This window comes from Pseudoalteromonas ruthenica (genome assembly GCF_008808095.1).
Taxonomy (GTDB): Bacteria; Pseudomonadota; Gammaproteobacteria; order Enterobacterales; family Alteromonadaceae; genus Pseudoalteromonas; species Pseudoalteromonas ruthenica.
Map to the genome: position 1 here is coordinate 1,726,857 of NZ_CP023396.1, position 230,686 is coordinate 1,957,542.

Genomic DNA, 230,686 nt, shown 5'->3' on the forward strand with positions numbered 1-230,686 from the left:
ATGATTGTTTCTAAATAAAAAACACGGATTTTACAACAATGGAGCTACGTAAATTTCAGTCCGGTGTCACCTTGTTAGAATTACTGGTGACTTTAGGTATTGTTGGCATCGTTGCGACAATCACTCTCTCCGATTCAACAGATCTAATAGCAAGCGATAGGGCTGAAAATCAATTACACGAGCTGAAACGCCAGTTGATGTTCGCAAGAGCCAAGGCTACCTCAACAGACGCAACTATCGTGGTATGCCCCCTTAGTGGTGCCAGTTGTAGTAATGATTGGCAAAATAATGCTGTGGCGATATTTGTAGATGATGATGATAACGGCCAGTTTGGCGGTAATGACACTTTATTGAGGGAAATGAAAACCGTCCCGGCCAATGACACTCTTACATATTCTGGAAACAGCCCGATAAGGTTCGACGCTACCGGAAGAGTCGGTTTAAACCAAAATGGAGACTTTGCCTACTGCCCTAGCGCCGGCAATGATTCAGAGCGTACCTTAACTCTTACGCAGTCGGGAAGCACTTTGTATAGGGGGAGCACTAACTCGGGCTGTGTCTAGCACTGACAAACTTCCCTTTGTAATAGGCTAAAGAATAGGGTAAGTGGGTTTTTAACAGTAAGCATATCCCCATTACTCTCTTACCCTTTACTATTCAAACGTAGCCAAGTCTTTTGTGAGAAAAATATCTCTTACAATAACATAACCGCCCACCACACTCGCTCATAAGTATATGAGCCATCTCGAAGAAGCCATTAAAGTTAACTAACACTCCCTTAAACGCGATCATTGACCCAGATACTTCTAGACAATGGAGTTACCAATGGCTTGGTGAGTTTAACCGTGGAGCATTTGACTTATTTGTCGAGAGCGTTGCTTTTTTGTGGTGGGCTTATTGACTTAATCGCGTCAAGATCTGTGCAGTGTAAAGTTTAAAGCAAGCGAACCGCTTATACTTAATCGCGGTTCGCTTGAAACAGCTTAAAATGGTCAATTAAATATTAGTTACCCCAACATTCATCGATACGACTGGAAACCGAGGAAACTGTAACTCCTCTTCTTCCTGTGTCGGTAACGGTAAACCCGCCACAATCTGAATCTTTCAGAGCTGGGCCCGAGTAAGGTTCAGCAGTCACAATAAAAGCTTGTGCGCTATCTTGCAGCGCAATGGAGATTGAATAATAATCAGACTCGGTCAAGGTATTAACACCAACCCCTGTTAGATCGCTGGTATAAACACGGTTATCTACATAAAACTGCTCGAGCCTGTTAGCTGTTTCTAAAACTGCACTCATCGCTTCAGCTCTTGCGGCTTTACGCACATGCTCGGCATAGCTTGGATATGCAACAGCAACCAAAATTCCCACTATTGCTACCACAATCATGACTTCAATAAGAGTAAAGCCCTGTCCTGCGCTATGTTTTACTGATTTGGAGCGGATTTTCCAACTCGAAATACGTTCACTCATTAGTTGCCTCTATTCTCTTCAAGACGATAAATATAGGTTTGTTGGGTTTTCAAGCTAATGCCTGCTGGCGAAGTATAGAGCTCAATATCATCACCTTTAACGACCGGTGCTGGCCCTTGAACTTTTTTCGGCTCTATCACGTTGCTTTTAGTGACTATTCGCGCCTCAGAGCCTCCCTTGTCGTTTTCCATCCACACGACCGTTGGCGTATCTGGAATTGAATCCCCCGCAGGAATTTTCAAATTGTTATACACTTTCGTGCCATAGTGTAAATGGAATGCATAAATGCCACCTTCACCACCACCCAAAGAACATTGGTTTTTCGTACTATCCTCTGATCCTGGAATAAAACTACTAAAGTAAGCCACTCCACCAACAACCGTCGGTGCTGCTAACGATTTCTCTCCGACACCTAGGCTGTAATACCAACCATCAAAGTTGTTGCCAAGTTTGTATTCCAACTCCATAAAGCCCTCCACATCGTCAAGTTTAGCTGCGAACTTATCATCATTGACGTTCATTAAATCGCCAAACGTCACAGGAGCAGGAGTATTATCTTTAAATGACTGCGTAATCACGTTTTCATCACGGATCATAAACAGCATATCACTGACCGATGTTGCCAAAGGTTCTGGACGATTACCACTGCCTAGCAAGATCGCATCATAGGGCGTTGATTGTCTTGTATAGCTTGTAGTGGTTTTACCGTCCTCCTCTATTTCAGTAGAAACCACTTTACTGAAATAAGTTCTTGCCACCATGGGTTTATAGAAGAAACGACGGTCACTCCCCGCTGTTGCACCTCCTAGGGAAGCAAGTTTAAAGTGTGTCCAAGGTGTTTCACTACTTGAAGGATTGTCTCCAGGCAAATCAAATCGCCAAACGTCACCACCTGTATCAGACGCATAGAAGCGGTCAACATAACCATCATAATCGGAGTCTAAGTATGAGATATTTGATGCGATGCTGTGACTACCGGTGAAACCATTCTTTGAGGTTTTTTTCCACACTAGCTTTCCCGATTCAGCATCAACAAGGAAAATACCTACTCCTTTCGTATCTGAGGAGCGTGTTACATTGTCTTTGTTAGTATCGTAACCGGCGCCAAATGCTAGTAATGGTTTTCCCTTGTATTGATGATGATTTACGTAGACAACTTCCATTCGTGACCAAGATTGACCCATTTCGGCAAAGTCTCCATCACCTGATGAAATGGTCCAAAGCAACTCTGGTTTATCCTTGTTCGACAAATCCAAAGCGTAGTAACTACTGCCACCACGTCGCATGCCGAAAAATGCCCATACCTTATCACCATCTTCAACGACACCATTGCCGTTTTTATCATCAAAGTGAACAGATATTGGCCCATCCATTCCATACAGCTTGCCAGTATCATTATTTTTTAACGGCTTGATGATGTCGAATAGCTCCGAAGGAATAAATGCCCAGCTCTCGCTCACTGTATTGGCTTGCTCATCGTCTTTAAACATATGAACATAACCGGCATTAGTTCCCACTAAGATACGTACATCACCACCATAATCTATCGCTACAGGCTTGGAGTGCAGTGGGTCGCCCATTATAGCGTCGCGCTTTTCGGTCACATCACCGTCACTGTCATCGTCAAATGCATCCTCACCAAGAGACCACTTGATCAATTTTTTGACATCTTGATTGCTGGTAGAGCCAAAAAGACCTCTTAATGCTTTTTCAGCTTTTTGCGATCCCCCAAGCCCTTCATGCATTTTTTGAAAGTCAAAAGGGGTTAGCCCTCCACCTGTGTCGGTGTAAACTGTTCGACTACTTGCTCTGACGAGCGCCCCATTGACTCCACCGCGATGCACTACAGCTCCATCGTTATCTTCACCATCTGGTAACCAGTAAGTGCGGGCATTCTTTTTAAGAGTACCTGTTGTATCATCCAACGCACTCACTTGGTTAGAATCTAAGACATCATCACCACTTACTCTCAATTTTTTAAGGTTACCTGACCAACGCGTTCCTTCATCAGGATAAAACATTGCGTAATATAAAGAGTCGCGGCTACGTGTTCTGTCGAAGTTATTACTAGCGATAGCAGGGGAGGTAAACGTATCGTTAACCTCTCGGATTTTATTAATTGTATTTTCTAGCGCCTCGCTTAACTTGTCACCGGTTTCGGCATGTATATATTGTCCTCCACCTAATTTGGCTGTTTGCTCTAGTAACTCTTTACCGTCAGCGGACATACCATTACCAAAGCCTATAGTATAGGTACGGGCGAAATCTTTTACTTTGGAGGTAGTGCTATACAAATCGATATTGATATTTTCATCGGCATTATCTGAGCCAAGCCCGTACATCGACTTCGCGAGAATATGTAATGAGCTACCGTGCAACTCGTTAGCCTTGTACCCAAATATTTCCTTGTGCAGATCCTCAATAGTACCGTCTCTATCGTTATCACTGGTTGGGTCACCGTCGGTCATTAGAATCATGTTAATAGAGTTATCGCAACGGGCATCTGTATATTTAGAAAATGGCGATATATAGTTATCACCTAACTCAACACTGGTATCACGGTTGTCAGCCCATTTAGCTTGGTCAACTTCACCACCAGTTAAGTAGCGATAAGCTTCATATAAAGTCTCTTCAATAGGTGTATTGCCGCCATCTTCTAAATCGTCTATTTCATTCTTTATTTTAGATGCGCTTGAGCCTAAACCGGCAACTACATAACCACCGTAATTACTCCTTAAACGCATTAAGCCAAAATCGATGTCCGATTTATTCTTTTCCACCAAGTCTGAAATAGCCGTTTTGGCAACATCCATACGGGTCGTACAGTTACTGCAATTATTGCCCGTTTGCGCATCTCGCCCCATACTTCCAGAGGTATCGAAAACTACAATAACTCTCGGCTTTTCCTCGGTTTTAACATTACTATTCACATAGAGTTTAATATCTTCAGCCTGAGCACTATGACTTACTGCCATTAAAGCAGCTGCAATGCCACTGTATTTAAATGCCTTCACTATCCTTGCCCTTTCATTTATTGAGTCTTATTAATATCCAGTAGCTCTTGAGCTATACCGCTAGAAAGGGCTACATCATGAGAGCTTTTTCCACCGTAGTTTAACGTGGTATCTAATTGCATTATGTTACACACCACACCCTCGGTATAATCAAACCTTCTAGGGCAGTTAAGCGTCGCCGGCCCTGGGTTCATATTCGTTAGCGTTGACGTACTCGCGTTTCCTGTAACGTTCAACGATACAACATCATTGCTTTGCGCAAATTGAGCTAAAGTCCATAAAAAGCGACTATCAGTGCCTCTATTTACTTCGCTTGCAATCGCCGCCTCTACTTCACCCATCAACTGGTGGTCAGCACGTTCTCGTTCTTGAGCCGCATTAGTTGTCTTTATATCTATACTAGAGCTGCTCATAAGAGTGACGGCAATACCTGTTACTGCCAGCAACATGACTAGTGCTGCAACAAGCACAATCCCTCGCTGAGTCGCTATATTGACCATAAGTTTGCTCCTACATTTCTGAGCTGTATTGTTGATGTGAATACTGCGCGACGAAAATTGTCATTGAAATTCAAAGTGCGACCATTTACCCCACCCAGCTGATAGGTTTGGTTTACAATATTGGCGCTAGGGTCAGGCTGTAAAGCTCGTACCAGTACATTAAGTTGAATCGTCAAAACCTGAACTCCTTGTTGAGCCCAGTCCGCCAATTGCATCTGATTTGCACTCCTGTAGCTATCTACTCGATTATCACCGTTGGTGTCTAAGCCAAAGTTTAAGTAAATGTTCTCAACCCCTTCCATCACTGTCTCTGCACGCATACCTGCCGTAGTGAGACGCCTGCGCATGAGTACAGGTATTGTTAAGTTTTCTCCGTTTACAACGAAGGTCTGCTCGTCAACGTAGTAGACATTATGTGTGTATGGCCAAATTGTCGCATTAGGCTTGGGGAGAGCACCTAAGGCGCTGGTGGTAAACTGCGCTTCATTATGAGCCGCCACGAAATAATATCTATTTCCCTGCATCCCGCCGGGCAACGTGTTATTTCCTTCCAAGCGCTTAACCTGAATGATGTCTGAGTTATCATTCGGAGATGTTAGGCAACCAAAATGATCCGCTCCCGTTGACGTTAAAGCAAATACAAATAAGAAAGGTACATTAGAGCCATCGGGAAATGAGCCGTTGTTTGGACCACTAGCACACTCAGCTGCCGGAGGTGGCAATGTTTGCGTATTGCTGGGTGTCAGGCCTTTTTCATAAAAAGTTCCCCAAAAGCCGGCTTGCTGAATATCTGAAGAGATAATTTCGAGGGCCAGCCGTCCGGTTTCCTGCAATTCGCCAATCGACATAGTGTCATTCGTGGTTGCCTTCATTCCCACATAGGTAAACATGACGCCTGCTAAGATGACTGCTCCAACAAGCAAGGAAACCATCATTTCTACAAGAGTTAGGCCCAGTTGTTTAGTTCTTGATTCCATCAATAATACTCCCTAAGGCGCTCTTAAATGAACAGAGCTGTTTAACACTAGTGCACGTCGCTCTGAGTTATTATCGCCACAATTAACACCGCCGGTGAGCCCCCCATTTAGAGATTGGCGGCCTTCCCAAGTAACAACGACTGTAAGCTGAACTTCGCTGGTTACGGGGCCATTAGTTCTATTCGGGCTAATACAAACCACAGCATTATCCAGCGTACCGCTATTTTCTCGAGCTCGAATTGCTCTTTGCCACTGAGCACGATCGAAAGAAGCCAATTGCTCTGGTGAACAAATGTTATTCTGGCAATTTGCAGAGTCATCAATAGCCTCAGTGCTATTAAAGCTAAAGTTGTAGAGCGTATCGGCGTTATTTACATCATTCGCTCTTATGCGTTGGATGATGTCATTTCCTAGGGCTATAGCAGCGGCTCGCTGCATGGAATCAAAGCTGGCTTGTTTCGCTTTAGCTTGAAGCGCCACAGCGCCCAGCAAACCTACGCTAAGAATAATGAATGCAATCAATGCTTCGAGCAGGGTAAAGCCAGATTGATGCGCTTGTCGCGAGTGTCTTCCTGACATGAAATGTACCTGATGTTTTAATTTTTGTTAACGGCAGGATAATGATATTGAAATTAGGAACAAGCCAGGAAGGAATAAACGGTACTATATTAGGTATGAACGGTCATTTATTGGGAACTATCACCATAGAGTAAGTCTTTGACTTTGCTCACTTCACGACGGCTCACTGGCAGTGGTTGCTCACACCCTTGTAGAAAAATTTGGTATTGGCGCTGGCTTTGCGTGAGCGATGTGACTTTATTGCGGTTCACTAAGGTATTTCGGTGCACTCTGAGTAATGTAGTGGGAAATTGCTGCTCTAGCTCTTTTAAGCTTGTATCTAATAACACTTGTGCGCTTTCGCAGACTGCCTGAGTATATTTACCATCTCGAGCGACATAAAGCACCTCATCAAGGCTAAGTGTTTTTAGCTGGTTCCCCAGTTTGTAGCTCAATTGCTGACGCTGTTTATGGTTCACTTGCGCACGATTTTGCTGACCGAGCTTATTGATGACCTTATCCAGCTCTGCCGCTTCCAGTGGTTTGAGCAAATAAGCTGTAGGCATCACTTTAAAGGCATCCAGAGCATGGTTCGGGTGGGCAGTAATAAACACGATAGCCGGGGGTAATGACTGTTCGGAGAGTTGCTGCGCGGCCTCTAAACCGTTCATTTGCGGCATTTCAACATCAATAAAGACAACATCTGGCTGTGTTTTCGCAGCCAATTCAAGCGCCTCGGCGCCACTACTAGCATAGCCGGCAATATGAATGTGCCCGTAGGTACCTAGTAGGCGAGCGACGCGGGCTTGGGCGAGCGGTTCATCATCAACGATTAATACTTTCATTAAAAGACTCCATTCTTGGGATCACAAGCTTTACTCGGTAACGACTGTCAAAGCGATGCTGACTTAATCGTGCTCTACCATGATATAAAATCGCCAGCCGTTTGCGGATGTTGGCTAAGGCAATGCCGTTGTGACTGCGTTTTGACTCGCTGTTAGCTGACACACTATTGCTGACTATCACCGTTGCGCTTTGCTCACTGAGGTACACCTCGACTTCTATCAGCGAGCCGGTCGCGCTAGCCTCCACTCCGTGCAACACTGCGTTTTCTAGTAACGGCTGCAAGGTCAAGCACGGCATAGCAATGTTATGTACCATATCAGGAATCGACCACTGCACAGCTAGGCGTGTGCCAAAGCGCCATTGTTCAAGAGCGATATAGCGCTGAGCTAACTGGAGCTCGTCATTAAGGGTACTTTGCTTTCCTACGTTCATAGCAGCGCGAGATAACGATGCCAGTGCTAATGCCGAGTCCTCTGCAGCATGGGCATCTTGATGCGCTAATTCAGCGATGGTGTTCAAGGTATTGAATAAAAAATGTGGGCGGATACGCGCTTGTAACGCGTCCAATTGAGCACTGGCGTAGGCTGAGTGCGCCTTAGCATGTTCATTATAAATGGCCATAAACTGCACGAACAGCGCAGCGACTAACGCACTAATGGCGCAGCTTTTAATTACGAACCACACTGGCGCTTGTTCGGCAAACAGCGCCAAATAACTGATATATAAAGTGGTCATGAAAGTGACAAGCACCAAAGTGCCGATCACTGCACCAGCTTGGATATTGTCACTTAATTGCGCTCTAATGCCATTCAACGCATACAGCAGAGCAAAACTAAGAGAAACAATGAACTGCACCAGCAGGCTGACCTGACCTAACACGACCCAGAAGTTTTCCAACGCACTGACACTAAAGCTAATGATCAGCGCCAATGCCTCCCCTACGACCAAGACACTTAATACCCCTCGGGTCTGACAAAGCGTGGTCAGCAGGCTGTAGCGATTGCTGTGCGGTTGCGATGCTGGTTCCACGCTTACCTCGATACTAGCTATCGTAGCTCGGCCGGTACAGCAAACACGATGTCTTCTTCACGCCCGGGGTTTTCCGTGACTTGTTCACCACCTGCACACTGCAAGTGAGCAATCACTTCTTGTACTAACACCTCAGGTGCTGATGCGCCTGCTGTCACGCCCACAGAATCAATGCCCTCAAGCCAGCTGGAATCAATGCTGCTGGCATCATCGATAAGGTAGGCTTTAGTGCCCATCTTACTGGCAAGCTCTCGCAACCGATTAGAGTTTGAACTGTTTTTGGCACCGACAACTAATAAAACATCGACCTTATCAGCTAAGTCTCGCACTGCATCCTGACGGTTTTGCGTGGCATAACAAATATCGTCTTTTCGCGGGCCGTCTATATCTGGGAATTTAGCTCGCAGCGCATCAATCACATCTGCAGTATCGTCTACCGATAACGTGGTTTGACTACAATAGAACAAGTTGCTTGGGTTTTTCACCTCAAGCTCAGCGACGTCCTCTGGAGTTTCGACCAGATAAATCCCACCTTCGGGGTTATCGTATTGCCCCATGGTGCCCTCTACCTCAGGGTGGCCATGGTGACCAATGAGAATACACTCAATCGCTTTGCGTGATGCTCGCGTCACTTCCATATGCACTTTAGTGACTAACGGACAGGTGGCATCGAATACTTTTAACTCGCGACGCTTGGCCTCTTGACGCACGGCTTGGGAGACGCCGTGAGCACTAAAAATGACGATGCTGTCGTCGGGCACTTGATGCAGCTCTTCAACAAACACGGCACCTCGGTTTTTTAAACCATTAACCACATATTTGTTATGCACGACTTCATGACGCACATAAATTGGCGCCTCAAAAATATCCAAAGCCCGCTCAACAATACTGATAGCCCGGTCGACGCCAGCACAAAACCCACGCGGGTTAGCAAGTACTATTTTCATGGGTTTGTGACCTCCAAAATTTCCACTTCAAAGGTTAACTTTTGCCCGGCTAACGGGTGGTTAAAGTCAATAGTGACCGACTCGCCAACCACTTCGCGAACAACACCAGGAAGTTCAGTACCATCGGGCTGAGTAAACGCAATGATCGCGCCGACTTGAGCCGGTGCATCACTGCCGAATTTGCTTCTATCAACATGATAAATATTGTCAGGGTTAGGCTGACCAAAGGCATCCTCTGGCTCAAGCTCAAAGCTTTTCTCATCACCAGCCGACAGCCCTAGCAAACATTTTTCAAAGTTTTCCGTTAAGCTGCCATCGCCCATGGTCAGCTTAGCCGGCTTATCGTGCACTTTAGTAGAATCCGCTGCAGAGCCATCGCTGAGCTTGATAGAGAAATGAAAAACAACCTCGGAATTAGCACCGATCACCATGTTACTCATGGGCCTGCTCCTCTTTACTGCTGGATTTAAAGGCATCGAATAATAACAGCGCCGCACCAATACAAATGGCGCAATCGGCAATGTTAAACGCGGGATAATGCCAGTCCTGATAATAGACATGGATAAAGTCGATAACATACCCATAGTGTAGTCGGTCGTAAAGGTTACCGAGTGCTCCCGCGAGCACCAATGCATAAGCACTGCCGAGCAGCTTATTGGTCGCTGGCAAGCGTTTTAGCCACCATACCAGCAGCACCGAGATAGTCACGGCAATGGCACTTAAGAACCACCGTTGCCAGCCGCCGGCATCACTGAGAAAACTAAATGCGGCACCATAATTATGTACATAGGTAATATTAAAAAACGGCAAAACATCAATGCTTTCCCGTAACGACATAGCGCTGACAACCCAAGTTTTAGTGCCCCAATCGAGCACTAAAACCAGCGCTGAAAGCGTCAGCCATATAAGCCCACTTCGCTTTGCTAACACCTTCGCTCCTTACTTACTGCTTAGGCAAACTGGCGTGTTTCGCCATCGCCCTCAACGTTAGTTACGCAACGCCCACACAGATCGTCATACTTATCGTGGGTGCCTACATCATCGCAGTAATGCCAACAGCGCTCACATTTGCTCGCCGAGGTCGCCACCACTTGTACGCCAAGCCCTGACAGCTCTGAATCCGCAATCTCTGCCGGTTTAGTACTGAGCGCTTGCACCGTTACTTTTGATGTTAACAACACAAAGCGCAGCTCTTCACCCAGGGCATCCAGTGTTGCTTTTAACGTATCGTCGGCATAAAGCGTTACCTCGGCTTGCAAGGTGGCACCGATAATGTCTTCTTTACGAGCATTTTCCAGTACTCGGTTCACGGCATCACGCACTTCTAATACGTGTTGCCACTGCTCATCAGTGAACTTACCTGATACTGCCTGAAGGCCGTTATACCATTGTCCGGTAAAGACAAACTCTTCGCGCTCACCGGGCAGTGCCTGCCAAATTTCCTGCGCAGTAAAGCTCAGAATTGGCGCCATCCAGCGGGTCATAGCCTCGGCAATATGGTACAGCGCACTCTGACACGAACGACGCGCATGAGAATCAGCCTTTGCCGTGTACTGACGGTCTTTAATCACATCCAGGTAGAATGAGCCGAGCTCTCCGGTGCAGAAGTTCATCAGTTTTTGCGTTACCAATAGCAACTGATACTCGTCATAAGCCTTAATGAGCTCTTCTTGTAGACTGGCAGCGCGAGAGACAATCCAGCGGTCTAGCTCAACCATCTCTGCCACCTCAACAAGGTCAGTCTCAGGATTAAAACCATTGAGGTTGGCTAACAAGTAGCGGCTGGTATTTCGGATACGACGATAACGGTCCGCCGAGCGCTTAAAGATCTCATCAGACACGGTCATCTCTGCGGTGAAGTCACTCGAAGCCACCCATAGACGCAAAATATCCGCGCCCATTTTATTCATCACGTCTTGCGGTGAGATAACATTGCCCAAAGACTTTGACATCTTGCGGCCTTTTTCATCCACCGTGAAGCCGTGGGTCATTACTTGGCGATATGGCGCGTGACCATGAATTGCCACACTGGTCATCAGTGATGACATAAACCAACCACGGTGTTGATCTGAACCCTCAAGGTAAAGATCGGCAGGACGCGTCAATTCGTCACGTGCATCAATCACGCAGGCATGGGTTACGCCAGAATCAAACCACACATCTAAAGTATCTTGTACCTTCACGTACTGCTCAGCATCATCACCTAATAAGGTCTGTGGCTCTAAGTCGTACCACGCCTGGATACCGTCTTTTTCTACTAGCTGCGCAGCTTGTTCAATCAATTCTGCGCTGTTAGGGTGCAAATCACCGGTGTCTTTATCTACGAACAAGGCAATAGGTACACCCCAAGTACGCTGACGTGAAATACACCAATCCGGGCGCCCCTCAACCATATTTTCAATGCGGCTTTCACCCCATCCTGGTAACCATTGAGTCTTTTTAATTTCGGCAATAGAGTCTTTACGCAGGCCGGCTTTGTCCATTGAAATAAACCACTGCGGTGTGGCGCGGAAAATAATGGGGGTTTTGTGACGCCAGCAATGCGGGTAGCTATGCTCAAGCGCATGGTGATGCAACAACGCGCCTTTCTCTTGCAACAGCTCAATCACATTAGGGTTGGCTTTAAATACGTGCTGACCGGCAAAAATAGGGGTGTCTGGCAAATAAACGCCGTTTGCACCCACTGGGTTGGCTACTTCTAAGCCGTACGCTTGGCCTGCAACATAGTCTTCTTGACCATGGCCTGGTGCGGTATGAACAATGCCCGTACCTGAGTCGGTGGTTACGTGATCAGCCAAAATAACAGGTACATTGATATCAAGGAACGGATGCGCAACGCTCAGTTTATCAAGCACTTCACCTTTAACATAACCCAAAGTGTGATAGTGCTTAAAGCCGAAACGGTCCATGCAGTCTTTGACCAACTCTGAACCCAGCACAAAACGCTGCTGCTGACCTTCATCTTCGACCTGCACTAAGGCATATTCCAAATTCTCATGTACGGCAACGGCGCGGTTTGCCGGCAGAGTCCATGGCGTTGTCGTCCAAATCGCCGTGGCTACTGGACCATTTCCTTGATGGCCCTGTGCCAAATCAAAGGCGCTAACAATGGCCTGTTGATCGACGAAGGTGAATTTCACATCGATAGCCGGTGACTGTTTATCTTGGTACTCCACTTCGGCTTCCGCCAACGCTGAACCACAGTCGGTACACCAGTGCACCGGTTTAGCCCCTTTATGCAGGTGACCTTTATCGATAATGCGACCTAGGGTGCGAATAGCATTGGCTTCGAAATCATAGTTCATTGTTAGGTAAGGCTTATCCCAATCCCCTAACACACCTAAGCGTTTGAAGTCAGTTTTTTGGCCGTCTACCTGTTTCGCCGCATACTCACGACATTTTTGGCGAAATTCCGCCACCGACACTTTTTTGCCTGGCTTACCGACTTTCTTTTCTACCATCAGCTCGATCGGTAGCCCGTGACAATCCCAGCCGGGAATATAAGGCGCATCATAATCTGAAAGCGTCTTAGACTTGATAATAATGTCTTTAAGGATTTTATTAACAGAGTGGCCTAAGTGAATGTTACCGTTCGCATAAGGAGGGCCATCATGCAAAATGAAAGACGGCTTACCTTTTTTTGCTGCACGAATTTTGCCGTACAAGTCTTGCTCATACCATTGCTTAAGCATGGTTGGTTCGCGTTTGGCCAGGTTGCCGCGCATGGGAAACTCAGTTTCCGGTAAATTTAAGGTATGTTTATAGTCGCTCATTAATCCTACTTTCCGTTCCGGCTACAGACCGCCGCTGACATCTGCGGTAGTCGATAAAGTAAAAAACTGTTTGGCCTCGATAATATCTTGATTAATTTGCGCCACCAAGGCATCAAGACCATTGAATTTGTGTTCATCGCGCAGCTTCGCTTTAAGCTGCACTTCGATAAATTGCCCATAGATGCTTTGCTGGAAGTCAAACAAGTGTACTTCCAACAAGGCTCGGGTACCGTTAAAGGTGGGCTTATTGCCCACATTCGCGACGCCGTTATAAGTGTGCGTACCCACTTTTGCTTGCACCGCAAAGACACCGCTGAGCGGACAAACTTGCCGCTTCAGGGCCACATTGGCCGTTGGAAAGCCAAGCTCTCGGCCTTTTTTCCAACCGTGAATCACGCGTCCGCTAATGGCGTAATCGTGACCCAGCATCGCTTTAGCCAGCTCTAAGTCACCGGCTCTGAGCGCTTCACGAATAGCCGTACTGCTGACTCGCGCATTGGCCTTTTTGAAGCTCTCGGTGCTTTTCACCGCCATACCGGCTGTTTCACCCATGGCTTTGAGCAACGAGAAGTCTCCACTGCGGCCTTTGCCAAAGCGGAAGTCGTCGCCCACAGTGAGTGCTTTGACGCCAAGCTTTTTAAGCAATACTTCACTAACAAATTCAGCTGCACTTTGGCTGGCAAAGCGGCCATTAAAACTCACGCAGACCACCCGCTCCACGCCCAGTTTAGCGAGTAAAGCAAGCTTATCACGTAGTCGAGTCAAGCGTGCCGGAGCCCGTTCTTTTAAAAAGAACTCTTGCGGCTGCGGCTCAAATAACATCACGGTGCTGGGTAAGTTCAGCGCGCTAGCATCACGCAATAAACCTTTTATCACCTCTCGATGACCCAGGTGCACACCATCAAAATTGCCTATGGTGAGTACACAGCCATGATGTTGGCTTCGAATATTGTGGATCCCGCGTATCAGCTCCATTTCTAAAAGGCCTTGTTTTACGCACTACGACTGACGAAAGTGCTCGATTATAATCTTTTTTTTAATGTGATTCAGTAGTTGCCACGTTTTTTATCATACTTGGGCGCACACCCATAATGAATAGCACGCCAAAGTAACAACTCATCGCCACAAAAATCAGCCCTGCCAACAAAGCGATCTGCTCATAAAAAGGCCATTGCTGCCACATAAACTGGCTTTGTAAAGCATACACCGCCGCCCCCATACAGGCAGTAGCAAATAAGCATTTGCCAGTAAAAATGACACTGTTTTTTGAAAAATGATAAACCTGCTCTTTAGCCAGCTGTCGATATAGCAATAGGGCGTTACAAGTCGCAGAGAGTGCGGTGGCCAGCGCAAGGCCCAAATACCCAATAAACGGCGCTAGCAGTAAGTTAAATACCATATTCAAAACCATGGCGATAATGCCGATGCGCACCGGAGTGCGGGTATCCTGACGAGCATAAAAGCCTGGCGCTAATACCTTAATCAGCATAAAGCTGACCAAACCAACGGCGTAGGCGGCCACCCCCAAGGACACTGCGCGGACATGATCCACCTCAGCGCTTGCGAACGCACCGTGGTCAAATAACACGGTAATAATCAACGGGCTTATTACCATCAGTCCTAGCATGGCAGGCAACCCTAGAAAGATCACAAAACGCACTCCCCAATCTAAGGTGTGCTGAAAATCAGATCCTTTATCACCGGCGTGGAGTTTAGATAAGGTCGGTAAAATCACCGTGGCAATGCCAATGCCGAATAAACCTAAAGGAAATTCAATGAGCCTGTCCGCGTAGTACAACCAGGCGATGGAGCCAGTCACCAAAAAAGAGGCTATCACGGTATCGAGAAAGAGGTTGATTTGCGACACCGATACACCGAATAACGCTGGGATCATCAGTTTTCGCACTTTGACCACGCCAGAGTCTTGCCACCCCCATCGCGGTTTCACTAGCATTTTGGCGCGGTATAAAAACGGTAGCTGAAAGGCTAATTGCACCGCCCCACCAATGAACACACCGATAGCTAAAGCGTAAGCTCCAATGCTGACATACTGATGCAAGTATATAGCGCTGCTGATAATGGCAACGTTCAACAGCACCGGGGTGAAGGCCGCCACCGCGAAGCGGTTATACACATTCAATATGGCGCCACTGAGCGCGACCAGCGAAACAAAAAATAAATACGGGAAGGTCCACTTCAACAGCGCCGAAGCTAAAATAAATTTATCGCCCTCACCTGTGCCTTGGTACCAATCAACAAACCACCCAGCACCAAACAGTGCGGCGATTATGGGCGAACCTATCACGCCAACAATGGTCACCACCAACAAGATAGTGCCTAAGGTGCCTGCCGCCCGCGCCACAAATAAGCGCACGGCATCATCACCTCGCTGCTCCTTGATTTCACTGAGCACTGGCACAAAAGCTTGGGCAAAGGCCCCTTCTGCAAATAAACGGCGTAAAAAATTGGGAATGCGATTAGCAAATAAGAATACGTCGGCAGCCGCATTAGCTCCTAAAAGGTTTGCCACAACGGCGTCACGCACTAAGCCCAGTACGCGCGATATCATGGTCATGGCGCTGACTATCATGCCAGAACGAAATAAACTGTTAGCCACATATCCTCACTGAGGCAAACGATAATGGCGGCATTATGCCAACAAATAGGCAGCGAATACAGCGCTGGTGGTTGCCTAATAGCTTTGCTATAATCCGCCGAGGTCAGAGGCCTAAACTGCAATAACAGACCAATCATTTATTTGGGTATATAGTGCGTTAACCCAACTTTGCACTGTATATATGTGTCTCCCGGTAGCCATTGGCGATTCGTTACTCCCGCAGTTTGCTTTGTCTTTTGTTAATTTGATTGACAAATTGGAAAAAAGAGGGCATAGTCCACGGCCTTTAAATATAAGCTTTATTTAAGATTGTTAGGAGCAAACCTTGGCTAACATCAAGTCTGCAAAGAAACGCGCTGTAACGAGCGAAAAACGCCGTCAGCACAACGCAAGCCGTCGTTCAATGATGCGTACATACTTCAAAAAAGTATCTGCTGCTATTGAAGCTGGCGACAAAGAAGCGGCACAAGCTGCTTTCGCACAAGCAACACCTATCCTAGACCGTTACGCGACTAAGGGTCTAATCCATAAAAACAAGGCTGCTCGCCATAAGAGCCGTCTTGCAGCGAAAATCAAAGCACTATAATTTAGTTTTTTGATAACGCAAAAAACCGGCATTAGCCGGTTTTTTTATGCCTATAATTCAAGAAATCAGACAAATTCCATGTTGGGGTAAAACTTTTTCAGCATGGCTGCTATTTTCTTTGGCGAAAACGGCTTAACCACAAACCCCTTAGCGCCTTTATCAATTGCGTCCTTAACATTATCAATTGTTGAGTGAGCGCTGACCATAACCACATTAGCCTCGGGGAGCTGACTATTTATGTCTGCAATCATGTCTTTGCCATCGCCGTCAGGCAATTCGATGTCGAGAAAGATAATATCGTACTCTTTATTCGCGCACGCAGACATGCATTGCGCAGCGTTTGCCGCCTCATCTACATTTTCAATGCCTAAATGCATTAACGTTTGATGTAAAAAGCTACGCACCGTACCCACATCATCCACGATTAAAATCGCTATATCCTCATCCATTGGACCTTCCCTAATTTGCGCCTTAGCCACTGGGGTTTAAGTTAACTTCCAGCCCTAGCCACGCTATACTAAAAAAACGTTTATATTATAGAGTCCTATATAGTTTAGGCCAAGTAAACCTGTGTGTAGAGCGTTATGGTAAAAAAAACTAAAAAGCATTCACTCTTGAAGCAAGCAGCGACGCCAAAAAGAATTAAGCGGCCGCCCTCTTCGGCAGATAACGCCTCGCAGCGCCAATCACAGCAGGATGAGCCGTCGCGCCAAGGAGCTCCGCAGCGCACCAAACCAAAGGGTAAGTTAGGCCAAATTATTTTATTTACGTTATTAGCGCTGCTGGCAATATTTATGCTGATGCCAAAACCTCAGTTGATCACTTATCAAAAGCTGGGGTTAGTGGCCAGTAGCATTTATGTGCCCACCCTACTTGGTGGCCCAACACTCGTAGATTCAGAGCTTTACCTGCAATCCATAGACGCCAACAAGGCCATGTACTTATGCCGAGATCGCACGCAAGCAGATACTTGTCATCGCTATGAAATCATCAAACAAGAAGGTTTTTTTGCAGTCTTAGTGCATCTTTTTTCAAGTTAGAAAAACTTATCCGAAAAAGATATATTTTTTCGCTTGCTTAAGGGCCTTCACGTTCGCATAATAGCGCTCCTTTTTTAACCATCACGTTGTGGAGCGATACACCTTGGACGTCAACTTGGGAATTCAGATTTTGCTTGGAGCACTGGCTATTGGCGCATTTTTTATTAGTCATGGACGCTTACTGCGCATTGGCGCAAGTGTAGCGATTGGTCTGTTATTTTTTGTGCATGCGCAACAATTAGTAACCCCCAATGGACTGACTAACATCTCCCTGGTTTTAATTAATACGTTTTATTTATTTAAGGTGTACACACAGCGCATCAGTGGCCCATCGGTTTAGCTTGAATTGGTTTAAAAATACGCAGTCAGTACTATCGAGAGTGATCATCATAGTACTGACACCGTATATTGGGCTAGTATAAAGCTAGTAGTAACCATGTAAGCGAGGTCATCATGACAGCGTCTCATAAAAGCCCAGACTCGGATCTTTTCGCAGAGCTAATGGAGGATGTAACGCCGCTCAAGCAAAACGATAAGGTAAGCTACTTCGAACCGCACACCACACCCACCCTCGCGCAACAACACAAACGTTTGGCGGCGCAGTTAGATGCAGAGTTAGATGACAACATCCTCAGCACCGAATACATTGATTTGATTGATCCACTCGATTTTATCGCCTACAAAAAAGATGGTGTACAAGACGGCGTGTACAAAAACCTTCGCTTAGGAAAATATGGCGTTGACGCCACACTCGACTTGCACGGTCAATCACTGCTTCAGGCACGCCAGGCACTGTATGAAACGGTGAGCGACTGCCACCAGCGTGACATTCGCGTATTGTTAGTGCGTCACGGCACTGGGGAGCGTAATCAATCCCAAAAAGGGCTGCTCAAAAGCTACGTCAATCATTGGCTCAAACAATTGTCCTGCGTACTAGCCTGCCACAGTGCGTTGAAGCCCCATGGCGGCCTAGGCGCAACCTACGTGCTATTAAAGAAAAGTGCAGATAAGAAATTAGAAAACCGCGAACGCCACGCTAAACGCTGAAAATAAAAATGCCGAAACCCTAGGCTTCGGCATTTTGTCCGTCGAATGTCAGTTACAAATAGGAGCTTTACAGTGGCATGGCATTGGCTTGGTTGAACCAAGCTGCGAGTCCCAGCAAAGCAACCCAAAACAACACATAGCTGAGCTTAGCTCCGCCTTGATTATGTTTCATAGCGCTTCCTATAAAGGTTGCGGCTAATAAAATAGCCTAACTTGTTATTTTTTTTATACATCAAGCATGTAGCTTGTTTACTATAGCAACTGACTAAAACTTAACAAGCTGTTTACTTACACAGTGTTTAGTTCCTATTAAAACAACTTAATAAGCTCGTTCGCGGCTAATAAGGTGCTTTAATGTTTGCCCAGACTGCAAGCGTTGATAGTTGTCGACCACTTGCTCAACAACGGTTTCAATGCGGCTAAGCGCACTGCAATGCGGGGTCAAAATGAGGTTTTCTTGGTGCCATAAAGGGCTCTCCTCTGGCAAAGGTTCTTGGCGAAACACATCAAGGGTGGCACCGCCTAAAGTGTGTTTTGAGAGTGCGGTTTGTAATGCACTTTCACATACATGCTCTCCTCTGCCAACATTAATTAATACCGCATGCGCAGGCAGTTTTGCCAACAGCTCAGCATCAATTATATTGCGGGTCTTTACAGTCAAAGGCAGTACACAAACCAAATAATCGACATGCGCAAGCATCTCGTTTAGGCCGCTATCACCGCAAAAGTGTGTCACCGTCGCTGTGTCAGGTTTTTCTGAGTTCGACCACGCTTTGATAGTAAAGCCATTAGCCGCTAAACGCTGCGCAATAGCGCTACCAAGCTGACCACACCCGAGCAGGCCGACGCGATTGTGTGCGCGCACCCGCTTCGCTCGCCATTGTTTGTTACTTTGCTGACGCCAATAACGAGGCATATGAGATTTATGCAGCAGCACTTGCGTTAATACGTATTCAGCCATATCTGCTGCCAGCTCATTATCAACAATACGCGTGACCGACACATGATCTGCAATGGCATCCAGGTTAAGGCCGTCGACACCGGCACCAAAAGAAGACACCGCTTTTAGATTTGGCAAAGCACTAAACACCTCAGCCGGTACCTGCCAGCCAAGCACCATATCAATCGCTGCAGCATCCTCAATATCAGGCCACACTTGTACTTGCTGCTCACCCAGTTGCTGTTTAAGCATGCTCTGCAGCTTATCTGTATTTCTGTTCGCAATTGCCACTAATAAACTCATATTATCTCCATCACAGCGATAGTTTGCCTCAGTATCCCACAACCCGATGTCGTCTTGAAACTGTCATCTATTTTACACTTTGATGTCATGGTTAATTCTTACCCTGTGGCTAATCTCATTACCAAAGGGTGGTAATATGATCAGTATTGATAAAGTGGTTGAAGATAACTTACCGAGTCTTGCCAACTCACCAAAAGTAAAAGGCCTGGTAAAGAAAGGGCTGGGCTATTTATTACACGAACAAGAGTTTGTTGCTTTTGCCGATACCTATCCTCACCTACAAGAATTAGAGTTTATCGAGCAAGTGCTCGAAGAGCTGGACTTCAGTGCTCGCTTTAGCTCATCACAGTTGGATAATATCCCAAGCGAAGGCCGCCTCGTGATTATCGCGAATCACCCGATTGGCTCATTGGATGGCTTGGCACTGATAAGCGTGCTAGCTCGCGTACGCCCAGATATCCGTGTTGTTGCCAACCGTTTGTTGATGAGTGTAACGCCAATGCACTCATTACTACTGCCGGTTGATAACATGTCTGGCAACAGCCGCAAGCAAGAACTCAATGCCATTCATCAGCACCTTAAAGCTGAAGGAGCCTTGTTAATTTTCCCTGCTGGCGAAGTGTCGCGGCTACGCCCAACAGGCGTTAAAGACTGCAAGTGGAACAATGGCTACCTGCGTATAGCCAAAAAGGCCAATGCGGCTATCTTACCGATTTTAGTAAAAGCTAAGAATAGTCCGCTGTTTTACGGCACGTCGATGATTTACAAGCCGCTTGCCACCTTGTTATTGGTACAAGAAATGTTTAAGCAACGGCAAAAGTCGCTGGAGTTCGAAATAGGCACTGCCATTCCGCCGAAGTCTTACCTTATTGATAACCTTAATGACAAAGAGATCAGCCGGCTTATTCGTAAGCAGCTGTATAGATTGGGAACTAAAAAGCCTGAACTCTTAAAAACCCAAGCTCCCATTGCCCACGCCGAGTGCCGCCAAGCCTTAGTAGGGGCGCTCGGTGAATGCGAACGCCTGGGAGAAACCCAAGATGGCATGCAAATCTACTTATATAATTACCAAGGCAGTTCACCGCTATTTCGTGAGCTCGGACGCCTTCGCGAAATTGCCTTTCGCGCTGTCGGCGAAGGCAGTGGTCGCCGCCGTGATATCGATAAATATGACATGGACTACCACCACCTCATTCTATGGGATCCTAAACAGCTAGAGCTCGTGGGCGCTTACCGCCTTGCATGTGCCGATGATATTATTGCCAAACACGGACGCCAAGGGTTATACACGGACAGTTTGTTTAACTACCAAGACGATATGGCGCCTTACTTCGGTGCTGGCATCGAACTTGGCAGAAGCTTTGTGCAACCCAAGTACTGGGGCCGCAAAAGCCTCGATTACTTATGGTTTGGTATTGGTGCGTTTATTAGTCGCTACCCGCAATATCGCTATTTATTTGGGGCAGTCAGTTTATCCAATGCACTGCCTCAAAATGCCAAAGAGCTGTTAGTTTATTATTATCAGCATTACTACGCTCAGCAACAGCCGTTAGCAACGGCTAAACATGAGTTTAAATACAGCGAATGTGTAAAAGAGCAGTGCCAACGTTTGTTTAATGGCAGTGATGCAAAAGCTGACTTTGCAGAGTTAAAACACGTGCTTGCCAATATGGGGGCACAAGTTCCCACGCTCTTCAAACAATACACTGAACTCTGCCAGCCTCAGGGCGTCTCATTTTTAAGCTTCAGTGTGGACCCTGACTTCAACAACTGTATTGATGGCCTAGTGCTGGTAGATATGGCAAAGCTAAAAGAAAAAAAGGCGCGCCGTTACCTTAACAACGAAGCCCTCATTAAGCGCACCTGCAATATGAATTAACCAACTCCCAACCAAAAAAAGCCGGCGTATGCCGGCTTTTTCATGACTCACTTGAGTTATTTAGTGAAAAAATGCGCCAATGTGCGCTCGTAAATTTCGGTGATCTTAGCTAAATCACTCACAGCCACACGCTCATTGTCTTGATGTATGGTGTGGTTACGTACACCGCATTCGACCACTTGGGTGTCAGCACTGGCAAAAAAGCGCCCATCAGAGGTGCCGCCACTGGTACTCAGTTGCGGGTAACTCTGAGTGCTTTGGTAAATAGCTTCTTCCAACGCTGCGAGCAGGTCGTACGCTCCCCCACCCGCCGTGTAATAAGGCTCACAGGGACGCTGCCAACTAATTGTCGTATGTTGCTGCCAAGGCGCCAAGGCAGCGGTGATCAAGCGTTTAACGCTTTCACTACGATAACCATGACTATAACGCACATTAAACTCTATAAAGCAGCTGGCTGGCACCAAATTATCTAAACTGTTAGGGACTGTGAGGCCAGTTATTTGTAATGTTGTTTTCGACCCTTCAATATCTTTTTGCCAATCTATTTGTTGCAAAGCCATGCTCATCTGAGCGGCCAAATGTGCGGCATTCACACTGTGCTCGGGGTAAGCCACATGCCCGGCTTTACCAAGAACTTCAATACGTGCTGAAAGCGCACCACGGCGGCCATTTTTGATGGTATCGCCAACGCGCTTATCGGCTGTGGGCTCACCCACTAGGCAGACATCGAGTTGCTTACCTTGGGCGGCGAGGTAGTTAGCTATTTCCGCACTGCCATAAAGTGCCTCACCTTCCTCATCAGAGGTGATCAACCAATAAAAGTGCCCCTGTGTTGGGCTTTGCATGAGCACCCTATCGGTCGCTTCCAACATTGCTGCGACGCCGCCTTTCATATCAGCGGCTCCTCGGCCAATAATTTCACCATTGATTATCTCAGCAGCAAAGGGGTCAACATGCCACCGCGATGCATCAGCAGGTACAACATCGATATGGCCACAAAAGGCAAACTTGGCGCCTGGACCAAAGTAGCAATCGGCAACAAGGTTCGTGACACCATGACAGGTGAATACATGACAATTAAAGCCGCGCTGTTGCAGCTGTTGTTGTAACCAATTGATAGCCCCGCCTTGCTCAGGGGTAATGGAGCGAAACCGAATAAGCTGTTGTAAATATGAAACGACATTATCTTGATTAACGCGTTGTTGTTGCGATGTGTTCAATTGCATAACGCCTGCCCTGTTGCAGCTGTTGGTAAGGCTATTACAACCTGCTCATATGACATCTTAATGTCAGCTTATGAACTCTCCTTTGTGTGCATGAAATGGATAAAAGTTTAATCTAAATCAAGGTTTTTAATCGCTCTGTAGCGTACCTGAGGCAAAGCTTGATCTAGAACAGTTTTTATTTTTCTTAAGTAGTGATAATGGCGCCAACAGCAAAGCTTTTCCGATGTATCGAACAGGAATATGATGATGAAAAAAACACTCAGCGCAGCTCTAATTGGCCTTTTCCTTGGCACCTCTTCTTACGCTCACGCTAACCTAAGTGTTAACGTTGGCGCTATCAACGTAAACCCTGATAGTGAAGTGTCTAAAATTAACGAAGCCCCAACCTTAGGGCTTAACGCCGACGATGATACTCAGCTTGGTCTCACGTTCGATTATGCACTCAATGACAATTGGACCATTGAACTTATCGCCGCCACGCCATTTAGCCATGATGTTAATGGTCGCCTTGGCCTTGAAGGTGCGAAAATTGGTAACATTAAGCACCTTCCACCCACGCTATTAGGTCAATACCACTTTGGCCAAGCAGGTGATAAGTTCCGTGCCTTTGTGGGTGCCGGCGTAAACTACACGGTATTTTTTGATGAGCAAGCAAGCCAAGACTTAAAAACCACGTTAGGGACTGATGATGTTGAACTCAAGCTTGACGACTCAGTTGGTTTGGCCGCTCAAGTTGGCTTTAACTATGCATTCGACAAGCACTGGGGTTTACACGGTATGGTGAGCTACATGGACATTGATAGCGATGCCAGTGTATATGCAAACGGCCAGAAAGCGCTGACCGTTGATGTCAAAATTGACCCTGTTGTGGCGATGCTAGGTGTGCGTTACACCTTCTAATACCGATTCACGGTTACCACTTGCTAATGTAAGCAACTAAAGCGGCTAATTCTTGTTAGTCGCTTTTTTTTGCTCCAACATGGCTTTCCAGTGCATGATTTCCGGCGGCAAAATGGGTGCCTCGTCATTAAAATCAGCCAGCGCCAAAATCTCTTCGATATCGACGACCCCTTTTCGCGAGCGAAACACGCCCCGCACATAAGCAATGGCATGCAGGCCTCGGTGTGAGGTGAATTTTTGCTCGATATAAAAATACTTATGATCCCAGCCTACCAATCGGGTCGAAACCGTGAATTTTTGCCATGGTTTTACATCGCGAATATAGGTGATTGCTGTCGCATTAACCACAGGGAACCAACGGCGCTTCATCACCGCACGCAATAGTCCCAAACGCGCAGTCATCCATGTCCGAGCGATATCCATTAACGCCAAATAACGAGAATTCGTTAAATGTAAATTAATGTCGCAATCCAGCGGCCAGGCCCGAAAGTCAATATCGACCGTATCCAACAGCGGCTGTTGTGTTTTATTACCTTTGATTTTGAAAAACAGCCATAATAAACGGAAGTATAAGTTCACCGCGCTCTCCTTGTGGTAGCGTGTTAAGAAACAGGTAAGACCACCATCATAGCATTGCTTGAGTCGTCGAGCACCTTAGTGCGTTAGTTGCGCAGCGACGCTAGGTCATTTATGGTTAAAACTTCTCGCTCACAAAGGGGTTAATATGAAACCAACTTTATTTGCTCTGGCCACATTGGCAATGAGTATGCCTTGCTTTGCTGATTTTGATTACGTCGGCAAGGGCACAACTGCGAACAGCGCCGGGCAACAAACGCCTTTCACCTTCGGTTTCGCATGGGACAGTGAGCAAGGTACGTTGCGTATCGGCAACAAAAGTTATGATATGGACACCCTCCCCGAGTCATACTCTTTGGCCTTAGTGCTTAGTAAAGATGACAGCCAAGTATGGCTGCAAGAGTTCCACTCTGGCTGGTTTGACAGCTTTTACTGGCAACTCGGCGAACATGTAATTCGCCTAGAGAAAGGACAATTTGAGCAACAGGTTAAAGGCAATTACGAGTTACATATTGATGATCGCAGTTACTTTTTCACCAGCAATAATGCCGCTATAAAAGTAAACTTCGCAACTGAGGGCGTTGAGTCGATCACCGTCAGTGGGGTCACTAAGAACATGGGCACAAAAAAATAGCGCCTGACGGCGCCATTATTAAACTTTGACCGTTTTTCGGTTTATCCCGTATTCACGCAGCTTATTCGCTACAGCGGTGTGACTCAGGCCCAAACGCTTCGCAAGCTGTCTAGAGCTGGGGTATGCAGGGTAAAGTTTACGCAATAACGTAGCTTCAAAGCGTTTTACTGCCTGATCTAGGCTGCCTTCAAAATCAGACTCCAAGTAACCAAGATCATTAGTGAAGCTCGGAAGTTGCAAGTGCTCCACCGTCAATTCGCTATCATCGAGCAAAGATACCGCGCGGTAAATGGCATTTTCTAATTGCCGCACATTGCCCGGCCATGGATACTGCTCCAAATACTCAATACACTCTTTACTTAAGCTAGGTACCGTCGCGCCGTTTTGCTGCGCATACTTTTGCACAAAGTGCTCAGCCAGGGGCCCAATATCTGCTTTTCTGTCACGCAGTGGTGATATTTCCAACGTCAGTACATTGATACGATAATAGAGGTCCTCGCGAAAGCCCCCCTCTTGCACCATGGCTGGAAGATCTTTTTGCGTCGCCGCGATAATGCGCACATTGACCTTTACTTCGTTCTCATCGCCGACCTTGCGGAAAGTACCGTCCTGTAAGAAGCGCAGCAGTTTGGTCTGCAGCTGGGTCGACATCTCGCCAACCTCATCTAAAAATACCGTGCCGCCATCGGCTTGCTCTAATACCCCGCGTTTGGGGGCGGCGTTGTCTTCATACCCGGCATAACCAAATAACTCTGATTCAGCAACATCATCAGGCAGTGAGGCGCATGACAACGCAATAAAGGGTTTAACCGAACGATTAGAGGCATAGTGGCAGGCTCTGGCCATAAGCTCTTTACCTGTGCCCGTTTCACCGGTGATCAATATCGGCGCATCAAGCTGCGCCATTTTGCGCGCTTCGCGTACAGTGCGGCGCATCGCCGTTGAATAATTATGTATGGTGGCGAAACTTTCTTGGCCATAGCGGCGAAATGCACTGACTTGTTGACCTAGACGACTTTGTGATTTGATATTGATAACCGCCCCCGCCAAGGCGTCTTGCTCTTCACCTTGAGGCACAGAGATAGGCAGAATATCGGCAATGAAATCTTCTCCGGCCACTTCCACACGGGTGGTTTGTCCTAATACCTCAGACCCCTCTAACCAACGGGTAAAGTTAAAGCCTTTAAGGAGGTTATTGATATTGGCGCCAACCACGTCTTGCTCGCTCAATTGTAAGTCGCGACATGCCGCAGCATTACACAACCGCACCCAACCTTTGTTATCAATGGAAATAACGCCATCGGGGAGCGCACTGAGTAGGGTATTAAGCTCGTTATGCTCACGCTCGGAGGGCATAAACGCGGTTGTTCGAACGTCTTCAACACCGTCAATTAGGCGGATAGAAGGCATAATTTTTTGGAATTGCTCAAACTCGATGGGGGGGAAGCTGACATACATACGACAATGCTTAGCATCTACTTCGATGCCTTTTAGGTCAACTTGGTAGCTCACCAGGATATTCAGTATCTCTTGGGCGATACCGATTCGGTCTTGGCAATATATTTCAAGGCGCATGGATCCCTCAATCACGTGTTACCAATCAAATGCTGGGCGCAATCATACGCTATAAAAGGCTAAGATGGATAGCAAAACGTAAAGAAAATTGAACAAATAATCGATTCTATTTTATACCCCCACGCCAAGAAGTTATCGTCTGGATTGCACGATATAAGGCTAAAAAGCCAGCATGGTAGAGCTCTGGGTTCATTGGCGGTTAAGCGTCAGTACTTCCCCTGATGCATGGCTCTATGTATACTGTCGCGCGCTTGTCATCAGGATAAAGCAGCGCAGCGCGTGCAATTCTATGCATAACCTCGCTTTTTTACCATGGTGATAGCGGGCCACCCGTTCACATAAAATGTGCCCCCTCAGACTCCAGTTGAGGTTATGGCACACCATTACTTGGCGTCGCCGAAGTAATACTTGAACATCATAACAATAATAATAAGGCCTAAATAAGTGACAGTACGGCAGTACTGTAAATTGCAGTAATAGTATTCAAGGCTCACAGCCTTTGATACTGATTTATTTAGGAAGTAAATTTTCATGAGTTCAGCACCTAAAACAGGTGATCTTTTCGGTCACCCTAAAGGGCTCTTTTTGCTATTTTTCACAGAAATGTGGGAGCGCATGAGCTATTACGGTATGCGCGGTATCTTCGTGCTTTACCTTTCCACTATCGCCACCGCCGCAGCCATGGGTTGGGATATGGCTTACTTTGGCATTGACCCTTTAAGTGCCAACGCCCAAGACGAATATCACAAAGCGCTGCAATCAAATGCACTCAGCATTTTGGGTATCTATGCGCTGCTTGTTTATGTAACACCGGTACTCGGTGGCTGGTTTGCCGACAATGTATCTGGTCAGCGAAAAGCCATCATTTTCGGTGGCCTCACCATGGCCCTCGGCCAATTTGCTTTAGGCACGCCTCATGCCATGGTGTCAGGCTTTGAGAAAGAGATGATGTACCTGGGCTTAGCGCTACTAATTCTAGGTAATGGCTTCTTCAAACCTAATATCTCTACCATGGTGGGAGACCTATATAGCGAAGGTGATAAACGCCGCGATGGCGCCTTTACCATCTTCTATATGGGGATCAACTTAGGCTCTATTTTAGGTTACTTCGTCGTTGGTTCTATCGGTGAAAAGTTTGACTATCAATACGGCTTCCTCACTGCCGGCGTCGGTATGCTACTGGGTGTGGTGTTGCAGTTACTACTAGCCAAAAAATACTTAGGTAGTATTGGTACTGTGCCATCTGCTAAGCAGTCTGAGGACGACCAAGGCGCAAACAAAAAGCCGCTAACCAGTGAAGAGCGCGACCGCGTTAAAGTGATCCTCATTATGAGCTTTTTCACTATCATTTTCTGGGCTGGGTTTGAGCAAGCAGCGGGGTCAATGAACCTCTTTGCGAAATACAAAACCGACTTGGTGTTTTTTGGTTGGGAAATGCCGGCCAGTTGGTTGCAAGCAGTTAACCCTATTTTCATCATTATCTTAGCGCCTATTTTTGCCAGCTTATGGATTCGTATGGGTGATAAAGAACCAGATTCACCACGTAAGTTTGCCTTAGGCATGTTCTTCCTTGGCCTAGGGTTTATTTCTATGGTCGGAGCGGCTTTACAAATTGGCGATGATGCCAATATGAAAGCCCATGTAATTTGGTTAGTGATGGCGTATATCTTCCACACCATGGGTGAGCTGTGCTTATCGCCGATCGGTTTATCTATGGTCTCGAAGCTAGCACCACTTAAATTTACTTCGTTACTAATGGGTATGTGGTTCTTATTCTCGGGCTTGGGTAACTACGTAGCAGCCGAAATCGGTAAACTAGTTGGCGAAGGTGGACCACTTAGCACCTTTGGCGGCGTTGCCATTATGGCCTTTATCGCAGGTATTTGCTTGTGGCTAATGGCCGACAAGCTGGTTGACTGGATGCACGGTGCTGAGGGCCAGCATGATAAAAAGCAACTGTTAGAAGAAGAGTTGGAAATCACTGGTGAGAAGCAGTAACCGTTAATCCCCTCTTCACTAAGGCGCCTAATGGCGCCTTTTTTACGCAATTTTTTTGATGGCTGAATCTATTTAGAGAACAAATTTAACGAAAAGCTTACAGTTACCTAAAAACGTCCACTTATATTTACATTACCCCTCCTAGTTAATTCCCTGCCTAGGCTTTCTCTTTGGCACTTTTTCTCCGATGATGCCATCAAATGATCAGAGGTTGGCTGTTGCAATTTATAACCATTATTAGTGCGGACTCACCGCAATCACAGCCACCTATTACCTATGCAAGTGGAGTAACAACATGAGCGAAGTAAATAACCCTCTCGGCCTAATGGGCATCGAGTTTACTGAATACGCAACCCCAGATGCGGATTATATGGACACTATCTTTAGTGAGTTTGGCTTCTCAAAGTTGAAGAAGTTTAAAGGTAAAGACATTGTTTATTACAACCAAAACGACATTCACTTCCTTTTAAACAATGAGCGCGGTGGTTTTTCTGCTGAGTTTGCTAAAAGCCATGGCCCTGCCATTTGCTCTATGGGCTGGCGCGTAAAAGATGCGAATAAAGCCTTTGAAGTGGCGGTTGAGCGCGGTGCCAAACCGGCAACCGATGCGACTAATAAAGACATGCCTTACCCAGCCATTTTCGGCATCGGTGACAGCTTAATTTACTTTATCGACAAATTTGGCGACAACGGCTCAATTTATGACACCGATTTTGAAGATTTAGCGCAACCGAATGTGGTTGAAGGCAAAGGTTTCACACGTATCGACCACCTAACCAACAATGTTTACAAAGGCACCATGGAAACATGGGCTAACTTCTATAAAGATGTGTTTGGTTTTACCGAAGTACGTTATTTCGATATTAAAGGCCAAAAAACTGCACTGCTGTCATATGCATTGAAGTCACCTTGCGGCACCTTCTCTATTCCAATCAATGAAGGTAAAGATGACAACAACAACCAAATCGATGAGTACTTAGACGAGTACAATGGTCCGGGCGTGCAACACTTGGCTTTCTTAACTGATGACCTAGTCGGCTCTTTGGATAAGCTAGATAAGAGCAATATCGCCACCTTGGACATTGTCGAGCATTACTACGACACTATTTTTGACCGGGTGCCTTGGGTCAAAGAGGACCGCGAGAAAATCAAGCAGCATCAAATTTTGGTCGATAGCCAAAAAGAAAACTGCTACTTACTACAAATTTTCACCAAGAACTTATTTGGCCCTATCTTCATTGAAATGATCCAGCGTGTTGATGATGGTGGCTTTGGTGAAGGTAACTTCCAAGCGCTGTTCGAGTCTATCGAACGCGATCAAGAGCGCCGTGGCGTTCTATAATTCCCTTTTTATCTAGCGTTAAAAGCAGGCTCGCCATTTATGGCGGGTACTGCTTTTTCACGTTTCGAGCCCTTGTTTTTTGTGTGAACGGCTCAATAACCAATTTAGAATCAGCAAAAGGAATCTCTTATGCAACTCAATGAAACGCACGATAAGAATTTAACCAGTTGGGTCAGCTCAGCCAACGCCAATACCGATTTCCCTATCCAAAACTTGCCATTTGCCACCTTTCGTCGCAAAGGCAGCAACGAAGTCTTTCGCGGTGGTGTCGCCATTGGCGATCAAGTCCTTGACCTAGCCACAGTTGCACGCCTAGAGCTGTTTGATGAACAGGCACAGCAGGCTGTTGAAGCCGCAGCAGGAAAAAATCTAAACGCATTTATGGCTATGGGCCAAGCACATTGGTCAGCATTACGTCTGGCTTTATCGCGCGCCTTACGCACTGATAGCGAGTTACAAAACCAGCTGCAAGATGCGTTAATCGCACAGAGTGACGTCGAGTATGACCTGCCTTGTCACATTGGCGACTACACTGATTTTTATACCTCGATTTATCACGCTACAGCTGTAGGCAGTTTATTCCGTCCGGATAACCCTTTGCTACCAAACTATAAATGGGTGCCCATTGGCTATCATGGTCGCGCTTCTAGCATTGGCGTAAGTGGACAAAGCTTCCCGCGCCCTAAAGGTCAAACCAAGGCACCTGATGCCGATACGCCATCGTTTGGCCCCTGTAAGCGCTTGGACTATGAATTAGAGCTTGGCATTTATCTTGGTAAAGGCAATGAGCTAGGCGACACTATTGCCTTGGATGACGCTGATGACCATGTGTTTGGTTTTTGTCTTTTCAATGACTGGTCTGCACGTGATTTGCAAGCATGGGAATATCAGCCGCTTGGGCCATTCCTAGCGAAAAACTTTGCTTCTACCGTATCGCCGTGGATTGTTACCAACGAAGCGCTAGCACCTTACCGCCTCGCTTGGACACGTGACGAAAATGATCCTCAGCCGCTTGATTACCTTGAATCCAGTAAAAACCGCGAGCTCGGTGCGCTTGATATTCAAATGGATGTCGCTGTTGAAACCGAAAAAATGCGCAGCGAGGGCAAAGCGCCGTACCGCTTATCACAGTCAAGTTTTAAACACTCGTACTGGACCGTGGCACAAATGGTCGCCCACCACACCGTTAACGGCTGTAACTTCCAGCCAGGCGATATGCTAGGTTCAGGCACTCAGTCTGGTCCTGAGCACGAAGAGGCGGGCTCACTGTTAGAGCTATCACGCGGCGGCAAAGAGGCCATTGATTTAGGCAATGGCGAACAACGGAAATTCCTCGAAGATGGCGATACCGTGATCATGCGTGGCTGGTGCGAAAAAGAGGGCTATGCTCGTATCGGTTTTGGCGAATGCCGTGGCACCGTGCTCCCTGCTAAATAACATTCTTTCATATGGCAATACGCCATAAAAAAGTGCGATTTATACCCTGTTCAGGGTGCGATAAATCGCACTTTTTTTCCGTTCAGTTACAATTTTTTGCTGGCTTTTTAATCTCACCTTGATATCTTAGCTGCGTTTTTGTCAGTAATTTGTCGCTATGAAGTTAACACCATCATACTTAGTTACTAAGTTATTCCCAGCTAAGCAGCTCTTGATCCGTCAACACGGCGAAGTCAAAGTTGTTGAAATGAGCACGACCAAACAGTGCATGTTTGCCCTTGGGGTGTTGACATGCATTGGTGCCTTGGCGAGCTTTGGTGCCTATAACTTCTGGCAACAAACGCAATTACAACACACCAGCGGCGATGTACTGGCCGAGAATGAACAGCTAAAACACGAATTGCAACAAGCACGGTTGGCGCAAGATGAGTTAATCGTCAAGTTGGGGCATTTAGAGCAGCGCCAACAGCTAACACAAAGCGTGCTGGCAACCTTACCGGCTTCATTAATGCCAGAGCAAGGCTTACCCTTTGAGGCCATAGATGTCAGTGACAGCAATATAGATACTCGTGTGGCTCGCCTAACACAAGGCCACGACAACACCTTTACGCTGCTAGACCAAGTGATTGCCAAGCGCGAACAGGCACTGTCTGAAGCTATTGCTCGAGCCGGGTTACCACAAACGGTGATGGACGAGCTCCTCGAAAAGAGTGAACAAGCCATTGCTCAAGGTGGACCACTGGAGCTGATCCTTGATGATCAGCAAACCGACACGTCAATGGATGTAGTCGACCGCCTGCTCACACTTAACCAATTAGAAACCATGCTCGCGCAAGTTCCACATGTACTTCCCGCTGCCGACTATTATATCTCCAGCAGTTTTGGTTTGCGTAAAGATCCCATGAATGGCCGTCGTGCTATGCACAAAGGCGTGGATTTAGCAGCTTGGCGCAATACCGAGATTTTTGCACCTGCTGAAGGCACTGTCGTTCGTGCAGGGCGCAATGGCGGGTATGGTCGATTCATCGAAATAGAGCATGCAAATGGCTTTAGCACCCGCTTTGGCCACCTCAATGAAATTAAAGTAAAACGTGGTGACACCGTAACTAAAGGACAAGTCATCGCGCTTATGGGAAGTACCGGTCGTAGCACAGCGACTCACTTACATTATGAAGTGCTGCATAACAACAAACATATTAATCCGGTAAAAATCACCAAGGCATTAACCGATGTTTTCAAAGAACAAAGATACACAGAATAGTAGGCCCGCTTTGAGTAAAAATACAGCTACCCCATCATTGATAGCGGCAGATGTTCGCTTAACAGGCACCCTCTCCAGCCAAGGCGAAGTTCAGCTCGATGGCCGTATTGACGGCGACATTAAAGCTGATACCTTAATTATTGGCAGCCAAGGTCAAGTTGAAGGCAGTGTTGAAGCCACTGATGTGACTATAAAAGGTCGAGTAAGTGGTTCAATTAGTGCCAGTAAAGTGGCGATTGAAAGCTCCGCGCAAGTACAGGGCGATGTCTTTCACGACACCCTAAGCATTGCCGCCGGTGCGACCATGGAAGGACAAATAAAGCAGTTAAACAAAAAAGACAGCTTTAGCGTGGTCAGCAACAATGATGTTGCTGACAGCCAAGTCAACGAGTAGTTTTACCCTTTTCGCGCGGTGATATACATGTTTATCGTCGCGCGGAATACAATTTCCCCTCGCGTATTAGTCACCTCGACAGGAACCAGCAAGTCCTCCTTATCTTGCCATTGATGTGGCAGTGGGATGTGCGCCGTTGCTGTCATATCGGTGTCCACCTTGTTTAGATACTCCACCGTCATCCCTTTGGGGATCCAGCGGTGGGTTTTATGTGGCACCGTGGCATCGGTCATCACCCCCGCGACAAGCTCAGCAGCATTACATTGCGCAATCGCATGAATGGTGCCGATATGGTTATGCACAGCACGGCGGTTTTTTACTTGGGCGACACACTTACCTGGCTCTAACAGAGTGATAAAAGGCTTTATTGAGCCAAAGTAAGGCGCTTTAAAGCATACGGCTTTGGAGAATAACCAGTGCCCAAATGGCCAGTTGGTCAGTTTTTTATAGGTTTTAAGTAAAGGAGGCATGGACATGATAAGGTTCTCTATCTAACTCATCCTACCAGTAAACCTAGAATCGCCGCGAAAATCAATTCATAACAAACAAATAACACGAAAATGCTGGTATCTAATAGTGTTACTCTTACAATGTTGGCTTGTATTATTAGAGTATTACTGAGTCTGTGCGTCATTCATCTTCCAAGCAAAGTAAAACCCTGCTGCTCGTATTGATGCTGCTAGTGGTATTTTGTCCACTCGCTATTGATATTTATTTACCCGCTTTTGTGGTTATGGCCGAGCAAATGGCTGTGTCTCAAGCACAATTACAACAAAGCGTTGCCGTGTTTATGCTCACCGTTGGCTTAGGTCAGCTAGCTGCTGGCCCGCTTGCCGACAAGATAGGTCGACGCCCTGTCGCCATCGGAGGAGCCGTGTTATATGGGGTATCGGCACTGGCCGGGGCCTGGGCACCGAGCTTCGAATGGCTGCTAGTCGCAAGAGCATTTCAAGGCTTGGGGGCATGCGCGACGTTTGTGGCTGCCTTTGCCATTGTGCGCGATGTTTTTGGACCTGCCCGTAGTGGACAAATGCTGACCTATTTAAATGGTATTGTGTGTTTTATCCCAGCACTGGCCCCCATTTTAGGGGCCTGGCTCACCGTACAGTTTTCTTGGCAGAGCAATTTTGTATTTATGGCGCTATGGGCTGTGATTGGTATCACCGCCACCCTTGTACTGTATCGCGAGACACGCCCTGCGGACAGTCACTATCAAGGTCACCTCCTCGACTTACGACGCTTTATGCCCATTATCCGCTCGCCCATTTTTACTTTTAATGCGGCCATAGCGATGATCACTATGAGTTCCATCTTGATGTTCGTGACCGCAGCCCCAGGGTGGATCATGCAGCACCTAGGCCATGATATTGGCACCTTCACCTTTTGGTTCACCGTTAACGGTGCCTTGAGTGTCCTCGCCTGCTTTATCGCTCCTCAATTTATAAAGCGATCTAGCCGTAAAGCCTTACTGTGGGGACTATCTTTGCTATTAGTCAGTGCCGGAAGCTTAGTGTTATTGCGACACTCTAGCGCTATCGCTGCGTTAATGTTCCCCATGTTTGTATGTGCAATGGGGTATGCACTGATTTTGGGCAGTGCAGCTGGCGCAGCACTCGCGCCTTTTGCCAAACAAGCCGGTACTGCTTCGGCACTTGTTGGCGTTATGCAAATGAGTGGCGCTGGCGTACTCGTGCTTTTAAGTCAGCAATTACAACTAGCAGCCCCCGTTGCCATTGCATTGCACATCGCCGCGTTATTGCCATTTTGGTTAGTGCTATTAAGTAAGCGGGGACGTTTGTTGCACAAATAAGAACCAACCTTTATCAGGTACTCTAGTGAGAACAGTTACTGTTCTCACTAGATTTTTATATTTTTTAGACTCTTAGACTCCTATATATACACAAAGCTTCTGTTCTCCACCTTTTATTATTCCAAAAAAGTTATTAATAACGAGTCCAAAACCTTGCTGTTTTCCCTAAAGCGCGTACTATTGTTAAAGAATGTTAATCTATAGTTAACAACCTCCAACCGCTACATATAGAGGAAACTATGAAAAAAACAATGATTCGCAGCGCAATTGCGCTTGCTATTTTGGGCGGCGCCACGCAGGTATCTGCGGCTGACGACCGTTACATCATCCAAGTTGACAACGATAAAAAAGGCGTCGTTAAAGCGCTCGCTAAAAAGCTTGGTGGTGATGTTAAGGTTGATGGCAATGGCTTTTTTGCTGCTACCTTTACCGGAATGGACTTATCGACAGTTAAAGGTTTGTTGAACAATCCCCACATCAAGTTGATTGAGACTGATAGTCGCCGCTACCCCATGTCTGCTTACAGTGACGATATTGGCGATCCAATGACTCAGCAACTTACCCCGTATGCGGTGTATCAGTCGCAAGCGGATCAAGTCACTTTTAACGCTAACAGTGGCATGAAGGTCTGTGTTATCGATTCGGGTTTAGATAGCTCAAATACCGACTTCAACTGGGGCGCGATTACGGGCGACAATGACTCAGGCACAGGTAACTGGTTTGAGCATGGCGGCCCTCACGGTACGCATGTTGCTGGTACCATTGGTGCTGCTGATAATAACCAAGGTGTTGTAGGCATGGCACCGGGCGTGGATATGCACATCATTAAAGTATTTAATGAAAGCGGCTGGGGTTATTCTTCTGATCTGGCGCATGCTGCCAACTTATGCGCGCAAGCGGGTGCCAATATCATTAACATGAGTTTAGGCGGTGGTGGCAGCAATAGCACTGAAGAAAATGCCTTTGCTAATTTCGCTGCCAATGGTGGCTTATCCGTTGCGGCCGCAGGTAACGATGGTAATAACGTGCGCTCATACCCTGCAGGATATACCTCGGTCATGATGATTGGCGCCAATGATGCCGATAATAACATTGCCGATTTCTCCCAGTATCCGAGCTGTACCTCAGGACGTGGTAAGAAAGCCACTGACGACGAGCGTATCTGTGTTGAAGTTACCGCAGGCGGTGTTGATACGCTCTCAACTTACCCTGCAGGGATGGCTGCATTTGCTTCGGCGACCGCTGATGGCGCCGCGTTTGAAGTATCAGCAATGGAAAACACCGGTGCAACCAGTGGCGATTTATACTTCATGGGCACCGCTGAAGCAGTTGACAGCAACGCATCCGGTAAAGTGTGCTTAATCGATAGAGGCAATATCTCGTTCCACGATAAAGTCGCTAACTGTGAAAACTCCGGCGGCCTTGGCGCTATTATTGTCAATAATGAATCAGGCATGCTTTACGGCACGCTTGGGGATACTAACAGCACCACTATTCCAGCAGTAGGCGCAGCGTTAGAACAGCGCACCACGCTGATGGCAGCAACGAACGCAAGCATTAATATTAGCGCCAGTGACTACGGTTACATGAGCGGTACATCCATGGCCACACCTGCTGTGGCAGGCCTTGCGGCCTTAGTTTGGTCAAATCATGCCAGCTGTAGTGGTGAAGAAATTCGTAACGCCTTTAAAGCGACGGCACAAGACCAAGGCGCTGCCGGTAAAGATGTATACTTCGGTTACGGCATCGTCAAAGCGGCCGCCGCTGATCAGTACCTATTAGCGAATGGTTGTGGTGGCAGCGGCGGCGGAGATACCGGCGGTGAGCCTGAGGCCGACATTAGCCTTAGCGCCTCTGGTTATAAATCTCGCGGTGCAGCCTTTGTTGATTTGAGCTACAGCGGTGCGGCTACCTCAAATGTTGACATCTACCGTGATGGTAACTTGATCACGACCACCGCAAACACCAACAGCTACACCGATAGCCTAGGTAAAGTACGTGGTAGCTTCGGTTATCAAGTCTGTGAGCAAGGTTCAACAGTGTGCTCAGCAACCATCACTGTTAATTTCTAAATTACTGCCTTTGACAAACATTCAAAGCGGGCTTCATGCCCGCTTTATTCTTCATAGCTAAGCTGATAGATTTACCGCTTTAGCTTTAAGCACACCATCATGCTCAACCCTGAACTATTACTTTCATTTCTCGGTGCCAGTTTCCTTATTGCCGTGGGCCCCGGCCCCTCTAATGCATTTCTAATGGCGCAAACCTTTGCCAACGGTCGCCAGGCAGGGATTCAATGTGCTATTGGCTTCGCACTCGGTGGTGTTATTCATACCCTTTTTGCAGTTGTTGGCTTATCTGCATTACTGAAAGCATCAGCGACAGCCTATACAGCCGTGCAGTATTTAGGGGCATGTTATTTAGCCTATTTAGGGATCATGACGCTGTGGCAAAGCTGGCAAGCAACGGCTATAGAGCAAGAGGATAAACCGCATGTCAGTGTCAAAAAGCAAAGCCCACTTTTTCAAGCAATGATGACGGAAGTGCTAAACCCCAAAGTGGCTCTGTTTTTCATTGCCTTTATTCCGCAGTTTGTTGACCCTTCATTGGCCACTTCAACCACTGCTCAACTGGCTATCTTTGGACTACTTTATCCCGTACTGGCGCTGCCTATTGACTGCACCTATATTTATTTCGGCGATAAAATTGCCCAGTACTTTAAGACTCACCCGAGTGCACAGTGTTGGATAGACCGCCTGACAGGTTTGATTTTCATTGCATTGGCTATCAACCTGCTGTTATAAAATGATAAATACGATTTATCGAGGCCCAGCAGTGAAACAAAAACAACAACCCCTTCCGCCAATTAAAACCATTGCGTTAGTGGCTCACGATGGCAAAAAACAAGCATTGGTAGATTGGTGTCAGCGTCATAAAAGCGTACTCGAAGTGCATAATCTGTACGGCACAGGAACCACAGGGCTGCGCATAGAAAAAGAAACGGGGTTAGGTGTTACTAAATTGCTAAGTGGCCCTATGGGTGGCGATCAGCAGCTCGGAGCAAAAATCGCTGAGCATCACATCCATATGCTCATATTTTTTTGGGATCCGCTTTCATCTCAGCCCCATGATCCCGATGTTAAAGCGCTACTGCGCTTAGCTGCGGTCTGGAATATCCCCGTGGCTTGTAATGAAGCCACAGCCGATATGTTGCTAGCAAGCACTTACATGCAAAGCATTATGCCACGTAGCTTACCAGATTATGACAATTACCTCGCTGACAGAAGCCTCGACAACGAGTAAATCACTGCCCACGACGCTGATAGAGCGCGTTAATTAAGCGGTTTTCTTTGTCTCAAATAGCTGGCAAAACGTGGCACGCCATTTTTTGTATAGCCATGGTATTTAAACGTTATAGTACTGCCGATAGCGGGAGGATTTGCCCGCTCGGCGTCGCTAAACCCAGTGCCAATTTTGAACTGCTTACCGCGCTTATCAACGACTATCAGAGCACCAAGCATACCTTGATATTTACCCCGTCCCTGCTGATAACCAATGACTTTAGCTTCGCTATCCATGTAAGGTTTCAGTTTTAAAACATTATCACTGCGCCCGGGATTGAAACGCGCATCACGACGGTGCAATATCACCCCTTCCGCGCCTTGGCTAACTAACTCACTAAACCACTGCGATAATTGTGCACGGGTATTAAAGCGATGTTGTTTAATCGCCTCTAAGTTATTGCAGTCGCAGTGAGCTATCGCATGTGTGTAGTCACTGTAGCGCTTGAAAAAAGGTTTATCGCTCGGTGCATCAAACACCATAAAGCGAATATCCTGCCAATGCTGGGCATTGGGTTGATTGTCTAATACGGTGTTACTGACATGATTGAAGCGCCCTCGTCCCGCCCAGAGCTCACCATCAAGGCGCACCGGTGGCCAGTTTGCGGTAAAATTAGCGGGTGTATTGATAAGTAAACCACCACGACTGCGCAACTCGCCGTTAATCCAAGTCGCACGGATCCCGTCGTACTTTTCCGACGCAAGGTAGCGCTCTACTTGGTGTTTATCAGTGAGCTGTTTCGCCAACTCCACCGGCGGTGTCGTCGCCCACAATACGGGGCTGGCTAAAAGGATTAATGTGAAGAGTAAGCGCATGACCATATCCTTATGCTGTTCGCTTACTCTTTAGTGTAGTGGCTATTTACGGATTTGTAGCAACTGTTGATATAAATCCGCCAGGTTAGCAAAGCGCCCATCCGCGTGGCTAAAATCTTGGGTAAGAGTGTGTGTATTGGGCACCACAGCAACGCGCAGACCAGCACTTTTGGCCGACATAGAGCCGGCATGGGTGTCTTCAATGGCGAGGCTTTGCTGCGCATTCGCACCTAATAAGGACAGGCCTAAAAGGTAGGGCTGCGGCGCGGGTTTTGGCTCACTAACATCGTCCTTGGTGACCACACAGGCAAAGTACTCTGCCAATTCGTAACCGTGCAATATTGGCATCACCTCATCACGCGTACTGCCGGTCACAAGCCCTATCTTGAAGCCATCCTCACGACAATGTTGCAAGATTTCCAGCGCATAGGGCATTAGCCGTGGTAAAGAAGTGGCGGCCACTTTGGCAAACTGGTCATTTTTTTGCTGCGCCAATGTCTCTGCACTAATCGCCAAATTATGCTGTGTGACCACCTCTTTCGCGGATGCCAAGGTTGGACGACCGCTGTAACGCTGGCAGAACTCCACCTCATCATAGGCAATACCATAAGGTGCTAAGATGTTATTCCAACACTGAAAGTGCAGCGATTCGGAATCAACCAAAGTGCCGTCGAAATCAAATAATACGGTGGTGATCATGTGGGTACTCTCTCATGTTCATGTTACCGCCCCGACCGCTATGAAATGTATCAGCAAGGGCGAGTAAAATGGGCCGCTAGATGCTTATTGCTGTACTCCTGCAGGCGGCTCTGCTGAAGCCGGCTCGCCACTTTCTATTTCTACCAGTTCATAGCCTCTGGCTTGACGAACGACTTTCAAAGCCGGTTTCGCAAAGGCACTTTTTAAGCGCTCAGCATCCGCTTTTAGCTCTTCTATGTCGTGTCCGAAGGGCGCAGCGCCGGTCTCTGACCAATTGGTCACTTTACCATTGCTGGTATATTCCACTTCATGAATCTGATAAAGCGGCTCTTTTCCGGCTTCCTCAGCCAAAATAACGCGGTAGTTCCAAAATCCAGACATAGTTACTCTCTCTATAAACACTCCCCTTAGGGCTTAGCGCAAACTTTACCAGCTCAAGCTCCCAATATAAACGAAAAAACCCGCCAATTGGCGGGTTTCAATAAAGCTAAAAATGATTCTCGCTTAGAAGAAACTCACTTTAAATTCAGCACCGATGTAGCGCTCTTCATTCACCATTGCGGTGTTGTTGTTGAAGTCGATAGCACCGATAGCTTGCTGCTCATCAAACATGTTGCGTACGAAAGCTGATACTTCATACTCGTTATCACCCTGGTACCAAGTATAACCAGCACGTAGGCCTACTTCCGTTAGCGGTTTGCCTTCAAACTCAACAGACTCGTATAGGAAGTAGTTGATTTCACTACGGTAAGAAACATCGGCGTAAGTGAAGAAATCACCCTCGCCCATAGGTCTCATATAGCTAAGCGTTAGGTTTGAGATCCACTCAGGCGCATGCGGTAGGCTGTTACCGTCAAGAATTGCCTGGCCACTGTTGTTAACAGGGTTGGTAACGATACACTGTGCACAGACATCAACTGCTAGGGTGTCATCTTTCAGTTCAGTGTTGTTGTAACTGAGGTTAAAGGTCGCATTAAGGTTGTCGGTTAACACCCACTGGGTATCAACTTCGAAGCCATAACCGGTGGTTTCATCAGCATTCACTAAACGGTTAAAGTTAGCACCACCACCAACCGCAGTAAGCTGCTGGTCGTCCATGGTGTAATAGAATACCGCCGCATTGACGCGACCACGGCCATCAAGAATATCCGACTTAATACCGGTTTCGAAAGAGGTCACGGTTTCAGACTCTGCAATCGTCACTTCGTTACCAAATAAGATACGACCTTGGATACTTGGAGCGCGGAAGCTATTTGCTACCCGAGCGTACCAATTGATGTCATCGCTCACTTTGTAATTGGTTGAGATATCCCAGCTCACGTGGTCATCACTTGGGTTCTCAGTAAGGAGCAATGCACCGCCACCGACAGGGCTTTGGGTACGATTTGCTGAGAATTCTTTCTCATCGTCTGAGTAACGCAGACCCACAGTGACTTTCAAATCATCAGTCAAAGTGTAATCCGCTGAGCCGAATACCGCCCATGCTTTGGTATCCTGCTGTTGAATCACGTAGCCATTCAATATACCAGGCTGCGCACCATAGGTGTCATAGCTAAAGTTTTCAATGGTTAATGCTTCATCAAAGTAGAAAACACCCACTTGGTAATTGAAGTCACCGGCAAAGTTACTCGATAGACGAAGCTCTTGCGTGTATTGGTCTTGATCTGGGATGCCATCGGCACTTTCAGATGGGAATGGAATAACACCCGGGCCCATGTCCGGTAAGAACGCAGCACCGTAACCACCGTCAATGTCGGCGCGCGAATAAATTTCTGCGCTTTCCCATGCAGAAATAGAGGTCAGGGTGTAAAAATCATTAACGTCCCACTCAAGCTTAAGGCTTGCACCTTGCGACTCAACCTGTTGCGTCGCGCGCGATGCAGCATCGTGGTAAACCACGTCATGCTCAAAGTTGTCGACTAAATCGTTGCTACCGCGTTTAATAGCATTGGCGCGAAAGGCGATAGGCGTACCATCAAGGTCGCGTACGTGGTAGTTAAACAAGCCGGTGAAGTCGTCACCTTCGTACAAGAATTGTACACGCGCTGCTTTTTCACTGTAGCCGCCAAGCACATCTTCTTGTTCAAAACCTGGCGCGCGGTTATCAATGTAGTCGTCTTTTTCTTGCCATAGCAAAGAGACACGCGTTGAAAGGCGATCGGTTAACCCACCACCGACAGCGCCTTCAAAATCTACGGCACCACGGCTACCGTATGAGACTGAGCCATAGCCTTCAAATTCTTGACTCGGTTTAACCGTATCGAACTTCACCAAACCTGCTGGGGTGTTACGGCCAAACAATGTACCTTGTGGACCGCGAAGTACTTCAACGCGGGCAACGTCAAATACCGGGAAGCCTTTTAAAATGGCGTTTTCTTGAACAACTTCATCAACAACAAGCGAAACCGGTTGTGAGGCATTCAAATCGAAGTCTGTATTACCTAGACCACGAACATAAAAGCGTGGAAATGAACGACCAAACGAAGATTCAATAGATAGACTTGGGATTTTCGCATTCATAAAACGAATGTCCATGCCCGCAGAGCTATAGGCTTCTAAGCCATCACCTTGCAGTGCAGATACCGCAACAGGCACTTCCTGAGCGTTTTCTACACGCTTACGTGCGGTAATTTGAATAACTTCGAGAGAATTGTCTTTTGCTGCAGGACCTTGTTGTTCAGCAGCGATTGAAGAGAATGAAGAGCCGGCAGCGGCTGAGAACAACGCTGCGTTAATTAATGTTGCAAGCGTGGTACGTTTCATTGCTTTCATGTTGGTTTTAGCCTTTTGTACACTCTTTTGTTCAACGGTAGATATGTAGCGCCGTTTCACCTGGCACAATGTTCAATTTTGCGCGCATCCTCGAGCGCGGACCTTAAATTTGAGAGTGTAAGAGCAAAAATAAGGCTGAACATTACGGGCGAGAATTATAGCACTGAAATCTGAAATTAGTTCAGTAAAAATTCATTAATTTGCAACATTTATCTACTTTTAGATACAGGTTTGATTTTTTTAACCGATTTTAGATGCAAATAAGGACATTTGTCCTTTTAAGTGCAAATTCACCCTTGCGTACCTAGACACATTTGCTATATCTCGCTCTGCCTGCATTATAGTTTTGCAAAACTCAGTGGTTCAGGCGCAGCTAATGCGATCCCTAGTCGGTTCAAGCACTCGATAATTTGTAGGTTTAACGATTCAACTATGTGCAGATAATAGTCAAAGTCTGTGGTTTGTGCATAACTTAACACATCTATTTTTATGCCTCTGGACACAAACCCGCTGAGTCGTACTCGACACGGTTGGTCGGCAATATCTTGGTGCTGCTCAAGTATCTCGCGGATCTGCTCTAATAACTGCGCTAACACCTGGTGTTGAGTTGAGCGCTCAAGCACAATATCGGGTCTATAGGCTATGCGCTCACGCTCAGATATATTCTCAATTTCCATATCGACAAACTTGGCATTTGCTATGTGTATAACGCTGCGTTCCAAAGTGCGCATTCTCGTCGCACGCAGGCCTATCTCCTCAACAACACCAAAATAGCGACCAACACGACATATCTGACCAACTTTGACCGGCGCAGAAGCATACAAGGTAATCGCACCGATAATGTTTTCTACCGACTTTTGTGCTGCTAAGGCCAGCGCCAAGCCCCCAATTCCAAGCCCAGCAATCAGTGTTGTGGCACTAAAACCTAAATTCTCAAACCAGACTAATAAGGCAATAAGAGTCAGCAGAATCTTCACGACATTCCCTGCAGGGCGCAGTAAAAATTCGGCCTGAGTATTGTTGTTGCGTTGCAAGCGTAACGTTAGACGCAAACGAATAACATCAACGACTTTAAGCAAAAACCACGTCCACGCCAGAATTAACAAAGTTGCGCCTTCGAATATAGCTCGGGTGGCCAAGGTGGAATTAGCCTCAGAGGAGAAAGTGCGGGCCAACACAATCCCCAGTAAAAAACATAATGGCCCGGTTACTAACGCTTTTGCTGGCTGACTCACGTCGGCTTTAGCACGCAATAGCAAATACAGAAAAATGCGCGTACTTAGATAAGCAATCAGTAAAAATGCGAGCAGGTTCAGGCTGTAATAAACCCATTGCCACAACTCAACCCCTAAAAATACCCCATGAGGTAGGTGGCGGTACAGCCACTCACCCGCTTGAGAATAACCAAACTCTTGGCGTAAAAATGGCACTTGGTTTACGGTCGCATTGGACACTTTCCATATGTAGTTACCCGGGGTGTCACCGGGCACACGCTGCAATAAAATTTGCACCGCTCCTCGTGAGGTGTCTATCTCTCCCACTAGGTCGCGATAACTAGGCACAGGCTCACTACGACTGCCTGCGGGGTGATTACTCAGCGCCTGCGTATCTACCCATAAAGTGCGATTAAGCACCAAATAGAGGGTGTGCGCGAGCTCAGCATGATTCATCGCCTGAGCTCGCAGCGATAAATTGCGAAAGTCCAAGTAGTGCGCCGCACGCTCAAAGTCGCGTTGGTGGGCTGCATGCAAATATCCCTGCATAGCACTACGCGGCGTTTGTCGATTAAACTCATCGATTATTAGGCGCTCGTTAGTAGCAACCTCATCGTCTGGTAACGTAGACTGCTCGGCGTGCTCACTGTTATCCTTTGCCTGTTGTTGCTCATTGTTTAAAATTTCTTTCACCGTAACTTTGGCTTCAAGCGAGTAAGGTAAAACAAGGGCAAGGGCCAAAAGCCCACATTTGAAACTACGCCAAGGGTTCATCACATCATCCATCTGTTCTCGCACTCTATAAAGCATAGCCATAAGCGCCAAACTTGCGCACGTGGGTCGATATAAATTGCCTTCAAAGCAGGCACTTGCTAGATTGACTAAGCAATTGGCACTATCAATTTAACCACTTAGCCTGTTTGCAGGCTGCATCGATAAATAGCACGGGCACAACCTATTGGACTGTGTTGTTATCGCGAGGAGGGATGATGAGTATCGCAAAGTCACTACCCGGACAATGGCCCATTTTCATACTGCAAGGCTTAGTAGCAATCATATTTGCGACCATCGCTTGGTTATCACCGCAATTAACTATCAACGTGTTAATTTTTATTTTTGCGGCCTTCTTTTTACTTGATGGCGGCTCAAGAGTCTGGCTGGCGTTAAAACAAAAAGGCCAGAACGGCTATTGGTTTGTCACCTTAATAGCCGGCCTTTTGGGGATTGTTGCGGCCATTATCACCTTGATCATGCCCCAACTAACGGCCTACGTGATGCTCTACCTCATCGCCTTTTGGGCAGTCGCTATCGGTGTTACAGAAATCGTTGCGGCAGTGAAATTAGCTAAACATTTACAGGGCACCACGCTTATATTAATCAGTGGTGTATTGTCGGTGTTATTTGGTGGCTACCTTATTTTCAACCCCGGACAAGGTATTATTGCCATGCTTTGGCTAGTCGCTCTGTATGCCTTTGTGTTTGGCCTTATTTTATGTTGGCTAGGGGTTAAGTTACGCACCCTCGAGAAGCAATTCGACTAGCTCGCGCTAGTCGAATTTGAGTTATTAGTGCAAGGCTGCACGAAATGGTAAAGAAGCGCAAATTTGTGCCTCGCGCTCAATCACTTGGGCTAACCGCGCATCGACTTCAGCCTTGTCGAAATACTCATAAGCAAGCTCAACAAATAAGTTTTTATGTTTTTCTTCTGATTTTGCAATCGCGACATAAAATTCTTTGTCTTTACCAGGTGGCAACGCGTCAGCTATTAGCGCGAAGCGCTCATGGCCTCGAGCTTCAATCACAACCGCGACCAGCAGCCGGTCCATCATAAACACGTCTTTTCCATGGCGAAACATGCCTCGCAGCTGATTCACATAAGGGTCTTTTTTATCATCCCCTAGGTTCACATCGCGCTCGCTTAGCAACTTAACCACTTGTTTAAAATGAATCATCTCTTCGAGCGCTAAATCAGTCATCGCTTTAACGAGCTTGCGTTTATCTGGGTAGTGAGACAGCATTGACAACGCCATGCCCGAGGCTTTTTTCTCAGCGCCAGCATGGTCTTGTAAAAATGTGTCAAAATCGGCCAGTACAGCGTCAGTCCATTGTGCTGGCGTGTGGTATTTGAGTTCGAACATAGTCAATATGATGGGTATACAAACAATGGCCGGCATTCTATACCAAATTTGCACGCACTCATACCGCTTCCCCCCTAAGCCACGCCTCAAGGTTGTCGACCTTGCCGTTGCGCGTGGAGGGTACTTTCAGCGGGTGCTTTAAGTCGCGCCAAGCCATCACCTTATTATGCTGGTTAAGGTGCGCAAATTGCTTGCTCGTGCTATTGGCTCCAACAAACTGGCAAAATTGCTGAAAACTCTGCGGCTCACTGATATCAATTGTCAGTAAACGGTGCGCTTGCTGAGCAAAATACGTCGATACCTGTTGCTGATGCCGCTTATAGCAATATTCAAGGTGCTTACCATCAGTTAGGCTTTGTTCATTCAAAGGCGAAAATACTCGATGGTAACTTGCTTTAAGAAGCGGACTAAACCCCCCTGTATCGCTCAATAAATTGGTTTTCATTCGCGGCAATAAGCGTTGGACAGACTCCAGCCAACGCTCTGGTTGACGTTGCAAGAGCACAAATTTTGCTTCAGGGAAGCGCTCAGCCAGCTCCGGGTAGTGGCTAAAGCACGGTGTGTCGGCGACGAGCTCCGCGCGCTCAAAACACGCTTTAGTATATGCTGTGTGGGCGGTACGAAGACCTAAATCGAGCGCAGCAGCACACACGCTGGTGGTGCCGCTGCGCGGTAAACCTATCACAAATATTTTCGACATGGCCATAGTATGGGTTGTTAAACATTGCTATGGCCGTTATTGTACTCACTGCGTTGCGTGGCTGCGAGTATTCGCTGGTTTACATGCACTGAGTTGGTCGATACACATCTGGATATCGGCAGTAATACTCGCTAAAGCGCCTTTGAGTGCTGGGTCGCGAGCTTCACTGACTGCTTTTTTTATTTTCGCCAATAACTTCTTTTCGAACTCAATGAGATCGATTATCATTGACTGCTCAGGCCTGTTAGAAAAATGACTCTTAGCTTGCGCGTACCAAGCGATCGCTGTACCCAGCCAAGTATTTTCTATACTGCTGTGATCGGGATTTTCATCCACATCGTAGACAGATAACTGGGCTTGTTCCCGTATTTTTGCCATATTGATAAAGACATGCCTGACGTTGTAGTCACCGACCTGTTCGGCTGCCTGCTTATAAAACGTCGCCGCATCTCGGTTCAGCTTAAGAATATCTTTGGCAATTTTTTTATCACGTTTTGCTTGTGTTTGGTCAAGATGAACCATATCTAGACTCCTATGGTCGCTGATGTACCAAGTTCACCTGCAATTCATATACCATTATTTATTTTATTATAAATCAGAAGGTTAGAAGGACCTCCTCGCTGAACCCGAGTAACATCTACCCGCTGACTTGTTATTTTTACAACTCTTTCAAGGAGAGTGATGTATGCACCAGGTTAAAATGTTTGTACAACTCAGCGATCCCGAGCTGGTCTCGAAGCTGGCTAAATTAGAAGTATTAAAAAAGTTTCAGCTGGTCTACGCAAACGAGTTTGAGCCGTGGGAAGCGCAAGTTGCCCAGTCGGGGTGTGATATTGCATTGGTGGAACTCGAAGAATTCAATGAACAAGGATACAACACCCTAAATGACACCGACGCGTTATCGCACGTTGAGTTTCTATTTTTAAGTAAAGGTAAGCCAAATCCATATCTTGATAAGTTGATGCGCGATGGTGCCGGGTTCCACTGCCGTGCCCCGTATGATTTGGAACTGATTAGCGAAACTCTGCAAGACAGCTACGAACTGTTTGGTGAAGCCAGCCAATCAAGTAAAGCTGTTGAGTCCAGCGACCTTGACCAATTTGGTTTATTAGTTGGCTCTTCTAAGTCTATGCACAAGTTGTATCGTACTATTCGTAAGGTCGCACGCACTGATGCTAACGTGATGATTATTGGCGAAAGTGGTGTAGGTAAAGAGCTCGTTGCCAATACCGTTCATATTGCTGGCGATAAGCCACAAGCACCTTTTGTTGCGATAAACTGTGGTGCGCTTTCCCCAGAGCTCATTGATAGTGAGTTATTTGGTCATGTTAAAGGTGCATTTACAGGTGCTCACCGCGATCACCAAGGGGTCTTCGACCAAGCTAAAGGCGGTACGCTGTTTTTAGACGAAGTAACAGAGATGCCATTAGAGCAACAAGTTAAGTTACTGCGCGTGCTCGAAAGCGGAGAGTATCGCGCCGTAGGCAGTCAACAAGTGAAACATGCTGATGTGCGTATTGTTTGTGCAACCAACCGTAACCCGCAACAAGCCATTGATGATGGCATTTTCCGTGAGGATTTATACTTCCGCTTAGCGCACTTCCCTATCCGAGTGCCACCACTGCGCGATCGAGGCAATGACATCACCGGCCTCGCTGAGCATTTCCTGGCCTACCGTAATGCCCAAGAATTGAGCCACAAACGTATCGCTACCGATGCACTTAGCCGCATTGCTGCTTATAACTGGCCAGGCAACGTTCGGGAGCTAAAACACACCATTGAACGAGCGATGATCTTGGCCGATGACGTAATCAAAGCCGAGCATCTTTCATTGGGTGAATCAGTAAGCAAAAGCGCCAGCAACAGCGTCGATATTCCTACTGGCGTTTCCTTGGAAGAGTTGGAAAAAGCGGCAATTTTGAAAAACTTGGAAGAGAACGCCGGCAACAAAACGGATACCGCTGAACAATTAGGTGTTAGTGTGAAAACACTTTACAACAAACTAGAAAAGTACTCTCAGGACTAATCTGTTTACGGGGCTTGCTATGAACAAGCCCCGACATTTTAGCCATCATATCGGTTGCGGCTTTTACTCTGCTCCCGGCCATCAAATAAATCACGTAAATCAAAGGCAAAGGCCTTTAATTTCTCTTTCATCGTTCGCTTAATACTGACTTCCACACTCCCGAGAATAATACGCCCATGGATAATAATGCGCGGTCGCTGTTTATCTTCGTATCGCGGCCCAAGTGAGACCCGCTTATTAACCAGTGACCCCATGATATTGGTGGTCTGAGTTTGCACATCTACATTCTCTGGCACCACAATTTCATCACTGCCCAAAATACAATTAACGTAAATGTGTACTTCAGGGTGAGAAAAGATAGCGTTGGTAAAGTCTAATTCAATGCTTCCCAAATAGTTGTTTAGATGAATCTCTTTAGGGACAACCCATTCACCGCTGCGTTGGTCCGAGCTTAATATGGCGGTAATTTTCTCACCATTAACCTGCTCGCTACTTTGCGTGAAAGGAGTGCGCATACGTGCCGCCTTCTCGCTGTTGTAGCGTGGGTCGCTGTGCAGCGGCAGATCAGCAACCAATGTTGCTAGTTGCTCTTGGCAGCTGCAGTCATACGCTTGATCAAGGCGACGTTCAAACGCCTGCGCTGAAATTTCACCATGACTGTAATTTAAAATTAGCTGATCGATGATCTCTTCTTTTACTTGCGCTAACGGCCTGTCCTTTAAAGGAACACTCATGTTCACACTCCTGTTGTCGTTTTGCTTACCTAAGCAAAATCAGCGCCAAATATTAATTCCTTTAGTTTCAGTCAGATGGAGATTAAGCCAGTTCACCGCATTCGCCAAAACCACCATATTTACGCTTAATTAACGATATTTTAATTATCTTTACTGAGTAACTCCCCATGGCGCGGGTTGCGACGCCAAGTAGGTGAACTAAACTTCAAGTGTCACCCCAACATCCCGAGTGCCATGTTACATCTACCAACATTGATAGTGGTATCGACTTTACTCAACGCCTTTATTGGCGTCTTTTTGTTGTTGGTGTTTTACCAACGTGCGCAACGAAGCTTTTTGTATTGGGGATTATCTTGTCTGGTATTTAGTTTAGCTGAAATAAGCGCGACTCTGCGTGTGTTTATCGACTTGCCGGTACTGACCCATTACAGCGCCCAACTATTGATGATAACAGCGCCATTGCTGGTGCTAAGAGGCATACTCTGGTACAGCTCTTCAAAACACCATAACCCGTTGTTTATCTATTTTATTCTGGGTTTCAGTGCGTTGTTACTGGCGTTGTTGCACCACCAACCACTGTGGGGGCAGATTTACACCTCTATGGCTATTGCCACACTATTCTTTGCCGCTGCAGCGGCTATTAGAACAACAACCAAAGGCAATATATATGCCGCCACTTTGCTTGTTCTCGTCACCTTGCATGCGCTGGTAATGTTGGTTCAAACGGGCCTGTTGCTTACCAATTTGTTGCACTGGGAGCAATCATTACCACCTTGGACCAAACAGTTAGTTCTTGCTGTTCACTTACTACTGACCACGTGCACGGCACTAGTGTTTCCGATGCTTTTTTTCATACGCTCAGAAGCTAAACTCACTAACTTAGCTAATTTCGACCCACTCACAAACTTGTACAATCGTCGTGCGTTTTTCTATGAAGGCGAAAAACGACTCGCGCAGTGTATTGCTAAGCAGCAGCCACTTGCAGTCATGATGATAGATTTGGATTACTTTAAGAAGGTCAATGATCAGTTTGGTCACGATGGCGGAGACGCTGCGTTGCAATGGGTGAGTCAGCGCATTCGCGAGCAACTCAGAGAAGATGATTTAGCTGCGCGTATTGGCGGAGAGGAATTCGCAGTGATTTTAGCCAATACCGATCAACGCACGGCGCTCAAAGTGGGCGATCGCTTACGTAAGGCCATTGCCGAGGGCTCATTTTATTGGCACCATCAGCGCCTGCCGCTGAGCATTAGCATCGGCGTCACTTGCCGAGAAAGTGGCCATTTTGATATTAAAAAGATGCTGATTGAAGCGGATAAAGGCCTTTACGAGGCAAAAAGCCGTGGCCGTAACTGCTTGGTTGAAACCCATCATAGCGACACCACCACGGCTTCTACTGGCTAACACAAACCGACATACAAGGGTTTGAGTAATAATAACTTTTAAGAGACAATAACGCTTTTACACGGAGATCAGTAAATGCGTCACACCCTTGTCATTGCCTTGGTGGCCTTATTCACCCTGAGTGCCTGCAAAACCACAGTGCCAGTGCGAGACTTTCCTTATAATGCCATTCCTATGGCTCAGAGCCAAAACCACAGTGATAAGGATATTGAAAAAGCCATTATCAAAGCATGCCTGCAGCTCGGCTGGCAGTGTGCAGCTAAAAGCGAAGGGGTCGTTGCTGCGGTGCTCAATATTCGCACTCATCAGTTGACGGTTGATATTAATTATACCCCGAGCCAGTTTTCGGTAGAGTATGTTGACTCTGTCAATTTGAGATACGATGGCAAGAAAATCCATCGCCAGTATGTCAATTGGGTCAATAATTTAATACGCCATATTCAGGCTGAATTAGTAGTCTAACGCAACGGGGTATTGCCTCACTTTGAATGTGAGCGGTACTCCACCTTGCCGTCTTTATGTAAATTAAACAACCACACCTGTTCGCCATGATAATACACAAATTCGTAGCCTGGGTATGGGCTTTGCTGTAACCGACTGGCAAACGTATTGATATCCGCTGGCGCAATTTTAAAGCGTCCCGTCGCCCGTTTTCTATCGGCATGGGTGTTAACTTGAAATGCCTTGGCCGATAACGGCAATACCTCAGGTAGCTCCCCCTGCTCAAATAGTTGTGCTCTGTGTGCATCTGCATAACTTGCGTAATAGCGGGTTTGTGGTTCGCTACACGCCGCAAGTGATAACGTCAGTAACAACCCTGTTAGTAATCGCACTGTTTGCCCCTTTGCTCTATTCGAGCTTATAACCTAGCGACTGATCACTGACCCTAGGCTTAACTTTAGTGCAGCAACTAAGGAGGGAGCTAAAATTGCAGCTGAGCGATGTTAGCGCCGCAGTAAAAGCAATGACGGCGACGAGGGCTCACCTTGTGACCACAGTCTTTGCAGTGACTCGACGATGCGACTTTACCGTCGAGTTTGCCATCACGTAGGTCAATTTCCTCTATCTTTCGTAAAATGTCGCTACGGCTGACTCCCATATCTTGCAACAACTCCAACGCCGCTAAATTCATTAAATATAGGGAGTCGATTTTTTCTTCTAGTGCCTGCAAATGCGCACTATTACCTTGCGAACGGTGTTTGTTTTGGTCGTTCGTGACGTCATTTTTACGGATACGAAGGTCTTGAAAGGCTTGGTGTAAATATTGGCTCATAGCTATCGTCCATGGGTTATGAAAGAAGCCATAGTAACGCAAATGACACCGATGTTGGCAAGCACTTCACTCACCCTATTGCAGTTGACCGCAGACAACGAAGGCCGCTAATCTAAAGGCACATAATAACAATAAGGATACGCTCGTGAACCACACCCGGCTTACGATATCAACACTGCTCTTGTGTATGGCCTTCAGCGCCAATGCGCAAAAGACCGAAACAGTGTCGCACCTTCAGCAACAACTCCATAGTGAACAGAGCTCTGCCACTAAGCTTACCCAACACTATTTAACACGTATTGACGCGCTAAATGATAACTATCGTGCGGTGGTGGCCATTAACAATAACGCCCTACACGATGCGCAGCGCCTTGATAACTTGGCTCGTGAAGGTCAATGGCAAGGAGCACTTCATGGTATGGCGGTACTGGTGAAAGACAATATAGCCGTTGCTAACATGGCCACTACAGCTGGGGCCTTGGCCTTAGCGCAGAATGTCAGCAGCGCCGATGCCCAGGTCATTTCTCAGTTACGCAGCGCCGGAGCGATTATCCTCGGTAAAGCCAATCTTAGCGAGTGGGCGAACTTTCGCTCCAACAGCTCTTCATCTGGTTGGAGTACCCTAGGTGGACAAACGGCTAATGCCGTTGATGCAACCCGTAGCCCATGCGGCTCCAGTTCTGGCTCAGCCGTGGCGGTAAAACTGGGCTTCGCGCCCCTCGCGTTAGCCACTGAAACCGACGGCTCGATTGTCTGCCCTGCTGCGGCAAATGGTGTTTATGCGCTCAAACCTAGCTATGGTCAAGTCTCCCGCGTGGGTGTGGTGCCGTTAGCTGAAAGTCAGGATACCGTTGGAGTAATGGCTAATTCGCTAGCGGATGTGTTATTAGCGACTCAGGTCATCGCCGCACCTGACGCCCAAGATCCAAATCACCACGCCTTTCGCACCATCAATTACACAGAGGTAAAGCCCAGTAGGGCAAAGGAATTAACACTTGGCTATGTTGATTACAGCCACTTTACCGCCGAGACCCAGGCTGTGTTTAAAAAGCAGCTCAAGCAATTAGAGCGCCATGGCATTAAACTTATCGAACTGCCTCAAGCTGATCTGGGTAGTATGTACCGCCAAGAGTTCCAAGTGTTATTGTATGAATTCAAACGCGATGTGAACGCCTATCTGGCCGCCACGCCAGCGCAGGTAAAGGTGAAAACGCTAAGCCAGCTGATCGCCTTTAATGAACAGCACCAAGATCGCACCATGCCCTACTTCGGTCAAGAGCTGTTACATCAAGCAAATGCCATCGATTTACAAGCCCAACGCGAAGATTACTTGGAGGCATCACAGCAGTATCGCCTCACTGCGCGTAATGCACTACAACATTGGTTCACAGAAAATCAGCTCGATGCCATTATCAGCCCCACCAACTCTCCGGCATGGAAGATTGATAAAATTAATGGCGATCATTATCTCGGTGGCGCCAGCACGCTCGCTGCCGTGGCAGGTACGCTCCACATTACTCTGCCTTTAGCTGATGTTCAGGGTCTGCCTGTAGGGTTTTCTGTTATGGCGAATGTCGGCGGCGATGAACAAGCCATTGCAGCGGCCAAAACCATTGATTCACTGCTTGAGCACACTAGCCTTTAAGCGCGTTGGCTGCCCACCACAATAAAAGCACCGCAATAGAGAGGCCAGCAATGGCCTTTGTTTTGTGTTTTCTGATCACCCGCTCGGCATGATTACCAGCAAAATATACCACCGCCGCCAAGCCAAAATAGCGAATTGAGCGCGCTATTGCACTGGCTAAAACGAACATTAATAGGGAGTACTTGGTCGCTCCCGCAGCCAGCATCGCTATTTGAAAAGGAATAGGCGCAATACCTAACGTGAGCACAAACCAGAACCCTTGTGCTTGCATCTGTTGTTTGACTTGTTCAAATTGCTCAGGGCTAGAGAACGTATCAATAACCCACTGACCGACCAGGTCAAACAAAAAATAACCGATGGCATAACCAAACAAGGCACCGACTATACAGCCCAAAGTAGCCATAAGCGCGATTAACCATAGTTTATCTCGTCGAGCTTGCATCAATGGCACCATCACCGCTTCTAAAGGAATAGGCACAATGGTCGACTCTAAAAAAGAAGCGAAAGTGATGCCTTTAAGCATATGCTTCGAGTCTACGAGTTTTTGGGTCTTATGCTTTAACGTTTTTGAAATTGCCATCCGATGTGCCTTGTATAAAATTCAAAAGTTTAGTGAGTACTAATGACTCTGCTATTGTTCGCTCAGCAAAGAAGCTTTATAAGCTTATATTTACTACACTTAATGCAGTCTTATAGGCTTTTAGTCACGTATAAGACTGTTAAATGTCATAATAAAAACAGTGTATCAGCAGTCACTTTAACCGTTTCTGTATGGGAACCAGCGCCTATGAAGTTAAGTAACTTAATGAGCACGCCAGTGGTTACTTGTTCACCCGATGACACCCTGCGCGTTGTTAATGATATTTTCAAACGCACGCAATTTCACCATGTGCTGGTGGTAGAGCAATCGTTATTAGTTGGGGTCGTCTCTGATCGCGATATTTTTAAGGCATTAAGCCCGAATGTTGGTAAGGCCTCGGCATCTAAAGCCGACTTAGCCACTCTCAATAAACGCGTTAGCCAAATTATGACTCATTCCCCTGTTTGCTTACCAGTACATGCGCAACTTATTGATGTGGTGAAGTTATTTAACGAACATATTATTACCTGTGTGCCTATCGTTAATGAACAGCGCCAACCGGTGGGGATTGTGACTTGGCGCGACATTATGCGTCTGTTACTCGAGCGCTATCAAAGCAAGGCCGGTAAATAAGCAGGCACTAAAGTAACGACAAAATCTGTTCACGCTCTTTCTTGGGCATGTTACTCACCACCAAAGTGTAGGAATTATCTATCATTCTTTGGATTTCGCCCGCTGGAATGGAGCCATCCAGTATCACCGTATTCCATAGCTTTTTATTCATATGATAACCAGGGATGACCGCAGTGAAAATATCGCGCAGAGCCTGGGCTTCATCAGGGTCACACTTTAAATTTACGCGCCAGTGGCGATTGTCTTTATCCTCTTTCCCCATTTTTCCAAGCGCTAGGGTGGCAAACATTTTATCTTTTACCTTGTAGACGTCGACCCCAGGGCCAAAGGGCTGCCCCACTGAGCTCAATGGCTTAGTGAGCAAATAATCATGTACGCCTTGACTGTCCATATAAACTCCTTTTAAGGCTAAGCAAACTAGGGCGAGCACTCGCCCAAGTAGGGCCTAATCTAATCATTTAATCTAATACCCCACAAGTATATTGAAAAAGTACCTCAGATCCGCAACTTACTCATACTCGCCGTTAATCGCATTGCAGTTGCCAGCATTAACCCACCCACCTAGGATGATATTTTCTGGTTAAAAAAAGTACTTACTTATGAATGCGCTAACCCCTTTGATACTCACAGCTGCGCTGCTTGGCGGCGCATCGTTGCCCGCCCAGGCCGACTACAAGACCTTTAGCTCCGAGGATATTTTTGCCCTCGAGTATGCCAGCGACCCGCAAATTAGCCCCGATGGCAAGCACATTGTGTATGTCCGTCGTGGCTACGACATCATGAAGGATAACAATAAGCAAAGCCTGTGGCTCTATAGCCTAAGCACTGATGAGCATACTCCGCTGTTTGCAGATCAATATAGTTACGCTCAGCCACGCTGGTCTCCCGATGGCACACGCATCGCCTTTACCAGTAACCGCAGTGGCTCTTTGCAAGTGCATATGCACTGGCTGGCGCAAGATAAAACGGCGTTATTATCACAATTGCCAAAACCAGTGCGCGACCTCACCTGGTCTCCTGACGGCACACAGCTGGCCTTTACCATGACGGTGCCACAAGGCCCTTCCGATTTTGTAAAATCAGTGAAGTTACCGAAAAAACCCAAAGGCGCCGACTGGTCTGAACCGGTTACGGTTACTGACAAAGCGCGCTACCAAGCCGATGGCCAAGGCTTTTTAACGCCCAGCTTTCGTCATGTGTTTGTGCTTCCAGCCGAGGGCGGCGCACCACGGCAATTAACACAAGGCGATTATCAACATTATGGGCCATTGGCTTGGAGCCCAGATGCGACACAAGTTGTGTATGCATCAGATAAGCATCCTGATTGGGAGTATCGCACCACTGAGCTTGACCTGTATGGCGTGGATATTGGTACGTATAGTACGACACAGCTCACCGATTTACCCGGCCGTGAGACCCACCCCCAATTCAGTCATGATGCTCAGCAGCTAGCCTTTCTATCCCGAGGTAACGCCGCTGTTCCTTACGTTAATACCGAGCTGAACTTGTTAAACCTCAAGTCCGGGGCCGTCAAGTCACTGACATCAGCACTGGATCGCGCTGTCGGCCATTATCAGTGGGCGGGCAAAGGGGATTTTGTCATTCAGTACGACGATCGCGGCCAACGTAAGCTTGCCACCCTAACCCGCGCAGGAAACATCACTGAACGCGTCAGCTCAGTCGCAGGCACATCCATAGGTCGCCCTTATGTCAGTGGTGAATTTTCCATGGCGAACAATGGTGCCCTCGCTTTTACTCAGGGCAGTGCTGAGCGCCCCGCTGATTTAGGGTATTTTCACCGCAACAAGCAGCGCACACTAACAGCGCTCAATGAGGACCTGCTCGGCCATAAAGCCTTAGGGCAAGTGCATGAGTTAACGGTTGAATCGCAGTTTGATGGAGAACCTATTCATGGCTGGTATATCACCCCTCCTGATTTTGATGCGACCAAGCAATACCCACTGTTGGTGGAAATTCATGGCGGCCCACACCTAGCCTATGGCCCCAGCTTTAGCGCCGAATTACAGCGCTATGCGGCCGCTGGCTATGTGGTGGTCTATATGAATTATCGCGGCTCCACCAGCTACGGCAAAGACTTTGCCTTGTTACTTGATGGTAAGTATTCCTCAAAAGAAGATTTTGCCGATCATAATTCCGCCGTTGACGCATTAATCGCTAAAGGCTTTATTGATAAAAACAATCTCTTTATTGCTGGTGGCTCAGCTGGCGGCATTGCTGCTGCCTACGCCATTGGTTTAAGCGACCGTTTTAATGCTGCGGCAATCACCAAGCCGGTGATCAACTGGGTCAGTAAAGTGCTTACCGCCGACAGTTATTTAGGGCAAATTCGCAACCAATTTCCGGGCATGCCGTGGGACAACCTCAGCCACTACTGGCAACGTTCACCACTGTCGTTAGTCGGTAACGTCACCACGCCGGCGATGATCATGACAGGAGAGCAGGACCGCCGCACGCCTATATCGGAGTCCGAGCAGTTCTATCAAGCGTTAAAACTGCAAAAAGTAGATACCGTACTGATCCGTGTACCCGGCTCTGCCCACGGTATTGCTGGGCGCCCCTCGCGGATGATTGCCAAAATAGAGCATACATTAGCCTGGTTCGAGCGCTATAGGAAATAACCTCAACATCAGCGGGGCATTCACTGCCCCGCATAAGTTTTTGGTTGCTCTTTCGACGCTTTGGTGTGCGCCAAGACAAAGAGACTATCCCAGTATTGCTGCCACTGCGCTAACGCAATCCCGTAACGATATTGATGGCCAAACAATACGCTAGTAGACGGCGCATTTTGCACAAAGCGTTGCATTGCTGCGCGGTCAATAAAGAGTGCTTGATGTGTTTGCAGTTCATGCTGTTGCGCAACTAGACGTTCAAATTGCTGTGGCTGGGCCATAATCTTTTTACTTGCCATCGTCACATAGTCGCGATATTCGCCACTGGCGGCGCTAATATGCACTGAGTGCACACTATCGCCAAAGTGTTGCTTCAGCACAGTGCCTAAGTTTGCATAGTGATGCTCAATAAAACCGCCGTAGTTTAAGTGGATATAGTGACCCCAGATAATTACTTTTTTATCTGCCAATTCACTGCTCAGTAACCACTTCACGTTGTCGGCCATCGCCAAGTCGTGCTCGTCATGACGTCGCTGCCCTGCCATCGACTGCGCCACGAGCACTAACCCATGGAGTAACCGGGCGACATACTTTGGTCCTTGGTATCCTTGCTGGTCGCTGACAGCCGTCTTTAAAGCGTGCTGGAGGCGATAGGAGGTAGCAACATAGGCTTGTTGCTGCTTTGCATTAATTTGCTGTGGTTGGCGCTTCAGCACCGCTGCGTTGGTGCGTTTAAACGCAGCCCAGTCGACCTCTTTGGCAACACTTGGGATGAAACGCTGACTTTGCTGGATGATAAATTCGCTTACCTGCGCCTTAGAATATTCACCACTGAGACGACCATCAAAGCCAGCCAGCTGCAAAGGCCGCTCACTGTCTCGCTGTGCGTCAATGTACCGCATGAGCGCTTGCACTGGCGCACTTGCGGCGTACATATAAAAGATGTTACCCGGTGCTTGAGCAGTGATAGCTTGACCGGGCTGTTGCCAGATTTGCGCAACATCAAATAGACCGCTTTCCAGTATCAACGCATCAAAGCCTTGATGCTGGTGTAAATAACGCACCAAACAGGTCTTGAGTGCAAAATTCTGTTGCTCGCCATGGGTCAGTTCATCCAGCATAACGATACGTGCATCGCCAATCGCCTCGCCAAAGCGCGCAAAATTAGCCTGTTCACAGTGGTTATCGAGGTTTATTTTCTCTATTGTTGTGGCGCTTAACGCTGCTGCATACACGCTCAACAATAACGTTACTAGCCACTTCATAGACGCGCTCCTTTTTCGCCGACTAACATCCGAATTAATGTCCCATCTCGGTCAATAAAGTGGTGTTTTAATGCTGCCAATGCATGGATAGACAGTGTAAAGCACAGCGCCCAAGCACAGTATATGTGCACCGCTAACCCCCAGTCGCTAAGCGCTGCTGAGTGAGCAACGACTTGCTGCTGAGCATCTATGTTTTGCGCCAACAACGGCCAATCGAATAAAGCAATGCCATAGCCACCAAAGCCGCTGTAAGCAGCGCCCGACACCACCATTATTACCAGCAGCACCAACAACAACCAATGAAAGCCATGCACCGCTTTCGCGCCCTTACCTTTAGCCGTGCTCTGCCAGGGTTTGAACCAGCGCAGCACCAGTCGGGGTAGCAGCAATAATGCCACCACCACGGCAACGGATTTGTGTAAGTGATATAGGCCATAGTCGGCGACATAGGTCATGTAATATCCCAGGGTCAGCAACCCCAAAATAAGCGCCGCCATCAGCCAATGTAGTAGTCGGTTTACACCTGCATAAGTCATTAAGTACCTCCTCTTTTTTCTTCAAAGGTACTTATTAACGCATTGATTTAAATAACTTTGTGATGAAACAACTGAGTTTGTGACGAAATGCCTGGCTGTGTGCTTTGAGTTAATACTTGCTTCAGCGCTGGTTTAAAAGTTTTGCTCACTGGTACCCAATGATCCTCACCCACTAACACCTGCGCTTTGCCATTTTCCAATGGCTTAAGCTCACGTACATGGTGTAGGTTAATCAGGTAACTGCGATGGACGCGTATCATAGGCGCCGCGCCTAGCTGCTCACTCAGTTGTTTAATGGTGGTGCGCACCAAGTAACGGCTATCAGCATCGACAACCTCAACATAATTACCTGCAGCGCGCACATACTGAATATCACTGATAGCGAGCGTTTTTTCCATGCCCCGATGCTGCACTGTGAGACATGCAGGAGCGATATCGGCCCCGTTAACTGAGTCGCGTGCTTTCACCTTGGTTACCAAGCTCAGGTAAATGGCTCCCATCACCAAAAGCACTGCAAAGGTGTACTTAGGTAGTAAATTAATGACTGCGCCAGCCCAATTAGGACCATAAAAATCGAAATCGAGCGACACTCGGATATAACTTAGCAACAACACACTCACCACAGCACAGCTCAACAGCAGCGGTTTATACACTCGCTGAGAACGTGTTAGCGCATATATTGCTGCCATAGATAGCCCCCATAAAGCACCCCACTCTTTCACCCAAAATAACTGTGAGTCGATAAAGTCCCAGCGTGCACCACCCACGTAGTGGCGCCAAAACAAGCAATAGAGATTAAATATAAAAAGCAAGGCTACCCATAAGACGCCTAGTTTCAGCGTTGGGTGGCTAAGCTGTTGCCAGCGCTGCAGCCAAGTCATGGTGTCAATCCATTGTCCGAATAGATTGGCAAAAATAACAAATCTAACGCGATAAACAAAGCCATGCAGCACAGACCAAGGTCGCATACAGCTTGCTCGAAAAAGAGCCTACATTTTGTAGGGTCTCTCACATGTAATACGAGGAAAATATTTATGGCGGGCGAATATCAGCGCATTTACCAGCAGTTTCAAAGCGACCCAGTGAAATTTTGGATGCACCAGAGCCAGCGCATCGATTGGCATACGCCACCCACTGAGGCTTACCATCAAGACTCACAAGGGCTTTATCATTGGTTTGCCGACGCCAAACTCAATACCAGTTACTTGGCATTAGATAGTCACGTTAACCAAGGTTATGGTGAGCGCCCAGCGCTGATTTATGACTCACCCGTCACCGCCACGCAACAAACATACAGCTACCGCGAACTGCGCGATGAAGTGGCTCACTTTGCCGGAGTCATGCGTGAATTAGGCGTCGGCAAAGGTGACCGAGTGGTGATTTACATGCCGATGATCCCGCAAGCAGTGATAGCGATGCTCGCCTGTGCACGCTTGGGCGCCATTCACTCGGTGGTATTCGGTGGCTTTGCGGCGCATGAATTAGCGGTGCGTATTGATGATGCCACACCCAAGCTGGTGCTCGGCGCCTCTTGCGGCATTGAAGTAGAGCGTGTCATCGCTTACAAACCACTCATTGACGAAGCCCTAGCCAAGGCACATCATAAGGTGCAGCACTGTATTATTTACCAGCGCCCACAATGTCCTGCTGAATTGAGCCCCATGCGTGATGTTGACTGGCATCAAGCAATGCAAACAGCCACTGCCGTTGACGCTGTTCCCGTAGCCGGAGATCACCCCTTATATATTCTCTACACCTCGGGGACAACCGGCACTCCAAAAGGGGTCGTGCGCGAGCATGGCGGCCATGCCCTGGCAATGCATTACAGTATGGAAGTGGTTTACGCCATGAAACCGGCGGAGGTGTTTTGGGCTGCATCGGACATCGGCTGGGTGGTCGGCCATTCCTATATTGTATACGCGCCGTTGATCTACGGCTGTACAACGGTTTTGTACGAGGGCAAGCCAGTGCGAACCCCTGATGCCAGTGCCTTTTGGCGTGTGGTTGAAGAGCATCAAGTAAATGCGCTGTTTAGCGCGCCAACCGCTTTTCGCGCGATAAAAAAAGAAGACCCTAATGGCGCAGGGTTTAAGCGCCATAACACGCAAAGTTTACAGCGGCTCTTTTTAGCTGGAGAGCGCCTCGATCCGCCCACTTATGAGTGGCTAACCGAAACCACCCAGTTACCCGTATTAGATCACTGGTGGCAAACCGAAACCGGCTGGGCTATTGCCTGTAACCCTATAGGCATTGAACCTTTACCAATCAAAGCAGGCAGTGCCAGTGTGCCCACCCCCGGTTTCGATGTGCATATACTTGATGTTGATGGCACCCCCTGCGCTGCAGGTGAAAGTGGTGCGGTTGCCATTAAGTTACCACTGCCTCCGGGGTGTTTACCGACCATTTGGCAAAACAATGAGCGCTTCAAAGCCGGTTACTTAAGTACCTACCCTGGCTATTATCTCTGTGGTGATGGCGGCTACATCGATGAGCAAGGCTACGTGTTTATCATGGGCCGTATCGACGATGTGATTAATGTCGCCGGGCATCGATTATCCACCGGCGAAATGGAGGAAATCGTTGCTGCCCACCCCGCTGTTGCCGAATGTGCGGTGTTTGGTATAAGTGATACCTTGAAAGGCCAGTTGCCGATGGCAATGGTGGTGCTGAAAGATAGTTATTCCGGCACTTGGGCTGATATTCGCGCCGAGCTTATTAGCAGCGTGCGCACACAAATCGGCGCCATTGCCTGTTTAAAAGAAGTGCTGTGTGTTGAGCGTTTACCGAAAACTCGCTCGGGCAAGATACTGCGTAAAAACCTCCGCCAACTGGTTGATGGCGAAGCGCTGCAAATTCCCTCTACCATTGATGACGCCAGTATTTTCACCCAAATAGCACAACAATTACGCAGTGCCTAAAGACCCGGTGCCCACGGTAGTGGGCCCTCACTAAGCATCCTGTTGCTCGCTCATAAAGTCAGCCATACGCTGTTGCAGTTGCTCTGGGCTGAGGTCCTCTTGATGGGTAGCAATGGTCCAAATATGGCCAAAGGGATCTTCCAAGGTTCCTGCTCTGTCGCCATAAAATTGATCGTGCACAGGACGCAGCTCTTTTGCACCTGCGTCAATAGCACGGGCGAACGTGGTATCAACATCCTCCACATACAACATCATACTCACGGGAGTACCACCGAGTTGGTGAGGACTAACAAAATGTTCATCGGGGCAAGCATCGGCCACCATCAAGTATGAATCACCTATTTTAAGCTCACCGTGAGCAATGCCGCCATCAGGCAACGGCATTTGCATTACGATTTCTGCGGCAAATACGTGTTGATAAAACGCCATCGCTTTCGCTGCACCATCAATAATTAAATAGGCAGTAAGCGAGTGAAACCCTTTGGGCTTGGCAGACACACTCATATGACCTCCGGTTATTTTAATCGCTCAGCTTTAGCTTAGTTGATGAGCCTATACAAACACAGACTACAACCAAGTTAAAACAAATTAAGGTACAAATGTTATGTGCTGTAATTGTTATTTAAATGTTAACTAACTACATTAAATTTAGATGTTGAACCTATTATGGGGAGACCATCTATCGTGTTCTTTTACACCCACTGTTCTTTTATGGCCAACACCATTATTGGATGCCTAAGGTAAAACAGGCCTGCTTTAAAAGGATTCTTTGTAGCAAGGAGATTATTGATGAAAACACCTGCCGCACTTGCGCTGCTAAGTAGCTCGCTGCTGACATTTAGCAGTCCCAACTCTGTTGCCGCCAGTTCCGACGACTTTAATGACCAACACTGCCAAGCGCCGCAGAGTTGGCAAAGCTTTAAAAGTATCACTATGCCTGATGGCAATGACTTTAACTCGTCTTCAAACTGCGAGTTCCACGCCTGGTCATGGCAGATGTTTATGTGGCTAATGCAAGAAGATCCACATAATTCAGGACAACCACGCTTCCTAGGGTTTGAGACTCCTTATGATTTACTGGGTGTAGAAAACCGTGAAAGTTTACTGCCAAGAATGGCAAAGTCGAGCGATGCCAAAGCACTTGATGAGTATCTGCAAGCAGGCACTGAGGGATTACTCGTCGACAGACAAGGCAAACCTGTTTACTACTCTCAATACTTAAACCCTGAATTTGTCGATTTTGTCAGCGAGCATGATCTGACTAACTATAAAAGTGTACAGAAGATTGATCCATCTCTGAGCTTCGATATTAATGTTGCTGAGTTTAAAGCTTCTTGGAAAATCGTTGATGCGACCACCGCCAACAGTGGCCAGTATTTTGTTACCCGCCAACCGGTTTATAAGTTGGTAAATAAGGGTGGTCAAATAGTGGTGGATATAACGCAACAAAGCAACGAGTACTTGGCTCTGGTAGGGTTTCATATTGCAGGCGTGGTCAAAGGGCACCCGGAGATGATCTGGGCCACTTTCGAGCATAAAGACAACGCTCCCAATGTGTGCTCTAAGCCACAGAACAGTTATGACGATCCCTGCCCAGTAGTACAAAACATCGACCCCAATCAGATTGTCTCAGAGCGGGACTGGACGTTTTACAGTGCCAATACTAAGTACAAAGAGTGTAATTTAAACTACAGTGTTTCGGGCCGGCTCACACTTGACGAAAAAAGCCAAACACTTAGCCCTAGTACCCAAGTTTGTCGCCGTTATGCCTGGGGTAATGACGCCACCCAAGCCACCTTCAAAGCGCCAACTAATATTCGAGTAGTACAACAACTGAACCACAGTGTCGATGATTTACTGGCTTCCAAGGACTTTGCCCTGCCGCAAGATCGCCAATGGTTAAAAAATTATTTTGAGGTCTCGGCTATTTGGTTTGCCCAGGCAAATGCTCTTAAACCCGGACAAACACTGGCTACTAACGTCGATGACAAGGGACAGCAATTACTTATTGGCGGTTTACATTTATCAAACGCAACCATAGAGACCTTTACGCAAACACAAAGCACTATGGATAATTGCTTCCGCTGTCATAATAGTTCACAACGCTTTCCCCCGAATGGTTCACATAAACTGTCGCCATTAAAGCCCACCAACCTCAATATCAGCCATGCCTTTATGAATATGTATTTCTGGGATCAGGAAATGAAGCAGTACGTGAAGGAAAACCTAGCCAAAAAGGGAGAGAAATAACATGAGTACTAATACAATTTTTCGCGTTCACCCAACCATCAACTTTGCTCGCGTTGGCAACAGTGAAGAGTTTTATATCGCTCCGGAGACAGCCGCCGGTGAGCTATTGGACAAATCATCGGGACTATTTGGTGGTTTACCTATTAAATGGGGAAGCGAAGCGACCCCTATCACTGCCGATGACTTTCGCGACCAGCAACAACGGGTAAAACGTCAAGCCGCACGCTTTCGTATCTACGCGTACGATGAACCACAAAGTAGCTACCCAAGTAATGACAAAGGTCGGGAAATAACTCTTGGCGATACCATCAATGGCAAGACCGTCAGCGATATTATTTGGCAAGTGCATGTAGCCAATAAAAAGAACAATAACTTTACAATTGCCGATAGTGAAGGCAATGAAGAGGGCATAAATAGCTACACTCATGGACAAACTCCGCCGTTGCGTAACCCCACTTATGGTCTTGACCCAAACATGCCAGAGCGCCTATTACAATTAGTCATAGACCCTGGCCCTCGTTGCATTCGTGCCAGTGATAGCAATACGGTGGTGCATTTTGATGCTCACACTACTGCCTCTTATATTGATCAACAGGGGCAAATTCAGCAACAGCCAAACTACCCCACTAGTTTCCCAAGCGATCATTTTGACAATCTCAATCCCAGTTCCGGTGACATTACCACCCTAGGTGAGCTGCGAGTCGAGTCTAATACTGGGCGTTTAGTCGTTACTGGGGGGTACGGTAATGCTTTTGCTTTTAAAAAAGGTAACTATGGCGCAGGTACGCATATGAGTGAAGCGCAAAAGCGAAAGGTTGAGCTCAATGGCGCTATTGATAATGATGGGTGGTTCGATGACGTTGCCGATGGCCCAGTGCATGCAACGATTGTGTTCGATGATGGCTCAACAGCTCAAGTTGTCGCCGGTTGGTTTGTATCGACCGATCCCGCCTATGCTCCGCAAACGCGAAACATTGTCTCAACGTGGGATGATATTTTTAATACCTGGGTGGAGCATCTCAACCTTATTCCTGACCTCTATAGCGAAGGCCAGTATAACAGCAACTACAAAGCCTCGTTTAATGGCGATGTTTTACCTATATTGCATGGTGCGTATTTACAACGCTGGAATACCAATCTACCGAATAAGGGAATACAAGGGCACAACTTTATCGCTAAAATTAAACCTTCCGACAACCCTAAAGAGTTCATCAAAGACTTCGATGGCTTGATACGCAACCCTAACTTGCCTGCTGATGATAGCGAACGCACGAAAATGCCATTGTCGCTGGGCGATGCAACGAAGAGCTTTTTATCTTTATCTACCACCCAGTACTTCCTTATGAAACAGTGGTACGAAGGTCACAGTGAAGAACAAGCACCCAACCTAGGTGAGGGTGAAAAGCTTGATAAAGTAGTTCTAGAAAACTGCTTGGGAGGACGCTATTCGCCAGGCATTGAGCTGACCTTCATTGTGCGTGATACACACCTTTATAAAGTAGACAATAGCAATGGTGTAGCCACGATTCCCGCCACACAAGGACCATTTAGGATAAACGAGCAGCCATTGGATTATAGCCATGCGAGTAAAGCACAGCCGTTCCTAAGTTTTGGCTATATACCCAATAACAGTGCCAAAGTAACCCCCGGAGATTTAAGTAAGTTTATGGCACAACCTTGGCATACCGATTACAACAGTTGTGCCGTGCATGAACCTGATCCCGTGCCCCCTGCAAGTAACACCTTGTATTGGTCTTGGCCTGCCCAGCGTCCGGTTCAAGTGCACCCAGCCAATTTGTGTACATTTAACGAACAACAAGGCACTTGGAACCTTGGCGGACAACTCTTTAGTATTCGCGGTGATGCTGATGGTGAGGATAACTTAACCTACTCAGATTACCCGCAAAATGTAGGCCGGTACCGTCAGTACCTCGATTACTTGGCTAATTGGCATAAAACCGGATTTATTATTCAAGGTCACCAAGTAAGTGCTCCTAAAGGTGATAACTATGGTAGCGACAAGTTCGTTGAAGTAGAGAGCTTGTATCAGTCGAACGGGCAGTTGGTACAGCCTTGGCCAACTTCAGTGATCCCAGAGCCAACTGGTAAATAACGCTTGATAGCCGGTTCTTTTGGGACCGGCTAAGGATTAACTATGACTGACGATGTCTTGATCATTGGTGCTGGGCCTGCTGGGATTGCCACTGCAATCGCAATCAAAAAGCAGGCACCACATTTGACTGTTACACTCGTTGATGCCGCAACAAGTGCCAAAGCAAAGCTTGGTGAAACTATTCCACCAGCTGCTAACGAGGTGCTTAGGCGAATACTTGGCGAGCATTCAGAGGAGCTTTTATCTAAGCACCTCATTTGCCCAGGGTCGATTTCCCGATGGCATAATGAACAAGTTGGCTTTAATGACTTTTTCTTTGCCCTGACAGGCCAAGGATATCATTTAGATCGACAGCTTTTTGAACATGACCTAAGTACTTATGCCTGCCAACTGGGTGTGACATTATTACGTGGTGCAAAAGTTAACGCTGTCGCTGCAAGTACCACTGGCTTTCGCTTGTCTGTACACTTAGGGAGTGACAAGAAAGTATACCATGCCCGCTTTGTGGTGGATGCGAGCGCTCAGCAGCGCCGCCTGACCCGTACTTTAGAAGTTGCAGAAAACACCTTCGATGAAGTGCTCTATCTCAGTGCGCTTGTCTCAGTTGAGCAATCGCCTTCATGCAGTGAGCGTACTGTGGTTGAGGCACAGCCTTATGGATGGTGGTATGGCGCAGCCTTACCTGGTAAGCAATTGATGCTAATGTTATGTACCGACCGCGATAATGTTGCTCAATATGGTCTTGATAACAGTTACGAATTTTTATGTCGGGCCTGCGAAAACGGGTTATTTCAGTATGGGTTTAACCACTTACGTAATTACAGCGCTAATGAGATACATATAACAAAGCGGCGCGTAAGCTCAGGTATTCTTAGTAAGGTTATTGGTAACAACTGGCTGGCAGTAGGCGATAGCGCAAGTAACTACGATCCCATCTCCTCTGCCGGTATTACCAAAGCGCTCATACATGGTGAACTCGCAGGTAAAGCCATTGCTGAGTGTTTCCAATATGGCAGTGAAGAGGCTTTACTGGCTTATGAGCAGCGTGTTTTTGCCGATTTTAATCAATATATAGCGCTTCATGCACAGCATTACGGTTGCAATCAACGCTTTGCTGACGCCTCATTTTGGCAAGCACGACGGGCCGTAACACAGGCTTAGTAACGCTTAGGTTATATAAACTTACCCATTATTAAGTGGGTTTGCTGGGCTCTGCCCTGTTAGCGCTATGAAGAGTGCAGCTAAGTAGAGCGATGAGCGCGGTAATACCGGCAAGCACTGCGTACCCACAAAATAAAGTAAATACACCCACATAGTTAGCAGCGATACTCGCAACTAAAGCAGGCAACACCGCCCCCAAATACGAGACCATGTAAACACTTGCCAGCATCCCTGCGCGATGTTCTCGGCTAATATCTGCCATCAACACAGACATTGCCGCGCTACTGGCAACCCCTTGCGCAATCCCCACACTCAAGCTCGCAGCCAAAAAGACTTCGAGCCAACCGAAATAGAGCGCACAGGCAATAACCATAAGGGCCGTTACTAAAATCAACATCGCCACCCCAATCGCGCGCTGGGCAACGAACCTGTCCGCGAGCGCCCCACCCAAAGGGGTGAGCACCATCACTGAGGAAAAGGCCAACGCACTGATAAAGGCATTGTCACTACCCAGCGCAGTGGCGACAATTTCCGGCCCAAACGCTTGGTAGAACCCACCAATAGACCAAGTAGCCACCATCACAGCTGCCAAAGTGGCAAACGGCCTCAATGCTGCTTTTGGCATGTAGAAATCAGGCGTTAGTGCTGAGCACACATTGCCTTTACGCTGCACTGTTTCCTCGCATTGAAGCAGTAGTCCAAGTAGCATCACCGCCACAGTGGCTATCAAGGTGTAAATGAGTAATTTTGGCGCAGGAGCATAGCTCACGAGTAAGGCACTGCTCACAGCTCCCAAAGGGATACCGATCATGGGCGCACAACTGGTGATTAGTGCCACCCATGATTTACGTCTATAGCTTCCCAAATCGGTGACATAAGCGCCTACGGAACTTGCAGCCACACCGCACGCAAATCCCTGTAAGGCTCGTGCAATGAGCAGCGCAAGCGAGGTTTGCATGGCAATCATAGTGACACAAGAAAGTAAGACACACAGTAACGCTGCCACGGCCATAGGCTTGCGACCGAGATGGTTTGATAACCTTCCAAATACCAATAAAGCCAGTGCAGCGGCAATAAAGTAGGCTAGTGAAACCCAACCTAAGTCGCTGTGCGAAAGGCCATCTTGCGCACGATATACATTAAAGAGTGAAATTGGCGCGCCGGCGCAAGCAAACACCAAAATTTGTATACTCGCGGCGACAAAAAATGCCTGGTGCTTCGCTAGCATTGCTTATTGCGCTCGAATACACACAGTATCACCATCAGCTGCCAATAGTGCACTGAGATCCCCTGTTAACGCGCCTAGCTTCACCAACCCTATGGCGTAGGCGGTGTGGCGATAAAAAATCGCCAAGTTCCCCCAAGGAGCATAGTAAGCGATATCTCCAGGCTCACCTACACAGCCCGCTACGGCTTCGGATAAGCTCAACTCCTTCGGTAAATTGGCAATTTTCTCCGCTTGAGCAAAATCACTGAGCAACACCTGCAAAGGCAATAGAGCATAGAAATCTCGTGCCGCAGGGGTATCCAGCAGGGTGCCAGTCAATGCTGTCTCGCCTATAGTTAAACTAATATGCATAAGCCCCCGCACCTAAGGCTGATACTGCTTATCGGTCACGGCCTCCATCCAAGTCACGACACTGCCTTGGTGCGACTCTTGAATAGCCATATGTGTCATTGCCGTGCGCGCAGTCGCACCATGCCAATGTTTCACATTCGCAGGGATGTGGACGACATCACCAGGCTCAATCACTAAACGCCGACCCTGCCACTGCTGTACCCAACCCTGACCCGAGGTAACAATTAACGTTTGCCCTCGTGGATGACTATGCCAATGTGTGCGACTGCTGGGCTCGAACGTCACATTCGCACCGCCGGCACGGGTCTGTGGTTGCGGCTGAAATAGGGGTTCCACGCGCACCGCGCCGCTAAAGTATTGCTCAAGCCCCTGCAGAGGTAACTGGCTACCGTTAACTTGTACGCTGATTTGCGCCTCAGGAGCGCTTTGTGCCATGGCCTGAGTCGCCATTGTCAGGCCAATAATTAACATCAACGTCGGAATAATCGCTTTCATAGGTCATCTCCTCAGATTAAGTAGGTGTAATCAACAGCTGTGATTTGCGCTGTCGATTGCATCTATTTTTTCTGAGTTCAGCCTATCTCGGTAGTATATTATTCCGCTTTACTTGCCTATAACTCTGAGTGTACAGAACAATTTCTAGGCAAGCTTTATTCTGTGCATTACACTCACAGTTACCCACCCCATCGCCGTAGACAAGACTATGAACACAGAGCAAAACCGTATCAGTGCCATCAGCAATGAGTTGGCTGCAATGATCGAACGCCACAATCAAGGCCAAGCGATGCAAGAAACAGCGATTGAAGGGTTGGCATTTTATCGCCAAACAGAGCCCGCCGATTCGTGTTCATTGTGTGTGGTTGAACCAAGCATTGCTCTGGTGGTGCAAGGTGCGAAAAGCATGACCCTAGGGGACCAAGAGTTTCGTTACGACCCTTACCACTTTCTCATTACATCACTGGATTTACCGGCAAGAATGCAAGTGTTGGAGGCGAACGACCAAGCACCATATCTAGGCCTTGTTCTTAAGTTTGATTTGGCGGTGATGAGCGAGCTAATCGTTCAAGCGCCACTGCAAAAAGCCCCCCCCAGCGAGCATGACAAGGGCATGGTACTGGGGACTATGACCACGACCTTACTCGGTGCGTGCCAGCGCTTAGCTGCACTGCTCGATGAACCCGATTCACAGGCGGTATTGGCGCCGCTTATCAAGCGTGAGATTTTCTGGCGGGTGCTGATCAGTGAGCAAGGGGCACGGTTACGCCAAGTAGTCTCTGCTGGCAGCCAGGGGCTGCGAGTAGCACGTGCCATCGAGTGGCTGAAAACACACTACCAAGAACACCAAAGTGTTGATGAGCTGGCCGACATGGCGCAAATGAGCAAGTCCACCTTCCATCATCATTTTCGCCAACTCACCGCCATGAGCCCATTGCAATATCAAAAGCGCTTGCGCTTGCTTGAAGCCCGTCGGCTTATGCTCGGCGAGCAATTCGATGCTTCAAGTGCGGCTTACAAGGTGGGCTACGAAAGCCCATCGCAATTCTCTCGCGAATATTCGCGTTTGTTCGGCACTTCCCCCAAACGCGATATCGCTGCGCAGCGCCAGCAAATTAAAGGTTAACTAAGGTGCTTCACTGGCCTTAGCTACAGGCGCCAAATAATGCTCATCGCTCACTGCCTCAAACCATTGCACAGCCTCACCATTAAGCGCCTCTTGCACCGCGATGTGCTGCATCGGTTCACTACTGGTTGCACCATGCCAGTGACGACGACCACAGTTACACCAAATCAAATCACCCGGCCCGATCTGCGTTTTCTCACCCCCTTCACATTGGGTCCAACCGATGCCCTGAGTGACCACCAAAATTTGTCCCAATGGGTGTGAGTGCCAGTGTGTACGTGCGCCAGCAGCAAAATTAACAACCGCAGCACCTAATCGTGATGGTGCCGGGGCGTTAAATAAACTACTAATAGTTACCGAGCCGGTAAAACATTCCGCAGGGCCCGTTATGGGTTCACTCTGGTGCGCCCGGATAACGCTCATATCTTCACTTTTTGACATGGTTTTCTCCCGTTTCTCAAAACACCTAGTAGTGATTACAGTAGCGATGATTTGTGCCTAATAGAATGCCAAAAACAGCAGCATCATTGCCTGATTGTAGCTCGCGCTTGAAAACGAAGAAGAACGTCTACATTAGCTCTGCAAAATAACCCGATATTCGATAGTCAGCGGTAACCCTTTTCCTATCACTCATACTTTTAGGCAAGAACCGAACAGCTTTGTGTCTATTTAATAACCAGCCTTTACCTGATAATGAGCTCAGCAACGCAACACATTGTGTGCACTTGGTAACCCTAGTGATCACCAACACTGTGTTGCACAACCGGAGGTTCTGATGAAAGCCACATTTATAAATCCATTCACTAGCGTGCTTATCTGCTCGGCCCTATGGGCAAGTGCAACCCTAGCTGCAAATAATGCCCATACTGCACAGGTGAGTCACGGAGCCAATAACTTCTATCAAAGCGAGCGTATCTCTATGCAAAAAGTTACATTCAACAATCAATATCACATGCAGGTTACTGGTAATTTATACCTGCCCGAAAACATGCAGGCGGATGAGCGCAAACCAGCAATTATCGTGGGTCACCCAATGGGAGCGGTGAAAGAACAAAGTGCCGTACTCTATGCACAAAAGCTTGCGGAAATGGGTTTTGTCACACTGGCCATTGATCTGTCATTTTGGGGTGAAAGCGAAGGCAATCCGCGCAATGCCGTGCTACCAGACATGTATGCCGAAGATTTTAGTGCCGCAGTCGATTACTTAGGTGCCAACGAGCATGTCGATGCCAAACGTATCGGCGTACTGGGCATATGCGGCAGCGGTGGCTTCGCAATCAGTGCTGCGAAAATCGACCCGCGTATGAAAGCCATAGCCACGGTGAGTATGTATAACATGGGGGCATTCACTCGCAACCTGTATAACCAGTCGCAAACGCTGGCACAACGTAAACAAGTGATCGCTCAAGCTGCTGCGCAGCGCAATGTTGAGTTTGCAGGCGGGGAAACTCGATACACCGGCGGCACTCCTCATGAAATCAATGACGATTCACACCCCATAGCTAAAGAGTTTTACGATTTTTACCGCACACCACGTGGCCAATATACGCCTGCGGGCTCCTCACCTGAGCTGACCACGCACCCTACGCTTAGCAGCAATACTAAGTTTATGAATTTTTATCCGTTCAATGACATGGAACTGATCTCGCCGCGCCCGCTACTTTTTATTTCCGGCGACCAAGCGCATTCCATTGAATTTAGCCAAGATGCCTATGCCCGCGCAGCTGAGCCCAAAGAGCTCTACCTAGTTGAAGGCGCCGGCCATGTTGACTTATATGATCGTGTTGAGTTGATCCCATTTGCTAAGCTCGGCAACTTTTTCAACACCCACCTATAATTTGCTGACTCTAGGGCAGTCTATCACTGCCCTATCATTATTTTGGAGGCTTTATGAAAACCACAGGCTATGCTGCACATTCACATGACACACCATTGGTGCCTTATGAATATCATTGTCGGCAGTTACGAGAGGACGATGTGGCCATCGAGATCCTCTACAGTGGCGTTTGTCACAGTGATTTGCACACCGTAAAAAATGATTGGGGGTGGACGCTTTACCCTAGTGTGCCTGGCCATGAGATCGTCGGCCGAGTCATTGCGGTCGGTGCCAAAGTTACAGGTTACAACAAAGGTGATCATGTGGCGGTAGGCTGTATGGTCGATAGCTGCCAACATTGCAGCCAATGTCACGCAGGCGAGGAGCAGTTTTGTGAGCACGGTTTTACCCAAACCTATAATAGCCCAGATCCCCATACTAAAGAGATCACTAAAGGCGGTTATGCAAAGAACATCGTGGTGCGCGAGGAATTTGTACTCGCTGTGCCAGCGGCGCTCGATTTAGCAAAGACCGCACCTTTGCTCTGCGCGGGCATTACCACCTATTCGCCCCTGAGAACATGGAATGTTGCCCCAGGCAGTCATGTCGCTGTCATTGGCATGGGTGGACTCGGTCATATGGCTGTGAAGCTTGCTGTTGCTATGGGAGCACATGTAACAGTTGTCAGTCGCTCTGCACATAAAAAAGCGGATGCCGAAGCCTTGGGCGCCGACGCTTTTTTACTTTCCAATGATGAGCACAGCATGGAGCAGGCCGCCAGCACCTTTGATCTTATCGTTGATACGGTGCCAGTAAAACACGATGTTACGCCCTATGTGCCGCTACTAAAAATAGATGGCACCTTGACCTTAGTCGGGCAAGTAGGCCCGATGGCCGAAATGAACACGGTGCCTTTAGTCATGGGTCGTCGTCGTATTGCCGCATCGCTCATTGGGGGGATTGCTGAAACCCAAGAGATGCTCGATTTTTGCGCGCGAATGAACATTTTGCCGGAAGTGGAAATGATCACCATGGAGCAGATAAATGAGGCGTTTGAACGACTTGAGCGCGCCGATGTGCATTACCGCTTTGTCATTGATATGCAAAAATCCACTTTTTAAAGTTCAGTGGGTCAAGTGGCAGCACTTGACCCTCATTATTATCGTCACGAACGTGTTATAATGGCGTTTTGTACTCAATAAGATGAACCTTGCCGTGACTGCATTGCCCTTTTCCTCCACTCCACTGTCCCCTGCGTTGTTAGATAACCTCGCATCATTGGGGTATCACTCTATGACCGATATTCAAGCGCAAACCTTGCCGCTTATTTTGGCCGGCAAAGATGTCATTGGTCAGGGCAAAACCGGTTCAGGTAAAACCGCAGCATTCGCTTTGGGGTTACTGCATAACCTCAATGTACAACGCTTTCGAGTACAGTCTCTGGTTGTCTGCCCCACTCGTGAGCTGGCCGACCAAGTGGCGGTCGAAATCCGCAAGTTAGCACGCGCAATCCATAATATTAAGGTGTTAACCTTATGTGGTGGTGCACCGATGGGACCACAAATTGGGTCGCTGGAGCATGGTGCGCATATTGTTGTCGGTACCCCAGGGCGCATTGAAGAGCACTTGCGTAAGGGCCGCCTCAGTTTAGATGAGGTAAATACCTTTGTGCTTGATGAGGCCGATCGCATGCTGGAAATGGGCTTCGAACAGCCGCTGCAATACATTGTTGACCACTGCCCTGCGGTGCGACAGAACCTACTATTTAGCGCCACTTATCCGGCAAAAATAGAACAGCTCGCTCAACATGTTATGCACAATCCGGAAAAAATCACCGTTGAGTCCACCCATGATCATGCCACTATCGAGCAGTATTTCTACGAGGTGGACGACAATGCCATGCGTATGCAAGCAACGCAAAAGCTGTTATTGCACTTTGCTCCCAGTGCAGCGGTTATTTTCTGCAATACTAAGGCACAATGCCAAGAGCTCTGCGATAGCCTGCGCCAGTGTGGCTTTGATTGTGGTGCACTGCATGGCGATTTGGAACAAAAAGACCGTGACCGTACGTTAGTGCGCTTTGCTAACCAAAGCATGAGCGTGCTAGTTGCCACCGATGTCGCCGCTCGTGGCATTGATGTTGACCATGTTGATATGGTCATTAACTACCATATTGCGCACGACCCTGAGGTGCACGTGCATCGTATTGGCCGCACCGGTCGGGCTGGCAATAAAGGGGTTGCATGTTCATTGATGAGCTATAAAGAATCCCACAAGGTCAACGCTTTAGAAGATTATCTAAATACCACAGTGGAGCCAACAGACTTACCTAACGACAACGTGTTTGGTAATCCCTTTAAACGTGCGCCTATGGTCACAATTCAAATCGATGGTGGTAAAAAGTCTAAGCTGCGCCCCGGTGATATTCTTGGTGCCTTGACGGCAAAGGATGCGGTGAAAGGCGCACAAATAGGTAAAATCAAAATCACGGCGATCAGCGCTTATGTCGCAGTGGAACGAAAAGCAGCTAATACCGCCTTGAAGGTGATCAGCGAAGGCAAAATGAAAGGCCGACAATTTCGCGCTCGTAAACTCACTAAGTAACATTCCATTGGCCGCACATTGCTGCGGCCTGCTACCCACTTTGTCATTCAGTATCAATACACCTTGCTTTAGTTAGCGTTGCCTGTTCAGGAACTCTTTTTCACCTGCAATGGAGGCCTTCGGTGACATCTGACTACTTTGAGTTTTTAAGCATTATTGGCGTCGCATTTTTTGCCATTTCTGGTACTTTGCTAGGCCATGATAAAAACATCGGCGGTTTTGGTGTCGTCGTTGTTGCTTCAGTCACCGCGCTTGGCGGCGGCAGCCTGCGCGATGTGTTGCTAAATCAACCAGTATTCTGGATAGACAACCCCAACTACCTCTATGCCACCTACAGCGCTATTTTTATCACGGTGTTGTTTATCCGCCACCTTCCCAATGTATCGAGTTACTACATGCTGTTACTTGACGCCATTGGCATGGCTATTTTCAATATCGTCGGCATTGAGAAGTCGCTACTGCAAGGCACCGATATGATCGTGGCCATCACCATGGGGATGACCACAGGCATATTTGGCGGCTTACTGCGGGATGTGATTTGCGCCGAAGTCCCTCTCGTTATGCGCCAAGAGCTTTACTCTACAGCCTGTCTGTTGGGAGGGCTGACTTATGCCGTGCTATTTCATTTAGATATTGCTTACCTGTGGCGCATTATCGGGTCTGTGTTGGTCACTGTGCTGCTGCGCCTTGGCGCAATTCATTGGGGTTGGCAGCCGAGTATATTCAAGAAAGGCCGAATGCAGTGATGCCAACCATTTTATAATTTGGGGTTTAAATCATATGCTCCGCCCCAAGGTTTTAACTGTACACCTTTTTAAGCCGTGGGTGATGACCTCACCGGCACGGGAAAATAGCAGAACTTTAAGGAGCGCGATATGAAAACCCTGATCATCGGAGCCAGTGGTCAAATCGGCAAAATGACGACCGCGAAACTGTTAGCCCAAGGGCACGAAGTCGTGGCCTTAGTACGCGATAAAAGCAAGCTAAGCGACTTGCCCCAACAAGGGCTAACTATTATTGAGCAAGATTTGGAAAATGATTTTAGCGCTGCCTTTGATAATTGCACACAAGTGATCTTTGCTGCAGGCTCTGGGGCCAGCACCGGGGCTGATAAAACCTTACTCATTGATTTATGGGCTGCAAAGCGGGCCGTGGATTTTGCGAAAGATCATAAGCTTGCACACTTTATTATGGTGAGCTCAATTGGTGCCGACGCACCTGATAATATTGAAAGCAGCATAAAGCCCTATTTGGTAGCCAAACACATGGCCGATGAGCAACTGATAAACAGTGGCCTTGATTACACCATCGTGCGCCCGGGTACTTTGCTCAATGAACCAGCGACCAAAAAATACCGTATCAAGCGCCCAGAGTCGCGCCAAGACGCGGTGATCTCTCGCGAGAACGTGGCAGAGGCGCTGGTGTATATCGCTGGCAAAGACAGTAAAACGAGCCAAGTGTTTGAGCTGTTTGATGGTCCCGAACCAATCACTTCACTCATAGATTAAAGCCAATGCGCCTAGCCCCAAGCTGGGCGCTCATTTTTACGCCAATTAAAACAACCAGCTTACCGAGAGTCTCAACGTCCGTGGTTCAATGGGATGAAAGTGAATATCCGCAATACCCTCATCTGCCTCACCCGGCAAGCGAGAACTGTAGTAGTAGTCAATATCATGATCCTGACTGTTAAACATGTTGAGTAGCTCGACATCCACTTTCCAGTGGGTTTGACGATAACTGAGCAACCCATTGACCACACTCAGAGGCTGCGAACGTCGCTCGCCATCGGCACTGAGTATGCGCTTGCCAATATGACGAAAACGTAACGAGCTCAACCACAACTCATTGATATGCCAATTGACACCAGCACTTGCCACTACGGGTACTGCGCCCTCGACGCGATCATCCTTAGTGCCATTACGTAAGCGCGAACGCGTGAACGACGCTTCCATATCGACACTAAAGCGCTCATTGAGCCAATAATAAGCACTCAGCTCCAAACCATAGCGCCGCGAAGCATCACTGGCCTCAGTATTACCGGCATCGCCAACAAATAGTAGCTCCGAGTCTAACTCTAACCACCATAGAGCGGTTGAAAAATTAAACTGCTGCTCATCGAAATAGCGCACGCCTATTTCACCTCCTTCGCTGCGTACAAGTAGGTCAACCTGCTCTGTCGCCTCCAGGGTGATAGGGTCTAGATTTATCGTTGCTCCGCGAGCATCATTGGAATGAAACCCTTGAGCAAAATTAAAATAGCCGGCCCATTGCGGCGTAAAGAGGTAGTTTATGTTCGCCTTCACGCTGAATAAGTCATCGCTGGCATCGCCGGAGTTACTTGGGTTATCACTTTGCACATTGGCTTCTAGATAGTCATAACGCAGACCTAGATTAGCTTCGAGCTTTGAGCTAATGGTTATCTGCGAATGCCAATAAGCACTGTAACTACGCTCATCAATACTGTCTTCACGCACAGTACTTAAACGCTGACGCGCACGTGTATTATACAGCCCCACTTCACCGACATTATCATTACGCAGAGTGATCCCTACGCGGTGCTCGATGGGCCAGGACGTCTGTTGTGAAAAGGTATACCCTAGCGATGCACCGCTGATCACCCGCTCATCATATTGCTGAAATTGATCGCCATTGATGGGGTCGTTGAGAAAGTAAGTAAAATTCGAAAACAAATCCAATTTATAGTCAATAAGATAGGCACTCGCGCTAACGCGTTGCCCTTGCCAATTGGCCGATACACTGTAGCGACTGGAGTGTCCCCCTAAGGTTTTATCTAAAGAACCTAACTCTGTTATTATTCCTTGGCGTACCGCGCGACGTGGTATTTGGTCGGCGGCATTCCAGCGATTGTCGTAGGCCATTGCCGTTATAGACATATCGCCGTCCCAAGCGCGGCCTACATAACGTAGCAACGCATTTTTCTTGCTGATATCTTCATTGATATCTTGCCAAGGGCCGTCATAACCTTGCCATTGTGCAGCGCCAATAACCTTGCCTTGCCCCGCTGCAACACTCGCCATCGCAACCGCTCGAGTATAGTTATCCTCACCAATACTCAACGTTAACTGCTGATGTGTGGGGTTATCAGCAAGGTGAAAGTAGGCACTGCCGGCGCTGGAGAAATCTCCTTGCTCTGCGTGATAACTGCCCTTTTGATAGGTAATGGTGGCAATCGTTTCAGGAATAATAAAATTGAGATCGGTATAGCCTTGACCGTGCCCATGACTGCGCATATTAATGGGCATGCCATCGATATAGGTCGCAAAATCGGTGCCGTGATCTAAGTTAAAACCACGAATAAAATACTGATTCGCTTTACCCGAGCCGCTGTGTTGTGTCACGGCCATACCCGGTATAAGCTCTAGCATTTCTGCGCTACGCAACATGGCTCGGCTATCAATTTCACCCTGACCTATCACGCCACTTGATGCGCTAATCGACTCACCAATAAGGCCACTGCGGTGCCCATACACGGTGATCGTTTCTACATTAGCCGACAATGGATGAGCCGTAATCGCCCCGAGAGAAAGTAGTAATGTGTTAAACCTCATGGCTTGTTCCTTGTTACCAGTTAATATCAAAGGTGGTAACGGACAAGCACTGATTTTGGATGCAAAAAAGGAAAGTTAGTTAGAAACGATAGCCCACTGTCAGTGTCACTGATAATGCAGCGGTAAGCGAAAAGGGTAACTGCCAGGCGTGCGGCTAACAATAGCCGCCTGCAAACTGCGCGAGAGCAAGGGTGTGTGTAAAGTTCAGGCAAGCTCACAACGGCCTGCCCAACTGATTAACGGTAGAAGACCTCAACCGTTCCTTTGCTTTTAATCAATAGAGGCTGACCGCGACGGTCGCGGGCTTTCGGATGGGCTACTTTAATCCAGCCTTCATTAATGCAGTACTCTTCTACATCATTACGCTCTTTATCATTGAAACGCACGCCAATATCGTGTTTTAGCACTTCTTCATTGTAATGCGGGCTGCGCGGGTTAATCGAAAGCATATTGGGAATATCAGGTTTGCTGTTGTCGGTCATGATGACGTATCTCTACAAATAAACGTAGGCGCTATTGTAGGTAATCCCATCCTTAGGCTCAATTATTAAAGTTGCCGATAGGAAAATAATCTCGCCTATATTGCTTTCGTTGGCAATGTACTACAAACAAGTATGCTTAGCCTCATCGCCAATAGAGCTGAATTATTTGCGCTCAGCTCTCAGACGTAGGATAGTGATACGCGGTTTTAATGCTGTAACTACATAGGATAATCATGTTCAAACTATTGCTAGCTTCGAGTTTAGTCTTTTCTTGTGCCACCGCGTTGGCCGCCAACCTTACGGTAGAAGAGCAGCGTCTACCCGCAGCTGCTGAAGCAATGCCCAACGTAACCAGCGCCTTTGCCAGTGATGTAAGCGCGTTTGCACAACAGTGGCAAGAACTAAAGAGCTTCGAGCGTGCTCAGGATGTGGTTTATGATTACGCCAACCAGTTGTGGCGCAACGCCAAACAGCGTATCACTACGAAAAAAGATTACGATGACCGCGCATTGTATTGGGCACGGTTACAGTCGAGTAAGGTTATTCGTGCCACTAACCCACACTTTGCGCTCAGCGATGCGCAGCGTCAAAGCTTACTCAACACCCTAGAGCGAGGCAGTCGAGGGCAATACGACTTAGCGTACAGCCAGGGCACTGAGAAAAAGATTCTGATCACCGGCTTTGACCCTTTTTTGCTTGATGAACACATTGACCAAAGTAATCCTTCAGGGGTCGCTGCATTGTTATTAGATGGGCAGGTGCTCAGCCATCGAGGTATACGCGCAGAAATTAACACCGTGATGATCCCGGTGCGCTATAAAGACTTTGATGAAGGCCTGGTTGAAGCATTGCTAGCGCCCTACTACGCGCTCAACAACGTTGATATGGTCGTCACTATCAGTATGGGCCGAGAGCACTTTGATTTAGAGCGCTTTCCAGGTAAGCGCCGCAGCGTGACCGCTCCCGATAACGCCAATATAGTTTATGGTGGCACGCAAACCGCACCGAAAATATCCAGCCTTAATGGCCGCCCTCTTCCCGGTGCAGAGTTTGTTGAATTCAGTTTGCCAGTCGCGCACATGCAAAAAGCGCAAGGCCCCTATGAAATCAATGATAACCATGAAGTAACCACTCTAGAGAAGACATTTAAGCCTAGTTCGTTGGCCGAGCTGGAAGGTGCAATCGCGGTCAATGGCGGTGGTGGTGGCTACTTATCGAATGAAATCTCTTACCGCAGTATTCGCTTGCGCAACGAGCTTAATTCAGATGTACCTACAGGACATATTCACACCCCTCGCATTGCGCAGTTTGAGCCACAAACGGAAGCGAAAATCGTAGCGCAAATTAAAGCCATGCTAAAGCAAAGCTTAACAGCGCTATAACTGTGAAGAGAGGCTGCCTAGCTAAGCAGCCTCTGACCTCAGCGCGCCTTTAATGACGCTGCTGCGGTGCATTACGCACTAAATCTTTACCATTATCGTACACCTCTTGAGTCACCCAGCGCCCAAGTAGTAGCTGGTGATTGTCATCGAGTACCGCAATAAAAGGTCGGCCATCGGCATTGTTAGTCGCCAGGGCAATGCCAGCCGCATTGTCTAAGCCTAATTTGCCGCTTTCCACCGAGCGCAGAAACGCCTCTAATTTCTCTAGCGTATCAATAATGTCATTATCGTTTATCATTTTAGGTTCTCAATTACCGCTTAAAGCGCAAAGGGTAGCAACTCTTACCCGACAGATAAACATGGCTGTGCCATGTTGCATCTGAACTCAACAAGTTAAGTCTGTTGGTTTTATCAATCCGAATCTGGGCGATAATCACGAATGAAACGCAACTGGAATTCGGTGTTATCAAAGTCTGCGCACATGACATCGAACCCATAATGCAACACGGTATCAATATCAGCGCCAATAGCGCCTTCTTGCGTCAGCAAAGCCATCGCTGTGAGTAGCTCTTTGGCTCGAGTTTCATGACCCCCACACCCGTAGTCAACCACTGAGTAAAATTTTGCGTAGTTATCGCCCAAGCTTACAGCCTGTTGGAGATACTCACCTCGTTTGGCTCCCTCACTCGTGCGAGCCAAGATAAACGCAGCGCGAGGCTGCTGACGATAGCGGAGCAAATAACGCAGGATCGTTTGCGCTTTAAACGGTGAGTGGGGATAGGCGCCGCGCATTTGCCCTTGAGGGCGCATATCACGACCAGTGTAATAACTGTAAGCGTAATAAAAAGCCTGCTCGGTAGATAAGCCCTGCAATGCCTGTGGTGTCACATCTATGCTTTTTTCACGATGCTGCGTTAATTGTAGCTGATAGTCCTGCGCCCACTGCTGCTGAAGCCTCGCCCCATGAACAACATGAATCGCTAGCGCAGTTGCGGCACAACAAAAGGAAGCGCCAAGCAGTAGCACAGGAAACGCAACATAACTACGATTCTTTAGCTGTTGGCGACTAGCGTGTGGCTGCTGTTCACTAAGCAAGTAAAAAGCACGATTGTCTGTCAACGGCACACTTCTGCGAGCAAAAAAAGCGGCAGCCCACGCACCACTGACATACAATGCCAGCAATATAATTCCCCAAATTGTGCCTGAAAGGACAATGCCGATATTGATAGCAACGCCTACGACTATTATGTGCGCCAACAAAGCGAGCACGGCAAAACGCCGCATAAAGCCCTTGCCATGATAACGCACAGCAACGCCTAACAGAGCACCGCTGACAAATAACATCAAAGGAGATGCCTTAGGCAACACAGCAAACGTTCCATACCACAGCAGTAAAATAGGTATACACCACATGCTTGTGTACAAGGCGGCTTTTAGTGCATGTTGGTTATTGAGTTGCGTGTGCACTCGCTTTGCCATGCTCGGCTCTAGATTCATGATAATGTGCCCGGCTTGAGAATATAAATAATGGCTGACTGTACCAAAGAACTATACCCAGCGCCGTATCATTTTTATACCGTGTAAACTCTATGTTAATAATAGGTTTTATACTCATGAAACATATTTTTGTCGCTATCGCTTTATTGGTCGGTTTAAGTCCATTCGCTTGGGCACAGTGTCGTGATAATGTCGTCTTGGTCCATGGCAACACATCATCCCCCTCGAGTTGGAACAACACCCGTGAGCAACTATATGCTCAAGGTTATACCGATACACAAATCTTTGCCCCAAATTGGGGCTCTAAAACATGCGCCAGCTGCAACGATCACAACGGCAGTGAAGAGCTTCCCGTGCGCGAAGCAATTCTTGATGCCATCAACCAATCGTGCAGTGGAAAAATAGACATTATTGGCCATTCGATGGGTGTCACCCTAGCCGCGCAGCAAGTTTACAAACTGGGGTTAAGTGCTGATGTCGATGCATTTGTCGGTATTGCCGGGGCGTTGCGCGGTTTATTAAGTTGCGGTGTTTATCCTTACAATGTGTGGAACAGTACCTGTGGGTATCACGGCCTATCAGTGAGTAGCCCGTTTCTTGACGGTCTATATGGACAGCAATTCGCAAACCGAGTGTATTCCATTAAAAGCTATGCCGATCAGGTCGTCTGCGCAACGGGGAGTTGCTACGTGTACGGCATTCACAGCAGTCGAATTTGGCATGAAACCGCTACTTTTACTTACGCTCTTGGCCACTTTGGCCTACAAACCGATACCGCTGTTAAACAGGTTAGTCTAATTCAATAGCAACCTTGTCGTATATGGCACCCAATACTCACGCTTTATAACTAAATATACGCATTTATAGCCGGTAACATCATATCGGCTTGTGACTATTTCGTTGAACTTGTGGCTTCATTCGCTACTACCACGGCCTCAGCGGCGGTGTTAACCTGCGCACTGGTTTTTGCCAGACCGACCGCCTGAGCCCCTCCAATCAGCCAGGTTTGTGCGCCAACGGAAATCGCCCCTAAACCATGACGAGCCAAAGGCCACTGTCCTTGCACATGCCATTGCTGCGTACGAGTGTTGTAGCGCAGCACATCGGTATAGACTCCCTCGGCGTGTTCACCGCCAAAAACAGATACATAGTGATCATTGACTGTTGCAGCGTGCCCTGCCCTTGGCTGTGGCATAGAAGGCAAGTGTCGCCATGTATCTTGTTCGCTCTGATACTCCAACACATCCGTCATCGGCGGCATACCGACTTGGCGCCCGCCAAGGATGAGCCATCGTCCATCAATCTGCACGGTTGCGGCGCTGTTACGAGCACTGGGTAGCGGCGCTGCTTCAGTGACGCTAAATGTGTCAGGGTCGAACACAAAATGGCGTGCGGTATCATGGCTATGCTGCCACTGACCATTTTTATCGCTATGTGGTGTGCGCCCACCGGCGAGGTGTATCTTGCCATCGATAACCGCTGCAACCGTCTCACTTAATGGGATAGGTAAAGTGGCTACATGCTGCCACTGCGCCGCTGATTGAGACAACATTAAAATGTCACCAGTATTAAACCACTGGCCGCTTTCGGAGTTGATAAAGCCACCCAATGCAAACAGCTTATCGCCAACCGCTTGTAGATAGGTATGATGACGCCCTTGGGGTAAATCTGGTGCGCTCTGCCAGTGCGAATCTCCAGGAGACCAGTAATGCACTCTCGCTGTCATTTGCCCTTGAGACACTGGCAGCTGGCTAGAAATTCCACCTGCTACCCATATCTTATCGCCTATCAATGTGGGGTATATCTCCTGTATAGGCTCCACAAGAGATGCACCCGAATGTTGTGGCTCAGCGTGTAAACCAGAGGCCCATAAAGCACTCAACACCAATATCAGAGGGTATTTAAACTGTCGCATAATAATTATTGGATGACTCCGCAGGGTGAATAAACAACCGTTAGCATAGACAGAACTGTACTTTAAAAACAACTAACTAAAGGTCTTACAACCCCCTATCAACACCCATGAGTGACAAAAAAGCGCCCGAAGGCGCTTAGTTAGAACTGATAATGAACACTGAGTTCGAGGTTCCTTTCCTCTCCGGGCAAGCCGCCTAGGAAAAGTGCCTTTTCGTAGTAACGCTCATTAAATAGGTTATCTAGGTTTAATTGGACTTTGTAGTTATCCGCCTCGTAGGCAAAGGCGGCATCCCAACGCACGTAGCTCGGGACCACGGATTTAGGCAAGCCAAATGCGGTGGAATTAATGGTGCGCTCATCAACATAAGTCACTCCGAGATTCACTGCCACAGGATGTGCAAGCTCAAAGGCGCTCATATCATAGCGTAACCAAGCGCTGGCAAAGCGCCTTGGCACCCCTTTTATTTGTCCAGAGCGCTCGCCTGCACGCACGGTCACTGCGTCCTGGTAAGTACCATTAACATTGACGGACATTACCTCGCTGAGCGCCATATTCAGATCAAACTCCACCCCTTTAGTGGAGTCCTCATCGTCATAAAAATATTGTGGCACACTGATGTTGAACTCGGGGTCATTGGGATTGTCGTTAAACGCCTCATTGGCATAGCGTAAATTAGTGCGTCGGGTGTCAAATAGCACTAGTGAACCGAGTAAGTCTTCCTCTAAGGCAGTAAAGCGCACGCCAATATCCAATGACTCGGATTCCGAATCAGGGCGATTATCCGCTTGGTTTTCACTTACTGACCCTAAAATACTATAGGCCGTGCGCCCTTTCGACACATTCACAAAGGTCGAAAATTGCGATGACAGCTGATAGTTGAGGCCTAGGTTATAGGTCATACCGGCATCATCACTGTCGTTTTCTAGGCTGACTTCGGGTACTCGCGCAGTGCCTCGATGCTGATAACTTTGCTTAATGCGCGTATAGGCTACGCCCACACGCGCTGTAAGTGCATCACTTAAATAAAGAACTTCTTGGCCGCTTATCCCCACTGCTTCAACACTTTTATCATAGTGACTGCGCAGCACTGGGCTGTAGTCTTCAAAATGCCCTGTTGGCCAGTTGGGGTTACGGATATCAAGAATATAATCAACAGCGTTGGCATCCGCAGCGGCGCCATCAGCATCGTAAATTGACCAGCTTTTAAGGCTAATATCGCGTTTTTCTGCATTCACACTCAGTAAGTGCTCACCAACTACCGAGCCCCAATCCCACGTATGCTGCAGATCGGCAAAGTACTGAAACATTTGTTCTTGCGCATGCTGCTTGCGATATTCTTGGCGTCGCGCTGCATAGGGGTGGAGTTCACCATCGACCATTAGCGGTGCACGTGGCGCTAGATTAATGGTGCCTCGACGCTGCCAATACACATAGTTGTAAGCTCCGGTTTGGCGCACGAAATCAGACTCATAATCGCGAAATTGCAGTTGTTGCGTAAGCTCTGTATTGGCACCGAGATACCAATCCCACCGCAGCTTCACACGTTGCTCAGTACCAGCATTAGGGCGACTTAACGGCGAAATTACATTGCCATCACCGAGATCAAAGGGCTCAAGCCCATCGTTTTGGTTAATGCTCAGCGCCAGTTGTTGACGTTGCTCGGCACTTAGCTGGAGCGCTTCGCTTGCAGCATCATTGGGGAGATCAGCACCACTCAAAGGGTAGTCACCGTCAATGCTATCCCAGTTAACAATACGCACTGGAAAGCCTACGGAGTCTACCTGCACTTCATCGTCAATATAAGCCGTTGATAATAACAAACGATGGTTATCGCTTGCCTGATAGCGCAATGACCCATAAAACTCACTGCGCTCACTACCCAAATCGCGGTAACCATCACTCGATTGGTGATTGACGACTGCGCGGTAAGCCCAGTTCTCACTGAGTGCGCCAGTTGCATCAAACATCACCCCGTAGCTTTGCCATTGCCCAACATTAACCGCCACCTCATACTGGGCTTGGTCTTGTGGCTTCTTTTCAATTAGGTTAATAACGCCACCAGCGGCACCAATACCATATAACCCCGTAGCCGGGCCTTTAAGCACCTCAACACTGTCCACATTGGTCATCGACCGTGTTGGGTTAAAGGCGTTACCTAAATCAGCGCCACCATACATGCCATCATAGGTGTAGTTAACGCCTAGGCCACGAATAATAAGATTATCACCGACACCATAGTTATTGCCCGCTTGTGCTAATCCGGAGACATTACGCACCGCTTCTTGCAAAGTGTCAGCCGATTGCTGATCCAGCAAGGCTTTATCAACCACAACAATGGGTGCGGGGGTTTGCATCAAGGCCATATTCGACTTGGTTGCCGTGCCACTGTTGAGCACGAGTTCGTTATGGCGACCATAGACGCTAATGCGCTCAACCTTGTCTAGCTCTTGCGACGACGAGGTGTTGGCAGATGCATCAGACGACAGCAGCGCTGCGCCTACGGCAGCACCTACGAGTGAAAACTGAAATACGTTCATTATCTCTTCCCTATATGAGATACAGCAAAAAACGCGCGCATTCTAGCACCACACGCAAATGATAACAATTGTCATTTTTGTTTGTAAAATTTATGTAAGCACTGCCATAGCTGAATAGCAAAAGTTGAAATCAGCTAGCAGTTTTCCCTCGTTCTGTAGCAGCCCAAACGCGACCCTATATAAGCAACAAACTGATTTTAAATATAATAATTAACTGTTACCGAGTGTAATAGTTAATATTCACATAGCGACTAACTTTATAGCGTGGATATCAAAACCACAAAAAACAGTCGAATTTAAAGTCATTAAAAGGAGATTATTATGTCAACATTTAAAGTAAACATTCCCGCAGGTCCAATTTGGGACCAAAAAGATGCTGAGGATAAAGCGCCCCTAGTAGCGGCAGCACACCAGGGAAAATGGACGGGACAGTGGAACACTGTCGTCCAAGGAGAGATGAGTGTTGTGGAAGTTGAATTGCAAGTGAAAAACACTGGCTCAGACTGCTTCAAAACAAACGTTCTTGCGGGGCCGCTATGGAGCAACGATGAAGCGCAAAAAGTGGGGGAAACCTTAGCAGCCTCTTACGGCGGCACCTTTACCGGTGAGTGGCACACCATTGTTGAAGGCAAAATGAGTGTGATTGAAGTTGAGTTCAAGTTCTAAGTTATTCTACATTACCTTTATTTTTATAATAACGGCTAGCAACCCTAAAAAGCCAGCCGTTATTATATATAAAGCAACATTCGAATTTTATGGGCTTTAATTAAACGTAAAGCTTGTACCAAACCAAAATATAGAGTCGTAATCACTACACTGCATGCACTTGTACCACCTCACAGCCTCACCATCATAAAAAAGGCTGCTGTATCCAGCATCTCCTTGGTAAGTAAAGACTTTTACTACGCTAGAGTCACGTAAAATTGCCAGAAATCGTCCTTGCTGAGCGGATTTCGTTTTATAAACACCCACGATAACACGCTCTTCACTAGGCTCGTCATCTAAGTTCGCTCGAATGGAGAACTTTAATGAGGAGCTCTGAATATCCAGATATTGATACTCAGGCAACGTCTCTTCGAAATAGCTCTTATCGAAGACCGTAATATACTCCCAATCTGGATTTAGTTCCGATACCGGAACCTCCATGAAATTAGACGTTTCAGCACAAAAATTTTTCGCAGTCCACCATGCTTTATTAGGTTCTAGAGTTGAAGTTTCACCAGCTATTGAAGGGGAGTTAAAAAAAGCCCCCGCAACAAGGGAAAGAATCGATACCTTACCAATCAAAATGTCAATGCCTCCCACCTGCCATTCTAGGCTCTGCAATTAATGACGAGCCTTATGAACCTCTCTTGTATTAAATTTTGAAGGGCTCCTATTTGCCAGCTAATTGGAAGTAATAACTAGCGAAAAAAACCATTCAATTATAATAACATGATAACCTATAGCCGATTAGCTACTCAGTTATTTTTATATAATTCAAACCACGGATGTAAAACATTGGTTTTTAAGTAAAAAGTTTTGGCGATATGTATCCAACTCGAAGAAATAGTGAAGCTGATTTGCTGGAAAAAATAAAATGAAAAAGATAACACTTGTGTGTGCGTTTATCTCTTCATGCGCGAGTGCACAGTATAACTACCTAGATCAAAGCACTCTGGACAACCTCAATGACAGTGCATTTTTAGGCGCGCCTCGTCATCCTGTTTACTTCGATTCAGGCGACGTTGCTCGCAACTGTGAAGACTACTTATCACTTATAAAAGCACATCACTTAAAAGAAACCAGCGACAATTACCTTGCTAAAATTGAGTATTTATCTTGTGAAGTACATGGGTTAATCCAAAAAAGCAATAAACTGGTTAGTAATAAACTTGCCTTGCCAGATTTAACTCCCTTAGCAACTAAACTAGACTTACGCTCCATACCCTCCTCGTTTGGACCTCAGCTCAATGAGAGTAACTATACGCTATCAACTCTTGCTCAACAGGCAGTGCAATATAAAAACAATCAACTGTTCATAAATACACCACAGCAATACTTTGAACTTAGACTGAAAGCCGTTTTAGACTTAAACAGTAACACAATACCCGATTGGGTTATTTGGATGGTGGATGAGTCCAAGCAAGGCACCTACAAAGCTTATGCAACCCTTATCGTTATGGATGCACAGCCAGACGCACCAACGTGGCAAGCGCAAAAGTTTAGGCAAGTGTATCAAGGGCAAAGTTCTGATTAGTGAGCTTGTTTACTGATGAACCGTACAAGTCGGCAATGCCATACCTAGTTGTAAAAAAGTAGCCTCTGGCGAACGGACGCCATCAGCTACCTTATACTTTCAAGCTTAGTTTAAGCCCGTTACGAGGCACTTAACTCTTTACGTACAATCTCGGCTCCGGCACTGAGCGCACTGAGTTTGGCTCTCGCGACCGAGCGAGGCAACGGCGCCATGCCACAGTTAGTGCAAGGATAGAGCTTGTCAGCATCCACATATTTCAGTGCCGCGCGCAACGTGCTGGCCACCTCTTCGGGGGTTTCAATGCTTTGGGTGGCCACATCAATGGCCCCCACCATCACTTTTTTGCCTCGGATCAGCGCCAGTAGTTCGATAGGCACATGGGAGTTGTGGCATTCCAAGGAAATTATGTCGATATTTGATGTTTGTAACTTCGGGAACACCTCTTCATATTGCCGCCACTGCGTGCCCAGAGTCTTCTTCCAATCGGTATTAGCTTTAATGCCATAGCCATAGCAGATATGCACTGCGGTTTCGCATTTCAGCCCTTCAATCGCTTTTTCTAAGCATGCGATACCCCAGTCGTTAACCTCGTCAAAAAACACATTAAATGCCGGCTCATCAAACTGAATAATATCAACGCCAGCGGCCTCAAGCTCTTTAGCCTCTTGGTTAAGTATTTTGGCAAACTCCCAGGCTAGCTTTTCGCGGCTTTGATAATGCTCGTCATACAAGGTATCGACCATGGTCATCGGCCCCGGCAGCGCCCATTTAATCGGTTGTGTGGTTTGCTGGCGAAGAAACTCAGCATCAGCGACAAAAACCGACTTGCTGCGAGAGACGGGACCAACCACGCAAGGCACACTGGCATCGTAACGGTCGCGAATTTTCACAGTTTTGCGGTTATTGAAGTCAACACCATTAAGGTGCTCAATAAAGGTGGTCACAAAGTGTTGTCGTGTTTGCTCGCCATCGCTGACAATATCGGTACCAGCGACTTGCTGCTCATGCAGTGCTACCCGCAGGGCATCTTGCTTACCATCAATCAACGCGTCACCGTGCAATTTCCACGGTGACCACAGTGTTTCTGGCTCAGCCAACCATACCGGTTTAGGTAGGCTGCCAGCGCTTGAGGTGGGTAATAACTTGTTCATTATCAGCACTCTTCTAGATTGTTGTTATTTATAAAGCGGTGTTGGCAGACCACTGCTCAAGTACCGACTGATAGGGTTTAATAAAGTGCTGCTCGGCGAATTTACCTTGGGCAATCGCCAATCGGCTGCGCTCTTCGCGGTCATAAACAATTTGCGTGAGCGAGTGATCCGCATTTCTCAGGTTAGGCTGATAACAGCTGCCCGCTACTGCGTTGGCGTTGTAGATCTCTGGCCGATAAATTTTCTGAAAGGTTTCCATGGTGCTGATGGTGCTGATCAATTCCAAATTGGTGTAATCGTTTAACAAGTCACCAAAGAAGTAAAAGGCTAGCGGCGCTACACTGTTTGGCGGCATAAAGTAACGCACCTGAAGCCCCATCTTTTTAAAATACTGCTCGGTTAATGATGACTCGTTGGGGTGATACTCAACACCTAAGACTGGATGTTGATTCTCGCTGCGGCGATAAACTTTATTGTCTGACACGCTAAGGCATATAACAGGTGGCTTGGCAAAATGCTGTTTGTAAGTGTTGGACTCAACAAAATGCTTAAACAGCTTACCATGCAGTTCACCAAAATCACCGGGGACACTAAAGCCCTCTTTATCTTTGTTGTGCTCTAGCAGTAACACACTAAAGTCATAGTCGCGCACATATGAGGAGAAGTTATTGCCTACAATGCCCTCTATACGCTCATTGGTGCGATGATCGATAATGTTGGTTTTCAGCACTTCAATTGATGGAAAGGCTTGTTCATCGCCGTCGATGTGCATATCTACCGACACGATTTCTAGCTCTACGCCGTAACGGTCCCCTTCGGGGTTATCCCAATTGGCCAACGCATTAAAACGATTATCAATCATTCTTAAGGCGTTGCGTAAATTTTGTTGGCGGCTCTCGCCGCGAGCCAGGTTAGCAAAGTTGGTGGTAATACGCGTAGTGTCTGACGGCGTATAGTGCTCATCAAGACAAATGCTCTTAATGGTAAATGTGAAATCTTTTTTCATGACTCGTTGGTATCCAAATTCCTAAGGTGAAAGCAAACGTCTTCGTGCTGAGTATGCTGATGCAGCCAGAGTGATGACCGCTGTGGCTGTGTGAGCCAACTTACTTAGCAACATGGCTTAAGTTATACGTACATACTTGGATGAAGAAAAACGGTTTAATTTCAGGTAAAACATGAGCATGATTCATTTGCTGGCAAAGCCGTTGCTATTCCCTCAAAAAGTCCTGGCAAATCGTGAGCACACCGCCCCAAAAACACCCAGACTTCTAGCCATCTATATATAAAGATGTATTTTCCTCAAGTAAAAGCTGAGGAATATTCATGACTTAACAGCACTAATTGCCGCAATGATGTTGATATACTCACACCTCAGATGGCAATCAAGTGACACAATAGGTGGATTGCTAGATAACGCGATACACCCCCTTGCAGGGGTCATTAGCCGTTTCAAGCAAATAACAATGAGAATAATGAAATGAGTGAGTTAGTCGTACTGTTTGTTTTCTGCGCAATACTGGGCAGTGCTGTGGGCTTTTTAGCGGGTTTACTTGGCATTGGTGGCGGGCTCGTCATTGTGCCTATTCTGAGCATGATTTTGCTGCACTTTGACGTGTTGCCCCCTGAGCAGGTTGTAGTTACCGCCATTGCCACCTCATTGGCATCGATTTTGTTTACATCTACGTCGTCAGCCATCGCTCATCATAAACATGGCAACGTTCCCTGGCAGTTAGCGCCTTGGGTGATGCTAGGTGTTGGTTTAGGCGCCCTGATCAGCGGCTTTATGGCAGCACTATTACCTGAGCACGTGGTGCGCTGGGTATTTGCTGTTAGTGTGTTTGCCATCGCTATAAAAATGCTGATGGGCAATAAAAGTACCAGCACCAATGCACGCTCCTTGCCTAATAAAGCAGTACTAACAACGTTAACAACTCTTACTGGTGGCTTATCGGCCATGATCGGTATCGGCGGCGGCGCAGTTTTAGTGCCGCTGTTGAACTTTTTCTCTGTGGATATGAAAAAAGCCATTGGCTGTGCATCTGCATGCGGAATTGTTATTGCTTTATTCGGCTCAATTGGTTACATCAGTGCAGGGGCGCAACATCTCGCCCTTACAGATGGTTTTGCTGGCTTTGTTTACCTGCCAGCGTTAGCGGGAATAGTTTGTACTTCATGGTTTAGCGCGCCTCTAGGGGCCAAGGCCACGCAATCCCTACCTGTGGCCACCATTAAGAAAATATTTGCACTGTTGTTGGTTATTATGGCGGTTAATATGCTCTTAAAGTAGCGAGCAAATCGGCCATAAAGTCTGGGCTGAACACCTACCTTGCTCTTGGTTTCTGGGCGTTTTTATACCGGCGTTATTGTTCTTCGTCCGCGCTGGCGTCAAGGACCAGTTCCTGCATTTGTTGTGGCGTGAATACAAAGAAATAGAGATTTTCAATTGTCGCCACTGCTCTGCCCTGCAACATGGGGTAATCCGAGGCATCAGTATCGAGCCAGTAGCCAGCTAACACCCCTTCCTTTATGGGGAAATAAACACTTTCACTGGTGGTAATGGCATCGGGGGAATCAAATACATAATCGCCATAGTACTGGTGCACAATGTTAACCAGTTCGCTTTGCTGCTGCTTACGCTGGCCCACTTGTGACATTAATTCAGACTCTTGCATACAGCCTCTTCGTTATTTAATTGCAGATTATTTATAAGCTGGCTTAATCGCTCTTTTCGCACTTGAGTAAAGCAAAGCCAACACAGTAAGAATAAATATAACACGCCATATCTACAAGGCGACAACCTAGAGCAGAGCCCTTTAATTACGAACTTTATCCGCCCTGATAAAAATCCAAGCTCATATAGGTTGCCACGAAAGCGTGATAGCCATTCTCTATTCGCTATTTCATAAGACAAAATTACAGTTTATTATTAATCAGTTAAGGACTTTTATAGTGCCGCCAGCACTATCACTTCAATCATTTAGGGAAATGAAAAACGATGAACAAACTCCATTGGCTGATCGCCTGCTTTTTTCTTCTTTTGCAATCGCTACCCACCCGCGCCCAGTTAAGCTTCCAATTAGAAATGATACCTAACCCTTATCAAGCACCTAAAGGGACAAGAGCCATACTAGTCAATGGTGACGGCTCGCACGTGGTTGTGTACGGCAAAAAAGTGGATGAGCATGATGATAAAATCCCTATGGCATTTCATTGGGGTGAGCGCGACGGCCATACCCACCTTGGCCTGTTAAATAACCGCAACGTACTGCTCCCCATGGATATCTCTGATGATGGCAAGGTTATCGTCGGCCATAATGGAGGGGCCAGTTTTGTGTGGACCAAGCAGCAAAAAATGCGCACCGTACCCAAACTAAAAAGCCATTACATCAACACCGCGATATCCATTTCAGCGGACGGTAAAACCGTGGTCGGCTATACCGGCTGGCAATCGGATATACGAGCCTTCCGTTGGGAAATAGGTAAATCATTACACGAGATTGGTACAGGCAAAGACAAAGTAAAGTGGCGTAACGCAACATACAGCTCAGAAGACGCCAGCGTGATTGTTGGCAGCACACCTGGGCAAGTTTATGTGTGGAAAAGTGATAACACTATAACCCCTATCATCGCGCCAGAGGACTGCCACTTTATTGCCGAGGACGTCTCTCATGACGGACACACTATTGGTGGACGCTGTAGCATCGATACGCCCATGGTATGGAACGAGTTTAATGGTTTTAGCACCTTGCCAATACCAGCTGAGGCGGCCACAGCCATGATCACAGCTATGTCAGGGGATGGCACAAAATTCCTCGGCTCAGCAAAGTATAAAGGTGAAAATTACATTGATAATTATCGCCCTATCTTATGGCATCAAAAGCACATTTACTTTCTTGATGACATTGTAAAACAGCTCAACCCAAATAAAGCGATGAAAAGAGTCACTATCAGTAACATCTCATCCAACGGCAAGGTGATTGTTGGTGGCTATAAAGACAGCATCGACCGCTACTATCCGTTTAAACTGATAATTAAAGAGTGATAAAACCCAATGAGCGCTGAGGATGAGAACCGGACGAGCTTGTATTTTCAGCGCTTAACCATTTATAAAGCTATTTTTTGCATTAAAACTCACCTGGGCATGCCAAAACACTGGAAAAATGCGCATAACTGCGGCAAGCTAGCCTTTTAAGATGTAAATAAAGTGTAACTTATGCGCGCATGTATTGCTCTTTTGGCGTGGTTATTGATGCTGGCTTTGCCCACCTCAGCGTGGTCCTCAGCACCGCTAAGGTTTGTAGCGGAAGATTTATACCCGTTACACTTTGCAGACTCTGAAAAACAACCACAAGGCTTCTTAGTCGATGTGGTCAATATTGTTTTAGCACAGTGCCGTTGCCAAGGGCAGGTGGAAATTATGCCTCAAGCAAGAGCATTTAAAGAGCTGCGAACAACACCAAACACACTGATGATTTCGTTACTAAAAACTCCACAGCGAGAGACTGAATTCATCTTTTTAGGCTCTGTTTTTAATGCTCACGCCTATCTGGTTGGCCTTAAAGAGCGGCAATTTAAGTTAACTGACTTGCAAAGTGCTCGCGGGCTACGAGTAAGCACGGTGCGCGGTTATTATAGCCACCAATACTTACAAAAAGCTGGCTTTTCGTTGCAACATGACTTAGTGCTGGCCCCCGAGCCTGCCAGCTTAATGAAAATGCTCTACAGACAGCGTACCGACTTGGTACTTACCAACACCTTGTCGTTAGATAAAGAACTTCGCAGTACCGGCCTTGACCCCAACCGGCTTGAAAAGAAACTGCACCTCCCCGAGTTCCCCAGCGAGCTGCATATTACTGCCAACAAGAAGCTTCCAGCAGACATTGCCACCCGACTTCGCCAGTCACTTAAAGCCATCAAAGCATCAGGGCAATATCAAGCCTTGCTAAACAAGTGGCAATTGACACTCTCAGCTTATTAAGGTGCGTTACCGAGAAGATTCATGTGCCCTAGCTGAGCCCTCGCAGCTAACCTTGATGAGTGACACTCAACGCAATGCAGCTCTGGGCTAGGTAGTAGGTTGCAAGTAACATCGGCTGAGTCCATGGATAATTTTTAACAAAGCGACCGTAGGCTAGGATGGAATCCGACACCATAAACAGGAGTGCGCCAATAAAGGCGTAAACGCTGAGCGAATAACCTGAGTTCTGCCAAAAGATATAACTTGCCAAAACCATGAGACTAAGCACAGCAGCATAGGCATAAACAGGCCCACGCAACGCATCTAGGTGCTTATCTAGTAGCCGGATAAGAACACTCGCGTATATGACTAGTGCCGCCAGCAATAAGGGGCTCAGAACGAACTCGGTGTTGTAAATGAAAGCGATGATATAAGCTAAATGTGCGATAAAAAACGCGACCAACCCTTGTAAAAAGTAGTCTTTTTTCAACATTAGAAAGATGTCACCCAAAAGGGAGAAGACTAACCCTACAAATACCCAGTACTCTATCAGTGTAAGCGCACTTGTTTGGGTATATGCCAACACGGCAATTAGCACGGTCGTTAAGGGCTTAAACACATAGCACAGCGCGCTGCTATGGCGACTATCAGCAATAATATGAGTGCATGCAGAGACAAAAATTAACAGCAATAAAGTGGGAAATAACATAGTAATCGTTGTAGTTACCTTAGGCTCCAACGGCCGTGTGGGTAGATAAAGTACAATGACACTTAAGCCTTTTAGTGCCTCTTATCTCAGCGCTTCCCATAACCATGTATCCAAAATGCCTCTAGCTTAGCGTTATCACTTTGCTCTTGAATAGATTAGCAAGCTTATTAGCGTAGGCAGAGGCTGCACTTAAGCTGTTAGTTTCCAAAATATTGATGCGCTCGCCGCTGTGCGCTACAACGTTGAGCTGATAGTCAATGAGTAGTGGCTGGTTGCGCCTAGCATAGCGAATGATCTGCAAGCTATCGATGTCGCTGGTATCCATAATACAGGTGTCCTTTGACAAACACGCCACGTTCGACAAATATACTCCCTGCTCGTCAAAGTAGAACGTGTTTTTAGGGGAAAAGGTTTTATAGGCGGCAAAAAGTAACAGTAATAAAAAGATGCCTCCTTCCAAGGTAGGTGAGCGAGTCAGTTCATACCCTGGAATAACCCCCCTCCTCTGGCACGATAATAGCTGCGACGATTGCAACGAAAAACATAACCAAGCCAAGGATATTTAACGACACGACTTTATCTTTAAACGACAATGCTGACCTGTAGCCGTCCGCATAGGGCGCTAACGAGGTAAAAGAACTCACTGGCTCTACTTTGTGCCACTCGTAACCGCGTAGATGCTGGTTCTCTTTCTTAGCCACTTGCTCTTGTAGCGCATCGAGGCGTGTTGAATCAGTAAAAGCCCGTATTAGTTCTTGCCAGCTTTCCTTAAAGTTAGCCTTACTCAAAAAGTAAATATTAGACAGGCTTAAGAGCACACCGACAAGACATAAACCTGCGAATAGCTTGATATCGTCAACCAAACCAAAGGCAAAAATACAAAGAAAGAAATAAGCCGGTAACGACATGATCATAGGAAAGATAACACCCACGCTGACACCTCCATATACAGCAGACTGATGATACTCTCACTTTTTCAATCATTAGCAAAGCAAATCCCATAATAATATGGCACCCACTAAACCACTGGAGATCAGCCTTTCAGGCGTGTAGGTCAGGCTTTAGCCTGACAGGCATAATGAATCGTTGTTGGTTAGGCCCTAGCCTGACAAGCACAGTGCAGCCGTTGTAGGTCAGGCTAGTGAATCGTTGTAGGTTAGGCTTTAGCCTAACAATCATAGTGAAACCCTGTAGGTCAGGCTTCAGCCTGACAAACACAGTGAATCGTTGTAGGTCAAACCTTTTCCTAACGAAATAATGCTCGATAGGCCTCACGAAATCGAATCCTCGAGGCAGCTATCATAGAAAATTACGTGACTTGCATACCTTAGAGTATATGCGCCGCATCATTGAAACAGCGCACATAGCTTTTCTGACCCTATAACATTACTGTAGCGGTACTATTTGACCTTTAAGAAGTAGCTCACTATTAAGCGCATAGGTGCCCGATAATGTACCGTCTGATATCCATGGATTACCATTCGCTTCAAAAATCAGTTTTCCATCTAAAACAAATTCGTTTCCTGACTGTGATAATGAAAACTCGTTAATGTTTAGACTTGCCTTATCAGCGATAAGCGTAAGGCTACCACTTGTCAGTTGCCAAAGCCCTTTATAACTGATAACAAAAGCTTGCTCCGAACCTTGATGGACAAGGTTAGTAACTCTTATAGACTCAGAAATTCGACGAATAGAAGCATCCTCAGCTTCATACAGGTAGAGACCCGCTAAATTATTCGCACTAGAGATTGAAACATAGGTGCGGTTGCCAAGCTCGTAAATATTAATATCACTTGCCAATACACTGTTATCAATATTGAAGAATTTCTTAGCATCTCCTGACTCTTCTTCAATATACCAAACAGCACTTTCGTGATCTGAAGTATGCATAAAGAATATCCGGTCGCTACTGCTAGCTATAAATGATAGCTCTTCATAACTAGGAGCATTATAGACACTCTGGTACATACCTTCTTTATTAATGGAATATAGATATTGCAGAGAAGATGAGGGCTCTTCACTTTGATTCAGCACATAATAGTAAGAGCTAGATGTGCCGAAAACAGTAGCAGAGCTTTGAGCTAATTCAGTTTTATATATAGTGACAGCCTGCTTATCATCAAACAAGATCTTAAGTCGGTCGTAGTAAATATGCAGAGCGGTATTATCAAGAACAGAGAAATAATGCTCTTGATAATTAGGGCGCGCATCATCAATTCTCTGTCTTGAAACCCCATCTGTGCGGTATAGACTATACTCATTATCTTCCCAGCCTGTTCCCAAGTTAAAATAATCACAGTAGTACAGGTATTTATCACTCGAACCATAAATACCACAAGGTGAATCTCCAAGATTAACGACTTCAGGCTGATAATCACTTGAGTAACCTGCCAATGCATAGCTATACAGTTGGTCGAAATGTTCAAACAGCAATCGGCTATTACTCAGTAGGTAGATGTTTTCCGCTGTGACTCCCTCATTTGCAGGCGTTTCTGGGTTAGTGAAGCTGTCTAAAGTCAGCCTAGTAGGCTCTGTTGTTGCTGTGCCTCGCCACAACTCTACGTTGTCGGGTTCGTTGTAACCATTGTAGTAAAAAGAGCGGTTAATCACGCTTACATTGTCGTCAACACCTGAGCTAACATCAAACTGAGCATACTTTCCTTCGGCCAAAATATTAGCGTGAACTTGCTCCGTATTTTCTTTTAGTCCGTCGGTCCGCCATAGAGCGCTAAATTCCAAACCTAATTGGGAATCATCATTAAATGCAAAGTAGAACAGGTTATCTACTTGATAAGCCCCCCTAAAGTAATGCAGATTTTCTTTCAGTATTTGCGTAGTATTAGGTGTGCCGAATGAGCTTAATACAATCCCGTCGCCCTCATATGGCACGTTAATAAGTGCATAATCCTTATTGCAGAACAAAGCCGTGCTTCCATTCAAAGGTCGCAATTCACTCTCAAAAACAACAGATACTTGCTTCGAGGCTTTTTCATAAGCGTAAACATGGTCGTTACCACCTGATTGGTATTTCGCTACATAAAAAATATAATCATTGGTATCACAAGCCATACCATATGTAGAAGGGTAAGCTCCATTTTCGTTGGTGTTTCGAGGTAACTTTAAGACTTCCCGCCCATCAAAGCTGACCCTATCTACTCCTTGCCAATGGTATATAAAGCCCTCTTCTGAAATATGGGAAACCTCAAATCCACTATGCAATGCACTATAATCATGAGCTTTGTATACTTTTACTGTGTTTTCTTTTGTTCCATCAGTTCGCCATACCCCTGCTGCTCCACTGAAGTAGATGAAGCCATCTATAAACCCTATATACCGAGCCCTGCATTCGTCACTATTGCAATAATATTGCAAGTCCTCGTCAAATATAACTTCAAGATGGGCCTCCATATCATATAACGTAGTCCACTCATCGGACTCGGACAGCAAAGGCTGAATTCTTACATAACTATCACTAGTAATCGGGCCGCCGTGTCCCATATCAGAGTAATAGACTTCAACAAGCATATCGGCTGCAATATAACGTGATATATGAACACTATTAGATTCGTAGTAAGTATTCTCAGTTAACGGCGGAAAATTACGAACAAAATTAAAACCATATTCACTACCATTTTTCTTCAACTCCCATAGGTAATTCTCGTTATCTACTCCTACAGTCACTAAATATATAGTTTCATTAAGACTAAAAAACTTATGGCAACTGTGTTTTTCAACCAAAGATTGGTTGTCTAGAGTAAGTATATTACTCGGTTCAGCGGAACTTTCATCAAACTTAAATATAGCGTCAGAAAACTCTAAATTCGTTTCACCACGGCAAAAGTAGATACTTCCATCAATCTCAGTAATAGCTTTAGCACCTGTACCCACTACTGTATCTACAGGGGTAGTATTAAAATCAGCGACCAAAACTGTATTGCCTGCAGCTAGGTTAGTTGTGCGCAGCTCATTCCCTTTAAGACTATCTACGCCCAAAAAGAATAACCTGGCTTCTGTTTTAACTGTGAACTTAGCCTCAAGATCACCTATGCGAAGTATTGAGCTAGATTCAGTTAATCGAGTATTTGCAGATTTAGTTCTAACTACCACCTTCTGGCCATTCTTTATAAAGCCTTCGCCCGTTTTGAAATTACTACCATCAATACTATATTGCCCACTTTCTACTAAAATTGGCACTTCAACATTAATACCAGAAATAACAATTTCTTCTGATTCAATCCAAGTATTTATGGGGGTATTTTCTTTAGAGATAAAATTAAAATTGTCTGGAGTCGCGTCCTCTACGACTGCTGTTGGAGTATTATTTGATGAACCCGAAGATGAGCCACCACAGGCAGTTAAACCAAGAGCGACAGCTACAATGAGCAAAGTATTTTTAAACTGCATTTGACTTCCCTGTTAAATTTTCAAAGGTGTAGATCTCCAATACAAACTGTTTCCAAAAATACTACATAAAAATACATTAATCCACCCTAGCAGGTCGCTTCGTCACGCATTAAAACAACCTGGCTTTCAGCTTTTCGTAGTGAAAACAGCCCTGGCGAATTCACACACCTTTTATTGCATAGCAAAACTCTTGTAGGTCGGGTGTTAGCCTTACAAGAACACTAAAGCCGTTGTAGTCCAGCCTTCAGCCTGACAACCACAGTGCAACCCAGGTAGGCCGAACCTTAAACCCGACAAATACAACCAAACCGTTGTAGGTCAGGCTTCAGCATGACAAACACAGTGAATCGTCGTAGGTTAGGCTTTAGCCTATCAAGCATAATGCAACCGCTGTAGGTCGGGCTTTAACCCGACAAACACAGCAAAACCCTTGTAGGCGAGCTTCAACTCGAAAAACACAGAAAAGCCGTTGTAGGCCATGCTTCAGCCTGACGAGCATATTACAACCCTTGCAGGTCAGGTTTTATCGGTAATAAGGAATACAGGAGCAATTGACGATAGCACTAACAACACAAGTTTATTCAGTCAGATGTAGAGTTAGCTGATCCATCCGTGAAAGCATAGTATTCGGTGTAACTGAAATTACCTCGCAGGCCCCAACAATACCTAGAGGCAGGGGCGAAATCACAAGGTAACGCGTCACAACTGAGTAAAGCCGTTTATATAGCTCTAGGTACCCATACATTAATGTAAGCTTTGCATTGAGCAAAGCCCTACCCCATGCTGAACTTGCCTTAATTTAGCTGATAGAGCTAGTGCCAGCGAATGCTGCCAAAAAGAAGATTACCCCATGTAACTTCAGTGCCACAGTACGGCCCAATTAATATGGTACAGGTCGCCCCGTCTACTTTCGTTGTTACATACTCTGAATAAACTGTTTTTCCGTCAACAACCCATGACGTTGTGCCTGTTTGACCATAGGGAATGGTTAAAGGGATCGGAAGGGGAGCAACGGGGCCAACAACAATACCTGCCCATTTGTAGTTGCCGTCGTGATGAAACACTTGCTCTGCATCTTCGGTGATTTTTGATTTATCCCCTATGGCATGGGTTTCGGTGTATACAATATCTGCGGAGACACATGCTTGTAGAGCTAGCATGGTGAAAATGATTAACGATACGTCCTTGCATATTTTCATTGTTAGTTGAATTTCTTATTATAAACATTAGGGACGCATTTAATCGCCAGCGTTGAACTTTGTCAACAAATAGACAGAGAACACAATAATTTAGCCCCAAAGCTCCCCACCTCGCATTGTTGACAGGCTTTATAGTGAGCCGTTGTAGGTCGGGCTAGTGAATCGTTGTAGGTTAGGCTTTAGCCTAACAATCATAGTGAAACCCTTTTAGGCCGGGCTTTAGCTGCCCACTTCCCTAAAACCGAGTGAAAATATCTGCACTACACCTTATCTAACTAAAATAGTGCCTTGTTAATTAAAAGCCGCTGTGAGGTAAAAAAGCAAGACCTGCCCCAACACTCCTTCCCTAATACACTCCACATTCCATAGCGCCCTCTGCCCGGTTATAATCATGCTCTATTATCGTCAATTCTTATCTCGAACTTCCATGAAAAAACTCTCCAAAGTCCAGTTAAAACAACAGGCACTGGTGCTCAATGTGGCCGATGCACTTGAAGAACAAGCGCGCGCAGAAATACCCGACATGTTGCAATGCTGGTTTGATGTGGAGTACCACTTGTTCCCCGGCTCCCTGCTCCTGTGTTTTCAATTCGAAAATGACCAAGCACTGGAGGCCGCAAAACCCTACCTACTCAAATGGCAAAAACGCTTAAGCGCCGCCATGCTGAAAAAAGGCGTGATCCTAAAAGATATGCGTAAGCACTTAACCTTTACCCTTAAAGGGCCAGAGGATTGAGATAAAAGAGGTCGGGTGATTTTGATGGACTGCACTATGCAAAACTGGCCCCATTATTTCCTATTTGAGTGGATGTTTGTGTTATTTCTTTTGGACAAAAATGAATTAAAGTCCAAGGACGGTTTTGTGCCAATAGCGGACGGTGGCAACGCCTGGCACAGCGGCTGGCTAAACTAGCGCTTGTTTTGCGGCTTTTTGCAAAACAAGTGACAGTTTTGCCAGTCCGTTGCTGCCACTTGTTAACTTCTTGATGACCATTTTAAATACTCATTAGCTTTTTTATTGAACAAGCTTATATGCTTCTCAATTCTCTTTGCATCACATGTTGTACACATCCATGGCTTACCTTTGCCTGTGGGCAATACCATATTGTGCTCACCACATTTCTTGCAAGCAAAAAAGTCATAGACACCAGAAACTGGCTCAAATAAATCGCATTCTATATCAGGCCTTGCTCCAGCAAGAGCAGCTACATCTTCCATCTTATATTTATTGCTGATGGTTAAGTATTTTAATTTTCTTAGTTTAGCGAGAGGTAAAAGACCATCTTCTTCTACCATAAATGTACCAAGCGATAACCAATAAAGATCTTGCAAAGATGTTAGAGGCTCAAGCGTTTTTGCTTTCAGATACTTAATGCTGTTCCCATCTCCTGCAATCGAAAGCCCTTTTAGGCTTGTTAAGTTTTTAGAAAATGATAAGTCTGAACAAGCTCTAATGTTTTCAAGTTCCAACCATTCGAGATTTGGTAACTCTTTAAGAGGATCAAGAGGTGCTAGAGAGGGAGAACTGCCAATATGTAAGTATTTAAGGTTTTTAGCCTTAACAATATTATCTATTGATTTTATACCACTCCACTTAATATAAAGGCCTTTTAGGGACTTCATTTCACATACAGCATCAAACAATTCTTGAGTTGTCCGTGATGAAAACCAAATGTATTCGACATTATCCATATCTGGTAAGGCTTCACACCAAGACTTAACCAACTTCTTTTGCTCACTCGGTTTAAGCTCTGTCTGTGTACAAACAATGTTTATTCGATCACTGCCATCATAGTCTGAAGGATATCTGACCGATTTTGGCGGGAAATCTTTCGTCGGACGGTGATACCAAAAGCTATGTGATGGCTGGACATCTTCACTTCTTAAATGCATTTCTTGCAACATCAAATCTTTAAAGCCTTGAAGCGCTTCCTTTGATGACTTGGCTTTTTCTTTCTCTCTAAAGAGAGTGAACTCATCCTTGCTATCTGTCATAAATGCTCGATCTCTGATTTGAAGTTAACAATTTAATATCGAGCGATTGGGTCGTTTTTCTGCAGCAATCTGTCTCGTTTTTGTCCTTAGACCATTGATAGCAAATTTAAGAAATACTTACCAGCGTTGAAGTTTCAGTAAATCGCTCTAATTCTTGACACGACAAAAACGACCTATTGGGTCGTTTTCCTGACTATGGGAGAAACTCAAAGGTCATGGATGTACACACTGTGATTTAGGTGGAAAAATGAACGTTCCTTTATCGCGCAAAGCAGACCTTTAGAGCATGTTAACTCCCTTTGGGGCAAAAATGAGTTTGGTTGTCGTCGTCAACGCGACTAGACCTTACAATATGAACCTAAGTCAGGCTAAAGCCTGACCTACAGGCAGACACGTTTTACATTCTTAAAGCCGCATCAAAACTTTCCACCATGCAAGCAACTACCAGCACCCTACCCCCCGTTTAAATTCGCGCTGGAGAAATCAACTTTTGTTGCGAAGCGTGTTTCTGACAGCGAGGCACGACGCCGAGCTAGATTTACCAGCACAGGGAGGTGCTGTTAAATCGTGTCAGTAGCTAAGCGGAGCGTTTAACAAAAGATATGAGTTCGAAAGCATGAGCGAATTACGGGCGCCCTAGGAGTTGTTAGAGGAAATGGGCGTGCATTTCCTCTGACCCGAAGTCGGCGGTCCGACAAGATCTAACCACATTCATAAGGTTATCAGGCTGAAGCCTGACCCACAGGCAGACACGTTTTACATTCTTAAAGCCGCATCAAAACTTTCCGACATGCATCCAACTGACAGCACCTTATCCCCCGTTTTAATTCGCGCTGGAGAAATCAGCTTTTGTTGCTAAGCGTGTTGCTGACAGCGAGGCAAGACGCCGAGCTAGATTTACCAGCACACAGGGAAGTGCTGTTAAATCGTGTCAGCAGCTAAGCGCAGCGTTTAACAAAAGACCTGAGTTCGAAAGCATGAGCGAATTACGGGCGCCCTAGGAGTTGTTAGAGGAAGTGGGCGCACATTTCCTCTGACCCGAAGTCGGCGGCCCGACAAGGTAGTAATTTGAAAAGCCTGAGTTTAGATTTATCAGGAATATCAAGTTGTCAGGCTAAAGCCTGACCTACAAGGTTATCCTTGGCGTCAAATACCAAACTATATATCCTTCTTGTCAGGCTAAAGCCTGACCTACAAGGTTATCCTTGGCGGCAAATACCAAACTATATATCCTTCTTGTCAGGCTAAAGCCTGACCTACAAGAAAAGCAAAGCTGACCTACAGGGGTCATTCGCCATGTATCACCCATAAAAAAAGCGCCCCTTGTTAGGGGCGCTTTTCAAACTAGTTAATTAGCCCTCGCTGTACAGCGAGAATAACATCAATTACTCGTCGCGATAGGTCTCTACCGCTGGGCAAGAGCACAGTAGGTTACGGTCGCCGTATACGTCATCAATACGGGTCACCGTTGGCCAGAACTTGTCTTTTGCCACACTCGGTACTGGGAAGGCCGCTTCGAAGCGATCATATGCACGGTTCCAGTCACTGCTTAGTACATCGGCTTGGGTATGCGGTGCATTCACCAGTGGGTTATCTTCGATAGACCATTCACCCGAAGCGATCTTCTCGATTTCGCCTTTAATCGCCACCATCGCTTCAATAAAGCGATCAATCTCAACTTTTGATTCCGACTCTGTCGGCTCAACCATCAAGGTGCCGGCAACCGGGAACGACATAGTTGGTGAGTGGAAGCCATAGTCCTGTAGGCGTTTGGCTACGTCCATTTCACTGATGCCCGTGGCGTCTTTTAAAGGACGCAGGTCAATAATACACTCGTGCGCAACACGGTCATTACGGCCACGGTATAAAATTGGGAAGTGCTCGCTGAGTGTCTGTGCAAGGTAGTTAGCATTAACAATGGCGGTTTCGGTCGCTTGGCGCAAGCCTTCGCTGCCCATCATAGCAATGTATGCCCATGAGATAGGTAAAATCGCCGCTGAGCCATAAGGCGCCGCTGATACCGCGCCGTTATCAACACTCGTGCCTGGCACGTTGATCACGCTGTGATTCGGCATAAATGGCGCAAGGTGCGATTTAACACCGATTGGACCCACACCTGGGCCACCGCCACCGTGTGGAATACAGAAGGTTTTATGCAGGTTTAGGTGCGATACATCAGAGCCAATTGAACCCGGGCTTGTGACCCCCACCTGTGCATTCATGTTGGCGCCGTCCATATAGACTTGGCCGCCGTGCTGGTGCACGATATCACAAATATCACGAATGGTTTCTTCGTATACACCGTGCGTCGATGGGTATGTGATCATGATGCAAGATAGATTTTCCGATACCTCAGCCGCTTTGGCCTTCAGGTCGTCCATATCGACGTTACCTTGCTTATCGCAATCAACAACAACAATTTTCATGCTCGCCATTTGCGCTGAAGCAGGGTTAGTACCGTGTGCAGAGCTTGGGATCAAGCATACGTTACGGTGACCTTCGCCGCGTGACTCGTGGTATTTACGAATGGCGATAAGGCCTGCATACTCACCCTGAGCACCGGAATTCGGCTGCATTGATACGGCATCGTAGCCAGTAATATCAACCAACCAGTCGTGCAGCTCACCAATCATGATCTGATAGCCTTCGGCTTGATCCAGCGGGCAGAATGGGTGCAAGTTTGCAAACTCCGGCCACGTGATCGGGATCATCTCGGCGGTTGCGTTTAGCTTCATGGTGCATGAACCTAATGAGATCATTGAGTGGTTAAGCGCTAAGTCTTTATTCTCTAGGCGCTTAATGTAGCGCAGCATTTCTGTTTCGCTGTGGTACGAGTTGAAGTTCGGGTGCGTTAGCACTTCGTCATCACGTACTAGGCTAGCTGGGATAGACTGCGAACCATTGGCGCTGATTTGTGCGTCAAGGGCAGCCACATCAAGGCCATGGCCTTCACCCAGAATGATATCGAATAGTTCAACAATGTCTTCACGAGTGGTGGTCTCAGACACCGATACCGAGTACTCGCCCGCGTGGTTGGTGGCAAAGTTCACTTCAGCAGCCACTGCACGTGCAACCACCTCTTCTTTGTTCTGTGCCACAACCGTGATGGTGTCGAACCAAGTGTCATGCTTAAGCGTGACGCCTTTCTCGTTAAGGCCAGCAGCTAGAATGTCAGCAAAGCGGTGGATACGCTCGGCGATGGTTTTAAGGCCTTCTGGACCGTGGTAAACCGCGTAGAACGCTGCCATGTTCGCCAGTAACACCTGCGCAGTACAAATGTTTGAGTTGGCTTTTTCACGGCGGATATGCTGCTCACGAGTTTGCATCGCCATGCGCAGTGCATCATTACCAAGACGGTCTTTTGATACACCGATGATACGACCTGGCAATGAACGCTTGTACTTGTCACGCGTGGTGAAAAACGCGGCGTGAGGGCCACCATACCCCATTGGCACACCAAAGCGCTGCGCTGAACCAAGTACTACGTCGGCACCTAGTTTACCCGGCGCTTTAAGTAGCATCAGGGCCATGATGTCTGCTGCAACGCAGGCCAGTGCTTTTTTGTCTTGTACCGCCGCGATAAGATCAGTTAAGTCAACGACTTCACCACTGGTTGTTGGGTACTGGAATAAGGCACCAAAGATGTCATGGTTAGCCGCTTCCTGAGCAGGGCCAATGATAATGTCAAAACCAAATTGCTCGGCACGAGTTTTAACCACATCGATGGTTTGTACGTGCACATCGTCGGCGATAAAGAAGCTGTTCGCCTTTTTCGCTTTGGCAACACGCTTAGCAAGCGCCATGGCCTCAGCTGCCGCCGTTGCTTCATCGAGCAAAGAAGCGCTCGCTAAATCTAGGCCAGTCAAATCCATCGACATAGTTTGGAAGTTTAATAGTGACTCCAAACGCCCTTGCGCAATCTCTGGCTGATAAGGTGTATAGGCTGTGTACCATCCTGGGTTTTCCAGAACGTTACGCAGGATCACATGAGGTACATGGGTGGGGTGATAGCCCTGACCAATGTAAGATTTAAATACTTTGTTTTTGCTCGCTACTGACTTTAAGTAGCTCAGCGTTTCAACCTCAGTGCGGCTTTCACCAATTTGCAGGCCGTTCTCAAGACGAATGCTGGCAGGAACGGTTTGTTCCATCAGCTGTTCAACACTCGATACTCCAAGAGCGCTTAGCATGTCGCTTATTTGCGCCGGGCTTGGGCCAATATGACGACGAATAAAATCTTGCTTTTGCTCTAACTGCTCAAGAGATTTGGCATTTGACATGTGTCCAGATTCCTATGATCCAAGAAATTAACGCGGCCTAGTGAGGGGTTATGGCCTACATGCAGGCACGTCACTAAACCTATAAAGGTGCCGATATGGCGGCACAACTTAAAAAGCCCCGAAACGGGGCTTTTTGGGGCCGGGGCCCTACCGACGCTTATTCGTCGTCGATGCTATTTTGATACGCTTCGGCATCAAGCAGGTTGCTCAGCTCTGATTCGTCAGAGGCTTTAATGCGGAACAACCAGCCGTCACCGTAAGAGTCATTGTTGACCGTTTCTGGTGCGTCTTCTAACTCTTCGTTAATGGCAACAATTTCACCACCAATTGGCGCGTAAATGTCTGAAGCTGCTTTAACAGACTCTGCAACGGCACAGTCTTCGCCAGCGTCAACTTCATCGCCCACTTCAGGCAGCTCTACGAATACCATATCACCCAAAAGCTCTTGCGCGTGCTCGGTGATACCTACAGTGAAAGTGCCGTCGCCTTCAGGACGAACCCATTCGTGTGACGGGGCGTACTTTAACTCGCTTGGAATGTTGCTCATTATCTGTTCCTTTGGTGTTAAGTTTAAATTCTTATACTACGGCTTTACCTTGACGCACAAAGCAAGGTTTAACCACTTTAACATTGACTAATTTTTTACGCATTTCTACCTGCGCGGTCTCGCCGATGTCACGCGGTACGCGAGCAAGGGCAATACTGTGACCAAGCGTTGGTGAGAACGAACCCGAGGTGATCACCCCTTCGCCGGCATCGCTCACTACTTTTAAGCCACCACGTAACACGCCTTTTTCTTCCAGCACTAAGCCAACCAGCTTATGAGTGCTCTTTTCGGCGCGCTGCTGTTCAACGACCTCACGGCCTACGAATTGACGCTCAGCAGGTTCCCAAGCGATGGTCCAAGCCATGTTCGCAGCCAATGGCGAAACGCTCTCATCCATATCTTGACCGTATAGGTTCATACCGGCCTCTAGGCGCAAGGTATCACGAGCACCCAAGCCTGCTGGGGCAACACCGGCATCAAGCAGTTGCTGCCATAGCTCGGCTGCTTGCTCGTTAGGGACGACAATTTCGTAACCATCTTCGCCAGTATAGCCTGTTGTAGCGATAAATAAATCACCCGCTTGAACACCAAAAAACGGCTTCATATCAGCAACGGCTTGCTGCTGCTCGGCGCTTAAGATAGTGGCTGTTTTGGCTTTAGCATTCGGGCCCTGTACGGCAATCATGGCGTATTCTGGACGCTCGGTCACGGTCACACTGAAGCCGTCCGCTACTTTAGCCATGTGCGCCAAATCTTTATCGCGAGTCGCCGAATTAACAACAAGGCGATATTCATTCTCGCTGAAGTAGTAAATGATTAGGTCATCCACTACACCGCCCTGCTCGTTAAGCATTCCGGTGTACAAAGCTTTGCCAGCTACTGTCAGTTTAGCAACATCATTGGCAACCAGCTTTTGCAAAAATGCCTTGGCGTCATCGCCTTGCACGTCAACAATGGTCATATGTGATACGTCGAACATACCGGCATCAGTGCGCACCGCTTTGTGTTCTTCGATTTGCGAACCGTAGTTAATCGGCATATCCCAGCCGTGGAAATCGACCATTTTAGCACCGGCTTCAAGGTGCTTGGCGTGTAGAGGTGTTTTAGAAGACATAATATTCCTTCACGTTTTACAAACCCAGTATGGTGGGCGTGGCCTCGTTGTTCGAGGGGGAATAACATGGGCCGCGATTATACATAAGTTATGCGCCGCTGGCACCCAAATTAACATTTACTTTTCACACATTAAAACAGTAATGCGTACACTATGTTGTACTCACACTAGGCTGCATCAGCCTTGGGGTTAAAGTGTGCATCAACAAGTTGCTGCTTGAGTGTATCAAGCGCTGAACTGCGCGCAAATACGCGGTAAAACTGCTGCTCGGCGGCACTGGCAACAACAAAATAATCATCCCGTTGCACACCGTAATGTTGCTCAACACGGCCAAGGGCCATGCCACTAAACAAACTAAACTGGTGTTGCAGAAAGTCGCAGGCTGCCGGGCCCTGAAAATGGAGGCTTTGTAACTCTGGGCGCGGTAATACGTCAACATCAAAACGCTCGCTGGCGCTATTGAGTATGGGCATCAATTTATCTGCTTCTGTGGTCACTAGACGCAATGCGCTGTCGCTAAAGAAAAAGGCATCAAAGCTCACTGTATCAAGCTGGTAACGAACTGCCATGCCTGGCTGCTTGGCCCAGTTAAGGGTACAGTCACGTAAACTTTTTAAGAATAACAGCACTTCACTGCCGCCTAAATCGATGACTTGTTCGTGAGCACTGACAAAGGTATTGCTCGAGGCACTGTTAACGCCTTGATGGCGAGCAAAGAATACCGACTGAATAGCCATAGCTGTTTCTACTTTCTAGCACTAAACTGAGGGCAGTATAGAGCTGGGCTAAATTAACAACAAATTGTAATTTTTTATCGATTGATAAATAATTTCAATGTATAAAACCTTTTAAATTGGCTTTATTAATATGAAAAATATCCCTACCGACAGTTTGCGCACGCTAGTGACCGTAGTTGAAGTTGGCGGTTTCGCCAAGGCGGGTGAGCTGCTGGGGCTGTCGCAACCCGCCGTGAGTTTGCAAATAAAGCGCTTAGAGGAGCTGCTCGGGCGTAAGCTATTCAAAAAGCAAGGCCAACGGCAGATTCTTAACCATCAAGGCGAGCAACTGTTGCCGCTGGCAAAACAAGTGCTCAAAGATAATGACGCCATTTTACAGTTGTTTAGTAACGAAACCATCACCGGTAAGGTGCGTTTGGGGATCCCCAGTGAATTTGCCGCCAGTATTTTACCGGCCATCATCGGTGACTTTGTGTCGTTGTACCCCGATGTTTCACTGGAAGTAAAATCTGAGCTCAGCAAACAGTTGATGCATGTGAGTAATCGTGACGAATTTGATTTAGTGCTCACCCTAGTGGAACAACTGGACAACCCGCATTACCCGAGCTTTTTACAAGATGATTTAGTATGGGTCGGCAATACCCCCACCAAGCTCACCGAGCCGGTCACCTTGGTTGTGGCGCCACAGGGGTGTATTTATCGCCGCCGCGCGATTGAAGCGTTGGAGCAAGCCGGTGTGCCCTGGCGTATTGTTTACACCAATGCCGATTTAACCGGCCTTACAGCAGCCATAAAAGAGCAGCTTGGGGTTACCGTACTCGCTCGCAAAACCGTGCCCGAAGAGCTGCCCTACACCGCTAACTCCGATGTATTGCCGGCACTGGGCCAGGTTGGGATCAGCCTTATCAAACGCGGCCAGGAATCTTTGCAAGCCATTGATAAGCTCGCCGAGTTTATCACTTTACGATTGAGCTAACGGCGTTGCCCTAGGGCTTGCTCAGCAAAAGCTTGCTTTAATGGCGCTATCTCGTTAACCGCGCTTAAGCCCAGGCCGCGCACTATTTTTTTCACTGGATTATCACCTGCGAACAGCCCTTTGAGTGCGCCCATAGTGGCAATGTGCTTTTGCGCATCGAGCTTACGCTCACGCTCATAGGTACGCAATGCCCGCGCTGCGGCGGTCATTGAATCAGTCAGTGCGTCACCAATAAGCGCGCTCAGTCGCGCCGCATCTTGCAAGCCTAGGTTCATGCCGAGTCCTGCCAAAGGGTGAATGGTATGGGCCGCATCGCCAACCAGCACAATACGTTCTTTCACCCATTGTCGGGCATAGCGCATAGTCAGCGGGAACACCGCTCGCGCTGATTGCACGGTGCATAATCCGCATTGACCATCAAACGCAGCAAACAAGGCTTTATTGAACTCTTGCTCACTCATATTTTGGTAAGTGGCGGCCTGCTGTGGTGAGCAGGACCAAACAATAGAATGGTAATGGGGATCAGCCAGTGGTAAAAAGGCAAGCGGGCCGTCGCTTAAAAATACCTGTCGCGCACAGTTATCATGGGGCTGCGCCGTTTTTACTGTGGCTACCAGGGCATGGTGACCATAATCTTTAAAGGTAATAGGCAGATTGAAGCGCTGGCGCACTCCCGAATTGGCCCCGTCGGCGGCAATTAACAGCTCACTCATCACCGGCGTGCCATCGGTTAAGGTAATAAGCACATTATTATCACCTTGATGGATGTCTTTGTAGGCGGTGTTAAAAAGCAGGGTAACGTTATCTTGGCGCTCTAGCTTTTCCACCAATGCCCGGTGGATCACATCATTTTCGATGATATGACCCAGATGGCTTACATCGTACTCCTCGCTGGCAAAGTGAATATGTGCAAAGCTATCTTTATCGCGCACGTCCATTTGCGTGTAAGGGGTCATGCGTTGCGCGGCTATACCCTGCCACACACCCAGCTCTCGAAATAGCGCTTCACTGGCGTGGTTAATGGCACTCACTCGCAACCCAAACTCCTCACTCAGCGGCTCACTACTACCTTTGGCGTCGATAACGGCCACGGAGATGCCTTTTAAGCTGAGTGCCAGCGCCGTGCTTAAGCCTACACAACCACCGCCAACAATGGCTACTTTTGCCTGGTGCATATTAATTAAATCCCATCAATTGTTTTGCTAGAGGTTGGCGCAGCGAACTACATAATTGCATCGTACTGAGGCCAACACTACGCCCTAAAGCAAGGGTACGCGAGCCATTGGAAAACAGCCGCACTAACGAGTCGGTAAGCTGCATCACTCGGCGAACATCGTTTAGACGAGCACGGCTGTAACCTTGAGTAAAATGATAATCCCCCAAGCTATGTGCATCAGCATAGCGAATACGCTGCGCTAATTCTTTGATATCACGCAGGCCAAGGTTGAAACCCTGCCCAGCGATAGGGTGAATGGCGTGGGCAGCATTTCCTATTATCACGGTGCGATGACTGCTCAGGCTTTGTGCTTGGCCAAAGCTTAACGGGTACACGCTACGCTCTCCCACTTGGGTAAAGAGCCCAGCTCGGTAGCCAAACTCCTGTTGCAGGGCAGCGGTAAACTCCGCTGCACTTAGCTGTTGCATGGTGTGTAGTTTGTGTGGGTTATCGCACCATACCAATGAATAGCGGCTTTGCGATATAGGCAACAGCGCTATAGGGCCGTGCTCAGTAAAGCGTTCAAAAGCATGGTGGTGGTGCCCACCTTGGACTTGGACGTTAGCGATCAGCGCGTGCTGCTCATACTGTGTGGTAGGAAAATCTATATGCACTAATGAGCGCGCTGGCGACTGCGCACCGTCCGCTATCACCACTAATTTCGCCCCTAACTGCGTGCCACAATCAAGAGTAACGCAGTTGTAGTCAGCATGCAGTGTTATATCACTCACGCGCGACGGGCAATGCCAAGCTAACTGGCTGTGCTCTTTTGCGGCATGCGTAAGTCGCTGACCCCAAGGGCGAACCTCAACAACATAACCCAATGCATCGAGCTGATAGTCGTGATGATGCATTTGCGTTTTACCAAAGTGACCACGGTCTGAAACCTGCACTTGCTTGATAGCGCTGGCATAGTCCACAGCGGTGTCAAACAGCTGATGTTGCTGCAAATACGCCACGGAATCCGCTGCCAAAGCGATACAGCGATCATCAAAGCTGGGGTGGTAGCTTTGTAACTCGTGGGCTTCAATAACAGCAATACTCAGCTTGGGGCATTGCTGCATAAGAATATTAGCCAGTGTGCTTCCAACAAGCCCACCGCCAACAATAACAACATCAGTGTGCTGCACCCTTTAACTCTCCTGCATTAATGCTTCTATAGCGGCAATGTCTTTTGGTACGCTGGCACTGAGGTTTTCGTGCCCTTTTTCTGTCACCAGAACATCGTCTTCAATACGGATACCAATACCGCGATATTGCTCCGCTACCGGGGCATCCTCGGCAATGTAGAGACCTGGCTCTATGGTCAGCACCATGCCAGGGGCAAACTCACGATCTTGCTCATCTTTTTTATATTCACCCACATCGTGCACGTCGAGCCCTAACCAGTGGCCGAGACCATGCATGTAAAACGCGCGAAACGCTTGGCTTTCCACAAGCTCATCGACATTACCTTCAAGTAGACCTAATTTCACCAGCCCTTCGGTCAACATGCGGTTCACCACTTTAGCTGCTTGCGCGAGGGTGTTTCCAGGTTTCACGACCTCTAATGCGGCAAGCTGAGCATCCAGTACCACTTGATAGAGGGCTTTTTGCGCAGCATTAAAGCGACCATCAACCGGAAAGGTCCGGGTGATATCGGCTGCATAACCGTCGAGCTCGCATCCCGAGTCTATCAATATCAAGTCGCCATCTTTTAAGGTCGACTCATTTTCGGTGTAATGCAAAATAGTGGCATTGTCACCACTGCCGACAATAGTGCCGTAAGCGGGGTGACGAGCTCCATTCATAGCATAATGGTGATGTAACTCCGCCTCTAATTGGTACTCGGTGGCACCGGGTTTTGCAAAACGCATAGCGCGTTCATGAGCCTCGGCACTAATTTTTGCAGCGCGGCGCATAATGGCTATTTCCGCGTCTGATTTAAACAGACGCATTTCATGTACTAGAGTGCGAATATCACGGATCACTTCAGGGGCGCGATAGCCTTTTTTGGGGGCGCCACGTAAGGTGTTCAAAAGCGCGAGCACTTGGTTATCTACGTCACTGTAAACACCTTGGCCGTAGTACAAGGTACTTTTTTGATTAACGGCATCAAGCAGGCCCTGCTCCAGCTCCGCTAGGGTATAAGCCTCATCCACCGGCAGCTGCTGTTTGGCGGCATCAGCGCCTAAGCGTCGGCCATGCCAAATTTCAGCGCTTTTATCTTTGGCGCGACAATAAAGTATCGATTTCTGCTGCTCGCCATTGACCAGCACCAACATGGCATCTGGTTCGTTGAACCCTGTTAAATAGAAAAAGTCGCTATCTTGGCGAAACGGAAATTCGGTGTCGCGGCTGCGCGTGATTTCTTTAGCCGCCGGAATCAAGGCTACCGAATTAGTTTTCATTTGCGCCAATAACCGCTGCTGACGCATTAGGTATTCGTTTTTGCTAATAGTCATTAGTGTAAAGTCTTTGATGTTTGTGCAGTGTTTTCATGCTTGCCCAGTTCGGAGAAGCACAACATAGCCGATACGCGCACGTACTCAAGCACTTCGTGTAATGCTTGTTTATCTTCTTCTGTTTCATCAAAGTGGGTATCGAGGCGGCTGATTTCAGTGAAATCTTGGATCACTTCTTTGACATCGCCGGAGATCTTGCCGTAGTCCTGCTGTTTTAAGCCAAAACCAAGTAAAAAGCCATTGACCCAGGCAACCAAGGCATTCGCTTGGTCGATAAGGCTGTCTTCTTCATCGGGCAATAGCATCTCAAACTGTAACTGTTCATTTGTGAAACTCTCTACCACTTGGGTATAGAGTTCACTAAGCCAATGTTTAAGGTTTTTCTCAAAACTGATACCGTCGTTCAGCACATCACACAACAGCCCTTGGTAGTCTTTCTCTTCAATATCGACACCACAGGCTAACAACCCAGTGATAATGCCATGGACTTCAGCCGGCATTACAAAAATATCATTACTCTCGAGAAGTTGCTGTGCTTGTTGGTAGGTACGTTGGTCGCTCATGATAGGCTCGCGTATGACGAAATATTTTAAATTACAGTTATTAATGCTACCACTGCTGCGAGGCCGACTCCACAGTATTGTATGACAGCGATCAAATATCCAGCACTTGATGAGGCTCTCGCTTACTTTAACAGCAAATGACGTGATAATTTGTAACTGAGGCTGTATCCCTAGGCCTGTGTCTTATATACTGAAAGAGTTCCCTAGCTTGTTGGCCAGCGAATGATGTCCCTGAGCCGATAAACTTTGATTAGGAACACATCTTGTGGGCTACTGTGCAAGCTCGGCATGTACCGAGAAGCCTACGGTCTACAGGTGTCTTCCGCCTTGAACCTTAGGGTTCAAGGGCTGATATTCGCAGCCGCAACGCCGGGGAACACTCCTCCTTTATTACCTCCTTATATTTAGAATTCCTATTTTAAGCCTTAGAGAGGCTTTGTTGTAGATCAGGGTTTATCCTGATTAAGGTTTTGCAAGGCTGAAGCCTTGCCTACACGCATAAAAAAACCCGCTGCACTACTGCAACGGGTTTCTCTTAATAAGGCCCTGACGATGTTCTACTTTCACATGGGCGAACCCACACTATCATCGACGCTGTTTCGTTTCACTTCTGAGTTCGGCATGGAGTCAGGTGGTTCCAAAACGCTATGTTCGTCAGGAAAATCTTTAAAATTCTTTTTGCTCTAAAAAACCCGCTGCACTGGTGCAACGGGTTTCTCTAATTAGGAGCCTGGTGATGACCTACTTTCACATGGGCGAACCCACACTATCATCGGCGCAGTTCCGTTTCACTTCTGAGTTCGGCATGGGGTCAGGTGGGTCCAGAACGCTATTATCACCAAGCATAAACTTGGCCTAACACGGCGTGTTAGTCATTTGGAAAGCTATATAAGTAAATCTACTTTAGTCTCTTAACTTCTGTGCTTAAACAGTCACATACAAACCACTTTGGCGTTGTATGGTTAAGCCTCACGGGTAATTAGTACAGGTTAGCTTAACGCCTTGCAGCGCTTCCACATCCTGCCTATCAACGTTGTCGTCTTCAACGGCCCTTTAGTGGAGTCGAACTCCAAGTGAGAACTCATCTCGAGGCTCGCTTCCCGCTTAGATGCTTTCAGCGGTTATCGATTCCGAACGTAGCTACCGGGCAATGCCTTTGGCAAAACAACCCGAACACCAGCGGTTCGTCCACTCCGGTCCTCTCGTACTAGGAGCAGCCCCTCTCAATTCTCAAACGCCCACGGCAGATAGGGACCGAACTGTCTCACGACGTTCTAAACCCAGCTCGCGTACCACTTTAAATGGCGAACAGCCATACCCTTGGGACCGACTTCAGCCCCAGGATGTGATGAGCCGACATCGAGGTGCCAAACACCGCCGTCGATATGAACTCTTGGGCGGTATCAGCCTGTTATCCCCGGAGTACCTTTTATCCGTTGAGCGATGGCCCTTCCATTCAGAACCACCGGATCACTATGACCTACTTTCGTACCTGCTCGACGTGTCTGTCTCGCAGTTAAGCTGGCTTCTACCATTACACTAACCGTACGATGTCCGACCGTACTTAGCCAACCTTCGTGCTCCTCCGTTACTCTTTGGGAGGAGACCGCCCCAGTCAAACTACCCACCAGGCACTGTCCGCAACCCCGATTCAGGGGCCAACGTTAGAACATCAAACATACAAGGGTGGTATTTCAAGGATGGCTCCATGATTACTGGCGTAACCACTTCAAAGCCTCCCACCTATCCTACACATGTAGGCTCAATGTTCAGTGCCAAGCTGTAGTAAAGGTTCACGGGGTCTTTCCGTCTAGCCGCGGGTACACAGCATCTTCACTGCGATTTCAATTTCACTGAGTCTCGGGTGGAGACAGCGTGGCCATGGTTACACCATTCGTGCAGGTCGGAACTTACCCGACAAGGAATTTCGCTACCTTAGGACCGTTATAGTTACGGCCGCCGTTTACCGGGGCTTCGATCAAGAGCTTCGACAAAGTCTAACCCCATCAATTAACCTTCCGGCACCGGGCAGGTGTCACACCGTATACGTCATCTCACGATTTAGCACAGTGCTGTGTTTTTAATAAACAGTCCCAGCCACCTGGTCACTGCGACCCACTTCAGCTCCAGACGCAGGTCCTTCACCTAATGTGGGCGTACCTTCTCCCGAAGTTACGGTACTATTTTGCCTAGTTCCTTCACCCGAGTTCTCTCAAGCGCCTTAGTATTCTCTACCTGACCACCTGTGTCGGTTTAGGGTACGATTCGATATAGACTGAAGCTTAGAGGCTTTTCCTGGAAGTATGGCACCAACAGCTTCCACTCCGTAGAGTGTCGTCTCGACTCTCAGCCTTAAAGAATCCCGGATTTACCTAAGATTCAAGCCTACTGCCTTTCACACGGACAACCAACGCCGTGCCTGCCTAGCCTTCTCCGTCCCCCCATCGCATCTATACCAAGTACGGGAATATTAACCCGTTTCCCATCGACTACGCCTTTCGGCCTCGCCTTAGGGGTCGACTCACCCTACCCTGATTAACATGGGATAGGAACCCTTGGTCTTCCGGCGTGCGGGTTTTTCACCCGCATTATCGTTACTCATGTCAGCATTCGCACTTGTGATATGTCCAGCATGCCTCCCGGCACACCTTCAGCCACTTACACAACGCTCCCCTACCCCGCAACATAAAGTTGCAGCCGCAGCTTCGGTGGTATGTTTAGCCCCGTTACATCTTCCGCGCAGGCCGACTCGACTAGTGAGCTATTACGCTTTCTTTAAAGGGTGGCTGCTTCTAAGCCAACCTCCTAGCTGTTTTAGCCTTCCCACATCGTTTCCCACTTAACATACACTTTGGGACCTTAGCTGGCGGTCTGGGTTGTTTCCCTCTCCACGATGGACGTTAGCACCCACCGTGTGTCTCCCGGATAGTACTCATTGGTATTCGGAGTTTGCATGGGGTTGGTAAGTCGGGATGACCCCCTAGCCCAAACAGTGCTCTACCCCCAATGGTATTCGTCCGAGGCTCTACCTAAATAGATTTCGGGGAGAACCAGCTATCTCCCGGTTTGATTAGCCTTTCACTCCAAGCCACAGGTCATCCCCTAACTTTTCAACGTTAGTGGGTTCGGTCCTCCAATTGATGTTACTCAATCTTCAACCTGCCCATGGCTAGATCACCGGGTTTCGGGTCTATACCTTGCAACTCAACGCGCAGTTAACGCTCGCTTTCACTACGGCTACCCTATGCGGTTAACCTCGCTACAAAATATAAGTCGCTGACCCATTATACAAAAGGTACGCAGTCACCCTCGAAGGGCTCCTACTGCTTGTACGTACACGGTTTCAGGTTCTATTTCACTCCCCTCACAGGGGTTCTTTTCGCCTTTCCCTCACGGTACTGGTTCACTATCGGTCAGTTGGGAGTATTTAGCCTTGGAGGATGGTCCCCCCATATTCAGTCAAAGTTTCACGTGCTCCGACCTACTCGATTTCACTTATTAGACGTTGTCGTGTACGGGACTATCACCCTGTATCGTGGCACTTTCCAGAGCCTTCCACTAACATCAAATAAGCTTAAGGGCTGCTCCGATTTCGCTCGCCGCTACTTTCGGAATCTCGGTTGATTTCTTTTCCTACGGGTACTTAGATGTTTCAGTTCTCCGCGTTCGCCTCTTACACCTATGTATTCAGTGCAAGATACCTGCAAGCAGGTGGGTTTCCCCATTCGGAAATCCTGGCCTCAAGCGCTTTTTACTAGCTTGACCAGGCTTATCGCAAGTTAATACGTCCTTCATCGCCTCCAACTGCCAAGGCATCCACCGTGTACGCTTAGTCACTTAACCATACAACCCAAAGTAGTTTGAGTTGTTTGGTGCGACTGTTTAACTTCGCCAGAAGTTATAGAATACTAAAGTAGACGCACAATTAATCTGTCGATTAACTGGCATTTTCTTTACTTATTGAGAACTCTAAATCACTTAACGTGATTCAAAGTTTTTATCAGCTTTCCAAATTGTTAAAGAGCAAAATATTACCTACCCGCCTTAGCAAGTAAGTAACAATCATCTGTGTGGACACTGCGAACAAATTCGTTCTAAATCGTATAAGGAGGTGATCCAGCCCCAGGTTCCCCTAGGGCTACCTTGTTACGACTTCACCCCAGTCATGAATCACTCCGTGGTGATCGCCCTCCCGAAGGTTAGGCTAACCACTTCTGGAGCAACCCACTCCCATGGTGTGACGGGCGGTGTGTACAAGGCCCGGGAACGTATTCACCGCGACATTCTGATTCGCGATTACTAGCGATTCCGACTTCATGGAGTCGAGTTGCAGACTCCAATCCGGACTACGACGCACTTTAAGTGATTCGCTCACCCTCGCAGGCTCGCAGCACTCTGTATGCGCCATTGTAGCACGTGTGTAGCCCTACACGTAAGGGCCATGATGACTTGACGTCGTCCCCACCTTCCTCCGGTTTATCACCGGCAGTCTCCTTAGAGTTCCCGACCGAATCGCTGGCAACTAAGGATAGGGGTTGCGCTCGTTGCGGGACTTAACCCAACATCTCACAACACGAGCTGACGACAGCCATGCAGCACCTGTCTCAGAGCTCCCGAAGGCACCAATCTATCTCTAGAAAGTTCTCTGGATGTCAAGTGTAGGTAAGGTTCTTCGCGTTGCATCGAATTAAACCACATGCTCCACCGCTTGTGCGGGCCCCCGTCAATTCATTTGAGTTTTAACCTTGCGGCCGTACTCCCCAGGCGGTCTACTTAATGCGTTTGCTTTGGAAAACAGCTCCGAAAAGCCGAGCTCCTAGTAGACATCGTTTACGGCGTGGACTACCAGGGTATCTAATCCTGTTTGCTCCCCACGCTTTCGTACATGAGCGTCAGTGTTGACCCAGGTGGCTGCCTTCGCCATCGGTATTCCTTCAGATCTCTACGCATTTCACCGCTACACCTGAAATTCTACCACCCTCTATCACACTCTAGCCTGCCAGTTCGAAATGCAGTTCCCAGGTTAAGCCCGGGGCTTTCACATCTCGCTTAACAAACCGCCTGCGTACGCTTTACGCCCAGTAATTCCGATTAACGCTCGCACCCTCCGTATTACCGCGGCTGCTGGCACGGAGTTAGCCGGTGCTTCTTCTGCAAGTAACGTCACAGCTAGCAGGTATTAACTACTAACCTTTCCTCCTTGCTGAAAGTGCTTTACAACCCGAAGGCCTTCTTCACACACGCGGCATGGCTGCATCAGGCTTGCGCCCATTGTGCAATATTCCCCACTGCTGCCTCCCGTAGGAGTCTGGACCGTGTCTCAGTTCCAGTGTGGCTGATCATCCTCTCAAACCAGCTAGGGATCGTCGCCTTGGTGAGCCATTACCTCACCAACTAGCTAATCCCACTTGGGCCAATCTAAAGGCGAGAGCCGAAGCCCCCTTTGCTCCGTAGAGATTATGCGGTATTAGCCGTCGTTTCCAACGGTTGTCCCCCACCTCAAGGCATGTTCCCAAGCATTACTCACCCGTCCGCCGCTCGACGCCAGAGGTGCAAGCACCTCTTCGTTTCCGCTCGACTTGCATGTGTTAGGCCTGCCGCCAGCGTTCAATCTGAGCCATGATCAAACTCTTCAATTAAAAGTTTTTTTGAATCCGAAGATTCAGCTCAATGAATACTGATTTTGATATCTGTCGATATCGAATTGACTGTGCTGCAATAAATTAAATTTATTGCCGTTGGTCACTCAGCTCAATTGAGACTCTAAATTTGTTTGCGTCATCTAGCGAACTAGAATCGGCTGTTAGAACTCAATCTGTACGAGTGCCCACACAGATGATTGCTTCATATTTTTAAAGAACGTTTTAGGCTTTCGCCTCGGAAGCTTTGCTCCCGTTCAGGGCTGCGCATTCTACGCTTTCCTGATTTTGTGTCAATACTTAATTTTAAGTTTTTTAATTCGCTTTAAACCAAGTTTTATTTGACTCCCTAACACCGCGTTTAGCTCGTTATCCGTTACTGTCTGCCGTGTCAGTGGGAGCGCATTATAGGGAGAAACAAAATCAACGCAACCCCTTTTTTACTAAAAACCGCAAAAAAACGTTAACCCAAGCTCAAACGTTCAAAATACCAACAAAACAAAGGTAAACGAACATCGATTAGGCTGTTTTTTGTGCTCTTTCCTTAAGGCGGCCTATAAGTATTGAACAACTACACTAAAGATCAAGGTAAGGCTTATAAAAAAGTGCACTTAGCGTGCACTCCTTTATCTCGATTGCAACGTATGCATTTCTTAATACAAGATACTATATAGTTTACGGCGGTATTGAGCTGCTAGGGCGTCGCCCTCAGGTAGGCTAGCAATGATATCAAGGTAGGACTTCTTCGCATCGCCAAAATTAAGATCTTTGTTAAGCACTTTAAACAGTGTCGCTAACGCGTCTTCTTTTTTACCCGCTTCATTGAGTGCCACAGCCAAATTTACTTTTGCCTCAAGGTTTTCAGGTTCGTTATCAACGGTCTGTTGCAAAGCTTGGATCTCTGGTGAGTCTTGCGCTTGTTCAGCAAGCTCTAGCTTAGCTTTAATATTGTTATAATATGCATCCTGCTCGACTAGGCCTATGGTTTCCAATAACGCTTTGGCGTCATCAAGCTTATGTATTTGGATGCAAATATCAGCCAACACCAGTTTGATACGACTATTATTGCTGTCTATATCATACGCCTGTTTTGCCAGTTTAAAGGCCTCATTATGATTTTGGACCATCAATGCATCTTTGGCTTGTTGCAGCAACATATCTTGTGGTTGTGGTAAGTGCTTTTGCAGTGCTTCTTTAATTTGCGCCTCGCTTTGTGGCCCTGGGAGCATATCGACTGGTGCTCCCTCTTTTAATAACACCAAAGTAGGCAGCGCTTGTAAGCCAATTTGCTGCGCTAATTGACCCGCCAATGCTTGCTGTGTGTCACAATCTAAAGTTGCCACGACAAGATGCTGCTGATATTGCTGCGCTATGCCTTGTAAAATACTGGCCTGTTCCTGACATTCCGGGCTTTGGGCAGAGTAAAAGCTCAACGCCACCAACTTTTCTTGCGAAGTGTCGCCTAATACTTGCTGGATATTCTCTGCCGTCAATTGAATTTGATTCGTCATGCTTATGTTGCCATCTCACTATAATTACGCTTTGATATGGTGACTAACATAACAATTACAAGAGCAAGGATCACCCATGCAATTGCCTACTTCTTTCACCGCTCTCAGTGCTGCTTTACTACTTGCATGCACATCAACAGCAGCACACAGTATAGATGTTAAAGATAGACTCCCTGAGCTTGAAGCCTTCTATCTTGATTTACACCAATCACCAGAGCTGTCTTTACACGAACAGCAAACCGGTGAAAAGCTGGCCAGTAAACTGCAAACTTTAGGGTTTGATGTGATCAAAGAAGTGGGTGGCTACGGCGTCGTTGGCCTGTATAAAAATGGCTCTGGGCCGACCGTTATGATCCGCACCGACACCGACGGCTTGCCAATCGTCGAGCAAACCGATGTGAGCTACGCATCTAAAGTGACGGTGACAAAAGATGATGGCTCCAAAGTTGGGGTGATGCATGGCTGTGGTCACGATATTCATATGAGCAGTTTTATTGGCACTGCTGAACACCTCATGGCCCATAAAGATCAATGGCAAGGTACGCTGATGATGGTAGCTCAACCTGCTGAGGAAATAGGCGCGGGTGCCAAAGCAATGCTCAATGAGGGCTTGTTTAGTCGCTTCGCTAAACCAGATCATGTTTTAGCCTTGCATGTCAGTGCCAGTGTGCCTGCGGGCAAGGTTGCCTTAAAGCCGGAATATACCATGGCCAGTGTAGACTCGGTGGACATCATTGTGAAAGGTAAAGGTGGACATGGTGCCTACCCGCACACCACCATCGACCCTGTGGTCATTGCCTCACGTTTGGTGTTGGCGCTACAAACGATCACCAGCCGCGAGCTCTCACCTTTAGAACCTTCCGTTGTGACTGTCGGGTCTATTCATGGCGGCAGCAAACATAATGTCATCTCTAACGAAGTGACTCTGCAACTCACGCTACGCAGCTATAACCCGCAGGTACGTAATCAACAAATTGCCGCCATTAAACGCATAAGCGCAGGTATTGCTGCTAGTGCGGGCTTAGAGCAAGCCCTTTACCCTGAAGTCATTGTCCACGAACAAGAATCGATTCCTTCTACTTATAACGATCCCACGCAAACCACCTTAGTCACAGACGCCATTAAAAACGCTATCGGTGAGAATAATGTAGAATTAACCAAGCCAGTCATGGCCGGGGAAGATTTTGGCTTGTACGGACGCACCGACGACAACTTGCCTATTACCCTGTTTTGGCTCGGCGGAGTAAACCCAGAAACATATAACGCCGCTCAACAATCTGGGGCGCAACTGCCATCGCTGCACTCTAGTAAGTTTGCGCCTGATTATAAAAAGGCCATTCCAACGGGTGTCAAAGCGATGACTCATGCGGCGCTCAAGCTATTCAATACACCTTAAGCTTGCGCTTTAGACGCGCCCTTAGCTTTGTAACTGCGGGCGCGCTTTCGTTTACCACCTCTCAAGGCTCGCTTGGCGGGCCCTTTAATATTGCTAAATACACCAGCATCACAGTTCTTTGCTTGATTGACCAAGTCGCTCAACTGTGTGGTTAATGGCTGCATGAAGTCTTGATATTTGAGCTCTTGCTCGGCAATTTTTGCTAATGCCATTTCCCAGTGCGCCGTCATATCCGGCGTTGCTAATTGCTCGGGCAACGCACTGATCAGAGCGCTTCCCGCTTCGCTAGCACAAATGGATTTTCCTTTACGAGTAAGAAAACCACGTGAGAAAAGCAATTCGATGATGCTTGCTCTGGTTGCCTCAGTGCCTAAGCCATCGGTATCGCGCAGCACTTTACGTAGTTGTGTGTCCTTGACGTAACGGCCAATGGATGTCATTGCGCTTAATAGAGTGGCATCACTAAAGTGTGCCGGGGGTGTGGTCTGCTTATTGTCAATACGTGCATCATCACACTGTAGCAATTGCCCTAAGGTCAATGGTGGTAAACATTGCTCATCTTGCTTCGCCTTTTTGCCCATGAGCTCTTTAAAACCCAGATCAATGTCTTCTCGGGCTTTTGTTGTAAACTTGCCTCCGGCTATGGTCACCTCGACATCACTTTGGTAATAGCGATATGCAGGCATAAATTGAATGAGGTATTGGCGACAGATCAGTTCATACACTTTGCGCTCATTATCATTCAACTGCGCTGCGGTGTGCTTGGCTGTAGGTACGATGGCATGGTGCGCTGCCACTTTGCTATCGTTAAAGCAACGGCTCTTTTTATTGCTATCTACAGCTGTGAGCTGCTGGGCGGTGAAAACGCCATTATTAAGCACTGCGTTAATAATATTGCTGGCGTCAGCAAAATGCTCCTTAGGCAAATAGCGGTTATCTGAGCGCGGGTAAGTAATTAATTTATGCTTCTCATACAAGCTTTGACAACAATCTAATACCGCCTTCGCGGAGAGAGAAAAGCGCTTCGCTGCATCTATTTGCAGTGCCGATAGGTTATAAGGCAGAGGAGCTTGCTCTTGCTTTTGCTCTTTGCTTAAGTCGGTCACACTTGCCGGTTGGCCGATAATCCGGCCGACTACATTTTCTGCAAGCTTACGCAGCAATACTCGGCCCTGTTCATCTTGATAGGCCCGACACGCTTCGCTTGGTTGCCACTTCAGCCAAAATGATTCGCCTTGTGCTGTAGTCACTTGCGCGTGCACTTCATAAAACGGCTTACTAACGAACTCGGCTATTTCTTTATCTCTGGCGACCACCAGACCCAGCACCGGGGTTTGTACCCTTCCCACTGAGAGTACCCCTCGATAACCGCTTTTTTGTCCCGCCAAGGTATAAGCTCGTGTTAGGTTCATGCCAAACAACCAGTCGGCGCGCGAGCGGGCGAGTGCTGAAACACTCAAAGGCACAAACCGGGTATTGGGCTGCAGCTGGTTCAGGGCTTTTTTCACTGCAGGCAAGTTCAAATCACTGATCAGTAAACGCTCAACCGCTTGCTTTTTATGTTGCGACAAAGATACCTGATTAATCACTTCATCAACCAGCAACTGCCCTTCTCTATCGGGGTCGCCGGCATGCACTAAGGTGTGAGCTTGTTTTATCAGCTTCTTAACTAAAGTGAGTTGTTTACGAGTTTTGCTTTTCGCTTTTAGCTGCCACTGCTTCGGAACAATAGGCAAGTGCGCTAATTGCCACTTTTTAAAAGCGGGGTCGTAGTCATCGGGCTCAGCCTGCTCAAGCAAGTGACCGATACACCAGGTGACACAATCGCCATTGCCGACCTCTATATAGCCTTCTTTTTTTTGCTGAGGTTTGGGCAAGGCTGCGGCTATGGCACGGCCAAGAGAGGGTTTTTCGGCAATATAAAGCTTCATGACAACAACTGGCTATTTATACAGTTATTACAGTGTAGAGTATAATAACGAGCTAGGAAAGAGTGCGCGCGGCTGTTTTGTTTCTTCTTGCCTGCAACCAAAACAGTATCGGTAAATAGCACAATATTAAAGTGACGCTGTTTATGATTGGTATTAGGGTTTTGTAAAGGTACGAGCTATTAAATGTTAGATCCCATAAATGGCGATCAGCGACACGCCAAAGCTGTAAAAAAGGCGCGGCAACGACAATAAGCTGACCAGCAATGCTTTGCCACATATGCACTTTGCCACGAATGCCCCAGTAGGCAATAATCGCCATCCAGGTAATATCGTTGCTTGCCCATATGACATAACGCCAGATCATGTCTTTATCCCAATCGAGCAAAAAATCGTGTATCAGTGTTCCGTAGAGAAAGAAAGCGGCGGTTAGAAGGACAAACCGCAAGGCCTTGTACTCACGAGTAAGGACATAGAAAACAATAGCGGGCAGCAAAAATACTGCCCAACTATTGTTTAGAAAGATTAACGTTTCCTCTAGCCAACTAGGCATAAGTACTTAGCCTAACGACTGTTCGGTGTCTTTGTTATCGTCTCCGCTTTTATCATCAGTGCCGCTACCATTTCCGGGTATACTGGCAAACTTATGCAAATCCAACATCCTGTGCTCCCTGTCTATTCAGCTTTAATTCAGTTGCTAAATTACCGTATTTTTGGCACAAAGCCAATAGTTACTGCACAACTTCAATGGGGTCAGATTCTTTGGCTTTACCCTGCATGATTGAAATCTCGACGCGGCGATTACGCTTACGATCTTCATCAGTTTCATTGGGCACTAATGGCCGCGTGTCTGCGCGCCCCACCACGACCATTCTACTTTTATCAAAGTCATCAACCTTTTGCATTTCACTGGCAACCGCGACTGCTCGCATCGCGCTCAGGTCCCAGTTGTTGGTATAGAGCTCATTAGAGACTTGGAAGTCATCGGTGTGCCCCGAGACAGTGATTTCCCCGGGTACATCTTTTAGTAATTCAGCAATATCTTGAATAATAGGCTTAAATTTTGGCTGTAAGAAAGCACTGCCAGAGGGAAAAGAGCCGTTTTCACGGATGCGAATAATTATTTGCTGCCCTAAAGATTCCAGTTCTATGGCGCCGTCAATAATTTGCTGTTCTAGCTGTTGTGCAATTTTCTTCACCAGCTCATTGGTGCGCTCTTGGTCTGCTGCGGCGATGGCTTGCTGTTGCGACTGCTCATCGGCGGTACTGGCAGACTCCCCACCGCGTTGGTCGCCACGCTGCTCTTTACGACCGCCTGCGGAGTCTTCTTCCCCAGCTTGGAACTCCAGCATTTGCTGTGTCATTTCAACAGTTTGCTGTTGAATTGTCTCAATGGGCGTGGGGTCTGGGCGCCCCGGTTTAAATTCCATAGCGATGACACTGGTTCCTTTAGGTATGTCTTTTACTTCCAGTTTATTTTGCACACCAAAAGCAAACTTCATGGAACCAGCAATTTGCTTAAACTTGAGCACATCCATCTCGGAGAACGCCAACAGCAATACGAAGAAACACATCAGTAGCGACATCAAGTCTGCGAACGTGCCCATCCAAGCCGGTAATCCGGGAGGGGGGCATTTGCAGGGTTTTTCATCCGACATACTTACTCCTCGGTATCAACTTGGCGCTTGGACTCTGCCAGATAGTTTTTCAGAATGCCTTCGATAACTTTGGGGTTTTGTCCGTCTTGAATACCTAAGATAGCGTCTAAGATCAGCCGTTGATTGAGCTCTTCTTCGTCTTTGCGCAGTTCTAACTTGGATTGGATAGGAATAGCTATCACATTGGCGAGAAACGCACCGTACAATGTGGTTAGTAGCGCCACCGCCATCGCGGGGCCAATCGCTTTGGGGTCATCCATGTTAGAGAGCATCGCCACCAACCCAATCAAGGTCCCGATCATACCCATTGCCGGGGCTATATCACCCAAGGCCTTAAATAGGCCAGCGCCTTGCTCATGGCGAGCGGTGGTTAACAAAATATCTTTTTGCAAAGTAGCACGAACTACATCGGCGTCATGGCCATCAACCAACATATCAATGCCTTTGCGCATAAACTTGTTGTTAATCTCTGCCTCTTCTAGCGCTAAAAAGCCCCCTTTACGAGCAGAGTCTGCCAGCTCTACAGCCTTCTCAATAAGCTCATCAGGTGATTCAATCTTAAACATGAAGGCCTTGCCGGCTACTTTCCCTATGGTGAAAAATTGCCCCATGGTGTAGTTAGCAAGCACAATAAAAAGAGAACCACCAAATACAATTAGCACCGAAGGAGTGTTATAGAACATGCCCACATCACCACCAAGCACCATAGACATGACAACGAAACCAATCGCGCCGAGAATACCTATTATGGTTGCTAAATCCACATGTCCTCCACCCACTTTTCTATTCAGCGCCTTCCCACTAAAGCCCTATATATGGCCAGGGAATATCAGACGTTATTATAATTACTCTTGAGATATCGGCAACTTGCTGAATTACTTGAATCATTTTTTTAAAATCGCGAAGCGACAATATTAAAACTAGCATGCCTACACAGCTTTGCCGTGAAAATCGCATCCATCTTTGACCTAGTCCACGATCCCCCCTAAAATTGGCGCTCTTATTAGGTGTAGTGAGTGACAAGGCCATGGCCCAAAAAAAACCAGAAAACCTAAGCTTTGAAGAAGCCATTAATGAATTAGGGCAAATTGTAACTGATATGGAGCAAGGAGAATTGTCTTTAGAGCAATCTTTAAAGCAATTTGAACGCGGTATTGGTCTGGCAAATGCATCGGCTCAAAAGCTTGATAACGCCCAGCAAAAAGTAAGCATGTTAATGAGCAACGACCTAAACGCTGAGCTCACCCCAATGGATGATCAAGAGTAGTCGCCCCTGTGAATTTAAAACATGCCTTAGCACAGGCACAACAGGATGTGCTACACACCCTACAGCGTTATTTTCAAACACAGCAACAAACACAGCCTCAATTATTGGCGGCAACGCAGTACTGTATTGAAAATGGTGGCAAGCGCTTGCGACCATTTTTAGTCTATGCTGTAGGTAATATGCTTGCAGCACATCAAGACGATCTTCACAAAGCCGCTGCAGCCATTGAGTGTATTCATAGTTACTCTCTGGTGCATGATGATTTACCGGCCATGGACGATGATGAATTACGGCGCGGTCGACCCACCTGCCATATCGCATTTGACGAGGCCCACGCTATTTTAGCTGGCGACACCTTGCAAACCATTGCCTTTGAGCTGCTCAGTAGCACTGACTTTGATATCGGCGCTAGCCAACAGTTAGCACTGATACAAAGTTTAAGCCAAGCTTCAGGGCTATTGGGTATGGTAGGCGGCCAAGCGCTCGATATCGCGGCCACCGATAAAGCGATTTCCTTAAGTGAACTTGAGCATATTCATCGTCTAAAAACCGGGGCATTGCTAAGCTGCGCCATTAAGCTGGGCTATTTGTGCTCCCCGAACGTAGAAAACAGCACACGTGCTGCATTAGACGATTACGGCCGTGCCATCGGCCTGGCTTTTCAAGTGCAAGATGATATTTTGGATGTTGAAGGAGATACCGCCACACTAGGAAAGCCGCAGGGCTCTGATGTGGCTGCAAATAAATCTACTTATCCTGCGCTTATGGGCCTTGATGGTGCCAAAGATAAGATGCAGCATTTGTATCAACAAGCTATTGATGCGGTGTGCCCGCTCCCATATGACACCCGTGTTCTCGAGCAACTCGCAGGCTATATCATCGCCAGAGATCATTAAAAATGACTACTGATGCGAAGGGCTGGTTTGATATACTTCAGCCATCGCAGTAAAGGATAAAACGACGCATGAATTTGGATAGTAGCAAGTATCCCTTATTACAACAGGTCAGCAAGCCTGAACAACTTCGCGAGCTACCGCAAGAGCGGTTAGGCGCGTTTAGCCACGAACTGCGGGACTACTTACTAAACTCCGTATCGCAAAGTAGCGGTCACTTTGCCTCTGGGCTCGGCACGGTTGAACTGACTGTTGCGCTGCACTATGTGTATAACACCCCGTTTGATCGCCTGATTTGGGATGTAGGCCACCAAGCCTATCCGCACAAACTGATCACCGGCCGCCGTGAACAAATGCACACTATTCGCCAAAAAGATGGATTACATCCGTTCCCTTATCGCGGAGAGAGTGAGTACGACACCTTTAGTGTCGGTCATTCGAGTACCTCCATCTCCGCCGCCCTAGGTATGGCTATTGCTGCGCAAAAAGAAGGCCAAGGCCGTAAAACCGTTGCCGTCATCGGCGATGGTGCTATCACTGCGGGCATGGCCTTTGAGGCGATGAACCACGCTGGCGATATTAATTCCGACATGTTAGTCATTTTAAATGACAACGAGATGTCTATTTCAGAAAATGTCGGCGCGTTAAATAATCATTTTGCGCGTATTCTCTCCGGTAGCTTTTACGCCAATATTCGTGAGGGCAGCAAAAAGCTCTTATCAGGGTTACCGCCAGTGAAAGAACTGGCTAGCCGTATGGAAGAGCACCTTAAAGGCATGGTTATACCGGGCACCTTCTTCGAAGAGCTTGGCTTTAATTATATCGGCCCAATCGATGGCCATGATGTCAACATGCTGGTCGACACCCTGCGCAATATGCGCAACCTCAAGGGTCCTCAGCTACTGCATATAAAAACCCAAAAGGGCAAGGGGTACAAGCCTGCTGAAGCCGATCCTATTGGTTACCATGCGGTGCCCAAGTTTGACCCGACCGTGACTAAATTACCCAAATCTAAGCCAGGCGCACCGACCTTTTCAAAAGTGTTCGGCGATTGGTTGTGTGATATGGCCAGCGTTGATGACAAACTGATGGCCATCACTCCGGCAATGCGCGAAGGCTCGGGCATGGTGCGCTTCTCTAAAGAGTATCCACAACAGTATTTTGATGTTGCCATTGCAGAGCAGCATGCGGTCACACTCGGTGCAGGGTTTGCGTGTGAAGGCCTAAATCCCGTAGTAGCAATTTATTCAACCTTCTTACAACGAGCCTACGATCAACTTATTCATGATGTAGCGCTACAGGAATTGCCTGTGCTCTTTGCCATTGATCGCGCTGGCGTGGTTGGCGCCGACGGGGAAACTCATCAGGGCACGTATGACTTAAGTTATTTACGCTGTATTCCTAATATGGTCATTATGGCGCCGGCTAACGCCAATGAATGCCGTAATATGCTCTATACTGGGCATCAGCTTAATAAACCCGCCGCTGTGCGTTATCCACGTGGCAGTGCTGGCGACGGTGAGCTTGATAGCGAAATGCAACAATTACCCATAGGCAAGGGGCGTGTTGTTAAGAGCGGCGAAAAAGTCGCAATACTGTCGTTTGGTACCTTGCTGGAGAATGCCCAACAAGCGGCAGAGCAGCTCAATGCCACCCTAGTTGATATGCGTTTTGTTAAACCTCTCGATCACCAGCTGATTGATAAGTTGGCAAGTGAGCATAATGCGCTTGTCACCTTGGAGGATAATGTTATCGCCGGTGGTGCAGGCTCAGCAGTAAGCGAGTACTTAGCGCAAAGCAAGCAGCTTAAGCCAGTTTTGCACCTTGGCCTACCCGATGTATTTATTAAGCATGGTACGCAGCAAGAAATGCATGCTGAGCTTGGCCTTGACGGCGACGGTATCACTCGCCAGATAAGTACGTGGTTAGATTAACAAGCTAGCGAGTTTGATATTCGGTAATAAAAAAGGAGCCAAAGGCTCCTTTTTTATTTATTCACTTTCTTAACGCATCCAAATTTTAATGTCGGCTAAGCCGGTGCTTTGTAAGGTGGCTATTTGCGCATCTAAGTTTTCACTTTGCTCAAACTCAAAGGCATCCAATTGATCATCAAACTCAATATGCGCACAGCCATCGCCGCCGCGCTTTTTCACCTGATGAAGGGCGATATCCGCTAAGTTCACCGATGTTTCCCAGCCGATCACTTGGCCGCCGAGCAAGGGCATCGGATAACAAGACCAGCCCAGCGAAGCACTAAGGTTAATCTTTTTACCATTGGGAAGTTGAAAACTTTTCTCTGCGATGGATTTGCATAACTGGCGCGCAAACTGATTGACCTGATCAAGCTCGAAATCGCGCAGCAGCAACAAGAACTCATCGCCGCTCCAGCGGGCCACATAGTCAGAGCCCTGCGTGCAGGAATTCAATAGGGTCGCCATTTGTTGTAAGCAACTATCGCCGCTCAACGGTCCGTAGGCATCATTAATACGCGAGAATTTGTCGATATTCACGATCAACAGCACCAGAGCCCTGCCCTGCTCTTGTAATGAAGACGAATTACGCTGGTAATGTTCAATATCTTTAGGCAGCTGATCGAATAAGAAACGCCGGCTACGCAGTCCTGTAAGCTCGTCAGAGTGACTCACTAACTTCAGCTGTGAGTTTACCTGGTTAAGCTTATCATTGGCATCACGCAGCTCCATAGTGCGCTCTTCCACCAAACTCTCCAAGGCTGCTTGTTTGCGGCGTTCCTGGGCTCTAAACACCCACAGCAATAAATAGATAATAAAAAATAATCCGGAAACAATCAGCAACCGGAAATACACCGTTTCATCGAAGCGCTTCGGTACCTGAAACGCATAGTGCGTGCTTGTGGCCTCTTCCCAACTGTCACTGGTGCGCTTGGCTTCAAGCTTAAAAGTAAATGGGCCAGGAGGTAAGTTAGTATAAATGGCTTCACGACGATTTTTAGCATAGCGCCAGTCGGTATCCAAGCCGCTTAGTTGGTAACGAAACTCCACTTCAGCTGGGGCGTAAAAATCAATCGCTGTATAATTAATCGTTAAGTCGCGCTCATCGGTATCGAGCTCAGGGTTAACAGCCAAGCCACCGGTATACAAAGTACGTCTGGGGGTGGCAATACTCTCCACTTGGGGCGCTAATTGATCTTGGCCAAAGAGCTGTACATTTTTAGGGATTTCCACCACCCCTTGCAAACTCGGATACCAAATAGAGTCACCACTGTCAGCCACCGCGTCGTGACCTAAACCAGCACAACATTGACTGGCTTTACCATCGAGCTGGCGATCATACGAGGAAATCACCTGCTCTACTTGTAAGTTTCCAATTTCATCCGAGAATTGCTCCACCGGCATGCGGTAGACGCCTTTCATGGTGCTGACCCACACCCGCTGCAGGGCTTCATCATGATGCAGGCTAAAAATGGAGCCATAGGGTAAGCCATTGGATACATCAAGCTGGTGCCAGCGCCCTTGGGTACTGCGATAGAATAAGCCGTCATTTAACGAACCAACTAACGTCCCAACATCATCAATTTCTAAAATACTGGTGACATAAGCGCTTTCCAGCGCTGTAGAGTCGCCGATGCGCTCAATGCCTTTATCTGAGAATAAGTAACCGCCTTGGCTGGTACCAATTAAGCCGTATTTGCCTTTATCCAGCACGTAAGTAATAAACTTACTATCGAGTACAGCATTGTAGGTAAAGGGCGTTAACCCTCGATATCCCATGCGATACATACCCCGGCCAGTACCAAACCACAGTCCGCCAGCACTTGACTCACTGATAGCAAACACCGGGTTTTGCCGTAATTCTCGCGCATCGATGTTATATAGCTGCTCGTCTTCGAAGTACAACACACCGCGATCCGTGGCGATATACAACCGCTCACCAACAAAATGCAAATCATGCACCGCACTGCGGCGTAATTTAGCCCGAGGCACGCGATTAATAAAATTATTATCTTGATCGAAATAACCTACACCACTGCGATTAGCCACCCATAGCTGACCACTGGGTGATAAAGTAATGGCCATCACCGCTTCGGTCATACTCGAGAGTGCATTATGGCGCTCAACCCGGCCCGCGTGGGCAAGCCAAAGGCCCTCGCTGAAGCTCGCCAGCCAAATATTGTTTTGTTCATCGCGGTAAATATCGGAAAACCAGATGCTTTGATCCAGTGCTGCCGGCTCAACCCATTGCCACTCTTTAGAATTGTCGCGATACAGTAATCGCCCATAGGTTGAGATCCACAATGCGCCATCGGAGTCACTCATAAACTTATACACCGCCGCATTACTGGCGTTGGGTAAAGTAAATGGCCGTAGCTCATCATCGATGTCTAAAAAGTAAGCGCCTAACTCAGACGCCAGGTACAGAGTGCCTTCTAGCCAGGCTAAGTCGTGGATAATAGTTTGTGCTAAACGATCAGGCAGGGTCACCCGCGCAGTTATTTTTAAACGCAAGCGCGATGACGACGACGACATATTGGTTAAGCGCAGTAAGTAGTTTTCACTGACTAACCACACGCCTTGCGGTGCCAGTGCCATTTTACTGACCGAAATTTGGTTGATGGCAGTCAGGCGTCCCTGAATACGGCCGCTGCGTCGACGCTCGCTCTCAGGCAAATGAAAAGCGACCTGATTACGCTCGATATAAAACAGTTCGTTGGCTGCCACCCAAATATTGCCTTTATCATCTTGCAATATATCGCGCACCGGGCCGCCAATACCAAACTCAAAGTAGTTCATTGAGTCAGGGTCAAGCACGGAAATGCCGCGCTTGGTGCCTATCCACAATAATCCTTCTTTATCAATCAATAACTTATTAATTGCATTACTATTAAGGAAGTTGCTATTTTGCTGGGTAAAATTAGTGAAGTGGTCGCCATCAAAGCGACTTAAACCAAATTGAGTGCCTACCCAAATATAGCCTTTGTTATCTTGGGTGACACTTTTGAGGGATTGCGAAGGCAGACCATTTCGGGTATTCCATTGCTTAACCACATAATCCGTGATTGATGCCGACGCCAAGTGCGAAGCAAAAACTGCCCACACCAATACTAGTGACTGAAAAAACCGCTGCAATGTCACACCCAGACTCAAATCTTATATTCCTGGCAAATAACCTACTTTAATTAACGCTTGGAGGCAAATCAGCGAGCATATGCCGGCGAGAATATCATCTGCCATAATCCCAAGCCCACCATGCAGACGTTTATCAAGCATACGGATTGGTCCAGGCTTGGCAATATCGAAAAACCGAAACAGGGCAAAGCCCACCACTAAGGTCTGCCAATTAATAGCCGCTCCTATCATGGTAATATAAAACCCTGCCACTTCGTCCCAAACAATAGCCGGATGGTCATGCACACCCAAGTCATCTGCGGTTTTACCACAGGCCCACACACCCACAGTGCATAGCATGAGTGCCATTGCTGCCTGCACCCACAGTGGCATACCCCAGGTCATAAAAATAAAAGGAATTGCCGCAAAGGTACCCACGGTACCTGGGGCTTTGGGACTTAAACCTAAGCCAAAACCTAGGCCTAAAAACTGATGACCGCGACGTAGATTAAATAAGCTTGTAGTGATCACGCGTCACCCTGTATAAAATGTTCAAAGCCCACTTGGGCGACATCGAGTTTATCTTCACCGTTAAGTACCTCGACCTTCCCCTCGCCACCACGAATTTGGCCAATGCACACAGCCTCGATGCCATACTGACTCAAACGATTGTCCAGCATCGCTTTGTGGTTCTCGGGTACCGTGTAAAGCAACTCGTAGTCATCACCATAGCCAAGCACATAAGGCCATTTCGCCTCACCTTCAATACTCTGACGAAAAGCTTCTGACGTTGGAATTTTATCGGCATGAATGGTGGCACTGACCAAAGACATATCTAAAATATGTTGTAAATCAGCCAAGAGCCCATCAGAGATATCAATGGCAGAGCTGGCGTAGCCACGTAAGACCTGTCCCGCAGCCACCCGGGGCGTCGGATACTCCAATTTAGTGGTCAGCTTCTTCAGCCATTCAGGGGCAATATCTAGGTGTTGTTTGCGCGCTTCGATAGCCAGACCCGCATCACCCAACGGTCCGGTAACATAAATCCAATCGCCGGGTTTAGCACCGCCGCGTGTTAACGCTTTGCCGGTAGGCACTGTGCCTTTGGCGCATACAGTAACAGTAAGTGGGCCTTGCGTAGTATCACCACCAATGATTTGCACGTTGAAATATTCTGCTATTTCATGCATGCCTGCGGTGAACTCTTCTAACCATTCTACTTCGGCTTTCGGTAAGGTAAGCGCCACAGAAACCCACGCAGGCTCGGCGCCCATTGCAGCAAGGTCACTGAGGTTAACAGCGATAGCTCGGTGACCCAAAGCGCGCGGTGACATATCTTCAAAAAAGTGCACACCAGCCACCATGGTGTCAGTGGTAATGGCTAATTGGCTGTTTTCCGGAATACTCACCAAGGCGCAGTCATCACCTATGCCAAGATTCACATCCCGGCGTGTGATCCCTCGGCCTTTAAAGTATCGGTTTATTAATTCAAATTCTTGCATACACAAAAAAGCCGGCCTCAGCCGGCTCTCCTTGTTAAAGGTGCTTAGCTATTACGTAGCTGCTTAATGGCTTTATCAAGCACACCATTAACGAATTTATGACTGTCATCGGCACCAAACATTTTCGCCAGCTCAATGCCTTCATTGATGGCCACTTTATATGGCACGTCATCTCGGAATTTAAGCTCATACGCACAAAGTCGTAAAATGGCTTTTTCTACCATATCAATTTCTTCGTACGGACGCGTCAAATGCGGAGCTAAGACTTCGTCTAGTTGTTTTGAGTTAACGGCAACACCGCGCGCTAGGTCTTTAAAATACTCTACATCGACCTTAGTCACGTCATTCTCGATTAACATGTTTTGTTCGATATCAGCAATAGCGTTACCGCTCATTTGCCAAGAGTAAACGGCCTGTAAGGCCAATATGCGCGCTTTGCGTCTCGCTGCTGGTTTCACTGTGAACCCTTAAATTTTGTCTAAAACATTAACCATTTCTAGGGCACCTAATGCAGCTTCGCCGCCTTTGTTACCCATTTTTGTACCGGCACGCTCAATGGCCTGCTCTATGCTTTCAGTCGTTAATACGCCAAAAGCAACCGGTACATCATACTCAAGCGATACCTGCGCCAAGCCTTTATTCGACTCACCGGCAACTAAATCAAAGTGCGGAGTGCCGCCACGAATAATCACGCCCAAGGCGATGATAGCATCGAACTCACCTTTGGCGGCAATGCGCTTGGCAGCAAGAGGTAACTCAACCGCACCCGGCACATACACCACGGTAATATCATCATCGCTGACGTTACCTGTACGCTTTAGCTCATCGACTGCGCCGTCCAATAAACTGCGACCAATGTAGTCGTTAAAACGCGAAATCACGATGGCAAATTTTTTGCCCGGTGCAAACTTGTTACCTTCAATAATTTTCATCTGTAAACCTTAATTGATTCTGCCAACACGTGATGCCGGCGAAATGCGGGTATCGCAAAATTGCCGCGCATCATAGCATAATTGAAAAAAAATAGCTGCTTATTCTGGCTGTACGTAGTCAACCACCTCAAGGTGGAAACCTGACAGCGCATGATACTTCTTCGGCATGCTCATTAAGCGCATTTTGGTGATGCCTAAATCCGCTAAGATTTGCGAGCCGATGCCCACGGTGCGCGATGTTCCCTGGATTTTACGATGGTTGGCACTTTCGCCAGCATCTTCCAAAGCAAAGGCCTTAACCATAGCTTCGATATCTTCACTGCGCTCTTGCTTACCAAGGATAACCAACACACCATCATGTTCGGCGATATAGGCCATGGCGTTAGACAATGTCCAACTGCGGTCCGCGCCTCGATCGGAAAGTAAAATATCGTTAAAGGTGCTTTGTAAATGCACCCGCACTAAGGTTGGGTCGCTGATATCACCCTTGATCATCGCATAGTGCAGCTGACCATCGATGGTGTCTTTGTAGGTAACTAGATCAAACTCACCGTACTGTGTTGGTAGTTTACACTTCGCCACTTGCTCGATGGTGGTTTCGTTAAGATTACGGTACTCGATTAAATCGGCAATAGTGCCCATTTTTATGCCATGCTCTTTAGCAAAGACTTCGAGTTGCGGACGACGCGCCATGGTGCCATCAGGGTTCAGGATTTCGACGATAACCGAGGACGGCTCAAGGCCCGCAAGGCGTGCTAAATCGCAGCCAGCCTCAGTATGCCCTGCACGTGTCAGTACGCCGCCTGGCTGTGCCATAATGGGGAAAATATGCCCCGGCTGGACGATGTCTTCTGGCACTGCTCCTTTGGCGACGGCGGCTTGTACCGTGCGGGCACGATCTGCGGCCGAAATACCGGTGGTCACCCCTTTTGCCGCTTCAATGGACAAGGTAAAGTTGGTTGAGAATTGCGCGCCATTATTACTGACCATTAAAGGCAGTGCTAATTGTTCACAACGCGCCTGGGTAAGCGTCAAGCAAATAAGGCCTCGGCCATAGGTGGCCATGAAATTAATGGCATCGGCGCTGATGTGTTCGGCGGCGATAATGAGATCGCCTTCGTTTTCACGATCTTCATCATCCATGAGGATAACCATCTTGCCATTTTTAATGTCGTCGATGATCTCCGCTGCGGTGTTTAAACTCATATCTTGCCCATTATCGTTTATTTTATAAATCCAGCTTGCGCCAGCAAGCTCTCGGAAACTGAGGATTGAGGCTGCTCAGCCTTAGCGCCATTAATTAGGCGCTCTAAATAGCGAGCTATTTGGTCAACCTCAAGGTTAACCTGGGTGCCCACTTGAAAATCTGCAATCGTGGTTTGCTCTAAAGTGTGCGGCACAATGGTCAGCTTAAAGCGGCTACCGTGAACCTCGTTGACGGTCAAACTGGCACCATCAATACACACTGAACCTTTATAGGGAATATACTTCATCAGTTCGGCGTCGGTTTGCAGCCAATACTCAATAGCGCGGGCGTTGCTACGCACATCAACCACTTCGGCAATGCCGTCTACATGCCCAGAAACCAAATGACCCCCTAACCTTGATAATGGCTGCAGCGCCTTTTCAAGATTAACACGTTGGCCTTGCTGGTAATGCGCAAAGCGTGTGAGTGATAAGGTTTCGCGCGATACGTCGGCACTGAACCCATCACTGAATTTTTGTGTCACCGTAAGGCAAACGCCATTCGTGGCAATGCTATCACCCAAGGCCACATCGTCCATGTTGAGACTATCGCTGCTGACGCGCACTTTTAAATCGCCATCAACAAGAGTGAGTGAACTTAAGGTTCCGGTTGCTTCTATAATGCCTGTAAACATGGCTATTCCACTGCTCTTTTATCTAGGGTAAGGCGCACATCTTCGCCAATGGGGCGCATATCGCTGAATTGCATCTGTTCAATGTCGTTCATATCGGCAAATGGACCTATGTTCACCAGCCCTTTGGCATCTTGGCCCATAAGTTTAGGGGCCAAATAAACCACATAACGATCAATAAGCTGCTGCTTCGCAAAGGCCCCCGCTAGGGTCGCGCCTCCTTCAAGCCACAGCGAGTTAATATCATCTGCAGCCAGTTGCGTGAGTAACGCGTCTAAATCTACATGGCCATCGTTATCCCCGGCAACATACAACTCGGTTACATTGTTGGGCCATTGCTGCACTTTATCAAGCGCAGCTGCTGTGCGTGAGCGCACGATAATAATCTTACCGGGTGTTTGCATTAACGCTAAATCGGGTGTGAGCCGGTAGCGACTGTCGATAACCACCCGCACCGGTTGGCGCACTTGCGCCAGCGGGTAATCGGCAAGTTGCTGTTCGCTTAGGCGCACATTTAATTGCGCATTGTCGCTTATTACCGTATCGGCACCCGAGACAATGGCGCAATGTTGCGCTCGCAGGCTATGCACATCCGCACGGGCGTCACTGCAGGTAATCCATTTACTTTGGCCATTGGCGAGCGCCGTTTTGCCATCAATGCTGGCTGCTAGTTTGCAGGTGACAAACGGGCGCTGAGTACGCATACGTTTTAAAAAGCCCGTATTAAGCGCTTCGGCTTGGGCACCGAGCAAACCATACTCAACGTCGATGCCAGCGGCCTCAAGCATCGCCATGCCCCGGCCACTGACTTGCGGATTAGGGTCTTGCATAGCACACACTACTTTAGCAACTTTGGCGGCTATCAAGGCGCCAGCACAAGGGCCGGTACGGCCGGTATGGCTGCACGGCTCTAAGGTTACATATGCGGTGGCTCCCTCGGCATTTTCTGCAGCGGCATTTAAGGCATGAATTTCTGCATGCGGCGTCCCCGCCTGAATGTGAAAGCCTTCGCCAATCACCTTATCATCTTTAACCAACACGCAGCCCACATTCGGATTGGGGGTGGTGGTAAAACGCCCCTGCCAGGCTAAGGCAATAGCGCGGCGCATAAAGTGCTCATCTTGTGCACTGAAGCTCATATTAATCCCCTAGACGGGCGATTTCTTCGCCAAATTCGCGGATATCTTCAAACGAGCGGTACACCGATGCAAAGCGCACATAGGCCACTTTATCCAGTCCTTTCAGCGCTTCCATAATACACTCGCCAATAAGCAAAGAGCTGACCTCTCGCTCACCGGTAGCTCGAATTTGCGACTTGATTTGATGCACCACCTCATCAACCTGCTCGGTTTTCACCGGCCGCCTTTCTAAGGCACGATGTAAGCCGTTAAGGAGCTTATCTTCGTTGAATGGTTCGCGTGAGCCATCCCGTTTAATCACGCGCGGCATCACCAACTCGGCGCCTTCAAAAGTAGTGAAACGTTCATGGCAATCAATGCATTCGCGACGGCGTCGAACCTGATGGCCGCCGCCCACTAATCGGGAGTCGATAACCTTGGTATCTTTGGCGCTGCAAAAAGGACAATGCATAGTGACTGGGGTTCCTGTAGAAAACAAAAAGGCCGCTATTTTTGCGGCCTTTATCATACACAAATGTTTGCCTAATGGCTATTTAGTGCAGCTTAGGCATACACTGGAAACTTAGCACAGATTGCTTTCACTTGCTCTTTCACTTTTGCCTGAACATCAGTGCTTTCGATGTTATCAAGTACATCGCAGATCCAGCCAGCAAGTTCTTTCGCTTCTGCTTCTTTGAAGCCACGGCGAGTAATCGCTGGTGAACCAAGACGTAAACCAGAAGTGACAAACGGTGAACGTGGGTCATTCGGTACTGAGTTCTTATTCACCGTGATATTGGCGTTACCGAGTGCTGCATCAGCATCTTTACCGGTAATGTCTTTATCGATTAAATCAAGCAGGAATAGGTGGTTGTCTGTTTTTCCTGATACCACTTTATAACCGCGCTCTTGTAACACTGATACCATTGCTTGTGCGTTAGCCACAACCTGTTGCTGGTATGCTTTAAATTCTGGCTGTAGCGCTTCTTTGAAAGCCACCGCTTTGGCTGCAATAACGTGACACAGTGGGCCACCTTGACCGCCTGGGAAAACCGCGCTGTTAAGCTTCTTATAGATATCTTCATCACCACAATTAGAGATGATCAAACCGCCGCGTGGACCCGCTAGCGTTTTGTGCGTGGTGGTGGTGATCACATGTGCGTAAGGCACTGGGCTTGGGTACACACCGGCAGCGATAAGGCCGGCTACGTGTGCCATATCTACAAATAAGTAAGCACCGACTTTATCGGCAATCTCGCGGAAACGCTGCCAATCAACGATACCAGAATAAGCTGAGAAACCACCAATGATCATCTTTGGCTTGTGCTCAAGGGCAAGGGCTTCAACTTGATCGTAATCGATCTCGCCGGTTTGCTCATTCAAACCATATTGAATGGCATTGTAGGTTTTGCCTGAGAAGTTTACATGTGCACCATGAGTTAAGTGACCGCCATGAGCTAAGCTCATGCCTAGTACAGTGTCGTGTGGCTGAAGTAGCGCTTGAAACACTGCGGCGTTAGCTTGCGAGCCGGCATGCGGTTGCACGTTTGCATACTCAGTGCCAAACAGCTCGTTAGCACGGTCAATCGCCAATTGCTCAACAACGTCGACGTGCTCACAACCACCGTAGTAGCGTTTGCCCGGATAGCCTTCGGCATATTTATTGGTAAGCTGTGAGCCCTGCGCTTCAAGTACGCGTGGACTACAGTAGTTTTCCGAGGCAATAAGCTCAATATGCTCTTCTTGACGAGAAACCTCATCGCCCATCGCTTTGGCAAGTTCTGGATCAAAGTCTGCAATGTTCATGCTACGTTCTAACATGCTGTCTCCTAGGTGCAACGTAATTGTCGATTTGAAAGGTGTTATTGTACGCGCAAACCGCGCATTTGCCTATCAAGGATGTGTGAGCTTATTTAAACAAGGATTGAATTTTTTTCACAGCCCTAAAAGAATGATATTTTTAAATCCAAAACATAATAAAAATAAATAAAAGATCACTATTTTATTTTTATTTCTAATGAAAAAATCGGCTTTTCAGTATCAGTGCCGGTAACTTGTCACTATGATCAATAAGCCGCCCAGCAATCACATGGATCACCCCTTGGTGGTTTTCTATTACCCCTTTCACTTCCAATAAACGTGCGGTTAGAAAGGCTTGTTGCTGGGCCTTCGCCGTTGCCTGCCACACCACGACATTGGTGTTGCCAGTTTCATCTTCCAAGGTTAGAAATGTCACCCCGGCGGCACTGCCTGGTGATTGCCGTCCCGTGACCAAGCCAGCAATGGTGACACTGGCGCCACTGCGACAAAGACGCAATTGCTGGGCGGTTTTTGCGTGCTGTAACCCCCCTTCGGCGCGTAAATAACACAGTGGGTGCGCGCCCATATTGACCCCCATACTGGCATAATCTTCCAGGGTATCCTGTAACTTACTTGGCGGTGCTAATGGCAATGCATCGCTCTGTTCACCAAAGAGCGGTAACCGCTGTTGTTTGTCGATAATCTGCCAGCGGCTATTAAAGCGGTCTTTAGCTATGCTCGCGAGTGCATTGCTGCTCGCCAATGCTTCTAACTCCACCTCGCGCAAGCCGCTTCGATACAGCTCACTGACGCTGCGGTATCCGGCCATTGGCCGTTGTTTAACGAGCTGTTGCGCACTTTGCTGACGAAACCCTTTAACGCAACGCAGCCCTAATCGTATCGCGAAACTTTGCCCTTGGCGTACCAGCTGGTGCTCCCACACCGAGGTATTGATATCAACGGGCAACACCGTAACCCGGTGACGTCGCGCGTCCTGCATGAGCTGGTCCAACGAATAAAAGCCCATGGGTAAGCTGTTTGCTAAGGCACAGAAAAACGCACTCGGGTAATAATATTTTAAGTAAGCAGAGACATAGGCCAGCACCGCAAAGCTCGCCGAATGCGACTCGGGAAAGCCATATTCGCCAAAACCACAAATTTGTTGATAGATGCGCTCAGCAAATTGCTGCTCGTACCCGCGCGCTAACATGCCAGTAATGAGTTTACGTTTAAACTGAGTTAGCTCGCCATCACGTTTCCATTTAGCCATGGCCCGACGTAGCTGGTCGGCTTCACCACCACTGAAGCCTGCAGCGACCATGGCAATTTTAATCACTTGCTCTTGAAATATCGGCACCCCTAAGGTGCGCTTAAGGACTTGCTCAACTTCTTTAGAGGGGTAAGCAATGGTCTCTGTGCCATCGCGGCGTTTTAGAAACGGGTGTACCATATCCCCCTGAATGGGCCCAGGGCGTACAATGGCAATTTGAATCACTAAGTCGTAGTAACACCGTGGTTTGAGCCTTGGCAACATACTCATTTGTGCGCGCGATTCAATTTGGAATACCCCGACGGTATCGGCGCGTTGTAACATCGCAAACACCTGAGGATCATCGCCGAGGCGGGTAATATCGGCAATGCTGATACGGTGTTGGTAATGTTGCGCCAGTAACTTGAAGCAGCGGTGAATAGCACTGAGCATACCCAAGGCAAGTACATCGACTTTTAATAAGGCGAGGCTTTCAAGGTCATCTTTATCCCACTGAATCACGGTGCGCTCGGCCATTGCCGCATTTTCCACTGGCACTAGCTCATGCAGCGGACCTTGCGAGATCACAAAGCCACCCACATGCTGGGATAAATGCCGAGGAAAGCCGCGAATTTCATCCACTAAGCGGAAAAAATGTTGGTTAATGGCCACATCCGGGTCAAGGCCAAGCTTTATCAGTTGCGCCTGCCATTGCTCGCTGCCATGGCGATGATTCAGCTGCTTAATATAGTAATCCAGTTGTGTTTCACTGAACCCTAACGCCTTACCAACATCACGAATGGCACTTTTCAAACGATAGGTGATCACCGTTGCAGCTAAAGCAGCTCGCTGCCGCCCATATTTGCGGTAAATATATTGAAACACTTCTTCTCGGCGCTGATGTTCGAAGTCGACGTCAATATCCGGGGGCTCATTGCGCTCCTTGGAAATAAAGCGTTCAAACAAGACATCGATTTGTCGAGGATCTACCGCCGTGATCTCCAAACAATAGCACACCACGGAGTTGGCCGCCGAGCCTCGCCCTTGATAAAGAATATCGCGACTTTTGGCAAAGCACACAATATCGTAGATAGTTAAAAAAAAGGGCTCATATTGTTGCTCGCTAATCAGCTTGAGTTCTTTATCTATTTGCGCTTGCAGGTGTGCCGGTGGGGGCCCGCCAAAGCGTTTGTTCGCGCCTTCGGATACCAAGGCACGCAAGTGCTCGCTAGCACTTAATCCCTTAGGTACTAGCTCATGTGGGTATTGATAGCTGAGCTCATCGAGATTGAAAGTACAGGCTTGGCTAATATGCACTGTTGCTGCGAGTTGCGCTGGCGAAAACAGCTTGGCTAACTTAGCTTTTGGTCGCAGTGCGCGCTCCGCGTTGGTGAGTAAGGCCGCGCCTAGCTCGGGGACCGATTTCCCGGCGGCAATGGCGCTGAGCACATGCTGCAACGGCAAACGTTCGGCGCTATGCATCAGTGCCCCACCAACGGCCACAGTCGTTAGCTGATGGTGTTGCGCTAAGGCCTCGATATAAGTCAAATACTCGGGTTCAAAGCTGCTTAGATGACGCTGTACGCCAATGTAAAGGTGGTTGTTATAGTGGCGCTTAAGCCACTTTCCCCAGTGTAGGTCATGTTCACTCAACACCTGGCCTTGGGGCAGCCAAATAAGTATACAGCCTTGCAGAGTTTTTAAATCCCACTCACTGAGCTGATAATGACCTTTGGCAGTGCGCCGACGGGCGTTAGTGATCACCCGGCATAGCTGGCTGTAGGCTTTTTTGGTTGGGCACAAGGCAATAAAATGTAAGTGTTGATAATGAAAAGAGCTACCCACGATTAAACGCAGCGGCAGTTGCTGCTCTTTAATATGACTATGCGCCCGCACCACTGCGGCAACCGAGCATTCATCACACAAAGCCAAAGCCTGATACCCCAGCTCACATGCTTGCGCCACCAGCTCTTCGGGGTGCGAAGCACCACTGAGAAAACTAAAGTTACTCTGACAAAAGAGCTCACTGTATTGCACAGCATTCATTAGGCGAAGTACCCCTGTACAAACCAACCCTGATGCTTGTCTTTGAACAACCAACATAATTGCCCTTGGGCATTTTCACCAATGTAATAGTCACGTTCAATTAATTGCTGTTGCCACCAATGGCTTTGTATCCGCTCTGGGCCGCGTAATAAACAAACCTGCTCGCTAAGCACTTGTGGTTCCAGTAAAAAATTAGGCCGCAGAGGGGCTGTTTTTTTACTGGAGCTGGAGATGCTATAGCTGTGTAAAGGGCTTTCCTTCACTTGCGTATACTCAGGGATATGCGCATTGGTGCAATGCAAGTGATAACAATGTTGCGCCCCTAAGCGCGCGTGTAATACCCCTAGCAACTGCTGTTTTGCCAACCCTTGCTGGCGCTTATCAAATAAGTTTTGGCTTTCACCTAAAGCATCACTGAATTGCTCACATGTTAATTGCACGGCAATAACGGGGGCATCCAAGCTGAGGGTCTCAAGCTTAACTTGAACTAAAGTTAACCAAGGCACTAACTGCCCTTGTGGTGCCACACTATGAACTGCAAACAGCTGTGTGGGTAATTCGCGAAAATAAAAGCTAAACTGCAGCTTCTGGGTGTGTAACTGCATTTGCCGTAAATAAGCACATAAATGCTCACATAGGGTGGTCATCACCGGGAGTAAACGCGCGCTCTCGTCTATTTCAAAATTCAGCTCTTGCAAGCGCTGAAAGTACTGACTAGGTTGGTAAAAGCGATAGTAGCGCCCTTTTTTTGGTAAACGCACATGCCCTAGCTGCCCCTGCAAACGAGTTATGTAGTCCAATAATTCATAGGGAAAGCGTTGGCGTAGCTCGGCCTTAGGCAGCGCTAATAGCTGCCCAATCGTATCCAGGCCTAAGCGCGCCAATTGATGGTGGTATTGGCTACTTATACGCAACGCACTCACTGGCAACTGTTCCAAGCGGTGCTGTGCCGTAGCGGGGCTGTCAGTGATCATCTCAGTGCCCGCACGCGCTAACACTTCCGCCGCTTCGATACTCGGTGCACAACCATAGCGATAGTGTTGCAACCACTGCCTAAATACCCCTTGCAGCGCCTCAAATAGCTGCTCAATATCAGGATAGAGCATCCGCATACTGTAGGTCGCAAAAATTAAGCAGTCACTCCCACATAGAATAATATCGCCAGTACGCTGGTAACAATGCTGCGCTATTTGTTGTAATAGCTGGCGCTCAAGCTGTTCATCATAGGCAAACACAGCCAATGTATTGCACAGGGCCGCCGCACTAGCGAGCCCCATCCCCGGCTTAATGCCGGCCTGTTGCGCTGGCGGGTTACTTTGCACCACCTTATCTTTGCACACTAAAATAGCCGGCTCAGTCAGTGCCCGACATTGCAATTGCAAATCACAAAAGTGCACAGCCAAGAACATCAGCCTACCTCAACATGCTGTAACGGCTCATTATCGCCTCCCTTGAAAGCCTGATGAAGGTCGCTGTAATGTAAAAAAGGCCATAGCTGAGTGCGCCTTAGGTGTACTTCGCCACTGGCAAAACGCCCTTGTTGGCGCAATAAGCGCACGGTTAAACCGCAGTCAGAGGGCGAGATATGCACACTCAGCTGTACCGGCAGTGAGCAAGGCTGGGTGCTATAACTGAGCAAGACCAGCACCGCTTGCGATTGCTGACAGGCTAAGTTAAAACGCCGAACTTGGGTAAAGGATAGGCCTTCCTGCCATAACCATATTAAGGCACAACTGCTGCTACGAGCACATTGCTCTGCCGCCCACAGCGCCTCACTGTCACTTTTTGGTCGTAAAATAACGACGCGCTCGCTGGCTATCTGCAACTGGGCAAGCCAATGGGCACAAGGTTCTGCCGGGGGGTTAATAAGGATAATTAAACCCGATTGCTGCGCGCTTAGTAGCGCTTGCAGTAACCTAAATTCACCGATTGCCGGCTGGCTAAAAACACTGATCACCCCAGCATCAGGCCAACCGCCTTGCAATAAAGCATCAAGCTCAGAAAACCCTGTTGGTGTGTATGTTAACGGGCACAACTCTGCCTGTTCGCTCTGTGCTTTTGCATTGAAAATTAACCCTTGATGCTGCATTGAGGCTAATGTTGAATTCATAACCACCACCCAAAATACTGTTTATTTATACAGTATATACGATTTAAAAACTGCTCCCCAAGTTGTTTTCAAGAAGTATTTATAACAGCTTGTAATAACGGAGTTTTTAGTTCAGTTTCTAAGCGGTAAATGGCATAATAGCTATTTACACGAAGGGCCATGCTCTCCATGATTGGCAACAGCTCGACAGCAATAGTAGTAAGTTCTGCTATCACCCTAGACTTACTGCATGGCAGTGATGCAGCAGCGCTCTACCATGCGGTAGAGCAGAGCCGCGAACATCTATCGCGCTCAATGCCGTGGGAGCGCAATATCGTTGATAATGCCAGTGCCAAACACTACATCACGCAGCGCCTTAACAGCCCGTTGCCAGGCGCCAAATGGTTCGCTATTTACTTTCATAGTGAATTTGCTGGGGTATTCGCTATCAAGCATATAGACCCTCATACCCAAGTCTGTGAATTAGGTTACTGGTTAGCGAATATAGCGCGGGGACACAGAGTCATAGACAGTATCTTGGCTTACATCATTCCCTACTTGAGGGCGCGAGAAGATGTGCACTTCGTACACTTTCACTGCTTGGAAGACAACCTCGCCAGCATCAACATTGCGCAGCGCGCAGGAGCGGTGTTAAAGACGAAAATAGCCAATCAACTGGGTATCGCTAAGGACACCCAGTATATGTGCATTTATCAGCTCGCGCTAAAGGCCCGCACCTAATGTACTGCGTCGCGTTGGCGACTATGTGCTTGCTGTTCACTATTATTCACTACCGTACAGAGCTGCTCGATGCCATCGAGCAGGCGCAAGCTATAACGGTGCAGTAAATCAGCATTAATGCTATTGATATGATTATGTTTTACGGCGGGGATCGTGGTCCATTGCTGCCAATTAATGGCACTGTTATCAGCCCCTTTTTCGTCGGCCATAACAATGACATCCGGCGCACTTAGCAGCACATTTTCAACACTGATTTGTGGATAATCAGCGCGGCTATCGGCAAACACGTTGTCACCACCACACAGCTCGATTGCTTTACCGATCAGCGTATTATTATTCACCGTCATCATGGGTTTTGGCCACAACTGATAAAACACTTTTTTACGCTGTTGTGAAGCACTTTGGTATTGCTCTTTTAAGCGTTGATAGCGCTGCTCAAATTGAGCAGCAACTTGCTCTGCTTCTATTGCGTGGCCGGTAAGTTCGCCAATCGCACGGATCTCTTTGGCGATATCTAATGGCCCTTCCACTTGACTGACTAGCAGCGGCACACCTAGGCGCTTCAATGCTTCGATGTCTTTGGCTTTGTTACCACTTTGCCACACCACCACTAAGGTTGGTTGTAGTGCCAATACCTTTTCAATTTGAATGCCATAATAACCACCAATACGGGGGATATCCTGAGCCGCCTGCGGGTAGTCTGCGTGCTCAACGGTCGCGACGATGTGTTCGCCGGCGCCAATGGCATAAAGGTTTTCCACAATATGAGGAGCAAGAGCAATAATGCGCTGCTCATTGTGGCCATAGCTATTAAGGCTGGTACACAGCATCAATAGCAACATCAAGATACGCATTAGTAATCAAACCCCGCACGGGCTTTAATGCCGGCCTCAAACGCATGTTTTACATTACGAACCTCACTGACGGTATCGGCCAGTTCAGTTAAACGTCGATGAGCACCTCGCCCAGTAATAATCACTGATTGCATGGGTGGGCGGTTTTGTAGTGCAGCGAGCACCTCATCAAGATCTAAATAATCATAGGTGATCATATAGGTAAGCTCGTCGAGCAACACCAAATCGATGCTGCTATCTTGTAAATAAACCTTAGCTTGCTGCCAAGTTTGTTGTGCTGCCTGGGTATCCGCTTCACGGTTTTGCGTCTCCCACGTAAAGCCTGTTTCCATCACCGCAAAGGGCACGCCTACCTGAGCTAATAAGTTGCGCTCACCGCACTCCCACAAGCCTTTAATAAATTGTACCACCGCCGCTTTTTGGCCGTGACCAACACAACGGGCAACGGTACCAAAGCCAGACGTTGACTTTCCCTTCCCGTTGCCAGTGATCACTTGTAACACTCCCTGTTCAGTTTGCGCTTCGGCAATACGTGCATCCACTTCACTTTTCACTTTTTGCTGACGTTTTTTATGTTGTTCGTTTTTATCCGCCATTTACAACTCCATGATTGCTTTAACCTTTATGGTCAAGTACGGGTTACTGAACACAGCCTCTAAGAGAGCGATATACTCAGTCTGTTACTCTATTCGTCGGCGCTTATGACCTATAACACAGCTTCTTGTTTACACCCTTTTGAGCCAAAAGCAGGTGAAATATATCACTGTATTACAAAAACGAGTAATCACTCATGCTCAGTATACGCTAGTGGTAGGGTAATAAAACAGGGACTTCGGTCATGCACGCTTTTGCACATCAACCACATACACCCAGCTGTAGCGATGACTCCGCTATGGATGGCAGTGTAGCTGGGCTATTTGCACACCAACAACAAAAAAGTTTACTCAAGCAACAACTTACAACGTCACCCATCCACCTAGAGAGTGATGCACTTAACGCCTTAGTCGTCGATACAGCACGCCAAATTATCACTCCACATAGTTTTGACCGAGATGCTGTTAGTAAGCAGTTAAACTCGTTATTTACACACTTTAGCGCTTTATACGAGCAAGCGGAACTTACCGCCAATGAACGCCGGCAGCAGTTTATCCATCAGCATGGACTGGTGATGGCACCTAACTATTGTATTCATACTATCAAAGATACGCTGCGTGTTAGTCGCTATTTGCGTGCCATAGATAAAGCGGTAACCGCGCTTTTAGATGACGAGCAAGGACAACTGCATATCGCTTACCCTGCTTGCGGTCCTTTTGCTCCTTTATTAGTGCCCTTATTGAGTTATTACCAAAGCCAGGGGATTGATGGTCGTCGATTGCGCGTCACTTTTATCGATATACAACCCGGCGCTATCAAGGCTCTGCATCACCTACTTGCCCAGTTAGGGCTACAAGAATACGTGCACCAGCTATATTGCGGCGATGCCTGCCAGTACAACGCGCCTATGTTATTTGATCTTGTGGTGGTTGAGGCAATGCAGCATGGCTTTAGCCGCGAGGGTCACCTAGCGATTGCTCGCCATTTTGCCAAGCAGCTGAGCCACACTGGCTACCTTATCCCCGAACGAATAGATATTCATGCCATGCTTAATGTGGCTCAACGGGAATACGTAGAGCAGTGGCAGCAGCACGGTTTAACGCCACAAGAACAGCACCAATTGCAAGCCGAGGTTGCCAGTGAGCGCACCGAGCTGGGGCAAATCATGAGCCTAACCGCTGACAGTTTAAAAGCGATGGACCCCCAACAGATTAATGAGCAGCAACAACTCATTGAAGGAGCAACGCTGCGCATTCCTCATCTGCCTGATAAGGCCGATAAGCAAACCCTTAGTTTATACACCGATATCTCCCTATTCGCTGGAGAAACATTGAATTTGTATGAATCTGGGATCACTCACCCACTGCCTGACTTATCTGTTTGTATTAACTTTGAACCTCAAGACCGTCATCCCGATGATACCGTGGCGCAATCAGGCGATGAACTCAAATTTTATTATTGCCTCAATGGCTTACCTGGATTCCTAGTAACTAAGGTACATCACCATGACTAAGCCACGCATTGTCATCTACGCCAGCTCCTTGTTCGCTTGGCCTTGTATTGAGAAACTACAGCAAACGGGGCAACTGGTGGGCGTGATAACCCCAGATCCGAGTCAATATCAGCAAGGCAAAGAAGCACTTTTGTTATTGTTAAATACCCTAGCAACTAACAACATTGCTTTTGAAGCTGTGTGTAAAGAAAAGCTCCACCTGATCCCCAGCCATCTTTCGCATTTTACGGCAGACTTAGCGCTGGTTATGGGCTTTCGCTATCGCTTACCTTCTTCCGTGTTGAGCCATTATCCCCGTGGCATCATCAACTGCCACGCCTCCAAACTTCCAGAGTACGCTGGACGCGACCCTATCTATTGGCAAATACGTAATCAAGAAACACACAGCGCACTGACTTGGCACCATATGAGTGAACAGCTTGATAGTGGTCAAGTAGTACTGCAAGAGCCCGTGATGATTTCCGCTGAAGACACCTATGCCAGCCTAACCCAACGATTCGCATATTTAGCTTTACATTCATTAGACGCTCTTCTTAATGAGCTCGGAAGTAGCCAGCAGCATGTCACCTCAGTGTCGGCATTAGCGCTGCCCCCGCCTCATATTGACCTTGATTTTAGCCAGTTTGGTGCGGGTCAAATTGATGCGCTTACGCGAGCAAGCAATGGTCATTTTGGTCGTGTGCTATGCAAAGCTAAAGGAATGCATATTGAAGTTATTCAAGCCACGGCTGTCGATTACCCAAATTACGGTGTCGCTCCTGGCACTGTGGTGATGATATCTCAAGAGCATGGACTCGTGGTAAGCAGTCAAAATGGCTGTGTGCGTTTGGATATTCTCGCCTGCGATCTTGGCGTCCTCAGTGGCGAACGTCTTGCGCACCTTATCCATTTAGATGCCGGTGAGCGTCTAAACAACTCAGAATTCTTACAACAGCAAGCATAAGGAATACCACAATGGAAGCATTTTTAGGACAAATTCAACCTTTTGGCTTTAATTTTGCCCCTCGCGGCTGGGCACTGTGTGCTGGGCAGCTCCTGTCTATCAGTTCAAACACCGCGTTATTTTCTTTACTCGGCACTAACTACGGTGGTGACGGCCGTACCACCTATGGTTTGCCAGATTTACGTGGGCGTACGGCTGTGGGCGAAGGCAATCACCCAGGAAGCCAGTTTAACTGGAAAATGGGCGATACCAGGGGCGCGGAAACCCATACTCTTACTCCTGTAGAGCTACCATCGCATAGTGCCACAGCATCACTGTCTGGGGTAACGGGCACCCTAGCTGCGACCACTGTAGAGGGCACTTCTGCATCACCGCAGGACGGCTTTATATTAGCAACCGCTCTGCCCGGTAGCTCTCCTGCGGACCAGCCTGAAAAAATCTATGCTCCCGCGAATAGCGGCAGTAACGTTAGCTTAGCGGGTGTGTCTTTAAACGGCACGGCTACTGTAATGAGCCCTGGTGGTGATCGAAGCTTTAATATTCTGCAACCTACCTTGGGAGTGAATTACTCTATCGCCGAAGTAGGCATTTTCCCATCTAGGAACTAAACTTGACAGAAAACAAGGACTATTCAGGCAATATTAAGCTAATATTGCCTTGATTTATAATGACAGGATTTATCATGCCGCAGTATCACTTTATCTCAGGGCTGCCCCGCTCAGGTTCTACTTTATTAGCTGGTTTACTCAGGCAAAACCCGCAATTTCATGCCGCCATGAGTAGCCCTATTGCCCCACTTATGAGTAGCTGCTTAGAGCAAATAGGCGCTGGGAGTGAATTTTCCCCGTTTTTTAATGAGTCTAAGCGCCGTGACCTTTGCCTAAGCCTAGCCAACAGTTATTACAGTGAGCACAGAGATAAAGACGTTATCTTTGATACTAACCGTATTTGGACTGCGCGTATGCACCAACTGGTAGAACTATTTGGTGATTTCAAAGTAATTTGTTGTGTTCGCAACCCGGCTTGGGTGATGGATAGTTTCGAGTGTATTTACCGTAAAAACCCCTTCGACTATAGCCGTATGTACTCACCTCAGAGCCGACAAACGGTCTATACCCGCTGTGAATCTCTGGCCCACCATCAGGGTGCATTAGGTAGCGCGTGGACGGCTCTTAAAGAAGCTTACTACGGCGAGTTTTCAGAGCGTTTATTACTGCTGGATTACGATTTACTCACTCAGCACCCGGCTCGCTCCATGGAGCTTGTTTATCAATTTCTTGCTCTGCCCACATTCGACCATGACTTTAATCAGGTGGAATATGACGAGGGAGAGTTCGATGCCAACATCGGCGTGAAAGGCCTCCATACCGTGAAAAAGCAAGTACAGTTCACCCCAAGACGCAGCATTTTACCACCAGAATTATTTAAGAAGTACAGCGAAATGGCCTTTTGGCAAGATACTACTGGCACACAAGCCAGCTTAATCTGCGCCACACCGAGCCAAGGAGACAACCATGATTCAATTTAAAGCCAACAAACTAGCAGGAATGCTTGTGCCCTTGGGCTTAAGTGCTCTTCCCTCTTTGGCGGGCGCCTATAGCGGCTATATACGCAATGAGACAACGCGCAGCACATCACCGTCAGTTACTTTGCAGACAAGCAGCGCAACAGCAACACATTTACCACTAAAAGCAAAGCAATTTGAAAGCTCAGAGTTGGTAATGACCCAGGGCGCCCCCTCTGCACAGACTAACAACTCAACCTTGGCAGAGCCTAACCTTGTAAGTGGACAGAATATCCATGAAATCATGGTGATTGACGCAACGCTTAAAGATAAGTCAACCTTTTATAAGGCACTCAAGCCGGGCGTTGATATTATTGAAATCGATGATAGCAGTCCTGTTTTTGCGCAACTTAATAGAAAACTAGAAAGCTATCATAACCTCAACGCGATTCATTGGGTAAGCCATGGCTCAGAAGGACTTATTCATGTCGGCAAGCAGCAGGTAGGAGCGGCACAATTACACAACTACCTCGATGACTTAAAGCAACTAGGGGACAAACTTAGCTCGGACGCTGATATTCACTTTTACAATTGTAACCTTGGTAAAGGAGAGCTTGGTACAGAGTTTATTCAACTTATCGCTACATACACCCATGCCGATGTCGCCGCGTCGATTGACAACACAGGAAATGTTGATCAAGGCGGTAACTGGGAGTTAGAAATCAAGCATGGTGATATAAATACAGCGACTCCTTTTAGCGCTATTGCACTTGCCGACTTTTCCGATGTATTAGCCTATAGCGGAACTATCAATATGTCGGGTTTTCCCTCCGGGTATGCTGCGAGTAAGTCATATATAGTATCGGGTTATACCATACAATTAAGTACCGATGGCGGGGCATCCTCAATTTACACTGGAGCTGTGTACTCATCTCATGATGCTTATTTCTCCCCAGAGTTTGGGGGTAATACCAGTGAAACTAAAGGAGAGATTTACTTCTCTGGTGGTGAAACTTTTAATGTTACCTCAATTGACATGTTTAACTGTTCTGGCGTTAACCAAAACTTCAAAATCTATTCAGATAATGGCGACCAAGCAACCACGGGTTCTATAGCAAATGGTATTGGCGGAACACAGAACCTAAATTGGAATGGCGTGTCCAAGCTCACCATCGTAAACAATGCGGGTGGTGATCTCGAGTGTGTCAGAATCGATAATCTTGTGCTCGCTAATTTAGCACCTGCCAACACTCCCCCGTCAATTGGCAACCTCAATGGCGATAGTGTCAGCCTGTTCCCTGGTGCGCAAACGCTCCTTGACCAAGGCACAGCAGCGACCATAACTGATGGCGACAGCGCTAACTTCAACGGTGGCGCTTTAACGGTTACGATCGTTTCAGGAAAAGATAGCGCTGAGGATTTACTTTCTGTAGATACCTCAGGCACGGTAGCCCTAGCGGGCACCACAGCAGGGAGTAATGTGTCCGTGTCTGGTACCATAATTGGTACCTTATTGAATAATATTGCTGTGGGGAACGACTTTGTCGTCAACCTCAACACTGACGCCACAGCGGCGCGAGTACAAACCCTGTTACAACAGATCAGTTTTGAAAATATCGATACCGCCAACCCAACTACAGGTACGCGCACAGTGCGCGTTACCGTCAGTGATGGTGATGGCGGTACTTCAACAAACCAAGATGTCAGCGTCACTGTGCAAGCGCCGCTGAATAACGGCGATCTCATCCCTGCTGCGGGTGTCAGTGAGCCGGTGTTGAGGCCGACAACCTCGAACAGCCCGGCAACAGCCGTAGATGTGTTGGATTTTACGCTTGTTGATGGCGGTGGCGATAACCTACCAATGAATATATCAAGCATTCAAGTACAGGTTAATGGTACAGCCACAGAGTACGAGCGTAGCAGTACCACTTGGCGCCTCAACGGCCCTGATGCCAATAACATCGTCGGTAATTATATTGCCGGTACGTTGACCTTCTCAGGGTTAAACATCAGCATTGCCGATGGCACCCAAGAGGATTATGTAATCAATGCCTACTACCATGTAAACACCAACATGGTGGATAAACGCACTTTTAGACTAAGCGTTAATGGCTCAAGCAATGTTATTGAGTCTTCCGGGACAACAATGGGCACCACTACCCTGGTAGATAATGGTACCGGCTCGGTATTAGATATCACCGCCACAGGGCTTTATTTTAGAACCCAACCTTCGGGCAGTATCTCTGGCAACGTACTCTCAACCACCCCAGAAGTAAGAGCCGTAGATGATTTTGGTAATACCGATAAAGACTTTACCGAAATAGTGACCTTGACTGAGGCCTCAGCAGGCTCACTCAGCAATGCCAGTGTGAGCGCAACCCAAGGGGTTGCAAGCTTTAGTAACTTGATTTACACCGCCACTGCCGACCAACAAAGCTTCACGTTAACCGCTGATGATGAGGCGACAGGTGCAGATTTTGTCAGTGTCGACGCTAATAGCATTACCTCTGATGTGGTTGCCACACGTTTGCGCTTTGATACAGAACCAGCGCCAACAGCCATTCCGGCTGGACAGAGCACTAGCTTCACGACCGTGCCACAAGTATCAGCGGTGGATGCTGCAGGCGTTGTCGACACTGGCTACAGCACCGACATACTATTAGCTGAGGTTAATGGCGCTGGCAGTGTGACCATGACAGCCACAGGTGACAACGATGGCAATGGCGCGACCGTAACAGTTACCCCCTCTTCAGGGATGGCAACCTTTACCAATTTAGCCCTAAATTATACTCTCTCCGGGGCCTCTGCTGAATCGTTCAACTTGCGAGCATCATCTGGCGCATTGACCGCAGCCGACAGTGCTCAGTTGACCGCTGCAGATAATGTTCCTCCAAGTGTGACAAGTATTGCCCTTGCGGGAACTCCCGCTGCAAATGATAGTAGTATCACCTACACCATCACTTTCAGTAAAAATGCCAATAATATCAGCACCGATGATTTCACACTCACGACGGTGTCTGGGACCGCAAGTGGTGACATAGCTTCAGTGTCTGCATCCAGTGGCTCGAGCGTCAACATCACCGTCAACAACATCGCTGGTACCGGCAGCATCCGTCTCGATTTAAATGCCAATACCGACATCGTTGATGACTCTGGCAACGGCAATAATAACAATGGCTATGTACCTGCGTTTAATTCCGGCGAAACACATAATGTAGATGTAGTTGCACCACAAATCTCCAGTATATCTGTTCCTGCTGATGGCACATATAAAACAGGTGATACTTTAGACTTCACTCTAAATAGTAATGAAAACTTAACTGTCAATACAGCTGGCGGGACGCCAAGCTTAACTATTGATATCGGTGGTTCAACTGTCACTGCAAATTACCTGTCCGGCTCAGGAACAGCTGCGTTGAACTTTAGAACTGCCGCCCTAGCAGCCGGACTTGAAGATACTAACGGTATTGGCTTAACCGCACTTACCCTAGCAGGGGGAACTATCAATGATAATGCAGGTAATGCCTTAGACGTGACTTTGAATAACGTTGGCGCTTTATCTGGAGTATTAGTAGATAGCATAGCCCCGACCGTTACCTCAGTCAGTGCAACAACAAGTGATGGCGCTTACGGCGCTGGCGAAGTAATTAATATCGGAGTCACCTTTAGCGAAGCCATTAATGTCACTGGCGGAGTACCTAGTCTAACACTGGAAACCGGTGCCACAGATAGAACGATTGCTTACAGTTCTGGCTCCGGCACAAATACCTTAATGTTCACCTATACGGTGCAAGCTGGTGATACCAGTGCCGACCTTGATTACACAACAACTTCTGCGTTGGCACTCAACGGGGCTCAGGTGAGTGATAGCGCCGGAAATAACGCAAGCTTAACCTTAGCGACTCCTGGCGCAGCGGGTAGTTTGGGCGCTAATAAAGCGTTGGTGATCGATACCACAGCTCCAGTAAGCCCAACTGTAACCACCCCAAGCGCACCTGAGAGCACCACCAGCACACAATTAGCAGTAGCTGGTACGCATAGCGAGAACGGTGTCAATGTCGCGCTTTACGCTGATGCTAATGATGATGGTACTGCTGATTCAACCAGTGTACTGGCTTCATCTGCAGTATCTGGGAATGCGTGGTCGCTGTCGGCACCGCTGACACTGGGCGATAATAACTTTGTGGTAGCTGCACTTGATGCTGCGGGCAATATCTCCACATACGTTGATGTAGCCACTATTACACGTGACAATCCACCCAATGATACACCGGTTATCTCTGGTACACCTGCCGGCACTGCTGTAGTGGATGATGTATATTTATTCACCCCAACAGCATCTGATAATGATGGCGACGCGCTTACATTTAGTGTAATAAACTTACCTGCATGGGCTACGTTTAACTCCAATAGCGGGCAATTAAGAGGGTTACCTAAAGAGGATGATATTGGTAACTATGAAAATATCATTATTTCTGTCTCAGATGGCTCAGCCACAGATTCTTTGCCCGCATTTTCTATTTCGGTAATAGCGTCTAACCAAGCCCCTATTATTAGTGGTACACCAGCAACAACTATAAAATCTGGGCAGAGCTATAGCTTCACCCCAACTGCATCAGATCCCGATGATGATGCCCTCACCTTTTCGATCGTCAATCAGCCTAGCTGGACGACCTTCGATACCGCAACAGGGCAACTGCAAGGTACACCCAGTGAGAGCGATGTTGGCACCGTTAGCAATATTCAAATTACCGTCAGTGACGGCGACTTGAGTGCGCAACTCCCGGCGTTTGCTATCGAAGTCACTGAGGCTAACCAGGCCCCACGTATTATCACTCGCACGTTCAGTGTTGAAGAAGATACGTCAAAAACGGTGACCCTAGAAGTAGACGATGAACAGGCAGAACAAGTCACTATTACAGTCGTTTCAGCGCCTGTGCAGGGTGAGCTACTCATCAATGGCTTAAGCCTCACTTACACACCGAATACTGACTTTCAAGGCACTGATAGTGCAACTTTGATAGCAAGTGACGGTGACTTACAAAGTGAACCTGTCGCTATTGAAATTACTGTCACCGGAGTCAATGACAAACCAATAGCCAATGATGATACTGTGAGCCTTACGCGCAATGACAGCGGCACATACATTCTTGAGGTACTTAGCAATGACAGCGATCCAGATCAAGGTGATACCTTACGCATAACAACAGCTAGTGCAGAATTAGGTGATGTCGCTATCGACAATGGCGCGCTGCTATATACGCCTCCGGGTGGTCTTAATGAAACCACGACACTGCGCTACCGCATCGCCGACGAGCAAGGTTTAGCGGATACAGCAACGGTCAGGTTCTCCCTTGATGGCCCTATGGCCGACGATATCCCGGTACTCTCACTGCCTGCGGATGTCAGTGTTGATGCCACAGGCTTGTACACGAAAGTAAATCTTGGTGTTGCCACTGCTGTCGATGCAACGGGTAAAGCCATTGCGGTTAGAATCCTAGATAATCCGGTGTATTTCAAACCAGGCGTGCATAAAATTTACTGGCAAGCTACAGATGATCAAGGTCGCAGTGCCTTGCAATCACAGCGTGTGGAGGTCAACCCACAGGTAAGCTTGAGTGCACAAAGTATTATCACTGAGGGACGTAGTCATAGCATTACCGCTTACTTAAATGGCCCTGCGCCAAGCTATCCACTTATTGTGCCTTTTACCGTCAGTGGCAGTAGCAGCAGTGATGACCATTCACTTACCAATGCAGAACTACGCTTCACCTCTGAGCAAGCAACGATCAACTTTGATGTATTCGCTGATGCCCTTGATGAAGAGGATGAAACCATCACGATAACACTGGACGAAAGTATCAATAGAGGCCCAACGTGGCAGCACCAGGTAACGATTACACAGCGTAACCTTGCCCCACAAGTGAAGGTAACTGCACAGCAAAATGCGCAAGCGATGACGTTATTTGTTGCCGACCAGGATATTGAGCTTATAGCCCAAGTAACCGATGCGAATATCAATGACTCTCATACTTATCAGTGGCAAATAAACCCGGCACTACCTTTAAACCAATCGAGTAGTGAACGCGCTATTATCGAGGCCAGTGATCTAACTCCGGGTATCTATAATGTCAGTCTCGAAGTCACTGATAGTGGCACTCCAGCGGCCAGTCAAAGTGTCAAACTACAGTTAGATGTGCGCAGTATGCTACCGCCTTTGAGCGATAATGATAGTGACGGCGATCTGATCCCTGATGCTAGTGAAGGTTACCGTGATAGTGACGGTGACGGCGTTGCTGATTATTTGGACGCCATCGGCGTATGTCACTTACTTGCAGCGACACCAGCGCAAGAAGACAACTTTATCGTCGAGACTGAATATGGCAACTGTCTGCAAACCAGCATATTTGCTGATGCTGCGAGTGCAGGTGCTGAGCTGATGCCAGAGCAGGTCGCAAGTGATGAAGACACACGTCATGTTGGCACACTTTACGGTGTTGTAGTCAGTGCCCTACCGGTGCCTGGTGCTGCCGTTGATTTTGTACTTCCGCAGCGTCAGCCACTGCCGCAAAATGCACTCTATCGCAAGTATATCAATGACCAATGGCAAGATTTGCATACCCAAGGCGATGACGCTGTTGCTTCAGCGTTAGGTAGTAAAGGTTACTGCCCAGCACCAGGCAGTGAGCTTTGGCAACCCGGGCTGACAGCCGGTCACTGGTGCGTACAATTAACATTGACAGATGGCGGCGCCAACGATGCTGATGGCATCATCAATGGCAGCATTGTTGACCCTGGTGTAGTGGCTATAGCTCTTGATGCCAACCAGCCACCGGTCGCAAACGACGATGTGTATACGGTAGCAGAGAACGCCATGCCGATGCTCGATGTGCTAAGTAATGATACTGATGCCGAGAGTGATGAAATCATGCTTACTGGCGTGGAGGCGGAGCTGGGTGATGCCAGTATTATTGATGGCAAAATTCAATACCAAACACCTAGCCAGTTCATTGGTAACGACCGTTTGATCTACAGCATTCGCGACGCTGCTGGCAATAGCCACAGTGCCGAGGTAAGTATTAACATTGTCGCTAACCAAGCGCCGGTTGCAGTTGCTGATAGCGCATCGGTTGCCTACCAAGGCACGGTTACAGTGGATGTACTCGCCAACGATAGCGACCCAGAAGGACAAGCGTTAACGGTAACCCAAGCAAGCAGCGAACATGGGGAGGTAGTAATTAACAGTGACTTCTCATTAAGCTTTAGCGCCGCTGATGGCTTTAGCGGTAATGCGTTAGTACGCTATACCCTAAGCGACGAACTCGGAGCCACCACAGAGGGAGAGCTTAATATCGAAGTGGCACAAAAGGTCACTCCGCCAGAGCCTGGTAAACCCAAACCTCCAGCTAAGAAAAGTGATAGCGGCACTCTAGCTTGGCTAGTTCTGTTACTTGCGTTAGTGGCTATTCGCCGACAAGCCAAGCAACTGAAATAACCGCAACATCATTAAGTTAATGCATAAAAGCCCCGCAGAGCGGGGCTTTTTTTTATTGTGTGCGATAACGGGAAAATAATAACAGTAAAAAGAATATGCTTCCGATAGCTGAGGTGATCACCCCAACTGGCAGTTCTTGATTATCTAACACTGTGCGTGCGGCCAAATCTACCCACACCATAAATAGCCCGCCGCTAAAAAAGCTCGCGGGATATAAATAACTACCTGCACGAGGAGCGATTATTCGCACCAAATGGGGGATCATCAGCCCGACAAAACCTATACCACCGCACACACTCACAAGCACTGCAGTGATCAGCGCACTTAATAGCAGCATAGCTAAACGTAGTCGCTGCACATGAATACCTAGGGTATGGGCACTCTCATCCCCAAGCAGCAGGGCATTTAATGGCGCCCGTAACAGCCATACAATTGCGAGGCTGACGCCCATAAGCACACTCACCGGTAGCAACATGGCCATGGAAGCACCGGAAAAGCTGCCCAAAGTCCAAAATACCACCGCGCTCACAGCCTGGGGCTCGCCAAAATACAGCAACAAGCTGGTCAGTGCACTGAAACCAAAAGATAAGGCCACCCCTGCCAACACCAAGATGGAGTTTTGCATATAGCGAACACTGTAGGCCACCATCAGCAACAACACCACGGCCAGCATGGCGCCTGCAAAGGCACTGAGGCTCAGCAGCACAGGGGCACTAACCCCAAAAAGCACCATGGTCACGACCACGCCCAGAGCTGCCCCCGAGGAGATACCAAACAAGTAAGGATCCGCTAACGGGTTGCGTGTGACCGTTTGTAAAATCCCCCCCGCCAACGCCAATCCACCACCCGCTAGAAAGGCAATGCCAATACGAGTGCTGCGCAATTGCCAAATAATTTGCTGCCACAGCGACTCACTGTCCTCGCCACTGAGTACAGCTAACAGTTGCGGCCAACTTAAACTCACGGCGCCTTGCTTAAGTGCAAACAACCCACTAAGCACAAAAACCAAAAGTACTGCAATCAGGGATAAAATATATTTAACCGTCATGCTGATGCCTTTGATAGCCGTAAAAATATTGTACCAGCGGCCACTTATCGGGCTGCTGCGGATGACCACTGACTTTTGCGCAAACGCCAAAAACATCACTGAGCAGTTGCTCGGTCACCACCTTTTTTGGCGTACCATCCGCAACCAGTTGACCGTGCTTAAGAATCAACAATCGGTCACACAGCGCACAGGCCAAGTTAAGGTCATGAAATGACGCCAACACCGTTAGCTTTAACGAACGCACCAGCTCCATCAATTCTATTTGATATTTAATATCTAAATGGCTGGTGGGCTCATCCATGATCAGTAACTGAGGCTGCTGCACCAAGGCCCGAGCAATATGAGCGCGTTGCTGCTCTCCTCCCGATAACTGCGCTAAAGGTTTATGCTGCAAGTTACACAGCCCCACATCCACCAAAGCCTGATGGACTCGCTGCTTTTGCTCCTGCGTTAATGCACGCCACATGCCCCCTTGGGGCAATAAGCCAAGAGTCACCACCTCATAAACAGTGAGTGACATATCGCTTTCTGGCTGTTGCAGCACCACGGCTACGTTTTGTGCCAATGTGCGCTGTGGCAGAGCCTGTAAGCACTCGCCATTAAGGGCAATAGTCTCAGCCGAAGTGCGGTAATAACGATAAATGCAGCGCAGCAGTGAGGATTTCCCAGCCCCGTTAGGTCCCAACAGGCCCACAAACTCCCCTTGCTCAAGCGAGAAACTAAGGCGTTCAAGTACCCGATGTTCGCCAAGCTGGTGCGATAAATTTTGAACCTGTAATAACGGGCGTTGCAACACGGTACTCACTTAGCTAGGTCAGAAAAGAGCTATTATGAAAGCATTATCGCGCAAAGTAAATTTTGTCTATCCAGACGTCTGTGAAGCCATGACAACATGGCGCGATAGTACGCACAACCTACTAGGGCAACTAAACGCACATAGACAACAAACCGCGTCACATTCTACTTTTCACTTTATTGGTGGCCTGCGCGGTACTCGGATCATCGGGCCAAAAGTGCTTTGGATAGCGACCCTTCATCTCTTTTTGCACTTCGCGGTAACTACTTTGCCAGAAATGCGCAAGGTCTTGGGTTATTTGCAACGGCCGCCGCGCCGGCGAGAGTAATTCGAGTTGCAGCGGCAGCTTGCCTTGCGCCAACTCCGGGCTTGACTGCCAACCATAAACCTCTTGCATACGGACGCTGAGTTTGGCCGGACCATCGAGTTGATAATGAATGCGATGACTGGCACCCGAGGGCAGTGTCATTGACTTTGGTAAGAGCTGCTCCAGGCGCTGTTGGCTCGCATAATCTAACAGGCTGAGCAAAGCACTCCGATAGTCAAACTGCTGTAATTGCGATAATGACCCCACATGCTCTAAAAACGGCGCCAACCATTGCTCTGCTTGGCGCAATAGCTGCGCCTCATCGGCGAGAGTAAACTCGCCACCAAGCAATTGACTAGCCAGTAACATACGCACTCGTAGTTGCTGCGACTGTGGATGCTGAAACAGCTCCCAACCCCGCTGTTGTATTAACTCCAGCCACGCCTGTACTTTCATTTGGGCATCGATTTTTTTGCCACTGGGCTTAGTGGCAATAACGATTGCACCCAACTGCTGGCGCTGCTCATTAATGAAACGCCCTGATTTGATATCAAATTCGCACACCTGACGCTCACTAAACAAATGTGGCAAATGGGTTTGCAGCATGGCCGGGGAAAAGGCGGTGGCGCTAAAAATATGCTGGCCATCTTTGCCACCAACATCGGCGATGGCCACATACTGCTCATCCAACCACAACTGCGGATGCGCACTCACTCCCGCACCATTACTGAGCAGCATGCCCGAGCCACGCCGTTTGGCTAGACGGTCAGGATAGGCTAACGCCACGACCACAGGCAGCAAGTGCATAGGTAAGTCTTTGTTCGCCGGCAAGGATAAACGCTGGCGCCAGTACTTCAGTTGTTGCGTAAATGCTGGGTGAGGACGATGCTGTTGCACACTGATAGCAGTAGCAAGCTCAGCATCAATGCGCACCCGTGCCTCCATCAAGGCGACAAAGTGCACCGCCAGGTGCACAAAGCCGGGGTGCTGAGATTCACGTTGCTGAGCTTGATACAGCAAATGGGCAAAACGTAAATCGCTGCCCATAGCGTGTATTTCTCTTGCCTTTGCGGTGAGTTTGCCATCGGCTATCAGCTCTAACATCTGTAACAGTTCGCAGGCTTGGTGCTGCTGCGCCGCAGAAGGCGGGTCAAGCAGCTGTAATTGCTCGATATCGGCTCCCCACAGCTTCGCCTCTAGCATTAAAGGACTAATATCACTGGTTAATATTTCCGGTGCATCATGTTGCGCCCGTCGCTCTAATTGCTCTTTACTGCCTAAACGATAGACCACTCCAGGCTCTATACGCCCCGCTCGCCCAGCCCGTTGCAGCGCCGAGGAGCGTGAGATATTCACGGTTTTCAGCTCACTCACACCGGTTTTTAGATTGAACTGCGCGGCGCGACGTTTACCGCTATCGATAACAATGCGAATGCCCTCAATAGTCAGGCTGGTCTCGGCTACATTGGTGGTTAATACCACCTTGCGCTGACCTTGCGCCGCGGGTGCTATCGCTCGTTGCTGGGCGGCTTTGTCTTGCTCGCCATATAAGGTGTGGACTTCAATATCGCTGGGCAGCCCGCTGAGCTGCGCGGCGACATAGTTTATTTCTTTTTGTCCTGGCAAAAACACCAAGGCGCTACCGCTTTGCTCTTGCAGCGCTGTGATTACGGTGGGCGCAATAGCCTCAAGCCACTGCGTTGGCTGCGCTAACGGGCGGTAGATTTCCTCTATTGGGTAGCTGCGACCTGCTGAACTAATGAGTGGGCAATCAAAAAAGCGTTGGTAGCGCTCGCCATCAAGGGTGGCGGACATCAATAAGATCTTTAAATCATCACGCAGCATCTGGCTTTCTAACGCAAAAGCTAATGCCGTATCAGCAGCCATCGAGCGTTCATGAAATTCATCAAAAATAACTAAGTCGATACCACTGAGCTCGGGGTCTTGTTGCAACATGCGCGTTAATACCCCTTCAGTGACAATTTCTAGACGCGTCTCAGCGCTTACCTTAGTCTCTTGGCGCAATCTTAAGCCCACGCTTTGTCCTACCACTTCTTGTTGCTGAGCAGCCAAAAAGCGCGCTATGTTGCGCGCAGCTAAGCGCCGGGGCTCAAGCATGATAATGCGGCGAAAATGGCCTTCACGAAGCAACTGCAAGGGCAACCACGTTGACTTCCCTGCTCCAGGTGGGGCTTGCAGTAGGCACATAGGCACACGATGTAATTGCTCAACAAGTTGCGGGTAACTTTGCTCTATTGGTAAGGCCATAATCCCAAGGTATTCATACTCTTTGCCGCTATTGTACGTTATTCATTTTGCCTGTGCAGCTTAGCAAGCAACTGTCGGTTCATTTCCATAACTTGCTGTGGGCATAGTAATGCGGGGCAGCACTGTAGTAGCCGAGATTCAAAACTAGCCAGATCAGGGGCATTAAATAAGTGTGCAAACCATATATCTAAGGGAATACCTAATGCCTGCGTTAAAAACAGCTCACCTTGCCAATCACGCGGTGAAAGTGATCTAGGTTGCTGGTTTTGCTTTGCCCATAAACACTGCGCAAACGCGCGCTTTATATAAATGAGCCCGAGATCTGCACTGTCATTAATGCTGGGTAAGGTGTGTGCGGCTAGGCGTTTATCGTGTGGAAAATCGAATATGAAATCGGCCTGCCTGGGGTTGGCATAGTGAAAAGGAACGTGTGCGCCCGCAAAAAGGCAAGTTGCCTGCGGCGGTACTGAAAATGGCACGGTTAAGCTCGATTGCCCTTCGCTTAAAACGCAGTGATTATAAACTTGGATATCCGTGGTCAGCGTAAAATGGTCGTCACTTTGATGCTGCGCTGGAATAACAAGCTCACCACGTATATCGGTAATATCATCACGCGCTAAGCGCAGTGCTGCCGCTTTATCGAGGCGAAAGTACTCATCAATCAAAACCCGCTCTTTAGCACGCTCTAGCCAAGCTCGCAAAGAAACCACTTGAGGAATTAACACTCCCTGTGCTTGCAGATAACGCACGAGGTTTTTAAATATCCATACCTGGGGCTCACGACGAAGCAGTGCTGTCATCGTTTCAGAAATAACGATATCGAATCGACTTTGCGCGTCAGGTTGCCAGCAGGTCGCATCAGCAACCACATATTCGTTGATTAAATGCCCAATATGCCAGCGTACAACCAATTTTTTGACCGCCTCAATATTCTCCTGGTGAATATCCAACAATGTTACCCGCACCGGTAATTCGGGGTGGCATGCGAGGTAGGGCAATAATAAGGTGGCAAAAGGGCCGGTGCCCGCATAGAGGATGTGGACTACTTTATCACCATGGACTTTATCGTTAATAGCCGCCGCTACCCCTTGCATAAAGACTTGGGTGCGCAGTGGCTCCAAGGAGCAGCGTGCAGCTTGTACCGGAGAAATCGCCACCCCATGCTCGGTATATGTTCCGTGCGATGTATTCATATCTGCTTGCGACGAAACACCACTTTCTTGCTCTAACGCGTTAACCAAAGCATGAATAGGTTGCTTAACAACACCAGCGTCCACTGGCGCTGCAATAATGGTTGCGACTAGCTGTTGTAACTGCTTGAGGGTCATAAGTCAGACTCAAAGGGAAACATGCACTATTGTTAGCAAATCCCCTCTTGGTGTGTCATTACAGCGCATTACACTGTGCTCGGCTAATAAAGGTTTTGCAACAAGCTGACAATTCAATAAAATTTCATATAAGACATGAGCTTGGCGATTGACTGTTCTGCGGCCTTGTATGAGAATAGCGATAAAAGGAACATAGCATGGAGGCCTCAATGCTCATCAATGCAAGAGAAGAATTAAGAAACAAGCAGCGAGATCAGCAACTCGCTCATCTATTAAAGTCCAACCAGCATAACTTTATCCATCTTAATGACAGGGAATTTTTTGATTACGCTGTGAACGTAAAACGCACCCAAGGTCATTCTAATGAGCGAATCGCCGCCTGGTTCGAATCAATTATGGAACGCGCCAATATTGTACCTGAGCTTTGGCGAGCGCATCGCGATTGGGTTAAAAATGGTTCAGGGCTCGTCCCGTTAGGGCTGGATGTGGCCGCCTTGACAGCGATTGCGCTAGAGATGCAGCGTAGCGGTTCAGTCTTTGATAAATTCAAAGTGAAGTCATATTCTGGGAAAAACTACATTATTTTCAAAGGCTACTCGGGCCTCAGAAGACACCTGACGGGAACCCGGTACTTAGCCAACAATCCTAAGCTAGTATCTTTCGGCATCGGTAAGCTGGGAGCGCAAAGCTCCATTAAGCAAGGGTTTGTGTTGACGATTCTTATCTCTGCAGGGTTTCATGCCTTGGAGCAACTGATTGATGATAGCAAAACATGGCACGACTTTATTGGTGGTTTATCTGTTGATGTTGCCATCGCAGCAGCATCATCAGGCATTGCCTGGGGAGCGGTGACTGCCGTTGTGGGAACGGCTGCAACCGTCGCCGTTGGCCCTATGATTGCCGTTGTTGTGGTTGGCGCAGCTCTGGCTGGTTTGGCCTATACATTCATTGATACTGATGCGATAGCAGAAAAAATAGCGGCTAGTCTAAGAGCGGTTGAAAACGATTTAAAACAAAGCTTTCAGCAAGCACGTAGAGAAATAGACCGGGCGCAGCGGTGGTACGAACAAGACCCCATCGGGTTTATGCACCGTCTATTTGGGCTTCCTTACTCTGGCGGATATAGATAGCACAATGGATGATGTGCAAAGTACAACGATGGACAGAGTAAAGCTATTCTGCTTTTTTGCTTTATTCTGTGTACTTACTTTACTGCTCCCTTATGCAACGTTCAGTGAAGTGAGCCAAGTAAGTACAGCCCTAGGGGAGCATGTTCTGGCTTTTCGGGAGCGCAGTTTTTCTCCTTCTTTGGTATTGGCCACCCCCGTTTTTGCCGTATTAACCTACTTACTGTGGTTACGAGCAACTCATACCCAAGTAAGTGATAGGCTACTTAGCGGTTGGTTTAAGCTGTGCGGCGTGACCTTGGTATTGATGTTAATTGCCACGCCAATCTACACCTATCTCATTGAACACCATATTAGTGCTCAGGGTTACACCCTATGCAGCGCCTACGGCCGGGGCACGATTGGCTCAGCCGATATCTGGGTGGCAAATGAGAGTCATTGTATAAAAGAAGGTTTCCCCGTACGCAACGAACTCGTTGACTGGCTATCTCAGCAACCATCCGATATCAGCGCGCAACAAGTAAAGCAGAAGTTGGCAACGCTTTTGGCTGCTCAGCATCATACAAAGTAATTGAGCAGCCAACTCATGTACCACTTGGCGCAAAAAAGTTAAACCTGTGGTTAATTTTCATACCCCAAATTCGGGCCTAGCCACTTTTCGGCTTCCTCCAGCGTCATTCCTTGGCGGTTAGCATAGTCCTCAACTTGGTCTTGTTGAATCCCTGCCACGGCAAAGTATTTCGAATCAGGGTGTGAGAAATACCAACCCGAGACGGCGGCACCTGGCCACATCGCATAGGAGCTCGTCAGTTTCATGCCGATGCGCTCTTCAACGCTCAGTAACTCCCAAATCTTAGCCTTTTCAGTGTGCTCTGGGCACGCTGGATAGCCTGGCGCAGGGCGAATACCCTGATAGTTCTCACGGATGAGCTGATCATTGTTTAACGCTTCGTCTGCGGCATAGCCCCAGTACACTTTACGCACTTGCTCATGCAGGTATTCTGCGAAGGCCTCTGCAAGGCGGTCAGCCACCGCTTTGACCATGATTTTATTATAATCATCACCTTGGTCATCAAAGGCCTGGGCTAAATCATCTTCTTCTAACCCGCCGGTCACGGCAAAGGCGCCAAAGTAGTCGGCAACACCTTTAGGCGCGATATAGTCGGCTAAACAATAGTTAGCAAAGCCCTTTTTGTGCGTTTGCTGGCGTAACTGACACGAACGTAAAATCACTTCGTCACGCTGCTCGTCGCGGTATATTTCTATGTCATCGCCGACGCGGTTTGCTGGGAATAAGCCAATCACCCCTTTTGGTTGAATGCTGCCTTGGCGCGCAAACTCATCCAACATTGCATTTGCATCGGCAAACAATGAGCGCGCTTGCTCACCCACCACCTCGTCATTCATGATACGCGGGTATTTGCCGGCCAAAGACCAGGTCATAAAAAATGGCGTCCAGTCGATATATTGCCGTAAGGTGCTCACTGGCACCGAGTGAAACTCTTGGACTCCTAGCTGTTTAGGTACAGGCGGAGTGTAGTTTTGCCAATCCAGCTGGGCATGATTAGCGCGAGCTTGTTGCAAACCTATGGGCTTGGAGCGGGGTTTCTTGCGTGCTTGTTGCTCTCGCACTCGCTCGTACTCTGCTTTAGTTTTACTCAAAAACTCACTTTTCGCGGTTTTACTTAGCAAACTAGATGCCACGCCCACCGCACGGCTGGCGTTATTAACATAAACCACGCCGTTATCATATTGGGGCTCAATTTTTACGGCGGTATGCGCCTTTGACGTCGTCGCGCCACCAATCAGCAACGGAATGGTAAAATCGCGGCGTTTCATTTCTTTGGCGACATGCACCATTTCATCTAACGAGGGAGTGATAAGCCCGGACAGGCCTATAATATCGGCGTTTTCGTCTATTGCGGTTTGTAAGATTTTTTCAGCGGGCACCATCACCCCTAAGTCGATCACCTCGTAGTTATTACACTGTAACACCACGCCAACAATATTCTTACCAATATCATGAACATCCCCTTTTACCGTAGCCATGACAATTTTACCGTTGGTTTCACCCTCTTGTTTCTCGGCTTCGATATAAGGGTCTAAATAGGCCACCGCGCGCTTCATTACCCGCGCCGATTTCACAACCTGCGGCAAAAACATTTTCCCGACCCCAAACAGATCACCCACCACATTCATGCCGTCCATCAACGGCCCCTCAATGACCTCGATGGGTTTAGCAAACTGCTGTCGGCACTGCTCGGTGTCCTCATCAATATAATCTGTAATGCCTTTAACCAGAGCGTGTTCTAAGCGCTTTGCCACCGGCCAACTGCGCCACTGCAAATCCTCAACCTTCTCCGCTTGCGCCATGCCCGAATACTTAGGCGCTAATTCCACCAACCGCTCTCCGGCGCCGGCATCTTTATTTAAAATCACATCCTCAACGGCGTCTCTCAGCTCAGTGGGAATATCGTCATACACCGCTAGTTGACCAGCATTGACGATGCCCATATCCATTCCGGCTTGAATGGCGTGATACAAGAACACAGAGTGAATAGCCTCGCGCACCGGATTGTTGCCTCGAAACGAAAAAGAGACATTAGACACGCCACCGGATACCTTGCAGTGCGGAAGATTCTCCTTGATGCGGCGAGTTCCTTCGATAAACTCCACGGCATAGTTGTCATGCTCTTCTATGCCGGTGGCCACGGCAAAGATATTGGGGTCAAAAATAATATCTTCTGGCGGGAATCCCAATTCATCGACCAAGATGCGATAAGAGCGCGCGCAAATAGCAAACTTCCGCTCTGCGGTTTCTGCTTGACCACTTTCATCAAAGGCCATCACCACCACAGCGGCGCCGAAGCGCTTTAATATCTTGGCTTGGTGACGAAACGGCTGCTCCCCCTCCTTGAGGGAAATAGAGTTCACTATCGCCTTGCCTTGAATGCATTTTAGTCCCGCCTCGATTACTTCCCATTTCGACGAGTCCACCATAATGGGCACTTTCGAAATATCGGGCTCTGAGGCGATAAGGTTCAAAAAGGTGACCATGGCCGCTTTAGAGTCCAACATGGCTTCATCCATGTTGATATCGATAATCTGCGCGCCATTTTCAACTTGCTCACGTGCCACCTCTAACGCGGTTTCGTAATCTTCCTCGAGGATCAGCCGTTTAAAGCGCGCCGAGCCGGTCACATTGGTGCGCTCGCCGACATTGGTAAAAGTTGCAGTATTATTCATGTTATTGGCCCCTTAATTGAGATTACAGGCTTCAAGGCCACTTAATCGCATGCGCACAGGCAGCTCAGGCAAAGTACGTGGAGCGGTGTTTTTTAGCCCATCACTAAAGGCTTTAATGTGCTCGGGTGTGGTCCCACAACAGCCACCAACAATATTGATAAACCCTTGCTCCCCCCAGTCGATGATTTCTTGTGCCATTTCTTCGGCTTCTAAATCATATTCGCCAAATTCATTCGGCAGCCCCGCATTGGGGTGCACCGAGGTGTAGGTTTCACAAATACTGGCCAGCTCTTCCACATACTGACGCAGCAAGTCTGGCCCTAACGCACAGTTCAAGCCAATGGAGAGCGGTTTAATATGGCGAATGGAATTATAAAACGCCTCGGTGGTTTGCCCTGACAAGGTTCGACCCGAAGCATCTGTGATGGTGCCGGAGATCATCACCGGCAGAGTCACTCCGGCCTGTTCGAACGCTTCTTCTACCGCAAAGGAAGCGGCTTTGGCATTGAGGGTATCGAAAATGGTTTCAATTAAAATCAGATCGGCACCACCTTCTATCAGCGCCAGGGTCGATTCGATATACGCGGCCACCAGCTTATCGAAGGTAATATTGCGATAGCCCGGGTCATTAACATCTGGTGAAATCGAGCAGGTTTTTGATGTTGGCCCCAGTACGCCGGCCACGTAGCGCGGTTTGTGTGGCTCGCGAGCGGTAAACTCATCGGCCACCGCGCGTGCCAGCCGGGCCGATTCGAGGTTAATCTCACGGCTTAGGCTCGCCATGTCATAATCTTCCATGGAAATGGTCGTGGCGTTAAAGGTATTGGTCTCAATAATATCGGCGCCCGCTGCCAAATATTCACGGTGAATTTGTGCTATTAACTGCGGTTGAGTGAGGCTCAATAAATCGTTGTTGCCCTTGACCAACACATGCCAATCTTGAAACCGCTCACCACGATAATCATGCTCTTCGAGCTTATGCTGTTGGATCATCGTACCCATGGCGCCATCTAAAATTAAAATGCGCTCGTTGAGGGCCAGTGTTAATGCATCACGTTTATTCGGCATAGTTGTTAGTCCTTACATCCTGGCTAACCAGATTAATATCATAGGGAGTGGTTTGGTAAACGTAGTAATTAAGCCAATTCGAAAATAACAAAAAGGCATGACTTTGCCAGGTTTTCGAGGGCTCTTGCGCTGGGTCGCCATGAGGGAAGTAGTTTTCTGGCATCGGTGCGTCAGCGCCTTTATCGCAGTCACGTAAATACTCTTTTTTCAGGGTATCGGCATCATACTCAGGGTGTCCGGTGATATACACCTGCGAACCACTCTGGTTTTTAAGTAAGTAAGCACCTACCTTCGGCGAGCCTGCTACCACGACTAATTCTTTACAGGCGTTTATCGCAGCAATATCAATATGGCCATAACGCGAATGCGGGACTAAGAAGCGATCGTCAAAGCCCCGGGTTAACGCCGCATGGTCAAAATAACACTGATGCTCAAACACCCCACACAACTTATTTTTCTGCAATTGACGCTTAAGTCCATGATGATGGAAAAGCCCAGCGTGCGCCGCCCAACAACTAAATAGCGTCGAGGTCACATGGTGCTCCGCCCAATCAAAGAACGCTTGTAGCTCCGACCAATACCCTACTTCATCATATTCTAAGTGAGCCAAGGGCGCGCCGGTAACAATCAAGGCATCGTAATTATTGTCTTTAACATCTGAGAAATACTGATAAAACATATCCAGATGCTGCTCTGAGTTGGCGCTAGAGCGGTGCGTATCTAAACGCAGTAAGTCAACATTGACCTGCAATGGCGTATTCGCCAGCAAACGAATAAATTGCACTTCGGTTTCCACCTTATTCGGCATCAGGTTCAAAATAGCCAAGCGCATGGGCCGGATTTCTTGAGTCCGAGCGCGACTTTTCGGCATCACGAATACATTTTCTTGGCGCAGCTCCATAATCGCTGGCAAAGCGTCTTGAACCGTAATGGGCATGGCGGTACTCCGAATTAAAAGATAAGAGGCTATTATGAACGCCACACTGGAAATTTCAACCTCTAGATGTTTAGACGTCCAAAATAAAGTTGCAGTGAATGAGTTAACTGCAATAATGCCCGCGATTAACTAACAAAGAGTCGATGATGGGTATAGGTGAAATTGCAGCAATCAGTGCAGCCGTGGTTTGGGCTTTTTCTACCTTACTGTACAAAGGCTTCAGTCATCACCTTTCACCGCTGCAACTAAATGTAAGTAAAGGCTTACTCGCTTCTTTAATGATGGTAATTGCCATGGCGCTACTTGGCGATGGGGCCATGCCAGTGCAGCTCACCTCATGGGGCTGGCTTATCGCCGGTGGGATTATCGGTATTGCCATCGGCGATAGCGCCTACTTTGGCGCCCTGCGCAGTATTGGCCCAGCACGGACCTTAATAATTGAATCTCTCGCTCCAGCCTTAACTGGCATACTTAATATTGTGCTGTTAGGTGTGTACTTACCGCTGCTCGCCTGGTTGGGCATTGCCATCACTTCGGTGGGGGTGATCATCGCGGTGTTACCTCAGCGCCACTTGCCTCCAGTTGATAAGAAGTTTTACTTTCAAGGCGTGGCTCTCGCATTACTTGCGGCTTTGTGCCAAGCCAGTGGTATGGTGATGTCAAAAGGGGCTATGAATACTGAGTCGATGAGTAGCCTATGGGCCGCCCTTATTCGCCTCCTTGCCGGCACATTGAGCGTGGCTTTACTGGTAATGATTATAAAACGCAGCGACCTATACCAAGCCATTCGACTGCACGGTATTGATAACAAACGCTGGCTGCTCGTGGCTGTTTTTTTCGGCACCTTCGTTGGCTTGTGGCTGCAATTGGCGGCGGTGCAACATACCGACCCGGCTATCGCACAAACTATTTTTGCCACCGCCCCGCTGATGGTCATGACCATTGGCTTTTTTAAACGCGAGCCGGTGACTTGGCGTATGATAGTGGGCGGTTTACTGGCGCTGGCTGGAGTGGCCATATTATTGGCAAATTAACGGGCCATTCGTTGACGCTTTCACCATAGAGACTCTACAATAACGGCAGTTTAAATTAGTCACATTGTAAAGGCTCCTTTCATGGTTTTACCTGATAAGTTTATTTTCTCGATGAGTCGCGTGTCAAAGGTGGTGCCACCTAAACGCACCATCTTAAAAGACATCTCTCTGCACTTTTTCCCTGGCGCAAAAATTGGTGTACTTGGCCTAAATGGCGCAGGTAAATCGACCTTACTGCGCATTATGGCCGGCGTGGATAAAGATTTTGAGGGTGAGGCACACCCTCAGCCTGGCATTAAAATTGGTTATCTTCCTCAGGAGCCTGAGCTTGATGAAAGCAAAACGGTGCGTGAAGTTGTAGAAGAAGCGGTCAGTGAAGTTAAAAATGCTCTTGATCGCCTTGACCAAGTATACGCTGAGTATGCCATGGAAGATGCCGATTTCGATGCGCTTGCCAAAGAGCAAGGCGAACTTGAAGCCATTATTCAAGCCCACGATGGCCACAACCTTGATAACGCCCTAGAGCGCGCGGCAGATGCATTACGACTGCCAGCTTGGGATGCCAAGATTGAGCATTTATCAGGGGGTGAGCGTCGCCGTGTAGCAATCTGCCGCTTATTGCTTGAAAAGCCAGATATGCTTATTCTCGATGAGCCTACCAACCACTTAGATGCTGAATCTGTCGCTTGGTTAGAGCGCTTCCTACATGATTATGAAGGCACTGTAGTGGCGGTAACCCACGACCGTTATTTCCTTGATAACGTGGCCGGCTGGATCCTCGAATTGGACCGTGGCGAAGGTATTCCGTGGGAAGGCAACTACTCTTCTTGGCTTGAGCAAAAAGACGCACGTCTGCAACAAGAGCAAAAAGCAGAGAAAGCAAGACAAAAATCCATCGCTCAAGAGCTTGAGTGGGTACGTTCAAACCCGAAAGGTCGCCAAGCAAAATCAAAAGCGCGTATGGCGCAATTTGCTGAACTACAACAAGGCGATTATCAAAAGCGTAACGAAACCAATGAGCTGTTTATTCCTCCTGGCCCGCGTTTAGGTGATCAGGTCATTGATGTACAGGGCTTAAACAAGAGCTTTGGCGACCGTGTGCTTATTGACAACCTTGATTTTAGCGCTCCCAAGGGAGCGATTGTCGGCATTATTGGTGCCAACGGTGCCGGTAAATCGACCTTATTCAAAATGCTCAGCGGCGAGGAACAGCCTGATAGCGGTGAAATCACCCTAGGTGAAACCGTTGAACTCGCCACCGTTGACCAATTCCGTGGCAACATGGATGAAAGCAAAACCGTATTTGATGAAATCGCCGACGGTCAAGATGTGTTAAAAGTGGGCAACCTTGAGTTCCCAAGCCGTGCTTATGTCGGGCGCTTTAACTTTAAAGGCAATGATCAGCAAAAATACGTCAAAGACCTTTCCGGCGGTGAGCGCAACCGTTTGCACTTAGCCAAACTACTAAAAGCGGGCGGCAACGTATTACTTCTCGATGAGCCAACCAACGACTTAGACGTTGAAACCTTGCGGGCGTTAGAGAATGCGATTCTCGAGTTTCCTGGCTGTGTCATGGTAATCTCGCACGACCGTTGGTTCTTAGACCGTATCGCCACTCATATTCTTGATTATCGCGACGAAGGCCAAATTAACTTCTTCGATGGTAACTACACCGAATACGAACAGTGGTTGAAGAAAACCTTAGGCGCCGAGGCTGCACAACCGAAGCGCATTAAGTATAAAAAGATTGGTTAATTAACCACATAAAAAGGCCCCATCGAGATGGGGCTTTTTTGTGCCCTTGGCATCCATCTATGTATGGCACTGTGATTGCGCTAACGCGCCACTACTTGATGACCATTGTGATATTTTTAGCTTATTGAAATAGCGAAAAAAGTCACTCACAGCCAAGGACAACCTCAAGGCTGGCTACTACACTGGAGGGAGACGCGCCAATACAGGAACTGTTATGGAAAACCGCAGAAACTTTACTCGTGTTATTTTTCAACGCCCCGCCCTAGTGGTATTTAATAACCAGCACCATGGCTGTCATTTACTTGATCTTTCCTTAAATGGCGCTTTGGTAAGCCATCCTGATGACTTCAACCCACAGTTAGGTCAAAGTGTAGAGCTTATTTTCCACCTATCTGGCAGTGATGTTGATATTGATATGCTTGCTGAAGTAGCTCACATTGAGCCGCAACACATTGGCTTACATTGTGTAAAAATGGATATTGACAGTGCCACTCATTTAAAACGCCTTATTGAACTTAACGTGGGTGATGATAAGCTACTGCACAGGGAGTTAGCGCAGCTTGCTGCGCCCGAACAATAATAACGATTGCAGTGAGAGCACAATAATGATCATGGAATCCATCCAGGGCTTTGTCCCTTTTATCATGTACTTTGGTTTAGGCTACCTACTTATCCTAGCCTTTCTATTCATTTACACCCTTATCACCCCGCATTGCGAATGGACCTTGATGAAGGAAAACAATGCCGCCGCTGCCACCGCGTTTAGTGGCGCGTTCATTGGCTTTACCCTTCCAGTTGCCAGTGCAGCGGTGAACTCGGTCTCGCTGCTAGACTTTGCCATCTGGGGCGTTATCGCTGGCATCATGCAATTAGTGACCTTCTTCTTAGTGCGTTTATACATGCCCAAGCTGTCTGAAAAAATTGCTCAGGGGCATATGAGCGCTGGGGCATTTTTAGGGGTTGCTTCACTGGCCACCGGTATTCTCAACGCTGCCTGTATCACCTACTAAGGAGGCGGCAATGAAACGTACTAGCAAACTTAAACTGACACTTATGCTCGGTGCCAGTGCCGGACTGAGTGGCTGCACCGACCCTGAAGAACCAGCACTATTATTTACCGATGTAGATGATTGCACCGACTTTGGCGTCGAACGCGATGTATGCCAAGCACAATACCAACAGGCCTTGGCTAATCACGATATTGAAGCGCCAAAGTACGCCAATGAAAACCTCTGTGAAAATGACTTCGGGTTTGAGCGCTGTGAGCAAGAAGGCAGTATTTGGCGACCCATTATGGCAGGCTTTATGATCGCCGCCGTCGCTGAGGCGGTGGATGAAGGTTTAGACCTTATGAAGAAGAAGAAAAAACGCAAAAAATACGCGTTTTTAGGGGGGAATTACTACTCAGGTGCGAAGCCCCTTTATCGCTCACGCGATGACTTTTTCAGCTTCCGCAATGCCAACAACGATTACATTGGCTCAGTCAACAATCGCGGCACCACTATGGTGAAAAAGTCTAAAGTTAAATACGCTTCTAAGCCCAAGCGCGTTACTCGTAGCCGAGGAGGCTTTGGCCGCCGTGCTTCATCACGTAGCTTTGGTGGGTAGATGTTTCGCCACCCTATTGCTGAGCGGCCGGATTTAGCCGCTCAGGCCGATTATTTCGGCTTTGATTTTTGCCGCATTGATGGTGAAAAGTACTGGGATGAAAGCGCTTATTACCAATTCACTCTAGAGCAAATTGAGAACGACTTAGAGCAACCGACCAATGAACTGGAGCAAATGTGCTTGCAGTTAGTCGACAAAGTTGTACGTGACGAGTATTGGCTGCGCAAGTTCGCTTTGCCCGAGCAGTACTGGGACTTTATCGCCACCAGTTGGCACAACAAAGAGCCTAGCCTATATGGCCGTATGGACTTTAGTTACCACGGCAACGGCCCAGCCAAATTACTGGAGTACAACGCCGATACCCCCACCTCCATCTATGAAGCGGGTTTTTTCCAATGGCTGTGGCTGGAACAGCAAGTAGATAGAGGCAAATTGCCACGGCAAAGTGATCAATTCAATAGTATTCAAGAGGCGCTCATTGAGCGTTTTAACTTCTTCTCTAACCGCGAATTGCTGCACTTTGTCCACAGTCGCGACTCAATTGAAGATAAAGGCACCGTCAGTTATTTACAGGACTGTGCCTATCAAGCAGGTATGCCCACGGCACGCATGGCCATTGAAGATATTGGCGTTGATGAGCACGGCCAGCTCACTGACCTAGAACATGCTCCTATCGCGCAACTCTTTAAACTTTACCCTTGGGAAGAGTTGCTGCATGACGACTTTGCTCCCCATGTGCTCAGCACCGACACCCTGTTTGTCGAGCCGCCTTGGAAGGCAGTGTTATCGAATAAAGCCATATTACCGCTGCTGTGGCAAATGTTTCCCGGCCACCCGAACCTCCTAGCCGCCTACTTTAGCGGTGAAGAAGGCGATGGGCTGGAGCAAGGCTTTGTGAATAAACCCCTGTTTAGCCGCGAAGGCGAGAACATCACTTGGGTGCATCCAGACAAGGGCCGTGTGCACCAAAGCGGTAGTTACGGTAGCGAAGGCTTTATTACTCAAGCGTTAGCACCCTTACCCGTGTTTGCCGGTAATCACACCTTAATCGGCTCTTGGGTCGTCGGGCACCAAAGTTGCGGCCTCACTATTCGCGAAGATGACGGCCCCATCACCAAAGATACCTCTCGGTTCGTCCCTCATACTATTTTAGGGTAATTACTCTTCACTTTATTTCTTATGTCGGTACAATCGGTGCCGATTTTATGAATACCAGATTAATAAAGGATATATCTTATGTACTCTCGAAAGGGAATTTTTGCTGCGGCTGCAGCGCTTACCCTATTTGGCTGTGGCGGCAGCGACGATAAACAGCCTGAAACTCCCACACCACCGGCTCCCCAAAACCAGGCCCCTATCATCGACCTTGTCACAAAAATGGATGTTAAAGAACGTGATATGGTGGAAATTGAGGCGACATTCTCAGACGATGGTGAAATTGCCAATATCGAGTGGCAACAAATTGCGGGCAATACGCTGCAATTAGAGGCCACCGATACAGCAACCCTTAGTGTCCAAATTCCTAATATTGCACAGACGCAAACCTACACATTTAGCATCACCGTTACCGATGATGAAGGAAGCACAACCACTCAACAAGTGGATGTAAATGCACAAGCATATGCGCCATTACAGACAGAAATGATCGCTGACAATGCTTTAATACAGTGCTTAGAAGATAACAACGTCGATACTGGTTTTACCTCAGTCTCATGTGATGGCTATACAATTAATAATATCACTGGTCTTGAGCAGCTCTCTGAACTTAGCGCATTAGCATTGACGAATGCTGGCTTAACAACTTTCCCTGATATGCAGGCGTTTACAGCGCTAGAAAAGGTGAACTTCAATGGCAACCCTATTGGCAATATCGCGAATCTTGTACCTTTAAACCAACTTACCTCATTATCGCTCGACTCCTTAGAAGCAGTAGAGCCGTCACTAAGCTCGGTTAACCTTTCATCTGTGAAAAGCCTCACTTTAGGGTGCACATCAAGATGCTACAATGCTTCGCTAGACTTAAGTCAACTCAACAAAGAATCCATGATAGCGCTTGATATATCTGGAGTAAGGGCAACCAACTTGAGTGAGCTTAAGTATTTTACATCTCTTGAGGCGTTGTCTTTAAATGCCCTAAGTTACGATGGTTCCAATTTAACAAGCTTAAGCTTCCTTCAGCACATGCCAGAGCTTAAAACTCTGGTACTGAACAACCATTATATTACCGATTTATCGGCGTTGTTCCATACACCCAAGTTAACTACTCTAAGGCTAGAAGGTAAGGTTATAGATAGCTTTAGCGCTCTCTCTCACCTAGCCGAATTACAGTCATTACATATTGAAAGCGACTACGGGCGGCAACTAGCCTCTGATGATATCGAGACAATCGCTGCACTAAATAACCTTACATCATTAACGATTAGCGGCTATCGCTTTGATGGTGCACGCTCGTTCAAGCAGCTAACCGCGTTAGAAGAGCTTGCCCTGATTAGAACAAACACATCCTCGATTGGCTTTGTTCGTGAGTTCTCGAACCTAAAGTCGCTGACGTTGGAAGGCAACAGTGAGCTTAATGATATTAGTGCTATTGAAGGCTTAAACCTAACTGCGCTTACATTGATCGGTCTTGATGACTTAAGGTACTTCGACTATATTGAGTCACTAACACACTTGCGTAAACTCAATATAAGTGGGGGTTGGTCAACGTCATTTGATGTAGCAACTCTAAAGGGATTAAGCAATCTTGAAGAACTCAGTTTTTCTAATATTGATTTAGAAAATACAGGTGCTTTGAACCAACTAGTTACCTTGCAAAGCTTACAATTAAGTAGAACAGGCCTCGAGGTTATACCTCCACTTGATAACTTAGAGCAATTGCAGAGTTTCACAGTTCAAGACAACTATGAGCTAGTAGATGTTACTGCACTAGATGGCTTGGTAAACCTAGAAAACTTAATTATTTCTGATACCAAGTATATAAACGACGTATCGTTTTTAACTTCTCTTACCAAGTTGAAAACACTGCACCTTACTCGACTTCCACAGTTAGTTTATTTTCTTGATGCTGTAAGTGAATTAAATGCATTAGAAAAACTAAACTTAAGCGAGAGTAACAACCTCAAGTGCTCTGAATTAGAAACCTTAGAACAGCAACAAAATATAAACAGTATAGAGCGCTCTAGCTCATGTCTTGAAAAAGAAGTCAACATGAATGCTTTTTCAGATCCCGGTTTATATCAATGTATTGCCAACCACAAACAGAATTACCCTAATTTGCTTGATAGTAGTAAATTTAGTCGCATAAGTTGCCATGGTAACTATGAAGTGAAAAGCTTAAATGGTTTAGAACAGTTTGAAAATCTAAGACATCTTAATGCAAGTACTTTCGCCCGCTCTTTAAGCGGTTTTGACAAGCTTACCAAACTTACCCAGCTAACGCATGTTGATTTGTCAAGTTCAAATAACGTATTGCCTTTGACACTGATATTTAACGCACTGCCAAACTCTGTTGTTGGAATAGATATTGGCAATTCAACCATTATCGATTTCAATGGGTTTAAGCACATAAAGGAAAATGTAGAATACTTAGATGTTAGCAGAACTAACCTCAGCACAGTTGAACCTTTAATGGGTCTAGTACACCTAGACAACCTTGATTTATATTTTAATGATATATCATGCTCAGACATGGAATCACTTAAAGCCGCATTGCCAGACACATATATTGGCTATTTTGATTGTCAGCAATAAGTGAAAATAACAGGGCTATTCACCAGCATCGAATAGCCCTATTGCTCAGCCATTAGTAAGCGCCACATAGACTTTCAAGCAAATCGTTACTCTGTTTTTTAGCTCCTCTCCAGACGATTTAAAGCGCAGCGAATGACTCATTTATCAGCATAGCCGACCTTCGCTTTCACGTACTAATCGAGATAACTGCGAAAATCGCATTCCTAAAACGCCGTCCTCGTTCGTTAATAGATTTACAAAGCCAAAAACCATTGGTTTTGCTCATAATAAAAACGAAGGGGCCAAAATGAACCAGCACACACTTCAGTATAAAAAACACCTTATTGCACTTGCTATAAGCAGTGTACTTATCAGTAGCCAAGCGTTCGCCGCTACAGAATCACAACAAAAATCCGATAAAAAGCAGTTGCTCGACCTTGAGCGCATAGTGGTCACAGGGAGTGGCGGGCGTGGGCAAACTAAGCTTGAGTCATCGGTGTCTATCACCACCTTGAGCGCCGAAGATCTCGCCCGCGAAGCACCGCTCGGCACGGCTGACTTACTGGAAACCGTTCCCGGATTTTGGGTTGAAGACTCCGGTGGTGAAACCAACAATAACGTCGCTCCACGGGGTCTTCGCGGCGGCGAAGGATTTCGCTACATAGGCGTGGAAGAAGATGGGCTACCGGTGGTCTACGACGGCGTCTGGGTCGATTTTTATCAACGCCAAGACATTACAATCGAGCATATGGAAGCGGTTCGCGGTGGCACCTCGGGCTTGCTAACCACCAATGGTCCGGCTGCCTTGGTGAACTTTATTACCCGCAAGCCCGATAGCGTTGAAGAAGCTACCATTCGCTTAACCACCGCCGACTATGGCATGTACCGCAGTGAGTTCTTTTACGGCACCCCTATTAGCGATGATTGGAAAATGTCGTTGGGCGGTTTTTATCGACGCTCAAACGGGGTCAGAGATACCGAATTTACGGCGGATCATGGCGGCCAGCTGCGCATGAGTTTAGTTCGAGAGTTTGATAAAGGTCAGTTAACTTTATCTGCCAAGCATTTAAACGATCACACCACTTTCTTCGTGCCCATCCCCCTGCAAAACCAAGATGATCCCGAGGGCATCCCCGGTGTCGATCCGCAACATGGTACCTTAATAGGTAATGGCCAGCGGCTGTTACAGTACTTGCAACAAGATGGCAGCTATCAAACCCGAGACCTTAAAGATGGGCAGCATACTAAGTTTTCTACTTTAGGATATAACCTGGATTGGGAGCTCAACGATCGCTGGTTACTCGACACCGCTGGGCGTTACTCTCGCTTTGAGAATGACATGTATATCCTGCTGAACTTTGATAACTCCACGCTTATCAATGCCAACGAGCGCCTAGGCCAGCAAGATGTCACCGCAATGTTGACACAATTCGCCGATGAGGGCGCTGTTGCAGCGCGATATCGTTACGTGGATAACGGTGAGCTACTAACAGATGTCGGTAATCTCAATGGCAATGGTTTGGTCACCACAAGCTACCCTTTGTACTCACAATACCAAGCCGAGCAGTTCGTAAATAAGCTGAGCTTTACCTATGAGGGCGACCAACATACAGTGACTATGGGTTGGCTATTTGCTTATGTTGATGCCGATGCACTGCCGGTTGATCAGTGGCAATCACAGTTCCTTACAGAGGTAAAAGACAACGCCCGGTTGCTCGATATCGTTGCCGTAGACAATAACCAGCAGGTGGTAGGTCAACTCACCGATAGAGGCTCGACAGGGTATGCACCCGGATGGGGTCAAGCGACCGCTTTTGGCACCAGTACCTCGCATTCTTTCTTTATCAATGAACAATTTCAGGTAACGGATAATCTGCGTATAGACGGCGGCCTTCGCCTCGAGTGGCTAGAGCTTGATAGTACTGCGTCGGGCACCGAGTTTGCGCAGCCGGTAGACGGTGCATTTGACGACAATGGCAACGATACCGACAACAACCTAGCTAATAACTACGTTGATACACCTTCGCAGCAATTCTTATCGAAAACCCGCAGTGAAACCGAGACAGCCTGGACCGTCGGTTTTAATTACCGCCTCTCTGAGAGTGTATCGACCTTTGGTCGTTATGCAGATGCCTTTGAAATGCCGCGCTTAATGAGCTTTGGTCAGAATATTCATGCCCAAAGCGAGGCAGACTTTAACGACAGTGTAAACCTGACCTTTGGTGAGCTTGGTGCCCGCTACTCGGGTGCGGACTTGGGCGCTTCTGTTACCTTATTCCGCACTAAATTTAATGACTTAGTTGAACGTAACTTTACCGGCAGTGATGGCCAAGTCGCTAATCAAGTAATTGATACTATTACCGATGGCGTCGAATTCGAGGCTGTATGGCAAGCCTTGGATGATGTACAGCTGACCTTAACCGGGGTGGTACAAGATCCAAAAATGGAGGGCTTCACAGGCGCCTTTGCACATTGGCAGGGTAAGCAGGTTAAGCGTACACCGAAAGTGCAACTACGACTCACCCCAACCTATTATTTTGACGATGGCGATGTGTACTTAACCATCCACCACTTAGGTGAGCGTTACTCCGATGGCGAAAATAAGTTTGTTCTTCCCGACTATACCACTGTGGATATGGGCGTTAACTACCGCTTTAACGACACCGCTGCGTTGCATGTTAAAGCCACAAACCTCACCGACGAGCTAGGTCTAACCGAGGGCAATCCACGTGCCGTAAACGATGTTCAAGCGGGCTATGACTATTACTACGCCAGACCTATTCTGGGGCGCACAGTGAGTGCATCATTAACGCTTAACTTTTAATGTTCCCCGACTAATTAGCGCTTTGCCCAGTGCCAATTAGTACACCCAAGCCCGCTGTTGCGGGCTTTTTTCAGGAATTGACTATGAATGACAGTACCCTTTCTTACTACTTATCCAGCACCTTGGTGGCATTCGCGTTGTTTTTTAGCTGCCAACAGGCGTATGCCGAGATCACCCCAAAACCCCATCATATTACCTATGCACAAGGCCAGTTTGAGCTCACTCAGGAGACCGAAATAAGCTTTAATCACCCCGATGCTAAGCCGGTCGCTGAGTATTTGGCAGAGTTTTTGCGTCCGCCCACAGGCTATTTACTGCCTGTAACAAAACAAACGCGTAGCCAAAGAAACGTCATCACACTGCATCTTGTGGATAGTGCGCTTGCCGAAGAGCAATACCGACTAGCAGTGAGTGCACAAAGCATAAAAATAAGCGCGCGAACGCCAACGGGACTATTTTGGGCGGTGCAATCATTGCGGCAATTGCTTCCTGCAGAGATAGAATCGCGCATGCCTATAAACCAAGCCAGTTGGGCAGTCCCCCAAGTGACCATTAACGATAAGCCGCGCTTTAAATACCGTGGTATGCACTTAGATGTAAGCCGCCATTTCTTCGATGTCGAATTTGTAAAGCGCTACATCGATTGGTTAGCTATGCATAAATTTAATGTCTTTCAATGGCATTTAACCGATGACCAAGGCTGGCGCATAGCCATTGATGCCTATCCGAAATTAACTGAAATTGGCGCCACCCGCCCTCATACTGTGGTCGGTCATACCTACGACTATCAACCACTGTTTGATCAGCAACCCGTTTCTGGCTTTTACACCCAAGCTCAGATAAAAGAAGTGATAGCCTATGCACAGGCCCGCCATATTGAGGTAATACCAGAGATCGATATTCCCGGGCACACCAGTGCCTTGCTGGCCGCTTACCCGGAACTTTCTTGCCATCAACAACCGGTCAAAGTACAACCCCAATTTGGTATTTTTGAGGACGTACTTTGCCCTCGAGAGGATGTATTTGCATTTTTAAGCACAGTGTATAAAGAGGTGGCCGAGCTTTTCCCTAGCCAATATATTCACATTGGCGGCGATGAAGTCATTAAAAAGCAATGGCTCGCCAGCCCCTTCGTAAAGCAGCTCATGCGTGAACACCAGCTCAGCACGCCTGAGCAAGTACAAAGCTACTTTATAAAGCGCGTCGCGAATATTGTTCAAGCGCAGGGCAAAACTGTGATTGGCTGGGACGAAATTTTAGAAGGGGGTGTCGCAGAGGGGGCTGTGGTGATGTCTTGGCGCGGGACGCAAGGAGGGATAGCCGCTGCAAAACTGGGTCATCAAGTGGTAATGAGCCCCTATCAGTATATATACTTTGACGCTTATCAATCGCGTAACCTCGATGAGCCTAAGGCCATTCATGGCCTTTCCACACTCAAAAACGTTTATCAATATGAGCCCCAGCCCAGCCATTTGAGCCCCGAGCAGCAAGAGCTCATCATTGGTGCGCAAGGTGCTTTATGGACGGAGTATATAAAAACGCCGCGCCACGCCGAGTATATGGTTTTTCCGCGCTTAAGTGCGTTGGCCGAAACCTTATGGTCTGCAAAAGCAGATAAATCGTGGTCTGAATATAGCCAACAGCGCTTACCCAAATTAATGCAGCGCTACCAAAAAATGCGTATAAATGCCGCCACCAGCGCCTACAACCCCACCATCAGCAGCACTATAAAAGGCGAGCAACTACAGGTATCCATGCGCACTGATATCGAAGGCACTGAGATTTACTACACCCTCGATGGCAGCGAGCCGACACTCACCTCGTTACGTTATCAGCAACCTATTATTATCAGCGAGCGCACACGCGTGCGCGCGCGCAGTTTTGCAAAGCCGCTCGGGCAACTAGTAGGAGACGCACAGCTTACCTTAGCGCCGCACCTCGCACTGGGGGAAAAAATAAGCTTTAGCTATCCACCAGCAGAGGGTTCTGCTACTAAGCTGCAAGATGGTCAGTTTGCCTATGATCAATTTTACAGCGTCAATGACTACGCCATTTTTTATGATAGCGACCTTGAAGCGGTCATCGATTTAAACAGCTCAACCTTAGTCGAGCGCGTAGAAATAGGATATAACAGCGGTCGTCATCGACAACTGCATCCGCCAACAAGCATCAAGATATGGGGTTCTAACGATAACAAAAACTGGCAACCGCTGGCCCACATTCAGCAACCTCCCGGGCCCATGTCGATTCTCTCTTTTGCGGCCACGCGTGTACGCTACCTCAAAGTGAGTGCCATCAATAGTAAGCAATCTCAGGATATACAAATCCCAAAATTGCCTTTATACATTGATGAAATAGCGGTGTATTAACCTTTTAAGCCCTAGTACTAAATACGTATTTAGGGCTTATTGCTATTTTTTATTCCCAAACCTTAACGCTAAGACGTTTATAGCACTAGAGCCACTTGCGGTACTCGCTCTCACTACACAATAACAACGTCTTAGGAGCCCTCATGGTTGCAAAACTATCTACATTTACACTCGCATTGGCAGGCTTGAGCTTATTGAGCGCGAGCCAGTTAGCCGTTGCTCAGCCCCATCCTGATAACCTCGATTTACACTGGCAAGTGGTCGATCACGGAATTGGCGAGAATATCTTTCTTGGCAGTTTAACCATTACTAATAACGGCACGGAGCCACTTTCAGAGTCTGGATGGGCACTGTATTTCAGCTCAGTGCGCCCCCCAGCCAGTGTGTTACCAAGCGGTGATGCTAATGGCGATTATGCGCGTCAGCATATAGCAGCGCAAAACCTCAGTTTGGATAATGCCGATGTCGCCAAAAGCGGCGATTACTTTGTGTTAAAGCCGCAACCTGGCTTTGAGCCCATACAACCAGGGCAGTCGCGAGAGATAGAGATAATCGCTCAGTACTGGCAAATGCTTAAAAACGACTCGCCTTCTGGCTTTCATATCAGTTATGACGGACAAACGCCTCAGGCTGTGCTGGTGAATGTCACCATGGACCCCAGCGATCCGAAGCAAACCACTCAAGCCAGCAATGACACCATGCCAGTGCAAACCACGGCACTGCGATTTACAGAGAACACCACAGCGCTCTCTCCCTTAGCCTTGCAACATCAGTTAGTGCCACAGCCTTATTCAGTCGAGCATAAAAACGATGAGTTTCTCACCCTAATGAGCCAATTAACCGGCATCTCGGCGCCCTCCGCCTTGGCCACGGAAGCGGCCTATTTACAAACGGCGCTCGGCGACATTCTCAGTGGTTCTTTTGCCATTAATGGCGCTGCGCAAAATGGCCCGAACCATATCACTTTGCAACTAGATGCTCAGCTCGATACCAACAACGATGGCCAACCGGATGCCGGCGGTTATCGCCTTGAGATAGATGCATTTTCCGGTATTACTATCACCGGTCGCGATGCTCAAGGGGTGTTTTACGCCATCCAAACTTTGCGCCAATTAATTCCTACATCCGTATATAAAAATGCAGTTAATTCAAATACCTTGGCTGATAATGCAGTGCTGCCAGCAAGCACCATTTTGGATGCCCCTCGCTTTGCTTATCGAGGCATGATGCTCGATGTCTCGCGTAACTTTCAATCCCTAGAAACTGTTTTTAAATTATTGGATTTAATGGCGTTTTATAAGCTCAATAAATTTGAGATTAATGTTGCTAATGACGAGGGATGGCGCTTAGAAATACCCGGGCTGCCCGAGCTCACTGAGTTTGGTGCCAAGCGCGGACACGACCTTGAAGAAACCACGATGTTGCATACCTTTATGGGCGCAGCCAATGAATTTGCGCCCGGTGACGGCATCGACAACAAACCAGCCGATAAAGTCGCGGCTAACTTAGGCACCGAGCCACAGTTCCAAGGGTTTGAAATCGCTCAGCAAAACTTCCTTGGCAAAGGCTGGGGTTATTATAGCGTCGCAGAGTTTCAAGAAATTCTGCAATACGCGGCAGACCGCCATATTGATGTCATTATTGAGTATGACTTCCCCGCCCATGCCCGCGCCGCCATCAAAGCCATGGAATACAGATATAACAAATACAAAGACACCGATCCGGTTGCCGCCAATCAATACCGATTGATTGACCCACTCGATGAGTCTCAATACTACACTCCGCAGTTTTACACCGACAACTTTGTCAACCCAGCGCTAGAGGGCACCTTCACTTTTCTCAACCATGTGGTCAGAGAGACTCGCGCTATGTACGATGCGGTGCCCGATGCCAAGCGCACGCGCTTACACGGCGGTGGCGATGAGCTGCCGCATTTAGGTGCAAATGAATGGTGGGCCAAATCCCCGGCCGTGCAGGCGAACCCAGCAACAGCAGGGAAAACCGACGCCGAACTATTTGACTACTTTTTCACGCGCTGGAAAGACATCATTAATAGCCATGGCTTTGATATGGCTACCTGGGGCGATGTGCTTTCTCATAACGGCACCGGCAACGTCGATTATGGCGACATATACCCGGTGTTCTGGAATAACGTTTGGGGCTGGGGCAATGAGCATCAAGCCTATAAATTTGCCAACCAAGGCTATAAAGTGGTGCTCGCGCATGCCACGAATATGTATCTCGATTTAGCCTACAATAAGCACCCGGACGAGGTGGGTTATCATTGGGCGGGCTATACGGATACCAAAAAGACCTTTACTTATCGCCCTTTTAATATCTATGCCAATGCCGAGTCTGATAAGCTCGGCAACCCGGTCCCTTGGGGAGAAAATTGGCTGCCATTGAGCGCCACGGGTAAGCAAAACATTGATGGCATTCAGGCGCAACTTTTTGGTGAAAATCAAAAATCCCCTGAGATCCTTGATTACATGACCTTTCCGAAGTTACTCGGAGCCGCCGAGCGCGCTTGGGTACAAACCATGCCCGCTGAAGGCTTAGCAACACAGCAGGCCTGGGACACTTTTGCGAACACCTTGGGGCAGCACGCTCTACCACTATTAGACTATTACCAAGTAGTAGACATTTATGGTCAAATATCCCATCAGCCTGGCGTAAACTACCGCATCCCCTTACCCGGTGGCGCCATAGAAAACGGTCAGCTGGTGGTTAATACTCGCTTTGCAGGGATGAATACCGAGTATTCCTTAGATCAAGGTGTGACCTGGCATCACTACCAACAGCCAGTCCCACTTACCACCTCGGCGTCAGTGCAATTACGCACTGTAAGTGACTCTGGACGAGTGAGTCGAGTGGCCACGTTGTCTGAGTAAATCAAGGCGGCGGGCCTGCACTTAAGGCTCGCCGTACGCTAAATAAAAGGAATAGCAGGATGCGTACCCATGCCATCTTTATTATCGTTTAAGCGCAAAGCGGCGAACAGCGAAAGCAATTATGAATCAGATAGACGCCAGCAAGTAGAGCAGCTTTTTTTAAAGCAGCAACGCAAACTCATCCGCCACATTATGGCCAAGGGGCTGGATAAGCGTGAAGCCGAAGACATTGCCCAAGAAGCTTTTGTCAAGCTGCTGGGCCTAGAGCAAGAGAAGGTAAGCAGTTATATAGCCGCTTACCTATATAAAATAGCCACTAACCTGGCCATTGATAAGCTCAGGCGTAAGGCTCGCAGCCCCTTTGATCACTATGTTAGTGACAGTGATGAATTACCTAAGCTGTGTGCGCCAACGGGGCCGGAGCAAAACCATCATAATCACGAATTACTCAAAGAAATGGAAAAAGCCCTCGCGAGCCTTCCAGACAAGTGCCGCTTGGCCTTTTTGTTATATAAAATGCGCGGACAAAGCTATGAGGAGATCTCGTTGACCCTGCAAATATCGACCAGTATGGTGAGAAAATACGTTCTACGTGCAGTTCGTCATTGCTACCAACAACTTGAGCATGAGCTTTAAGCATGAGCAGAAAGGATATTGATATGACCCTTCCCGGTGATGATGAAACGGTCATCGAGCAACAAGCCACCCAGTGGCTACTGACGCTCCATGAGCAGCAACTGGATCATGACAACGACGGCCAATACCCTGAGGCGCTTACCCTGTGGCTCGCCCAAAGTGCCCGCCACCGTGAAACCTTTACTAAGGTAAGTAAACTGTGGGCATTGTCGACACAACTCGACCCGGCGTTTGTTGACAGTCAGCTTGCTCACCTTGACGCCGAGCCCGCAACCAAGCGCAAGCCAAAAAAACCAGCGACGCTTTGGTACGCAGCCTTAGCGGCGTCCTTTTTGCTTGTGACCACCCTGATGCTGTGGCCGCCCAGCTCATCGGCGCCACGACAAATCGTTAACAGTCCCGCCATACCCAGTAGCAAGGTGTACAGCGAATTTTTCCACACCCCGGTGAGCGAGCATAAAACCGTGACCTTGGATGATAATTCGCTGGTCACCTTAGGTGCCAACACCCAGCTCGCCGTGCGTTATAGCGATAGCACGAGAGAGTTATTGCTATACCAAGGGGAAGCGCTTTTCAATGTCAGCAAGGACCCGACGCGACCATTTATCGTACGCTATCAGCAAAGCCAGGTAGAGGCGTTAGGCACTATTTTTAACGTCCGCGCCAACCCTGACTCAGTGCGTGTTGATGTATTAGAAGGGCGAGTTGCCGTGGCGCAACAAAACGCCATTGAATTAACGGCAGGGCAAGCCGCAGAAGTGGCCACTGATGGTAATATTACTCGCAGCCAGGCACAGGGAAAAGGCACCCAAATGGCTTGGCAACAAGGTCACTTAATTTATCATAATGCTCGCTTAGGTGATGTACTCCATGATGTCGCCCGCTATAGCCAAATGGACATCACAATCAGCGACGAAAAGTTAAAGCACTTAGTGTATACAGGCACTTTTTTAACGACTGAAATCGAAGCGTGGCTAACGAGCCTGCAACAGCTTTACCCCATTAAGGTATTGCGCAGCGGTGATAAAGTGACCTTAGTGGCGAATTAGCTAAAAGTGGCATAGTGACCACAGCCAAAGTGTGGTACAAAATTCAAACAATAAAAATAAAGCTGAACCCGCCATGTTATTAAGGTTATTAACCATCGCTCTGCCATGGTTAATATTATTTAGTAGCTGTACTTATGCTCAAAGCGAACATTCGTTTGCGCTGCCTGAAGCGACACTGCAGCAGCGCTTGCTCGATATTGCTGCGCAGAGCAACTGGCAGCTTAATGCCGCAGCGATTGAGCAATCGCCTCCCCTAGCGGCCCTTAATGGACGATACAGCCTAGAGCATGTTTTAAACCTCAGTCTCCGTGACACGCACTATGACTATGCCTTGGACGTGAGCGAGCGCCGTATTGTTATTACTGCGGCAAGTGAAGCAACACCCGAGGGCGATTTTGAGCGCATTATTGTCACCGGCGTCAGCGGTCAGCGCCGCAATATACTCAATTCATCCATCGCCATTACCCAGTTATCTAATTTAGAACTGAGGCAACACACGCCCTACTCCAGTGCTGAAGTGCTCAAAAACGTCACCGGATTTTGGGTCGAGGACTCAGGCGGCGAAACCAATAACAATGTTTCGCCACGAGGGCTCAGGGGCGGCGAAGGGTTCCGCTTTATTAGCTTGATGGAAGATGGTCTGCCCATGACCTACGACGGCATATGGAGTGACTTTTTTTTACGTCCAGACTTAACCCATCAACGAATCGAAGCCGTGCGCGGTGGCAGTAGTGGGATCTTCACCCTTAATGGGCCAGCAGCGATGGTTAACTATATTGGCCGACGCGGCTCACACACGCCGTTGCAATTGCTCAAACTCAGCCAGGGTCTAAATTATGACTACTCGCGTCTGGATGGGGTTGCCAGTGGCCCCATAAACGAGCGATTATTTTATACTGTGGGTGGCTTTTACCGCTTCTCTGATGGCATTCGCGAACCGGGGTTTATCAGTGACTTAGGCGGGCAATTAAGCGCTCGCCTGAGCTTGCGAACCGATGCCTTTGAGCTCGATGTTATTTACAAACACTTGCAAGACAATACCAGTTTTTACGCTCCCTTGGTGATGCAAAATCACCAAGGGATTGAGGCCTTATCGAGCCTGCCTCATGACTACGGCACCCTACTCAGTAAGGATATGCAATTACTGAACTTTTATACCCCCGAAGGGACAACAACCCATGATTTAGAGGATGCGCAGCAAACGCGTATGAACAGCTACACTGTGCTGTTTAATGCACCGCTATCAACACACCTAGCCATCGACAACCGCACTCGTTATGCGAAGCTCAATAATAGCCTGTACACCTTAATGAATTTAGGCAACCAAACGATTAATAGTGCTGAGCAGCGTTTAACCTTGGCCGATGTCAGTCAGTTCAAGGAGAACGCCGCAGATGACACCTTAAGCTTGGCCTATCAACGGGTCAGCGATGGCAGCCTAATCGCCGACCCTTCAACGCTTAATAACAATGGCCTTGTTACTGCAACCTTTCCACTGTACTCACGTTACCAACAAACACAATTAATCAATCACCTCAGCCTTAGTTACCAAGACACGGACTGGGCTGTGACGCTGGGTCATCTCTATGCCCATAGCGATTATGGCGCCCTACCCTTAGATCAGTGGCTCGGAGAGCTGCTAACCGATGTGCAACACCAGCCTCAGCGCCTAGATATAGTGCTTATAGATGATCATAACCAGGTTGTTGATACATTCACCGACAGTGGCTTTTTATCGCATGCGGGGCCGGTTTATTTAATAGGTCATGGGGAGTCACAATCGCACTCCTTATACACCAATATCGACTGGCGCATCACCGAGCAGCTACGCCTTGATGCGGCGATACGCCACGAACACCTAACACTTGACAGCACCAGCGCCCAAGGCCAGCGCTCTCAAGCTTATAACGGCCAACTTTTTTACTCGCATTACGCACCCAGCACCTCTTTGCGTCAGCACTTTAGTGACAATGCCATCAGTGTGGGGGTGAACTATCAGGCTGCGGAGCACATGGCTGTATTTGCCCGTTATGCCGATGCATTTGAAATGCCTCGGCTGATTAATTTCGGCAATGCCCTAGGCTGGGCTGGCAGTGCTCATCAGCGCGGCGAAATTGATTACGGCGAACCTATTCGTCTCACGCTCAGTGAAGTAGGTTTGCGATACCAGTCAGCCCACTCGCACTTCAGTGGCGCGTTATTTACTACTCATTTTGATCCACTGCCATTCACCGTGTATCGCGGTGCAACGAGCCCGCAGCACGCCATTTTAATCAATACACAAACAACCGGGGTCGAATTTGAATATGAATACCGCTACAACGCGAGCTGGCAGTTAAAAGCGATTGGGGTGTGGCAGGATGCAGGCTTTTACGGCATTCCTGCATCTTTGCCGCAAAGCCAATTCAACGGCAATCAAATTACCCGAACGCCAGAGTTACAACTGCGACTAACTCCTCAGTATAATCAGGGGCCTATCACCGCTGCACTGACCTTTTCGTACATTGGCGAGCGCTATTCTGATGTCGCCAACCGTTTTGCTCTGCCTGCTTATCATACTTGGGATCTGTTCTCAGAAGTCGCTCTGAATGAGCACCTAAAGGTGCAATTTGAGATTAAAAACCTAACCAACACGCTAGACCTTACCGAGGGCAACCCCCGCGATGATTTAAGCCATCATGAAGCGCTATTTTACGCCAGACCCATTTTTGGCCGCACAATCACACTGTCGATGAGTTATGAATTTTGAGTTTTGAGGGTTGCTAGAGCAACAAAAAAGCGAGCTAATAAGCTCGCTTTTTGGCCATTATAAAAGAACACTCGTTTAGATAATTTGGTTCTCTTTCCAGGCTTGCTCTTTGGCCATACGTTTTTTACGTTTGTCACACGGGTCGTCACAGTCACAGGCTTTGTCGATGCCGACAGAGCCAAGACCTCCGCAACTACTGGCCATGGCTTTACGTTGTACAATAACGCCAACGGCCATCGCCGCGACGACTAAGACGAGTAGGCCAAATGTAAGAAGAAATAGTTGCATTGTCTGTGCCCCTTTAAGTTGACAAGTTAAGGCGCAAAACGCCTTACCCGCTATTATACGCCGAGCAAAAACTAACTACAAATATGGCTTAAAAGCTGTGCTTGCATGGGTTTGCAAACCACTGTCAGTCTTGCTGATCAAGTACACCGGTAAATTATGCTGCTCAGCATAGGCTTTGGCCTGCTCTGTGCCCATAACGGTCAGTGCCGTTGCTAGGCCATCAGCAGTCATGGCGCTGGGGTGCAATACCGTTACCGAAACCAAATCATGTTTAATTGGCATGCCTGTTTGCGGGTCAATTAAATGGGTATAGGTTTCGCCATCCATTTCATAGAAAATACGATAATCTCCCGAAGTGGCAACGCCCATACTACCTGGCTCAACTACACGGTGAATTTTGCGCTGCCCCGGCGGTGCATCGGGCTGCTCGATAGCAATGCGCCAGGGCTTATTATCGGGCTTATGCCCTGAGATACGCATTTCACCGCCAATCTCTACCATGTAATTGGTGAGTCCATGGCTTTGCAATAATTCAGCAACTTTATCAATACCATAGCCTTTTGCGGTAGCGGAAAAGCTCAGCTCTAAACCGTCCACGGTTTTAGCCAAGCCTTGCTCGCTCAAGACCAGTTTATCAACACCAATATTCGCTAGCATGGCATCGAGCTCAGCTTGCTCTGGGCGCTGTGTGGGTCGCTTATCGGGGCCGAATCCCCAAAGATCAATAAGCGGTCCCATGGTCACATCCAGCGCCTTGGTCGATTGTCCAAGGCGAATTGACTCGCTCACCACAGCGCGAAAATCGCTGCTGATGGGCATCACTTCACCTGCAGGCAAGCGATTAAATTGATTAATCTCGGAGTCTTCAATGTACGTCGACATCGACTGATTCACTTTTTTAAGCTCCTCAGTGACATCAGCGTATAAATTAAGTTGAGGTAACTGTTGCTGCGGTACAAACACTTTAATATTAAAAGTGGTACCCATGGTTTTCCCTTGCAACAACACCTCTTGTTGATCAGATTCTGGGGCGTTATCACACCCCGATAAGGTAAATAAAGAAAGGATGAATAACAAGCCAAATACGGCTTTTACGCTGCGTAACATTGCTAGCCTCAAGTTGGTGAACAGTAAACGAAAAAAGGCTTCCTAACTGGGTTAGGAAGCCTTTTATAAATCAATGACGAATGCGTGACATTCGTTTAGCCGCCGAAGTCATCCAATAGGATATTTTCGTCTTCAACACCTAAGTCTTTTAGCATGTTGATTACGGCTGCGTTCATCATCGGTGGCCCACACATGTAGTACTCACAGTCTTCAGGCGCTTCATGGTCCTTAAGATAGTTATCGTACAATACGTTGTGGATAAAGCCAGTATAGCCTTCCCAGTTGTCCTCTGGCTGAGGATCAGAAAGCGCTACGTGCCACACGAAGTTATCGTTTTCTGCAGCTAGACCGTCAAAGTCTTCAACGTAGAACATCTCACGCTTAGAGCGTGCACCGTACCAGAAGCTCATCTTACGATCTGAGTTCAAACGCTTCAGCTGGTCGAAGATGTGTGAACGCATCGGTGCCATACCTGCACCACCACCGACAAAGACCATCTCTGCGTCAGTTTCTTTAGCGAAGAATTCACCAAATGGACCAGAAATTGTCACCTTATCGCCTTCTTTAAGCGACCAGATGTACGATGACATCTTACCGCAAGGTAGGCTTAGGTTGTTTGGCGGCGGCGTAGCAATACGCACGTTCAACATGATGATGCCAAACTCTTCTGGGTAGTTCGCCATTGAGTAAGCACGAATAGTTTCTTCGTCTACTTTTGACTCTAGGTCAAAGAAGCCGAAACGCTCCCAGTCAGGACGATACTCTTCAGGAATATCAAAGTCCTTGTATTTAACGTGGTGAGCAGGTGCTTCAATTTGAATATAACCACCGGCGCGGAAAGGTACAACCTCACCGTCTGGGATCTTAAGCTTAAGCTCTTTGATGAAGGTTGCTTTGTTATCGTTAGAGATAACTTCACAATCCCACTTCTTGATCCCGAAGATAGACTCTTCTAGCTCAATCTCCATGTCGCTTTTAACAGCAACCTGACACGCAAGACGACAGCCCTGACGTGCTTCACCTTTAGAGATGTGGTCAAGTTCGGTCGGCAGGATATCACCACCGCCCTCTTTAACATCAACACGACACTGGCCACATGAGCCACCGCCGCCACATGCAGAAGATACGAAAATACCTGCATCTGCTAGGGCACCCAGTAGCTTGCTACCTGGTGATGTTGTAATTGCTTTGTCAGGATCACCATTGATCCCGATGGTGACGTCACCTGTGGGTACTAGCTTTGACTTGGCCGCAATGATGACCAAAACCAGCATAACCACGATAGCGACGAATACACCTACGCCTAAATATACCTCAAGCATGATTTCTCCTCGCTACCTTATAGTGAAATACCAGAGAATGACATAAAGCCCAGACCCATCAGACCTACTGTGATAAAGGTGATACCTAAACCACGCAAACCATCAGGAACGTCTGAGTACTTCATCTTCTCGCGAATACCCGCTAGCAACGTGATTGCCAGCGCCCAACCTACACCAGAACCAAGGCCAAAGACCACTGACTCACCGAAGTTGTAATTACGCTCTACCATGAACGATACCGCACCGAAAATCGCACAGTTTACCGTGATCAATGGCAGGAAGATGCCCAACGCGTTATAAAGCGGTGGGAAGAACTTATCCAATGCCATTTCTAGGATTTGTACTAGGGCAGCAATAACACCGATGAACGTCAAAAAGCGCAAGAAGCTTAAATCAGCGTCAGGGAAACCCAACCACTCCAGTGCGCCCGGCGCTAATACCGCGTGATAAACTAAGTTATTCACCGGTACGGCAATACCCAGTACGAAGATAACCGCTACACCTAGACCAATTGAAGTTTTTACTTTCTTTGATACCGCAAGGAAAGTACACATCCCCAAGAAGAAGGCAAGCGCCAGGTTTTCAATGAAAACCGCTTTAACAAATAAGTTAAGATATTGTTCCACGACTCGCCCCTTATTTCGCTTCTACTTGGTCTTTCTTATAAGTGCGTAGCACCCAAATGAATAGACCGATGATGAAGAATGCACTAGGCGGCAGGATCAATAGACCCATAGGCTGATACCAGCCACCGTCTTGTACTAATGGGATGATTTCTACGTCGAACAGCGACCCTTTACCGAATAGCTCACGAATGAAACCAACAGTCAGTAGTACTACTGAGTAGCCTAAGCCATTACCAATACCGTCTAGGAAAGACATAAACGGCGGTGACTTCATCGCGTACGCTTCAGCACGACCCATTACGATACAGTTGGTGATAATCAAACCAACGAATACCGACAGTTCTTTCGCTGTTGCATACGAGAAGGCTTGCAGCACCTGGTCCACCACGATTACCAATGAGGCAATGATGGTCATCTGTACGATGATCCGCACACTTGATGGGATCTGGTTACGAATCATAGAGATAAACAAACTTGAGAAGCCCGTTACTAGGGTCAATGCAATTGACATGATCAATGCATTTTTCAAGCTTGATGTTACTGCTAGCGCCGAACAAATACCGAGTACTTGCAGAGCGATAGGGTTATTTGCGAAGACAGGTCCAAATAGAACCGACTTCATTTCTTTAGTATCAGCCATTATTTCAACGCTCCTTCACGTACTTTCGCAAGGAAAGGACCAAAGCCGTTTTCACCTGTCCAATAATCAACCGTGTTATCAACACCGTTTGAGGTCAGGGTTGCGCCAGAGAGACCGTCTACTTCGTGCTCGTTGTCAGCACCGCTTTTCACTAAGTCTACCGGCAGCTCTTTGCCTTGCCACTGAGCCGTCCAAGCTGGGTTTTGGATTTCACCACCTAGACCTGGGGTTTCGTTGTGCTTGTAGAAGATGATGTTTTTAACAGTTTCGCCATCACTTTCAAGAGCTAAGAAGCCATACATAACACCCCAAAGGCCATAACCTTGGATTGGTAGAATGATTGACTTCACTGAGCCGTCGTCGGCACGGTTAATGTAAACCGGTGCTTCAGTAGTACGACGTTGAATGCCCGCTTTGTCTTGCTCTTTTGGCAACTTAATGCTCATATCGGCGTCAAACTTACTCTTTTCGAAGTCGTAAGCTTTGATCCACTCGCTGCGAGCTTGCTCAGAGTCAAACTCAACTTGTTGGCCGTTATTAACATCAACAACGATGGTTTCAATGTTTTCGTCATACGTAGCTTGCACGTCTTTGACATCATTAAATCCAGCGGCTGAAAGAATATTGCTTTGAATATCCTTTAATTTATTTTCTTGCTGCAGCGGGCGCAATTGCACCGATGCGAACGATACGATAACCGCACACACCAAACATAGCGAAACAACTACACCGAGCGTTTTACCGATTGATTCGTTATTACTGGACACGTGCCAATCTCCTCTTGATGTTTGACTGCGCTACGAAGTGGTCGAATAGCGGTGCAAATAGGTTTGCAAACAAGATAGCGAGCATCATGCCTTCAGGGTATGCCGGGTTAACCACGCGGATCATCACCACCATAAAACCAATCAGTGCACCATAGGCCCACTTACCTCTATCGGTAAATGACGCAGATACCGGGTCGGTTGCCATAAAGAACATACCAAACGCAAAGCCACCAAGGACTAAGTGCCAGTGCCAAGGCATTGCAAACGCGGTGTTGGTGTCTGAACCGATAAAGTTAAGCAGCGTTGCAGTGACTACCATACCCAAGAAGGTACCTAGCACGATACGCCAAGAAGCAATACGCACATAGATTAGGAACAAACCACCTAATAAGATTGCTAGGGTTGATGTTTCACCCATAGAACCTTGAATGAAACCGTAAAACGCATTCCACCATAGCTCCATGTTGGCATAATCAAGCGCACCTGTTGCCGCTTGGCCTAGGTAAGTCGCGCCAGAGAAACCATCAACAGCTGTCCACACTGTGTCACCTGAAATCTGCGCCGGATAGGCGAAGAACAGGAACGCACGGCCAGCAAGCGCAGGGTTCAAGAAGTTACGACCTGTACCACCGAATACCTCTTTGGCGATAACCACACCGAAGGTAATACCTAGGGCAACTTGCCAAAGGGGAATGGTTGCAGGCAGAATCAATGCAAATAACACAGAGGTAACGAAGAAACCTTCGTTTACTTCGTGCTTACGTATTGACGCGAATAGCACTTCCCAGAAGCCACCGACACCGAAGGTAACGGCATAAATTGGCAGGAAGAAACAGGCACCGTAGAACATTTTCGCGCCCCAGCCTGAATCAGCAGTGAGCTCACCGCCTAACAGTTGGAACAATCCTACTTGCCAAGAATCACCTAATGCAAAACCGTTTGCTAACGCTTCTGCCGCTTGGTGGCCAATGTTAAACATGCCAAAGAACATGGCAGGGAACGTTGCCATCCACACTAAAATCATAATACGTTTTAGGTCGATGTTATCGCGAACGTGAGTACCGCCTTTGTTGACATAGCCAGGGGTATAAAAAATAGTCGCAACTGCTTCATACAGTGCGTACCACTTTTCATGCTTACCACCCGCTTCAAAATGCGGTTCGATATCTTCTAAAAATTTCTTCAAGCCCATTTTAGCCTTCCTTCTCGATTGTTGTCAGGCAGTCACGAAGGATAGAACCGTATTCGTATTTACCTGGACAAACGAAGGTACACAACGCTAAATCTTCTTCGTCTAGCTCCAACGCGCCGAGTGAAATTGCCCCATCTAGGTCACGCGAGATTAAATCGCGCAGTAATAAGGTAGGCAAAATATCAAGCGGCATCACGCGCTCATAGTTACCGATTGGTACCATCGCACGTTTTGAACCACCGGTTGATGTGGTCATGTTGAACAAACGGCTTGGCGCTAAGTGGCCTAAGAAGGTACGCGTTACAGAGAACTTGTTGCTGCCTGGAGCAATCCAGCCGAACAACTCTTTCTCACGACCCTCTAGCAGCACCGACACTTGCGTGTGATAACGGCCAAGGAACGCATGTGGACCCGTTGCATTGGTACCAGAAAGTACTGAGCCTGAAATGATACGGTTGTCACCGTCTTCCAGTTCACCAGACACTAACTCATCCAAAGCAGCACCGATCTGTGTTTTCACCAAACGTGGGTTCTTAACACGTGGGCCGGCTAAAGAAATCACACGCGGAGTGTAAATTTCACCACTTAGGAAAAGGTGACCGTAAGCGATCACATCTTGGTAGCCCAAGTGCCATACCTGCTTCGATGCAGACACTGCATCTAGGTGATGAATGTGAGTACCAACAAGACCTGCAGGGTGCTTACCGCCAAACTCATGAACTTCTACAGAAGCCACAGAAGAGCTAGGCACTTGAGCACCGGCTTGTTTACACACAAACACTTTGCCTTCTGTAAGACGAGAGACAACCGCTAAACCAGCTTCAAATGCTTCCGCATTCTCAGCAATAATTACAGCTGGATCAGCTGCAAGCGGATTAGTGTCCATCGCTGTTACAAAGATAGAGCTAGGTTTGGCATCAACAGCGGGTACTTTGCTGAATGGGCGGGTGCGAAGCGCAGTCCATTGACCTGAGTTAACTAACTGGTCAACCACCTTTTGGCGGTCAAGGTTAGCGAGCTCACCCTGGTCGAACTTTGCAAAGGTTTCCTGCTCGTTGCCATCGATTTCGATCACAACAGATTGCAGCACACGTTTTGCACCACGATTGATTTCTTTAACTACCCCGGCGGCCGGTGCAGTGTAGATAACGCCAGGATTCTTTTTGTCTTCAAAAAGAACTTGGCCTTTTTTCACTTGGTCATCCACACGAACTCGCATGGTAGGACGCATGCCGATATATTCTTCACCTAGCACGGCTACTCGTTTGACGGGTTGACCGTCGTGAATAACTTGCTGAGGTGCGCCCTCTATCGGTAGATCCAGACCTTTTTTTATGTTGATCATACGCACTTGCATTACATTAACGGAAAGAAACTTAAAATCTTACCAACCACGCTGCTAAGTTGGCCGAGTTGAGTGATGGCCGCGTAAAAGGCGGTTCGCTTATTGCTCGGTGCGCACTTACGCACTTGTGCAAGCAAAAGTCGTCCACACGATTAATACAAACGGTATAAAAGAGCACCCATTTCGGTTAGTGAGCAAAGCAACGCAGTGAACTTGTCACATATCTGCCGAATTTTAACATCAATCACGGCGACTATGCGAGTTAAAAAGTAAAAATTATCTAAGCAATCCGAGCTAAAATTAGTGAATAAACTTCAATATAGACCAAAGTCTTAATTTCACAGCCTGAGATTGTAAAAACACAAAAAAGCCAGTCTATTGACTGGCTTTCTATGTAAAACAGCGATACTTAAACGAGATTGTTGATTTCAACCTCAGGGTTAACATCACTTTCGTAGTCAACACCGTCTAAATCAAAACCGAACAGGTGTAAAAACTCACGATGATAACCAACATAATCGGTTAGCTCGTCAATACTGTCGGTATCCACCTGATCCCAAATATGCTGCACTCGTTGCTGCACATCGTCTTCAAGCTCTTTGTAGTTCTGGAATAAATGACCGCCTTCGTCAAAGCGCGGCGTTTCGCCGTACAGGTTCTCTTTAAACAACGCGGTAATTTGCTCGATAGTCCCCTCATAGGTGCCATCTTCTTTCATCACTTTGAACAGCGCAGAGATATACAAAGGCATAATCGGTATTGCCGAGCTGGCTTGCGTGACCACTGCATTAAGAGAGCTCACATAAGCCTCACCGGAGATATCAGCGGTAGATGCTTTAATTTCCTGAACGGCACGGTCCAAGTCTTCTTTGGCTTTGCCTATTGTGGCGTGACCGTAAATCGGCCAGGTCAGCTCTTTACCAATGTAGGTGTAAGCGGTGGTTTTAAAGTTATCGGCAAGCACGCCCGCTTCATTTAAAGCATCAATCCACAGCTGCCAATCTTCACCACCCATGACTTTCACGGTATTGGCAATTTCTTCATCACTGGCAGCCTCAACGCTTACTTCATCAATAATACGCTTTGAAGTATTGAGGTTCTTGGTGGTCACGCCTTCACCGATAGGCTTGAGTGTGGAAGAGAAGGTTTCACCGGTTTTTGGATCGGTACGACGCGGCGAAGCAAGGGAATAGATAACTAAATCAATTTTGCCCAATTCATTTTTAATAACATCAATCGTCTTTTCTTTGATTTCATCAGAAAAGGCATCACCATTGATATTTTTTGCCCACAAGCCCGCTTCATCGGCTGCATTTTGAAAAGCAGCGGTGTTGTACCATCCCGCAGAACCTGTTTTCTTTTCTGTACCTGGCTTTTCGAAAAACACGCCCAATGTTTTGGCGCCATGACCAAAGGCTGAAACAATACGTGAAGCCAAGCCATAGCCGGTTGACGAGCCAATGACCAGGACGTTTTTAGGGCCCTGCCCTAAATCACCTTGGCGTTTTACGTAATCTATTTGTTGTTGTACGTGCGCTGCACAGCCCGCAGGATGAGCGTTAGTGCAGATAAAACCACGAATTTTAGGCTTAATGACCATGATAAAATTCCATATCGTTGCCGAAAAATTTAGCGCTAGTGTAACGACTAAAGCCCATTACACAGGTCTGATGACTTTACTTAATCGAATTTGGAGCCACCTAAACAATTAGGAGACTGCGGAGCTTGCCCCTGCCGCTCACTGAACTCTTCAGGTGTGTAAGCATGAATCGCAAGGGCATGAATGTGTTCGCGCAACTCATCGGCCAACACCTCATTAATCGCGCGGTGGCGCTGTAATAAGCGTTGGCCGCTGAATTGCTCACTGACCACAGTGACTTTGAAATGAGAATCTTCACCTCGGGCGTGCATATGGCTTTCGTTTTCCACATGTAAATGCTTGCACGCAATGGCAGCAGCGAGTTTTTGCTCTATCTGAGTTTGCATAGACATAAATTACTGACTCGTCAGCGTAAACTGGAGCATTACTATAACAAAGAAGCGTCAATGTGGCGAAACGTTAAGTTAATGCGCCCTTGGGTCACTTTACGCTGCTTCGGTAGACTGTGCTCGAAGTGTTGCTGGCTTTGGCCTTTCATGATCAGCAAACTACCGTGACGCAAAGGCACATCTGTCACCACCCGCGAGTGCTTATGGCGTAATTTGAACTTACGCAGCGCTCCTAAGGATAACGATGCAATGGTCGGCTGCGCTCCAAGCTCAGGTTCATCGTCAGCATGCCACCCCATACTATCGAGACCGTTGCGATAATAATTAACCAGTACCGCATTAAATTTGCACCCTAGCTGATTATTAAGGCGCTCCCGCATGCGCGCCAAAGGTTCAGGCCAGGGCATAGGCGAAAACACTTGCTTCGAGTATTCATACGCGCTGTCGGGATCGCCGATATAGGCCTGTAAACGAGGTATAGGATGCCATTTACCGAAAACGTGTATGCTTGGCTGTTGCCAAGCCAAATTATCACGCAAATAATGATAGAGCTGGGTGGCCTTATCAGCACTCAGCGCCTGCAGCTGATAGTGAAACATGTCTGCTGGTAGCTCATCGGGCAACAGGTTGCCGGTATCAGTGTTAAACACCTTCGAATTCCCATCCATCGTGGTAAACTAGCGCTACTATCCGTTACACATTGACCGTTATGATAACATCCGCCCTACTCGGTGGCACCCACTACACTCTACACCGCTTTCCTCTGGAGCAAAAAAACCGTAGCCTACAGGCGTGGGATGCCGCCGACGAGTACTTAATTGATTATGTCAAAGAGCATCATCCCAGTGAAAAAAAGCTGCTTATATTAAATGACGACTTTGGTGCCCTCGCCTGCGCTTTGCATCAATTTGATATTAGTGCGCTCAGTGACTCGTACGTGGCCCACCAAGCTTGGCATTATAACCTGGCGCAAAACGCCTTAGATGAAAGTAATTTCACTGCACTTAGCAGCATGGATAAACTGGGCGACTATGATTTAGTCATCGGCAGAATTCCTAAAAACAGTGGCTACCTGCAACATCAACTGGCCCAGTTATCACAGACATTAAGCCCAAACACGCCGGTGATCTTGGGGGGCAAAACTAAAGCTGTTCATACCTCAACAATAAATCTCGTATCGCGCTACATAGGCCCAGCAAGCACCACCTTGGCGGTGAAAAAAGCGCGACTTATCACCGCCTCTATGCACAATAAAGCGCAACAAAGCCCTTTTCCTAAGAGTTGGTCGCTCGAAGGCACTCCTTACACCCTGCATAATCACGCTAATGTATTTTCCCGCGATTCATTGGATATTGGCGCTCGCTTTTTCAGCAACTACCTACCGCAGTCCAAAAAAGCGCTGCGCATTGTAGATTTGGGTTGTGGCAATGGCGTCATTGGTCTACTTACTTTGGCTCAATGCCCACAAGCACACCTTACTTTCGTTGATGAATCATGCATGGCAGTGGCCTCGGCACGACTTAATGTTGAACAAAACCTTGAACATGATTTGCACCGTTGCCAATTTGTGCAGTCAGATTGTTTAACAGGGTTTGCCGCTGCCAGCCAAGACCTGATCTTATGTAACCCGCCGTTTCATCAACAAAACGCGATTACCGACCATATTGCTTGGCAAATGTTTAATGACGCGAAAAAAGTATTGCGCCCCGGCGGCGAGCTTCGTATCGTAGGCAACCGACATTTACAATACCATGAGAAACTTAACCGTTTATTCGGTGGTCATAAGCTGCTGGGTTCGAATAAAAAGTTCGTCGTGTTAAGTGCAAAAAAATAGGTAGGATCATGAGCAACACAGTTATTCGTCTTTTTCTCTTGAGCGCCGCACTGGTTACTGTGAGCGGGTGCGCTAACCGCGCAGCCGAGGCTATTCTTGACCCACAATACCAAGGCGGTCAATATCATCAATTTAATCAAACAGTATCACTGCAAGTGAATGACCAGCGTGCCAATAAAGCCACTGTGATAGTGAGCGATGGCGAGCATTCACAACAGCAGCTCACTCAAGGGCTTGATAGCAAACTCACGCGGGTGTTTGAGCAAGGTTTACAACGCAATGGGGCTCAGGTCAGCGCCATGGGAGCCACCCATATCCGTATTGCTATTCATGATTTACACGCTCATGTTGAACAAAACACCGTCGATCATAACAGTACTGCGAAGATTGCCCTACAAGTGTTCGTGCAGCGTAATGGTAGTCAATTCAATAAAATGTATAATGGCCAAAGCCAGTTCAGCGGTCCATTTGGTTATGATCAAGCCAAAGTAGAAGCGCAGCTTAATAAGCAGATTGAGCAACTGGTAATTCGTATAATGAACGACCCTGAACTGAATAATTACATGCAAAAGGGAGCATCATGAACACTCGTTTTCTTGGCACACTTACCGCCGTATTCCTTACTTTTTTTATCAGCCTGCCCACACTCGCGGCTGTACAAGGTCAATTTGTGCAAAAGGACAACCTCTTCCCACGAGTAGAATTCGCCACCAGTGAAGGAAAGATTGTTGTTGAGCTGGACCGCTCACGAGCACCAATTACGGTCAATAATTTCCTGACATACGTGCAAGACGGCAGTTATAAAGGGTCGGTGTTTCATCGGGTTGAACGCGACGAAGAAAACGACCGCGACTTTGTCATCCAAGGGGGTGGCTACGACAAGAATTATGACGGTCTGCATGAGAATGACCCTATTTTTAATGAAAGCGGCAGCGGCCTGGAAAACGATATGTATACCATTGCCATGGCTTACCAAGACCGCAAGCCGCATTCTGCAACGCGTCAGTTTTTCTTCAACATGGATAATAATGACCACCTAAATCCAGGCAGTGATTGGGGTTTTGCGGTGTTTGGCTCCGTCGTAGAGGGGTTTGAAACTTTAGATAAAATCATGCGTGTCGAGACCGACTACCAAGAGAAAATAGGCTATTCCTACGTTCCTAAACAACCGGTTATCATTTTCAATATTAAAGTACTCGAAGCGCAACCTTATTAGTTTTCAGCTGTGGGCGGTCGTCACCGCCCGTATCCTCCCAAGATCTCAAGTAAGCCGTCATCATGAGCCATAACCCCGTATCACTTCAGACTTTTTTCAATTACTTTCGTGATCGCCGCTTACTCACTATTTTTATTTTTGGCATCAGCAGCGGCTTTCCTTGGGTGTTGATCGGCTCGGTGATGAGTGCGTGGCTTAAAGATGAGGGCTTAAGCCGCAGTATGATTGGCTTATTTGGCATGGTGTTTGGTGCCTACTCTATTAACTTCCTGTGGTCACCTTTGGTTGATCGGGTCAAAATTCCTTATGTGACTGCCTGGCTTGGGCAACGCCGAAGTTGGTTGCTTTGCTGTCAGTGCGTGATATTACTGGGCACGCTGGCTATGGCTTTTGTTGATATAGGCGCACAGCTGTATCTAGTGGCGCTGCTTGCCCTGGTAATTGCCACTGCTTCTGCCACTCAAGATATTGCAATTGATGCTTATCGTATTGATATTTTGGATGAAAATGAAAGTGAAAAGATGTCGGCAGCGGCGGCAATGGCAACCTGTGGTTGGTGGACAGGTTATGCTCTACTCGGTGCCATGCCTTTTTTCGCCGCTGATATCCCCGGCATTGATTGGCCAGATGTCTACCTCGCATTGGCGCTGATAGTTGCCGCTCTCATTGCCTATGTGTTTGTTGCTAACGAACCACTGTCAAACCGTGAGCATATTCATGAACAGTTGGAACATCAGTATCAGCAAAAGTTACAACAACATTCTAACGCTCTTCCGTTAGTATTGAAAAAAACCTTGGCTTGGTTAGGAGTCACCATCATCGAGCCGCTACGCAGCTTTTTTGCTAAAAATGGCGTGAAAACCGCTATTGCTCTGCTAGCGTTTATTTTCTTATTCAAAATTGGTGAGGCATTTTTAGCGCGAATGTCCATCGTTTTCTACAAAGAAGTGGGCTTTAGCAATTCCGATATAGCCACCTTTTCGAAACTCGGTACGGCGGTACTAACGATTATTTTCGCGTTCCTAGGGAGTTTATTCAATGCCCGCTTTGGTATTGTAAAAGGGCTATTTATCAGTGGCGTGGCAATGGCTGCGTCGAATTTAATGTTTTCTTGGATAGCCGTTGCTGGCCCTAAGCTGCATTTATATGCGTTGGCCATCATTTTAGACGGTTTTACTCAAGCTTGGTCACTGGTTGCTATGGTTGCGTTTATTTCCATGCTGTGCGATCGCGCTTTCAGCGCTACGCACTACGCGCTGCTGGCTTCATTGGGCAACCTGGGGCGCACTTTGCTCTCTGGATACAGTGGTGTGGTGGTTGATGATTGGCTTCACGGCGACTGGTCCACGCTCTTTATACTGACTGCACTTATGGTGCTGCCATCACTACTATTTTTATATCTAATTAGAAAACGGTTATACCAGCTTGAACAACAGTATCATGCACGTTCAGCGAAGGTTAAAGAATAATTGGTAGGGTATAGGAAGAAGAACCTAGAGCCCTTCCTGGGCTCTGGTTTATCGGTATTACGCTTGTTCTTGAAGTAGTGATAGACCTTCATAAGGGTCAACTTCAAGGGCGTCGCAATAACGCATGAACTCAATAACATCTAAACGACGTTCTTGGTTTTCTATTTTACCGATAAAAGAGTGCGGCGTGCCCAAAACTTGAGCCAAGCTGCGCATAGTGTGGCCTTTTTCATGGCGTTTGTCTTTTAGCCACTTTGTTAGTCTTCCGTTTTCTTCGGAAGAAACGGTTTTACCCATCATAATTACATCTCCTACTAGATGAATTGCTATACATATCACGGTTGATAAATAGGATTGAATGAAATTTGCCCGTCTCATTCACGCGGTATTAAACCACATGTCCTATTTTAGGTATAGTTTATATACAAAAATTTACCTAATTCCGGCGCGAGAATTTTCACTGCAATTTTCGCAATGAATCACGCACTAGAGTTTAACAAGATATTAATTAATTTCACTCATAAAATCGATAGTTTATTTTTACCTTTAGCGTTAGGTACTTATAAGCTAATATGAAGGAAAATAGGGAATTTAGGGGAAAAAATGCTCAGATTGCTCTTTATCTTGCCAATTCTTTTGTGTTTATTGTGGTGGCTTTTTCTCCATTACAACGGAATACCGCTAAAACAAGGTCGTAAAGGGTTTGTGTATATTGTTGCTTTCTCCACCTTAGTTTTAGGTTTCTTCACCTTGATGCTATTTGTCACCAATACTCCACTAGAATAACGTTCAACCACAAAAAATGCCGCGAATGCGGCATTTTTTTCGATTTCTGATTCAACCTAATGCTTACACGCTAAAGCTAGCACCACAGCCACAGGTTGTAGTGGCATTCGGGTTATTCACAAAAAAGCGTGACCCCTCAAGCCCTTCGGTATAATCGACTTCACCGTCAACTAGGTATTGAATACTCATTGGGTCGACCACTAAGGTGACACCATTTTTTTCTATCTGCATGTCGCCTGGATTGGCCTGCTCCGCAAACGTGAAGCCATACTGAAAGCCTGAACAGCCGCCACCAGTGACATAAACGCGCAGCATCAAGGAAGGATTCTCTTCCTCTTCAATAAGCTGCTTTACACGCGCAGCAGCGGCATCACTGAATTTAATTGGTAATTGCTCGGACATACTATTTCTCTCACTGCTCATTTACTGCGAATTATCTAATACCCGACTAAGTTAATCAAGTATTGCCGCGCGAAAGCATCATAACATGACTTAAGTGCGACACCAGTGCAGCCTGCAACCATTGCTCTGACAAAGTGTGACGTTAAACAAGGATTTATATATAAACCTTTGGTAGACTTAAGCGCACTCCATAGTCATTAAGAACAAAGGAATAGGTATGCAACTAGAGGCGCTAAGACGACGCCTTGCTCGCCCTAAAACCTCAATCCAGCTTTGCCTTCTCGGTATTGCCGCAGGTTTGATTGCAGCGGGATTAATTATTCTATTTCGTTTGACTATTGTGTTAGTACAAAACATCTTTCTAGATAATTTTGATGACTTTACCACCTTATCGGCATTAGAACGGTTTTTACTGCCTGTTGGCACAGCCTGTATTATCGCACTGTTTGCCTACCTTACTGGCTTTAAGCACTACCGCCTTGGTATTCCCTTTGTTATTCACCGTATGAAAATACACTACGGACAAATGCCTTTTTATAACACAGTAAACCAGTTCTTTGGCGGTGCTCTAGCATTGATTAGTGGTTTTTCGGTAGGTCGTGAAGGCCCCTCCGTTCATATGGGCGCAACAGGCGCAAGCATGCTTGCTAACCAGCTCCACCTGCCCTATAACGCCATGCGGACACTCAGCGGTTGTGGCGTAGCCGCAGGGATTGCAGCCTCCTTTAACACCCCTTTGGCAGCGGTAATTTTCGTTATGGAAGTGGTGCTACGTGAATACAAAGTGCATATCTTTGTTCCTATTATGCTCGCCGCCGTTACCGGGGCTTTAGCCACTCAGTTCGTTTTTGGTGATGACATAGAGTTAGCGCTGATCAGCGTTACTCCACTGAGCTTTTGGCATTATCCCTACTTAGTCATCTGCGGCATGACCTTAGGCGCCATCGCCTATGCCTTTAACAAAAACCTGATGCTCATTATTCGCACCTTTAAACCCTTATCAATGCTGCCACGATTGATTATTGCTGGCATTATTGCCGGGGGCATCGGTTACCTGGTGCCGCAAGCAATGGGCTCGGGAATGAGCGCCATTACTATCGCTACTCATTCACCGGATAATGTACAACTGCTGCTGACCATATTAATCGCTAAACTACTGGCGACATTGTTTGCCATCGGCTTAGGTATACCTGGCGGCCTGATTGGCCCGGTTATTGGTTTGGGAGTTATTATGGGCACCTTAATGTCATTTTTCGCCCACCTTGTTGCCCCGGGCACCGACGTTGCTGGCACTTATGGCGTATTAGGCATGGCCGGATTACTTGCCGCAACTCTGCATGCGCCACTGGCATCGCTGACAGCGGTGATGGAGCTCACTTCCAGTCCGCAAATTATTGTTCCAGCAATGTTAGTAATTGTGACCGCTTACGTCACCGCCTTACAAGTGTTTGGCAACCGCTCTATTTTCCTACAGCAACTCGACTTTCAGGGGCTGACCTACCAAGTATCTCCAGCCACGGAGGCACTGCAAAAAGTCGGTATCATGGCAGAGATGAATGAGGACTTTAAGCTGCTATACGCCGAGGACAAAGAGCAAATCAAAGAGTCTTTGGATAATCTCGACGGACAAACGCCGCTGATTGTTTATGATGAAGAAAATGGTTACCGACTCGCGGAATATGATCTTAATTTAATGTCTGAGGAAAATATCAATATCCGCTACGTTACGCTCGAAGGGGTGAGCTCACAGGCCACCCTATCGGATGCCTTCGATGTGCTCAAAGACAAGCGCAGCGGCGCCGTGTATGTGTATGATATGCACGATCACAAAGAAATTCTGGGAATTATGCGCTGGGATCAAATCCGCCACATTCTCACTATTCGTAATGCCTTACTCTAACTGGGAAGTACAATGTCACTGATTTTGGTATATAAAGCTCTACACCTATTTTTCATGGTTGCCTGGTTCGCTGGTATTTTTTATTTACCACGCTTGTTTGTTTATCACGCGCTCAACGAAGAGAAATCATGCAGCTCTATGCTAAAAGTTATGGAGCGCCGGTTACTCCTGTTCGTTACCCCGTTTGCGATTTTAACTGCGGTGTTTGGGGTACTGATGATCGTCGAGTATGGCCGCGAGTGGTTTCGCGCTAGCATGTGGCTGCACTACAAACTCACTTTAGTGCTTATTTTGTACGCCTATCATGGCTACTGTTTTAAACTATTAAGTGATTTTAAACACGACAAAAACACCCGTAGTGATCGGTTTTATCGTATTTTCAATGAACTTCCCGTGTTAGTACTGCTGGCAATCATCTTTTTGGCAGTATTAAAGCCGGCACTCTAAAAATTAGAAAAAATCTGCTATAGTGCGCCTCCAAACGCGGTGGCGTACTTGCGGCTTACACTCGATGGCGGTGTTAGCCCCAACGTACCCTCATACTGTCTCACTTTATTGTTTGGGAAGACCTCCATGCTACGCTTCTTAGGTGAAAACATTCTGTCTGTAAATCAACTTGATAGAGAAAGTATCGAGCATATATTTGCAGTGGCTAAACGGATGGAACCTTATGCCAAAAAACAAAAACGCACAAAAGTGCTCGAAGGGGCGATTCTTGCGAATCTATTTTTTGAGCCTAGCACCCGTACACGGGTCAGCTTTGGCACCGCCTTTAACTTGCTAGGCGGATTAGTGCGCGAGACAACAGGCATGCAAAGCTCCGCTTTGGCCAAAGGGGAATCCCTCTACGATACCGCACGCGTCATTTCTGCTTATGCCGATGCTGTCGCCATGCGCCACCCCGATGCCGGCTCCGTGGCCGAGTTTGCCACCGGCTGTAGCGTCCCTGTACTTAATGGCGGTGATGGCCCCAACGAGCATCCCACTCAAGCACTACTCGACTTGTTAACCATCGACCGCGAGTTAAACCGTTTTGGCCAAAAAATTGATGGCATGCATATCGCTCTAGTCGGCGACCTAAAATATGGTCGTACCGTGCATTCGTTATCCAAGTTGCTATGTCATTATAAAGACGTGCGCTTTACCATGGTTGCCCCGGATGGCTTGCAAATGCCACAAACCATTCTAGACAGCGTCAGCGATGCCGGCCACCACATTGTCCTCGCCGATAAAATGGAAGGTAATCTGGCCGCTGATATCGTCTACCAAACTCGCATTCAAGAAGAGCGCTTTCCAAGCCAAGAAGAAGCCAATAAATACCGTGGTGGTTTTCGTATTTCCCAGTCCATCTACAACGCCCATTGCAAGCCCAGTTCAGTGCTGATGCACCCGTTGCCACGTGATAGTCGCAGCGATGCCAATGAATTAGATAATGATTTAAATGCCAATGATAATTTAGCGATTTTCCGCCAAGTTCAAAATGGTGTGTTAATTCGTATGGCGTTATTTGCATTAACCCTTGGGGTCGAGAACCAAGTAGAAAAGTATGAAACCACAGTACCGTGGTTCAGCCGTAAACGTGAAGACTAAAACCGACGTGTATGCATATCGCTGAGGGGTCCTGCCCCGTCTGGATACGCAGTTAAACTTACACAGGCTCAGATTCGTACACATGCCAAGTGAGCTGCTACACACTTAAAAGGTCAACTGACCCGAATTTATAGGAAGCATTATGAGCAAAAGCCAAGACTTATATTCCCGCGCCCAAGCCTCTATTCCCGGTGGCGTTAACTCTCCCGTACGTGCTTTCAATGGTGTAGGTGGTACGCCATTGTTTATCACTCATGCCGAAGGTGCATACACCTATGATGCCGATGGCAAAAAATACATCGACTACGTGGGCTCTTGGGGACCGATGATTTTAGGCCACAACCACCCTGAAATTAAGCAAGCAGTACATCAAGCGGTAGAGCGCGGCTTGAGCTATGGCGCACCTACCGAAGCCGAAATTGATATGGCTGAGAAGGTAAAAGAATTAGTACCTTCCATTGATTCGGTGCGCATGGTTAACTCTGGTACAGAAGCCACCATGAGCGCGATTCGTTTGGCGCGTGGTTACACCGGTCGCGATAAGATTCTAAAGTTTGAAGGCTGCTATCACGGCCACGCTGACTCTTTGCTGGTTAAAGCAGGCTCTGGGGCATTAACCATGGGAGTGCCAAACTCACCAGGGATCCCAGAAGATTTTGCCAAACACACCCTCACTGTGTCGTTCAATAACCTTGACGAAGTGAAGGCTATTTTTGCCGAGTATCCACAAGACATCGCCTGTATTATTATCGAGCCGGTGGCTGGCAATATGAATTGCATTCCACCACAACCTGGCTTTCTAGAGGGCCTGCGTGAAATTTGCGATGAACACGGCAGTGTGCTGATCTTCGATGAAGTAATGACCGGCTTTCGCGTTGCACTAGGCGGTGCTCAAGCTTATTACAATATTACCCCTGACCTGACCTGTTTAGGTAAAGTGATCGGCGGCGGCATGCCGGTGGGCGCTTTTGGCGGTAAACAAGCAATTATGGACTATATCGCGCCAGTTGGGCCTGTTTATCAAGCCGGTACTCTCTCTGGGAACCCCATCGCCATGGCTGCTGGCTTAAAAGCCTTGCAGCTGCTCAGCGAGCCAGGTTTACATGAGCAGCTGGAAGCGAAGAGTAAGGCGCTGTGTAGCGGTTTCCAAGCGGCCGCTGACAAAGCAGGGATCGCCCTAACAACTAACTATGCAGGCGGTATGTTTGGCTTTTTCTTTACCGACGCCGAGCAGGTAAGCAGCTACCAGCAAGCTACCGAATGTGACCTTGAGCGTTTTAAGCGCTTTTTCCACCTAATGCTAGAAGAGGGGGTGTACCTCGCTCCATCAGCGTTTGAGGCTGGGTTTGTATGCGCCGCTCATGGCGATGAGCAAATAGCAGCAACGATTGCCGCCGCTGAGCGTGCATTTGCAAAGCTATAAGGCGGTAAAGCCATAAACCCATGGTTCATTAGCTGACAAAAAGCCGCCCTTGAGGCGGCTTTTTAATGCATATCGATTAACGGCTGTTACTGCCGACACGGAGGGCGTGGATTAAACTCGCGCTCGCGCACTGGTAGCTGGATAACCTTGCCACAACCAGGAGGCGCTTGCTCACCGGTGGCCTCGTTAACGAAAGCCCAACGAATACCTTTGGGGCGAGTATCGGCGATAGATTGAGGGTTGAGCTGACGCAGATAACGAATATAGAGTTCCAATGCTCCCACCGAACCGGTTAATCCGGTACTTTGGTTGTCATCTCGGCCCACCCAAGCCACAGTGACGGTACTTTGGTCAAACCCAGCGTACCAGCTATCACGTAAGTTGTTACTGGTGCCTGTTTTGCCAGCCAATTGAATCGTTGGGAAGTGTTTATTTAAACGCTTACCCGTGCCATCTTTAGTCACCCGTTTCATACCATATTTGGTCATGTACATCGCATCTTTAGCAAAACGTTGCTGCGGGGAAAACTGATGGCGATACAGCACCCGGCCACTGTTATCAGTCAATGCCGAAATACTGCTTAGCTGGCCATAAGCGCCATCATTCGCCAATGTGGTGTACATTTGCGCCACTTCAAAGCTCGATAGCTCCAATGCACCCAACAGCAGCGATGGATATTGATTGATACGCGACTGCACACCCAACCCCTGTAAAGTATTGGCAACCTTGTCCACACCCACGTCTAGCCCCAAATTGACCGCTGGAATATTAATACTTTGGCTAAAGGCACGGTATAAAGGCAACATCCCTCGGTGTTGATGATCGAAGTTGTCAGGTTGCCAAACCTCACCCTGCTCGTCAGTCACCTCCAGTGGTCTGTCATCCAACAAAGTCCCTAAGTTATATTGTGGTAACTGCAAGGCTGTTAAATACACCGCAGGTTTCACCAAAGAGCCGATATTGCGCTTAGTATCCAGTACCCGGTTAAAACCGGAATAACGGACATCGCGTCCAGCAACCAAGGCAGATACGCCCCCTACTTCACGATTGACTGACAGCATCGCCGCTTCCAGCTGCTGTGTTTTCGGACGTCGCTCTAAATAGGGGAGCGACTTTTCAATTGACGCTTCCATCGCTTCTTGCTTTTGTAAATCAAGGTACGTAAATACCCGCACTCCAGCATCCAATGTGGCTTTATTGGGAAGTAACTCTTTGAGCTCACGATTAACCAGCTCTAAATAGCCTGGGTAGGTTTTATTGATATCACGACGCATCGCGACGATATCCAGAGGCCGTTTTAGGGCCCGACGATATTCGTTGGTTGTTAGCAAACCATTTTCGGCCATTAACCGCAGCACTAAGTCGCGTCGCTCCATGGCGCGCTCTTCATAGCGTCGCGGATTATAGTACGACGGCCCCTTCACCAAGGCGACCAGTAGCGCAATTTGGTCAAACTCCAGCTCATCAACGGGCTTGGAAAAGTAAAACTCCGATGCCAACCCCATACCATGCACGCCTTTAGTATATGACTGACCTAGGTAAACCTCATTAAGGTAGGCCTCGAGTATGGCATCTTTGGAATAGCGGTAATCCAAGATCAGCGCGATTAACGCCTCGTTGATCTTGCGCACTAAAGTGCGCTCTCGCGATAAGTAAAAGTTCTTCGCAAGCTGCTGTGTTAACGTACTGCCGCCTTGTACCGTGCGCCCAGCTCGAATATTGGCATACAAAGCGCGCATAATTGACCAAAGCGAGACGCCGTGATGCTGATAAAAGTCTTGATCCTCCACCACCAGCAAGGTCTCTTTTAATAATGATGGGAACTTATCTAGGGGCAAAAATTCTCGGTCTTGGGTTTTGTCATTGCCGATACGGGCAATTTGCACCGGCTCCAGTCGCGCACGCTCTAAGCGCTGGCCTATATTGTTTTGTACGCTGGCTAAGCGGTCACCTTTAAAACGCAGCTCAATAATATGAGCTTGCTCTGCGCCATCGGCAAACTCAAAAGCACGGCGATAAATGCGTAATCGAGTTCGACTTTGTTCGTATTGCCCAGTATGAGCAAGCTTAGTCACTTGCGTGTAGTTTAGGCGTTGCAGCTCCCACTCTACTTCCTCAAGAGATAGGTATTGCCCAGGATAAAAGTTCATTGCCCGCGCGTACACCTGCGCAGGTAACTGCCACTTATTGCCCTCAAACTGCCTGGTTACCTTGGCATCGAGATAAATCATGTACAAAGCCACACTAATGAATGTGACTAAAGCCAGCTTCCAGGCAATGGAAAATAACCGCTTCATAACCCGCTTAAAGGTTGATGATGGCTGCTTAGAGGCTGCTTTTTTGGAATTGGACTTCTTTTTGCTGGGAGATTTTTTCGACGCCATGTATGTGCAAATGCTAGCTAGGGTGAAATTGTTGAGAAGCTTAGCATACTCGTGATTGAAATTAACCGCCCACGAGCATGCCAAGCAGGGTGCGAGTGAACTCTAGCGTGGTAAAACTTAACTGTGACTGACTTATACAGCAGCAAATAAGCATAAAAAACGCCAGCACAGGGGCTGGCGTTCTATGGGAATGGGTGAGCTTAACTAGAACGTACAGACACGAACTCCGGATAAGCATCAATACCGCAATCGTGCTGATCCATACCGTTGAGCTCTTCTTCCTCGCCGACACGGATGCCGATGGTTCTCTTCAAAATCGCCCAAACAATAAATGACGCTACGAACATGAAGCCAAAGATACACAATAAACCAATTAACTGTGTAGCATAGCTGGCGTCAGCATTAGACAAGGGCACTAACATTAAGCCAATAGCACCGCACACCCCATGCACCGAGATAGCACCCACCGGGTCATCAATACGCGCCTTATCCAAAGCGACAATGCTAAAGACAACGGCAATGCCCCCTATCGCGCCAAGCAAAATAGCCAACAAGGGTGAAGGTGACGCCGGCTCGGCGGTGATCACCACTAGCCCAGCAAGAGCACCATTTAACACCATCGTTAAATCGGCTTTACCCCAATAAGTTTTGCACACAAGTAAGGAAGCCACGGCACCGGCTGCTGCGGCTGCGTTGGTGTTGAGCATGATTTTACCCACTGCGGTGGCATTCTCAGCATCGCTAATAAATAACTGGGAACCGCCATTGAAACCAAACCAGCCCATCCACAAAATAAAGGTGCCCAGTGTTGCCAGTGGCAAGTTAGAACCAGGAATGGGGTAAATTTCACCATTTTTACCGTATTTACCTCGGCGCGCACCGAGCAGTAACACACCGGCCAACGCTGCTGATGCACCCGCGCCGTGCACAATGCCTGAGCCGGCAAAATCAATAAAGCCCATTTCCGATAAAAAGCCTCCACCCCATGTCCAGTAGCCTTCAAGTGGGTATAGCACGCCAGTGAGAGCAACACAGAAGATTAAGAACGCCCACAGCTTCATACGCTCTGCAACAGCGCCAGAGACAATTGACATGGCGGTGGCAACAAAGACAACTTGGAAGAAAAAGTCAGACTCTAGCGCATGATCGGCATCACTGGCTTGGGTGCCTATCAAGGCTCCAAAGCTAGGTATAAAGCCGCCCTCAGCGTTATCCACGTACATGATGTTATACCCAATCAGCAAGTACATGGTGCAAGCGATAGCATACAAAGCGATGTTTTTCGTTAGGATCTCGGTGGTGTTTTTAGAGCGCACGAGCCCTGCTTCGAGCATAGCAAAGCCTGCTGCCATCCACATCACCAGCACCCCGGAGATTAAAAAGTAAAAGGTATTGAGTGAAAACTGTAATTCTACAACCGTATTTTCCATGATGGCTCCCCTTAAATCGCTTCTTCGTCGAGCTCACCCGTACGGATGCGCACAATTTGGTCAAGGTCATAAACGAAAATCTTACCGTCGCCAATTTTGCCAGTGGAGGCCACCTGGGTAATGAGTTCAACCACTCTGTCGACGTTGTCGCTTAAGGTTGCGATTTCGATTTTAATTTTGGGAATAAAGTCCACCTGGTATTCGGCGCCGCGATAGAGTTCGGTGTGTCCGCGTTGCCGGCCAAAGCCTTTAACATCAACCACAGTCATCCCCTCTATACCCAGCTCCGCCAAGGCTTCGCGTACTTCATCAAGTTTGAATGGCTTGATGATGGCGCTGATCATTTTCATACGGCCCCCTTAGGCAATATTCATTATTATTGTCTAAGGACCAATCCAACCTTTATGCCAGTTTAAATTCCCTTTATTTAACAGCGTATTAACTTATCTAAGCATAAAAAAACGCACCATTGTGGTGCGTTTATCAGTCGCTCTGGCCAAAGTTGTGCGTTAACTCATCACAGCGATGATGTTATTCACACACCAGCTGACATTTACCTTGCGCCTTGGCGCGATAAAGGGCTTTATCAGCAGCACTTAAGCAGGCATCAAAGTCATGATGATTCATCGCTGCTAAGCCAATGCTAACACTCAGTGTATGCGTGCTATCGGCTAATTCAATTGGCTCATCGCGCAGCGAGTCGTTTACATTTTCCAGCTGCTGCTGCAATTGCGCACTGTCGTGGCAATGTGCCAACACGGCGAACTCTTCGCCACCAAAACGCGCAACAATGTGCTCATCAAGGTGCTGCTGTAGTCGCTGGGCAAGCTGTCGAAGCGCGCTGTCTCCGGCTTGGTGACCATACTGATCGTTGATCTGTTTGAAGTTATCGGCGTCGATAAGCGCCACCGTGACAGCGTGTTTATCTTTTGCAAATAAGCGCCGACCATGCTCTTGTAAATAGCGACGATTAAACATGCCGGTGAGGTAATCACGCTCTGCCGTGGCTTTAATTTGTTCGATTAAATGCAGCTGCTCTACCGTTTGCAGCACGCGACAATGAAATTCTTCATTCATGAACGGCTTGGTCAAAAAGTCATTGGCGCCGTATTTGATAAACTTAGCCGATAAACCATTGTTGCCCGCCCCGGAAATACCAATAATGGCCAAATCATCACGGCCTCGGTGGTTACGCACCGCTCGTACTAATTCGAAGCCGTCCATTTTCGGCATAGCATAATCACATAGCAGCAGCTTGATACTGGTGTCTTCACGCAATATCGCCAGCGCTTGTTCACCGTCTTCAGCCTCAATAACATGATAAAGCTGGCGTTGTAGTAACTGCTTAAGTACTTGTCGGCTTAATTGCGAATCATCAGCCACCAGCACTGGTAGACCTTTATTACGCAGTAGCTGCGTTAATAGACGCACGGCATAAAGGTAGGAGTCACGGTTATCTTTAATAACATAATCAACCACGCCGAGTTCCAGCATCTGTTGGCGCTGAGACTCGTCCATACTCGAGGTTAAAATGACTGAAGCGACATTATGTTCAATCGTAAGGCGTGCAGCATCGCCACTGGCACAGTCTGGCAAGGTCATGTCAACCAACGCCAAATCATATGTGTGCTGCTCAAGTAGCTCTTGGGCTTGCTCATAATTCCAAGCAAAATCAACGTGCTTAATAAATTCACGGGCAAATTTTTGCGTTAGCAAATGGCGCAATACTTGCTGCACAACTTTACTATCTTCAACAATCAATACTCGGGCCATCGCCAACTCCAAGGTGAATATCTTTCATTAAGCGGACCAAATTTAACCACACTTTGGCATTAAAGGACATCTTTGACTTTATAAACTTGTGTCGCTAGGGTGAGTTCCACCAATAGATGACCTTCGTTTTTATTATGTCTACTATCATGCTATCCGGCGCAACCGGGTTACTCGGCCGTGCGCTTTATCAGCGTCTTGCGCCGCATCACCAAGTGATTGGGTTAGGTTTTTCCCGTGCTCAGCCACCACTTGTTAAAGTCGACCTGACCGATGCCGAGGCATTGTCCGCGCTTTTTTCAAAGCATCGCCCCGAGGTGTTTATTCATGCAGCCGCTGAGCGCAACCCAGACCAATTTGATACCGACCCGCAACGCAGCATACAACTGAACTGCGAGGTTACCGAACATATCGCCCAGTTATGCACCGAGTACCAATGCCGACTCATCTTTATTAGTACTGATTACGTATTTGATGGCCAGCACCCGCCCTATGAAGAAGGCGCTGCCGTCAACCCACTGAACCTCTATGGTGAATCCAAAGCGCGCAGTGAAACACTATTACAAGCAAACTACCCCGACGCAGCCATCGTTCGTATCCCGGTACTTTACGGTGAAGTTTCTCACTTAAAAGAATCGGCTGTGACCACCATTGCGGCACAACTAAAAGCCGGACAACGGCAGTTTGATGATGAGGCGCAGCGCTTGCCAACGGATGTTAACGATATTGCTGATGTGCTCAGTAATGCGCTGCATATGATGAACAACGACCTAAGCGGTATATTCCATATCAGCGCCAGCGAAAAGCTCACTAAGCTGACAATGGCCCGAGCCATGGCACCGCTATTACATATAGACCCCAACAGTCTCAGTGCTGCCAGTGTGGATAGCAGCGCTGCACCACGGCCCAAGGATTGTCAATTGCGTGATACTCGACTGGCGCCGATGGGGCTGGCCATTGATAGTGATTTTCGTGCTCGTATCGCCACAGTGATTGCTCCCCACTTGTCGCATTAACTTGTACTTGTCACTTTGAACTCCTTTAATGGAGAAAACTACAGGAACTAAGGGTGAATCATGTTCGCAACACAATTAAAGGCATTGAGCCTAACTCTTGCAGTGGCACTTTCGCCACTGGCTGTAGCCGAGGTCGATCAGCACGACGCCTCGCAGCACAGCCGCCAAATTGATATCGATAGTAAAGTTATTACCGAGCACAAAGCGCGCATCAATGGCGATCGCTTATCGTACACCGCCGAGACGGGCACACAGCCGGTGTGGGACGACCAAGGCCATGCTGTGGCCACACTGCACTACACATACTATAAGCGTGATGGTGTTGATGATGACACCCAGCGTCCGCTGCTTATTTCATTCAATGGTGGGCCTGGCTCGGCATCGGTTTGGATGCACCTAGCTTATACCGGTCCCAAGGTATTAAAAATTGATGACGAGGGTTACCCAGTCCAACCCTACGGTGTTAAAGAAAACCCCTACTCGGTGCTAGATGTAGCGGATATTGTCTATGTGAACCCAGTCAATACCGGGTACTCTCGCGTACTGCCGGACGCTGATGGCAAAATGCCTAGCCGCGACAAGCAAAAGGACATGTTCTTTGGCGTTAACGCCGATATTCAATATTTAGCTGAGTGGCTCAATACCTTTGTACACCGTCACAATCGCTGGCGCTCGCCCAAATTCCTAATTGGTGAAAGCTATGGCACCACCCGGGTGTCCGGTTTGGCGTTAGAATTACAAAACAGCCAATGGATGTACCTCAACGGTGTGGTGCTGGTATCGCCCACTGAGATCGGTATCAAACGCGAAGGCCCGGTGGAAGCCGCTAATCGCCTGCCCTACTTCGCTGCCACAGCGTGGTATCATAAGGCGCTAGATGAGCAGTACCAAAACATGGACCTCGAGCCGTTTTTAAGCGAAGTAGAAACTTTCACTGTCAATGAGCTGATCCCAGCATTGGCCAAAGGGGGCTTTATCTCTGACGATGAAAAACGTCGCATTGTTGCACAAATGGCCCGCTATGCAGGCGTCTCTGAAACTTATATTGAGCGCAACAACCTCGATGTGCCCACCATGTCTTTTTGGAAAGAGCTATTGCGTGAGCGCGGGCAAACAGTAGGACGTTTGGACTCGCGTTATTTAGGTATTGATAAGCGTGATACTGGCGAGCGTCCAGATTACTGGGCGGAACTGACTTCTTGGTTGCACTCGTTCACACCCGCTATCAACTACTACCTTAGTGAAGAGCTAAATTACAAAACCGATGTGAAATACAACATGTTTGGCTCGGTGCACCCTTGGGATCGTAGCAATAACAACACTGGTGAAAACCTACGCTTGGCGATGGCACAAAACCCCTACCTCAATGTGCTAATCCAATCAGGCTACTACGATGGTGCGACCAACTATTTTGATGCCAAGTACACGATGTGGCAGCTAGACCCAAGCGGTAAAATGAAAGAGCGCTTGAGCTTTAAAGGTTACCGCAGTGGCCATATGATGTATTTACGCCGAGCTGATTTAGAAAGCTCAAACAACGATTTGCGCGAGTTTATTTTGAACGCTCTGCCAGAACAAGGAGCAGCGGCTAAATACTAAGCCGGGTACTCACTGTATCGATTAAAGCCCACCCAATGGTGGGCTTTTTCTTTTTAAAAAAAAGGATTTATACTCACAACTACACAATCGTTGTAGCTGTATCAGCACAGCAGGATATCTATGAGTGAACAATATAGGTTAGTATTCGCCAGCCTCGATGAGGGTCTTGAGCAAACCGAAGTCGCACATGCGTTGCAGCAGAAACTCAAACTGTCACCCAAGCAGGCGCAAGCGTTTTTTACTGGGCGTAGTATCTTTGCTCCCAGTGATAAAGCCAAAGCATTAAAACAGGCTAAGGTGTTGGCTTCGCTGGGCATTCGTACACGATTGCAAAGCATGCAAAGTACGGCCAATGGGACCGCGAATACGGCATCGGCCGCGGCTAGAGACGAGCAAATTTTGGCGGCGCTTGATTATATTACCAGTAGCCTTATTCGCCTTGAGGAACGTCTTGATGATATGGATAACCGCCTCAATGATCAGCTGCAGCAAAATTCTAGCAATGAAGTGAATGATGATTTTGCCGTTGATCTCAGCCTCGACGAGGAGCTCGAGCTGGCGCCTCAGCCAAGTCGCAAACGTTGGCCTTTATTTACCTTAATCGCGCTGATTGTGCTTCTGCTTGGTGTGCTCGCGCTGGCTTTCATCTACCCCGAATTACTGACTTTTTAAGCTATGAGTGCGAATCAGTTTAATCAGCAACGTATTGACATCCGCAAGAAGATGCGGGAAATGAGAAAAAGCTTATCCACTTCTGAACAAAAACGTGCCGCCGATGACCTCATTATTAATTTTCTTCAAGTAGCAAAAGTTACTGAAGGGACCCAAGTAGGCGGGTACTTGGCGAACGATGGAGAACCCAGCCTATCTCCCATATTTGAAGACTTGTGGGCTAAACAAGCAGTGCCAAACCTGCCCATTATTCACCCCTTTTCAAAGACTCATTTGCTCTTTCAGAGGTATGAAGAAAATTCACCCATGAGCACAAACCGCTATGGTATCTTGGAGCCCAAGTTGAATTGCAGTCATGTGTGTCCGGTTGCGCAGTTAGATTATATTCTCACGCCACTGGTTGCATTTGATAGTCAAGGCAATCGGTTGGGTATGGGTGGCGGATATTATGACCGCACATTAGCACAAATCCCCGCCGATCGAAGTCAGCGCCCTCTGCTCATAGGCATTGCCCATCAATGCCAAGAAGTGGCGCAACTACCGATCGCGAGTTGGGATGTGCCACTTGATTATATTGTGACACCGAAGACAATTTATCGCCCCGGTGCACAGTGATACACTAACCGAAACCCTTTGCTATTAACTCTTTAATGAGCACACCATGACTCAAGATGAAATGAAAAAAGCGGCTGCTTGGGCAGCGCTAGACTATGTAAAAAGCGACACGATTGTTGGTGTTGGCACCGGTTCTACTGTGAATCACTTTATTGATGCACTGGCGTCGATAAAAGACACGATTCGTGGCGCCGTTTCCAGCTCTGAAGCCTCAACACAACGGTTAAAAGCGTTGGGAATAGAGGTATTTGAGCTCAATGATGTCAGTAGCCTCGATATTTATGTTGATGGCGCCGATGAGATCAACGCCAACAATGAAATGATCAAAGGCGGCGGTGCGGCATTGACTCGTGAGAAGATTGTCGCGGCTGTGGCCAAGCGCTTTGTGTGTATCGTTGATGAGAGCAAAATCGTCGATACCTTAGGTGAGTTTCCACTGCCAGTGGAAGTGATCCCGATGGCGCGCAGCTATGTCGCCCGTGAAATTGTTAAACTCGGGGGCGACCCAGTTTATCGCCAAGGTGTCACCACCGATAACGGCAATGTCATTTTGGACGTGCATAATTTACATATTGTTGATGCCAAGTCGCTTGAGCAGACATTAAATCAAGTCGTCGGTGTTGTAACCAACGGCCTATTTGCCCATCGTGGTGCCGATGTTGTTGTCGTTGGTACTGCGCAGGGGCCTACTACACGTTAGAGGAATGAGGAACATGAGTAAGGTATCGTTAGCAAAAGACAAAATTAAAATTCTCTTGCTAGAGGGCGTACACCAAAGTGCGGTGGAAACGCTAAAACGCAACGGTTACAGCAATATCGATTACGTTAAAACCTCGCTACCTGAAAGTGAACTTATAGAGCGCATTAGCGACGTGCACTTCGTTGGCTTGCGCTCACGTACACAACTCACAGAAAAGGTCTTAGATGCAGCGCAAAAGCTGGTCGCTGTCGGTTGCTTCTGTATTGGTACTAACCAAGTTGACCTCGACGCCGCGAAGCGCCGGGGGATTGCGGTCTTCAACGCGCCATTTTCCAATACTCGCTCGGTCGCCGAATTAGTGCTGGGTGAGATTTTATTGTTACTGCGCGGTATTCCTAAGCGCAATGCGATGGCTCACCGAGGCCAGTGGCTGAAATCAGCAGAAGGCTCTTTCGAGGCCCGAGGCAAAACATTGGGTATCATAGGCTATGGCCACATCGGTACTCAGTTGGGTATTATGGCTGAGAACATTGGCATGCAAGTGCGGTATTACGATATCGAAGATAAGTTATCCTTAGGTAATGCCCAGCAAGTAGAAAATCTCACTAAACTACTGCAGCAGTCGGATGTAGTCAGTTTACACGTGCCGGAAACCCCGCAAACAAAGAACCTCATCGGCACCGCTGAGTTGGCGGTCATGAAAAAAGGCAGTATCTTGATTAACGCCTCACGCGGCACCGTTGTCGATATTGATGCCCTTGCCGAGGCACTTGAAGAGCACAGCCTATCTGGCGCGGCTATCGATGTGTTCCCTGTTGAACCGAAATCAAACGATGAAGAATTTGTCTCGCCACTGCGCCAATTCGACAACGTTATTTTAACCCCCCATGTTGGCGGCTCCACGCAAGAGGCGCAAGAAAGTATTGGTGTGGAAGTAGCCGGTAAGCTCGCTAAATATTCCGACAACGGCTCAACAATGACAGCCGTCAATTTCCCTGAAGTCGCCCTGCCAGAACTGGCGAATCGCAGTCGCCTGTTGCACATTCACCAAAACCGCCCTGGTGTGTTGACACAAATTAACCAAGCGTTTGCACAGCATGGTATTAATATAGCTGCGCAGTACCTGCAAACCGATGACAACATAGGTTATGTCGTTATTGATGTGGATAGCGACCACTCCGAAGTGGCATTGAAAGAACTCAGTGCCGTGGACGGCACCATACGTGCGCGAATTTTGCACTAAATGGTTTGTATAGGTAGACTAAAAAGCACAGCTTCGGCTGTGCTTTTTTGATCAACAATAACCAATAGGGATCACCTTATGGACTCTAACAATAATAACAAAGACAAAGCGAAAGAACGTCGCGGCCATATCACCCTCATTGCCTTTTTAGTGGCCGTGGGTATTTTTGCCTTGGGCATTAAAGTAGGCGAGCTTCTAGCGTAATACCCAGACTCTAGCCAATCCAAGCGGCTGATGGTTTAGGTATCAAAGTCGCTACTGGCATGGCGCTCTTTGAGTTGCTCGCTCGGCTCACCCCATACGCGATTAACTCGTTGGCCCCGCTTTACTGCAGGCCGAGCGTCAATTCTCTTGGCCCACGCCAACACATGCTTATACTCGTGTACACTGAGAAACTCAGCGGCATCGTATAACCGCCCTAACACCAAGGCTCCATACCAAGGCCAAATAGCAATATCGGCAATAGAGTATTGCTCACCGGCCATATACTCGTTTTGCGCCAAGTGCTTATCTAACACATCCAACTGGCGCTTAGTTTCCATGGTAAAGCGATTGATGGGATATTCCATCGGCTCTGGCGCATAAGCATAAAAGTGACCAAAACCGCCACCTAGATAAGGTGCGCTGCCCATCTGCCAAAATAACCAATTCATACACTGCGCCTTTGCATAAGGCTCTGAAGGGATAAGCGTGGCAAATTTCTGTGCTAAATAAAGCAGTATTGCTCCCGATTCAAAAACCGGTGTGGCGGGGGTGCTTGAGGTGTCCAGTAACGCCGGGATTTTTGAGTTCGGGTTAATGGCAACAAAGTCAGAACCAAACTGGTCGCCTTCGCTAATATCGATTAAAAAAGCATCGTATTCGGCGTCTTTAATTCCCTGCTCTACCAACTCTTCAAACATAATCGTGGCCTTTTGACCATTAGGAGTGGCCATAGAGTACAGCTGAAAGGGGTGCTGTCCGCTTGGCAGATGCTGCTCGAACGTGGCCCCTGCTGTGGGTTTATTTAGGCTTGCCCATTTGCCGCCGCTTTCGCTATCGAGCTGCCAAACTTTTGGTGGAGTGTAGGTCGATTTACTCATTGTCGCTCCTGGTGATTTAAAAACGTTTTGAGTATAGACCTGAGGGTGGATAATATAATTACAAGAGCAAAAAAGGCACCTTCAGGTGCCTTTTTGAATTTTACCGCCCACATCCGTGCGCGCTATGGGTCATCATTATTTGCCTACAGCATGCAAGCTAAAGTAGTTAGCCAACTCTTCTGGCTTACCCATTAGTGTCATCATTTGCTGATTAATCTCTGCCACCGAGGTATTTTCGGGAACCTGCATAGAGACTTCAAACTGCTCCGTGCCCTCGATAAAATTCAGTGCCGCTTCTCGCAATACCACCGGCGCCGGTGACATGCTCAATTGTTGCTGGGCATTTTGTTGGAATTGCTCATAGGTCATGCCTTGCTCGCCAATTAGGCGCTCAAGAAGAGCTTTGAGCTTACCGTTGTTGGCTAATTTAAAGCTCACTTTTTTTGGCACCAACTCGGTCACAGCACTCATCATTTGGCTTTGTAGCGCCAGCTGTTGCTGCAAGTTCCCCTGCTCTTGTTGCGATTGCTGTTGCATCTCATTAAGTTGCTGCGACACTGCCATTAACGCCTGTGAATTGGTCATGGCAAAGCTAAACTCAACGTCGGCCAATTTACCTGCATTGAGCTTGGTAAAAATATCCGCATCACCACTTTTTTCATCATAAGTGAACTCACTCAAGACATTGATATTTTCACCTTTAAGTTCATCCATGCCTTGCACTGCGGCGCCTGAGAAAGTTAAGTCTTTGATTTCGACACGAGCATATTCAGAAATCTTATTCGGCTCATAGCCGGTCATTTCAACACGCTCAATCTGAGCAATTTGCTCGCCGAGGTGGTCATTGACAGAAATGTCGGCCAACGCCAACGCATTGTCCAATACATTGGCAGAAATCTCGTCGTAGCGGATATCAAGGCCTGTTTGCGTTTGAATTTGCATTAGCTGCTGATCAATGCCCTTGCGCGCTTCTTTCGACACATAATAATTGGCATAGCTGTAACCGCCAATGGCGATGGCACCCACGGCACCGACAATGAGTAGTTTTTTCATGTTGACTTCCTTGGGAGTGTCCAGCTCCCTCCTAGTTTGGACATTACTTTAAAATAACGCATCGAGTGCATCGCTTAAGCTTGCGACTGCTGTGACTTCCATGCCCTCGATTGCCTCTTTCGGTTTATTGTCAATGGGTACAATAGCACGTTTAAAGCCATGTTTCGCGGCTTCACGCAGTCGTTCTTGACCACTGGGCACTGGACGAATCTCCCCGCCCAAGCCAACTTCACCAAATACCACCAGCTCACGGGCCAAGCTATAATTCTTAAAACTGGACACCAAAGCCACAATCAAAGCCAAATCAGCACTGGTTTCCGTGACCTTGACACCACCGACGACGTTAACAAACACATCCTGATCGGCCACTTGTAAACCGCCATGGCGGTGTAGCACCGCCAATAACATCGCAAGGCGATTTTGCTCCAAACCCACCGTGACGCGACGAGGGTTTGCAAGCTGCGAATAATCGACAAGCGCCTGCACTTCCACTAGCAGCGGTCTGGTACCTTCCCATACCACCATCACTAATGAACCCGGTGTTTGCTCTTGTGAGCGGTTCAAGAAAATAGCCGAGGGATTTTTTACCTCGCGCAACCCTTGCCCTGTCATGGCGAACACCCCAAGCTCGTTTACTGCGCCAAAGCGGTTTTTGTGACCACGCAAAGTACGAAACCGGCTATCACTGCTACCTTCAAGTAAAATAGAACAATCAATGCAGTGTTCTAATACCTTGGGGCCGGCTAAGGAGCCGTCTTTGGTCACATGGCCCACCATGATCATGGCTATTTGATTTTGTTTAGCAAAACGGGTGAGGTACGCCGCACTTTCTCTTACCTGGGAAACACTACCTGGTGCCGATTGCACATCGGCCATATGCATGACTTGAATGGAATCTATGACCATGATCCCGGGCTTTTCTCTTAGCGCCAGCTGGCAAATGGTTTCGACATTGGTTTCGGCTAAGGTTTGTAGCTTATTGGTGGGCAACCCCAAACGCTTTGCCCGCATAGCCACTTGCTGCAGAGACTCCTCCCCGGTGACATACAGGGTTTTCATATTTTCTGCGAGACCACACATGGTTTGCAGCAAAATAGTACTTTTACCGGCTCCGGGCTCACCACCGATAAGAATGGCACTCCCCGGCACCACACCGCCCCCTAACACGCGGTCAAACTCAACAAACCCGGTGGAGAAGCGTGGCAGGCTTTCAAGATTAACCTCATCCAGAGTTTGAATTTTGGCCTCAACCATGCCGGCATAGCCGCTCGCAGCACTATTGCGTGGCGCCGATTTAACCGAGGGCACGCGAAATTCGGTTACTGTGTTCCATGCTTTGCACTCGCTACATTGGCCTTGCCAACGCGCAAACTCAGCACCACACTCATTACATACAAAAGCTGTTTTCTTTTTTACCATATTACGGGCATAATTTTTGCTGGATAAATCGTTTAAATAACGAATAAACAATAATTTGACACCCAGTATAACGGTTTTTGCCGACTGGGTAATGGTTTAATGCATGGCTGAAGACACCCTTTTAAAACACCAACCCTTAGTTGACGAACTCAAGCAAAGCCTCGGGCAGGCGAGCTTTAGCCGCGATTTTGCCGCTAAAACGGCACAACTACCTAAGGGCGACCAATTTATTATAAAGATGGAGTTTAATCGTCTTCGTCAGCCGTGCAGTCGCACCATTGATTTACGCGGCACGGCTTCCGGTGAAGTGCAAAGCTACTCATACAAGAGTCAGCAGCATTTTATGGATGCCCAAGCCATCGCAACCTTTGAAAAAGGCGTCGCTCGCTTCGGCGACTACACCATGGCTGTCTATGAAATGGTGATGGAAGAGATGAACAATCAGCGCCAATTGCGCCAAGGTGCAACACCACAACCGGAAAATAGTGAAAAAAGTGCCCGTGTCATCCACTTCGCCTCCTATGATTTTCGTCAGCAAGAGCGCATGAATTACACCATCAAAGTCAGTGTTATGGTGAATGACAAAACCATAGAGGGTAAAAGCAGCGATATTTCTTTGGGGGGATGTAAGCTTAAGTTGCCTAGTCATGCCATGCTTGAGCGTGGGCAAAAAGTGCAGGTTCGCTTTACCGGTCTAGAGGAAGATTTCGAACTGGGCCTCAAAAACGGCTTAGAATATGAAATTGTCGGCATAGACCCTGCGAGCACCATCGACTTTTATTACGCCCGCATGAAGCGCACCGGTAGCGAGACAACCCCTGGATTCGATGAGTTTCTGGCGCGCTTTATTAACGGTAATAAACGCCGCTACAAGGTCAACCTTGATAACACCCTCGATGCGGTTTTAACCAAAGGTTATGAGCAGTATTACTTGCCAAGGGTCAGTTCGCTGTTCAGTTTCATTTGCGTAAACGATAAAAAGCTCACCCCTAAACTGCTGCTTACCACCGAGAATAATGCCTACATTCACTATTATTTCAGTGATGAAGAGCGCCGCTCTGTGCTGCCGAGTATTCTTAATACGCAGCGCATAAGCAGCATTTTGGCACGCAAGGGGCAAGTCAAATCAACCCTACTTTACAGCTTTAGTCACCCCCAAAATGGCAAGGTCTTCTTTTACAGCGCCACCGATATCGAACTGGCCACCTACCCTAAGTTACGCTCGTTATTTTTTTCCTATGCCAGTAGGAAGCCGTCTTGGCGGGTATTTAAGTTGCAATTGGTTCCCGTGCAAAGCGAAGACTCCCATATTCCACTCTCGCTCCCCGACAGTGCCGGCGAGGCGATTGCTAAACTTAATAAGCCTCCGAGCGCTCGCGTGCAAAGCTATTTAAAGGGTCTTAAGTACCTGTGTACCTTATCGGAGGTGAGCTCTGCTAATTTAACCGCACACAAGCGCCGCTACCGCCTCGATAAAAGCTTAGTCAACCAGCTCAAAGTATTTGGCCATCGTAAAGTGGCAGAGCCAGAGCTTGAAGTCGTTGCCTTGGAGTATGCTAACTTACGGGCTCACAAGCGGTATCTGTACCAAACAGAAGTGACCGTTGAAAGTGGTTTGGCAGCGCCGATGTCGGCACAATCTCGTGATTTCAGTGTACTAGGAATGCAAATAGAGCTGAGCCAACCAGCGCCTGAGACCAAAAAAGGCGATGTTATTTATCTGCGCTTACCGCAACTGCAAGAAATAACGAAAAAATTTGAGCTCACTCAGCTACCTTACGAGGTGATGGCTGTCAGTAAGACCGGCACCATTTTAAACTTAAAAGCCTACCAAAAAAGTAAGCAACCCCATGTTGGCGTACAGTTTTTCTCGCAACTAGTAGAGAACAACAAAGACAAGCTGCAAGTGTGTGAGGAAGAGCCGAAAGTGCCGGGGCTATCCAAAGCCTTGCGCAATATTGTGGTCAAGAATCTAGCGCAAACACCGCTGTATATTACCAAAGAAGAAGCACACCTGGAGCTTGGTGCAATAGGTGAAGGACGTTATCAAAGCGCGATTCACCATATTCGGCGTCAGTTTGGTGAATTCTCTACGCAAATAAACTTAAAACCCTTACTGAGTATCAAAGAGTTCCAACAGCTCAGTGATACCCTGCGCGATGGAAACCGCCAAGATAAGCCCAAAACTTTCGACTTGTTTATTCGCTTAAACCTTAAAAAAGACGACCTCAGTGGTGCAGTCACCAGCCGCTGTATTAGCACCGAAGAGGACTACAGCTCATTGCTGCCCTTTGTGAACAAGGCGCTTAAATCGGGCTTGTTGTTTGCGTTTCGCCTG

196 protein-coding genes, 4 rRNA genes and 1 other RNA gene (1 of these 201 running past the window's edge) are annotated in these 230,686 nt (G+C 47.7%); 86 read left to right on the forward strand and 115 right to left on the reverse strand.

All coding sequences use genetic code 11. The features are described from left to right. Positions 1 to 38 precede the first annotated feature (38 nt). Positions 39 to 563: a GspH/FimT family protein gene (locus PRUTH_RS08185; RefSeq protein WP_151173724.1), complete on the forward strand. Its 525-nt coding sequence runs from the start codon at positions 39 to 41 to the stop codon at positions 561 to 563. 440 nt (positions 564 to 1,003) lie between these two features. Here PRUTH_RS08185 and PRUTH_RS08190 read toward each other — a convergent pair whose 3' ends face one another. From PRUTH_RS08190 to murJ, 13 genes are all read right to left on the reverse strand, one after another. Continuing rightward, complete coding sequence (locus PRUTH_RS08190; RefSeq protein ID WP_082079247.1) at positions 1,004 to 1,471, reverse strand: type IV pilin protein; 468 nt, start codon at positions 1,469 to 1,471, stop codon at positions 1,004 to 1,006. Beyond that, positions 1,471 to 4,485, reverse strand: a complete 3,015-nt coding sequence (locus tag PRUTH_RS08195; protein ID WP_257220910.1) for a PilC/PilY family type IV pilus protein — start codon at positions 4,483 to 4,485, stop codon at positions 1,471 to 1,473. The genes PRUTH_RS08190 and PRUTH_RS08195 overlap by 1 nt, the downstream gene beginning before the upstream one ends. Before the next feature lie 17 nt (positions 4,486 to 4,502). Continuing rightward, positions 4,503 to 4,985 carry a pilus assembly PilX family protein gene (locus tag PRUTH_RS08200; RefSeq protein ID WP_045978208.1) on the reverse strand — a complete coding sequence of 161 codons (483 nt, stop codon included), beginning with the start codon at positions 4,983 to 4,985 and terminating at the stop codon, positions 4,503 to 4,505. Continuing rightward, entirely contained in the window at positions 4,973 to 5,962 is a 990-nt protein-coding gene (locus PRUTH_RS08205; protein ID WP_045978209.1) for a PilW family protein, read from the reverse strand. The genes PRUTH_RS08200 and PRUTH_RS08205 overlap by 13 nt, the downstream gene beginning before the upstream one ends. Positions 5,963 to 5,974: 12 nt before the next feature. Beyond that, positions 5,975 to 6,541, reverse strand: coding sequence for a type IV pilus modification protein PilV (gene pilV / locus PRUTH_RS08210; protein ID WP_151173023.1), 567 nt, complete (start codon positions 6,539 to 6,541; stop codon positions 5,975 to 5,977). Between the two features lie 107 nt (positions 6,542 to 6,648). Next, positions 6,649 to 7,365, reverse strand: coding sequence for a LytR/AlgR family response regulator transcription factor (locus PRUTH_RS08215; protein ID WP_022945265.1), 717 nt, complete (start codon positions 7,363 to 7,365; stop codon positions 6,649 to 6,651). After that, on the reverse strand, positions 7,346 to 8,395 hold the full coding sequence (locus PRUTH_RS08220) for a sensor histidine kinase (RefSeq protein ID WP_257220911.1): 1,050 nt from the start codon (positions 8,393 to 8,395) through the stop codon (positions 7,346 to 7,348). Before PRUTH_RS08220 ends, PRUTH_RS08215 begins: the two co-directional genes overlap by 20 nt. A 17-nt stretch (positions 8,396 to 8,412) precedes the next feature. Next, on the reverse strand, positions 8,413 to 9,342 hold the full coding sequence (gene ispH, locus PRUTH_RS08225; protein WP_151173024.1) for a 4-hydroxy-3-methylbut-2-enyl diphosphate reductase: 930 nt from the start codon (positions 9,340 to 9,342) through the stop codon (positions 8,413 to 8,415). After that, positions 9,339 to 9,782: an FKBP-type peptidyl-prolyl cis-trans isomerase gene (fkpB, locus tag PRUTH_RS08230; protein WP_045978213.1), complete on the reverse strand. Its 444-nt coding sequence runs from the start codon at positions 9,780 to 9,782 to the stop codon at positions 9,339 to 9,341. Before fkpB ends, ispH begins: the two co-directional genes overlap by 4 nt. Beyond that, entirely contained in the window at positions 9,775 to 10,272 is a 498-nt protein-coding gene (lspA, locus tag PRUTH_RS08235; RefSeq protein ID WP_022945269.1) for a signal peptidase II, read from the reverse strand. Before lspA ends, fkpB begins: the two co-directional genes overlap by 8 nt. A 20-nt stretch (positions 10,273 to 10,292) precedes the next feature. Continuing rightward, complete coding sequence (ileS, locus tag PRUTH_RS08240) at positions 10,293 to 13,115, reverse strand: isoleucine--tRNA ligase (RefSeq protein ID WP_151173025.1); 2,823 nt, start codon at positions 13,113 to 13,115, stop codon at positions 10,293 to 10,295. Between the two features lie 21 nt (positions 13,116 to 13,136). Further along, positions 13,137 to 14,090 (reverse strand): bifunctional riboflavin kinase/FAD synthetase, encoded by a 954-nt coding sequence (gene ribF / locus PRUTH_RS08245; RefSeq protein WP_045978216.1) that lies wholly within the window; start codon positions 14,088 to 14,090, stop codon positions 13,137 to 13,139. A 61-nt stretch (positions 14,091 to 14,151) separates the two neighbouring features. Continuing rightward, the gene (murJ, locus tag PRUTH_RS08250) at positions 14,152 to 15,732 is read right to left on the reverse strand and encodes a murein biosynthesis integral membrane protein MurJ (protein ID WP_151173026.1); all 1,581 of its coding nucleotides are present in this window, start codon (positions 15,730 to 15,732) and stop codon (positions 14,152 to 14,154) included. A 325-nt stretch (positions 15,733 to 16,057) separates the two neighbouring features. On the opposite strand from murJ, the gene rpsT reads away from it, so the two are divergent. Beyond that, positions 16,058 to 16,318: a 30S ribosomal protein S20 gene (rpsT, locus tag PRUTH_RS08255; RefSeq protein ID WP_022945273.1), complete on the forward strand. Its 261-nt coding sequence runs from the start codon at positions 16,058 to 16,060 to the stop codon at positions 16,316 to 16,318. Positions 16,319 to 16,383: 65 nt separating this feature from the next. On the opposite strand, the gene PRUTH_RS08260 is transcribed toward rpsT, so the two are convergent. Beyond that, entirely contained in the window at positions 16,384 to 16,767 is a 384-nt protein-coding gene (locus tag PRUTH_RS08260; protein WP_022945274.1) for a response regulator, read from the reverse strand. A 165-nt stretch (positions 16,768 to 16,932) separates the two neighbouring features. Between PRUTH_RS08260 and PRUTH_RS08265 the strand changes: the two genes are divergently transcribed. The 3 genes from PRUTH_RS08265 (at position 16,933) to smrA (ending at position 18,405) form a co-directional block, all read left to right on the forward strand. Continuing rightward, on the forward strand, positions 16,933 to 17,358 hold the full coding sequence (locus PRUTH_RS08265; RefSeq protein WP_151173027.1) for a hypothetical protein: 426 nt from the start codon (positions 16,933 to 16,935) through the stop codon (positions 17,356 to 17,358). Positions 17,359 to 17,473: 115 nt separating this feature from the next. Beyond that, positions 17,474 to 17,698 (forward strand): hypothetical protein, encoded by a 225-nt coding sequence (locus PRUTH_RS08270; protein ID WP_231658063.1) that lies wholly within the window; start codon positions 17,474 to 17,476, stop codon positions 17,696 to 17,698. Between the two features lie 113 nt (positions 17,699 to 17,811). After that, entirely contained in the window at positions 17,812 to 18,405 is a 594-nt protein-coding gene (smrA, locus tag PRUTH_RS08275; protein ID WP_151173028.1) for a DNA endonuclease SmrA, read from the forward strand. A 319-nt stretch (positions 18,406 to 18,724) separates the two neighbouring features. On the opposite strand, the gene PRUTH_RS08280 is transcribed toward smrA, so the two are convergent. Next, a complete protein-coding gene (locus tag PRUTH_RS08280; RefSeq protein WP_151173029.1) occupies positions 18,725 to 19,648 on the reverse strand; it encodes a 2-hydroxyacid dehydrogenase in 924 nt (307 codons plus the stop codon). 136 nt (positions 19,649 to 19,784) lie between these two features. Here PRUTH_RS08280 and olsF point away from each other — a divergent pair, with 136 nt between their 5' ends. Further along, positions 19,785 to 21,527: a bifunctional ornithine lipid synthase OlsF gene (olsF, locus tag PRUTH_RS08285; RefSeq protein ID WP_151173030.1), complete on the forward strand. Its 1,743-nt coding sequence runs from the start codon at positions 19,785 to 19,787 to the stop codon at positions 21,525 to 21,527. Positions 21,528 to 21,583: 56 nt separating this feature from the next. Here the strand turns inward: olsF and dapE are convergent, their stop codons facing one another. Continuing rightward, a complete protein-coding gene (gene dapE, locus PRUTH_RS08290) occupies positions 21,584 to 22,753 on the reverse strand; it encodes a succinyl-diaminopimelate desuccinylase (protein ID WP_151173031.1) in 1,170 nt (389 codons plus the stop codon). 246 nt (positions 22,754 to 22,999) lie between these two features. Between dapE and PRUTH_RS08295 the strand changes: the two genes are divergently transcribed. Then, positions 23,000 to 23,653, forward strand: coding sequence for an OmpW/AlkL family protein (locus PRUTH_RS08295; protein WP_022945282.1), 654 nt, complete (start codon positions 23,000 to 23,002; stop codon positions 23,651 to 23,653). A 45-nt stretch (positions 23,654 to 23,698) separates the two neighbouring features. Here PRUTH_RS08295 and PRUTH_RS08300 read toward each other — a convergent pair whose 3' ends face one another. After that, positions 23,699 to 24,232 (reverse strand): thioesterase family protein, encoded by a 534-nt coding sequence (locus PRUTH_RS08300; protein WP_022945283.1) that lies wholly within the window; start codon positions 24,230 to 24,232, stop codon positions 23,699 to 23,701. A 145-nt stretch (positions 24,233 to 24,377) separates the two neighbouring features. Here PRUTH_RS08300 and PRUTH_RS08305 point away from each other — a divergent pair, with 145 nt between their 5' ends. Then, positions 24,378 to 24,863, forward strand: coding sequence for a hypothetical protein (locus PRUTH_RS08305; protein ID WP_151173032.1), 486 nt, complete (start codon positions 24,378 to 24,380; stop codon positions 24,861 to 24,863). Between the two features lie 18 nt (positions 24,864 to 24,881). On the opposite strand, the gene tyrR is transcribed toward PRUTH_RS08305, so the two are convergent. Then, positions 24,882 to 26,438: a transcriptional regulator TyrR gene (gene tyrR, locus PRUTH_RS08310; RefSeq protein WP_022945285.1), complete on the reverse strand. Its 1,557-nt coding sequence runs from the start codon at positions 26,436 to 26,438 to the stop codon at positions 24,882 to 24,884. 531 nt (positions 26,439 to 26,969) lie between these two features. Here tyrR and PRUTH_RS08315 point away from each other — a divergent pair. The 5 genes from PRUTH_RS08315 (at position 26,970) to PRUTH_RS08335 (ending at position 32,870) form a co-directional block, all read left to right on the forward strand. Then, positions 26,970 to 28,436 (forward strand): peptide MFS transporter, encoded by a 1,467-nt coding sequence (locus tag PRUTH_RS08315; protein ID WP_045978225.1) that lies wholly within the window; start codon positions 26,970 to 26,972, stop codon positions 28,434 to 28,436. Between the two features lie 295 nt (positions 28,437 to 28,731). Further along, positions 28,732 to 29,778, forward strand: coding sequence for a 4-hydroxyphenylpyruvate dioxygenase (hppD, locus tag PRUTH_RS08320; RefSeq protein WP_130147455.1), 1,047 nt, complete (start codon positions 28,732 to 28,734; stop codon positions 29,776 to 29,778). A 129-nt stretch (positions 29,779 to 29,907) separates the two neighbouring features. Beyond that, positions 29,908 to 31,215 (forward strand): fumarylacetoacetase, encoded by a 1,308-nt coding sequence (fahA, locus tag PRUTH_RS08325; RefSeq protein ID WP_022945289.1) that lies wholly within the window; start codon positions 29,908 to 29,910, stop codon positions 31,213 to 31,215. Positions 31,216 to 31,372: 157 nt separating this feature from the next. Next, positions 31,373 to 32,476: a M23 family metallopeptidase gene (locus tag PRUTH_RS08330; protein ID WP_045978227.1), complete on the forward strand. Its 1,104-nt coding sequence runs from the start codon at positions 31,373 to 31,375 to the stop codon at positions 32,474 to 32,476. Positions 32,477 to 32,486: 10 nt separating this feature from the next. Next, positions 32,487 to 32,870: a bactofilin family protein gene (locus PRUTH_RS08335; RefSeq protein ID WP_371741511.1), complete on the forward strand. Its 384-nt coding sequence runs from the start codon at positions 32,487 to 32,489 to the stop codon at positions 32,868 to 32,870. A 2-nt stretch (positions 32,871 to 32,872) separates the two neighbouring features. On the opposite strand, the gene PRUTH_RS08340 is transcribed toward PRUTH_RS08335, so the two are convergent. Then, complete coding sequence (locus PRUTH_RS08340) at positions 32,873 to 33,346, reverse strand: hotdog fold domain-containing protein (protein ID WP_081604426.1); 474 nt, start codon at positions 33,344 to 33,346, stop codon at positions 32,873 to 32,875. Between the two features lie 149 nt (positions 33,347 to 33,495). On the opposite strand from PRUTH_RS08340, the gene PRUTH_RS08345 reads away from it, so the two are divergent. From PRUTH_RS08345 to PRUTH_RS08360, 4 genes are all read left to right on the forward strand, one after another. Then, positions 33,496 to 34,680, forward strand: coding sequence for a multidrug effflux MFS transporter (locus PRUTH_RS08345; protein ID WP_151173033.1), 1,185 nt, complete (start codon positions 33,496 to 33,498; stop codon positions 34,678 to 34,680). 251 nt (positions 34,681 to 34,931) lie between these two features. Next, positions 34,932 to 36,752, forward strand: a complete 1,821-nt coding sequence (locus tag PRUTH_RS08350) for a S8 family serine peptidase (protein ID WP_238319629.1) — start codon at positions 34,932 to 34,934, stop codon at positions 36,750 to 36,752. A 99-nt stretch (positions 36,753 to 36,851) separates the two neighbouring features. Further along, on the forward strand, positions 36,852 to 37,484 hold the full coding sequence (locus tag PRUTH_RS08355; protein WP_151173034.1) for a LysE family translocator: 633 nt from the start codon (positions 36,852 to 36,854) through the stop codon (positions 37,482 to 37,484). A gap of 31 nt (positions 37,485 to 37,515) precedes the next feature. After that, positions 37,516 to 37,983, forward strand: coding sequence for a methylglyoxal synthase (locus PRUTH_RS08360; protein ID WP_045978231.1), 468 nt, complete (start codon positions 37,516 to 37,518; stop codon positions 37,981 to 37,983). A gap of 29 nt (positions 37,984 to 38,012) precedes the next feature. Here the strand turns inward: PRUTH_RS08360 and PRUTH_RS08365 are convergent, their stop codons facing one another. The 5 genes from PRUTH_RS08365 to PRUTH_RS08385 form a co-directional block, all read right to left on the reverse strand. Continuing rightward, the gene (locus PRUTH_RS08365) at positions 38,013 to 38,837 is read right to left on the reverse strand and encodes a DNA ligase (protein WP_257220912.1); all 825 of its coding nucleotides are present in this window, start codon (positions 38,835 to 38,837) and stop codon (positions 38,013 to 38,015) included. 42 nt (positions 38,838 to 38,879) lie between these two features. Next, complete coding sequence (locus PRUTH_RS08370) at positions 38,880 to 39,536, reverse strand: HAD family hydrolase (RefSeq protein ID WP_151173036.1); 657 nt, start codon at positions 39,534 to 39,536, stop codon at positions 38,880 to 38,882. Between the two features lie 84 nt (positions 39,537 to 39,620). Then, positions 39,621 to 39,917 (reverse strand): hypothetical protein, encoded by a 297-nt coding sequence (locus PRUTH_RS08375; protein WP_022945298.1) that lies wholly within the window; start codon positions 39,915 to 39,917, stop codon positions 39,621 to 39,623. A 123-nt stretch (positions 39,918 to 40,040) separates the two neighbouring features. After that, entirely contained in the window at positions 40,041 to 42,308 is a 2,268-nt protein-coding gene (locus PRUTH_RS08380) for a TonB-dependent receptor (protein WP_022945299.1), read from the reverse strand. 338 nt (positions 42,309 to 42,646) lie between these two features. Beyond that, positions 42,647 to 44,296: a mechanosensitive ion channel family protein gene (locus PRUTH_RS08385; protein ID WP_151173727.1), complete on the reverse strand. Its 1,650-nt coding sequence runs from the start codon at positions 44,294 to 44,296 to the stop codon at positions 42,647 to 42,649. Positions 44,297 to 44,511: 215 nt separating this feature from the next. On the opposite strand from PRUTH_RS08385, the gene PRUTH_RS08390 reads away from it, so the two are divergent. Then, positions 44,512 to 45,063, forward strand: coding sequence for an HdeD family acid-resistance protein (locus PRUTH_RS08390; protein WP_170268920.1), 552 nt, complete (start codon positions 44,512 to 44,514; stop codon positions 45,061 to 45,063). 24 nt (positions 45,064 to 45,087) lie between these two features. Here PRUTH_RS08390 and PRUTH_RS08395 read toward each other — a convergent pair whose 3' ends face one another. Genes PRUTH_RS08395 through PRUTH_RS08405 form a run of 3 tightly spaced genes read right to left on the reverse strand, consistent with a single transcriptional unit; the run spans position 45,088 to position 46,882 of the window. Next, a complete protein-coding gene (locus PRUTH_RS08395) occupies positions 45,088 to 45,660 on the reverse strand; it encodes a MiaE family protein (RefSeq protein WP_151173038.1) in 573 nt (190 codons plus the stop codon). A gap of 58 nt (positions 45,661 to 45,718) precedes the next feature. After that, a complete protein-coding gene (locus PRUTH_RS08400) occupies positions 45,719 to 46,360 on the reverse strand; it encodes a sulfotransferase family protein (RefSeq protein ID WP_151173039.1) in 642 nt (213 codons plus the stop codon). Positions 46,361 to 46,405: 45 nt separating this feature from the next. Beyond that, on the reverse strand, positions 46,406 to 46,882 hold the full coding sequence (locus tag PRUTH_RS08405) for a DUF2383 domain-containing protein (protein ID WP_151173040.1): 477 nt from the start codon (positions 46,880 to 46,882) through the stop codon (positions 46,406 to 46,408). A gap of 163 nt (positions 46,883 to 47,045) precedes the next feature. Here PRUTH_RS08405 and PRUTH_RS08410 point away from each other — a divergent pair, with 163 nt between their 5' ends. Continuing rightward, positions 47,046 to 48,386 (forward strand): sigma-54 interaction domain-containing protein, encoded by a 1,341-nt coding sequence (locus PRUTH_RS08410; protein WP_151173041.1) that lies wholly within the window; start codon positions 47,046 to 47,048, stop codon positions 48,384 to 48,386. 38 nt (positions 48,387 to 48,424) lie between these two features. Here PRUTH_RS08410 and PRUTH_RS08415 read toward each other — a convergent pair whose 3' ends face one another. Next, on the reverse strand, positions 48,425 to 49,120 hold the full coding sequence (locus PRUTH_RS08415; protein WP_151173042.1) for a LiaF domain-containing protein: 696 nt from the start codon (positions 49,118 to 49,120) through the stop codon (positions 48,425 to 48,427). 234 nt (positions 49,121 to 49,354) lie between these two features. Here PRUTH_RS08415 and PRUTH_RS08420 point away from each other — a divergent pair, with 234 nt between their 5' ends. Then, positions 49,355 to 50,524: a GGDEF domain-containing protein gene (locus PRUTH_RS08420; protein ID WP_151173043.1), complete on the forward strand. Its 1,170-nt coding sequence runs from the start codon at positions 49,355 to 49,357 to the stop codon at positions 50,522 to 50,524. Between the two features lie 75 nt (positions 50,525 to 50,599). Further along, the gene (locus PRUTH_RS08425; RefSeq protein WP_045978237.1) at positions 50,600 to 50,986 is read left to right on the forward strand and encodes a hypothetical protein; all 387 of its coding nucleotides are present in this window, start codon (positions 50,600 to 50,602) and stop codon (positions 50,984 to 50,986) included. 17 nt (positions 50,987 to 51,003) lie between these two features. Here PRUTH_RS08425 and PRUTH_RS08430 read toward each other — a convergent pair whose 3' ends face one another. Further along, on the reverse strand, positions 51,004 to 51,357 hold the full coding sequence (locus PRUTH_RS08430) for a YbbD-related protein (protein WP_022945309.1): 354 nt from the start codon (positions 51,355 to 51,357) through the stop codon (positions 51,004 to 51,006). 89 nt (positions 51,358 to 51,446) lie between these two features. Further along, positions 51,447 to 51,797 carry a PhlB family protein gene (locus PRUTH_RS08435; protein WP_053910254.1) on the reverse strand — a complete coding sequence of 117 codons (351 nt, stop codon included), beginning with the start codon at positions 51,795 to 51,797 and terminating at the stop codon, positions 51,447 to 51,449. A 145-nt stretch (positions 51,798 to 51,942) separates the two neighbouring features. Between PRUTH_RS08435 and PRUTH_RS08440 the strand changes: the two genes are divergently transcribed. Continuing rightward, positions 51,943 to 53,442, forward strand: a complete 1,500-nt coding sequence (locus tag PRUTH_RS08440) for an amidase family protein (RefSeq protein ID WP_151173044.1) — start codon at positions 51,943 to 51,945, stop codon at positions 53,440 to 53,442. Here the strand turns inward: PRUTH_RS08440 and PRUTH_RS08445 are convergent. After that, a complete protein-coding gene (locus PRUTH_RS08445) occupies positions 53,432 to 54,022 on the reverse strand; it encodes a YqaA family protein (RefSeq protein ID WP_022945313.1) in 591 nt (196 codons plus the stop codon). The two genes, PRUTH_RS08440 and PRUTH_RS08445, sit on opposite strands and share 11 nt — an antisense overlap. Before the next feature lie 207 nt (positions 54,023 to 54,229). Between PRUTH_RS08445 and PRUTH_RS08450 the strand changes: the two genes are divergently transcribed. After that, positions 54,230 to 54,655 carry a CBS domain-containing protein gene (locus PRUTH_RS08450; RefSeq protein ID WP_045978239.1) on the forward strand — a complete coding sequence of 142 codons (426 nt, stop codon included), beginning with the start codon at positions 54,230 to 54,232 and terminating at the stop codon, positions 54,653 to 54,655. Between the two features lie 7 nt (positions 54,656 to 54,662). Here the strand turns inward: PRUTH_RS08450 and PRUTH_RS08455 are convergent, their stop codons facing one another. Further along, the gene (locus tag PRUTH_RS08455; RefSeq protein WP_138508749.1) at positions 54,663 to 55,046 is read right to left on the reverse strand and encodes an MmcQ/YjbR family DNA-binding protein; all 384 of its coding nucleotides are present in this window, start codon (positions 55,044 to 55,046) and stop codon (positions 54,663 to 54,665) included. A gap of 208 nt (positions 55,047 to 55,254) precedes the next feature. Here PRUTH_RS08455 and PRUTH_RS08460 point away from each other — a divergent pair, with 208 nt between their 5' ends. Then, positions 55,255 to 57,294: a S9 family peptidase gene (locus PRUTH_RS08460; RefSeq protein WP_151173045.1), complete on the forward strand. Its 2,040-nt coding sequence runs from the start codon at positions 55,255 to 55,257 to the stop codon at positions 57,292 to 57,294. A gap of 20 nt (positions 57,295 to 57,314) precedes the next feature. On the opposite strand, the gene PRUTH_RS08465 is transcribed toward PRUTH_RS08460, so the two are convergent. Genes PRUTH_RS08465 through PRUTH_RS08475 form a run of 3 tightly spaced genes read right to left on the reverse strand, consistent with a single transcriptional unit; the run spans position 57,315 to position 60,054 of the window. Next, positions 57,315 to 58,550, reverse strand: coding sequence for an erythromycin esterase family protein (locus PRUTH_RS08465; protein ID WP_151173046.1), 1,236 nt, complete (start codon positions 58,548 to 58,550; stop codon positions 57,315 to 57,317). Further along, entirely contained in the window at positions 58,547 to 59,086 is a 540-nt protein-coding gene (locus PRUTH_RS08470; protein WP_151173047.1) for a cytochrome b, read from the reverse strand. The genes PRUTH_RS08465 and PRUTH_RS08470 overlap by 4 nt, the downstream gene beginning before the upstream one ends. A gap of 47 nt (positions 59,087 to 59,133) precedes the next feature. Next, positions 59,134 to 60,054: a LytTR family DNA-binding domain-containing protein gene (locus tag PRUTH_RS08475; RefSeq protein WP_151173048.1), complete on the reverse strand. Its 921-nt coding sequence runs from the start codon at positions 60,052 to 60,054 to the stop codon at positions 59,134 to 59,136. 66 nt (positions 60,055 to 60,120) lie between these two features. Between PRUTH_RS08475 and PRUTH_RS08480 the strand changes: the two genes are divergently transcribed. After that, positions 60,121 to 62,004 (forward strand): propionyl-CoA synthetase, encoded by a 1,884-nt coding sequence (locus tag PRUTH_RS08480; RefSeq protein WP_130147504.1) that lies wholly within the window; start codon positions 60,121 to 60,123, stop codon positions 62,002 to 62,004. A gap of 30 nt (positions 62,005 to 62,034) precedes the next feature. On the opposite strand, the gene PRUTH_RS08485 is transcribed toward PRUTH_RS08480, so the two are convergent. Beyond that, on the reverse strand, positions 62,035 to 62,508 hold the full coding sequence (locus PRUTH_RS08485) for a VOC family protein (protein ID WP_022945320.1): 474 nt from the start codon (positions 62,506 to 62,508) through the stop codon (positions 62,035 to 62,037). A 285-nt stretch (positions 62,509 to 62,793) separates the two neighbouring features. On the opposite strand from PRUTH_RS08485, the gene PRUTH_RS08490 reads away from it, so the two are divergent. Genes PRUTH_RS08490 through PRUTH_RS08500 form a run of 3 tightly spaced genes read left to right on the forward strand, consistent with a single transcriptional unit; the run spans position 62,794 to position 67,528 of the window. Continuing rightward, positions 62,794 to 64,254 (forward strand): hypothetical protein, encoded by a 1,461-nt coding sequence (locus PRUTH_RS08490; protein ID WP_151173049.1) that lies wholly within the window; start codon positions 62,794 to 62,796, stop codon positions 64,252 to 64,254. Position 64,255: 1 nt separating this feature from the next. Next, on the forward strand, positions 64,256 to 66,367 hold the full coding sequence (locus PRUTH_RS08495; protein ID WP_151173050.1) for a LodA/GoxA family CTQ-dependent oxidase: 2,112 nt from the start codon (positions 64,256 to 64,258) through the stop codon (positions 66,365 to 66,367). Positions 66,368 to 66,409: 42 nt separating this feature from the next. Beyond that, complete coding sequence (locus PRUTH_RS08500) at positions 66,410 to 67,528, forward strand: NAD(P)/FAD-dependent oxidoreductase (RefSeq protein WP_151173051.1); 1,119 nt, start codon at positions 66,410 to 66,412, stop codon at positions 67,526 to 67,528. Positions 67,529 to 67,559: 31 nt separating this feature from the next. Here PRUTH_RS08500 and PRUTH_RS08505 read toward each other — a convergent pair whose 3' ends face one another. Genes PRUTH_RS08505 through PRUTH_RS08515 form a run of 3 tightly spaced genes read right to left on the reverse strand, consistent with a single transcriptional unit; the run spans position 67,560 to position 69,602 of the window. Further along, entirely contained in the window at positions 67,560 to 68,756 is a 1,197-nt protein-coding gene (locus PRUTH_RS08505; RefSeq protein WP_151173052.1) for an MFS transporter, read from the reverse strand. 3 nt (positions 68,757 to 68,759) lie between these two features. Further along, entirely contained in the window at positions 68,760 to 69,107 is a 348-nt protein-coding gene (locus tag PRUTH_RS08510; protein WP_151173053.1) for a cyclophilin-like fold protein, read from the reverse strand. Positions 69,108 to 69,119: 12 nt separating this feature from the next. After that, the gene (locus PRUTH_RS08515) at positions 69,120 to 69,602 is read right to left on the reverse strand and encodes a (R)-mandelonitrile lyase (protein WP_151173054.1); all 483 of its coding nucleotides are present in this window, start codon (positions 69,600 to 69,602) and stop codon (positions 69,120 to 69,122) included. A 208-nt stretch (positions 69,603 to 69,810) separates the two neighbouring features. Here PRUTH_RS08515 and PRUTH_RS08520 point away from each other — a divergent pair, with 208 nt between their 5' ends. After that, a complete protein-coding gene (locus PRUTH_RS08520; protein WP_151173055.1) occupies positions 69,811 to 70,728 on the forward strand; it encodes an AraC family transcriptional regulator in 918 nt (305 codons plus the stop codon). Here the strand turns inward: PRUTH_RS08520 and PRUTH_RS08525 are convergent, their stop codons facing one another. Next, positions 70,729 to 71,169 (reverse strand): (R)-mandelonitrile lyase, encoded by a 441-nt coding sequence (locus tag PRUTH_RS08525; protein WP_218939672.1) that lies wholly within the window; start codon positions 71,167 to 71,169, stop codon positions 70,729 to 70,731. It lies immediately after the preceding gene. 334 nt (positions 71,170 to 71,503) lie between these two features. On the opposite strand from PRUTH_RS08525, the gene PRUTH_RS08530 reads away from it, so the two are divergent. From PRUTH_RS08530 to PRUTH_RS08550, 5 genes are all read left to right on the forward strand, one after another. Next, entirely contained in the window at positions 71,504 to 72,565 is a 1,062-nt protein-coding gene (locus PRUTH_RS08530; RefSeq protein WP_151173056.1) for an alpha/beta hydrolase, read from the forward strand. A gap of 53 nt (positions 72,566 to 72,618) precedes the next feature. Next, a complete protein-coding gene (locus PRUTH_RS08535) occupies positions 72,619 to 73,665 on the forward strand; it encodes an NAD(P)-dependent alcohol dehydrogenase (protein ID WP_151173057.1) in 1,047 nt (348 codons plus the stop codon). An 82-nt stretch (positions 73,666 to 73,747) separates the two neighbouring features. After that, positions 73,748 to 75,148, forward strand: a complete 1,401-nt coding sequence (gene dbpA / locus PRUTH_RS08540; RefSeq protein ID WP_218939674.1) for an ATP-dependent RNA helicase DbpA — start codon at positions 73,748 to 73,750, stop codon at positions 75,146 to 75,148. 122 nt (positions 75,149 to 75,270) lie between these two features. Beyond that, positions 75,271 to 75,894, forward strand: coding sequence for a trimeric intracellular cation channel family protein (locus PRUTH_RS08545; RefSeq protein ID WP_151173059.1), 624 nt, complete (start codon positions 75,271 to 75,273; stop codon positions 75,892 to 75,894). A 129-nt stretch (positions 75,895 to 76,023) separates the two neighbouring features. Beyond that, the gene (locus PRUTH_RS08550) at positions 76,024 to 76,656 is read left to right on the forward strand and encodes an SDR family oxidoreductase (RefSeq protein ID WP_053910240.1); all 633 of its coding nucleotides are present in this window, start codon (positions 76,024 to 76,026) and stop codon (positions 76,654 to 76,656) included. 45 nt (positions 76,657 to 76,701) lie between these two features. Here the strand turns inward: PRUTH_RS08550 and PRUTH_RS08555 are convergent, their stop codons facing one another. Then, positions 76,702 to 78,717 carry a TonB-dependent receptor gene (locus PRUTH_RS08555; RefSeq protein WP_151173060.1) on the reverse strand — a complete coding sequence of 672 codons (2,016 nt, stop codon included), beginning with the start codon at positions 78,715 to 78,717 and terminating at the stop codon, positions 76,702 to 76,704. 236 nt (positions 78,718 to 78,953) lie between these two features. After that, entirely contained in the window at positions 78,954 to 79,199 is a 246-nt protein-coding gene (locus PRUTH_RS08560) for a DUF3297 family protein (protein WP_151173061.1), read from the reverse strand. 233 nt (positions 79,200 to 79,432) lie between these two features. On the opposite strand from PRUTH_RS08560, the gene PRUTH_RS08565 reads away from it, so the two are divergent. Further along, complete coding sequence (locus PRUTH_RS08565; protein ID WP_151173062.1) at positions 79,433 to 80,581, forward strand: pyroglutamyl-peptidase I; 1,149 nt, start codon at positions 79,433 to 79,435, stop codon at positions 80,579 to 80,581. 49 nt (positions 80,582 to 80,630) lie between these two features. On the opposite strand, the gene PRUTH_RS08570 is transcribed toward PRUTH_RS08565, so the two are convergent. Both PRUTH_RS08570 and PRUTH_RS08575 read right to left on the reverse strand, forming a co-directional pair. Beyond that, positions 80,631 to 80,879 (reverse strand): hypothetical protein, encoded by a 249-nt coding sequence (locus tag PRUTH_RS08570; protein ID WP_151173063.1) that lies wholly within the window; start codon positions 80,877 to 80,879, stop codon positions 80,631 to 80,633. A 113-nt stretch (positions 80,880 to 80,992) separates the two neighbouring features. Then, entirely contained in the window at positions 80,993 to 82,078 is a 1,086-nt protein-coding gene (locus tag PRUTH_RS08575; RefSeq protein ID WP_151173064.1) for a hypothetical protein, read from the reverse strand. Between the two features lie 116 nt (positions 82,079 to 82,194). On the opposite strand from PRUTH_RS08575, the gene PRUTH_RS08580 reads away from it, so the two are divergent. Continuing rightward, positions 82,195 to 82,884: an alpha/beta fold hydrolase gene (locus PRUTH_RS08580; protein ID WP_151173065.1), complete on the forward strand. Its 690-nt coding sequence runs from the start codon at positions 82,195 to 82,197 to the stop codon at positions 82,882 to 82,884. 86 nt (positions 82,885 to 82,970) lie between these two features. Here the strand turns inward: PRUTH_RS08580 and PRUTH_RS08585 are convergent, their stop codons facing one another. After that, positions 82,971 to 83,900, reverse strand: coding sequence for a Kelch repeat-containing protein (locus PRUTH_RS08585; RefSeq protein ID WP_170268922.1), 930 nt, complete (start codon positions 83,898 to 83,900; stop codon positions 82,971 to 82,973). A gap of 233 nt (positions 83,901 to 84,133) precedes the next feature. Then, complete coding sequence (locus PRUTH_RS08590) at positions 84,134 to 86,533, reverse strand: TonB-dependent receptor (RefSeq protein WP_151173067.1); 2,400 nt, start codon at positions 86,531 to 86,533, stop codon at positions 84,134 to 84,136. 321 nt (positions 86,534 to 86,854) lie between these two features. On the opposite strand from PRUTH_RS08590, the gene PRUTH_RS08595 reads away from it, so the two are divergent. Beyond that, positions 86,855 to 87,199, forward strand: a complete 345-nt coding sequence (locus tag PRUTH_RS08595) for a mannan-binding lectin (RefSeq protein WP_022946214.1) — start codon at positions 86,855 to 86,857, stop codon at positions 87,197 to 87,199. Between the two features lie 96 nt (positions 87,200 to 87,295). Here the strand turns inward: PRUTH_RS08595 and PRUTH_RS08600 are convergent, their stop codons facing one another. Beyond that, a complete protein-coding gene (locus tag PRUTH_RS08600) occupies positions 87,296 to 87,820 on the reverse strand; it encodes a hypothetical protein (protein ID WP_151173068.1) in 525 nt (174 codons plus the stop codon). A 292-nt stretch (positions 87,821 to 88,112) separates the two neighbouring features. Between PRUTH_RS08600 and PRUTH_RS08605 the strand changes: the two genes are divergently transcribed. Continuing rightward, complete coding sequence (locus tag PRUTH_RS08605) at positions 88,113 to 88,772, forward strand: hypothetical protein (protein ID WP_151173069.1); 660 nt, start codon at positions 88,113 to 88,115, stop codon at positions 88,770 to 88,772. Between the two features lie 119 nt (positions 88,773 to 88,891). On the opposite strand, the gene PRUTH_RS08610 is transcribed toward PRUTH_RS08605, so the two are convergent. Both PRUTH_RS08610 and PRUTH_RS08615 read right to left on the reverse strand, forming a co-directional pair. Continuing rightward, positions 88,892 to 89,923: a methionine synthase gene (locus tag PRUTH_RS08610; RefSeq protein ID WP_151173070.1), complete on the reverse strand. Its 1,032-nt coding sequence runs from the start codon at positions 89,921 to 89,923 to the stop codon at positions 88,892 to 88,894. A gap of 28 nt (positions 89,924 to 89,951) precedes the next feature. Further along, positions 89,952 to 90,929 (reverse strand): DUF1852 domain-containing protein, encoded by a 978-nt coding sequence (locus tag PRUTH_RS08615; protein WP_022946218.1) that lies wholly within the window; start codon positions 90,927 to 90,929, stop codon positions 89,952 to 89,954. Between the two features lie 474 nt (positions 90,930 to 91,403). On the opposite strand from PRUTH_RS08615, the gene PRUTH_RS08620 reads away from it, so the two are divergent. Further along, positions 91,404 to 92,213 carry a sulfite exporter TauE/SafE family protein gene (locus PRUTH_RS08620; RefSeq protein WP_151173071.1) on the forward strand — a complete coding sequence of 270 codons (810 nt, stop codon included), beginning with the start codon at positions 91,404 to 91,406 and terminating at the stop codon, positions 92,211 to 92,213. Between the two features lie 73 nt (positions 92,214 to 92,286). On the opposite strand, the gene PRUTH_RS08625 is transcribed toward PRUTH_RS08620, so the two are convergent. After that, positions 92,287 to 92,598 (reverse strand): hypothetical protein, encoded by a 312-nt coding sequence (locus PRUTH_RS08625; RefSeq protein WP_151173072.1) that lies wholly within the window; start codon positions 92,596 to 92,598, stop codon positions 92,287 to 92,289. Positions 92,599 to 92,921: 323 nt separating this feature from the next. Here PRUTH_RS08625 and PRUTH_RS08630 point away from each other — a divergent pair, with 323 nt between their 5' ends. Further along, positions 92,922 to 93,968, forward strand: coding sequence for a hypothetical protein (locus tag PRUTH_RS08630; RefSeq protein ID WP_151173073.1), 1,047 nt, complete (start codon positions 92,922 to 92,924; stop codon positions 93,966 to 93,968). Between the two features lie 171 nt (positions 93,969 to 94,139). Next, on the forward strand, positions 94,140 to 94,904 hold the full coding sequence (locus PRUTH_RS08635) for a substrate-binding periplasmic protein (RefSeq protein WP_151173074.1): 765 nt from the start codon (positions 94,140 to 94,142) through the stop codon (positions 94,902 to 94,904). Between the two features lie 46 nt (positions 94,905 to 94,950). Here PRUTH_RS08635 and PRUTH_RS08640 read toward each other — a convergent pair whose 3' ends face one another. From PRUTH_RS08640 to PRUTH_RS08660, 5 genes are all read right to left on the reverse strand, one after another. Further along, complete coding sequence (locus tag PRUTH_RS08640; protein WP_151173075.1) at positions 94,951 to 95,592, reverse strand: lysoplasmalogenase; 642 nt, start codon at positions 95,590 to 95,592, stop codon at positions 94,951 to 94,953. Positions 95,593 to 95,713: 121 nt separating this feature from the next. Beyond that, the gene (locus PRUTH_RS08645) at positions 95,714 to 95,917 is read right to left on the reverse strand and encodes a hypothetical protein (protein ID WP_151173076.1); all 204 of its coding nucleotides are present in this window, start codon (positions 95,915 to 95,917) and stop codon (positions 95,714 to 95,716) included. A 154-nt stretch (positions 95,918 to 96,071) separates the two neighbouring features. Further along, on the reverse strand, positions 96,072 to 96,524 hold the full coding sequence (locus tag PRUTH_RS08650) for a hypothetical protein (protein WP_151173077.1): 453 nt from the start codon (positions 96,522 to 96,524) through the stop codon (positions 96,072 to 96,074). A 454-nt stretch (positions 96,525 to 96,978) separates the two neighbouring features. After that, on the reverse strand, positions 96,979 to 99,996 hold the full coding sequence (locus PRUTH_RS08655; protein ID WP_151173078.1) for a hypothetical protein: 3,018 nt from the start codon (positions 99,994 to 99,996) through the stop codon (positions 96,979 to 96,981). A gap of 812 nt (positions 99,997 to 100,808) precedes the next feature. After that, on the reverse strand, positions 100,809 to 101,195 hold the full coding sequence (locus PRUTH_RS08660; protein ID WP_151173079.1) for a hypothetical protein: 387 nt from the start codon (positions 101,193 to 101,195) through the stop codon (positions 100,809 to 100,811). A gap of 427 nt (positions 101,196 to 101,622) precedes the next feature. On the opposite strand from PRUTH_RS08660, the gene PRUTH_RS08665 reads away from it, so the two are divergent. Then, complete coding sequence (locus tag PRUTH_RS08665; RefSeq protein WP_151173080.1) at positions 101,623 to 101,931, forward strand: hypothetical protein; 309 nt, start codon at positions 101,623 to 101,625, stop codon at positions 101,929 to 101,931. Between the two features lie 239 nt (positions 101,932 to 102,170). On the opposite strand, the gene PRUTH_RS08670 is transcribed toward PRUTH_RS08665, so the two are convergent. The 5 genes from PRUTH_RS08670 to PRUTH_RS08690 form a co-directional block, all read right to left on the reverse strand. After that, on the reverse strand, positions 102,171 to 103,190 hold the full coding sequence (locus tag PRUTH_RS08670; protein WP_138508362.1) for a leucine-rich repeat domain-containing protein: 1,020 nt from the start codon (positions 103,188 to 103,190) through the stop codon (positions 102,171 to 102,173). Positions 103,191 to 104,575: 1,385 nt separating this feature from the next. Continuing rightward, the gene (gene gcvP, locus PRUTH_RS08675) at positions 104,576 to 107,470 is read right to left on the reverse strand and encodes an aminomethyl-transferring glycine dehydrogenase (RefSeq protein WP_151173081.1); all 2,895 of its coding nucleotides are present in this window, start codon (positions 107,468 to 107,470) and stop codon (positions 104,576 to 104,578) included. Positions 107,471 to 107,627: 157 nt separating this feature from the next. Continuing rightward, positions 107,628 to 108,017: a glycine cleavage system protein GcvH gene (gene gcvH, locus PRUTH_RS08680; protein ID WP_022946239.1), complete on the reverse strand. Its 390-nt coding sequence runs from the start codon at positions 108,015 to 108,017 to the stop codon at positions 107,628 to 107,630. A gap of 31 nt (positions 108,018 to 108,048) precedes the next feature. Beyond that, positions 108,049 to 109,131 (reverse strand): glycine cleavage system aminomethyltransferase GcvT, encoded by a 1,083-nt coding sequence (gcvT, locus tag PRUTH_RS08685; protein ID WP_022946240.1) that lies wholly within the window; start codon positions 109,129 to 109,131, stop codon positions 108,049 to 108,051. Positions 109,132 to 109,298: 167 nt separating this feature from the next. After that, the gene (locus PRUTH_RS08690; RefSeq protein WP_022946241.1) at positions 109,299 to 109,868 is read right to left on the reverse strand and encodes a hypothetical protein; all 570 of its coding nucleotides are present in this window, start codon (positions 109,866 to 109,868) and stop codon (positions 109,299 to 109,301) included. A gap of 130 nt (positions 109,869 to 109,998) precedes the next feature. On the opposite strand from PRUTH_RS08690, the gene PRUTH_RS08695 reads away from it, so the two are divergent. Continuing rightward, complete coding sequence (locus PRUTH_RS08695; RefSeq protein ID WP_151173082.1) at positions 109,999 to 110,844, forward strand: LysR substrate-binding domain-containing protein; 846 nt, start codon at positions 109,999 to 110,001, stop codon at positions 110,842 to 110,844. Here the strand turns inward: PRUTH_RS08695 and PRUTH_RS08700 are convergent. From PRUTH_RS08700 to PRUTH_RS08715, 4 genes are read right to left on the reverse strand one after another with little or no spacing between them, the layout of a single operon-like run. Next, positions 110,841 to 112,019 (reverse strand): FAD-dependent oxidoreductase, encoded by a 1,179-nt coding sequence (locus tag PRUTH_RS08700; protein WP_151173083.1) that lies wholly within the window; start codon positions 112,017 to 112,019, stop codon positions 110,841 to 110,843. The genes PRUTH_RS08695 and PRUTH_RS08700 overlap by 4 nt on opposite strands. 1 nt (position 112,020) lies before the next feature. Beyond that, entirely contained in the window at positions 112,021 to 113,190 is a 1,170-nt protein-coding gene (ubiH, locus tag PRUTH_RS08705) for a 2-octaprenyl-6-methoxyphenyl hydroxylase (RefSeq protein ID WP_151173084.1), read from the reverse strand. Positions 113,191 to 113,193: 3 nt separating this feature from the next. Further along, entirely contained in the window at positions 113,194 to 114,504 is a 1,311-nt protein-coding gene (gene pepP / locus PRUTH_RS08710; RefSeq protein ID WP_151173085.1) for a Xaa-Pro aminopeptidase, read from the reverse strand. Then, entirely contained in the window at positions 114,504 to 115,067 is a 564-nt protein-coding gene (locus tag PRUTH_RS08715) for a UPF0149 family protein (protein WP_022946246.1), read from the reverse strand. The genes pepP and PRUTH_RS08715 overlap by 1 nt, the downstream gene beginning before the upstream one ends. 197 nt (positions 115,068 to 115,264) lie before the next feature. Here PRUTH_RS08715 and ssrS point away from each other — a divergent pair. Next, positions 115,265 to 115,447: non-coding RNA, 6S RNA (gene ssrS / locus PRUTH_RS08720), on the forward strand. Between the two features lie 164 nt (positions 115,448 to 115,611). Here the strand turns inward: ssrS and rrf (PRUTH_RS08725) are convergent. The 5 genes from rrf (PRUTH_RS08725) to PRUTH_RS08745 all read right to left on the reverse strand — a co-directional run bounded on the left by rrf (PRUTH_RS08725) (position 115,612) and on the right by PRUTH_RS08745 (position 122,217). After that, positions 115,612 to 115,726 (reverse strand): 5S ribosomal RNA (rrf, locus tag PRUTH_RS08725). Between the two features lie 69 nt (positions 115,727 to 115,795). Next, positions 115,796 to 115,910, reverse strand: a 5S ribosomal RNA gene (rrf, locus tag PRUTH_RS08730). Between the two features lie 115 nt (positions 115,911 to 116,025). Continuing rightward, positions 116,026 to 118,910 (reverse strand): 23S ribosomal RNA (locus tag PRUTH_RS08735). Positions 118,911 to 119,171: 261 nt separating this feature from the next. Next, positions 119,172 to 120,706, reverse strand: a 16S ribosomal RNA gene (locus PRUTH_RS08740). Together the 16S, 23S and 5S rRNA genes form the textbook arrangement of a ribosomal RNA operon. 653 nt (positions 120,707 to 121,359) lie before the next feature. Further along, the gene (locus PRUTH_RS08745; protein WP_022943539.1) at positions 121,360 to 122,217 is read right to left on the reverse strand and encodes a tetratricopeptide repeat protein; all 858 of its coding nucleotides are present in this window, start codon (positions 122,215 to 122,217) and stop codon (positions 121,360 to 121,362) included. Between the two features lie 76 nt (positions 122,218 to 122,293). On the opposite strand from PRUTH_RS08745, the gene PRUTH_RS08750 reads away from it, so the two are divergent. After that, positions 122,294 to 123,613 carry a M20 metallopeptidase family protein gene (locus PRUTH_RS08750; protein WP_151173086.1) on the forward strand — a complete coding sequence of 440 codons (1,320 nt, stop codon included), beginning with the start codon at positions 122,294 to 122,296 and terminating at the stop codon, positions 123,611 to 123,613. Here PRUTH_RS08750 and PRUTH_RS08755 read toward each other — a convergent pair. From PRUTH_RS08755 to pomA, 4 genes are all read right to left on the reverse strand, one after another. Further along, positions 123,610 to 125,544, reverse strand: a complete 1,935-nt coding sequence (locus tag PRUTH_RS08755) for a DNA topoisomerase III (protein WP_151173087.1) — start codon at positions 125,542 to 125,544, stop codon at positions 123,610 to 123,612. The genes PRUTH_RS08750 and PRUTH_RS08755 overlap by 4 nt on opposite strands. Before the next feature lie 52 nt (positions 125,545 to 125,596). Then, positions 125,597 to 126,094: a hypothetical protein gene (locus PRUTH_RS08760; protein WP_151173088.1), complete on the reverse strand. Its 498-nt coding sequence runs from the start codon at positions 126,092 to 126,094 to the stop codon at positions 125,597 to 125,599. Between the two features lie 178 nt (positions 126,095 to 126,272). Next, entirely contained in the window at positions 126,273 to 127,199 is a 927-nt protein-coding gene (locus PRUTH_RS08765) for a flagellar motor protein MotB (RefSeq protein WP_026110915.1), read from the reverse strand. Positions 127,200 to 127,201: 2 nt separating this feature from the next. Then, positions 127,202 to 127,963 (reverse strand): flagellar motor protein PomA, encoded by a 762-nt coding sequence (gene pomA, locus PRUTH_RS08770; protein ID WP_022943545.1) that lies wholly within the window; start codon positions 127,961 to 127,963, stop codon positions 127,202 to 127,204. A gap of 263 nt (positions 127,964 to 128,226) precedes the next feature. Here pomA and PRUTH_RS08775 point away from each other — a divergent pair, with 263 nt between their 5' ends. The 3 genes from PRUTH_RS08775 to dxs all read left to right on the forward strand — a co-directional run bounded on the left by PRUTH_RS08775 (position 128,227) and on the right by dxs (position 131,293). After that, positions 128,227 to 128,466 (forward strand): exodeoxyribonuclease VII small subunit, encoded by a 240-nt coding sequence (locus PRUTH_RS08775; protein ID WP_022943546.1) that lies wholly within the window; start codon positions 128,227 to 128,229, stop codon positions 128,464 to 128,466. Positions 128,467 to 128,474: 8 nt separating this feature from the next. Next, entirely contained in the window at positions 128,475 to 129,362 is an 888-nt protein-coding gene (gene ispA, locus PRUTH_RS08780; RefSeq protein ID WP_151173089.1) for a (2E,6E)-farnesyl diphosphate synthase, read from the forward strand. Positions 129,363 to 129,430: 68 nt separating this feature from the next. Continuing rightward, complete coding sequence (gene dxs, locus PRUTH_RS08785; RefSeq protein WP_022943548.1) at positions 129,431 to 131,293, forward strand: 1-deoxy-D-xylulose-5-phosphate synthase; 1,863 nt, start codon at positions 129,431 to 129,433, stop codon at positions 131,291 to 131,293. A 69-nt stretch (positions 131,294 to 131,362) separates the two neighbouring features. Here dxs and PRUTH_RS08790 read toward each other — a convergent pair whose 3' ends face one another. The 13 genes from PRUTH_RS08790 to PRUTH_RS08850 all read right to left on the reverse strand — a co-directional run bounded on the left by PRUTH_RS08790 (position 131,363) and on the right by PRUTH_RS08850 (position 147,077). Further along, entirely contained in the window at positions 131,363 to 134,464 is a 3,102-nt protein-coding gene (locus tag PRUTH_RS08790; protein WP_371741524.1) for a diguanylate cyclase domain-containing protein, read from the reverse strand. Between the two features lie 21 nt (positions 134,465 to 134,485). After that, positions 134,486 to 134,974, reverse strand: coding sequence for a phosphatidylglycerophosphatase A family protein (locus tag PRUTH_RS08795; protein ID WP_022943550.1), 489 nt, complete (start codon positions 134,972 to 134,974; stop codon positions 134,486 to 134,488). Next, positions 134,971 to 135,945 carry a thiamine-phosphate kinase gene (gene thiL, locus PRUTH_RS08800; protein WP_022943551.1) on the reverse strand — a complete coding sequence of 325 codons (975 nt, stop codon included), beginning with the start codon at positions 135,943 to 135,945 and terminating at the stop codon, positions 134,971 to 134,973. The genes PRUTH_RS08795 and thiL overlap by 4 nt, the downstream gene beginning before the upstream one ends. Before the next feature lie 44 nt (positions 135,946 to 135,989). Next, positions 135,990 to 136,403: a transcription antitermination factor NusB gene (gene nusB / locus PRUTH_RS08805; RefSeq protein ID WP_022943552.1), complete on the reverse strand. Its 414-nt coding sequence runs from the start codon at positions 136,401 to 136,403 to the stop codon at positions 135,990 to 135,992. Between the two features lie 9 nt (positions 136,404 to 136,412). Then, positions 136,413 to 136,877, reverse strand: a complete 465-nt coding sequence (gene ribH / locus PRUTH_RS08810) for a 6,7-dimethyl-8-ribityllumazine synthase (protein WP_022943553.1) — start codon at positions 136,875 to 136,877, stop codon at positions 136,413 to 136,415. Between the two features lie 99 nt (positions 136,878 to 136,976). After that, complete coding sequence (ribBA, locus tag PRUTH_RS08815) at positions 136,977 to 138,083, reverse strand: bifunctional 3,4-dihydroxy-2-butanone-4-phosphate synthase/GTP cyclohydrolase II (protein WP_138509829.1); 1,107 nt, start codon at positions 138,081 to 138,083, stop codon at positions 136,977 to 136,979. Positions 138,084 to 138,100: 17 nt separating this feature from the next. After that, complete coding sequence (locus PRUTH_RS08820; RefSeq protein ID WP_022943555.1) at positions 138,101 to 138,757, reverse strand: riboflavin synthase; 657 nt, start codon at positions 138,755 to 138,757, stop codon at positions 138,101 to 138,103. Between the two features lie 2 nt (positions 138,758 to 138,759). Next, positions 138,760 to 139,893, reverse strand: a complete 1,134-nt coding sequence (ribD, locus tag PRUTH_RS08825) for a bifunctional diaminohydroxyphosphoribosylaminopyrimidine deaminase/5-amino-6-(5-phosphoribosylamino)uracil reductase RibD (protein ID WP_151173090.1) — start codon at positions 139,891 to 139,893, stop codon at positions 138,760 to 138,762. A 1-nt stretch (position 139,894) separates the two neighbouring features. Further along, a complete protein-coding gene (nrdR, locus tag PRUTH_RS08830) occupies positions 139,895 to 140,344 on the reverse strand; it encodes a transcriptional regulator NrdR (protein ID WP_026111229.1) in 450 nt (149 codons plus the stop codon). A gap of 92 nt (positions 140,345 to 140,436) precedes the next feature. Then, entirely contained in the window at positions 140,437 to 141,693 is a 1,257-nt protein-coding gene (glyA, locus tag PRUTH_RS08835; RefSeq protein ID WP_022945772.1) for a serine hydroxymethyltransferase, read from the reverse strand. 193 nt (positions 141,694 to 141,886) lie between these two features. After that, positions 141,887 to 144,967: an error-prone DNA polymerase gene (locus PRUTH_RS08840; RefSeq protein ID WP_218939676.1), complete on the reverse strand. Its 3,081-nt coding sequence runs from the start codon at positions 144,965 to 144,967 to the stop codon at positions 141,887 to 141,889. Continuing rightward, positions 144,967 to 146,376, reverse strand: a complete 1,410-nt coding sequence (locus tag PRUTH_RS08845) for a Y-family DNA polymerase (protein WP_151173091.1) — start codon at positions 146,374 to 146,376, stop codon at positions 144,967 to 144,969. Before PRUTH_RS08845 ends, PRUTH_RS08840 begins: the two co-directional genes overlap by 1 nt. After that, positions 146,376 to 147,077 carry a hypothetical protein gene (locus PRUTH_RS08850; RefSeq protein ID WP_151173092.1) on the reverse strand — a complete coding sequence of 234 codons (702 nt, stop codon included), beginning with the start codon at positions 147,075 to 147,077 and terminating at the stop codon, positions 146,376 to 146,378. The genes PRUTH_RS08845 and PRUTH_RS08850 overlap by 1 nt, the downstream gene beginning before the upstream one ends. A gap of 159 nt (positions 147,078 to 147,236) precedes the next feature. Between PRUTH_RS08850 and PRUTH_RS08855 the strand changes: the two genes are divergently transcribed. After that, the gene (locus PRUTH_RS08855; protein WP_218939677.1) at positions 147,237 to 147,797 is read left to right on the forward strand and encodes a GNAT family N-acetyltransferase; all 561 of its coding nucleotides are present in this window, start codon (positions 147,237 to 147,239) and stop codon (positions 147,795 to 147,797) included. Here the strand turns inward: PRUTH_RS08855 and PRUTH_RS08860 are convergent. Together PRUTH_RS08860 and cobO are read right to left on the reverse strand one after the other, a co-directional pair. Continuing rightward, complete coding sequence (locus PRUTH_RS08860) at positions 147,794 to 148,651, reverse strand: cobalamin-binding protein (protein WP_151173093.1); 858 nt, start codon at positions 148,649 to 148,651, stop codon at positions 147,794 to 147,796. The genes PRUTH_RS08855 and PRUTH_RS08860 overlap by 4 nt on opposite strands. After that, a complete protein-coding gene (cobO, locus tag PRUTH_RS08865) occupies positions 148,651 to 149,247 on the reverse strand; it encodes a cob(I)yrinic acid a,c-diamide adenosyltransferase (protein ID WP_053910531.1) in 597 nt (198 codons plus the stop codon). Before cobO ends, PRUTH_RS08860 begins: the two co-directional genes overlap by 1 nt. Positions 149,248 to 149,489: 242 nt before the next feature. Here cobO and PRUTH_RS08870 point away from each other — a divergent pair, with 242 nt between their 5' ends. The 5 genes from PRUTH_RS08870 to PRUTH_RS08890 are packed head-to-tail and all read left to right on the forward strand — an operon-like array spanning position 149,490 to position 160,700. Then, complete coding sequence (locus PRUTH_RS08870) at positions 149,490 to 150,758, forward strand: SAM-dependent methyltransferase (protein ID WP_022945779.1); 1,269 nt, start codon at positions 149,490 to 149,492, stop codon at positions 150,756 to 150,758. Next, on the forward strand, positions 150,751 to 151,701 hold the full coding sequence (locus PRUTH_RS08875) for a methionyl-tRNA formyltransferase (RefSeq protein WP_151173094.1): 951 nt from the start codon (positions 150,751 to 150,753) through the stop codon (positions 151,699 to 151,701). The genes PRUTH_RS08870 and PRUTH_RS08875 overlap by 8 nt, the downstream gene beginning before the upstream one ends. Before the next feature lie 11 nt (positions 151,702 to 151,712). Then, complete coding sequence (locus tag PRUTH_RS08880; protein WP_151173095.1) at positions 151,713 to 152,309, forward strand: phage tail protein; 597 nt, start codon at positions 151,713 to 151,715, stop codon at positions 152,307 to 152,309. A gap of 59 nt (positions 152,310 to 152,368) precedes the next feature. Continuing rightward, entirely contained in the window at positions 152,369 to 153,229 is an 861-nt protein-coding gene (locus PRUTH_RS08885; RefSeq protein ID WP_257220913.1) for a sulfotransferase, read from the forward strand. Beyond that, a complete protein-coding gene (locus tag PRUTH_RS08890) occupies positions 153,216 to 160,700 on the forward strand; it encodes an Ig-like domain-containing protein (RefSeq protein WP_151173096.1) in 7,485 nt (2,494 codons plus the stop codon). Before PRUTH_RS08885 ends, PRUTH_RS08890 begins: the two co-directional genes overlap by 14 nt. Before the next feature lie 52 nt (positions 160,701 to 160,752). Here PRUTH_RS08890 and PRUTH_RS08895 read toward each other — a convergent pair whose 3' ends face one another. From PRUTH_RS08895 to PRUTH_RS08910, 4 genes are all read right to left on the reverse strand, one after another. Beyond that, positions 160,753 to 161,748 carry a FecCD family ABC transporter permease gene (locus PRUTH_RS08895; protein ID WP_151173097.1) on the reverse strand — a complete coding sequence of 332 codons (996 nt, stop codon included), beginning with the start codon at positions 161,746 to 161,748 and terminating at the stop codon, positions 160,753 to 160,755. After that, entirely contained in the window at positions 161,738 to 162,553 is an 816-nt protein-coding gene (locus PRUTH_RS08900) for an ABC transporter ATP-binding protein (RefSeq protein WP_257220914.1), read from the reverse strand. Before PRUTH_RS08900 ends, PRUTH_RS08895 begins: the two co-directional genes overlap by 11 nt. 148 nt (positions 162,554 to 162,701) lie before the next feature. Next, positions 162,702 to 165,119: an ATP-dependent helicase HrpB gene (hrpB, locus tag PRUTH_RS08905; protein ID WP_151173098.1), complete on the reverse strand. Its 2,418-nt coding sequence runs from the start codon at positions 165,117 to 165,119 to the stop codon at positions 162,702 to 162,704. A 38-nt stretch (positions 165,120 to 165,157) separates the two neighbouring features. After that, on the reverse strand, positions 165,158 to 166,447 hold the full coding sequence (locus PRUTH_RS08910; RefSeq protein WP_151173099.1) for an SAM-dependent methyltransferase: 1,290 nt from the start codon (positions 166,445 to 166,447) through the stop codon (positions 165,158 to 165,160). 209 nt (positions 166,448 to 166,656) lie between these two features. Here PRUTH_RS08910 and PRUTH_RS08915 point away from each other — a divergent pair, with 209 nt between their 5' ends. Together PRUTH_RS08915 and PRUTH_RS08920 are read left to right on the forward strand one after the other, a co-directional pair. After that, positions 166,657 to 167,577 (forward strand): hypothetical protein, encoded by a 921-nt coding sequence (locus PRUTH_RS08915; protein ID WP_130148415.1) that lies wholly within the window; start codon positions 166,657 to 166,659, stop codon positions 167,575 to 167,577. 4 nt (positions 167,578 to 167,581) lie between these two features. Further along, entirely contained in the window at positions 167,582 to 168,145 is a 564-nt protein-coding gene (locus tag PRUTH_RS08920; protein WP_151173100.1) for a DUF1240 domain-containing protein, read from the forward strand. Between the two features lie 50 nt (positions 168,146 to 168,195). Here the strand turns inward: PRUTH_RS08920 and metH are convergent, their stop codons facing one another. Genes metH through PRUTH_RS08935 form a run of 3 tightly spaced genes read right to left on the reverse strand, consistent with a single transcriptional unit; the run spans position 168,196 to position 172,825 of the window. After that, complete coding sequence (gene metH, locus PRUTH_RS08925; RefSeq protein ID WP_151173101.1) at positions 168,196 to 170,820, reverse strand: methionine synthase; 2,625 nt, start codon at positions 170,818 to 170,820, stop codon at positions 168,196 to 168,198. Between the two features lie 12 nt (positions 170,821 to 170,832). Then, positions 170,833 to 171,888 (reverse strand): homocysteine S-methyltransferase family protein, encoded by a 1,056-nt coding sequence (locus PRUTH_RS08930; RefSeq protein WP_151173102.1) that lies wholly within the window; start codon positions 171,886 to 171,888, stop codon positions 170,833 to 170,835. Next, complete coding sequence (locus PRUTH_RS08935) at positions 171,878 to 172,825, reverse strand: homoserine O-succinyltransferase (RefSeq protein ID WP_022945790.1); 948 nt, start codon at positions 172,823 to 172,825, stop codon at positions 171,878 to 171,880. Before PRUTH_RS08935 ends, PRUTH_RS08930 begins: the two co-directional genes overlap by 11 nt. 143 nt (positions 172,826 to 172,968) lie before the next feature. Here PRUTH_RS08935 and PRUTH_RS08940 point away from each other — a divergent pair, with 143 nt between their 5' ends. The 13 genes from PRUTH_RS08940 to PRUTH_RS09000 all read left to right on the forward strand — a co-directional run bounded on the left by PRUTH_RS08940 (position 172,969) and on the right by PRUTH_RS09000 (position 193,469). Continuing rightward, positions 172,969 to 173,859: a DMT family transporter gene (locus tag PRUTH_RS08940; RefSeq protein WP_151173103.1), complete on the forward strand. Its 891-nt coding sequence runs from the start codon at positions 172,969 to 172,971 to the stop codon at positions 173,857 to 173,859. 81 nt (positions 173,860 to 173,940) lie between these two features. Further along, complete coding sequence (gene ettA / locus PRUTH_RS08945; protein WP_151173104.1) at positions 173,941 to 175,614, forward strand: energy-dependent translational throttle protein EttA; 1,674 nt, start codon at positions 173,941 to 173,943, stop codon at positions 175,612 to 175,614. Positions 175,615 to 175,828: 214 nt separating this feature from the next. Continuing rightward, positions 175,829 to 176,194, forward strand: coding sequence for a PilZ domain-containing protein (locus PRUTH_RS08950; RefSeq protein ID WP_022945793.1), 366 nt, complete (start codon positions 175,829 to 175,831; stop codon positions 176,192 to 176,194). A 25-nt stretch (positions 176,195 to 176,219) separates the two neighbouring features. After that, entirely contained in the window at positions 176,220 to 176,624 is a 405-nt protein-coding gene (locus tag PRUTH_RS08955; RefSeq protein WP_022945794.1) for a DUF350 domain-containing protein, read from the forward strand. Positions 176,625 to 176,634: 10 nt separating this feature from the next. After that, positions 176,635 to 177,222 (forward strand): DUF1190 domain-containing protein, encoded by a 588-nt coding sequence (locus PRUTH_RS08960; protein WP_138509870.1) that lies wholly within the window; start codon positions 176,635 to 176,637, stop codon positions 177,220 to 177,222. Further along, positions 177,223 to 178,380, forward strand: a complete 1,158-nt coding sequence (locus PRUTH_RS08965; protein ID WP_022945796.1) for a glutathionylspermidine synthase family protein — start codon at positions 177,223 to 177,225, stop codon at positions 178,378 to 178,380. 219 nt (positions 178,381 to 178,599) lie between these two features. After that, on the forward strand, positions 178,600 to 180,972 hold the full coding sequence (locus PRUTH_RS08970) for a leucine-rich repeat domain-containing protein (RefSeq protein WP_151173105.1): 2,373 nt from the start codon (positions 178,600 to 178,602) through the stop codon (positions 180,970 to 180,972). Between the two features lie 286 nt (positions 180,973 to 181,258). After that, positions 181,259 to 183,775 carry a TonB-dependent siderophore receptor gene (locus tag PRUTH_RS08975; RefSeq protein ID WP_151173106.1) on the forward strand — a complete coding sequence of 839 codons (2,517 nt, stop codon included), beginning with the start codon at positions 181,259 to 181,261 and terminating at the stop codon, positions 183,773 to 183,775. Positions 183,776 to 183,858: 83 nt separating this feature from the next. Then, on the forward strand, positions 183,859 to 186,144 hold the full coding sequence (locus PRUTH_RS08980) for a beta-N-acetylhexosaminidase (RefSeq protein ID WP_151173107.1): 2,286 nt from the start codon (positions 183,859 to 183,861) through the stop codon (positions 186,142 to 186,144). 143 nt (positions 186,145 to 186,287) lie between these two features. Then, positions 186,288 to 189,035, forward strand: coding sequence for a family 20 glycosylhydrolase (locus PRUTH_RS08985; RefSeq protein ID WP_151173108.1), 2,748 nt, complete (start codon positions 186,288 to 186,290; stop codon positions 189,033 to 189,035). Positions 189,036 to 189,104: 69 nt separating this feature from the next. Continuing rightward, complete coding sequence (locus PRUTH_RS08990) at positions 189,105 to 189,671, forward strand: RNA polymerase sigma factor (RefSeq protein ID WP_151173109.1); 567 nt, start codon at positions 189,105 to 189,107, stop codon at positions 189,669 to 189,671. A gap of 2 nt (positions 189,672 to 189,673) precedes the next feature. Further along, positions 189,674 to 190,720, forward strand: coding sequence for a FecR family protein (locus PRUTH_RS08995; RefSeq protein ID WP_257220915.1), 1,047 nt, complete (start codon positions 189,674 to 189,676; stop codon positions 190,718 to 190,720). Positions 190,721 to 190,793: 73 nt separating this feature from the next. After that, the gene (locus tag PRUTH_RS09000; RefSeq protein ID WP_151173110.1) at positions 190,794 to 193,469 is read left to right on the forward strand and encodes a TonB-dependent receptor; all 2,676 of its coding nucleotides are present in this window, start codon (positions 190,794 to 190,796) and stop codon (positions 193,467 to 193,469) included. A gap of 75 nt (positions 193,470 to 193,544) precedes the next feature. Here PRUTH_RS09000 and nqrM read toward each other — a convergent pair whose 3' ends face one another. The 11 genes from nqrM to PRUTH_RS09055 all read right to left on the reverse strand — a co-directional run bounded on the left by nqrM (position 193,545) and on the right by PRUTH_RS09055 (position 203,395). Then, entirely contained in the window at positions 193,545 to 193,757 is a 213-nt protein-coding gene (gene nqrM / locus PRUTH_RS09005; protein WP_022944566.1) for a (Na+)-NQR maturation NqrM, read from the reverse strand. A gap of 75 nt (positions 193,758 to 193,832) precedes the next feature. After that, positions 193,833 to 194,864, reverse strand: coding sequence for an FAD:protein FMN transferase (locus PRUTH_RS09010; RefSeq protein ID WP_151173111.1), 1,032 nt, complete (start codon positions 194,862 to 194,864; stop codon positions 193,833 to 193,835). 95 nt (positions 194,865 to 194,959) lie between these two features. Then, positions 194,960 to 196,186 carry an NADH:ubiquinone reductase (Na(+)-transporting) subunit F gene (nqrF, locus tag PRUTH_RS09015; RefSeq protein WP_045980502.1) on the reverse strand — a complete coding sequence of 409 codons (1,227 nt, stop codon included), beginning with the start codon at positions 196,184 to 196,186 and terminating at the stop codon, positions 194,960 to 194,962. A 17-nt stretch (positions 196,187 to 196,203) separates the two neighbouring features. Continuing rightward, entirely contained in the window at positions 196,204 to 196,812 is a 609-nt protein-coding gene (nqrE, locus tag PRUTH_RS09020) for an NADH:ubiquinone reductase (Na(+)-transporting) subunit E (protein WP_022944569.1), read from the reverse strand. A gap of 10 nt (positions 196,813 to 196,822) precedes the next feature. Beyond that, entirely contained in the window at positions 196,823 to 197,452 is a 630-nt protein-coding gene (locus PRUTH_RS09025) for an NADH:ubiquinone reductase (Na(+)-transporting) subunit D (protein ID WP_022944570.1), read from the reverse strand. After that, positions 197,452 to 198,219 carry a Na(+)-translocating NADH-quinone reductase subunit C gene (locus PRUTH_RS09030; protein ID WP_138548022.1) on the reverse strand — a complete coding sequence of 256 codons (768 nt, stop codon included), beginning with the start codon at positions 198,217 to 198,219 and terminating at the stop codon, positions 197,452 to 197,454. The genes PRUTH_RS09025 and PRUTH_RS09030 overlap by 1 nt, the downstream gene beginning before the upstream one ends. After that, positions 198,209 to 199,411, reverse strand: coding sequence for an NADH:ubiquinone reductase (Na(+)-transporting) subunit B (locus PRUTH_RS09035; protein ID WP_022944572.1), 1,203 nt, complete (start codon positions 199,409 to 199,411; stop codon positions 198,209 to 198,211). Before PRUTH_RS09035 ends, PRUTH_RS09030 begins: the two co-directional genes overlap by 11 nt. A 1-nt stretch (position 199,412) precedes the next feature. Next, on the reverse strand, positions 199,413 to 200,756 hold the full coding sequence (locus PRUTH_RS09040; protein ID WP_045980538.1) for a Na(+)-translocating NADH-quinone reductase subunit A: 1,344 nt from the start codon (positions 200,754 to 200,756) through the stop codon (positions 199,413 to 199,415). Positions 200,757 to 201,165: 409 nt separating this feature from the next. Continuing rightward, the gene (gene fabV / locus PRUTH_RS09045; protein WP_045980501.1) at positions 201,166 to 202,356 is read right to left on the reverse strand and encodes an enoyl-ACP reductase FabV; all 1,191 of its coding nucleotides are present in this window, start codon (positions 202,354 to 202,356) and stop codon (positions 201,166 to 201,168) included. A gap of 80 nt (positions 202,357 to 202,436) precedes the next feature. After that, positions 202,437 to 202,748 carry a BolA family protein gene (locus tag PRUTH_RS09050; protein ID WP_130148443.1) on the reverse strand — a complete coding sequence of 104 codons (312 nt, stop codon included), beginning with the start codon at positions 202,746 to 202,748 and terminating at the stop codon, positions 202,437 to 202,439. A gap of 35 nt (positions 202,749 to 202,783) precedes the next feature. Next, complete coding sequence (locus tag PRUTH_RS09055; protein WP_235419385.1) at positions 202,784 to 203,395, reverse strand: alpha-ketoglutarate-dependent dioxygenase AlkB family protein; 612 nt, start codon at positions 203,393 to 203,395, stop codon at positions 202,784 to 202,786. A gap of 59 nt (positions 203,396 to 203,454) precedes the next feature. On the opposite strand from PRUTH_RS09055, the gene PRUTH_RS09060 reads away from it, so the two are divergent. The 4 genes from PRUTH_RS09060 (at position 203,455) to PRUTH_RS09075 (ending at position 207,264) form a co-directional block, all read left to right on the forward strand. Then, positions 203,455 to 204,579 carry a methyltransferase gene (locus PRUTH_RS09060; protein WP_151173112.1) on the forward strand — a complete coding sequence of 375 codons (1,125 nt, stop codon included), beginning with the start codon at positions 203,455 to 203,457 and terminating at the stop codon, positions 204,577 to 204,579. A gap of 8 nt (positions 204,580 to 204,587) precedes the next feature. Beyond that, positions 204,588 to 205,163, forward strand: coding sequence for a YajG family lipoprotein (locus PRUTH_RS09065; protein WP_045980498.1), 576 nt, complete (start codon positions 204,588 to 204,590; stop codon positions 205,161 to 205,163). After that, a complete protein-coding gene (locus PRUTH_RS09070; RefSeq protein ID WP_022944579.1) occupies positions 205,160 to 205,795 on the forward strand; it encodes a peptidylprolyl isomerase in 636 nt (211 codons plus the stop codon). Before PRUTH_RS09065 ends, PRUTH_RS09070 begins: the two co-directional genes overlap by 4 nt. Positions 205,796 to 205,857: 62 nt before the next feature. After that, positions 205,858 to 207,264, forward strand: coding sequence for an AmpG family muropeptide MFS transporter (locus PRUTH_RS09075; RefSeq protein ID WP_151173113.1), 1,407 nt, complete (start codon positions 205,858 to 205,860; stop codon positions 207,262 to 207,264). 57 nt (positions 207,265 to 207,321) lie between these two features. Here PRUTH_RS09075 and PRUTH_RS09080 read toward each other — a convergent pair whose 3' ends face one another. Continuing rightward, on the reverse strand, positions 207,322 to 207,564 hold the full coding sequence (locus PRUTH_RS09080; protein WP_022944581.1) for a helix-turn-helix domain-containing protein: 243 nt from the start codon (positions 207,562 to 207,564) through the stop codon (positions 207,322 to 207,324). Between the two features lie 303 nt (positions 207,565 to 207,867). Here PRUTH_RS09080 and PRUTH_RS19305 point away from each other — a divergent pair, with 303 nt between their 5' ends. After that, positions 207,868 to 208,050, forward strand: a complete 183-nt coding sequence (locus tag PRUTH_RS19305; RefSeq protein ID WP_151173114.1) for a hypothetical protein — start codon at positions 207,868 to 207,870, stop codon at positions 208,048 to 208,050. A gap of 63 nt (positions 208,051 to 208,113) precedes the next feature. Here PRUTH_RS19305 and erpA read toward each other — a convergent pair whose 3' ends face one another. Continuing rightward, a complete protein-coding gene (gene erpA / locus PRUTH_RS09090) occupies positions 208,114 to 208,452 on the reverse strand; it encodes an iron-sulfur cluster insertion protein ErpA (protein ID WP_022944582.1) in 339 nt (112 codons plus the stop codon). 217 nt (positions 208,453 to 208,669) lie between these two features. Here erpA and PRUTH_RS09095 point away from each other — a divergent pair, with 217 nt between their 5' ends. The 4 genes from PRUTH_RS09095 (at position 208,670) to hemL (ending at position 213,365) form a co-directional block, all read left to right on the forward strand. Continuing rightward, positions 208,670 to 210,352: a chloride channel protein gene (locus PRUTH_RS09095; RefSeq protein ID WP_151173115.1), complete on the forward strand. Its 1,683-nt coding sequence runs from the start codon at positions 208,670 to 208,672 to the stop codon at positions 210,350 to 210,352. Positions 210,353 to 210,364: 12 nt separating this feature from the next. Beyond that, positions 210,365 to 210,799 (forward strand): CopD family protein, encoded by a 435-nt coding sequence (locus PRUTH_RS09100; protein WP_022944584.1) that lies wholly within the window; start codon positions 210,365 to 210,367, stop codon positions 210,797 to 210,799. Positions 210,800 to 210,925: 126 nt separating this feature from the next. Continuing rightward, positions 210,926 to 211,942: an aspartate carbamoyltransferase gene (locus tag PRUTH_RS09105; RefSeq protein WP_053910567.1), complete on the forward strand. Its 1,017-nt coding sequence runs from the start codon at positions 210,926 to 210,928 to the stop codon at positions 211,940 to 211,942. Positions 211,943 to 212,084: 142 nt separating this feature from the next. After that, positions 212,085 to 213,365, forward strand: a complete 1,281-nt coding sequence (gene hemL / locus PRUTH_RS09110; protein ID WP_151173116.1) for a glutamate-1-semialdehyde 2,1-aminomutase — start codon at positions 212,085 to 212,087, stop codon at positions 213,363 to 213,365. Positions 213,366 to 213,451: 86 nt separating this feature from the next. Here the strand turns inward: hemL and mrcB are convergent, their stop codons facing one another. The 4 genes from mrcB to PRUTH_RS09130 all read right to left on the reverse strand — a co-directional run bounded on the left by mrcB (position 213,452) and on the right by PRUTH_RS09130 (position 218,952). Beyond that, positions 213,452 to 215,662: a penicillin-binding protein 1B gene (gene mrcB / locus PRUTH_RS09115; RefSeq protein WP_257220916.1), complete on the reverse strand. Its 2,211-nt coding sequence runs from the start codon at positions 215,660 to 215,662 to the stop codon at positions 213,452 to 213,454. A gap of 287 nt (positions 215,663 to 215,949) precedes the next feature. Further along, positions 215,950 to 217,179, reverse strand: coding sequence for an ammonium transporter AmtB (locus PRUTH_RS09120; RefSeq protein ID WP_151173118.1), 1,230 nt, complete (start codon positions 217,177 to 217,179; stop codon positions 215,950 to 215,952). A gap of 11 nt (positions 217,180 to 217,190) precedes the next feature. After that, on the reverse strand, positions 217,191 to 217,529 hold the full coding sequence (locus PRUTH_RS09125; protein WP_022944590.1) for a P-II family nitrogen regulator: 339 nt from the start codon (positions 217,527 to 217,529) through the stop codon (positions 217,191 to 217,193). 181 nt (positions 217,530 to 217,710) lie between these two features. Then, complete coding sequence (locus PRUTH_RS09130) at positions 217,711 to 218,952, reverse strand: GGDEF domain-containing response regulator (RefSeq protein ID WP_045980492.1); 1,242 nt, start codon at positions 218,950 to 218,952, stop codon at positions 217,711 to 217,713. A 134-nt stretch (positions 218,953 to 219,086) separates the two neighbouring features. On the opposite strand from PRUTH_RS09130, the gene PRUTH_RS09135 reads away from it, so the two are divergent. The 7 genes from PRUTH_RS09135 to PRUTH_RS19310 all read left to right on the forward strand — a co-directional run bounded on the left by PRUTH_RS09135 (position 219,087) and on the right by PRUTH_RS19310 (position 224,998). Then, a complete protein-coding gene (locus PRUTH_RS09135; protein WP_170268924.1) occupies positions 219,087 to 219,965 on the forward strand; it encodes a dTDP-4-dehydrorhamnose reductase family protein in 879 nt (292 codons plus the stop codon). Between the two features lie 60 nt (positions 219,966 to 220,025). Further along, complete coding sequence (locus PRUTH_RS09140) at positions 220,026 to 221,564, forward strand: S10 family peptidase (protein ID WP_138588445.1); 1,539 nt, start codon at positions 220,026 to 220,028, stop codon at positions 221,562 to 221,564. 120 nt (positions 221,565 to 221,684) lie between these two features. Beyond that, positions 221,685 to 222,236, forward strand: coding sequence for a hypothetical protein (locus PRUTH_RS09145; protein ID WP_138509906.1), 552 nt, complete (start codon positions 221,685 to 221,687; stop codon positions 222,234 to 222,236). Between the two features lie 3 nt (positions 222,237 to 222,239). Then, on the forward strand, positions 222,240 to 222,851 hold the full coding sequence (locus PRUTH_RS09150; protein ID WP_130148457.1) for a 5-formyltetrahydrofolate cyclo-ligase: 612 nt from the start codon (positions 222,240 to 222,242) through the stop codon (positions 222,849 to 222,851). Positions 222,852 to 222,897: 46 nt separating this feature from the next. Further along, positions 222,898 to 223,551, forward strand: a complete 654-nt coding sequence (gene rpiA, locus PRUTH_RS09155; RefSeq protein WP_138588443.1) for a ribose-5-phosphate isomerase RpiA — start codon at positions 222,898 to 222,900, stop codon at positions 223,549 to 223,551. A 13-nt stretch (positions 223,552 to 223,564) separates the two neighbouring features. Beyond that, positions 223,565 to 224,794: a phosphoglycerate dehydrogenase gene (serA, locus tag PRUTH_RS09160; RefSeq protein ID WP_151173120.1), complete on the forward strand. Its 1,230-nt coding sequence runs from the start codon at positions 223,565 to 223,567 to the stop codon at positions 224,792 to 224,794. Positions 224,795 to 224,872: 78 nt separating this feature from the next. Next, a complete protein-coding gene (locus PRUTH_RS19310; RefSeq protein WP_022944597.1) occupies positions 224,873 to 224,998 on the forward strand; it encodes a hypothetical protein in 126 nt (41 codons plus the stop codon). A 35-nt stretch (positions 224,999 to 225,033) separates the two neighbouring features. On the opposite strand, the gene yghU is transcribed toward PRUTH_RS19310, so the two are convergent. The 3 genes from yghU to radA all read right to left on the reverse strand — a co-directional run bounded on the left by yghU (position 225,034) and on the right by radA (position 228,348). Then, positions 225,034 to 225,876 (reverse strand): glutathione-dependent disulfide-bond oxidoreductase, encoded by an 843-nt coding sequence (yghU, locus tag PRUTH_RS09165; RefSeq protein ID WP_151173121.1) that lies wholly within the window; start codon positions 225,874 to 225,876, stop codon positions 225,034 to 225,036. A 135-nt stretch (positions 225,877 to 226,011) separates the two neighbouring features. Continuing rightward, a complete protein-coding gene (locus tag PRUTH_RS09170; RefSeq protein WP_138588440.1) occupies positions 226,012 to 226,929 on the reverse strand; it encodes an aq_1923 C-terminal domain in 918 nt (305 codons plus the stop codon). A 48-nt stretch (positions 226,930 to 226,977) separates the two neighbouring features. Continuing rightward, complete coding sequence (gene radA / locus PRUTH_RS09175; protein ID WP_026111063.1) at positions 226,978 to 228,348, reverse strand: DNA repair protein RadA; 1,371 nt, start codon at positions 228,346 to 228,348, stop codon at positions 226,978 to 226,980. A 103-nt stretch (positions 228,349 to 228,451) separates the two neighbouring features. Between radA and PRUTH_RS09180 the strand changes: the two genes are divergently transcribed. Continuing rightward, positions 228,452 to 230,686, forward strand: the 5' portion of a protein-coding gene (locus PRUTH_RS09180; protein WP_151173122.1) for a PilZ domain-containing protein. It continues 234 nt past the right edge of the window; only the first 2,235 of its 2,469 coding nucleotides appear in the window; the start codon lies at positions 228,452 to 228,454; its stop codon lies beyond the right edge, outside the window.

Excerpts from the sequence above, each read along its gene's own strand:
- PRUTH_RS08880 (WP_151173095.1), top strand. The coding sequence starts at position 151,713 with ATGGAAGCATTTTTAGGACAAATTCAACCTTTTGGCTTTAATTTTGCC.
- PRUTH_RS08455 (WP_138508749.1), bottom strand. The coding sequence starts at position 55,046 with ATGGACAGTCAAGGCGTACATGATTATTTGCTCACTAAGCCATTGAGC.
- PRUTH_RS08420 (WP_151173043.1), top strand. The coding sequence starts at position 49,355 with ATGTTACATCTACCAACATTGATAGTGGTATCGACTTTACTCAACGCC.
- PRUTH_RS08590 (WP_151173067.1), bottom strand. The coding sequence starts at position 86,533 with ATGAACGTATTTCAGTTTTCACTCGTAGGTGCTGCCGTAGGCGCAGCG.
- PRUTH_RS08655 (WP_151173078.1), bottom strand. The coding sequence starts at position 99,996 with ATGCAGTTTAAAAATACTTTGCTCATTGTAGCTGTCGCTCTTGGTTTA.
- PRUTH_RS08495 (WP_151173050.1), top strand. The coding sequence starts at position 64,256 with ATGAGTACTAATACAATTTTTCGCGTTCACCCAACCATCAACTTTGCT.
- mrcB (WP_257220916.1), bottom strand. The coding sequence starts at position 215,662 with ATGAAGCGGTTATTTTCCATTGCCTGGAAGCTGGCTTTAGTCACATTC.
- PRUTH_RS08575 (WP_151173064.1), bottom strand. The coding sequence starts at position 82,078 with ATGAATCTAGAGCCGAGCATGGCAAAGCGAGTGCACACGCAACTCAAT.
- PRUTH_RS09125 (WP_022944590.1), bottom strand. The coding sequence starts at position 217,529 with ATGAAAATGATCAGCGCCATCATCAAGCCATTCAAACTTGATGAAGTA.
- PRUTH_RS08975 (WP_151173106.1), top strand. The coding sequence starts at position 181,259 with ATGAACCAGCACACACTTCAGTATAAAAAACACCTTATTGCACTTGCT.
- PRUTH_RS08305 (WP_151173032.1), top strand. The coding sequence starts at position 24,378 with ATGAAACCAACTTTATTTGCTCTGGCCACATTGGCAATGAGTATGCCT.
- PRUTH_RS08760 (WP_151173088.1), bottom strand. The coding sequence starts at position 126,094 with ATGCCTAGTTGGCTAGAGGAAACGTTAATCTTTCTAAACAATAGTTGG.
- PRUTH_RS08515 (WP_151173054.1), bottom strand. The coding sequence starts at position 69,602 with ATGAAAGCGATTATTCCGACGTTGATGTTAATTATTGGCCTGACAATG.
- thiL (WP_022943551.1), bottom strand. The coding sequence starts at position 135,945 with ATGCAAGAATTTGAATTAATAAACCGATACTTTAAAGGCCGAGGGATC.
- PRUTH_RS08460 (WP_151173045.1), top strand. The coding sequence starts at position 55,255 with ATGAATGCGCTAACCCCTTTGATACTCACAGCTGCGCTGCTTGGCGGC.
- rpiA (WP_138588443.1), top strand. The coding sequence starts at position 222,898 with ATGACTCAAGATGAAATGAAAAAAGCGGCTGCTTGGGCAGCGCTAGAC.
- PRUTH_RS08755 (WP_151173087.1), bottom strand. The coding sequence starts at position 125,544 with ATGAAGCTTTATATTGCCGAAAAACCCTCTCTTGGCCGTGCCATAGCC.
- dapE (WP_151173031.1), bottom strand. The coding sequence starts at position 22,753 with ATGCAATTGAACACATCGCAACAACAACGCGTTAATCAAGATAATGTC.
- PRUTH_RS09095 (WP_151173115.1), top strand. The coding sequence starts at position 208,670 with ATGCAACTAGAGGCGCTAAGACGACGCCTTGCTCGCCCTAAAACCTCA.
- PRUTH_RS08970 (WP_151173105.1), top strand. The coding sequence starts at position 178,600 with ATGGATGTTAAAGAACGTGATATGGTGGAAATTGAGGCGACATTCTCA.
- hppD (WP_130147455.1), top strand. The coding sequence starts at position 28,732 with ATGAGCGAAGTAAATAACCCTCTCGGCCTAATGGGCATCGAGTTTACT.
- fahA (WP_022945289.1), top strand. The coding sequence starts at position 29,908 with ATGCAACTCAATGAAACGCACGATAAGAATTTAACCAGTTGGGTCAGC.
- PRUTH_RS08260 (WP_022945274.1), bottom strand. The coding sequence starts at position 16,767 with ATGGATGAGGATATAGCGATTTTAATCGTGGATGATGTGGGTACGGTG.
- PRUTH_RS08385 (WP_151173727.1), bottom strand. The coding sequence starts at position 44,296 with ATGAACCCTTGGCGTAGTTTCAAATGTGGGCTTTTGGCCCTTGCCCTT.
- PRUTH_RS09170 (WP_138588440.1), bottom strand. The coding sequence starts at position 226,929 with ATGAAAAAACTACTCATTGTCGGTGCCGTGGGTGCCATCGCCATTGGC.
- PRUTH_RS08660 (WP_151173079.1), bottom strand. The coding sequence starts at position 101,195 with ATGAAAATATGCAAGGACGTATCGTTAATCATTTTCACCATGCTAGCT.
- PRUTH_RS08890 (WP_151173096.1), top strand. The coding sequence starts at position 153,216 with ATGATTCAATTTAAAGCCAACAAACTAGCAGGAATGCTTGTGCCCTTG.
- PRUTH_RS08530 (WP_151173056.1), top strand. The coding sequence starts at position 71,504 with ATGAAAGCCACATTTATAAATCCATTCACTAGCGTGCTTATCTGCTCG.
- PRUTH_RS08765 (WP_026110915.1), bottom strand. The coding sequence starts at position 127,199 with ATGTCGGATGAAAAACCCTGCAAATGCCCCCCTCCCGGATTACCGGCT.
- nrdR (WP_026111229.1), bottom strand. The coding sequence starts at position 140,344 with ATGCATTGTCCTTTTTGCAGCGCCAAAGATACCAAGGTTATCGACTCC.
- PRUTH_RS09130 (WP_045980492.1), bottom strand. The coding sequence starts at position 218,952 with ATGGCCCGAGTATTGATTGTTGAAGATAGTAAAGTTGTGCAGCAAGTA.
- PRUTH_RS08885 (WP_257220913.1), top strand. The coding sequence starts at position 152,369 with ATGACAGGATTTATCATGCCGCAGTATCACTTTATCTCAGGGCTGCCC.
- gcvT (WP_022946240.1), bottom strand. The coding sequence starts at position 109,131 with ATGTCTTCTAAAACACCTCTACACGCCAAGCACCTTGAAGCCGGTGCT.
- PRUTH_RS08400 (WP_151173039.1), bottom strand. The coding sequence starts at position 46,360 with ATGTCGAAAATATTTGTGATAGGTTTACCGCGCAGCGGCACCACCAGC.
- PRUTH_RS08640 (WP_151173075.1), bottom strand. The coding sequence starts at position 95,592 with ATGTTATTTCCCACTTTATTGCTGTTAATTTTTGTCTCTGCATGCACT.
- PRUTH_RS09025 (WP_022944570.1), bottom strand. The coding sequence starts at position 197,452 with ATGGCTGATACTAAAGAAATGAAGTCGGTTCTATTTGGACCTGTCTTC.
- PRUTH_RS08715 (WP_022946246.1), bottom strand. The coding sequence starts at position 115,067 with ATGAGCGACCAACGTACCTACCAACAAGCACAGCAACTTCTCGAGAGT.
- PRUTH_RS08350 (WP_238319629.1), top strand. The coding sequence starts at position 34,932 with ATGATTCGCAGCGCAATTGCGCTTGCTATTTTGGGCGGCGCCACGCAG.
- PRUTH_RS08750 (WP_151173086.1), top strand. The coding sequence starts at position 122,294 with ATGCAATTGCCTACTTCTTTCACCGCTCTCAGTGCTGCTTTACTACTT.
- pepP (WP_151173085.1), bottom strand. The coding sequence starts at position 114,504 with ATGACTATTAGCAAAAACGAATACCTAATGCGTCAGCAGCGGTTATTG.
- ribD (WP_151173090.1), bottom strand. The coding sequence starts at position 139,893 with ATGAGCTTCAGTGCACAAGATGAGCACTTTATGCGCCGCGCTATTGCC.
- PRUTH_RS08500 (WP_151173051.1), top strand. The coding sequence starts at position 66,410 with ATGACTGACGATGTCTTGATCATTGGTGCTGGGCCTGCTGGGATTGCC.
- PRUTH_RS08995 (WP_257220915.1), top strand. The coding sequence starts at position 189,674 with ATGAGCAGAAAGGATATTGATATGACCCTTCCCGGTGATGATGAAACG.
- PRUTH_RS08645 (WP_151173076.1), bottom strand. The coding sequence starts at position 95,917 with ATGGATACCAGCGACATCGATAGCTTGCAGATCATTCGCTATGCTAGG.
- PRUTH_RS08940 (WP_151173103.1), top strand. The coding sequence starts at position 172,969 with ATGATGGGTATAGGTGAAATTGCAGCAATCAGTGCAGCCGTGGTTTGG.
- PRUTH_RS08665 (WP_151173080.1), top strand. The coding sequence starts at position 101,623 with ATGAAAAAACTCTCCAAAGTCCAGTTAAAACAACAGGCACTGGTGCTC.
- PRUTH_RS08850 (WP_151173092.1), bottom strand. The coding sequence starts at position 147,077 with ATGAATTCAACATTAGCCTCAATGCAGCATCAAGGGTTAATTTTCAAT.
- PRUTH_RS08910 (WP_151173099.1), bottom strand. The coding sequence starts at position 166,447 with ATGACCCTCAAGCAGTTACAACAGCTAGTCGCAACCATTATTGCAGCG.
- PRUTH_RS09075 (WP_151173113.1), top strand. The coding sequence starts at position 205,858 with ATGAGCCATAACCCCGTATCACTTCAGACTTTTTTCAATTACTTTCGT.
- fabV (WP_045980501.1), bottom strand. The coding sequence starts at position 202,356 with ATGGTCATTAAGCCTAAAATTCGTGGTTTTATCTGCACTAACGCTCAT.
- ettA (WP_151173104.1), top strand. The coding sequence starts at position 173,941 with ATGGTTTTACCTGATAAGTTTATTTTCTCGATGAGTCGCGTGTCAAAG.
- gcvH (WP_022946239.1), bottom strand. The coding sequence starts at position 108,017 with ATGAGCAACATTCCAAGCGAGTTAAAGTACGCCCCGTCACACGAATGG.
- PRUTH_RS19305 (WP_151173114.1), top strand. The coding sequence starts at position 207,868 with ATGCTCAGATTGCTCTTTATCTTGCCAATTCTTTTGTGTTTATTGTGG.
- PRUTH_RS08450 (WP_045978239.1), top strand. The coding sequence starts at position 54,230 with ATGAAGTTAAGTAACTTAATGAGCACGCCAGTGGTTACTTGTTCACCC.
- PRUTH_RS08960 (WP_138509870.1), top strand. The coding sequence starts at position 176,635 with ATGAAACGTACTAGCAAACTTAAACTGACACTTATGCTCGGTGCCAGT.
- PRUTH_RS08535 (WP_151173057.1), top strand. The coding sequence starts at position 72,619 with ATGAAAACCACAGGCTATGCTGCACATTCACATGACACACCATTGGTG.
- PRUTH_RS08475 (WP_151173048.1), bottom strand. The coding sequence starts at position 60,054 with ATGCGACCTTGGTCTGTGCTGCATGGCTTTGTTTATCGCGTTAGATTT.
- ribH (WP_022943553.1), bottom strand. The coding sequence starts at position 136,877 with ATGAAAATTATTGAAGGTAACAAGTTTGCACCGGGCAAAAAATTTGCC.
- PRUTH_RS08860 (WP_151173093.1), bottom strand. The coding sequence starts at position 148,651 with ATGCGTATCTTGATGTTGCTATTGATGCTGTGTACCAGCCTTAATAGC.
- PRUTH_RS08395 (WP_151173038.1), bottom strand. The coding sequence starts at position 45,660 with ATGTTCGAACTCAAATACCACACGCCAGCACAATGGACTGACGCTGTA.
- PRUTH_RS08745 (WP_022943539.1), bottom strand. The coding sequence starts at position 122,217 with ATGACGAATCAAATTCAATTGACGGCAGAGAATATCCAGCAAGTATTA.
- PRUTH_RS08875 (WP_151173094.1), top strand. The coding sequence starts at position 150,751 with ATGACTAAGCCACGCATTGTCATCTACGCCAGCTCCTTGTTCGCTTGG.
- tyrR (WP_022945285.1), bottom strand. The coding sequence starts at position 26,438 with ATGCGCCTTGAAATATATTGCCAAGACCGAATCGGTATCGCCCAAGAG.
- PRUTH_RS08485 (WP_022945320.1), bottom strand. The coding sequence starts at position 62,508 with ATGAGTGTGTCTGCCAAGCCCAAAGGGTTTCACTCGCTTACTGCCTAT.
- PRUTH_RS08920 (WP_151173100.1), top strand. The coding sequence starts at position 167,582 with ATGGATGATGTGCAAAGTACAACGATGGACAGAGTAAAGCTATTCTGC.
- ispH (WP_151173024.1), bottom strand. The coding sequence starts at position 9,342 with ATGAAAATAGTACTTGCTAACCCGCGTGGGTTTTGTGCTGGCGTCGAC.
- PRUTH_RS08695 (WP_151173082.1), top strand. The coding sequence starts at position 109,999 with ATGAAAAATATCCCTACCGACAGTTTGCGCACGCTAGTGACCGTAGTT.
- PRUTH_RS08630 (WP_151173073.1), top strand. The coding sequence starts at position 92,922 with ATGAACAAACTCCATTGGCTGATCGCCTGCTTTTTTCTTCTTTTGCAA.
- PRUTH_RS08525 (WP_218939672.1), bottom strand. The coding sequence starts at position 71,169 with ATGTCAAAAAGTGAAGATATGAGCGTTATCCGGGCGCACCAGAGTGAA.
- olsF (WP_151173030.1), top strand. The coding sequence starts at position 19,785 with ATGATCAGTATTGATAAAGTGGTTGAAGATAACTTACCGAGTCTTGCC.
- PRUTH_RS08480 (WP_130147504.1), top strand. The coding sequence starts at position 60,121 with ATGGCGGGCGAATATCAGCGCATTTACCAGCAGTTTCAAAGCGACCCA.
- PRUTH_RS08185 (WP_151173724.1), top strand. The coding sequence starts at position 39 with ATGGAGCTACGTAAATTTCAGTCCGGTGTCACCTTGTTAGAATTACTG.
- hemL (WP_151173116.1), top strand. The coding sequence starts at position 212,085 with ATGAGCAAAAGCCAAGACTTATATTCCCGCGCCCAAGCCTCTATTCCC.
- PRUTH_RS08580 (WP_151173065.1), top strand. The coding sequence starts at position 82,195 with ATGAAACATATTTTTGTCGCTATCGCTTTATTGGTCGGTTTAAGTCCA.
- PRUTH_RS09100 (WP_022944584.1), top strand. The coding sequence starts at position 210,365 with ATGTCACTGATTTTGGTATATAAAGCTCTACACCTATTTTTCATGGTT.
- PRUTH_RS08950 (WP_022945793.1), top strand. The coding sequence starts at position 175,829 with ATGGAAAACCGCAGAAACTTTACTCGTGTTATTTTTCAACGCCCCGCC.
- PRUTH_RS08560 (WP_151173061.1), bottom strand. The coding sequence starts at position 79,199 with ATGACCGACAACAGCAAACCTGATATTCCCAATATGCTTTCGATTAAC.
- PRUTH_RS08935 (WP_022945790.1), bottom strand. The coding sequence starts at position 172,825 with ATGCCCATTACGGTTCAAGACGCTTTGCCAGCGATTATGGAGCTGCGC.
- nqrM (WP_022944566.1), bottom strand. The coding sequence starts at position 193,757 with ATGCAACTATTTCTTCTTACATTTGGCCTACTCGTCTTAGTCGTCGCG.
- PRUTH_RS08930 (WP_151173102.1), bottom strand. The coding sequence starts at position 171,888 with ATGCCGAATAAACGTGATGCATTAACACTGGCCCTCAACGAGCGCATT.
- nqrF (WP_045980502.1), bottom strand. The coding sequence starts at position 196,186 with ATGCTTGAGGTATATTTAGGCGTAGGTGTATTCGTCGCTATCGTGGTT.
- PRUTH_RS08190 (WP_082079247.1), bottom strand. The coding sequence starts at position 1,471 with ATGAGTGAACGTATTTCGAGTTGGAAAATCCGCTCCAAATCAGTAAAA.
- PRUTH_RS08465 (WP_151173046.1), bottom strand. The coding sequence starts at position 58,550 with ATGAAGTGGCTAGTAACGTTATTGTTGAGCGTGTATGCAGCAGCGTTA.
- PRUTH_RS08915 (WP_130148415.1), top strand. The coding sequence starts at position 166,657 with ATGCTCATCAATGCAAGAGAAGAATTAAGAAACAAGCAGCGAGATCAG.
- PRUTH_RS09050 (WP_130148443.1), bottom strand. The coding sequence starts at position 202,748 with ATGTCTATGCAAACTCAGATAGAGCAAAAACTCGCTGCTGCCATTGCG.
- PRUTH_RS08390 (WP_170268920.1), top strand. The coding sequence starts at position 44,512 with ATGAGTATCGCAAAGTCACTACCCGGACAATGGCCCATTTTCATACTG.
- PRUTH_RS08775 (WP_022943546.1), top strand. The coding sequence starts at position 128,227 with ATGGCCCAAAAAAAACCAGAAAACCTAAGCTTTGAAGAAGCCATTAAT.
- smrA (WP_151173028.1), top strand. The coding sequence starts at position 17,812 with ATGACAGCGTCTCATAAAAGCCCAGACTCGGATCTTTTCGCAGAGCTA.
- serA (WP_151173120.1), top strand. The coding sequence starts at position 223,565 with ATGAGTAAGGTATCGTTAGCAAAAGACAAAATTAAAATTCTCTTGCTA.
- PRUTH_RS09105 (WP_053910567.1), top strand. The coding sequence starts at position 210,926 with ATGCTACGCTTCTTAGGTGAAAACATTCTGTCTGTAAATCAACTTGAT.
- glyA (WP_022945772.1), bottom strand. The coding sequence starts at position 141,693 with ATGTTAGAACGTAGCATGAACATTGCAGACTTTGATCCAGAACTTGCC.
- PRUTH_RS08375 (WP_022945298.1), bottom strand. The coding sequence starts at position 39,917 with ATGTCTGGATTTTGGAACTACCGCGTTATTTTGGCTGAGGAAGCCGGA.
- PRUTH_RS08570 (WP_151173063.1), bottom strand. The coding sequence starts at position 80,879 with ATGATAAACGATAATGACATTATTGATACGCTAGAGAAATTAGAGGCG.
- gcvP (WP_151173081.1), bottom strand. The coding sequence starts at position 107,470 with ATGTCAAATGCCAAATCTCTTGAGCAGTTAGAGCAAAAGCAAGATTTT.
- PRUTH_RS08370 (WP_151173036.1), bottom strand. The coding sequence starts at position 39,536 with ATGATCACCACCGTATTATTTGATTTCGACGGCACTTTGGTTGATTCC.
- ileS (WP_151173025.1), bottom strand. The coding sequence starts at position 13,115 with ATGAGCGACTATAAACATACCTTAAATTTACCGGAAACTGAGTTTCCC.
- PRUTH_RS08405 (WP_151173040.1), bottom strand. The coding sequence starts at position 46,882 with ATGGTTCATCTTGACCAAACACAAGCAAAACGTGATAAAAAAATTGCC.
- PRUTH_RS08895 (WP_151173097.1), bottom strand. The coding sequence starts at position 161,748 with ATGACGGTTAAATATATTTTATCCCTGATTGCAGTACTTTTGGTTTTT.
- erpA (WP_022944582.1), bottom strand. The coding sequence starts at position 208,452 with ATGTCCGAGCAATTACCAATTAAATTCAGTGATGCCGCTGCTGCGCGT.
- PRUTH_RS08520 (WP_151173055.1), top strand. The coding sequence starts at position 69,811 with ATGAACACAGAGCAAAACCGTATCAGTGCCATCAGCAATGAGTTGGCT.
- yghU (WP_151173121.1), bottom strand. The coding sequence starts at position 225,876 with ATGAGTAAATCGACCTACACTCCACCAAAAGTTTGGCAGCTCGATAGC.
- fkpB (WP_045978213.1), bottom strand. The coding sequence starts at position 9,782 with ATGAGTAACATGGTGATCGGTGCTAATTCCGAGGTTGTTTTTCATTTC.
- PRUTH_RS08820 (WP_022943555.1), bottom strand. The coding sequence starts at position 138,757 with ATGTTTACAGGCATTATAGAAGCAACCGGAACCTTAAGTTCACTCACT.
- PRUTH_RS08505 (WP_151173052.1), bottom strand. The coding sequence starts at position 68,756 with ATGCTAGCGAAGCACCAGGCATTTTTTGTCGCCGCGAGTATACAAATT.
- PRUTH_RS08635 (WP_151173074.1), top strand. The coding sequence starts at position 94,140 with ATGCGCGCATGTATTGCTCTTTTGGCGTGGTTATTGATGCTGGCTTTG.
- metH (WP_151173101.1), bottom strand. The coding sequence starts at position 170,820 with ATGAATAATACTGCAACTTTTACCAATGTCGGCGAGCGCACCAATGTG.
- PRUTH_RS09145 (WP_138509906.1), top strand. The coding sequence starts at position 221,685 with ATGAGTGAACAATATAGGTTAGTATTCGCCAGCCTCGATGAGGGTCTT.
- hrpB (WP_151173098.1), bottom strand. The coding sequence starts at position 165,119 with ATGGCCTTACCAATAGAGCAAAGTTACCCGCAACTTGTTGAGCAATTA.
- dxs (WP_022943548.1), top strand. The coding sequence starts at position 129,431 with ATGAATTTGGATAGTAGCAAGTATCCCTTATTACAACAGGTCAGCAAG.
- PRUTH_RS08365 (WP_257220912.1), bottom strand. The coding sequence starts at position 38,837 with ATGCGCTTACTCTTCACATTAATCCTTTTAGCCAGCCCCGTATTGTGG.
- radA (WP_026111063.1), bottom strand. The coding sequence starts at position 228,348 with ATGGTAAAAAAGAAAACAGCTTTTGTATGTAATGAGTGTGGTGCTGAG.
- PRUTH_RS08565 (WP_151173062.1), top strand. The coding sequence starts at position 79,433 with ATGTTCAAACTATTGCTAGCTTCGAGTTTAGTCTTTTCTTGTGCCACC.
- PRUTH_RS09150 (WP_130148457.1), top strand. The coding sequence starts at position 222,240 with ATGAGTGCGAATCAGTTTAATCAGCAACGTATTGACATCCGCAAGAAG.
- PRUTH_RS08625 (WP_151173072.1), bottom strand. The coding sequence starts at position 92,598 with ATGCAAGAGTCTGAATTAATGTCACAAGTGGGCCAGCGTAAGCAGCAG.
- PRUTH_RS09140 (WP_138588445.1), top strand. The coding sequence starts at position 220,026 with ATGTTCGCAACACAATTAAAGGCATTGAGCCTAACTCTTGCAGTGGCA.
- PRUTH_RS19310 (WP_022944597.1), top strand. The coding sequence starts at position 224,873 with ATGGACTCTAACAATAATAACAAAGACAAAGCGAAAGAACGTCGCGGC.
- PRUTH_RS08410 (WP_151173041.1), top strand. The coding sequence starts at position 47,046 with ATGCACCAGGTTAAAATGTTTGTACAACTCAGCGATCCCGAGCTGGTC.
- PRUTH_RS08435 (WP_053910254.1), bottom strand. The coding sequence starts at position 51,797 with ATGAGCCAATATTTACACCAAGCCTTTCAAGACCTTCGTATCCGTAAA.
- ribF (WP_045978216.1), bottom strand. The coding sequence starts at position 14,090 with ATGGAGCTGATACGCGGGATCCACAATATTCGAAGCCAACATCATGGC.
- PRUTH_RS08215 (WP_022945265.1), bottom strand. The coding sequence starts at position 7,365 with ATGAAAGTATTAATCGTTGATGATGAACCGCTCGCCCAAGCCCGCGTC.
- PRUTH_RS08295 (WP_022945282.1), top strand. The coding sequence starts at position 23,000 with ATGAAAAAAACACTCAGCGCAGCTCTAATTGGCCTTTTCCTTGGCACC.
- PRUTH_RS08315 (WP_045978225.1), top strand. The coding sequence starts at position 26,970 with ATGAGTTCAGCACCTAAAACAGGTGATCTTTTCGGTCACCCTAAAGGG.
- PRUTH_RS09065 (WP_045980498.1), top strand. The coding sequence starts at position 204,588 with ATGAGCAACACAGTTATTCGTCTTTTTCTCTTGAGCGCCGCACTGGTT.
- PRUTH_RS08840 (WP_218939676.1), bottom strand. The coding sequence starts at position 144,967 with ATGAATGCTGTGCAATACAGTGAGCTCTTTTGTCAGAGTAACTTTAGT.
- PRUTH_RS08445 (WP_022945313.1), bottom strand. The coding sequence starts at position 54,022 with ATGGCAATTTCAAAAACGTTAAAGCATAAGACCCAAAAACTCGTAGAC.
- PRUTH_RS08955 (WP_022945794.1), top strand. The coding sequence starts at position 176,220 with ATGATCATGGAATCCATCCAGGGCTTTGTCCCTTTTATCATGTACTTT.
- PRUTH_RS08980 (WP_151173107.1), top strand. The coding sequence starts at position 183,859 with ATGAATGACAGTACCCTTTCTTACTACTTATCCAGCACCTTGGTGGCA.
- dbpA (WP_218939674.1), top strand. The coding sequence starts at position 73,748 with ATGAACCTTGCCGTGACTGCATTGCCCTTTTCCTCCACTCCACTGTCC.
- PRUTH_RS08470 (WP_151173047.1), bottom strand. The coding sequence starts at position 59,086 with ATGACTTATGCAGGTGTAAACCGACTACTACATTGGCTGATGGCGGCG.
- PRUTH_RS08550 (WP_053910240.1), top strand. The coding sequence starts at position 76,024 with ATGAAAACCCTGATCATCGGAGCCAGTGGTCAAATCGGCAAAATGACG.
- PRUTH_RS08690 (WP_022946241.1), bottom strand. The coding sequence starts at position 109,868 with ATGGCTATTCAGTCGGTATTCTTTGCTCGCCATCAAGGCGTTAACAGT.
- PRUTH_RS08615 (WP_022946218.1), bottom strand. The coding sequence starts at position 90,929 with ATGAAAAAAGATTTCACATTTACCATTAAGAGCATTTGTCTTGATGAG.
- PRUTH_RS09080 (WP_022944581.1), bottom strand. The coding sequence starts at position 207,564 with ATGATGGGTAAAACCGTTTCTTCCGAAGAAAACGGAAGACTAACAAAG.
- PRUTH_RS09035 (WP_022944572.1), bottom strand. The coding sequence starts at position 199,411 with ATGGGCTTGAAGAAATTTTTAGAAGATATCGAACCGCATTTTGAAGCG.
- PRUTH_RS09000 (WP_151173110.1), top strand. The coding sequence starts at position 190,794 with ATGTTATTAAGGTTATTAACCATCGCTCTGCCATGGTTAATATTATTT.
- PRUTH_RS08355 (WP_151173034.1), top strand. The coding sequence starts at position 36,852 with ATGCTCAACCCTGAACTATTACTTTCATTTCTCGGTGCCAGTTTCCTT.
- PRUTH_RS08490 (WP_151173049.1), top strand. The coding sequence starts at position 62,794 with ATGAAAACACCTGCCGCACTTGCGCTGCTAAGTAGCTCGCTGCTGACA.
- PRUTH_RS08330 (WP_045978227.1), top strand. The coding sequence starts at position 31,373 with ATGAAGTTAACACCATCATACTTAGTTACTAAGTTATTCCCAGCTAAG.
- PRUTH_RS09010 (WP_151173111.1), bottom strand. The coding sequence starts at position 194,864 with ATGTTACGCAGCGTAAAAGCCGTATTTGGCTTGTTATTCATCCTTTCT.
- PRUTH_RS08510 (WP_151173053.1), bottom strand. The coding sequence starts at position 69,107 with ATGCATATTAGTTTAACTATAGGCGAGACAGCATTGACTGGCACCCTG.
- PRUTH_RS08985 (WP_151173108.1), top strand. The coding sequence starts at position 186,288 with ATGGTTGCAAAACTATCTACATTTACACTCGCATTGGCAGGCTTGAGC.
- PRUTH_RS08205 (WP_045978209.1), bottom strand. The coding sequence starts at position 5,962 with ATGGAATCAAGAACTAAACAACTGGGCCTAACTCTTGTAGAAATGATG.
- PRUTH_RS08620 (WP_151173071.1), top strand. The coding sequence starts at position 91,404 with ATGAGTGAGTTAGTCGTACTGTTTGTTTTCTGCGCAATACTGGGCAGT.
- PRUTH_RS08670 (WP_138508362.1), bottom strand. The coding sequence starts at position 103,190 with ATGACAGATAGCAAGGATGAGTTCACTCTCTTTAGAGAGAAAGAAAAA.
- PRUTH_RS08200 (WP_045978208.1), bottom strand. The coding sequence starts at position 4,985 with ATGGTCAATATAGCGACTCAGCGAGGGATTGTGCTTGTTGCAGCACTA.
- PRUTH_RS09120 (WP_151173118.1), bottom strand. The coding sequence starts at position 217,179 with ATGGAAAATACGGTTGTAGAATTACAGTTTTCACTCAATACCTTTTAC.
- PRUTH_RS08280 (WP_151173029.1), bottom strand. The coding sequence starts at position 19,648 with ATGAGTTTATTAGTGGCAATTGCGAACAGAAATACAGATAAGCTGCAG.
- PRUTH_RS09070 (WP_022944579.1), top strand. The coding sequence starts at position 205,160 with ATGAACACTCGTTTTCTTGGCACACTTACCGCCGTATTCCTTACTTTT.
- PRUTH_RS08380 (WP_022945299.1), bottom strand. The coding sequence starts at position 42,308 with ATGAAAGCAATGAAACGTACCACGCTTGCAACATTAATTAACGCAGCG.
- PRUTH_RS08965 (WP_022945796.1), top strand. The coding sequence starts at position 177,223 with ATGTTTCGCCACCCTATTGCTGAGCGGCCGGATTTAGCCGCTCAGGCC.
- PRUTH_RS08845 (WP_151173091.1), bottom strand. The coding sequence starts at position 146,376 with ATGTTCTTGGCTGTGCACTTTTGTGATTTGCAATTGCAATGTCGGGCA.
- PRUTH_RS08610 (WP_151173070.1), bottom strand. The coding sequence starts at position 89,923 with ATGAACAAGTTATTACCCACCTCAAGCGCTGGCAGCCTACCTAAACCG.
- PRUTH_RS08990 (WP_151173109.1), top strand. The coding sequence starts at position 189,105 with ATGCCATCTTTATTATCGTTTAAGCGCAAAGCGGCGAACAGCGAAAGC.
- PRUTH_RS08700 (WP_151173083.1), bottom strand. The coding sequence starts at position 112,019 with ATGCACCAGGCAAAAGTAGCCATTGTTGGCGGTGGTTGTGTAGGCTTA.
- cobO (WP_053910531.1), bottom strand. The coding sequence starts at position 149,247 with ATGGCGGATAAAAACGAACAACATAAAAAACGTCAGCAAAAAGTGAAA.
- PRUTH_RS08340 (WP_081604426.1), bottom strand. The coding sequence starts at position 33,346 with ATGTCCATGCCTCCTTTACTTAAAACCTATAAAAAACTGACCAACTGG.
- PRUTH_RS09135 (WP_170268924.1), top strand. The coding sequence starts at position 219,087 with ATGTCTACTATCATGCTATCCGGCGCAACCGGGTTACTCGGCCGTGCG.
- PRUTH_RS08415 (WP_151173042.1), bottom strand. The coding sequence starts at position 49,120 with ATGAGTGTTCCTTTAAAGGACAGGCCGTTAGCGCAAGTAAAAGAAGAG.
- PRUTH_RS09060 (WP_151173112.1), top strand. The coding sequence starts at position 203,455 with ATGATAACATCCGCCCTACTCGGTGGCACCCACTACACTCTACACCGC.
- PRUTH_RS08605 (WP_151173069.1), top strand. The coding sequence starts at position 88,113 with ATGAAAAAGATAACACTTGTGTGTGCGTTTATCTCTTCATGCGCGAGT.
- PRUTH_RS09040 (WP_045980538.1), bottom strand. The coding sequence starts at position 200,756 with ATGATCAACATAAAAAAAGGTCTGGATCTACCGATAGAGGGCGCACCT.
- PRUTH_RS08870 (WP_022945779.1), top strand. The coding sequence starts at position 149,490 with ATGCACGCTTTTGCACATCAACCACATACACCCAGCTGTAGCGATGAC.
- PRUTH_RS08595 (WP_022946214.1), top strand. The coding sequence starts at position 86,855 with ATGTCAACATTTAAAGTAAACATTCCCGCAGGTCCAATTTGGGACCAA.
- PRUTH_RS08555 (WP_151173060.1), bottom strand. The coding sequence starts at position 78,717 with ATGAGGTTTAACACATTACTACTTTCTCTCGGGGCGATTACGGCTCAT.
- ribBA (WP_138509829.1), bottom strand. The coding sequence starts at position 138,083 with ATGAGTTTAAACACCGCAGCGGAGATCATCGACGACATTAAAAATGGC.
- PRUTH_RS08855 (WP_218939677.1), top strand. The coding sequence starts at position 147,237 with ATGCTCTCCATGATTGGCAACAGCTCGACAGCAATAGTAGTAAGTTCT.
- pilV (WP_151173023.1), bottom strand. The coding sequence starts at position 6,541 with ATGTCAGGAAGACACTCGCGACAAGCGCATCAATCTGGCTTTACCCTG.
- PRUTH_RS08425 (WP_045978237.1), top strand. The coding sequence starts at position 50,600 with ATGCGTCACACCCTTGTCATTGCCTTGGTGGCCTTATTCACCCTGAGT.